We start from the raw sequence: 165,819 nt of genomic DNA on the forward strand, positions 1-165,819 counted from the left end.
GCCTTAGTGCTATTTGATTTGGATCACTTGTTTTAAATTTAAAATTGATTTTTAAAGGATTATCCTTTCCTAATTGATTTTGATTATTCTTCATACCTAATTTGGTTTGAAAAACTGTCAAGTTTTTTCAGGATAAGACAACCTAAAGGCTAGGCACTGCTGCTGGGTTTCACACTTCACCTTTATGAGTATCCAAGGTATTTCTCTTACGTTCACCATATTTAAACCTTCCAGCCTCCTACCTCCTCTAACTTACAAAACAAGTTAGATATGAGAAATTTTTTACTTTTACTATTACTAGCAGGAATATTCGCAGGATGCAATACCTATAAGCGAGCACAAAAAGAAATATACTCAGGAAACTTCGATGAAGCACTTGATGGCATGATTAAAAAATATGCTAACCGCAGTATCAAGGAAAAAGATATTCAGCGCTGGGCAGGGTTGTTTAACGAAGCCTATACTAAGGCAAATAATGAAAATATTGAACATATTCAGCGTAGTCAATTTCAAACAGAAAGTAGCGAGAAATATAGGACTATCTACAATAATTATGTCGCTTTGCAAGCCAGATATGATAAACTAAAGCCATACCTGCCTATAAAAGTAAATGAAGTCACCATTCCTATCCAACACGAAAATTTTTATACTCAGTTAGAGAGTTCACGCCATAGGCTAGCGGATGCCTTATATATAGAAGGTGATCTGCTACTCAAAAATGGCGATAAATTCGATGCTAGAAATGCCTTTGGGAAGTTTTCAGAAATAGCACAGCTCATACCACAATACCCGCAAATAAAAGAGCGAATAGATATGGCATACCAAAAAGGATTGACCCATATTCTCGTCACTGTAAATAATGATTCTCGCTCTATACTTCCTAGAAATCTGCATCAAGATTTGACTTATATGCAGATGGACAATAGTCAATTTTTCTGGCAAAAATTTCACAACCAACCTGGAAATTTTCCTCTAGATTATTTTGTAGAGTTAAATTTTAAAGACATATCGATCACTCCTGAACTAATTGATAGAAAAATGAGCATAGTAGAAAAAACATGGATAGATTCTAGTATTTATATGAGCGATGAACGTGGTAAACCTCTAAAAGACAGCTCTGGTCGTCAAATAAAACAATATGCTCATAAAAAAGCAAGCTGTAAGGTGTTTGAAATTTTTCAGAAAAAATCAGCCATAATACAGTCAGAGTTTATCATTCTAGATGCTCAGCAGCGATTGTTATCCCGCGTTTCTCCTATCAATAGTCGCTTCGATTTTGACAATGTTGCCTATAAAATAGAAGGCAATGAAATGGCTTTAGAAGATAAGTTTCTTCGCAAAATCAAACGCTCCCAGTTTTTACCTTTCCCCAATGATGAACAAATGGTATTCGACTGTGGACAAGATATTAAATACCAATTTAGCCAATTTCTAGCTTCTAATGCACAAAACAAGTAGAAAAAAACCTTATTATCAAACATTTAATTAGTTTTTAAGCTATTTTTTTTAACTTTGTCCTTCATTTTGTAATGAAATGAACGAAAGGTTAATTCAAATACTTACTTTAGTACTAGTCAGCTTTAGACTTCTCTCGCAAGAAGTGAACGAGGAAGGATTCCGAAAAACCTTTAAATCAGAGTTAAAAGTTGTAGAATCAAAACTAGCTAGAAAGCCACTTGACGTAAACTTAAACTATAAATACGGTTTGCTTTGCTATAAAGTATGCAAGTATAGAGAGGCTCAAAAAGCTCTATACAAGTGTATGAATGATTATAAAGACAATCCTTACTATTATTTAGATCTATACCATATAGAAGTCGCACTTAAAAATAAGGAAAAGGCTGACGAATTTTATTATAAGTATTTCGCCCTAAGTAAAAAACTCGGATTGGAGACCAATTATGTCATAGAACATCAAGAATTATCTAATAGCATAAGGCCAAGTCTCGTAGTAATGAATCAAACAAGTAAAGACTATTTCCCATATGTGTTAAATAACGGCAAAATAAAGTTTCTCACTCAAAGTAAATTTTCTTATTTAGAACCCACGAGTCCATTGCTAACAAGAAATTATCTAACGAATGAAGTGGTTTTCTCAGATTCCTCATTTAAAAATCAAAAATTATTGGAGCAGCCAAGTAAAACTAGTGATGGATTTTCTTTTCATGCTTTTTGCTTAAACAAAGCTCAGAATAAAATATATATGACAAGATATGATGGTGGTAATCGCAGAATGATAATATGTGTATCCGACAAAGTAGAACTGAGGTGGCAACCTTTTAGAACCTTATCTTATATTTCTAAAAATTCTAAGGCTAATTTTATGCATCCTATGCTCACAGAGGATGAAAATCAAATGATTTTCGCCAGTGATATGAAGGGAGGTAATGGAGGATACGATTTATGGATTGCAGACTTGTCAGAAAATGATGAATTATCTAAAGTAAGAAATTTAGGGAATAATGTGAATACCCTAGGTAACGAACTTTTTCCTACAAAATATGATGACAATTCATTTTTTTTCTCTTCAGATGGGCACCCCGGCTATGGCAGTCTAGATTTATATCGCTGTGATATCAGCAATCAAAAATTATCGAAGCCCATCAATTTAGGGGCTAGCTTTAATAGTGTCAGAGATGATTATGCCCTTTTCTATTCTAAAGATGGAAATACCGGATATTTTACTTCAAATCGAAGTGTAGGTAATGCGAATTTATTTATTGACAAAATATATAAAATAAAACTCAATGTCTTCGACTGTGAAATTTTAAATTTAGAAATTAGGAATCCATTTTCAACGAGTGGTTCTTTAGCCTATGAGAAAGTCAATATACCTACACCGACAGAAAATGGTATTAATACAACTTCAGAAACACAAAATCAAATCCTAGAACAACCAAAAAATAATCAAGATGCTGATTTAAATAGATCATTTAAAGAAGAAAATGCGAGTCCACCTGTAAATGCCAAATTTGAAACACCCAAAGAGAAAACCGATGAAACTTTAATATTGGGAAAGACTATAAAAGAGAATATTCAACAAAATGAAAATGATCATAACCCAGAAGATGTCCAGAAAATTATAGCTGCATCTGAAATTCTACTAGGGAATAAAAAGAAGGAAAATGTTCCAAAAGAAACAACCTCGACTAATGAAGCATTGGCACTTTATGAAACCAAAAATGATAAAATAGAAGAAAAATTTGTTGCCTATTCGGAAAATGAAAGTATTTCTAGTTTGAAAACTAATGCAATAGTTGAAAATAAATTTTGGACTGCCGCTAAACTTTGGTTTAAAGACTTCAATATACCCATTAGCTATAGTTATATCAGGGTCATCAATCCGAAAAATGAGGTAATATATAGTAATTATTCCAGCGAAAATGGTATGATTAGTGTAGAAGTTGTAGAATCAAATGAATATACTATTGAGATTCCGAGATTTAGAACTTTGTTGAAAGGAGTCGTATTTACAGAAGGTGATAATAATTTTTATTTTCCATATGAATCACCTGATAAAAAGACTTCTAATAACACGGTAGTACTTAGGAAAGGTAATGAATCCAAAAAAATTGCTAGCAATAATAGAAAGGATAAAAAACCTAACTTTAAGTACGGGAAGAAATCAATGAATCTAGGAATAGCTATTACAAAGAGTCTTCCTAAAAGTGATAAAGGGAATTCTCGACCATCGAAGCCAACCTCAAAACCTAGTCCAACAAAAAAGAAACCAGACGATAAGGGCACACCGCGAAATATGATAGAAAACTTTAACTAAGGATTTTTTCGAATACTAAAATCAGTAATTTAGTTAAGGTAAATACGGGTCATGTAAATTTTTCGCCGTATTGGCTTATGAGTTTCTGATTCTACCCAGTTGTTTGTAGTGAAATATGCCTTAGGTTGTAACCTATTAGGTATATTATTATACTGTAACAGATCTATAATTTTACTTTTTGATTGATTTGGGTTATTCTCTACTATCATGATTATTTTTTGACCTAGCACAGGGTCATCTTCACTAGCAATGATAAATTTAAAAGGTAGAAAAGAACTCCATTCATATTCTAAAACTTCTGGGTTGACCTTAACTCCTCCAGTATTAATAACGTTATCCGCCCTCCCTAAAAAAGTGAATGTACCATCCTGCTCTATGTTGACAACATCTTTCGATTCTATACCCTCTGGCAATATAAGATCATGCTGCAATTGGAGACATTGGTCACTATTTACAGAAAGCTTAAAACCTTTTAGCAAACGAAAACTTTTTTCTCTAGCACTAATATTCCTAATGGCAAAGTGGCTTAAAGTTTCGGTCATAGCAAAGCTCTCATAAAATTTTGTCTTTGTTTTAATTTTCGATATTGCATTCTCTAATTTTTTTGACACCCCACTTGCTCCTATTAGACATAATTTTACTTGACTAAAAAAATCTGGTTTAGTATTTAAAATAGCATGCAGGTGCAAAGGAGTCAAAGAAATAAAATCTATTTCGCCCTTATCACAAAAATTAAAAAAATCAAGAGATGGTTTGAACACCTTCACTTTAGCTTTAGCGATTAGAGCCCTTATCAGTAGCATTTTAGAACCGATATACTTAATATCGAGACAGTGTATAATAAATGTGTGGTGAGTGATATTGAAAAACTCATTTGAAAGTTTAGCGGATTCTAAAGCTCTATATTTACTAAAACTTATTGACTTTGGAGTGCCCGTAGATCCAGAAGTAATAGATACAAAGGTCTCCTCTTTCATAAAATGCTCAAGGAAATCTAATACGGAGAAGAGATAAGCTTCGTCTGAATATTCTTTCTTTAAGGTATCTAAATCTAATTTCTCAAAATCTAAATACACAATAAAAAAGTTTACAGCTTACTTAATACCATGCAATGCCTTGGTCGCCTCATAATTAAGGGCTGTTTTTTCCATACGCACCTTTACATTGGTGTCTATTTCAATGACCATTAAATTCTCTTCAGATTTAATATACTTACCATGAATACCAGAAGTAGTGATAATTTTCGAGCCATTAGCTAGACCATCAATAAATGCTGCCATTTCCTTTTCCCGCTTCTTCTGCTTCGGACCTACGATTACGAATTGAACGACTAAGAAAATACCCATCATGAGTAGTAGTAGTGGCATCATATCCATTCCACCTTGAGCTTGTAAATACATTTTATTTGATTTTAAATTGTTAGACTTTAGAATTTAGATTATTATTCATGACTTATTCTTAACGTGGCAAGACATTGACTTTGAAATATAAATCATGTACCTTTTGATTCGTATTACAATTTACTTTAATATTTTTCTGATAACTTCCTAACTTATCCTTACTATCAAATTTAGCTATTATCGAGTCTTTTTGTCCTGGACCAAGGGGATTGTGAGAATATTCTGCTATCGTGCAGCCACAGCTAGGACTTACATTGAATAGCATCAATGGCGCATTGCCCGTATTTTGATAATAATAGATTATGCTACATTCCTTCCCTTCTTTGACATTTCCGATATCTACCATGGTATCTTGAAAGTGTATAGTAGTCGCTTTGCTATAAAGAACAGTATCAACGCCTGAATTATTTCGCTGACCAAATCCAAACAAAGAACCAACGTCTCGTTTAACATTAGTACAAGAACTTATACAGGTAACAAATATAATAAATGAATATATTAAACTATACTTCACAAGGCAAAGCTAGTTATTTAGCCAAGTATTTCAATTGAAAAATACTTAAATTTCTATTTAAATCGGAAATTGAGTGTAGCCATAAACTGACTGATAGAATTATTCATCGTATAACCCATTTCATAATTTACGCGATTATCAGCATAATCATAGAATGGTCTATAGTCTTTAAAACTAGTATTCATATAGGCAAGATCCAAGGATACTTGCTTGCCGCGATATCCTAAACCAAAAGTATAAGTCATACTAGAAGCGTTGAAATCATTATAGGTAAAATCCTTACTATATGGAGTGGTGCGATAGTTGAGTCCTGCTCTAAAGCGTATACTTTCAAACACATATTCACCACCTATTTTGAATGCATGTGTATTGTTATTTTGTCGCCATAAGGCATCATTCAATTGATTGGTAAATTGAGGTTCATTATCTAAGTTTATCATTAAACTTTTCAAATTATTAAATTCATACTCTGCACCAATAAATCCTCTCTTTCCCAGCATATAACTTAGTCCACCCCCAAACTTAAATGGGGTTATATAATTAAACTCAAATTCGTCTGTCCGATTTGGACTGCTAGAGCCTCCAACAGCATTGGCATAATAAGCACGAGCTGTAATAGCGTATTCCTGCGTAAGCTGCGCAAATGTAGGAGTATGTATATAGGCTGAAGCTTTCAAGTTTTCTGTCAATTTCACTAAACCACCTAATTTCAAATTGACTCCTGCTCCTGAATACTTATCAATTTCTGAAATTTCAAAGCTGCCATATCTACCATAAAATGCATTCGGGCTAGAGCCAACAGGTCCACGATTAACCTCTTCGAAAATAAATTCAGTTTGATAATTAATAAAAGGAATACCAAGAGATACACCAATATAGTATTTATCTTTCAAGCTAGTAGACCAAGCAAACGACAGCTCTGTAATACCACCACTTGTTTTCATTTGACCAAACTGAGATACATTCACAGAATCTAATTTTAATGGATCTTCATAAAAATCATAAGGTGAGAAAGAGTAAATAGCCTCTGCATTTCGTGCTGCTAGAACTCTATTATACAGATTGGCAATTGAAGAATAGTTTCCTTCTGCTGGATAAGTACCAGGTGCAGGATAATCGGTGTTAAAATCTCTTCTATCATATTCTAGGTTTGTGGCTAAAAGAGCTAAATAACTAGAATAGGAATACAAACTATTGCGCCCCATACCGAAATTCACAGAGCGATTGAAATCAGCAGTTCGATTTATACCAATGGTCACATTAGATGTGCGCATAACAGCATTATCGCTTTTTCTATTAGCTATAACAATTCCCATGCTATTAATGGTAAATTTATATCTATTCTGATCAAAATTCGTCTCAAACTGCCCCCTGCCGTCGTTTGCAATATAGGTGCTACCGGTATGGTTCAGCGCAAAAGAAGGAGTGAGAGAAAGCTCTGTTCGTGAGAACATTCCCAATCCCGCTGGATTCGTACTTAAATTAGATAAATCTCCGCCTACACTACCCATGACTCCTCCAGTTCCTACAAATCTGGCAGTTCCTTGCAAAGTAGATTGACTAATATCAGTACCCACTCTCAAAACAGCTCCAGAAAACCTCTGGGCGTCTGCAGCGTGGAAGGTGACAAAAAATAGTATAGACATAGCTATTCTTCCTAACATGGTATTATGTTTTTTAAAATTTAAACTGAATGAAGATAAATTAAAATCTTGAAGCTCCACTCGATCTACCTCCTGATCTGCCTCCACCACCCGATGATCCTCCTCCACCCATAGAAGGTGAGTTGCCACCCATGCGAGTAGGTGCAGGGGTCATGGTTCCTTGACTAGGTGAGCTATTGCTAGGAGAACTTCTGTAAGTTGGGGTATTATTTCCGCTCCCTCCATTATTCCAACCTGAATTTCCTTGCGGTTGAGAAGGTCTATATGTCGTATTTCCATAGTCTCTATTTGGATCCATAACTCTTACCGCTCTTGAAACTCTTCTCTCAGGAGGGGTAACTGAATTTCTCTGACCCGTACCCCAATTATTGCCTCTTACATTCCAGCCCCAATTATTCCAGCCGCCTCCCCAATATGGGTCATTCCAGCCGCCGCCCCAGCTATTCCATCCGCACCATGGATTATTCCATGAGTTCCAGCCACCTCCCCAGTTATTCCAGCCCCAAGGGCTGTTCCAGGCATACCAGCTATTCCATGAATTCCAACCCCATGGGTTATTCCATGTATTCCATCCATTATTCCAGCCCCATGGACTGCCCCAAGCATTTCCTATCGTAATAGAAAAACCTGAATTCCAACCCCAATAAGGATTATAAAAATTAGCAAACTGAGGATAGGTGTACATATTCAAAAATGCAGAACTAGGCATGACATAATAAGGATCATACATTCTTCTTAGACTTCTTCGATATCTATAGTCAAAATCTGGATTGTAGCTATCATCTATTTTTTCATAGCTGCCATCTGTGCTTGTATTGGAATTTTGATTGCCATAAACAATTCGGGGTTTCACCGGTTCTGGAGTATTATAAATATCATCCTGAGCTGTCAAATTCACCCCAAAAAAAACTAACAAGAATAGATAATAATTACGTCTCATAACTTTATGTTTATTAATATAACAACTTTATGACGATAAAGTTACTGATAAGTTTAATTTTAACAACCAAAATAGTGTTATAAAATTTTAAGACAACCTAGGATTCCAACTAAGAAACCTTATTCTTATAGAAGAATGAGAAAAAAGCAAGCCCTAAGACAGTGATAAATCCATTGATAATCAATATAGTATTGCCAAACTGAAAAGGTCTCCCATTCAAGATTATAGGTGCTGCATCAATATAATAGGCGATTAGTGGTGCGGTAATGCAAATTAGAGGTACAAGTGCATCGTATAACTTTCTCTTGGTAACTAATCCGAAGATAAAGAGCCCCAGCAATGGTCCATAGGTATAATTAGCAATTTTCAAAACAATATCTATAACAGCAGAAGCATTTAATATCTTGATAATCAATATCGCCAGTAGAAGTAATAAGGCAAAACTAAGATGAATAAGGTTTCGCAATTTTGTATCAGGGTTTTTTTCTGCATCCTTTCCTAAAATATCGATATAGAAGGATGTCGTTAAGGTCGTCAATACACTATCGGCACTAGAGAATGTGGCAGCAGTCAAACCTACGATAAAGGAAATACTCGCAATGAAACCTAAGTGATTGAAGGCAAGAAAAGGAAAAACTTTATCAGAATCAATACTCCCGTCTGGCTTCATAGGCAGTTGAATACCCAAATTTTCAGCATAGGTATATAGTAATAAACCCAAGGATATAAAAAATAAATTGGTAAAAAGCATAACAATACTGAACCAAAATATATTCTTTTTAGATTCTCCCAAGGTTTTACATGTAAGATTTTTTTGCATCATGTTCTGATCTAATCCAGTCATACATGCCGCAATGAAAGCACCTCCTATGAATTGTTTCCAAAAATAATTTTTACTATTAATATCCCAGCAAAACAATTCACTATTCTTATTCTCTGCTATCAATTCTGGTAAATCAACCCATGAAATATTTAATTGAGTGACGATGACGTAAATAGATACAAGTACTCCGAAAATTAATAGACTAGACTGAAAAGCATCCGTCCAAACTAGAGTTTTAATACCACCTTTGGTAGTATATAACCAAATGAGAAAAATAATAAGTGATACAGATAATGCGAAGGGAACTCCCCATTGATCAAATATAAACAACTGAAGTACCGATGCCGCTAAAAACAGTCTGGCAGCAGAACCTAAGATACGAGATAACATGAAAAAAAACGAACCTGTATATTGTGCAAATCTTCCATAACGGTGTCTCAAATAACCATAAATGGATACTAAATTTAACTTGTAATAAAGTGGTAAAAGAATAGTAATAATAGCAAGGTACCCTACAAAATAACCTAAAACAATCTGAAAATAACCAAACTTTGTAAATATTACTGCCCCAGGCACCGATATAAAAGTAACTCCAGAGAGCGAATCACCTAACATGCCAAAGGCTACAACGTACCATTTTGAACCTTTATCGGCATTAAAATAGGAGCTTGACTTGATACGCCTCGTGGTCCAAAAAGAAATCGCCAAAAGCACCCCAAAGTAAATAAACACGCATATTAAGAGGGTGAATGGAGTCATATGAACTAATTAGAGAATTCCTGTTTAACATTGTTTCTAATTCATCAAGACAATGAAATAAAAACTAACCCGAAACATTTCTTATTCCGTTTTTTTCTTCCTAGTAGTTTTCGCTTTAGGCTTTGCCTCAGCCTTTTCTTCTAAAGTTTCAGAAATTTCTTCTTTTTGATCTATTGTAGAATTGTCATTACTAACAGCGTCATCGGAAGGTATAAGATTTTTAGAATCCAATAGACTAAACCACTTTACTATTTTTTGAATATCACTTGTGTATACTCTTGATTCATCATAGTTAGGAACCACAGCAGCAAAAAAACTCTTTAAAACCTCTCCATCTGCTTTCGAACTTGGTAACTCGAGTTTGGATTTCTGTTCTTGAATTTTTCGCATAACCTCTATCAACTCTATAGGTTCATCGGAGGTATAGATCGTAATATTATCGAGAGGGGTAAAGGTATGTGCCCGCGATGCAGCAAAGAAAATTTTATCATCCTGCAGGGACTTGATTATTAACCCATCTGCTCGATGCTTATGCATTTGATACAATCCAGGCAATTTAGAAACAGCTAATATCTCACTAAAACTCATTTTCTATTCTTGATTTTGTTTAAAAAAAAATACTAAGAGCAAATTTATAAGATTTTTTCAATACATTCATTATTACTATGTATTGTGCGGGAATAATTATACTATTTCTCAAGAATTCTTACATTATCTAAATAAGCTGTAGCATTAATACTTCCCTTAGGCATAGTCAGTATAAAAATAGGGGTATATAACCCTGATTTACCTATTCGATCAATTAAATAAGTATAATTGTAGTATACATGTACCCAGCTAGAATTCTTATTTAAATAACTCTCACCAAACATAACTTTTGGATTTCCATTAATATCCGTATATGCCAATGCAGGTGCCAATATACCTTCAGGCATATAATAGTCAAATTCTAAAAAAGTAGTCTTTTCAAAATTGAAAGGCAATTGTTTAAAATAATAAGCTGTAGCACTTGAATCTACAGAACTAAAGTCTGCTTTCATAAGCATACTACCATTTCCATTTCTAGATAGACTGCTCTTAGTTGAAGCAGAAAAATTTGTAGCGGATTCCATTTCTTCATTTGCCAGCATAGTGATACCAGTAGCATATTCAAAGTCAAATACAGTATCTAAGGTTTTCTCGCGAACCATATTTACATCTACTAGCTTGGTACTATAGAATGGATAAGCCAAGAATCGCGTAGAAAGATTGTTTATTTTAACAACTGGTGATACCACCATACGCTTAAGCCCGTCTTTTAGAATTGGCATTTTAAAAGGCATTTGCCATGTACCTCGAATATCATTTTCTATTGTTATATAAAGACCGTAAATCCCTGAATTCGCTATTCCTAGAGTGGTAGGTGCCACCCTTGCAGAGTCACATTTTAGATAAAAGGGAATTTCTGTTGCTGCCTTTCTACAACCCACAAACATTTGAGCTATGATTCCAAGTAACAAGAGTCTAAACCACATTGTCCTCAGCTTTTTCATTTTTATTAGCGTCCTGCGTATCAGAATTATCAGCAGGGGCTATTGGTTGTAATTCTTCATCTCCTTTATCCCACGGAGATTTGCCTAATAGAGCTTCTAAGTCGGTTTTTAAAAGAACTTCTCGCTCCAGAAGAAGGCTTGCGAGATTATCTAATTGTTCCCTTTTCTCTGTGAGCAATGCCAATGCACGCTGAAACTGTTCATCAGAAATTTTTCTTACTTCATCATCGATAAGTTTGGCCGTTTCGTCGGAATATGGTTTCTCGTATGAATTTTGAGCCATACGATAGAAGGATAAATTCCCAACCTTTTCACTCATACCATAGTGAACCACCATACCATAGGCCATTCTCGTCACACTATCCAAATCACCTAAAGCTCCTGTCGAAATTTTATTAAAAGCCAAATGCTCTGCAGCTCGTCCACCCATAGAGACACAGATTTGATCTAACAACTCTTCTTTGACTGTCAAATACTTCTCTTTTGGGAGATAAAGCGCATGTCCCAAAGATTCACTCCTGGGCACAATAGTGACCCTCACAAATGGATGAGCATACTCTAAATACCAGCTAGTCAATGCATGTCCAGCCTCATGATACGCGATTACCTTTTTCTCTTCAGGAGTGATTATCGTATTTTTCTTTTCGAGACCTGTTGTAACTCTATCGATAGCTTCTGAAATATCTTTCATATTCACCTCCGTCTTATCTTTCCGAGCTGCCACAAGCGCAGCTTCGTTACATACATTGGCTATGTCAGCTCCCACAAATCCAGGCGTTTGTTTGGCCAACTCATGAGCACTCACATCCTCGCCTTTCTTAATTTTAGCTAGATGTACATTAAATATCTGCTCTCTACCATTGAGATCAGGTCTATTGATATGAATCTGACGATCAAAACGTCCAGCACGTAATAAAGCATCATCCAAAACATCAGGTCTATTGGTAGCTGCTATGACAATGATTCCAGTATCACCACTAAATCCATCCATTTCTACGAGTAGTTGATTTAGTGTACTTTCACGCTCATCGTTTCCTCCTACCAGACCTTTACCTCTAGCACGACCTATAGCATCAATCTCATCTATAAATATAATACAAGGAGCTTTTTCTCTAGCTTGTTTAAATAAATCACGAACTCTCGATGCACCTACTCCTACAAACATTTCTACAAAATCTGAACCTGACAGGCTAAAAAATGGAACTTTAGCTTCTCCAGCCATAGCCTTGGCTAGGAGCGTTTTTCCTGTACCTGGAGGACCTATTAGTAGCGCACCTTTGGGTATTTTTCCACCTAGCGTTGTATACTTATCGGGATTTTTTAGAAAATCTACTATTTCCATGACTTCCTGTTTTTCCTCATCCAATCCTGCTACGGATGAAAAATTAATTTCACTTTCAGTATCCTTGTCGACCATGGTAGCTTTGGATTTTCCTATAGAAAATATTCCGCCGCCAGGAAAGCCACCGCCGCCACCCATGCGACGCATCATGAAATACCAAAATCCTATCAACAATAGTATAGGACCAAATATACTAAACATATTTGATAGCCAAGATCCTGTCTCGGTTAAAGGAATAAGTGTTACCTCTTCTACTTTATATTGCCTCCGCAATTCTTTTATATGCTGCTCCAACGATGTATGCGATGCAATATGCATAAAGAAAGAAGTGTTAGGCTTCTCTAGAATAGAATTTTTCTTTCTAAAAGTATCATACTTCGCTTTTTTATTGAAAGAATCTGTATATACATATACAATCGCCTTTCTGCCGTTAAAAGTTTTAATCTGTTCAATATCGCCCTCTATATACATTTTATCGAACTCCTTGCTGTAAATTTCACGACTTTCGGAATCAGAAAAAATACCTTGAAGAACCAATACTCCTGTCAGGGCAGCCATGACTATGTATATCCAAATATAGCTAGGTTTATTATCGGGATTTATTTTAGTTTGAGGTTTAGACTCTGAATTCTCCATTGATGATTTCTTATTTTCTTCCACTTTACTTTACTATGATTTTAAAATTACTTACTATTTATTTTTACCTCCAAAGGAATATATGAATCTGACCACAACTCTTCTAACTGATAAAATTCTCTCATTTCCCTATGAAATACATGTACTATCACATCAATATAATCAATTATAACCCAAAGAGCATTCCGCTCACCCTCAATATGATGAGGTTTGGTTTTTAACTTCTCTTGTACATCCTTTTCTACATTACCAGCAATAGCGTTTACCTGAGTAGTACTATCTCCATGGCATACAATCATATAATCTACAAAAGCATCTTCGTTGTCCCTCAAATCTATGCAAACAATGTCTTGGGCTTTTCTGTCTTCTAATGAAATTAGTATTTGATTTACTAGGGGATTATCAATTTTCTTTAAATTTACGGGCAAATCTCAATATTTAAATTAATACATTTATTTAGATACAAATTTATAGTAAAAATAGTTTCGCTTTGTCATCATTTCCCGAATTAACGTTTTTTGATTATCCATTGGTCTATTTTAATGAAATTGATTCTACTAGTGATTATTTGAAAGTGAATAAAATTAACCACCCCTTAATGGTAGTAGCTGACTATCAAACAAAAGGTAGAGGGCAATATGGTCGAGTATGGGATTCGGAATCAGGTAAAAATTTGACTTTTAGTTTTCAGTTTTTCCCTGAGAAATTGGAAATAGACCATGGCTTTAAGATTTCTCAAATGATAGCATTAGTGTTGGTAGAAGTCTTAAATGAGATTATTTTCCCAAATCGAGCCTATATTAAGTGGCCAAATGATATAATAATTAATGACAAGAAGGTAGCTGGAATACTGATAGAGACGACTATTGAAAAGGATAAAATAGAAAAGGTGATAGTGGGGATAGGAATAAATATTAATCAGAAAAAAAAATCGAAAGTACTACCATATGCCAATTCTTTGGCTAATTTATTTCCTGAAATTAATTGGGATAGAATTGATTTGCTGAATATGCTTATAAAAAGATTAGAGCTCAATATAAGAAAAAACTTTCAAGGTGATTTTCAATCTTCGTATAACCAACAACTCTATAAAATTTATGAGGTGATATCTATCCTATATAAAAACCAAGAGATACAAGTTGTAAATTTAGGTGCAGATCAACATGGGTTTTGGCTTTTAGACAATCAATCGGAAAAACAGAAAATTCAGATAAAGTCTAGTCAAGAGATAATATATCTTTATAAGTAGGTTAAAAGAAAATATATATTTTTACAAAAAAATTAGACATGGCATCAACCACAGAAGAGATAACAATAAAAGACTTAGGTAAAAAAGTTTTAAAGGTTTGTAGAAGAAAGAAAAAACTCTTTTTAAGCATTCTTATCGGTATTATGGTACTATCTGGAGTCTATTTTACCAAGGTAGTATTGAAGCCCAGTTATAAGTCAGAAGTGGTATTAAAGAGTCGATTTCTTCGAAAAGACGTTTTTGTAAGCATTTTGGATTATTATAATGCCTCTCTTAAAAATGACTATGAGAATATGAATGATAACTTAAAATCAAGTGTCATAAGTTTACAAATCGCTAAACTAGAAGCTAAAGAAATAAAAGCTGAAATAACTTCTCCCGACAAAGATGATAAAACTAAGTATTATAGGTTTACTATGATTCATTATCAAAAGCCCTCCGTGACAGCGGAAAATAATTTTAAGATAATTCTTGATGATATCAAACAAAAAGTAGCCGTAGACCAAGATGTAACTATTAGTAAAAAAAGAACTGAAGAAGCTATAGTAGAGCTAGACAGTCTTCTCAAAACTGCACTTCCTGCTGGAGATGCGTTTAAAGAAAAATTAAATTCTGGAAGCAGTATGTTGGTTCTAAGTGACCTGTATAGAAGTTTAAACGACCTTTTAACAAGAAAATCAGGACTCAAAACCGAATTGCAATATTATCAAACTGAAAACCTTATATATCAAGTCTCTCCTATTGTATTGACAAAAGTGATATCCTTCCCACTTATTATATTTGGTATTGGTTTTGCCATTTGGTTGTTAATATGTATATCCTGGGTAGGATTTGAGTTGGTGTTCGGGGATGATGATTAAGTTTGTCTACAAAAATTTTTATTTACTTCTTATTATTTATGGAGTTTTCACTCTTATTCCATTTCTTGGAGATGTGCATCTTTTTGATTGGGATGAAGCTAATTTCGCAGAGCTAGCTCGCGAAATGATTTTGACTAAAAATTATCTTCAGCCACAGATCAATTACCTACCATTCTATGAGAAGCCGCCTATATTCATATGGCTTCAAGTAATCAGTATGAAAATTTTTGGTATCAACGAGTTTGCTGCTCGTTTTCCAAATGCTTTGCTGGGCATATTGGTCATGGTGAGTCTATATTGGATTGGCAAGCGAGAGCATGACGAACGTTTTGGAAGAATATGGGTACTAACCTATATGGGGTCGTTCTTACCATTCATGTATTTCCGAACAGGACTCATTGATCCTTGGTTCAATTATTTTATGTTTCTCAGTTTATACTTTTATTATACTGCCGCGGGACTTAATTCGAATCAGATTTTAGGAAGCAAGATAAAAGACTTATTAGCAAGTGCTTTCTTTCTAGGATTAGCTGTTCAAACCAAGGGTCCCGCAGCATTTATTATCGTTTTCGGAACTATAGGGATATTATGGGCTTTCTCAAGATTCAAATCCTTACCTGGAATACTGAATGCCAGTGTATGGATATTATCAAGTCTATTTTTTAGCTGTCTATGGTTTCTATATGAAACTTATCATCATGGTACAAGCTATATGTATGAGTTCATTGTTTATCAAATACGTCTATTCACCACAGAGGATGCACTGCATGGAGGACCCATCTATTATCATATAATTGTTTTACTTTTGGGTTGTTTTCCTTCGAGTTTTGTCTTATTATTTACCAATGATTGGAAAGAAAAACTCAAGAATGACTGGTATAAAATCATGTGTATTTGTGGTATCTTAGTTTTAGTATTATTCTCGATAGTTCAGACTAAAATTATTCACTACAGCTCTATGGCTTATTTTCCGATAAGCTATATCGCTGCCCATACGTTGTATAATAATTCAATTAGAAATTTAAAACTGGCGGAGATTTTGATTAAAGTTTTTTCTCTAGTCGTTATTCTAGCTTTAATAGCGATGCCTATTATAGGTAATAATTTAACTTACATATTACCATATGTAGATGATATTCAAGCTAAGTTGCAGTTGGGTGCCGCTGTTAACTGGTGTTATTGGGAAGTTTGCTTTGGTATTTTTATCCTTATGGTCTTAGTTTTTGCCTTAAAAAAATCTAGAAATAAATTGTATCCATATTTTTTCTCCACGATTGCGATAGTATTAGTTTTACTAGTAGTTTTCGCACCTAAAATAGAATGCTATACACAAAGAATCTATATTGATTTTTGCAAATCTCTAAGAGGTCAAGATGTCAATATTAAGGCATTATACTTCAAGAGCTATGCCACCATGTTCTATTCAGGTCGCCAACCTTTTACCAACCATATTTCTAAAGATCATAATTGGATTCTAGAAGGACTGATAGATAAGGATGCTTATGTAATATATAAGACCAAAGATAGTATCCTATATAAATACCCAAAACCTGATGTAGAATTAATTCAAAGCAAATTAGGGTTTGATATTTGGCTAAGAAAGGCTAAATAATTTTGATAATAGTTTTAAATATCAAACTAAAATATTTTAATAAACTCGGAGAGTTAATAAATTCCATATTTAGCTCGATTTTTCTCGGCATTATTTCGTCAATATAATATTGTTCTGGATTCGCTTGTTTTTCTAACAACTCATTTTCGTTGGAATAAACAATAGAAGCCAAATCGGTCATGCCAGGTCTCATGGATAAGACTTTTCGCTGTTCAGAAGAATATAAATCTACATATTTTTTCACTTCAGGTCTTGGTCCTACAAGACTCATATCGCCAATAAAGACATTAAATAACTGCGGCAATTCGTCTAGTTTATATTTCCTTATAAATAATCCAACCTTGGTAATTCTATTGTCTGCCATACCTACTGTCAGTAATCCCTTTGTATCACTGCCTGTCCGCATACTTCGAAATTTAATGAGTGAAAATGGAATTGCACCTTTACCGATTCTCTCTTGAATATAAAATACCCCTCCTGGCGATTCCAGTAGAATTATTATTGAAACAATTAAAAATACAGGAAGCAAAAGTATAATACCTAGGGAAGACAATATGACATCGAAAATTCTAATCAACATATCACTTCATTATAACTATCGATAACAGCTTGAGTAACTTTATTTGTTTTATCCTTATCTAAACCATAGTATATAGGTAAGGAAATTTCATTTTCCCATAATGACTGAGATACCGGATAATCTTCCATTCTATACCCTCGATTCTTATAGGCAGACAATAATGGTAGAGGCTTATAATGAACATTGACACTCACATCTTTGTCAAATATTTTTTGAATGATAGCATTTCTCTGTTCAAGCGTTATATTTTTTATTCGCAATAAATAAAGATGGTAAGATGACTCTCTCTTTTCATCCTTTGACGTTGGGATTATAGCCCAGTCATATTTAGAAAATTCTTGGTCATACTGATTCACAATAGATTTTCGATATACTAATGTATCATCATTGTATCTAGAAAGTTCTACCAACCCAATACTAGCCAAAATATCTGTCATATTGCACTTATAGCCTGCGTCTATGACATCGTACTCCCAAGATCCTTTTTGTGTTTTTGCCAAAGCATCTTTATTCTGACCATGGAGAGAATAAGTGTTGAGCTCTGCGTAAAGCTCAGCATTATTATAAGGTAGTGGCATATTTATAGCTATACCACCTCCTTCGGCTGTAGTTAAATTCTTGACTGCATGAAAAGAAAACACCGTAAAGTCGCACTGATTACCAACCCGTTGACCTTTGTACATCGCTCCAAAAGAATGTGCTGCATCATTTAAGACTAATATTCTACCAAGTTTATTTTGCCTTTCTGTATTCGGAGTAAATAATTCCCTCTTTTCCTCTACTAAATTCATAATGGCAGAATAGTCTACCGGCAGTCCTGCAACGTCAACTGGAATTATAGCCTTTGTACGAGGTGTAATTGCTTCGCGCACTCTATCAATATTTATAGTAAAATCTTCATTCACATCTACTAGAACAGGCTTAGCACCACAGTGAACTACAATGTTAGCCGAGGCACAGTAAGTATATGCAGGCACGATGACCTCATCCCCTTCTTTAACTCCAAACCAATGTAACAACATTTCAGCTCCAGCAGTCCAGCTATTGACTGCCAATACTTTTTCCACATTGCAATATGTAGCCAACTGTCGTTCAAACTCTTTAGTACGAGGACCAGTCGTAATCCAGCCGCTTTTTAATGCTGCAACGACCTCATTAATAATTTTATCATCTATTCGTGGCGGAGAAAATGGAATCATATATTGCTAAGTATAATTTTTCTTATTAAATGTCTTTTCTATAATAATGAGAATCTGAGGTTTCTGCTTCTAAAATAAATCCATTATCAATATAAAACTTTATACCCTTCTCATTGTCATTTCGAACTGAAAGTCCATAGGAAAGGAAAGATTTTCTTCTTAAAAATTCTTCAAAAATTTGAAGCATTTTCTTTCCATATCCTTTCGAATGCATATTAGAATCTACCGCTATGGACATTAATCTAAACTTAGAAACAACTCTTCTCTCTTTTGGCATAAAAGATTTAATGATATCTGTTAACTTCTCTATTAAAAATTTCGGGTGGGTAAGTAGTAAAGTAATTATATACAATCTATTATTTCTTATGAACGATGAGACGCCTTTTGAAATCGACTCCCCTGCTACTATAAATCCAACAGATTTTCCCTCATCATTAAAAAATAAACTAAGGTCAGAAGAGAGAATCAGTTCCTTATAGTATTCCTTTAGCTTTGCTAAATTAAAAATTGAAGTAAAATGATCTTTTGAGTAGGCGGAATAATGTATTCTAGCTACCTCTTCTAGATAAAAGTCCGACAAGTCGCCTGAATTCAATTGTATGGCTTCCATAGATAACTAAGATTTTATTATTATTTATTTGAGTTACTTGACTCCATCCTTGCTTGTATCTCGCTCATATATTCTGCAGCAAGTTTATCATATTGTCTATGCTTATAAATCCATTCTCTACCCATTTTGCCAATATTTTCTCTTTCGGACTTTGGCATAAGAGCATATTTCAGTATGGCATTTTTAATATCCAAAGCCTGGTTTGAAGAAACAAAAATGCCACAGCCAGCTTCATTAATCATGGAAGGATAACCACTATATCGAGCGATTATAGGTTTAGCAGATAGCATATATTCGACTACCTTGTTCATAGATTGCCCATAGTCCCAGACCTTACTATCTTGAGTAGAAAGATATAATATGTCACAGTTAGCTAGAAAAAATTTTACCTCACTTTGAGTTATTCTTGGAAGGAAGGTCACATTATTACAGCCAGCAAGCTCCGCCTCAAATTTTGGTCTCAGGTCACCACTCCCAACAAACATGAAATGAATATCCTTATTCTCAGTATTCAGCATTTTTATGCACTCTACGTAGGATTCTAAGGCATTTGTGATACCCATACTTCCAGCGTAACCTACAATGATTTTCCCTACCGGAAAATGCTTTTTAAAACTATTGTCAGTCTGAGTGTCAGCGTCATAATTCCCTGGATAAAATCCAAATGGAGAACAAAATGTAGGTCTATCGTATCCTAAAATATTTCGGACATGTAGATCCAAACGAGGCATAGTGCCTACTACTAAATCAGCTACCTTATATCCAAATTTCTCTACAAATCCAATAAACAAAACTAAGGGATGATACCATTTAAATCCTGCTTCTTCTGTCATAGTTAATGGCCATATATCCCTAATTTCAAAAACTAAAAAGGATTGATACCTCCACTTTAGATAGTAACCATAGAAAATGGTAAAAATAGATATGGAAGATACTACAACTGCATCCGGTCTACCAAGATCTTTTTTAGGCATGAAAAAAAGTTTCCATTCAAAATCTAGCCAACTTAATATTCTTCCTGGAGAAGCCGTCTTTTTGTACTTCAAGGTTTTTATCCATACCACCTTGGTATCGTCTATTGTTACAGAATTATACCTGTTATCTGTATTTGGAAAGTTAGGAGCATAATGATTGGCATCAGAAGTAATGAGAACAGATGAATGCCCTAGCTTCGCAAACTCCTTAGTTAAATAAAAAAACCGAAGTCCTGTACCATATCCAGGTGGACTGGCATACTTTGATATCATCCAAATATTCATACTAACTTTCCTTATATAATTTAGGAATACTGTTTATCACTTTGATTACTTCATTAAAATTCATACCCAAGGTGTCGAGATACCAACGAATATTCTGATACCGAGGACGATTTTCATCTTCTACCAATTTGAGCGCTTCTTCGCGAGTCAATTGCCCTTCTCGAATTTGATTACTTCTAAAGGTATCATGCTCTGTAAACCCAGCTACAGTGTAGTAAATATAATTGTAAAATGCCGCCGTACCATCGCCTATTCTCCAGGTGGTATTAGTATCAATAGCCTTTTCCCAATTATAAGTAGCTAAAGTATCATCAACTATTTTTTCGTCCCAGCGCCAATAATCGAATATATGATAATAATCTTTTTTATCTGTAAAACTACGATAATATTCTCCAGAAAGGGTATCCCAGAGTGAGGAGTTAAAATATCCCAAGCTCTCTGTCATAGCCTTAAATCGAAGATAATGATATCTTAACTGTTTCATGACGCCATGACTATATACTTTCTCCTCCTCAAAATCAGGTTTTACACCTAAAAATCCAGCTTTAAAGTGTGTTACTTCCAAAGGATTCACTCCCCAAAGGTTTAAATTGACCCCTGTTTGTTTTTTTATCGTCTCTACATAACGGAAAAAGTGCTTATCCCCTGCAGTAAAAATGCTGACCATTCCCAGATGCGGAGACTTTAACCATGCCTTTAAATTCATTGCTATATTTCTTCTTTTCTGAGAAATATCTGCTGCTACGATAATATTCTCAACACCCAATTCTGCACACATGTGGCTGATATTTCTCCTTCCCAGGTCTGTCACCATACCCCAATCATAGGTATAGGTCACAGGATTCATATCCAATTCTTTCACTACCAAATGAAGTCCATAACAACTATCGCGTCCTCCTGAAAATGGAACTATACAATCAATTGCATTTTTCCTTCTGTAGGGTTCTACAAGTTTGAACAATTCTTCTTTTGGTTTTGGATTATTTCGAGGTTTGTAGTTATGACAGTAATTGCAAACACCTTTATCGTCAAATTTGATATAAGGCATAGTCTCTGTTAATATACATTTGGTACACCGCTTTATATTTACTTTAGGATAGACCAACAGTTTTTCTTCTGCTTGATTAAACTTGAACTCTGGAATCAAATTTTCTACTCTTGTATTATCATCTTTAACCACAAAAGGTTGATCTGATACCGGAATGTCTATAAGTACAGGATTATCTTTAATTTGTTTGACATCATTACAACCAATCTGATTGAGCGCATAAGATTCGGATGCAAAATAAATGTCCTCTCCAATTTTACCCAAATATAAGCTACCATTATTAGAAAAAAGCAGAACCTTACCGTGAGATGGTAAAACCAAAGCACAAGCCATAACGCCTTTGCAAATACTATTCAATTTTTCAGGAATGGTATCGATACTACCACCTTCCTTTAAATGTTCTAAGGCTATAGCCACTATAAGCTCAGAGTCGATGATTAAATTTCTTTCGGATTTAATTTTGGACCAGGCATCTTTTTCATTAATAATGATACCATTGTGAATAACACAAATATTTTCTCTGATTACGGGCTGATTATCTGCTAGTCCATTGGTTATTAGCCTACTATGACCAAGAGCTACTTGAGACTGATAGGGTTTGACCTTGCTTAGCAATTTCTCCACATTGTAATCTGCACGATCTATATGATAGACTCCTTCTTTGAGATAAATAAGACCACTCGAGTCCTGGCCTCGCTGCTCAGAGTGCTTTACAAGGCTATCAAAATTAGGCTTATGAATAGTTTGAACCGCTACCTGACCGAAAATTCCACACATATTACAACTTTTATTATTTAATAACTAAAGATTATGACAAATATAATTATTTAAAGGATATTAAGTTATCCACAATTTCCTTTGAGGCATTACCAGTGCCATATAAGTTCTTGGGGTACTCTGTAGTAAACTTTACATTTAAATATGAATTAACAATTCTTGATTTATCAGCACCTACAATAAAATTCACATTATTGTCAACCAATTCTATCCACTCCGTTTCATCTCTTAAGGTTAGACATAATTTAGAAAAGAAATAAGCCTCTTTTTGCAATCCACCACTATCGGTCAAAACCAAGCCACAATTCTTGGTTAGCCATACCATTTCCATATAGCCGACGGGTTCTATTACCCTAATATTTTCAGAAATTTTTATTTTTAACTTTTCAATAATGGACTTGGTTCGTGGATGAAGGGGAAGTACAATTGGTTTAGTTTGTGCTATTTCCTCTAATGCTTCCAAAATATTGGTCAATCGAGATACGTTGTCGGTATTTTCAGCTCTATGAATAGTACATAAAATGAAATGTTCTGGGATATCACGATTAGGCTTAGTTGCCTTTTGACTATAAAATAAGGCTCCATCGTACATGACGTCTCCAGTCATTATAATTTTACAATTAAAATTATCGAATCCTTCTCTCTTTAAATTGTTTACAGCATGCAATGTGGGACAGAATAAAATTGTACTCACTCTATCTGTCAGAATTCTATTTATTTCCTCAGGCATTGCCATATTAAAACTTCTCAATCCTGCCTCCACATGTGCTAGTTTTACATGTAGCTTAGCGGCAACTAGTGCGCCAGCCAAGGTAGAATTTGTGTCCCCATAGACCAATATCCAGTCTGGTTTTTCCTTCAATGCGACTTCCTCTATTTTTTCAATCATTTGTCCAGTCATTGCACCATGGGTCTTACCTCCTATACCCAGATTATAATTGGGTTTAGGGATATTCATCTCTTCAAAAAAGACGTCACTCATATTTGCATCGTAATGTTGACCTGTATGAACTATAATCTCTTTGATTTGAGGATATAATGCAATAGTTCTACTGACACTACCTGCCTTGATGAATTGTGGTCGAGCTCCTAAAATAGTTAATATCTTCATTCAATTACTAAGTCATTATAAAATTTAAATAATTTCTTCTCTTCACTGCCCCAATTGTACTTTTCAATAACAGCTCTTTTACCATTCTCTCCCATTTTTTCCGCCAATTCATCATTTGTTACTAGTGATTGAATAGCCTCTCCTATTTCAGCAGGATTTAAAGGATCTACGCAAATCCCACAATGATTTCCTTCTACTATAAGCTTCCATAATGGAAAATTAGAGGTAATAATTGGTATACCAGCACTCATATACTCAAACATTTTATTGGGTTGAGCATCTATATGGTTTGGAAGTGGAAGAAATGTGACCAAACCCACTTTTGAAATACTCATAATATCAGCAACCTCTCGTCGACTCAATTCCCCAAATTCCTTAACTTTTGTCCAACCAGGATGTTTCTTTACCTCTGTTTTTACAAGATCTTCACTAAATGAGCCTACCAGGTTTAAACTAACATCTTTCGTATGCTCCATAGCGGCGACTATTTCTTTTATACCTCGTATTTCAGTTATTCCTCCTACATAACATACTTCATTCTTCTTCGCGCTCCATTTACCTTCATTGGCCAATTCACCTAAAACGGGGAAATTATTAATATCAATGGTATTTGGGTTAATTTGAAGAAATTTTTCTCGTATAATAGGTGTGGCAGTGAGTACGCCATCTAATCTAGAGCAAATAAACCTCTCGTACAAACCAATCAGTAATGATATGACCTGTTTTGAAATAAAATTAAGATAAGGTTTACCCATAATTTGTTTGGGTAAATCTTCATGAGCGTCAAATACAACTTTTTTACCCATTTTTTTTAATCTAGAGCATACGGTCATCAATTCTGGGTCATGGAGTTGATAAATATCGGCATTAAGCTCCTTAGCTTTTTCAAACACACTATTGACCGTCTTGGTCATTCGGGCTATACGCCCAACCTGCTTAGGTCCAGCATCATATATCTTAACCCCATTTTTCTCTTCATCTCCCAATCCATCGGCAACTACTAGGGACACATCCCAGCCATGCCTAGCTAGAGAACAGCACATTTTTACAAAAATGCGTATATCATATCTATCGTGCGCTGAGGTAAGATGAACTATTTTCATTGGAGAGCTATTTCGCTAATAATTCTTTGATTTTTATTCGAGATGGATAATTTATCAAGACACCTTTCAAAGGGCCTTGATACACAAACATACTGCCGCAAGCTACGGCATCTATTTTTGTCTTTTCAAAGACTTCTGCTATATGTTGAAGATTGCCTCCTCCTCCTAGTCCTATAATAGGTATGGAAGTTTGAGCTTTAATCTCAGAGAGAAGTTCTAGGTCGAATCCGGCCATCATACCATCTCTATCTACAGAATTGATAACGAGCTCTCCAGCACCGTGCTCTTCCATTTTTTTTACAAAATCGATGACCCCAATCTTTGTATTCACCTTGCCATTATGAATATAAACTTTTTTAGACCCGAATAGTTCCTTTTTTACGTCTATAGTTACTATGACGCTAGAGCTTCCAAAGACATCTGCTGCATCTCTAATCAATTTGTGGTCTTTGGTAGCCGCAGAACTGATTGAAAACTTTTCTACGCCTAGAGAATTGATTCGTTTCATGTGCTCTACCGACTTGATACCTCCTCCGTAGGATAGTGGCATAAAACACTCACTGGCTATATCTTCTATCAAAGCGAAATTGGGTTCTTTATTGCCAGTCGAAGCATCAATATCCAGAAACATAAGTTCATCGACTTCTTTCTCGTTAAAAATTTTAATGGCATTGATAGGATCACCGATATAAGTGGGCTCTTTAAATTTAACTGTTTTATACAGACCTCCTTTGTGAAGCAATAAACAAGGTATTATTCTCTTTTGTAACATCTATAGCTCACTAAAATTTTTTAATAATTGCATACCAAATTTATGGCTTTTCTCTGGATGAAACTGAACTCCATATATATTTTCTCGGTGCACAGAGCAGGTAAAATCGCCTCCATAGTTGCAACTGGCTGCTATATCAGTTTGGTTTTTACATGATACATAATAGGAATGTACAAAATAAAATCGAGCCTCTTCATATAAGCCGTTAAAAAGCTTTTGATCTGATTTAGGCACGATTTCATTCCACCCCATATGCGGTATAGCGTATTGGCTAGTATCTAATTTAAATTTTAAAGTTTCGGCATCCACCCAGCCGAGACCTTTTTCTATACCCTCATCACTTCTAAGCGTCAATAATTGCATACCAAGACAAATACCAAGTATCGGTTTTTTATTCGCTAACACTTCATTTTCCAGAGTAGGAATGGCTCCAGATTGATTCAATCGAGTCATTCCATAATCAAAGGCTCCTACGCCTGGGAGAATATATTTTGATGCAGACTTTAACACCTCGGTATCGGCAGTAATGACAGATTCCACTCCAATCTTCTTAAACATATTGGATATAGACTTTACATTTCCTACTCCGTAATCGAGAATCGCAATCATGAAACTTTTCTTAAGAGTAATTAGAGATTTTTCTTCCTAAAAGATTAGAAACAAAATTCTGAACTTTTTTCACAAATTGATATTTGGACTCCATGTTAGCAAAGTCTTTATAGCTGTGTTTCGGCATATTTAATATGGCTTCAAACTCCTGATTCGAAATACCAAGTTTTTTAGCTACATATTCTTTGTCAAATTGCAATTCTTTCTCATCATAAAGAGGTTTTTCTAACTCAATTAGAGCGTATTCGCGTGTTATTTGACCCGTGACTATCATACTGGAAAGATGCGGTCGTCTTTTATCAAAACCATATTTCATTGGCAAATAATAATTTTGGAAAAACTTAGTGAATACAGATTCTCCGTGTTTCTTCGCATACTCCTTATATCCGATTCTTTCCTTCAATTCAATTAGCGCTTCTGATTTTATATATGACATAAAATTCAATGGTCGCAAGGTTTTCATCTTTTTAATAAATGGATAATAGAAATACAGACTCCAAAATCCAATTGTCTTGTATTTTTTCAATTTAAGTTTGCCAAACTTCTTATGTATAGCATGTAAATTATCTGCATCCATAGCACTCCAATGCCATGATTCTGGGAAAATACATTCTGTCGAAATATTACCCCCACTGATAACAGTATTTACATTAAATTTGGTAGCGAAATGATATAGTGAAGCAAAAAAAGCATGATCTTGAGGTACATCTTGATTGGATATACCTGATTTCATATATGCTAATTGTAAATCTCTCATCTCCTCCCAGTCTATCACAATTGTATGTAAGTGCCAGCCACAATAATTGATGATACTCTCAATATTTTGGACAGCTAACTCACTATTCCAGCCGCCATCAACATGCACAACTAAAGGGCGAATGCCTGCATCAAATAATTTTAGAGCTAAATAAGAACTATCTACGCCGCCACTCAAGCCTAAAATACAATCATAGTCCTTAGATTTATTTTCTTGTTTTAGGTTAGCATAAATAGCAGCTAACTTTTGTTCACCTTCGGCATTTGGGAACCAATTTTTAGATCTAACTTCTTTAAAATCAATACAATGATTGCAAATCCCTTCTGAGTTAAACTTTATCTCGGAATCTGTCGTATCCATTACACAATTTGTGCATATTTGATATTGTTTCTCGCTCATGTAGCTTTGATGTTTCTTGAGAATAGCTGATTGAATATTCGTATGCAAATGTAGGTAAAAATATATGGAAGAAACAAATACAGAGACATATTATCAAATTCTCCTTTTGGATACACAGAAAAGAAGAAAACTGAAAGGTTTACGTATATGAGTAGATACCACATATTATTATACTTTCTTAACAAATTGTAGGTAGATGCCATAATTATTCCGAATAAAAACATACCAATTACTATGCCCCAAATTCCAAAATTAGCATACATTTCACCATAACCAGTAGGGGGCAAAGCCCCGCCTTCTATATGTGGATACCAAACTTCTTTTATTATTTCTGAAGGCGGTAGTAGACCAGACTTAGAAAAAGGAATAAAATTAAAAATCCATTGGATTAATGATTTCCCATAGAGGAAACCCATTTCATTTTCCCAACTATCAATAATTTTCATCAAAATTGGAATATTGGGAATATTACCCTTTTCTATTAAAGACTGAGTAAATTCAGTATATTCAAATTTCTCAGTAACAAATCCTACAAAGTCTGTATTTGCCTGATTAATGAATACCACACTGCTATACATACGATAAAAATACATTAAAAAGGCAAAAGTTCCAAAGATTGTAAATGAAAACATAATTTTTCTTGTATACTTTTTATAAAAATCATATCTTAAAAAGTATTCCAAAGCTATAACTGAAATTAGAAAAAACAAAGTTTGTACAATTCTGCCGGTACTATATTTAATAGCAAATATGGCTAACAAATTAATCAGAAACAACCATCTAGAACTTTTTTGTTTTTTGTCTAAAAATTGCCATAAATAAATAGCTATATACCCCAGATTATAGAAAATAGTACTACCACCGCCTAATGTAAACTCATATTGTCTAATAGCAATATTCTGAAAATAAACAAAAATATTACCGCCAGCAAACTTCATTACAATGTATAAAAAATTTATATAGCAAAGAATAAGAAATGTATAAATGAGTAACTTATAAACTTTTTCCGATTCAATTTTCACATGAATATTGATATCAAATTTTTTTCTCACAATAAAATAGCCTACGAGAGTCATGCAATACCCAATGAGATAGTAATAAATACTTTTCGTAAATAAATCATCCAAATCGTTTGAGTATTGAGTGTCTGAGATATATTTACTTCTATAAAAACCTTCTAAATAATAGTAAATAAAACCTATGACCCCTAATATGTTATAAAAATTAAACAGTGTAAGTGGCTCAAAAAATACAAATCGATTTAGAAGTAAGAATGAACTAAAAATAAAAAATACAATTAGAGAAATTCCATAAACTTGCTCAAAATTGTCTGCAAAAAAATAACAGATGATAGGCAGAGATATAAATGTCGCTATAACGATAAAAAATTTCCGTAACCTCACTTTATTTAATTCAATATTTTATTTCTTAGTCCCAATCTTTTTCCAATATAGCTTCCCAATACTTATTCGTTTTAACCAAGCTCAGATCTTCTAAAATTTTAGATTGATTCTCAGCTAGATCATTTTCTGAAATATCTATCAACTCAGCAAAGCTGTAAATATCTATTTTATCAGTTTCATAGATTTTTATTCCAATGTTATTAAAATATACAAAAGGGGTAATAAAAGAATTTAAAAAAACTTTTTTCTTCATCGCTAGCATTAGATTAATAGTTCCTAAGCCTTGCTGTCTTTTGTGCCCAAAGATACAAATATTAGTCTTTGTAAGTAATTCTGCGTATGTCTCAAAACTCATATAATCCAATATGCAAACAGCCTTTGAGCCGAATAAATTTAAGGCATGATTTTTAACTTTTTCAACATAATCTTTTGTTCCACCATAAGATAGTATCAATAATAATCTTACATTTTCATCTTTGAATCGCTGGAGTTTATTTAGAATATCTATATGATTGTTTCTTTTATCTGCAGAGTTTCCAATAAGTATTGTTGTGTTTTGATTTTCAATTTGGTTATCATGCGCATAACTAATAATTTTTTCATCAATAGTCTTTGGATAACATGATTTAAAGTACTTTGCCTTAGAACCATAAATTTTTCTACATAAATAGTAATCTCCTTCAATGTAGCAGGAAATATATTTAACTCTTCGTATAAAGTAACTTCTCAAATACTCAATTAAATAATCCTTCAACCTAACTTTCTTTTCGTAATAGTCATACAAGTCTGCTCCCCAAATTACCCACATAAGTTTGTTATAAATAAATGGATAAAAAATGACCCAAAACAATACTACCAAAGGTATATTTAGCTGATGTAATACAATTTTATTAGCTTTATGTATCTCTTTAAACTTCTTGATTGAAAATTGAATTTCCTTATTATAATATTCTAGATTTGGGTAATCTGTTGTATAATTCTCATTGTAGTTTTTATTTTTATAAACGAAAAACTTATTTTGAGAAACATCAAAGTTCCTTTTAACGTAGTTGATATAATTATAGGAGTATATGTCACCTCCTGTTATAAAATGAATAATCACTATTTACTAATTGGTTTAGCCGGAATGCCATATGCCATAGTATTATCAGGAATATCCTTTGTTACCAAAGACCCTGCACCGATTGTTACATTAGCACCGATTTTAATTCCTGGCAATATAGTAGCATTCGTACCTATAAAAGTTTGCATACCAATGTGGCAGTTACCAGATATATTAACACCCGGACAGATTTCTACAAAATCTTCAATAATTGAATCGTGTCCTATAGTAGAATTAATATTAACCAAAACTCCTCTACCAATTTTTACATTCGATGTAATTATTACACCTTGCATTAAATTACAACCCTCCTTAATTTCAATTCCAAATTGGCCCAAATGTGACTTACTACTGATTGTAGAGACTAACTTACCACCAATTTCATCTATTATATCAGACAATTTTTTCCTACTTACTGGTGAACCAAGACCTAAGGTATATTCGTTAGAGATGTTTGAAAAATAATCTTTGAGTTCAACTTTTGAACGTAAGATTGGAAACTTATTGAACATATAGGAGTCAATATCTAGACTCACATCATCAAAAAAGACAACCTCTGCTTCTGTATGATCTTGGATATATGATTCCATGACTTCCTTTGCAAATCCTTTAGCTCCAGCAATTAGCATATATTAATTATTAATAGTATTTACAATTTTATTCAAGTCACTCTCTGACATACCAGCATATAGAGGGAGACATAAAATTTTTGAGGCTATATTTTCAGAAATTGGCATAATTTGTCCCTTTATATAAGGGATTGTGTTTAATGATGGGTAAAAGTAACGTCTAGGGTATATCGATTTTGTATTAAACCTTTCTTGTGCAGCCAGCATATCTGCCTCATCCTTAAACAGTATAGGATAATAGCTATAATTCCAATCGGTATGTTCCCTTATTTTCATTTTTACGAATCGTTCAGAATCGATATGAGCATTATAAAACTCCACTGCGAATTTTCTTGTCTCATATATCTCCTTCATATGGGGGAAAACAGCCAATCCCATTGCTGCTTGAAGTTCACTAATCTTACCATTGATACCTAAGCCATGAAAATTTAAAGGTCCATCATGTCCAAAATTGTGACTATAATATACTTTTTTTCTTAACTCAGGGTCTGGACAGAAAGCTGCTCCACCTTCTCCTGTATGAAAAATTTTAGTGGCATGAAAACTACATGTACTCACATCTCCGTATGAAAAAACACTCTTACCCTTATACTTAACACCGAAACAATGTGCAGCATCATAAATGACTTTCAGATTATGCTTCTCGGCTATCTTTTCTATATATTCTAAATCACATGGATTCCCAAAAACATGAGTCGCTAAAATACATGTTGTCTTAGGAGTAATAGCTGCCTCAATTTTTTCTGGATCAATAGTCCAAGTATCCTCCTCTATATCCACAAAAACTGGTGTGCAATTCTCCCATATTATGGAAGATGAGGTAGCTACATAGCTAAAAGGGGTAGTGATGACTTCTCCATTTTTCGCCAATAGTTTAAGTGCTATTTGAATAGGAATGGTTCCATTGTTCATAATAAGGATGTTATCCAGTCCTAGATGTTCCTTCAACTTTTCCTCCAATTCAAGAACCAACTCACCTCTATTTGTAAGCCATACATTGTCCCAAGCTCGTTTTAAAATATTTGAATAGGTATCTATTGATGGAAGAAATGTCTTCGTTACATTAATACGGATATCCTCAGTTTGCATATTAGTGATTGCCATAAATTAACTTTCTATTCCAATAAAAACCATAGACCAAAACAAATGTAGTAAAAATAACGTAGACTATTAGCACCTCATTTATATCAAAACCAAAGACTCCTGCAAAAAGAACAAAGGGCAAAAGCTTAACAATAGAATAAACTATTTCTAAAATTAAGGCTTGTCGCTGCTTTTCGAATAAAATTGGGATATTAGATATAGCTGATAACACAAAGTTAGCAATAATCCATGGAGTTAAAATTTGAATATACTTCCCAGAAACAGTCCAGTTTTCTCCGAAAAATAATGTAAAGAAAAATGGTGCTGTCAATAGAAAAGGAACCATAAGTATCGCTAGAATCATTAATTTCTTAGTCAAACTAGAAAATGCATGAATTCTTGCAGTTCTTTCTGTCATGCAGTCTTTTAATTCTTGACCAAATACATTATAGATAGAGCCAGATATTAGGCTCAAAGGCGCTTGAATATATTTGAACCCAAACATGTAAAGTCCTAAAGTAGTTTTATCAAAATAATATGGTATTAAAAGTATGGGAATACTTGTGGAAACTGTATTTAAAAGAGTATGAGGAAAAGAATATACGGCGAAATCTTTATATTCTTTCATTACTTTCTTAACATTATAAATAGAAAAGCCTATTATTATTTTTTTTACAAAATGATATTGCGAAATTGAAAAAAAAACAATACCTAATAAATATCCTCCACTAAAACCAATTATTAAATTAAAAGGTCGGAACAAGCTAAGACTGCCTAATACGTTGTAAATTGACTCGGAAGTAGATTTACTTATTCGAAGAAATGACATAGACTTGTAATGACTATATCTATTATAAAATCTATCGATTGATGTATACATAGCTACAGCAAACACTACTAAGGGCAACATGAAATATGGTAAAGTCAATAATCCCATATATATAAGTATTGCTATGCTAACAAAAAGCAAGAACGTAAAGGTTGTTGCAATTAGCAGTACAGTTTGCATAATATGTAGGGATTTTTCTTCTGTATCAGAAATTAATAGGGCAACTTCATACTTTAAGGTGCCGAACACTGCTAAAATTCCTGCAATCGTTATAAATAAACCATAAAATCCAAACTCCTCATTGGTATAGATTCTCGAAATGACAAAAGCTGCAGCAAAAGGAATAATCTGGGAAATAGTAGTTCCGGAAAAAAGAATTAAGAAGTTTTTATAAAAAGATGCTTTCATTCTTTTAATTTAATTACATTATTCCAAAAATACCCTAATCCCAAACAGAAAAGGTAGACCCCCCAAGCCCTGTTTAAAAAATCATCGAAAACACAATTGATTCCTACAAGTAAAATAAAACTCCAACCAAATATATTGCCTCTATATAATAGTAAAACACCAAGATAAATAAACATCAATAGAAGCAAGACCAACTGTATAGAACCTCCAGCAAGTAGACTGAACAAATATTGAGAATGAGGACTTTTGAAATATGTAGGAATATTGAAACTAAAAATATACATACTTGAATCCCTCTTTATTACACTATCCACTAAATTTTTTACGTTATTTGCTCCATAACCAAATATAGGTTTATGTTTGGCCTCATTGATCAGAATGGAATACAATTGTTTTCGTTTGGGATCCTTAACTACCTTCGATTCTATCTCCTGAACCATGTCCAACTTATCCTTCCTTAGATACTGCCCGCCCCATAACAGCATTATAAACAAAACAAAACCAGAAATATATCTGAATTTAGGAGTAATAACTCTAAAATAATTGTAGACTATCCAACATAATATTATTATAATCAAACAAGCTATATTAACCTTCGACTCCAAGAAATAGACCAAGTATGATAGAATTAATAATACTAACAAAAAAAAGACTCTTTCAATCAAACCTAAACTTCTTTTGAGAATTGAGAGTATAAATATTACATTCAATGTATACACTGCTGAAAGAAACGTATGGTGGGTGTTTAGTTCAATTTTAATCCCCTCACGATGAAATCCCCAATCTGCCAAACTGTTTAAGAATTCTGTAGAATTTTTAAATATATATTTCCAATCAGGAATAACTCCATAGTCTGTAAAATCTACATCGCTAATATAGTATTTATGGGACAAAGCAATGCCCTCTACCCAAAATTCATAAAGAAGATAAAACGAATACAAAGAACTTACTGTGTAAACAAGTGTGGTTAATTTATTCAATTCCTCATCTTTAGTCCAATTAAAGAAAAGTAAAATCAAAGGAAATAGAAGTAATAAAAATGTTGGCTGTATAAACTCCGTTGAGAAACTAAAACTAGATTTATAAAAATAGGTAGATAGAAAAAAAATATAGTAGGCAGATACAAAAAATAGTGTCACATAATTTCTTGATTCAAAGAAAATAGAACGTTTATTGAGAAAAAAATCTACTATACAAATTGATAGGAAAAAAGCAAATACTATACTCTGTAATGCATTAGGTAATGCAGGAAATGTAAATAACAAACAAAATGCGAGTTTTAGTAGTCTGCTGACTAAAATTTTACTCTGGTCTAATACCATGCACTATCTCAATTGCCTTCTTAGAAACGGAAACAGGGAAACCTCTTCCTGCCAATATTTCTCGATAACTATCTGTATGCAGTTCTGTAAACCCATCGGAAAATTCAATTTCTTCACCTTCCATGCTTAGAGTGCGATAGGTACGCTTGCCAGCTAATCTAACTTCTTCAGGTATTTGGTGATAATCAATGCTTAAAAACCAATTGATACGAGCTTTTTCTAAATGTAGAAAACCCGCTGCGGTATCATCATCGTGCCTATGTACCTTATTTTCTACTATATCCCCAAATATCCATGTGAGCATATCGAAGAAATGTACACCTATATTCGTTGCTATTCCGCCCGATTTATCAATATCACCTTTCCAACTATGGTGATACCATTTCCCTCTAGAGGTAATATATTTTAAATCAATGTCATAGACTTTTCCAGTAGGAGAGTTATCAATTCTCTCTTTCAATGCCTTGATATTGGGATGAAGTCTCAATTGCAATATCGTATAGGCATTTTTTCCAGTTTCCTTTTCAATATCTACAATAGCATCCACATTCCAAGGATTAAGAACCAATGGCTTTTCACAGATAACATCACAACCACTTTTTAATGCAAATCGAATGTGCGCATCATGAAGATAATTTGGGCTACATATACTGATAATGTCGATAGGATTGCCTTGTCTTCTCAATTTATCAATATGGCGATCAAAACGCTCAAACTCGGTAAAAAAATCAGCATCAGGGAAATGACTATCCATAATGCCCACACCATCATAGGGGTCGAAAGCACAAACCAAAGTATTACCAGTATCTTTAATAGCTTTCATATGCCTCGGGGCTATATAGCCCGCAGCGCCTATTAGTGCAAATCTCTTCATTAGTTCAACTATTTTAATTTTAAAATTTATAATCGAGCGTCATATTGACCATTTGGCAATATGCCTTTTATATCATACACGACTGAATTAGTCTTCCTAAAACCAGCAAGATCAATACCTGTAAACTCATTATGGGAAACGGCTAATAAAATGCCATCATACTGCTGCTTTGGTATTGTATTGGTTATAGCTAAATTATACTCATGTTTTACTTCCTCCACATTAGCCTGAGGATCGCAAACATCTACCGTAACTCCAAATGAAACCAAAGAATTGACTACACTTTCTACTTTTGTGTTTCGGACATCCGGACAGTTTTCTTTAAAAGTAAAACCGAGCACTAATACTCTGGACTTTTGAACTTCAATCCCTTTTTTAACCATCATCTTGACTAATTGGGAGGCTACGTGTTCACCCATAGAGTCATTCATTTTTCTACCCGCTAATATTATTTCTGGGAAATATCCATGAGCCTGAGCCTTTTGAGCGAGATAATATGGATCCACGCCTATACAATGTCCTCCTACAAGCCCTGGCTTAAATGGTAAAAAATTCCATTTTGTACCTGCCGCTTTAAGTACCTCATAGGTGTCAATGTTTAGGACATTGAAAATTTTTGAAAGTTCATTGACAAAAGCGATATTTATGTCTCTTTGTGAATTCTCAATGACTTTGGCTGCTTCAGCTACTTTGATACTAGATGCTAGATAAGTACCAGCGGTAATTACCGAACTATACAATTCATCTACAATTTTTGCCACGTCAGGTGTTGATCCCGAGGTAACTTTCAATATTTTTTCTACCGTATGTTCTTTATCTCCAGGATTTATGCGCTCTGGAGAATATCCTGCATAGAAATCTGAATTAAATTTTAGACCACTCACTTTTTCCAATACTGGGATACACTCCTCTTCTGTTACTCCAGGATATACCGTCGATTCATACACTACAATATCCCTTTTTTTGAGAACCTTCCCTACAGTTTCACTGGCTTTATACAAGGGTGTTAGGTCAGGATTATTATTTTTATCAACAGGAGTCGGCACTGTTACAATATAAATATTGCAGTCTGCAATTGAGTTTAGCTCATTAGTAATCAATAAGCCATTCTTATCTTTAGTGAAATCTGAAACTAGGACTGATTTTAAGAGCTCAGAGCTCACTTCGTGTGTGGAGTCATGTCCATTTTGAAGTTCATCGATACGAGAAACATTGATATCGAACCCTACTACTCTGTATTTCGTAGCAAATAATCTGGCTAAAGGCAATCCAACGTATCCTAGCCCAATAATTGCAATTTTATTCATATAACTATTTAGAATCGACAAAAATATGACTTTTTTATTTATTATGACTTAAAACCAAGATTAATTTATAGTGACAAACTAGTCTTTACGAGATTACAAAACATACCTATCAAGATGGCTAAGTATTTCTTAAAATGTAAGATTGTTGCCCTATTTCAGAAGAGATAAAAATTGTATAAAAAAATTGTTTTACATTTGGCGTTCAAATAAGCAGTTTGAGAAAATTATACTCCTTTCATTCTTCACGCTTTCTCATTTTAGGTTTTGAGACAGTCATTGTAATATGTTCTCTCATATTAGCATCTATCATATTCATAAATAAGCTTTTAAGTGTCAATCAAACTTATCTAATAGCGTTAGCAATAGCAACCCTAATTTATCTACTAGGATTCTTGTTATTTAAAACCCATATTACGGTGCTTCGATATACTGCATATCGAGATTTATTCAAAATATTTCTATCTATTACAATTTCAGCTTTTGTTCTGATCGCTTTAAGCAATCTTCTTAAATCATCTTACCCTTCTTATTTTCTGAGTAATTATATTCTCATTCTTAGTTATTTCCTAGGATTATTTACTATCACACTTTACAGATTAGTTATTAGATATATCATATCTATCAATGTGTTAAGTTCCGTTCAGTTACCCGAAAAAAGGGTAGCCATCATAGGTACAGATTATCAATCCATAATTACCAAGCATTATTTAGATTATGAACGTGCTCAGTTTAGATATAAAATTGTGGCCTATTTTTCAAAGGACAATAGTCTGATAAATAAAACAATTGAAGGTTCGCCAGTTTATCATATTCAGAGCCTAAACACTATGTTAGACATTATCAATATTGATAGTTTATTGGTAGTTGCTGAAAAAGGTTATGGTTCCTACTTACAAAGTGCCAAAGAAATTTGCGAAGCTAAAAATGTGAAACTTATCGAAAGCCAAAAACTAAAGAGTTGGCTAACCATAAATGAAAAATCACAAATTCAAAACAAGAAGATTCAAATCGAGGAACTTCTTCAAAGACCTCCTATAAAACTGGATATTCAAAAGATAAAATCTGAACTAGCTGATAAAATTGTGCTTGTCACAGGAGCAGCAGGATCTATAGGGTCTGAAATTTGCAGACAAATAATCCAATACCAGCCTAGTAGGCTAATTTTGCTTGACCAAGCCGAATCTCCACTTTTTGATATTGAAAATGAACTTCTGTCAAAATTTAAATATGTAACTTCTTATATAGCAGATATTTCAGACAATAATCGTATTGAAGAAATTTTTAAGATTCATCAAATTGATATTGTATTCCACGCAGCTGCATATAAGCATGTCCCCCTTATGGAATTGCACCCCTATGAAGCCATAAAAACCAATCTAATCGGCACTAAAACCATTATTGACCATGCGGTGAAATGCAATTGCAAAAAGTTTGTTTTCGTTTCTACTGACAAAGCTGTAAATCCAACAAATGTAATGGGCGCCACTAAAAGAGCGGCAGAACTATACGTACAATTAATTAATCAAAATCCAGATGTAGCCACCAGATTCATAACGACACGCTTTGGAAATGTGCTCGGCAGCAATGGCTCTGTAATACCTATTTTTAAAAATCAAATTGAATCTGGAGGACCAATAAAAGTAACCCATCCCGAAATAACTCGGTTTTTTATGACTATTCCGGAAGCTTGTCAGCTGGTCTTAGAGGCGGGCAGCTATGGTCTAGGAGGAGAAATTTTTCTTTTCGACATGGGGCAACCTGTGAAAATCATCGATTTAGCTAGAAAAATGATCCAATTATATGGATTAGAGGAGAATAAGGACATTAGTATAGAAATTAGCGGTCTCAGACCTGGAGAAAAATTGTACGAAGAATTACTGGCAGATAAGGAAAATACCTTGCCAACCCATCACCCTAAAATTATGATAGGTAAAAATGCTAATCATGATTTCAAAGACCTTGAAATTAAACTAAATAGTATTTTTAGATTATTTGAAGACAAAGAAGAGCCGAGAGAATTAGTAAAAGGCTTAAAAATTCTTATACCAGGGTATAAGAGTAATAATTCTGAATATTCTGAATTAGATACCCTATGAAACAAGAATTCAATATCAATTTAAGCAAGCTTTTATTTGACCTTATTGCTGTCAATATAGCTTTGGGTATTACAAACTTGATAATTTTCTATACGTTTTGGGTTGATGGTTGGTCCTATCCATCCTTGTTTATATTCATCAATTTATCTACTATAGTCTCATTTTACTTTACTAAGCAGAAACTATACAATCCTTCATTTAATCTTAAATCAATTTTAGGATTTAGTTTAAAATATTTATTAATAGCTTTTTTATTAGTTACTATTTATTGGCTTATTGTGCTAGATAGAAAGTATTATCTCGTTCATTTAGGTATATTTTATAGCTTAAGTTTTGTTTTAGTTCTATTGCTTCGTTTTGTTTGGATAAAAATTTTTAGAAATATTTTAAGAAGGATTTATTCGACTAAAAACGTTATGTTAGTTTCAAAAAATTATAAAGATATAGCACAATCAATCATTCACAATGATTGGTTAAAATATTCCTTAGAACATAGTGTGGGAGAACTGAATCCAAAAGATATTTCATTATATATGAAACAATACGACTTAGATATACTTATTATTGATCTCAAGGAAAACTTAAGCACAATTGAAGACTATAAACTAGCAGGGAAGAGTGAAAATTTGAAGTTGTTTTTTCTTAACCCTTTAAATCCCAAATTTTATCAACTTAAGAAAATTATAGGTAAATATAAATTATACCAATTATAAAATTTTTATAGTCAAAGTGAACTAGGTATAATGCCGACATACAAAGAAATCTTACAATTAAATTGGGGATATATGTTATGTATCGTCGGTACTATTTTACTGATTCAAAATACTGACTTACCACTCTTGGAAATGCCAAATTTTCCAATTCGGTTTTATGAATAAATTGCATTGGAAAACCCTGGTTCTTATTGACCTTCAATCTTCCTATCTTCATCATCACCCTCTGGTGGCTCAATATTTGTTTCTGCCAATCAGTCCATTCAACTTTTATAATGTCGATGTTCTTTTCTTTCCAAAATTTTTCATCAATTTCGGGTCCCTCTTGAACGATACCTTGATATAAACCTTTCCATATATCATTAGCTACACGCTTTTCGAGATAAATTTTCCCTCTATATTCTACAAATAAATTATAGAAATAGCGGTCTTTGAGTATGGGTCGAATCTTAGGAGGGGGTAGCTCCGATATTCGATTTTGAATGTTGGCTATACATTCAGTTGAAAAAACACAATTTTCACAGCTTGGATTTTGCGGTTTACAAATCTGTGAACCCATATCCATCATAGCTTGATTAAAAGAAGCTGACTTTCCTTTTATTAATAGTTGGTTAGCCAAAGATTGGAAATATTTCTTGTCAGTACTAGATTGAATAGTTTTTTTCAGACCAAAGAATCTGGATAGTATTCGATGTACATTTCCATCCAAAACCGCAATATTCTCGTCAAAGGCAAAACTCGCAATAGCTGCCGCAGTATATTCCCCTACGCCTTTCAATTTCAATAATTCTGAATAACTATTTGGAAATTTTCCTTTCAACACCTTTACAATATGATTTGCGGTGAAATGTAAATTTCGCGCTCGACTATAATAGCCCAATCCTTTCCAAACGGAAAACAATTCATCCTCTTCAGCATTCGCCAAGTGTGTTAGTGTAGGGAATTTTTTAATTAGGCGTTCATAATAGGGTAGACCTTGTTCCATTCTCGTCTGCTGCATGACCACCTCAAATATCCATATTTTATAAGGATATTTATCTATATTCCATGGCTTATCTCCCGAATTTTGACTATAAAATTCAAGCAGTTTTTTTTGAAACAATTTAATTTGATGTGATGATAGTTTCATGGATTATGACATCATCCTAATCAATTTTTGTTTTAGTGTAAATTTAATTGAAAATTTAAACCCATTCACTTTTCACAAATCTTAATGAAATAACATGCGGCAAGATTCATGATTACAGAAAAATCTATTTTGTCAAATAGAGTCCTATAATTGCTCCCATTTGAGCAAGCCAAAATCCAACCATCCATTTTATGATATCAATTTTATCATCTTTAGTTAAAAATACATCCTTTTTGGTATTGATTTTTTGCTCGGCTTTTAAATCTATAAATTCAATTATAGCCTTTGCTTCATTTTCACCTAATTTTGATTTAAAAATTTCATATACATTTAATTCTAATGCAGTCATAACCTCAATTTTATAACAAAACTACGAAAAAATAGCTAGTTAATTTAAAATTTTGCGACTATCGGTATTCTTCTTCCAAAACCAAAAGCTTTGGAACTTACACGTATGATAGGCGGTGTCTGGAAACGCTTAAATTCATTGCGATTGACCATAGCAAAAATGTGCTCTACCAATGTGCGCTCATACCCAGCAGCGATTACTTCCTCAAGTCCCATTTCCTTATTGATATAAAGATATAAAATAGCATCTAATATCTCATAAGGCGGCAAAGAGTCTTGATCTTTTTGTCCTGGTCGCAGCTCAGCACTGGGTGGTTTTGTTATAGTATGTTGGGGTATGATATCATGACCGCGTTCTTTCTTAGCTTTATGATTAATGTATTCACACATAGCATAAACTTCTGTCTTATATACATCGCCCAATACAGCTAGAGCTCCACACATGTCACCATAGAGTGTTCCATAACCTACAGCTACTTCTGATTTATTGGAGGTGTTGAGCAGCAAATATCCAAATTTATTGGATACTGCCATGAGCAGCATGCCGCGAATCCGGGCTTGAATGTTTTCTTCAGTGATATTCTCCTGTGTTCCTTCAAACATTGGTTGCAGAGAAGAAGTAATAGCAATGTAGTTATCCTCAATAGGAATAATATGATAAGGACTTTTTAAATTTTCGCATATCTGAAGGGCATCATCTACGGAATGCTGACTGGAATGTTGACTAGGCATGAGCACACTCAATACATTTTCTGGTCCTAAAGCCTCCGCAGCTAATGCTAAGGTCAATGCAGAATCTATACCGCCAGACAACCCAAGCACAGCCTTCTTCATTTTGAGTTTATGGAAATAATCTCGTATTCCTAAAATTAAAGCTTGATACTTTCGCTCTACCTTCTCCAATCTTGGCTGAGTTTGAATAATAGTATCCAATTGAGTCATATCTACAATACCATAATCTTCTTGGAAATATTTCAGCTCAAAAATGATATCTCCCCTTGCATTGCAGACCATAGAACCTCCGTCAAACACCAAATCTGTCTGTGCTCCCACTGAGCTTACGTATACCATAGGAGTATTATTGACGATACAATTTTCTCTAACCACCTTTTTGCGTTCCTCGCTATGGCTATAGGAAAATGGTGAAGCTGATAAATTTATAATGATATCTGGTCTTTGTTTAGCTAGCTCCTCTAGTGGTGTCTTATTATAAATAGGATTATCAGCATTAATATCCCAAATGTCTTCACATATGGTAACAGCCAATTTTTTTCCTTTAAACTCTATGCAGTTAAATACTTTATTGGGTTCAAAATATCGATATTCATCAAAAATATCATAGGTAGGCAGTAAAGTTTTATCTGTGATTCCTTTGATTTCACCGTGATAAATGAGAAAAGCAGAATTGAAATAGTCTTTGCCTTCTTTGACTGGATTTTTTCTCGGTGCCCCTACAAAAATTCCAATCTGATGGCTCATGGGAAAAAGTCTCTCAAAGCACTTCTCTAATTTGATATAATAATCCTCGAAATAAAAAAAGTCTGTAGGAGGATAACCCGTTAGACATAGTTCGGAAAAAACTATTAAATCGGCTTCATCAACTATAGCTCTTTGTATATCATGAATAATTTTATTCGTGTTATATTCAAAATCTCCGAGTATATAATTCTGCTGTGAGAGGGCTATTTTCATGTAATATCTTAACGTATAATCACCATTTTCCCCCATCCATCTTTAAAATATTGACCCAGATTCTTACTAGACTTATTAATGGATTTGAAATCATTTTCATCCATCATAGGGATATCCTCTCCGTTATTTTTCACAGTTACCTTATATAGATATACCCCATTGGCCAATAAATCGCCATATTGATCTTTGCCATCCCAGGCATATTGTGTTCGATTGACTCCTAATTTCAGTGGTCCTAAATCCTCTTTGAAAATTTCCTTGACCACTTGCCCACGAATACTAATTATTTGGATTTTTATAAAATCTGGAATCTTAGACCCTGTTAAGGTAAAAACAAATTGTGTGGATGTGGTAAAAGGATTAGGATAATTCATGAAATGAGATACCTGATTCTTGGTAATGACTTGGAATGAAATTTTATAATTAAAACTCCCATTGGGACTGCTACTATTGCCTGCTCTATCTCTATCTTTCACTATGAGCTGATAAGTGCCATCTACTAATGTAGGTTTATAATTAATCTCTGCTCTATTCATACTAGTGCTAGCTAAAGTATAACTGACGTCTGTTTGAGAAAAATGAATAGGTCTTTGGCTACCGTCAGGGTATCGCAAATAAAGATTTATCAATGAAGTATCATTTAATAATAAGTACTTGTTTTCATCCTTTAAAGATATTCTAATATTAGGAGAACTCGATACTAACTCATTATTAATAATATGAACACCATCGAAAGTCACATCGAGCAAGGGATTTTCTATATCTGATTTTACAAAAAAACTAGACTTGGTGAAATTATTTTGATCGTATTTTTCAATCTGATAATCAAAGTTGCTAGGATTTATCTCGTAGCTGACTAAGTTCAGACCTTCGAAATAATCATTCATTGACAAATTTCTTTCAATTAGTGAAAAAGTATTTCCAGCAATTGGTGCTGTTTTTCCAATGATTTGTTTGGATTGACTCCCTTGAGATATTGTTATCCTGTAACTTACAGAATCAAAGTTTTTAGAATTCAAAGTCTCAATTCCAAAGTTTAATTTCATAGTTTCGCCATTATCTATGGTATCCTTCATTTTTGGAATTAGATTCGCGGAATTATTCATCGCAATTTCACCAATATCTTCATAATAAATCCTCCAAAACTTTAATTGTGTAGGGGTTCTATTTATTTCATCCTTCGTGTTAAGTTTTAATTGAAGGTTTCTATAAGTATTCGAATTAATCCAATCAATATTGGTATCGAGCGTCAAGGAATTAAATGTCTTAAGTAATTCCCTTTGCTTATTTGCCCGAATACCGTAAAGCTCAATTGAATTGATATCTTGACTAGCCATCTCAGTAGGCTCAATTTTATAACTCAAGGTTTGCCATTTTCTGGCTGGTCCAGCACTTACTGATTCTTTGTACCCTTCTTTCCAACTTCCATTGATGAACATATCGCCTGTGGTAAAACCAGTATAATTGATGCCTAATTTTTGATATATGGGGAAACTAGGAGTATTTTTTCGATAGCCAAATATGAAGGGAGCAACCACTGTGCCATCAACTAATTGTTGCAAATTAGAAAACCCTGCGTTGAAAAAATAAGATTTCAAATCAGCACTCCACGCAGGATATACAGGACGTTTATTAGAATAGAAGATTAAATAATCGCCATCTGGCACTTGATTGATAAAGCTAAGCAATACAGTTGACCAAGGAGTATTAGGCATAGGGTGATTCGCAGGTGTTAAGCCTGTATCTTGAAAAACAAATCCCTCTCTAGGTAATCCTGGATATCCGAACTGTATGGAGCCATAGCTTCCCCAAATTCTGGAGCCATAGTTGGAGTCCATACTTTGTCTGGCTATTCCAGACTTGCCATCTATCCATATTACAAAAATTCCATTAGTCATTCGACCTGCTTCTCGCAAGACAGCCTGCCTTGCATTGTTTAAATACCATTCTGTATCATACACATTATTACTTCCATTAATTTTAAATGAAATGCTTTTGACATCATTGACAAATTGAAATCGACGTGTAGAATTAAGTATAATATTTTTATAGGTATTATCTAGATATTGATAATAGTGTGATTGATTCCAGCCCCCTAGAGGTTGATTTGGAATATACACAAAAGAAGAATTATTCCATCGATATCCTTGACCTGGCAATGAATCCTTACTTACTCTCCAATAATAGACCATTGAATCCTGAAACACCAAAGACGGTTGCCAAGAAATAATACTCTCATTAGTAGCATCCGATTTAAATGTCCTCAAAGATGTGCTATTAAAATCCTCACTTGTATCTATTTGGAAAACATAACTTCTTGTAGGTCTATTAATTAATGTAGACATGGCTATAAGCTTAGCCGTGTTGGTCGATACTATAGAGTATTCATAGGGAAATATTGGGATAATATCATCATTCTCAATTAATAAATTCCCTATGTTTTTAATTTCATTATTAGCCTCTGAAATTTCTGAATAGGTCTCATCAGCATCTATCTTTATATTAAATGAATTGATACCTAACCCGAAATTTTGATCTCTGATTGGGATACTTAATATAAAGGTATCCTTGAAAATAGGAGCTGAAACTATTTTCTCATATATAGCTGAATTTCCGTTATTAATTCGTTCTACTTTTACCTTTATATTGCCATTAATAGCCTTGCCCAAATTTTGAACAATAATTTTTATAGGAAAGGTGTCAATGGTTGTATTTAAATTATACGCAGGAAATATGACGGAACTTGCATCTATATAGTAGTCTGGTTTCGAATACTGTGTCATAGGTACCGAAGGATCACCATTGAGGTTAAACTCCATGAATGTAGTATTAAGATAATTTACATTACCACTAGACAATAGAGATGCACTCGCATTTTTAGCCACTTGTCCTATTGTCGAATTATAGCTATTCCTAGTTAATTGTTCATAAAAAGCATACCCGTATTGGTATAAGGCGGCATCTAATGCAGTATTGGTTGTAGCTATAAAGCCTATTGCGCCTTTATCCTTCAAATTAATAAAACTCTCAGAATACGATAAACCACCTCCATAGAAGAAGCCAGAATTACAACCGTTTGCCAAGAAAATTGGGTATTTGCCTTTATTAGTAAAGGTGGTAGGCTCTCCAATGCCCACATCAAATATCGTAGCGGAGGAGTGTCCAAAAAATGTAATAAGACCGACTCCATTATTTATTCTATTTGTTAAATCTACTGAGGTGACATCTTCTGAAATGTCTGGGCCATTTTTAAAAACTGAAAAAGCTTTTGATCCGTAAAGAGTGTCATTTGCTAAAGCTTCATAAGCTCTTAAATTAGCTCTGTAATCTGCTTGTTGTTCTGCTCCAGTTCCTCCACCTAAATGCACTACCCATTTCATGTATTCTTTCTTATTAGGGTTTTGGTCTAAATCAGAAGTTGCGTAATACTCCGCATTATACTCCTTGAGCTTATCCAAATAGTTTTTTACTGTTTGACCATTCGTAACAGCCAATCTACCAATGCCTAAGAATTGGATATCTGATCCATCCATAGTTCCATAATGATAATCTGACAGCGCATGACCGAAGGACGGTATGAAATTGTTATTATAATTTGCTCCTACAGAGCTAAACAAACTATTCGCTGCAAATCCTTTACCTACAAGCATTGCATGCTTGGGCTTTTCTCCACCCCATAATTGAGACCATTGAATAAATTTACGAATAGCTAAAGGGTGCTTTGGTTGACCATAACCAAAAAACTCTTGCAATTCGTCCGTGTAGGCGACCACTACTTGAAATGATCCACCTGCGACAGACTCCTTATACACTTTGTATTGCTGAATAATATCTGCTCCACTAGAGTCAAACTGCATAGCTCTATTTGCAATCAAAAGAAAATTTCCCCTCTGATTTAATAGATTAGAAAAATTATACTTGCTTATAGGTGGCAAAGTTAACAATGAAGCTTGATGAGCAATATGGAGTAAACTATTAGCACCTTGCATATTTGCTAGAAATCGATGCGAGGACGAGGCTTGATGAATCGCTCTCGTATTATTAATCAAATCATACAGCACTACTTCATTACTTGAATTATAATTTGAGATTTGAAAACGGACAGAACCAGAAGAAACAGGTAGTGAAAAACTAAATTGGTTCAATCCGCTAAAATTAAAATCTCTTGGATAAGTCAAGGAGGCAAAACCGAGACAATAACCATGATTGTTTGGTATAAGTGGAGTTATTGTCAAACTAGTCGAGTTCGATGTTATATTACTAGCTGCTACTTCCACATCAAAATTAACCAATGTACTTCCTGATGCATTTTGAGTTCCCACATTGATACCATTCATCTTAAATTCAAGATTATGGTTAGCTTCATTTCTAGCAAATAGTCTCGCCTTAAGCTTAGCGTTCAATCCAGCAGTGTTAATAAAACTAGGTGTTGTAAAATTTAAACTAGTATAAGCATTCGTTCCCCAGCCTTCACCAATGTCATATGAAGGTCTCACGGAATATTGAGTAGCCGAATAATACCATCTTCGACCATCGCTATAAGCCACTTTATATTGATTTAGAGCCAAACCAATACAATAATCAAGATAAGGGTTACTAATACTTGTCGTATCATTGGTTAACTGAATTATACGCAAATTAGACCCAGTTCTCAAAGTTAGGAAATAATAATTGGTATCTTTGAAAAGGCTGGCATAAGGATTTAAAACATGATTTGAATCAGCATACAATCTCTTATCTACATCTGCATCGAGTCTTTTGCCATAAAACTCAATAAAGTCTGCTGAATTAGGGGTACTAGTCCAAGAAAGATAAATAGGTACTTGTCTACCATTATTGTAAATGCAGATCTCACTAGCTGCAGCATTAGCTATTTCGGGACAATTTGTCTGAAGGAACGAATACGGAATTCTATAAATGCCCGTGACGGATAATGGAATTTTATAATGCGGTTTTGAAATATCAATCCACTCATGACCATAAGGTGCTTGACCATTTGTTATTAACCCTAAAATTGTACATATTAGAAGTAAAATTTTCTTCATAGGCCTAATCTAATTTTACTGGAACATTATCGGTATTGACCGGAGAGCTTGGATTAGATGGACTACTTTCTGGTGCAACATTTGGTCTGCTATATCTATCTTTTTTCTTGAATCTGTATGACAAGGAGAATACATGTGAGTACAGACCTATCCCTGCATTGGCTACATTGTTATAACTATAATCAATATCAAATTGATTGAGTCTAAAGCCTGCTCCAACAGAGGGAATAAAACTTAAATAATCTTCGCCGAGATCGTTCACTGCCTTCGTAAAATTATTCAATCCAAATCTTATAAAGGCAATGTTATATATTCCAAATTCCCCACCTAATGATACATCTGCGCTAACCGGACCTGGCAGAAGCACATTGCGCTTTTCTGTGAAAACTGTAATCTTAGCCATAGGAGAAAACTTTAATTGTTTACCATTACCAAATAAAAAATTATATTGACCACCAAAATGTATACTAGGCAAAGTTATCTCACTAGATGATGTTGGAATTTCATTACCTGTAGCAGCAAACACCTTTTTAGTAGAATCATCGAAAGAAAAATTCCAACTTGAAAAAGTAGTAGTAATATCCTGAAGAAAAACGCCAAAACTATACTTATCGGAAGTATATTGTGCTCCTGCATCTATCCCAAATCCCCAAGCGCCTGCAAAACTTCCATAATCGCGCTTTATAATTTTTACATTGCCTCCAAAACTCAATCCTTGAGTATCTCGTACTCTTTTACCAAAACTTAAAAAAAGCGCCATATCAGAAACGGAAAAAGAGCTTATTCTATCATAATTGATACTGCCGTCGGGGTTATACAATTGAATGGTATTGGGGATATTATCTATTCCGAAACGTATCAAACTAACTCCGATATTTTGCCGATACTTTAAAGGAAAAATCACGCCTGCATAATCAAAATTAGCAATACCAGCAAAATAGGAATTGTGCATAGCTGAAACTGCTACTCGATCGAACGCTCCGACTCCTGCTGGGTTATAAAAAACAGTAGCGGGGTCTGACTCTGAGCTTACCAGTGACCCACCTGTTCCCAGATACTTTCCTCCCACACCTATTTTCAAAAACTCATTAGAATATTTTCGAACAGCCTGACTGCTTAAATCCGAAAAACCAAAAATCAAGCACCAAATCAATAATAATCGCCTCACGCTATCTCTTTATGTTTAAGTATACTATCAAATACTTCATCAAAGTCAATCTCATTTTTCATCTTTCTTATGATCTCAGTAAACTTATCTACCATCAAATCATTGTATTCCCATTGGCTAATTTTCCCTGACACCATATGAAGCGATTTCACCAAATTACAATCAACTTTATAAAAATTTAAAAATCTTCTATTTAAAAATCTATTAAACGACTCCAAAAATACTTGAATATCGTTAATTTCTCCAATTATTTTGGTTAGGAACGAATTTAGGACACCAATATCAGCAACTTCTAAATGGTTATAAATTTCATAAACTATATTTGGGAAACGCTGAATAATTAAATGGTCCAAAATTAACTCGTATAATACATGTGATATCAAATACTTTCTTTTTAAATTAGATAAGCATGGATCCTTTTTCATTTCTTCCTCTATTCTCTGCATACCATGTTTAAAAAAGGTAGATTCGTGAAAGAATATATCATCACTATAATGAACTGTAATTCCTCTCCAAATTTCTTCCTCCTCTATAGAAAGTTTAGATACATCAAATCTTAAGAAAAATTTATTATGAAAATATGAAAAACGCGGAAATATATCCGGTAAAAGAACTCCTAAAGAAGAATACGCACTTTTATTTTCCAAAGAATAGAAGTGCGAGATATAATTCATCTTGTTTGAAACAGTTTTTTAATGTCTTATAACGAACATTTCGTCCAAAAATTGTCATCAGGACAAAGAGTGTGAAGATTAAAAGTATTATCTACAAGTTGAACTTCTTTTAGAAAATTTAGGGCTATTTCCAGTTTTGGGTAAGGAACATCCAATAAATAATTCCAATCCGTGTCTTGAATCCAGTTCTTCATATCTGACACTGAAAACTCAAAATAATTGGAAATATAATCGATAGAGTCTAGCGTATTTTGTTTGAATTTATAAGTGTAATCAGATACTAGTTTCAATAACTCAATCACTTTATCTTCATTTTCTCTTAATAAATCATCATGAACCACAATACTAAATGAAGCCCACGGAGTAGGAATTTCGTCAATTTTTCGCAATGTGCCACTATCTAAATAGGGCTTAGTCATAAAGCGCTCCCATAAAAAAAGCCTATTTGGATTATGATTAAACTCTTTGAGCGCACCAGAAAAATTTCCTACTTCTACAAAGTCTATATTTTTAGTTTCCCATCCTTGCCTTCGACATAATAAATATGCCATAAGATGTGATCCGCTGCCATATCTACTAATGCAGAAAACAGGGTTTACCGCATCTTCCAACTTAAAAATCGAAGAATTCTTGCCAGTATAAATACCCCAGTACAAAGGAGAATTGACATAGACTTGCACTATTTTCATCGGTGCTCCATCTGCTATAGCCTTAATTGCACCTTCGGTCAGTAGAATACCTATCTCGATTTGTTTTTCGCGTATTGCCTTGACTAGGTCACCTGTCCCACCTTTATAGTCTTTCCATATGAGTTCCATATTTTTAAGACTAAAAACTCCTTCGTCAATAGCCTTTCGTAAAGGAATATTAAAATGTTCAGGAACGCCACCAATATTGAAGTATGAGGTCATATATATCAGATCACAGCTTTCAGTTACAGTCACAGTATGACTATTTTACTGCGACTATAAACTGATTACTTTTTTAGTGACCCCGGAGGGATTCAAACCCCCAACCCTCAGAGCCGAAATCTGATGCGCTATTCAATTGCGCCACGGAGCCATTTTGCGAGTGCAAATATAATAAATATAAACCCGATTTATTCATTAGAATCTGACCCAATGAATAACGACGAGGAAAATGAATAATTATATCTTAAAGGGTATATTAATTGATAAAATTCGCATTTTTATACCATTTGTGGTATTAATTAATCAAAACATTGTATATTTGTACCATAAATGATATAAGTATGAAAGAAAATCTAACCAATTTAAGTTTACATATCAAACAAAAACGGAAACAAAACAAGCTAACTCAGCCAGAACTGGCTATGAAAGCTGGTGTAGGACTGCGGTTTGTTAGGGATCTGGAACAAGGCAAATTGTCCTTACGAATGGATAAAGTAAACGACGTACTCCGACTATTTGGCGAGGAATTAGGTCCAGTGCATATGAATAGAGAAAAATTATTAAATAAATAAATATGAATAGGAGTGGAAAAGTCTTATATAAAAATAAGTACTGTGGTATCATTTATGAAAATGAAGAGGGGTATTATTTTCAATATGATGAAGACTATTTAAAAGCTGAAAAATCAGAGCCAATTAGTATGACAATGCCACTGCAGGCTGAAACTTATGAAAGCAAAACGCTCTTTTCTTTCTTTGATGGTCTCATACCAGAAGGTTGGCTGCTCGATATAGTAGAAAAAAATTGGAAGATAAATTATAGAGATAGAATGGGTCTCCTGCTGACGTGCTGTCAAGATACCATAGGAGCTATAAGTGTAATCAAAAATGAAGAATTATAAGAAGAAATTTTTAGCAAGAAACCAAAACGCAGAGCGTGTAGAAGAGGCTGCTTTATTTTATGGGAGACGCTGTCTGCATTGCTATGAGCCATTGCATGAGCAAGATACCTACTTGCATCAAGCATGCAATAAACGCTTTTATGGACAGCTGCATACGCCACAATTAAAATATAAACTTTCAAATCTCCAAGACCTCGCGACACAAGTGATACAAAGTCAAATGGCAGTCACAGGCGTACAAGCGAAGGTATCGCTAAGTTTGCATCGAAAAGAAGATAAAAATTGGGTCAAAAAACTAACTATAGTAGGACTCTATGGCGACTACATATTAAAGCCACCTTCCGAGTTTTATAAGCAGCTCCCCGAGCTAGAGAGTGCGACTATGCATATGGCGAATGTATGCGGTATAGCCACAGTTCCGCATAGCCTTATCTATCTCGAGGATGGGACACTCTGCTATATAACTAAGCGTGTGGACAGAACACGTCAGGGTAAGCTGCATATGGAAGACATGTGCCAGCTCTGCGAACGCATGACCGAAGACAAATACAAGGGCAGTCATGAACAAGTCGCTAAGCTAATATTGAAATACTCCTCATCGCCACTTCTTGATGTCAGTAATTTTTATGAGCAAGTATTGTTTAGTTTCTTCACTGGAAATGCTGATATGCATTTGAAAAATTTTTCCCTCTTGGAAAAAGAAGGACAGGGTATGAGTCTCAGTCCAGCTTATGATTTAGTCCCAACTGCCCTAGTCAATCCCAAAGATCCTGAAGAGCTCGCCCTTACACTCAATGGCAAAAAGCGAAAATTGAACTACAATGACTTTCTCTCTGCCTTTGAGAATAGTGGACTTGGGAAAAAAGTTCTTGACAATACCCTCGAGTTATTTCAATACGCTCTACCTGAAATGAAAACCGTCATAGATAAAAGTTTTATGACTAGTGAACTGAAGTTAGAATACCAAAAAACTCTAAAGCATAGGTATAAGCAATTGGGGATAGGATAATATGTTTTTTTACTTTTAGTAATCACTAAAAACTTTTACTATAACTCAATTGTATATTTTGAGTCATGAATGGTTTGGTCAGATTTGAGAATAAGTCGGCGTTTAGCGTAAATCTATGAGTGACGTAGATATCTTTAATTAGTTTTAGCTTGGTGATAAACAAACCGTCAGCCACTGCATTATTCAAGAATCCTTGCTTATAATCACTCGATAGGGTCAAACGCCATTGAAAGTTTAGCCATTCCTTAATTTGTTTATCAAACCAAAGATTCAGTTCGACTCCTTCTTTACGGATGATTCCTTTCTTATATTGTCCACCAGCCAAGGTATCCGTAATATAAATGCCTTTGGAGCTAATCTCTGAATTAGTTACCCCATATAGCTCTGCAGAGAATGGCGATATAGAAATTCTAAAATCATCGTTTACATTATACTTAATCCCAGGAGCTAAATTAATGATAAAAGGGCTCAATGGAGAGCGAATACGACCTAGTCCTGTAATGTCAGCAAAATAATTACCATCAAAAGTATGAAATAGTGAAGTACTAAACTTTGTTATCAAATTAACATTCCACTTATTCTTTTCTGTAAAGCCTATAGACCAATCATGCAGCGTCATCAACTCATCTTGACCATTTTGAAAATGATTGGTATCTAACAGACCATCTTTCTGCACAGACCATACATAGTGCAGTTCATTAGATAGACTAATCTTTGAAGTTGGTTTATTGTATCTATGAGTAAAGTCTAAGCCAATATTAAATGCCAGTCCAGTTTTGTCTGGAGTACCTGCTGTATTATTCCATTCAAATATAGAACCTAACATTAACCCTAGGTTGGTATTAAACTGATGATATTTTTCCTTAGGTTTATCATTCATTGCAGTTTTGGTTGAGGTATCTGAAGGATAGATATTGGACGGTTCATAGCTATTTTTTGCGTGCAAACTATCTAGCGTTTGCTCTTTTAACACTATCTGATAATTTTTACCAAAACTATCCCTACAGAAAAGAGTTTTATGCTCACCTTTCATAACCATACTATCAATCTTATGAATCACGATTTGACTAGATAATTGAATGCTTGTAGCAAGGACCAAAAAAGTATATATTGTTTTTTTCATGAGTTTTATAAATTCTTAGTACATAATTAGCTTAATCATAGGAAGTGTTTCATCTCCATTGTTTGTGCAAGGGGATCCTAGACTCATAACACTAGCTATCATTGTCAGACTGCCGAATGAGCGAGGATAAGGAATTAGTGAACTACTTGGATGCTTGTAATGCAGAAAACTATGATGATAAGAAGGTGCAGGATTGGTCAAAGAAACAATAACAATATAGACATTCCCAGGAGTTAAAGTGACAGGAGTTGTCAGATTGTGCCATGCGAAATTTTGCATTACTTGACTTCCAGTATATACTAAAGTCATACCACCACTTGCGTTCACTTGTAGGATTTGAATCTTGTATGGATTATTAGTAGCGAAAGCACTATCATTTCCCTGAAATCCCACAGAACATAGTGTCTTGTTGGCTGTTACTGCAAAGTCGATTCTCTTTTCTACACATCCTGTGATGGACTCTATTTGATAGCCAAGCGAGCCTAGTCCGCTCCATATATTAGAAGTTTCATTGCTAGCATTATCCACGCATGGTGATGGCGGTAGAGAATTGGAGCAGGAAGTCAATACTAGCATATAACTTAATGCAAATACAACTGCCATGAGAAATAATTTGAATTTCAATTTGAACATAGAAAAAAATTAAATGGAAAAAAGCCTACTCGGTTATTTATACTCGTTTTTCGGCAGGGTCGAGCGAAGCAAATTACTTTAGAAGTGTTACATGACCGACATAATCATGCCTTCTTAAGCTAATTGACATGCGACCTTCTTTACCTTTGACTAATTTAAATTGTCCAGGTTTTATTACGATATTGCCATCTAAATTGCTAACTTTTAAGTCTGTTTTTAAAAGTTCACTTAACTTAGAATCTAACATAACGTTATGCGAAATTGTCAGTACATTTTTGTTCAACATTTTTGCAAATCGCTTGTGAAAATCTGCAGGAAGGGTCACTATAATGTCGCCATTTTCTGTTGCTTCAAAAATAAATAAATCCGAACGATTTATTCCTACTTCCATATACATTGTCTTGCACCAGTGCCAACCAGGATCGCAAATCATGGTTCCATCTGACTTATAATTTGGTGTTCCTTGCCCTGCCAAACCAAATCTCGGAGCTGCGAATACACTAACAATGGACACTGTTAGAAATACGATTAATGAATACAATTTTACTGTTTTTTTCATTTTAAATAATTTTTAGTTTAAAAAAGCCTACTCGATTATTTAAACTCGTTTTTCGGCGTGGTCGAGATTTACTTTAGATTTCTATTGTTTTGGCTTAATATCATGATTCATGTGTAATTCTTGCCTTCTAGGATTGCAATCTGGTGCTACCAAATTCCATTGCATTGTACCCCCACCTGGCTTATGTAGCATGGTACCATTGATATCTACAATTGATACATTGTAGGTAGCTCCTGTTGTAAGGTTCAAGCTTGGCGTATTATAGGTAGTACTAGCGATGGGGCCGAATTTTTGGTCATAACTGCCAAAATTTGTGACTCTAACCCATGCTCCAGTATTGCCAGTTGACTTAACCTCAACAAAGGTCGATGTCCCCAATCTCACATTACATCTAAATTTGATGGTTTCAACATTGAAGTTTTTGTTCAATGCAAATGAAAAAAGGAGAACTGAAGCTATTAATACTGTGATTGGCATGATAATTTTTTTCATAATTTGAAATTTAATATTTTGTAATTTTAAAATGTACCTACTCTGTTTATCTTGCTAAGAAACGATTTTCGGTTAACTCGATACACTTACTTTTACTTGGAGAGTTTTAAACCAGATTCATCATAGACTTCAAACTTAGGAACGCCAGCACCACTTGAATTTTTGGCAATTCCACTTACAGGATTATTAAACTTAACCCAAAAAAGGCCAGGTTGGCAATTATTTGAAAAACAATTTGGACTTGGTTCACTGGCTACAGACACTTTAAAACAATAAGTTTCTCCAACCTGAAACCATTTGCCCTGTAATGAAGGATTTGCCTCTGCTGCTACACAGTATGCATTTGACCCAAACTGGACATCACCAATTGCTTCATTACCAGTTTGAAATATATACCATTCCGTACATACATATTTTGGATTACTAGGAGGAATACCAGGAGCATTTACCTTAAAAACTTCGTAGGTAACTACAAATTTTTTTCCAGGACATAACTGCATAAGGTACTTGACATATGCTGAAAGTTTATTTTTAAACGCATTTGTGGGTTTAAACGTTAAGTAGTAAGGAGACAAAATGTTCCCTGGATTTTGTTCAGTCTTAAATAAATTTTGGTAGATATCATCCTTTATTATGGGAGGGCAACATGTGTTTGGATTTTGTGCTGAGGTGACTTGAATAAATAATACTGTTATTATAATTGCTAAATTTTTTTTCATTTCGTTAAAATTTAAAAGTTTAAAAATTTATTTTTTACCCCTATCTTATTTTACTTTTAAAAGATAGTGAATTTTGTTTTTTATCCTACTCTGCTCTCGTGTTTTCGGATACCGACGCTGGCTTTTTTAAAGTTTGTCAGGAACTTGTTTACATTATCACATGCTATCCGGATTTGCTTATGACTTTGTAATTATTTGTACTGCAAAACTATCTCATATTATTACCCTTGTAAATCCCTAGATATCTCTACCTAGATTTAGGGGTGAGCAAGTATTATACTCGTCAGATACCGATACACCATGAATTATATCTTGTATCAAAACGGCTGCACTGACTTCTGCGGTGAGCAATAAATCAGGTTGAAGCAAAATGTCATAGCCAGTTAACTTGGCAAGTTTTTCATAATTCTCATACCAGCAAAGAGGAAAAAGTCCTCGAGGATAATACAACTGGAGTGGACGACTATAGGGTTTTCCGCTCTTTTTTATCATGAGACCATAATTGTAACCTTGTCCACAACTTGAGTCTGAAAGTGGTTGCCATAAATTGTCCGTATAGCGCTGTGCTCTGCTTAATGCTAGGTGCAATATGTTCTCACTACTCTGATCGCGATATTGCTCCCAATAATTTGCAATTAGCCTCACAATGGACTCCGCTGCTAGTGGACAATCATACATTTTCATAAGATGTGAAATATCTAAAGCAGACTTAGGTATCATAGTTTCCATAATTTTATTATTATCTCTGACATCAGAATCAAAAGGGATAGTATAATGAGTCCGAAGCCTAAATATTTAATCCAAAGAATGGACTTTAAGTCATCCTTGTCATATATGGGTATCATATTGATTTGTTTTAATTGATTAATGATTTTTTTTATTAACTTGGTAAGAAAAACATAAGTATTTGAAAATTGTTGTTTGACTATATCAGTTTCAATCTTGTGCCAGAGTTTGTTAGTGCAATCTCAAATCGATCTATTTTTTTACTTTTCGTTTTAGAATTGAGTTGTTGAATTGTGATTTATTTTTTCATTTTATATAAATTTTAGGTGAATAATATGGGCAAGGCTTCGCCTATAGGTGACTTTGCACTCATTAAAAGCTTAACTAAAGTTAGATTAAATGCTTAGATAATTGCCGATGGGGGCGGCTAAGCTTTAATTACACTTAAGACGTCGAATAATATGATTTTTTCTCACTCCATTGAAAGCTGGAAGAACCTGAATTGCATTTTTAATATTCGACTCTTGATCTATTTTATTGTCCTGATTGATATCCTCGCTGCTATTCACTTCAATGGAATTGCCGGGCTCTGTATAATTAATTGAATTAGCCACTAAATAATTTAGTTTATATTTAATACTACCTAGTTGAGTACAATCATCTTCATAAGTATCTAAAAATTGATTGATAGCTGAGCCACTAGCCAATCCGCTATTGCCACTCAGTACATCGCTACTAGCCAATATAGGATTAAGGTTTAATGCCGCATCCATAGATACAATATCTATATCAACTTCGGCTATAATGGGTGTAGCGATAGAATTCGCAGGGCCTACGACCACATCTTTTACAAATTTATAATTCTGAAGAAGGATAGAATTAAGTGTATTAGACTGGAATAAAACCTTTTGACCACCTTGGTGATTAAAACTAACTTTGTATGACTTAGGCGCTACAGCTGGGGTATCCCATTTCACTAAATAGGTAGAGTCGTTCATTTTAATAACTTGGGTCTTGTAGCTCGTTTCAGAATTTGGAACCATTTTCCATACCCAGTAAAATATTCCTATAAGTATCAGCGCTATTAGGGCGAAAATTAACTTCTTGTTCATATAAATAATTTTTTAGATTTAAATAATTTTACTGCAAAGATGCAACTTGTGTTTATGTTATAAAATTACATTTTTCTATGATTAATATTTTATATTTGTTTAATTTGAAGTAGTTTAAAACATAATAAATAGATTTTCAGCAATTTGAATCATTACATTTTAAAAACATTCTATTGAAATTAGATAAAAAAATATACCATCTTGCCCGCCTTTTAATTGATATCAGGCCCAAAATATCAAAATACAACTGGACTTTATATGAGTTGGAGATTAGGGCTTTTATCTCTGAATTCATAGAAAACGCAGAGCAAGAGCCAATGGTATTATACGAGTCTATACATAAAAGAAAACCTTCTAAGGAATTCATAGATAAGGTAATTAAAGCAATAGAAGCAGAAGCTCTTTATAATAATATGGAAGAGGCTAAGAGAAATATGCTTTTAAGTATTTATCATTACAACCCCAATTCAAATAAAAATTACTTTTTAGAGCTCACTAAAAACGCGATTAATAATCCTGAAATTACCAACCCACTTCGCTATCAACTAGAGATATATCTATCTGAGATAAATGAGCAAGCCAGTTATCGAGCAGGTATTTCTCAGTTTTATGTGCCTAGTGCAGCCAATGTTCATGATTTTCTATATCGATGCCTCGAAGATATCTGCGCATCTCTGACCGTAGGACATATTAAAAATAAGGATGATAAAGAACAGATAGCTTATTTTGAAAAATTACTTGAGGTAATGCGAATTTTTCAAGTGGACGAACCAGAATTAAATTTGCTCAAGGAATTAGTTACTCTGAATATATATAAGCATAAAGATTCTTACATACAAGTTCTTAATTTATTAGAAAAAGTAGAACTAAAAATCTCAGCTTCTAGCCTAAGAAATTGCTTTCTTACCACTATCAATGTTCTCTATATTCAATATAACAGTTGGGGGCTTACACAGCACCATATCCTCCAACTCTTTCAATTGATGGTCACGAAGGTTCAATCCGAGTTTTACACCAATTTGAGTATACAAACCATAAAAAACCTGGCTACGTTATGCATTCGATATGACTCCAAAGAGTGGTTTGATGAAGTTTTCGCAGAGAATAAAATATCTCATTTAGGCAGTGAAATAGGCATGACGCTTCGATTATGTGATGCTAAATTCGCCTTTGCTGCAAAAGACTATCAAAGAGTATTAGATATTCTCATTACCTACAAAACTTTTGATGTTTTTCAAGATTTAGAGTTACGAAGATTACAAGTAATGAGCTTCTATGAAATGGGAGAAAGAGTTTTGGTAGACAATTATTTGAACGCTTTTAAAGTTTATATTCACAGAAATGAAACTATAAATCAAGTCTACAAGGAATCGAATAATAATTTTATGAGATTTCTCAATCGATTAAATAAAACTATAGATATTAAAAAGGCAGAAAGTATATTATTTGAAATCAATCAAACAGAGCGAATTGCTGAAAAGCAATGGATAACATCCAAAGCTAATGAATTACTGACGAAGCTTCGAGAAGAAAAATAACATTATAGGGTTACCTTATATAAGTCACCTACTATCTCCCTCGGCACGAACTTACTCACATCGCCCTTGCCTAGTATGATTTCACGAACAATGGTAGATGAAATTGAAGAGTACTCAGGAGGAGAAAGCATGAGGATAGTTTCAATACCTGATTCCATACTATGATTGAGATGAGCTATTGTCTTTTCATATTCAAAATCGGAAGCGGATCGTATACCTCGCAATAAATACTCTGCGCCTATTTCCTTGCAATAATTAATCGTGAGTCCATTATAGTGTGACACCTCCACAGTAGGACAATCCTTAAACACTTTCTGTATCCAATCCTTACGCAGGTCGAGAGTAAAGAGATATTTCTTTTGAGTATTGACCCCGATAGCTACTATGATTTTATCGAAAAGCGGAATACTTCGCTTGACAATATCCACATGACCTATTGTGATAGGATCAAAAGACCCCGGGAAGACGGCTATTTTCAAATTCGCTATTGTTAAATTAAACTATTCACCATGAGCCTTTTTGCGGGCTTCTTCTAACTCGGTATGAAATACCACATCCCAGAACATATTGCTCACTCCAAATCCTGCATCTGGATGGACATAGTGATGAGCCATATGATGTTTTTTTAGCTTCTCAAAATATGGATTATTCCACTTAGCATGATGCAAGGCATAATGCATCATATCATATACAAGATAACCAACCACCATGCCCGCAAAGGCTGCAAATGTGGCACCGCCGCCGCCAAAGGCGAAGTGGAAAAAAAGATAAAAAGGAATTGCCAATATTATGGACATGATTGGAGGCATCACTAATCGCTTGGAATCATTTGGATAATCGTGATGAACGCCGTGCATAAGAAAACTAATTCGTTTCCCAAAGTCACTCGTAGGGTGATAGTGAAATATAAATCTATGTACGAAATACTCTGATAAGGTCCAGATAAAAAGACCTATTAAAAATAAAACTGGAACTTTTATAAACCCAAACTGATAGACGAAAATAGCCTGATACAAACAATAGAGAACGACAGGCACCCAAACAATAAGCGGAGTTACCCAATGTATTCTCGACATCCAATCTAAAATAGGATTGTCAAACATCCGAATAGTTTCATCTTTTAGAGAAACGAAATTTTTCTGCTGGCTCATTATACAAGTTTTTAATAGTGCAAATTTATCAACTTTGACTTAAAAAAGAGGTTAGGAATTGATAAAAATGATAACTAACTCACAAAGAACAAAGCTAGAAACTCCTAGCATCCAATTCTTTAAGATCCTGTTTCCAAATTTTATACTTTATATCGATATTTTTGGGGGCATATATCACTATAGGCATTAAACTGACATACTTTACAGTCTCAGTCTTACCAGAAGCCACATTCATCACTTTTTTCGCATTCGTCTCACAACCCATTTTCGTCGATATTATCTGAGAATTCGTGTTAAAAATATAGTAAGGGTAGCCGTATCCCTCGAGGTTTTTCATTTCAAAATCACCCAAGAGATAATGTTTATTGCAATAATCCACCTCTGAACTCAAAACCGCATAAAACTCGACTTTTAATATTTTTTCATTGGGCATAGATTCCAATAAAATAGCATGCTTGACCATATTAGGCATATTGGGGTAAATCGTCAAATCATGCATGGGAGTGTTGCTGACAAAAGTTCCCAATTCTGCTGCTGCAGGTTCTACTTTCGTTAACTCACTTTTAATATCCGCCTTCCCTCTGTCCTGGCACCAAAGGGTTGAGCAAAGAAAGAATGTTAGAATGGTGGCTGTAATTTTATTTGTCATTTTAATGGATTTATAAATTTATAAACTAGCAGTCCGCCCTCCATCTACCGGAATATTAATTCCTGTAATATAGGATGCCTCGTCTGATGCCAAAAAAGCTACTGCTGCCGCTACCTCTGCGGGTTTTGCGAATCGCTTCATGGGTATTTCGTTGATCATTTCCTCTTCTACGGTAGTTTTGGACAAATTCATTTTGTTAGACTTATTTTCAATGATAGCGTTTAATCTATCTGTGGCTGTCGCTCCAGGCAGCACATTATTAACTGTAATTCCAAACTGAGCCAATTCGTTGGCCATAGTTTTAGACCAATTCGCCACGGCTGCTCGTATGGTATTGGACACCCCGAGATTAGGTAAGGGTTGCTTCACAGAAGTCGATATGATATTGATGATTCTACCAAATTTTGAGTCTATCATCCCTTGTTTAAGAATTGATACGAGTGTATGATTAACTAATACATGCTGACGAAATGCTGCTTCAAACTCTTCTATCTTTGCACTTGACACAGGACCAGCTGCAGGACCACCAGAGTTATTGACTAAAATGAGATATGGCTTTCCTATTTCAATTGCTTTGGCAGCAACTTTGGCTTCCAATCCTTTCAAATCATTTCCGTCTGCTGCTATATAATGATGGACTTGTCCGTTAGGAGTTGGCAACTTAGCTAAAGCATCCGTTAAATCGCTCTCATTTCTAGCTAGAAGAGTTATGGTATATCCCATTTCTGCCAGCTTTAAAGCACTAGCAAAACCTATTCCTTTGCTACCACCGCATACTAATGCTGATTTGTTCACTATTGTTTTTATTTTAATCTCAAATGTACGTCAAAATTTTTATTTATAAAGAAATCTCAAACTATATTAAATTTGTAAGTTAAGAAAGTTTCATAGAAAAAGTAAGTAAGCCTTATGCCAGAAAATTTAAGTTATCTTCTAGGAAGAAAAGGATTGAATAAGAATCTTTTTGAAGAATTAGGTATAGCCGCACAGGAAACAGGCACACCCGATATCGAAAAAATGGAGGAACTGCGTAAAGAGTTTCTGGTAGGGAAATCTACAGTTTACGGAACTACTTCATTTTATGATTTTCTGAGACCTGAGAATAAAGGCAAAAAAGTTTATGTCTGTAATGGAAGTGCTTGTCTTACTGCTCGTACTCAAGATAAATTAAAAGACAAAATTCTAAAAGAATTTACTGCCGAAGAGGTAGGTGAAATGTGCTGCCTCGGTCGGTGTCATGAAAACAGCGCTTTTCATATCGATGGTCAAAACTATTCAGGCAAGGATGTGGAACGATTATCCGATATTAAAAAGACTAAATCCTCCTCGACCGAAAAATATGCTGTAGCCCATATTGGCACACCTATTCTCACAGAAAAAATCCAAGACCTCAATCAGTTTTATAGCCTTCTCAAAACTTCACTTTCTAAATCTCCCGATGAGCTTTTAAATGAAATCAAAGCTTCGGGGATAAGAGGTAGAGGTGGTGCTGGATTTGCCATGGCATTTAAACTAGAGTCATGCAAAAACACCCAATCCGACGATAAATTTGTGGTATGTAATGCCGATGAAGGCGACCCAGGTGCTTATTCGGATAGATATTTACTCGAAGAGCAACCGCATAAATTACTCTTAGGTATGATTCTAACAGGATATGTCATAGGAGCCAATTGGGGTGTGGTCTATATACGAGGAGAATATCCAGAGTCCGTCGATAAAATCAATGATAGTATCGCTTTTTTGCGAGAAAATAGTTTAATAGGCAATAATATATTTGGATCTAGTTTTAGTTTTGACTTCAAGGTGATAAAAGCCATGGGGGCGTATATCTGCGGTGAAGAGACGGCTTTACTATCTTCTATTGAAGGTCAGCGACCAGAAGTTCGTGTGCGTCCTCCCTACCCTACGCAGGTCGGTTTATTCAATAAACCTACTGTTGTCAATAATGTAGAGACGCTCGCCAATATTCCATATATTTTAGAAAAAGGTGGAGCCCATTATGCTTCCATAGGTACAGCTAAATCTACTGGAACGAAATTAGTGTCCCTCGATAGCCATTTTAACAAACCGGGCATGTATGAAGTAGATATGGGTGTATCTCTATCTAGGGTTATCGACGAACTTGGCGGTGGATTTCACAATAAGGTAAAAGCTTTGCATATTGGAGGGCCATTAGGAGGCTTGGTTCCTACAAGCAAAATTAAGGAATTGACCGTAGATTATGAGTCTTTTTCTCAGCATGGATTTTTATTAGGTCATGCTTCTGTGGTGTCTATTCCAGAAGATTTTCCTTTAGTGAAATATATTGAACATCTTTTCCAATTTACGGCGCATGAAAGCTGTGGCAAGTGCTTTCCTTGTCGACTTGGTTCTACCAGAGGATATGAACTATTCAAAAAAGCACAAAACGAAGATTATAAAATAGACCGTACTCTGTTAAACGATTTATTAAATACCATGGAAAAAGGCTCATTATGTGCCTTGGGTGGCGGCTTACCTTTACCAATCAAAAATGCCTTGATGTATTTCGAAGAGGAGTTAAAAGATTATTTAAAATAAAATATCGAATATGCACACCATTTACCACTTAGAATCCGCGCTAGAAGTAAATTCTGATATTCTTGATGCGATAAAAGCCGCTTATAAAAATAAGCCGATAACTATAACTATTGAAGAGGATACGAATCCATATGAGCTGACAGATGAGATGATGTTAATTCTAGATCAACGGTTAGAAGAAGATGAGTCAACTTATATAACTGCCGCAGAATCCTTAAAACAATTAGAAAAGAAAAATGAACTATAAAATCAAGGTGTCTCCTAGAGCTCAAAAAGAGATTGAAGACACGTATGATTACTATTCAAATTACAGCAAAGATGTGCCAACAAAATTTTTAACTACAATTCGTTCGGCCTACGAAATTTTACAAAAATCTCCTTATTTAAAAACTCATTATAAAAATATTCGAAGTCTGAAACTAAACAAATTTCCGCATTCATTATACTTTACAATAAATGAAGAAAAACATATTATCAATATTTTAGCTTGTTTTCATAATAAAAGGAACCCTAAAAATAGACCACAACTTATCTAGTTAGACATAATTTATTTACCTATGACAAAAATCGCATTTATCAACGACCGAGCTTTTGAATACCAAGAGGGCGATACTATTTTGCAATTTATCAAGCGGTATTTTGAAAGCAATTATGTGCCTACCCTTTGCGATGCACCCAACCTTAAGCCTTTTGGCTCGTGCAGAGTGTGCAGTGTAGAGGTAGCGCTTCAGAAAAATGGCGGTAGAAAAACACAAGCTTCCTGTCATACTCCCGTGATGGAAAACTCCTATATCTATACCCATAGTGAGGCTATTCTGACACTGAGAAAAAATATAATAGAGCTGGTTTTGACTGATCATCCATTGGACTGCCTCACCTGTGAAGTCAATAATAATTGTGAGCTGCAAGATGTAGCTGCTCAGGTAGGTGTGCGCAAGGTTCGTTATCCAGAGGGAAAGAATCATTTAGATAGAGAAAAAGACTTAAGTCATCCTTATATGACCTCTGATTTCTCCAAATGTATCAACTGCTATCGCTGCGTGCGAGCCTGCGAAGAAGTACAGGGCGAACTGGTGCTATCTATGGCTGGACGTGGCTTTGATAGTCATATTATCAAAAGCTTTGAGACGAGTTTTATGGAATCAGATTGTGTGAGTTGTGGTGCTTGTGCTCAGGCCTGCCCTACATCCGCCATTTCGGACGTTTTTGAATCTAAATCGATTGTAGGAACAGAAAAAACAAGAACGATATGCACCTACTGTGGAGTCGGTTGCAATTTAGAAGTATCGACCCTCAATGGCGAAGTCAAATCCATACGAGCACCTTATGATGCCGAAGTCAATGCAGGGCATACTTGTCTCAAAGGTCGCTATGCATTTTCATTTTACAAACATCCCGATAGAATACGAACACCTCTCATTCGTAAAAATGGCGAGTTGGTTCCTGCCACATGGGACGAGGCTTATGACTTCATAGCAGATAAACTAACTTCGATAAAAAATGAATACGGACCCGATGCCATAGCTGGTATATCCTCCGCAAGATGCACGAATGAAGAAAATTATTTGATGCAGAAATTTATCCGTGCTGTCATAGGCACGAATAATATCGACTGCTGTGCTCGAGTTTGTCACTCGCCTACGGCTCTAGGAATGCAGCGAGCCTTTGGTACTGGAGCAGCTACTAATTCTATAGAAGATTTGAAGCATACCAATTGCATTATGATCATCGGCGCGAATCCTACAGATGGACACCCTGTCACGGGGGCTAAGCTCAAGCAATTTGCGATGAAGAGTAAAACTACAATAGTCATAGACCCTCGTGAAACCGAAATAGCAAAATATGCTACCTATCATCTGCAATTGCAACCCGGTACGAATGTAGCCTTATTGAATATGATGCTCTACTACATTATTTTCGAAGGACTGGAAGCTAAGGATTTTATAACTCAGCGCACCGAAGGTTACGAAGAATTCAAAGAGCAAATCTTAGCTCTAAATATCGACGAAATGGAAAGAGTAACAGGTGTCGATAGAGAGCTCGTTCGCAAGGCAGCTATAGCCTATGCCACCGCAGGCAATGCCATGTCTTTTCATGGACTAGGAGTTACTGAGCATTCACAAGGTAGCTATACCGTCATGCTCATTTCAGACTTGGCTATGATTACAGGCAATATAGGTCGCAAAGGAGTAGGTGTCAATCCACTTCGGGGTCAAAATAATGTGCAAGGCGCAGCTGATATGGGTTGTCAACCGCATCAAGGCGCAGGTTATCTCAGTTCCTACGACCCAGAAATCAATAAACACTACGAGCAATTTTATAAAACGAAAATTCCACTCGGTAAAGGTTTGAAAATTCCTGAAATGTTTGAAGCCTCTATTCATGGCAAGCTAAAGGCTTTGTGGCTCATGGGAGAGGACGTGGTGCAAACCGACCCCAATACCAATAAAGTAATTGCAGCGATGCAAGGATTAGATTTACTGGTCGTCCAAGAAATATTTATGACTGAAACAGCAAAGTATGCCACAGTGATTCTTCCAGCCTCTTCTTTCCTAGAAAAAAGCGGAACATTCACCAATGGTGAACGCCGTATTCAGCGTGTACAGAGGGTCGTAGAGCCCCTCGAAGGCACTAAACCCGATGGTCAAATCATCGTGGACATTATGAATAAAATGGGCTTCCCACAGGCAGACTATGATGCAGCGGATGTGCTAGAAGAGGTGTCTCAAATTGTTCCTTTCTTTGCAGGTGTGAAATGGGACGAACTAGGAAACAATGGCAAACAATGGCCTGTAGCTCCTGATGGTACAGATGCTAAGATTATCCATATTGATCAATTTTCACGTGGTTTGGGTAAGTTTCACTACTTTGACTGGGAGGAAAGCAATGAACTCAAAAAGTACAAAAAAGAATATCCCTATATCGTCACCACCAATCGTGAGCTCGAGCATTATAACTGTGGTACCATGACACGCCGCACTGGCAATGCACAAATTCTTACGGAAGATGTCATTATGATTCATCCTGAAGATGCCGCCAAACACTTTATCCAAGAAGGCGATATGGTCTGCGTAGAGTCTCCACGAGGCAAGGTAGATATTAAGGCTCGCATTACGGAAGAAGTGAAACAGGGCGTATTGAGTACCACCTTCCATTTCCCAGATGTTATGCTCAATATCATCACCAGTGACGAGCATGATACGGAAGCTATGTGCCCAGAATATAAAGTGGTAGCTGTGAATATCAGAAAGAGTAAAGGGAAGAAGTTGGTGACTAGCTAGTTCAGTGGACAGTGGTCGGTAGTCAGTTAGCTAGAGGCTAGACACAGAGATACACTGAGAAGACACAGAGAAGCACGGAGTAGAGACTCTATGAACCTCCTAATGCTCTGTGCAACTCTGTGAAACAACCAGCAGCTAGCGACTAGAAACTAAGATATACAGAGTATCATGAAGGTTCATCTCTGCGTCCTTTGCGTCTTTGCAGTAAAATATATAAGTAATCAATGGACATTGGTCAGTAGATAGTTAGTTAGAGGCTAGACACAGAGTTACACGTAGAAGACACGGAGAAGCACGGAGAAAAACTTTTTAAAGGGCTAGTGTTGTTTTTTAGTAAAGTTACAAAATAAGCAAACCCAGCAGTCGCGCCAAGCCTTTAGGTGCAGAGGTGGTCGTTTTAGCTATCAAGGCTAAAGCTTTGAGAAAACGACTTAAAAGTTTAGGTAAAGTCGCCAAAGTTTATGGATACTATGTATAAAGCTTTAGACAAATTCGTTAAAATTTTAAGCATCATGGATAAAATTTTAACGGACTTAGCTAAACGAACCACCTCGGAGGGTAAAACTTAGGGTTTTAAGCAATTCATGAATAATTAACATATTTATGGGAATATCTTTTATCTTTGTTTGAAACAAAAATTTAGAAAAATGGGGCTCAACTATGCTAATTTATTGCGTGATATTACCCAAAATAGGGTGGATATACGAAGAAAGTTGCGGATGTTATATAGTTGTGTGAAATTTTAAAAAACGTATATAAATCGATAAAATGGATTATACTCAGAAATTAAGAATTAAAACAGCAATGGTTATTTATGAGCTTGAATTATCATTAGGAAATTATGTGATTGACAATGAGGTCTTACATAATATCCCAGCTTCAAGTTTGGATTCCATTGTTGAACGGGAGGCTTCAAAGGGAAGAGACATAAACAAAAACAACTTGAATTTAATAGTTGAGGCAAGTTATCTTGATGAAATATTCAATTTTGCAATAAGCATCACGGAAAATACAAGTTTGCACACGCAAATGATTGAATTAAAACAACTCTGCTCAATTCTTGGAATATTTAATATCAGAAACGCGGTTAGTCATCCCAATCGTGCATTCCCTGATTGTTATTGGTTTAGAGTTGCAACAATAGCCAGCGACCCACTAATTGAGAGATTGAATTTAACTTCAGTTAGAAACGCATTAAATTCTGCAATTGAAGAAAATTTAAATACTCCACCAGATGAATGGTTGTTTAATGTGAATTGGGCAATTCCAAATACTTTGCCCATGGCTTTTGATCATGAAATAACAGGATTACTTGGAAGGGATAAAGAATTTAAGGATCTAGAATCAGTTTTATCTAAAAACAGGAGTAATCTGGTAGCTATTGTAGCACCAGGTGGGATTGGAAAAACCGCTCTTGTACTTCAATATTTGAAAGACTTATCTTTAAATCCTCTGTGGTCTGCAAAATTAAGTGCAATAATATTTTGTACTTTAAAGAACGAAAAACTCACTGCAAATGGAATTGAGACGATAGACGCTATTAGTGGTATAGAACAAATTAAAGATTCAATTTTTGAAGACCTCAAGAAAATTTACTCCAATAAATTTCAGTTTAGCTCATTTGATGAGGCCTTAACTGATTTAGAAAACGAAAATATTTTGATTTGTATTGACAATCTAGAAACATTATTAGTTGATTCTCAAAAAGAGTTTATAGAATTTAATCAATTATTGCCTTTAAAGTGGAAATTACTCGTGACAAGCAGAATCTCAATAGATTCTGCTACTACAGTCCCTTTAGAACCTTTAGTAAAGAGACACGCAGTAAACTTGGCAAGAAACTATTTTAGAAAAAGAGGTGTACTTGATTTTAAACAAGATGAACTGGAAAAAATTGCTGATGCAGCGAATAACAACCCTTTAGCAATTAGACTTACTATTGATTTGTATTTAAATGGTGGAGACATTAAATCTTCCATATCTAAATCCCAAAAGGACATCGCTTCATTTTCCTACAAAAATCTTATAGAGTCACTAAAGAACAATTCTATTTCATTGCTAGAAGCAATTTATGCAATTGGACAACCTACACGACTTGATTTAATTGATTTCATCGAAATGGACAGAGATGACCTTATAGAATCATTAAATGAGCTTGCCAAAACAAGCTTAATAATAAGAAGCACAGATGAATACGGTAATGATGTTTACAAATTAAGTGATTCAATTCGTGATTTGCTATTAACGAATCCAAAAAATATTGAGATAAGAAATAGTATTACAGAAGGTCTCAAAAAGCGAAAATCCAAAATACTTGAACAATCTGCACGAATCAAGCAATTAGGGCTTACCGAACTTGATGAAGAATTTATACCTGAAGATATTGACCAAAGCTTGTATGTTCTTATATCTGATTTGAACAAAACACTTGGAAAAAACAACAAGTATGATATTCAGGATGTGATTTCCATAAAAGACAGATTTTTAGAGGTAATTAAATATAAAACTAAGGACAGTTTACTACTATACAATTATTCTCGAATATTTAAAGCACTTAGGGATTTCGCTAACGAATTAACTTACTTGAAAAAAGCCGAAGAAACAGATCGTCAATCACCGAAGGTTAAATTGGCAATTGCCCTATGCTATTTTTATAATAGCGATTATGAGGAAGCAAAAGAGTACTTCGAAACGTTAATAAATACTGGGGCAAATATTCCAACAAATACAAATAAAAAGTTTAGTTTTTCTGTTACAAAACTATACCATTTATGCCTTTTATATTTAGGTGAGTACGACACAATAATTGAATCCTCAAAGAATTGGAAAGAATTAGATTATTGGTCAGGACTTGTTGGCGTTTATAGAGCAACTGCGTTAAAACGAAAAATTGAGTTCAAATTTTCATCTATAACTTCCAATGAAGTCATAATTGCTGAAATATTCGATATTTTCAATTTTGTATTGACCGCGGAAAACTACTTTGATGCTGCATGTGTTGAAGCAAACAAAATAATCAAGGATTTAATTTTTATCATAAATCCTAATTATGAATACTCCCAAGAAATAATTCATAAATATTTAGATTTTGTTGCTGTACACTTCTTCAATATTATTTCAAAATTAAGAAGCGAGAATCTTACAAGCGCGGAAAATCAAGATTTCATTTCTAATCTTTATGATTTCAATATTGATAATAACCCTCTTCATAAGGTAAAATGGTATAAGAAAACTTCCGAGTTTGATTCAAGATATGATATCGAACATCTGGAAGAGTTAAAGCAGGAAGGCTATGAGATTGTTAAGGTCTATCATATACCTGAGGATAAAGGTTATGGAATGTCAAGTTTTATGTTTGCAAAGAATGACGCAGGTCAACAATTTTATTTATCTGTGAATTACTTTGATCAGGGTTGGAATAGATGGGGATATATAAAAGAGGGAGATTGCTTAGCTATAAAATTCACGAGATCTTCAATAATAAATAAACCACATCCAGCAATTGAGATAATCGAAATTGATAAGTTTTGATAAAAAAACTTCACACAACAGCCGTTTGCCGCAATGGGGGCTGACGTGGTTAAATCAAGTGCAGTGCTCCTATCAGCATTTGTGCTTGGTTGACAGTGAAGTGCTCCGAAATCCCCCACTGCGGCAAGCGGCAAAACGATATGCGTCATTTTAGAGAAACAGCCCCATAGTGCGGAGATGTCCCATGAATGACTGGCGCAGAGTTGAGCGTAGCGGTCTTTGTGCCTCCATCTAATGAGGTAAAATTAGGTAAGCACAGACACCACTACGTTAATGTCTGAGCTAAAGGGCAGTAAAAGGCAAGTTCTTCAATTCGAAATTTTGTCCATTTTTATAAGCATATCACATTTTTAGGTAGATAGTAGTGCTATACAACTAAGTGATATTGCTATACATTTGCTCAAACATAGAGCGATGTTTTCAAACTTATTACATAATAAAAATAAGCCGCAAGGCCTTGAAGGACATGAGTTAGATACTGATTTGACCAAGAAGATGTATACCACTTATGTACCTCAAGATGTCCTCGAAAATGAGATTTATAATCATGCTAAAACCTATGTGGAAATTCCGCATGATGCTGATTTAAATTTTGCACAAAAATTCATTGAGAAAGATGGGAAGTTTATTTACTGTACAACTCAAAAAGAATTAGGAGATAAGCTAGTGCAATTCTTCAAATTAAACGATCTCAAAACTGTTTTTTTATGGGAGGAATCCATTATTCCTATCATTAAGGATAATGATTTTACTAATGAAATTAGAATAGAACGAGTCATTGACAACTCCAATATTGCAATTAGTTATTGCGAAAGTTTAGTTTCTGAAGAGGGGAATATTATTCTCAATACGAATCAGAATAGGTTTAGACCCTTAGATAATTTTCCCCAGTATCACATAATCCTAGCCTCAAAATCTCAGGTTAAATTAAATATAGAACATGCTGTTTCCGATTATATGCTGAAATATCACGATGTATTTCCATTTCTACTAGACATATCTCCCGAAGAGAAGAGCACTCGCTTCGCTATGAATAAGCCAATTTTAAACTCGAGAGGAACAAAAAAAGTTTTCGTGTTTTATTGCGAGGAATGTTGTTTTGAATAAAATCAATCACACTCATATTGTGAAAAAACATCTTTTCCTATCCGATTTTCATTTAGGAGTCCCTGATGCAAAGTCAAGTTTAGAAAGGGAAAAGAGAATCTGTGAACTACTTATAGAAAAAAAAGATGAAGTAAGCGATATTTACTTTGTAGGCGATGTATTTGATTTTTGGTTTGAATATAATCATGCCGTTCCTAAAGGTCATTATAGATTTTTGGGGACTCTGGCTCTATTAGCAGATGCAGGCATTCAACTTCATTTCTTCAAAGGAAATCATGATATGTGGATGAGTGATTTATTTATTAATGAGTTTAATGCTAAAATATACCATGAGCCTATTGAGATAGTATTGGACGGTAAAAACATATTGATAGGTCATGGGGACGGATTAGGACCGGGAGATCACAAGTTTAAATTTTTAAAACGTTTTTTCGCATCTTCTATCTGCCAGTTTCTTTTTAGATGGATACACCCAGATATCGGAATAAGGTTAGCCAATTACTTTTCTTTTAAAAGTCGCTACGGTCAGCCACATACGCCTGAACGATACCTAGGTAATAATAAGGAATGGTTATACATCTACTGTGAAAAAAAATTAATGGAAAAGCCGATAGACTATTTCATATTCGGACATAGACACTTGCCTATTTATACTAAAGTGGCGAATACGGCGTCTATTTACATTAACTTAGGTGATTGGCTCGACTACAATACCATTGCTATCTTCGATGGAAAAGAAGTATCTTTGTATCAGCATGAAAGTGGCAAAAACAACTTTGATTTTGACCCTAATTCTTCTCTCTAAGGAGAATAGCGCACAGTCATTTCTTGACACACTAAACTACTCTATTGATTCCAATCTGAAGTATATCAAAGTAGATAAACTAAACAATATCTGGTATATTTATGAAAATAAAATAATAAGGACTAGCTCTGAGCAGGCCTACAATGACACATTAGACAATTTAAATATACAGCAGCTATCCCTGGACCTCAGTACACCTTTAAAAAACTTATTTTATTTTCGAAATAAAAATAGTGTTGAAATAAAAAATAGTCGCTGGGGGTTAATTTCTAGTTTTAAATTAGATGCTTTGCAGATTTTTGAACCTAGTTTAGTAAACTTTACATCGGATAAAATGGTATTGATACTGGATGTAAGAGAAAATATGCTCTATAAACTAAATGAAAATGGAGTAAAAGTAAATCAAAAAACCAATCCATTTAGAATCTATAACAAGTATTATTTCCCTAAAGAAATGATTCCATATAAAAACTATTGCATAGCCTTAGACACGACATATGGTATTTTTCTAATTGATGATTATGGAAATTTAAGTCAAACAAAAAAAATAGAATATTGTCAAAATTTGTTTGAGCATAAAGGAAAGATATATCTTAGCCAAGGCAATATTTTGCTGCAAATTCAAACTACAGCAAAAGGTATACTTGATTTCTCCATAGTGAAAAAAGCCATATTTCCAAGTGCAATTCGTTCACTACAAACTTTAAACGAAAATGCGCTCATTCTTTTTGAGAATAAGCGCATCTATGAGCTGAAAAATTTTGAATCTTTATTTAAGTAAATTCGCTAAAGTAGCATCGAGTTGTTCATGACTCAGACTGTTAGCTATAACCTTACCGCTAGGGTCTACCAAGAAATTAGCCGGAATAGACTCGATTCCATACTTGACTGCCCAATGAGAATCCCATCCACCTAGGTCTGAGATATGATAAGGCCAAATCAAACCATCCTTGGCAATTGCACCTTGCCATTTATCAGCCTTGTGATCTAATGAAATTGACAATACTTCAAATCCCTTGGATTGATATTTATTATACAAAGCGACTAATCCAGGATTAAACTGACGACAAGGTGGACACCAAGAAGCCCAGAACTCTACTAAAACATACTTTGCTTGTATATTCGAAAATTTTACACTATCGCCATTAGGTCCTATACCTTCAATTTCTACAAATCGGGGCTTTGCTTCAATTGACTCAGGCGGGGCAGAACTTCCACCCTGCTCGACTGCTATGTTCTCTTTTTTCGATAAGGTACAGGATGTAAAAAACCATATACCAATTACTAGACATAGCTTATTCATCGGTACCGTCTGTTGTTTTCTTAGCAGTTCGTTTCGTCGTTTTCTTTGTTTTTTTCACCTCTGGTTCTGCAGAGGCTTCAGCTACCTTTTTTACTTTTACAGTTTTAACCTTAGCTACTTTAGCCGTTTTCTTTGCACTTCTTTGCTTTCTCTTCTTACCGAAAGAACCATTAGCTATTTTACCTCTCTTTGATTTAATATCGCCTTTTCCCATTGTAAAATTATTGTTTTAAATTTAAAAAATCTGTATTCGACAAATATAGTTGAAAAAAATTATTTTATAAAATCAATGATTCATTGTTGTTAATACAAAAAAAAAAACTCCGCATGAATTATGCGGAGTATAAGTAAACAAGTAAGATATTATGAATAAATTACTTTACTTTTGCTTTTGAAGCAGCAGCAGAAAGATCTGCACCAGCTTTGAATTTAGCTACAGTTTTTGCAGCTATTTTGATTTCTTTGCCAGTTTGAGGATTTCTTCCTGTTCTAGCACTTCTTTTAGATACAGAGAAAGTACCAAACCCAACTAAAGTAACTTTGTTACCTTTTTGAAGAGTAGACTTTACTGCATTCATGAAAGAATTCAATGCATCACCAGCTGCAGCTTTAGTTATACCTGCATCACCAGCAATTTTGTCGATTAAATCTCCTTTGTTCATCTTTTAAGATTTTAAGTTGTTAATAATTAATTACGAGAGCAAATTTATAGCAAATCGCCTGTTTACAATACTTCTCAAGGATTTTCAATTAAAATTATTGTGGAAAAGCCTTGATTCTATGGTCGCGAAGTCACTTAATCAACTATTTTTCTGCATTTTACATAAATTTCAATCCAAGCTAAAATGTGGATTATTATTTCAATTGAATCGTCTACAAAGCCTATAAAAACTGAATTCACAAAAAAATAATAGGAAAAAGACCCAATTTTCAATAAATTTGTAGTTATAAATTAAGAGTTTAATCCATAATAGTAAACGGTGAAATACATTTTTTTAATTATTATTCTACTTTGCATTCAGACTTCATGTAAGAAAGCGTCCACTTACTCTACTGTTTGTAATGATGAAGCAAGAAAAAAAACCAGCGGAGTTTCGGGTAGAGAGGTCGGAGCTACCAAGGTAAAGCGTAACTCATACAGAACTACCACCAGAAGACCACACAGACTTGGCTTACTCAGACGCTAATCTTCCTTATTTAATTCAATTATGATAGAGAGTACTATACTTTTACAAGATATAGATCCATTGGTATTATATGGAGTCAATAACAATAAACTTGATTTGCTAAAAAAAGCCTTTCCACTGCTGAAAATGGTTTTCAGAGGGGATAAAATTAAGGTAACAGGTAAAGAAGAAGAAATTGCGCAGTTCGAATTGAAAATGCGAGTAATTGTTGAGCATATAAAACAATATCAAGATATCACTTTAAAGGATATTGAGAGAATTACTCTTAGTGAGACTCCAGATACCGCATATCTAGCCAAACCCACTGGGGATGTTATCGTTTATGGAAACAACGGTCATGTGGTGCGCGCTCGCACCCCCAATCAAAAGGTGATGGTAGAGCAGAACCTAAAAAACGATATCCTATTCGCCATAGGACCAGCCGGTACAGGAAAAACTTATACCGCAGTTGCCTTGGCAGTCAAGGCTTGGAAAGAAAAACAAGTAAAGAGAATTATCCTCACTAGACCTGCCGTAGAAGCTGGAGAAAACTTAGGATTTCTGCCAGGTGATTTACGAGAAAAGGTGGATCCATATTTACGCCCGCTCTACGATGCACTCGAAGATATGATTCCATTTGATAAACTGACTCAGCTCAAAGAGACTCGTATTATTGAGGTCGCGCCTCTTGCCTTTATGCGCGGTCGAACGCTAGATAATGCTTTTATCATATTGGATGAAGCACAGAACGCTACTTCTATGCAGTTGAAAATGTTTCTGACACGCATAGGTCCTAACGCTAAATGCATAGTCACCGGTGATATCACACAAATAGATTTACCCAAAACTCAGCAGAGCGGCTTGCCGTTTACCTTGAGAATTTTAGATGGAATAGAAGGAATAGGTATCGTACGACTAACCAATGCAGATGTTATACGACACAGATTGGTAGCTAAAATAATTAGCGCCTTTGAAAATAATGCCGAAAGCCATGATAAAAACTCAAGGTAATACACAATACTACCGTGGCAAGGTAAGGGATGTTTACTCCCATGATGAATATATTTTTATTGTGGTGTCAGATAGAATATCTGCATTTGATGTAGTTCTACCTGAACCCATACCATACAAGGGTGCTGTGCTGAATGGCATATCCACATATTTTTTAAATAACACCAAAGACATAGTCCCTAATTGGCTTATCGATACACCTAATAGTCATGTGGCTTATGGACATCTAGCACCGACTATACCTATAGAAATTGTAGTGCGAGGCTATATAGCTGGCAGCATGTGGCGTGCCTATGAAGCAGGTGAACGAAATTTTTGTGGTATTCAATTACCCGATGGATTAAAAAATAATCAAAAGCTTGATTCACCTATCATCACTCCTACGACCAAAGCGGCAGCTGGTCACGATGAAAACACTTCTGAAGATGAAATACTCAAACAGGGAATTGTATCTAAGGAAGAATGGGAATTGATCAAAAAATATGCATTCGATTTATTTGAATTTGGCACCCGATATGCTGCTTCAAAAAATCTTATTTTGGTCGATACTAAATTTGAATTTGGGAAAAAGAAAAATGGAGAGATTATCTTAATTGATGAAATCTTGACACCCGATAGTTCGCGTTATTTTATAGCGGATACGTATCATGAAAAATTTGAAAAAGGTGAAAATCCAGGTCAATTGTCCAAAGAGTTTGTACGACAATGGCTCATTGAAAATAACTTCATGGGACGCCAAGGCGACCAAATCCCAGTCATGCACAAAGAGTGGATAAGCGAGATTAGTGATAAATATATTGCGCTCTACAATAAACTAATTGAGCCTCCATTTGTCAAAGAATCTAAAGAATTTAATCTCCATAAAATTCAATTAGCATATGACAATTTCTACCAAAAATATTATTCGTAGTATTTCGATACTACTTATAATTCTCTGTCAGCATAAGCTCACCGCTCAGGATAAAGATAAATTCAATATTGGCCTTATTGGGTTTTATAATCTGGAAAATCTTTATGATACCATAGATCAAGATATGGTACAAGATGAAGAATTTACTCCTGAAGGCACCAGACGATATACAGGCGAAGTCTATAAAGATAAGCTAACCAAGCTCGACCAAGTTTTATCTGAAATGGGAACAGACCATAGCCCAGATGGAATAGCAGTATTGGGTGTGGCGGAGATAGAAAATAGAAGTGTTTTGCGCGATTTATGTTTGCAAAATGGCATTAAAAATCGAAACTATAAAATAGTACACTACGACTCGAAAGATGCACGTGGTGTGGATGTAGGTCTTCTCTATAATCCTAAATATTTCAAAGTGATGAAATCAGATAAAATCTATGTCGATATGGAAGACCTCGGAGAAGGCAAGACTAGAGATATATTATGGGTACAGGGTTTATTTATGGGAGAGGAAACTCATATCATGGTCGCACACTGGCCCAGCCGCCGAGGTGGAGAAGAAGTGTCTATGCCTAAGCGCTGCCGAGCAGCAGAATTTATGCGAGCAAAAACCGATAGCATTCTTCTGCAAAGTCCTAATGTCAATATTATAGTGATGGGTGACTTGAATGATGATCCAACCAGTCCTAGCGTAGTCAAATGCCTCAAATCTTCTGGTAAAAAAGAAGAGGCCAAAGATGGCATATTTTTTAATCCATTTTATGATTATTTCAAAAAGGGTATAGGAACTCTAGCCTATGCTGATGCTTGGAATTTGTTTGATCAAATCTTAGTCTCCCCTGCTGCACTGCAAGCTGATAATCCCCTAATCTATGGTGGTGGATTTATTTTTAGTCGCAGCTATATGCTACAGATGGACGGTCAATACAAAGGCTATCCTTTTCGAACCTATAATGGCGATATTTACCAAGGTGGTTATTCGGATCATTTTCCGACGTATTTAGTATTTAGGAAAAAGGTGAAATAGCTGATATGACAATATGCAGATGAGACGATGAGATGATGAAGAAGAGATTCTATGGTCTGAAGATAAAATAATTTAAAAACTAATAAATTTAATTTTTATGTCATTAATTTGATTTTGTTCCTATAGGAGAATTTTTTGTTAATTTAATTTTACTCAATAAACATATTTAAATGAAAGAAAATGAAATTGTAAAACTTAGTTTTAACTTTGCTCTTGAAACTATTTCTTATTGTGAAATTTTGGAAGAAAATAGAAAATATGTAATAGCTAGGCAGCTTCTTAGATCTGGAACATCAATAGGAGCAAATGTCAGAGAAGCACAAAATTGTGAAAGTCGAGCAGATTTTATACATAAGCTAAAAATTGCTGCCAAAGAAGCTGAAGAAACCGACTATTGGATTAGTTTGTGTAAATATTCAGCTAGCTATCCCAATGTAGCATTGTTAGAAACTCAAATTACAAGCATTTTAAAGCTATTAAATAAAATTATATCAACCTTGAAGAAGAGGGAGAAATCTTAAATTGAAAGTCTAATTCGTCATCGACATATTTTTAAATCCCTCATTAGTAAAATTTTCATATCATCATATCAGCTCATCATCACATAAAAAATGGAAATTAACATCATCGTCGCCTACTCCTCCAATCTCGCTATAGGCAAGGATAACAACCTTCTCTGGCATTTAGCAGATGACATGGCATTTTTCAAAAACCAAACGAACGGTAAAACTGTTGTAATGGGTAAGAATACCTATTTATCACTGCCTAAAAAATTTCGACCATTACCGAATAGAAAAAATGTTGTTATTAGTCGTCAAGAGCCTATTGAGGAGCATGAAAATTTAATTTGGTATAAATCACTAGAAGAAGCGATCTATGCTCTAAAGAAAACTGAAGATGAAATTTATATCATAGGTGGAGGAAGTATCTATGAGCAAGCCTTACCACTGGCCAATGCCGTATATGCCACGGAGGTTAAGGTCGATATCAATGGTGACACCTATTTCCCTCAACTCAACTATGAAGAATGGACACGAGAAGTTCTGCATAGCTTTTCAAAAAATGAGAAGAATGAGTATGATTTTGAGGTGGTACGTTATCATAGAAATTAAAATGTAACCTTTTACCTACTAAATCAACTAATAATCAAATTAAAAAAAATGAACAATATTCAAGACCACGAAATAGATTACAAAATAGTAGGCTCAGAGCTACAATATGTAGAGGTGGAGCTAGACCCTAATGAAGTCGTCATAGCCGAAGCTGGCTCATTTATGTATATGCGTGAAGGTATAGAGATGCAGACCATTTTTGGAGATGGTTCTCGACAGGCTCAGAATACAGGCGTATTAGGCAATCTACTCAATGCAGGCAAGCGACTGCTTACAGGCGAAAGCCTTTTTATGACAGCATATACCAATGTCAGCAACAAGAAATCACAGGTAGCTTTTGCTTCACCATACCCAGGAAAGATAATTCCCCTTGATTTGTATAAATTGGGAGGTAAAATTATCTGCCAAAAAGATGCTTTTCTCTGCGCTGCTAAAGGAGTAGAGGTTGGAATCGAATTTCAACAAAAACTAGGCACAGGTCTATTCGGAGGAGAAGGATTTATCATGCAGAAACTTATAGGCGATGGTATGGCATTTATGCATGCTGGAGGTCATGTAGAAGAGTTTCAACTACAACCCGGACAGGTGCTGAAGGTAGATACCGGTTGTATCGTAGGCTTTACCCACGGGATAAACTATGATATTCAGCGTATCAAAGGCATTCGCAATATGGTTTTTGGTGGTGAGGGTATATTTTATGCCGTATTGAGTGGTACTGGAACCGTCTGGTTACAAACTTTACCGATATCAAGACTCGCTTCCCGTATTTTCTCTTATGCACCACAGCAAGGCGGTTCTAAAGAAGAAGGCAGCATACTTGGTGGGTTAGGGCAACTCATAGGTGGCGACAGATAGGTAAAATATTATCTATTGGATTGATTATTAAGCAATTTTCAAATTCTTAATAAATCTTATAATAACGAGTTTCGAATTAGACTTAAGTTTTATTAGCTAATTTTGTAGCCTTATGTCAAAAAAGGCTTGGTTAATCATTATAGTAGCAGCGCTAGGATATTTCGTAGATATCTATGATTTGATATTATTTGGTATTATAAAAAAGGAAAGCTTATTCGCTCTTGGATATGATGAGGTTACCTATAAGCCTTATGAGATTTCTCTTTTTAATTTTCAAATGGGAGGAATGGTTATCGGAGGGATCATTTGGGGCATATTAGGCGATAAACGAGGACGAGTTATGGTGCTTTTCGGTTCTATTCTCATGTATTCTATAGCCAATATTCTCAATGCTTTCGTTACGGATATTAATACATACAAGGTTTTAAGGCTACTAGCAGGAATAGGATTAGCTGGTGAACTCGGCGCGGGAGTCACTATGGTTTCTGAAACGATAGAAAAAGGCAAACGAGGGCTTGGCACCATGCTCATAGTTACTTTTGGAGCCCTAGGAGGTGTTTTTGCTACCATGGTCGGCAATACGGGTGGTTTTGTCAATAATATTTTCCATACCTCCCTTCAAAATTGGCAAATAGCCTACATAATAGGCGGAGTCATGGGATTAGGACTTCTAGTTTTGAGAACAAGTAATCTTGAAAGTTCGATGTTTGAAAAAATAAAAGAAGAAAAGTCTGTATCTAAAGGAAATTTTTGGTTGATTCTTTCTACTACAAAGTTGCGAAACCTATATATAAGTTGTATTGCGATTGGTATTCCTATTTGGTTTATCGTCGGTGTTCTGATTCAATTGGGAGATAGATTTGCCTTAAAAAATAGCGGCATACAAATCGAAGTACCAATTTGTATCATGTGGACCTATATTGGTCTTTCTAGCGGTGATATTGTAAGTGGTATATTGAGTCAATTATTGAAAAACAGGAAAACTGTTATTTATATTTATCTAAGCTTCGCTTTTTTTGCCAGTTGTGTCTTTATGTTCACCACGGATCAAAAGCCAAGTTTTTATTACACTATGTCGTATATTCTTGGTTTTAGCACTGGGTATTGGGCATTATTCGTTATCAATAGCGCAGAGCAATTTGGCACCAACTTACGTGCTACTACAAGCTCTACCGTTCCTAATTTTGTGCGAGGTACTGTCGTTCCTATCACCCTAATTTTCGGTCATTTTACGGCTCAGCCAGAAGCCAAAATGATTCAAATTGCTTTCTTCCTTTGTTTTATTTGCTTCCTTTTGGCGGTATTTGGCACCTCTATGATAGAGGATGGATTTGATAAGGAATTGGATTTTATACATTGATTGGTAGGAAAGCGCCTAGAGGCGCGTTCAGCACGAACACGCTTCGAAGCGTGTTCCTACAAAATTATACTGTAACATTTCCACTAAATTTCCAACTAACTACTAAAAACTAGGATTTGACCTCCAAGGAAAAGGATTTTATAGACGCCATAGAACCTCATAAAGGCATAATATACAAGGTATCTAAAGTTTACTGCGATGATATCAATGACCAAGAAGATTTGCGTCAAGAGATTTTGTATCAACTTTGGAGTTCGATTGATTCTTTTCGAAATCAAAGCCAGTTATCTACTTGGATATATCGTGTAGCCTTGAATACGGCTATTTTATTTTTTAAAAAGGGAAAAAAGGAGACGGAGAAAGTTATAGAATACAACCAATGGCAGGAAAAATATATCGATGAGGCAGACGAAACGGAAGATAAATTGAAGCTGCTCTATCAGTCATTTCAATATTTGGACAGAATAGAAAAAGCTATCATCTATATGTACCTCGAAGATAAATCACATAATGAAATAGCAGAAACACTAGGGATATCCGCAGTCAATGCTCGAGTAAAACTACATAGAACTAAAGAAAAAATTAAGTCAATCATATTAAAAAATAAACAACATGGAGCTAGATGATATCAAAGTTTTTTGGAAGCAAGAGTCGGCAGAAAATGAAAAATTTAAAGAAGACTTTCTTGAAAAAATGAAAACGTCCAATCCATTATCCAAGTTGAGGACTATGATGAAATGGGAGTTTATCGCTACGTGGATATTTATACTGTCCCTTATCGCAATACCAATATTAAGTCCAATAAAAAATAAATTGATACATATATTCATATACCTAGCACTAAACTTAACGGTAATGACGACGATATTTTATCATGTTTTGTTTTATAAAATTTATAGAGGTGGTATGAAGCAAGCAACGAATTCGTTCATGCACTTAGTTGAGTTTATAGCTGAGTATAGAGTCGCTTTAAACTTATATCGCTGTTATAATTATACACTCGTTGTGTTTCTAGTTCCAGCGGTTTTACTCTATAGATTTAAATTTAATTTTGACTATATCGAAACTATAACTACTCCCTTGCTCTGGTTAATAATTTTTTTTACTTCCATAGCCATTATTCTAGTCGTTATTTTCTGTGAAATATGGATAAAATACTTCTATGGTAAATATCTCAAGGAGCTAGAGTATATCAAATCACAATTCTACTCATAGTCAACTAAGTGAATTCATCGCTCCTAGTTCATGGGAACTTAGTATTTTTACCCAAAAAAAAATAGCTTATGAGTTATTGGAAGATTTTGGGATTCTTATTGTTGATTCCTTTGAGCTACGTTATAGGTTGCATTGTATATGCTAAGTTGACCTATTACGACCCACCTTTAGTGGAGGTATTATACGCTAATGATGCAGCACCTCAATTAGAACAAGATTCATTCTCAGCTCTGATATGGAATATCGGCTATGCAGGTCTTGGTGCGGAATCAGACTTTTTCTATGATGGAGGTAAAATGATGAATCCAGATGAGAAAGTAGTCAATAATTATTTCGATGGAATAGTCAATAATTTGGGAGATACCACGATAGATTTTGTCATGCTACAAGAAGTAGATTCGCACTCCAAGCGCAGTTATTATCTAGACCAAGTTTCCTTTCTAAAAGCCCAGACACACCAGTCAAATCCTTTTGCCCACTTCGCATTTAACTATAAAGTAAATTATATTCCTCAGCCATGGACCGAGCCTATGGGGAAAGTCAATAGTGGACTATTATCTTTGTCAAAATTTGAACCATACAAAGTAGAACGCCATCAATTACCCGGTCATTTTGGTTTTCCAAAGCAGCTGTTTTTTCTTAGAAGATGCTTGCTCATTCAGTATTTTAATTTAGTAAACGGAAAGGATTTGGTCGTCATCAATGTGCACAATAGCGCCTATGATGACTCTGGAAAATTGAAAAAAGAGGAGATGAAATATTTAAAAGGTTTGTTAGACGCTGAGGATGCCAAAGGAAACTATATTATCTGCGGAGGTGACTGGAATCAATGCCCACCAGATTTTAAGTATAATACGTTGGCTGCGGGCAAGGAAGGAGACTATTTTCAAACCAATGTAGCGCCTCTGACAAATGGTGGTCAATGGATCTATGATAGCATGACTGCAACCAACAGAAAAAATGACAAGCCATATCACCCTGAGAAGACCTTTGTAACTGTCATTGACTTTTTCTGGATATCAAAGAATATAGAATCAAACTTCTGCAAAGGTCTAGACCTAGGATTTAAATATTCAGATCATCAACCTGTGAAAATTAATTTTAAATTGAAATAATTTTGTTAAAAAGTCAAAAGGAAATCTAGTTTTTTCTTTGTGCCTTCGTGGCATAAAACAACCCTATACAAATGACCACTACATCACGAACAGAAATAAGCCAATTGGGCGAATTTGGATTGATACAACACCTTTCCAAAGGGAATAAAACCACGAAGGACACCATTAAATCTATTGGGGATGACTGTGCCGTAATTCAAAATAATGGATTAAAAACCCTCATAACCACAGATTTTTTGGTAGAAGACATTCACTTCGATATGAGCTATACTCCACTAAAACATCTTGGGTATAAAGCAGTCGTAGTTAACGTCTCAGATATCTATGCTATGAATGGAAAACCTAAGCATATCACTGTGAGTATTGCAGTTTCGAACCGCTATTCGGTAGAGGCTCTAGAAGAGCTTTATGCAGGAATTTACCTCGCTTGCGATCATTATGGGATAGATGTGATAGGTGGAGATACTACTAGCTCATTGAAAGGTCTTGTGATATCTATCACGGCAATAGGCGAAGCAGAAGAAAGTAAAATCGTCTATCGAAATGGAGCAAAAGTCGGTGACCTCATCTGCGTTACAGGTAATCTAGGGGCGGCTTATCTAGGCTTGCAAATATTGATGCGAGAAAAACAAGTCTATCTCGAAGACCCCAATATGAAACCAGAGATTAATGAATCCAACTCGTATTTAATTCAGCGAATACTCAAGCCCGAAGCTAAGAAAAAAGTCATAGAATTTCTCAATGCAGAAAATATACTTCCTCATTCAATGATAGATATTAGCGACGGTCTAAGCAGTGAATTGATGCATATTTGCAGTCAATCTAAGGTGGGATGTATCATAGAAGAAAAATCTATTCCTATAGATCAAACCGCCTATGAACAGGCTATGCAGTTCAATATGGACCCTACCTTGTGCGCTCTCAGTGGAGGTGAAGATTATGAATTATTATTTACAATTGACCCTAAAGACAGAGATGTTATTGAAAAAAATGAAGGCATTTCTATCATAGGTGAGATCACGGATACTAGTCAAGGCATGAAACTTCAAACCCGTGGAGGAAGCCTTTATGACTTGAAAGCACAGGGTTGGGTGAGTTTTTAAATGTCTAAAACCATTTATTTATTACATTTGTTACACTTAAAAGTCTAAAAAAAGTCAATACATATGTGGTTTATGAAAGCAAATTTAATTTTAACATTATTATTTTTAGCTTTAAGCTTCAATTCTATATCTCAAAATAGTGACTCAGCAGAATCAAGATACAGCCTAGGTTTGAAGACTGGATTACAAAGAACAACTTATAAGTTCACCGCAGATACTTCTCTAAATCCAATGGAATCTAGCAGTCAAATATTTGGAATAGAATACCAGCGATTATTAGGCAAAAGTTCTGCATTAGTAATTGAATTCAATTATGCTTCGGTTGAAATGATTGATCCCAAAAATCCAAGAGATATAACCTATTCTTATTCTCAATTTGATTTGCCAGTCACTTTAAGACTAAGATCTCAAGGTAATTTGAAGTTGATTGGTGATTTAGGTATAGGTTTGTGTTTACTGAATAGAAATGGAATAGGTTATAATTTGAACATTGCAAAATATATTAGTGATGCTAAAATTACATATCATATAGGTGCTGGGTTTGAATCCAATTTAACAAAAATGGCTGCTATTTCAATAATTGGTAGATACCAAAATATTGGTAGTAAAGTCGATATTAACAATTTTAATGCGCAACTTGGATTGAAGTTGTATATGCCTTCATATAATAATAAGTAAAATGAAATTTAAATCAATAGCAATTGCTATCTTTTTGGTAGCGCAATTATCCGCTCAAGAACCCACGTGCTATCACTACGACCAAGGGACTACACGTGAGAAAAATATTAAGCCCTATGACCTTGTCTTAGAGGTTCGATTAAAAGAAAAAGAGGGAAAGGTAGAGGGAAAAGCGAATTATAAGTTTGTCTATTTGCGAAAAGAAATCGATAGTTTTTTCTTTGATGCCATCAAATTTAGCGTCAATAGCATTACCATCAATAATGAAAAAGTCCAATTCAGAGCTGATAGTGCAGGAATAACCGTTTTTCTTCCTAAAAATAGACCTGACACCAATTCAATGGTTATTGATTATTACTGCCATCCGCTTCGCGGCATTTATTTTCTGAACTGGAATAATCCCAATACCAAAGCTTATCGGCAGATATGGACTCAAGGGCAGGGTATAGACAATCGACATTGGATTCCTGGTTTTGACGATGTAGCCAACCTTCTTCGCATGACCACCAAAGTCACCTTCAATGATCAATATCCTGTAGTATCTAATGGCAATTTAATATCTACTACACAGAATTCTGATAAAACAAAAACTTGGACCTACAAGCTAGATCACCCACATGCGCTCTATCTCACCATGATAGCAGCCGGAGACTATAAATTTAAAAATCAAAAATCAAAAGGTGGCATTACCCTAGAACAATATTATTATCACGATAAGCCAGAATATTTCGAGCCCACCTATCAGCACAGTGAAGTGATGATGGACTGGTTTGAAGATGAAATCAAAGTGCGCTATCCATGGGGAAAGATTTATAGAAATGTGCCTACGCAAGATTTTCTCTATGGTGCTATGGAAAATACCTCATCGACTATATTTGCAGATTATATGCACCAAGACTGGCGTGGGCAGCAGGAGCGAGGATATTTGGCAGTTAATGCGCACGAACTAGCACATCAGTGGTTTGGTGATCTTATCACAGAACGAAGCACTCCGCATCATTGGTTACACGAAAGTTATGCCACCCATTACTCTAAAAAATTCCTTCATTTCCTCAAGGGAGAAGATATGTTTGACTGGATTCGAAAAGGAGAATTAGAAGCTTCTTTCGGAGCGGGAAGGTCTAATTCACTGCCTGTAGCTCATACCGCTTCGGGTTCATCGAGACATTATCCTAAGGGCAGTTTTGTGCTCGATATGCTCCGCAATGAATTAGGGAATGAGAATTATAGAAAATCCATTGCACTTTATTTAAATAGATTTTATCATCAGAACGTAGAGACGAATGACTTAGTAGCTTCTATATATGAAGCTACAGGACGCAATGTCAAATGGTTTTTTGATCAGTGGATTCATAGAGGCGGCGAGCCTGTTATTTCCTTTAAATATACGGTGAATGGTAAAGAATTAATCGCAACCACCCAGCAAATTCATTTAACAGATGCCACGGTGAGCCATTTCAGACTTCCTATGACTGTTTCCATTTATTATAAAAATGGTACGATTCAATATGCTAAAACGACTTTGAAAAATAACATGGATACTTTCAAAATTCCACTAGAGCAAAATGCGGCAGTGACAATGGTTTTATTAGATGAGAATATGGAATTTCTGAGAAAAGTTAGTTATGATTATGATGACAATAGCTTGAAAAAAATCGCACTAGAAAGCACTAAGACCTTTGGTAGATTGGAGGCAATAGAAAAATTGCGCACTGCCGAATGGAAAGATAAGAGCAAAACCTATGTTGATGTTTACCACAAAGAAAAATCGAGTTTAATAAAAAATGAAATCTTAGATCAAACAGCGAAAAGTAGTGGAGATGAAAGTGCAAATGACCTACTGACGCATGGACTCACAGATCCGCATGTGCAGGTAAGAAGAACCGCTATTCGCTCTGTAAATTATAAAGATGAGTTGATTAAAAATTTATTGATCGATAGACTGAATGACTCCTCTTATGTCAATATAGAAATAGCTGTTCAGAAATTGATAGAACTCTATCCAGCAGAGAAATTAACTTGGTTAAAGAAAATAGAAGGTCAATCAGGAATCATGAACAATCTCACTTATCTTTACCATTCTACCATAGTAGCAGACAGTACACTTAAGACTCTGCACCCTGCCTCTATCGAGAAACTCAAATTCCTAGCCTCTGAGAGTAACGAATTTCGCTCGCGAGTGCCTGCCATTACTTTCCTTATGGAAAAGGAAATTATGGATATTAGTATAGCCAAATCTATGATACAAGGTGCATTTTATTTTCACCCTGGCATCAAAGGAAATAGTATAGAATTCTTGAAAAAAATCAAGGAAAAGCAACCGCAAATATTTGAAGAGGCAATTCAAGATTATCCGTTCGCCGAGCCAAATTATACGCTTACAAAACTTCAAGGCTTCCTAGGTGAAAAATAAATAAGATTACTATCCATGATACCTCAGCTGGCTCCCTTTAATTTTCATACAACCATTCAGCTTCGTTGGAAAGACATTGATCAGTTTGGGCATGTCAATAATGCAGTGTATCTCACCTATTTTGAGACGGCTCGATACTACTATTGTCGCGATGTGAATCAGTGGGATTGGGCTATAGACCAATTCATAATAGCCAATGTCAAAGTAGATTATCTACGACCCCTTTTCTATCCAGGTGATATTAAAGTTTATCTTCGAACCACCAATGTAGGAGAAAAAAGTTTTGAGTTCCATTATGCCATCACCTTTGAGCGCAATGGTATTGAAAAATTGGCGGCTACAGGTCAGACCACACAAGTATTTTACGATTTGAAAAATCAGAGGACCATTCCCATACCTGAGCGCATCGTTCAACAATGGGAAGCATTCGAGAAGAAAGATTATTTTGCTTGTAAAAAATAATTAGTTTTTTTGTAAATTTGCAGTAACTTGAAGAATATGAGTACGGTCAATGAACTTACTAAATTAAATGATGTTCAGCTTATGCTATTAAAGATGTTTAATAGACCGCTAAGGGAACAGCATATTATTGATATTCGAAAGTTACTTTTAGATTACTATGATAAAATGATTTTAGAAGAGGTAGATAGGGTAATTATAGAAAAAGGAATTACAGATAAAGATTACGAAGAATTCCTGGAAAAAACATGAAAGTATTCGTAGATACTAATTGTTTATTAGAATCAATCAATAGAAAACGACCAGCCTATAACTTATATTTAGTTTTTCAAGAGTTAAAATTTGATTGGGTTATCAGTAATGAAATTTATCTTAAAAATAAGGAAGTACTGACCGAATTTTATAGTGAAGATACTGCCGAATATGTTCTAAGTCGACTTTTAAATTCAACTAATATCGTTTTTCAAGAACCCTATTTTAAATGGGATCTTATTCAAATTGATGCTAGTGACAATAAATTCGTTGATTTGGCAATTTCTAGTGGCGCAGACTATTTAGTAACCAATGATAAGCATTTTCAAGTTTTAAAAGAAATAGAATTTCCTCGAGTGAATGTAATACCTCTTAGTGAATTTCTAACCATAATTAATAATGACTAAACTCCTAAGAATTGATGCGCAAAAACCTGACGAACGCGGACTGAAGCAAGTAATCGATGTTCTCGAAAAAGATGGTGTCATCATCTATCCCACAGATAGTGTATATACATTAGGGGCAAGTATTCACAGTGAAAAAGCCTTTAAGCGGATCTGTCAGCTCAAGGGCGTCAAAGAAGACAAAGCACAGTTTTCTATCGTTTGCTCTGACTATAGCCATTTGAGTGAATTTGCCAAGCAAGTTTCCAACGCAGAGTTTCGCATACTCAAGCAGTACTTGCCTGGTCCGTTTACGTTTATCCTCGAGGCGAATAAAGAAGCAAGTAAAATATTCAAGCATAATAAAAAAACCATTGGCTTTCGTATTCCGGACTATCCATTGGTGATCAAAATGATTAAACAGCTGGATCAACCCTTATTTTCTGCTAGTATTCAAATAGAACATGACAGTCCTTATGCAACTACTGCGGAAGAAATATTCGATTTCTATGATGGCAAAGTAGATTTAATCATAGACGGCGGAATCTGCGGCGAACAACCTACGACTATTGTAGATTTGACACAATCTCCTTACGAAATCAAAAGAGAAGGTGCTGGGGAGTTTTTGGATTGATGTGATGATGAGAAGATGTGATGATGATTCAATTTGAAAATGAATTAATTTGAAAATGATTTTGAGTCCTTTGCGAAAACCTTTGCTAGCTTTGTGTTGAAAATATTGGAGTCTTTGTGGCAAATTAAATGAAACTAAAACAATCCTTTCCTTTCTATCTCAAACTTGCTAGTTATTTCTATCCCGTAACAATAGAAAAAAGCCATGAGCCATATTACTTAGAATTGATTTTATCCAAAAACAAACTTATTTTGGATTCTACCCATGCCAATCAATCCAATGAAGGACTTAAACAAGCCTTTCATCAGGCTTTTCATCACCTAGGGGTGTATGAAAAAAAATATGAAAACACCTTAGTCCTCGGTTTTGGATTGGGGAGCGTGGTCGAACTCCTCCAAGCGAAAAAATGCCTAGGGAAAGTAACAGCTTACGAAAATAATGCACAAATACTTCATTGGCTCGATCAATACTATGATTTAGGCGATATTCAATTTGTCTCAGATTCAGCGGAGAATCTAAAAGATCTCGATTCCAATTACGACCTTATCGTAGTGGATTTATTTATCGATAACCAATGTCCTGAATTTTTAAACAACCTAGCCTACTGGATGCAACTCAAAACCCGCCTCTCCCCTTCGGGTATACTGATTTGGAATACCCTTATCCCCACCCAACCGAAAGTAAACTTCAATATGGAAGATATTTTTAAGAAAAATGTAGAGGTAGAGGGGGTGAATCGAATGTGGGTAAGCATTGTCTAAATATTTTTTTTATAAACTCCACAAGCATTTAATTATATTTGAATCGAACAATAAAACCATAAGTTCATGTTAAAGTTTGCATTAATCTCTTTATTCACATTAATCTCAACCTATCTATTTTGTATAGAAGTACCTGGCTATTATATTACTTTGGAAAATGACACTATTCAAACTACTTTTCGTGTACCTGATAAACTAGAAAGAGGCCAATATGCTATTGGAGGGGGATATCTCAAAATTCAGAAAGAGATAATATCTGTACAAGATGGTATAGAAAAAAAATTGACTCCGAAAGAAATCAAAGAATTTAGTTTTAATTTGGATGGCATTGAAATTAGGATGTTAGTTAAGCATAGTATGGATTATAACCTTGGTGATATTTTTAAAAGAGTCATATTTGAGGGTCAGCATGTAATGGTAGTTGGTGAATATTTAAGGTTTAGAGGAAGTCTCAATGGAGGAGGCAACGTAACTGGAGTAAAATATTGGGTTACTATCAAACATAGTGATAACACGAGTACGTCTGATTCTGAATCTGCGGAGTCTAATTGGGGTAAAAAAGCTCTAGCAGATATATTCAAAGAGTGCCCTAAGGTAGTAGGTAAAATTCAAGCTAAAATATTAAAAAGAGACGATATAGGCATGATAGCTGAAGAGTATGAAGAATGTCTAAAATCAGCCTCTCAAACTAACAAATCCACTGAAAATACAGATAAAACAGAATAGCTGAATTTAGCGCGGTTTTGGTTATCTAATTATGTTAATCCTACTTTACCTTGAGGAAATCCTTTTCTGGAATACCCTTATCTCCACTATACCGAAAGCCAATTTTAATATGGATGATACTTTTGATAAAAATGTAGAGGTAGAAGGAGTGAATAGGATGTGGGTACATGTAATTTAATTGTTCATTCCTCATCATTTATTTCTAATCCATAATCTGCAATTTGCAATCATTAAGGCTGTTTTAAACATTACAAACTAACGCCTTCATATATCATTGATTTTCTATTTATTATAGTGCATTATAATACCTTAAATGTGCAAAAAATTGCAAAACTATTATTTAGACTTAGCTTATTTTTGCATTCGTCAACGTTAGCGAAGAACATATCTATTTTTCATTTTTAAAAGCCATGAATATATGGAAAAGAAAAAATATGTTCGCAAATCTAAATCGCTTTCTTCCAAAAAAAATAAAAATTTAGTTACTGAAAAGCCAGATGACTGCTCTCAAACTAGAAATTGTAGATGCACTATCTGTATTGTTTCGAAAAAACTTAGATCCATAGAATTGCGCACGATAAAATCAAATAGCTTTAATCATTTTGAGGCATTAAATACTGAACTTGATAGAGAATACAAAATTAAAATATGTAAGGAGTCTTATCCATATTTTCAAGATTTGGTCAGCTTAATTAAATTAATAATCTTAATAGTTGCATTTAAAACTCCAATAGTTCTATTATATATGCTAGCCAATTTTAAAAAAATATTTAAGGCAATATCACTTCCCTTCTTAAATAATTAATGATCAAATATGATTATATAAAAAGAATCTGTTTTCAATTTAGGAAATGTATTAAAAAAAATATATGTTAACTAATTGACTAACATATGATTAAAAAATAATTAAAATATGAGTAATTTACTTGAAAAATGGAACAGTGAATTAATATCGAAAACTTCATTTTTGAGTATTTATCCGAAAACTAGATATGATAGAAACCAAATTTCTTTTGTTTATGAAACTTTGAAAAAACATTTTGGTCTCGATTATTTTGATATGCAAAATGAACGTGAAAAAAAAGCTAAGAATGACTCTTGGTTATATTATTTATTAGCCAATTTCGAAATTTCTGGAACTATTTTTGCTCTAATTGAAATTGCACACATCTTAGAGAATAAATCTCTATTTAGTAATGGGATGTCTAAAAAGTTAAAGAGCCTGCATAATGACTCAAGACAGCTAGGAGATATTTTGTTTGAATTATATGTAGCTAACATATTAGATTATAATGGAATTTCTTTAAAGAAAAATCCCAAAGATAAATCCAAACCGTTAGACGCAGTCTTTACAATTAATGACATTGAATTTTTAGGCGAATGTAGAAAACTACACAGTAAAAATTTTAACGAATTAAAAGTTTTGTCAACTTTAATTCAAGAGACCATTCCCAATAATTTAAAAAAAAATTCAACAAACATAAATCTTGTTGGGATATTGATAATTGATAAGGTAAACGAAAACTACTTCGATACAATTAATGAAATTGACATTACACTTAATGAAATTATACTAAACATTAATACTTCTAAATCTATTTATTTGCCAATAGAATATAAAAAGGACTCCGTACAGATTTTAATTGCAAATTCTTCAAGTTTAGGCAATGATTTTTTTAACTCATTTGATGGTAAGCAATATTTGAAGTTTCAAACTATTAATGGTGAAATTCAGATGCATTTATCAATAAATTTTACAAAGGCTATTATGAATGCAAAATTGCTTAAGTCCTTAGATTACAAAAATTTACAACATATAAATTCAGAATATGAAAATAAAATTTTCTTCATTGACAATGAAATCAATACCAATATACAGCTTCCACTTTTTCCTCTTGAATCTTTTTTTGATGAAAGAATTGTCATAGATTATATTAAGGAAAACTTTCCTAAAAACTATATTTTTTGTTTTATACTTAGAAATTATTCCGGAGATTTTCCTGTAATTAAAATTAAGGCACTTGGTAATAATATTTCTCCATACATAAAAACTACCCTAGAAACTTTAAAAACCAATTTTGCTTATCGTAGCTAATGCTTATTTTTAGTTTTTATCCCTTCCTAAAAACAATACCCCTTCCCTTCTAGCACCTTATCGGCTATGCGTCGGCGGGCGGCTATGGTGTTGTATGGTTCGTATTTAGTGAATCGCTTAAGACCCATCATCATCATGCGCGCCATATCGCCTTCGGCGTGGGAAGCTATCGCATTTTTGCCGTAGATATTGATTTTATCGACCATATCGTTGATGAGGACTTTGGTCGCATCGATTTGAAGAGCACAGGCTTCTTCTCCTCTGACAGACATCAATTTAGCTGTGCGTAAGAGTGCACTCTCGGCCACGAATACTTCAATCAGCATATCGGCGAGATACATCATGATTTCTTGTTCTTTCTGTATCTTCTCACCATACTTCTGTCCGGCACTTCCGGCTATCATCAGAATGGCTTTTTTGGCTTGTTTGATCGCATTAAATTCTTTGGACAAAGTGGTTTCTTCTTCTGCCTCAAAACTCGGTATCGACATCAATTCTTGCTGTATTGCCATGGCAGGTGCCATGACATTGATTTTGCCTCTTACGGCTCGTTTGATAATCGTTCCCACGGTGAGGAGTCGATTGATTTCATTCGTTCCCTCGAAGATACGATTGATACGGCTATCTCGGTAGGCACGGCTCACAATGGTCTCCTCACTGAATCCCATACCGCCAAAGATTTGCACCGCTTCATCGCAGACAAAATCGCCCGTCTCGCTGCCGTAGACTTTCAATATAGCTGCCTCGATACTATATTCATCGGCTGCTTCTATCTTTGCCTGTGCCAGATCCATGCCCGTTTCGATCAGTTGATTGGTTTTTTCGGTGACAAGTCCGGTCGTTCTGTATGAAGCAGATTCTAAACCATAAGTGCGAATCGCCATTTCTGCTAATTTGTGCTTAATAGCACCAAATTTAGCTATCGGCAAACCAAACTGTGTTCTTTCCAGCGCATAGGTCGAAGCCGACACAATACCCTGCTTACAACCACCTATAGCCAAAAGCCCTAGCTTGATTCTACCTATGTTCAATACATTGAAGGCAATTTTATGTCCATGTCCAATTTCACCTAGCACATTCTCTACCGGTATGCGTACATTTTCAAAATAAACTTGACGAGTCGATGAACCATTGATACCCATTTTATGTTCTTCTGCACCTAAGCTCAAACCAGCAACTCCCTTGGGAATAATAAATCCTGTAAAACCCTTTTTGTTTTCGAGTCGAGCATCTTCTTGTACTTGTGCAAATACGGTAAATACATCCGCAAAACCTGCATTTGTAATCCATATTTTCTGACCATTGATAATCCACTCCTTGCCATCTTCGCTCAATTCAGCTTTTGACTTAGCACCCAAGGCATCACTTCCTGAGCCTGGCTCTGTCAAGCAATATGAAGCTTTGGCTTGTCCGCTCACAAGTTTGGGTAACCATTCTTTCTTTTGTGCCTCTGTACCATAATAATAAATTGGCAATGTACCAATACCCATATGTGCTGTAATAGCTACATTGAAGGATTGTGCTCGACCAAAGCCTTCTGATACCATACAGTCTGTGCTAAAGTCAGCCCCCATGCCACCATACTCTTCTGGAATACCCATACCGAGCAAGCCCAGTTCTCCCGCTTCTTCTAGCAGAGTAACCACTTTGTCGAATTCCTTATGCTCAATAGCGTCGAAATTTGGTGCGATACGCTTGTCGATAAATTCGTTGGCGGCATCGATAAATGCCTGCTGCTCCTCAGTTCTATCTTCGAGGATAAATACATCTTGGGGGTCTGTTTCTTTCACGAGAAATTCTCCGCCTTTGAGTATTGTTTTTTTGGTTTCGATGGTGTCCATATTGATTGCGTTTATTTCGTTAATAATTAATTGTATAAATTCTTGATAATCCTTACCTCAATACCTAGTTCAAAAACTCATAAATTCCTGCGATTCCTTGTCCTCCTCCGATACATGCCGTGACCATTCCGTATTTGTTTTTTCTTCGTCGCATTTCATTGATCAATTGAACGGTCAGTTTCGTACCGGTGCATCCCAGTGGATGCCCTAGTGCTAATGCACCCCCATTCACATTGATGATTTCAGGATTCAAATCTGAAAGCCCTTTCATTACACCCAGTGATTGCGCAGCAAAGGCTTCATTCAATTCAATTAGGTCGATATCCGATAATTTTAACCCTGCCAACTGCAATGCTTTCGGTATAGCTGCCACTGGACCTATTCCCATGATACGTGGATCGACTCCTACAGTGGTAGCGGTTACCAATCTTGCTATAGGTTTTAAATTCAATTCCTTGACCATTCGCTCGCTCATGACTAATACGAAAGCTGCACCATCGCTCGTCTGCGAAGAATTACCTGCTGTCACTTGTCCACCCATTTTAAATACAGGCTTCAACTTAGCCAAAGCTTCTACCGTGGTATCTCCACGAGGACCTTCATCGGTATCTACTATGAATTTTTTGCTTTGTTTTTTTCCATCTTTATAGAATACTTCTTCTACTTCTATCGGTACGATTTCGTCCTTAAATTTTCCTTCTTGAATCGCTTGGATTGCTTTCTGGTGAGACTGATAGGCAAAGGCATCGCTATCTTCTCGCGATATACCATACTTCTCTGCAACCTCTTCAGCTGTCAACCCCATGCCGATATAATAATCAGGATGCGAAATGGCAATGTCATAGTTTGGAGCTATTTTATAACCTGTCGTAGGAACTAAGCTCATGGACTCTGCACCTCCAGCGAGGATACAATCCGCCATACCCGCTTTGATTTTAGCACTAGCCATGGCTATTGTTTCTACTCCTGAACCGCAATAGCGATTGACCGTAACTCCTCCGACAGATTCAGGGAGATTGGACCGCAGCGAAATCCAGCGTGCCATTTGCAATCCTTGTTCCGCTTCCGGTACGGCATTGCCTACTATAAGATCATCTATTCGATTAGGATCCAATTGTGGCATTTGCGCCAAGATATGATTAATGACATTCGCTGCCAAATCTACGGGGGTAGTAAATCGAAACCCACCTCTTTTGGCCTTTGCTACAGCGGTTCTATAACCTGATACGATATATGATTCCATTTCTGTCAATTTTGAATTATGAATTTTAAATTTTGAATATTTATTCTTTGCTTGTATTAAAAATTAAGAATTAAACATTCAACATTAATTACGTAATGGTTTTCCTGATGTCAATATACTCTGCATTCTTTCCAAGGTTTTTTTCTCACCACAGAGGGATAAAAATGCTTCTCTTTCCAAATCCAAAAGATATTGTTCACTCACTCGTGTTGGCTCGGATAAATCTCCACCGCACAATACATAGGCTAGTTTTTTAGAAATGAGTGCATCGTGTTCGCTGGCATATCTTCCTACTTGAAATGAGGCTATACCCGCATAGAGAGCTGCCAATCCTGTTCGTCCCAAGACCAAAATATCTTCTCGCATCATGGGTTTTGTATAGCCCGCGTCATATAGCTCCAAGGCTTTTTCTTTCGCAGCAGCTATGGCTCTATCCGGATTGATGACGACAAAGTCTTTCCTCGCATCAAAGATTCCTATATCAAATGCTTCATAGGCTGAGGTAGCTGTTTTGGCGGTAGCTATTGCGGTGAAGCGCTCACTTAATTTTGGAATCCAAGTGTCTTCAGCACCAAAACTATCCGACAATCTTAATGCAAATTCTTTCGTACCACCTCCACCCGGGATGACGCCAACGCCTACTTCGACTAGACCAATATAGGTCTCTGCCGCTGCGGCACAGGCATCGGTATGCATAGACATTTCACAACCACCACCGAGTGTCAAGCCATGTGGTGCAGCGACCACAGGGATAGAACTATAGCGCAGACGCATAACGGTATTCTGAAAATAACGAATGGCAAAATTTAACTCATCCCACTCTTGCTCTACAGCCTGCATCAATACCATTGCTAGATTAGCTCCTGCGGAGAAATTAGGGGCATTATTTCCCAATACTACTCCTTTCCATCCCTGAGTCTCGGCGATATCAATAGCTTTATTAATTCCTTCTAAAACCTCTCCACCTATCGTATTCATCTTGGTCTGAAACTCTACACACATTACTCCATCACCTATATCATGCACGGTGCATCCTGTATTTTTAAAAATAGGAGTTTGACCTCGCTTATGATCTAAGATTATGAAACTTTCTCGACCTGGAACTATTTGATAAGACTTATTAGCTATGTCATAATAATACTGTACACCATTTTCTATTTTATAAAATGAGGTATGACCATTTGCTACCATTTCTTCTACCCACGAGGCAGGTTGATGACCCATTTCTTTCATCAGTGCCAACACACTTTCCATACCCAATATATCCCAATGCTCGAAAGGTCCGATATCCCATCCGAAGCCTGTCTTCATGGCATCGTCTATTCGATAGAGTTCATCTGAAATCTCCGGAATCCGATGCGATACATATTCAAAGATAGCATAGTTCAGTTTATTGAGAAATTCAGCAGCTTTATCTTTTCCTTTGGCGAGTATTTTCAATCGAGCACGCAAGGAGTCTACTAATTTGGCTTCGCCTACTGAAGCAAATTTAGTCTTCTCACTTGCTTTATATTCCAAAGTATTGAGGTCTAACTCTAAAATGACTTTCTTGCCATCAATTGTTGTCTTCTTATAAAAACCTTGTCCTGTCTTATCTCCTAGCCATTTGTTTTCTTCCATTTTTAGCACATAGTTGGGCACTTGGAAGGTGTCTCTGGCTGAATCATTGGGACAATATTCATAAACACCTTTTGCTACTTTGATAAGTGTATCCAGACCTACTACATCTGCGGTTCTAAATGTTGCAGACTTAGGTTTTCCTATTAATGGACCTGTCAGAGAGTCTATTTCTGATACGGAAAGCCCCATTTCTTGTTGCAATTTGAAAATTGCCGCCATAGAAAATACTCCGACTCTATTCGCTATAAATGCTGGCGTATCTTTACACAGAACAGGAGTTTTACCTAAAAATTTATCCGCATAATATTCAAAAAATTGAATAACTTCTTTGTCTGTATGTGCGGATGGAATGATTTCAAATAATCTTAGATATCGAGGTGGATTGAAAAAATGTGTTCCACAAAAATATTTTTTAAAGTCATCGCTGCGACCTTGAATCAGCATATTGATAGGAATACCCGAAGTATTTGATGTAATAAGGGTTCCTAACTTTCTATGTTGCTCTACTTTTTCAAATAATTGTTGTTTGATATCCAACCGCTCTACTACAGCTTCTATGACCCAATCGCAATCTTTAATTTCGGCGAGGTTGTCTTCAAAATTTCCAGTTTTAATTCTCGAAGCAAATGAAAATTTATAAATAGGAGATGGATTAGATTTCAAAGCTGCTTGAAGTGCTCCATTTACCAGAGCATTGCGCTTGGCAGGATTTTTTTTATCTTCTTCTTTCAAGTCAGCTGGAACTATATCCAGCAATAATACTTGCAGACCTACATTTGCAAAATGACAGGCTATTCTTGAGCCCATAACACCTGAACCTAATACAGCAACTTTTTTAATCGAACGAGACATACCGTTTTTAGTTTATAGTTATTAGTTTATTTAGTTGATAATTTTTATTGTGTTTAGTCGCAGTAGTCAGTTAAAAGTGATTTTTTTCAAATTATCTCATCATCACATTATTAAATTATCACATGGACTCATAACCCAAGATAACACATAAAACTATCATTTTCAAATTATCTCATCAACATCGTCTTCCAATTTCTCCTGCGCCAACGCTTGTATTTTGTTTAATGCGGACACGAGTACATTCATTTCTTCATTGGTGAGGGCATCATTGACTCGTTGCTGAAAATCTAAGACATGTTTTTTAGAGAGGTCACGCATTTTCAAACCTTTTTCTGTGAGCTTAATTATCACACTACGTCTATCTTTTTTACTGCCCTCTCTTCTAATTAGTCCTTCATTTTCTAGTTTTATTAAGGTTCGTGAAAGACTCGTCGGCTCTATACCCATCTTTGGACCTAAACTCATACTGAGCGAGCCTTCTTTAGGATCAATAGATAACAGTGTAAACGCGGTAACCATCGTGGCATCAAAGTTTGACGCTTGTTCGTTGTACATCTTGGCTACTGCATTCCATGTAGTACGTAAAAGATAGTCAATAGTTACCTTATTATTCATTAATACAAAGATAAGACAATTTTCTTATGCATGCATATATTATGCATACATTATTTATTAAATATTGTTAAATCGCGGGTTATTAAGGCTTATACGCCTAGCACGCTTTCTAAATAGGCGATATCTTCCATACTATTTGCAGGGAAATTGGAGAAGCGAAGTTGGGTTTCTTTATAAGGACTATATCCCGAACTTGGCTTAATATAATGACGCTCTAAATGCTGTAACACCTGGGACTTTTTCTTTATGAATTCTGTTACTATAACAGTATCAGAGCCAAATTTATCTGAATTGATAAGTTTAAGATATTGATTGTTAGTAAAAATCTTATGCAATCTCTCCTTTTTATTCATCAACTCTAAGACGAGTTGTTCTCTTCCAATTTTATTCAAAGACTCCGCCACTTTGGATATCAAGTAAACTCCTAAAATATTCGGCGTAGAAGGTGTTTGAAAATTCTCATAATTAGTCAAATAGTCAGCCAAGGTATTATGAGCTCCTTTACCTAAATTTAATTTTCGTTCGGCTAGCTGCTTCGCTAGGTATTTATTAATAATAAATATGCCTAAACCCGCAGGTAAACCAAAAGCTTTTTGACTAGAGAAAAAACAAATATCTACCAATGAAAAGTCAAGCTGTACCAATGGTGCAGAGCTTACGGTATCCACAGCTAGTATCATATTAGGATAACGTATCTTTACTTGATGAATAAATTCTTCGGACGTCTTGATGCCTGTGCTCGTCTCATTGTGGGTCATACAGATTAATTCTGTCTCTGCAGATATAATTGGAAGCGATGAAAATCCTTCTCCGAAGGGAACTTCCACCTTATAAGCATGGATACCTAAGCGCAAAGCATAATCAAAGAACTTCTTAGAGAAGGAGCCATTGACAAAATGGAAACTAGAATTTTGAACACAATTTTGTAGTATTCGTTCCATGATTTCAGAACCCGAACTAGCTATGAAAATGGCATGAGTTGATGGAATATTCATCAAATGACGAAGTTCATGGTCTAAATTCTTATAGATATTCTGAAAATCGGAACTTCTATGATAGATAGAGCCTAGTCCTAAATCAAAAAAATCTTGAGTCCATTGACCTACACTAGGATAAATAGCTGCTGGACCGACCGTGAAATATCGTGTATTAGGTTTCATGATGTCTTTGAATAAAATCTACTACTTCATTGAAATTTTTACATTCGGCATCTGCTTGTTTTACTACGTTTTCTCTATAAATTGTTTCCGTAAAAGCTAGAAAATAATTGGCAGCACCTTCTAATTTTACTTCCAAATCTGTATAGCCATCACCAACAATATAAACAGGTTTTTCAAGATTTAGGCTTTTAATTACTCTCGGCTTTCCTAGAGTCTGAGACACAAGTATTTTCTCATCGAACCCTGCAATTTCTTCTCCATAATATACAAAACGATTCGCTATAATGTTCTCTTTTGCAAAGCCGATGTATTCACATATAGGAGCAACATACTCTATGAATCCACCAGACAAGACATACATATTCTGCCGTGAGGTCTTAAGATGGTCTTTTATCGCTTCAATACTAGGTGAAATAAGCGAAAATAGCTGTTCGATAAGTAAAGCGATATCTTTCTTTTGGGCATGAAGAATAGCCAAACGTGACTGCAACGAAGCCTGCATAGTGATATGACCCATCATTCCTTTATTAGTTATACTCCGAATTTTGACGATTCTACTAGGATCCTCTCCACAACAAATTTCTGCTAAAATGTCTAAACCTTCGGCTCGAATCAAAGTACTATCAAAATCAAAAATTAAATTCACCTTTCAAAGATAAGCATAAAAAAAAGACTGCTATCAAAGCAGTCTTTAAAAATGTTGACCCATAAGGATTCGAACCTTAACAGACAGAACCAAAATCTGTAGTGCTACCGTTACACCATGGGTCACTATAAAAATGGAGTGCAAATATATATAAAATGCATCAAGCCATAAAAAAAAAATGCACCGCCAAAGCAGTGCATTTGAATAATTAAAGATAAATTTTAATACTCCCAAAAATCACTCTCCTTATCTCTGATTTCATTGTGAATTCTATCCGATTCGTACAATAAATCTAGATTCGTGGCATAGGCATCTATTCTTCTATCAAAAACATTGGATTCCTTCATAATGTAGCTATTGAAGTATCTCATTTCGAAAATATCCTCCCAACTTGTGGTATTGGCATCATTTTTAATGTTATATACTTGATTGGTCGCAAGAATTTTCCTGACATCTGGATAATAAACCCAATACATAGGAATATCACCTACATAATCTCCATTTTCATTATATTTTTCACGCATGAAACTCATTCCTAATATTCTAACTAACATGGTAGAAGTCTCAATATCAAATAGCCAATCTTCTTTAATTCTAAGCTTCTTAACAGTTTCTGGATTAAAGGTATTAGCTGTTACTACTCTTTCCTCTACACCTGTTTCAAAATTAATCCTTGAAACCGTATCAACTGAAGCACCTATTTGAGCAACATCTTGCACATTCATAGGCTCCTTAAATACTTCGCCAGCATCTGAGGCTGCATATACTTCAATTTCGCCTTTTTTAGCTGCTTCATGTATGATATTTACCAGACCCATTTTAGGATGAGCGAATGGCAGGTTTAACTTTTCTTGGAAATCTAAAACCCTCCAAACTCTCTTTTTCCATTTAATATCAGCTTCTCTTAAATGGTCATAGGCAATTATTTCACGTTCTTTTAAGGTAACCTTTTCATAGGCCCCATCAAGCTTTTCTTCCAACTCATCGAGTGGAGCAGTCTCTGCTCCTCCTTCGGTCTGTGCATAAGACAAACTTAAAAACAATGAGAAACATACAAACAATAACTTTTTCATATTTATAAGAGTTTAATTGTTAACGATTACATTCTAATTTGAACAGACAAACCAGTAATCTTTCTCTGCGATCCATCTGGTCCTGTTACTTTTACATTTTCTATTAAAAACACATCATTAGGTTTACAAGCATTTACAGCACTTGTCCAATCTTGACTAAATCTATCTCCTTGGCACTTTCCTTCCCTAAGATCACCATTTTTTGGCACATAGGTGAAATCAAAACTATTTACTGTAAATTTCGCATCAAAATCAAAATTTTCAAGTATAGCCTTTACACCTTGTTGAACTTGTAATGTACCTTTAGGTATTTTTCCACCCTTTATTGTTCCCCCTATGGTTGTTACAGGGTCAGGAACTCTTTTAACTCTAAATTTAAATGGTGTATTTTGTTTACCATCCGAAACAGTAATAGTAGATTCTCCAACTGTAGTGGCTCTCACGATATACTTACCAGGAGCAGACCTTGTGAGCGTAACGCCCCCACCACTAGCAGCTAATTTGGTTTTCTCATCACCTGTTCCTGAAGAAACTGTAATCGGATTGTCAAGACCTATATAGAATACATTCATTTTATCCAGCATTAGCGCTGCACCAGAAGGCTGGCCTACAGTATATGTAATTGTCTTATTTACACTTTTCTTCTCACCCTGAGGTGTTGTAAAGCTGATGTTTACGGGAACATTATATGTGTTTGAACCTCCAGCTGTCATCTTTTTAATCGCAACACCTTCCGTATTAAGAGGTATAGTAGCTCCACCTATTGTAATAGTAGGCTTTAATTTATCATTAAATGCCCCTACCCCAGCGGTAATCTCTATCTCTTCCCCAGGCATACAATAAGTTGTATTTGCTGATGCTACAGCTGCAAATTGATCATATTCGACAACAACTTTACCAAGCTGATTTGCGCAATAATTTGAAATTTCTCCCTCTGTATTCTTTATATCATTTTGTAACTTTGTCAGAATAGTGATCGCAGCTATTGCAGGTGTCTGATAGAAATTGCTCTTTGTCCAACCCTTAAAATTTTGCTCATATTTCTGTCCATATTTATCTCTTTCAGGGATAAATAAGTTTACAGGTAAATTTTTCTCAATAGCAGATATTTCATTCATTACCCTATCTTTCACATTTGCATCGACATTGGCCGTCCTAAGTATAGCAATAACTTCTTTTTTATAACTTTCCATTTTATCATACAATTCCTTACCTCTCTTTTCTCCACCTGTTTGCGGTTCGATAAACAAACCTGTAGCTACATCTTGATCTCCTTCTTTAAATTGTTCCTCTCCATCAACAATTTTTTTATCTGCAGCTTTTTTTAAATCTTCTTTTAACCCTTCGATATAACTATATAAATTATCGGATTTAGTTTTAATCTGATCTGCTATAGGTTTCCAAATCGCTGCTTTCGCCGCTTGATTATTATCCTTCATTGCAGCATCAAGAATTGCGTAAGTTTCTTTATTTTTACCATTAAGAACTTCAATAGACTTACCTAGACTCCTATTTACAGTTTTAAAAGCATTTAAAATTTCTGCCGACACATTCATCGCCAAAAGAGCAGTCAATACAAGATACATCATGTTGATCATCTTCTGACGTGGTGATAGCTTACCTCCTGCCATTTCTTATTATTTTTCTTTTTACCTAGTTAATAAATATTATTTCAAAAAATTATCCCACTGAATAAATTTATGCTGTACGCATAGCTGTAAGCATTCCGCCATATATGTTATTCAATGAACTTAGGCTTTTAGAAAGGGCATTCATATTGTCTTTTAGATTCAAGGCATCATTCTTTGTAGATTCTAAACTCTCCATAGCCTCTGAAAGGTTACCTACAAATCTATTTAGATTTCTAATATGATTATTTGCATCCTGCAATTCTATCTGATATATAGAATTTAGCTGGGTTAAATTTTTGGTAACTAGTTGAATTTGTTCTTGATATTCTTGTGTACCTGCAGTAGAAATAGCTAAACTTTTAGCATTTTCCGCACTTTTCTCAAAGACTGTCTGCAGAGAAGCTAGAGAAGAAGAAGCATTACGAGCCGCTTCACTATAGCCTTCTGTTGCGTTGGCTACATCTGCTACGCTATTCATAGAACTGATATTATTACTCAATTTTTCTAAATTTTCTCCCAATCTAGATAGCATATCATTATCAAAGTTCCCTTTAGATAAAGCATTATCTAAAGCCATTAGTGACCCTCCAGCAGAGGCACCACCACCATAGGCACCACCACCTTCTCCATAGCCACCCTCGCCTTTAAAAACTTCAATAGAATTCTCATCCATAAGATGAGGATATACTCTTTCCCACTGATAGTCTTCAAAGGTAGGCTCAAAAGCGGAGATTAAAAATATAAGTACCTCTGTACCCATTCCTGCAATAAGCATTTCATTAGCACCAGGCCAGTGCATGATTTTAAACAAGGCACCTAAAATCACAATAGCAGCACCAATTCCATAAGCCATTGCTATAATTTTCTTAAATCCGCCAACTTTTTTTGCCATTTTACTTTATTATTTAATTTATTAGTTTATTTATAATTAGTTATTATTAATATTATTTCAACATTGATGTAATACATCTAAATCCTACATATGACTTTGCAGAGTCAGCATATTCATATATTCTTGTACCATTTTGAATAAAGAAAGCGACGTCCTTCCAAGAACCACCTCTTATCACTTTTCGCTTCATACTCTCATTATCTAATTTAGTATGGTCATACTTGATATCAGGATTATGATCATGCACAAAAGAATAGGTATTCTCATAGTATGCAGATATTGTCCATTCTGAAACATTTCCGGCCATATTATAGAGTCCATAATCATTTGGGAAATAAGAATCAACTCTAACCGTTTTAAAGCCTCCATCCTCTTGATAATTGCCACGTGTAGGTTTAAAGTTTGCTAATAAGCAACCTTTATGATTTCTAGTATACGGTCCACCCCATGGGTAAGGAGTATTTTTCTTACCACCTCTGGCGGCATACTCCCATTCGAACTCAGTTGGTAATCTAAATACTTCTACCTCTGGTCTACCTCTTGAAACTCTATACTGATTCCACATATGCGTTCTCCAATAGCTAAACGCATTAGCCTGATCCCAAGTAACTCCAACTAAAGGATAATTATCAAAAGCTGGATGTGAATAATAGTTCCTAGTGAATGGTTCGTTGTAAGAGTATGTAAAATCTCTTGTCCATACAAGAGTATCCGGATATACAGCAATCGACTTTTGCTTTACATGTTGTCTTCTATCCTTATTTCTACTATTCTTTGAACCAGCAGCAGATTTATATGATAAATAATCATACTTGTATACTAGCTTTGATATATCGTATTCTTTTTTACCATTTATCCACTGATCCTGCGGAAGTAACATTGCACTCAATTGATTATTTACTTCAGGATCTTTATAGTTTATCTTCTTTTTCCAATCAATAGGTGGATTTCCAGCAGTGACTTCTTCAGCATTGTTGTTCTGAACAAACATCTGAAGAATGGTTCTAGCAGTTGAATCGATAACATATTGCACAAACTGACGATATTCATTATTGGTGATTTCAGTTTCGTCCATATAAAAACCTCCAATAGTGACTTGACGAGGACGAGCAGTGAGTTCAAAAGTGACATCTTGGTCGCTCGATCCCAATACTAATGTGCCAGTAGGTACTGTAGTCATACCATACGGTATTTCGGTACGCCAACTCGGTCTGTGCATAACACCTGTCAGCTGCCCATTAGAACTGCCTCCTCCGCAGGATACAAATAAACTGCCGAAACTAATTGCGCATAACGCAAGCTTTAAAAAACTTAATCTTTTCATTTAGATTTGATTTTCTTTAAAATTTATAAGTCTGCGGTTTCCACAAACTTTTGTTCATAACGCAAATATAAGGATTTTTATTTTAATTTTTTTTCAATATTTTGCAATAAATTCATTATTTAATGATTATCAACATCTTAAAAGCTATCTTGATAAACTCGGATTGTCTTTAAATAATTGCTCAATAGCCATTACCATTGATTTTATTTCTCCTTGTGGTGCTTTAACTAAAACTTTATAACCCCTTTTTTCTAACTCTTTCTGAGTAGCATCTCCGAAAGCTCCAATAATAGTTTTTCCTTTTTTAAAATCTGGGAAGAGGGTGAAAAAAGCCTTTACTCCTTCAATATTAAAGAAAGCTACCAAATCATAATCAAAGTTGCGTTTTTTGACTTCAAGATTTGGTACCATTTTATACATAACTGCTTCTGTAAAATCAAATTTATTATTCTTTAAAAATAAAGATAACTGACCAACTCCGATAGAAGAACAAGGCATTATTAATTTTTCGGAAGTTTTATGTTTTAAAAGGATATTTTGAAAGTCAACTAGTGTTCCATTTGCATAGACAACTTTTCGCTTTCTATATTGAATATATTTTTGAAGATAAAAAGCAATTTGTTCTGAAGAACAAAAATACTTTGCCTCTTGCGGCATTTTATGTCTTATCTCGTCACATAATTTAAAAAAATAGTCAATGGCATTTTTACTATTAAAAATTACAGATGTATAATCAGGAATATTTATCTTGAATTTTCGAAACTCTCTTAATGTTATACTTTCAACGTTTAAGAAAGGAATGAAGTCGACTTTAAAATTATGCTTTTTACTAACTTCATGGTAAGGAGATCTCTCTCCTTGAGGTTCTTGTTGGGATACAAGAATACGTTTTATGCTCTTTGGCATTTTCGATTCCGGAGTAGCATCTTCTAATACAACTTTATTAGAAGATGCTACTTTAGAATCTTCTTTTACTTGCTTACTTTTTTTTTAGGAGCTGCTTTTTTTGCTGCTGCTTTTTTAGGAGCTGCTGCTTTTTTTGCAACTGTCTTTTTTGCTGCTGCTTTTTTAGGAGCTGCTACTTTTTTTGCAACTGTCTTTTTTGCTGCTGCTTTTTTAGGAGCTGCTGCTTTTTTTGCAACTGTCTTTTTAGCTACTGCTTTTTTAGGAGCTGCTGCTTTTTTTGCAACTGTCTTTTTAGCTACTGCTTTTTTAGGAGCTGCTGCTTTTTTTGCAACTGTCTTTTTTGCTGCTGCTTTTTTAGGAGCTGCTTTTTTTACTGTTGCTTTTGCTGTTGTTTTTTTAACTGTTTTAGCCATTGTTAATTTTTTTAAAGTTAAAAATAAATCAAACTATAAAAGTTTTAAATACTTTAGAAGCAAAAGTATTGGAATAATTTCAACTATATAAAAATAAATCGCTCCTTTAAAAACATTGCGTGTTAATAAGTGGAGGTTTAAACTGAAAATTTTAAAATAAATAAATAAATAAAGTAAAATAAAAATCGCTAGAATGCTTATCAGTATAGAATTTGAAACATGTGGGTTCATTAATGATGCGATAAAAATAAGTGGTAAACTTATGAACACAAAAATATACATAAAATCAAAAATTATATAACGCACTTCAGAAATTTTATTCATAAAATTAAAAACATAGGATATAAAATGAAACAAAACATACTTATACAATAGTAAAATTATACAAGAAAATAGAATTTTGAAATACGAAAAATTGGAATAACTATTGACTGAATTTTTTACGATTAATTGAAAAAGGAAAAAACTAAATAATAGAATAAATGTAGAAAATAAAAGTAAGTTTTTAAAAAAACTACTGGGATATGCTTCGCGATACTTTAAAGAAAAAAAACTCGATAAAAGCTCTCTATAACTAATTCCTGCTAGGTATCGAATCATTGAAAAAAAGAAAAGTGCAATGAGTAAATAAAAAAAAGAAAAATTATATATTGGAGTACCTCGACTCTGGATTATTTGAACACTTCTATTACAAACTACATCTTGGTCATGAAATGTTAAATTATATAAGACCCGACTTGAATCTACCACTACCCTTTTTCCTTCTAGATTATTATACTTATAAATCCTTTGAAGCAATACATCTTGGATCGCAAATAGATTATCTGTATTGTGTATAAGTAAAAATAGTATGAGAAGTCTAGAAAACACTTGCATAACTTAAATGTACCTTCATGCTTCCTAATGAAAACTTTGATTCCCCCAAATATCCTGTTCCAATATTAATTCGGAAAATGTTATCAGATGCCTTAAATGATAATCCTACACCTAGACCTATAGGTGAAACTACTTCATTATTTAAACGATTTTTCAAGGTAGCCACGTCGACAAAAATATTAGAATAAAAATATTCTGAAAGATAATATTGTAGTTCATTGCTAAAACTAACATACCATGGAACGATAAAACTATTATCATCGAATCCGCGCGGCAATTTGTTTCCACCAATATAGTGCATTTCACCAGTGCTAATAGTTTCAGATAACCAAAATTTAGAATCAAGTCTAGTCTTTAGCACAAAATCTCCACCTATTGATGTATACTTATTTAAATCAACCATAAGAGAGAATGTAAGTTGAGAAAGAGGAATTCCTTGATACAGCTTTGCTAGAGATTCACCATTAGTATTTCTCAACTCCCCTATTTTAGAGTTTATAAAAGTTGATTTATTTCCTGCCATAAAACTAGTTTCGAGAGACCACCCTTTTCTTGTAAATAATGGTCTATTGAGCTTATATAAACTATAGCCTAGTCCTATTTCACTTGTACTAAAATCTAAATGAGCGGGTAATTTTCCATTCAATACCTCATTTTGGCTAAACCCAGTTATTGTACTAATATTCCTTCTAAAATAAAAAGTAACCATCTGATTTGATTGTATATGGTAGTTTAGGCCTAATTGGTACTGAACACGAAGAAAGGATGTATCGAATTTTTCAATATTAAAAAGACCTCCAACTCCTAATTTCGTATTTAATACAAAGGGAACATTAATTTTAGAATATAGAAACTGGCTATTATCTAGGTTCTTCTGCCAGTTCAATTGAAATGCTATTCCTCTTTTAAACAGGTTTACAAATGATAGTTTGACATCACCTGTAAATTCAACTTGTTCTGTGTTATAAGCATTAGATAGTATTCCTAAGATGGCGTTGACCTGATTCAGTTTTCTCTCTTGTAGGTATAAATTTAAAATAGCAGTAGAATCTAGAATAGTAAAATCAGGATTTTTTTCTAACTCCAAAAAATCGAAATACCGTAATTGATTAACAACTGCTTTCCAATCAAAACTATTTCGATCTTTAAAATACCGGTTGATATAATTCTGGACAAATTGTATATTGAAGGAGTTTGAACTTCGATGAATTCGAACCGAATCAATAGCGTACTTTTTGTTTAAATTAAAATCATAACTTATTATTACCTTTCTATTTAAAATTTTAATAGTGTCAAACTTATAGCTTGCTCTTAAATATCCTTTTTGGATTTGAGCATTTAACAGATAATCTAGCTTATACTGAAGCGACACAAAAGAATGCCCCTTGATTTTGTGCCATTCAACCTGGGTTCCTTCGATGGCTATTTCCAAAATGAGACTGTCAAACTGACGATTGGGAACTAATTTCCAATTTGATAGGCTATCATTTTGCTTATCTATTGAATCTAAAGAAGCAAATAAATATCCTTTGCGAATCAAATTTTTTCTTTGATTTATCAGTTTTTCATCGAGAGTACCTTTAAATTCAATCGTTGTCAATGTATCTAATGCCTGAATCCCTTGACCATATGCTATATTACAAACATAGAGCGCTGTTAGACCTACAATAACCAGAATCTTCATATTAAAAGAACAAATTGTCAGCTATAAACCTCAATTATTTTCTTTTGGTAATTACCTTATATAACTTAGTTTAAACCAAAATATTTCCTAAGGAGCCATTCTGCAGACAATGCTAATAATATAAATATTAACAGAAACAACATATCATTGGCTTTTAATTGCTTTGTTTCCTTTACGAGTTTCACTTTGCTATTCGCCGCCTCTTCTATACTATTCATAATATTCATTCTATTCTTCCACAAATAAAATTCTCCCCCGGTTTTCATGGTTAAAGCATACATATCTTCATAATTGGAGGCAGTATAAGCATCTTCTAAATCATTCTTCATGATTGAAAAACTCCCCTCATGTTTCGACAACTTTCCGCCGATAACTGCTAAAATTTCATACATGTATCGCCCAGCTTTCAGATCCTTTGGGCTGAGTGAATATGAATTTGCACTCGGAAGCATTTCATACGATTTTTTTCCTAGGTCACCTCCGGTAATAATGCACTGCACCTTTTCTGCTTTACTAGGCTGATAAAGCTCGTTATAAGTATTCGCATTAATAGAAAAGTTATCTCCTTCCACCAAATTTTCATTTGACAAATTTACTGTCAATTGTTTTTTGTCTTTCTTAATGGCTAGATAATTCACTATCTTATCGATGAGGTCTTGAGTTTCTCCAAAATTCTTTTTAGTTTGATAATTACTAACTCTCCATTTCCAAATATTCTCTGCTGCGATTAGACCTACTTGAATATTATCTTGATAAGAAAATGATATTAAAGGTTGATCAGAATCGACTCTACCTAATTTAGATAAAAGCATATGACTAGCATTCGCTTTAGATTCTATAGTCAATAAATAATTAGATAGAGGGGGATAAGTTTGAAAATCTCCACTAAAGGCTTCATTTAAATAGAATTTAGAAAAGCTTAAATTTGGTCGATTGCCATAATCCTGCAAAACATTTCCCATGACATTTACTTTATAGCATTCCTGAAGCTGATTATATGCTGAAAAATCACTCTTTGTCCCTAAAACAAACAAAACCGACTTTCCTGCAGCCTTAGCTTTTTCAAATAGTAATCTTCCATTGTTAAATTGATTTGGCAATTGATAAAGTACAATTAAATCAGCTTTATCTGAGAAGGAAAGATTTGTTTCCGAAATGTTCAAATTCACTTTAAAGCTTTTATTAGCAGCTAACCAAGATTTCAAAGCAGATAAATCTGGATGCGGGAAACTAGCTAATACGTCTATTTGTTTAGTACCATCTATCACATCTATTGAAAATTCTCGACTATTGTTCGCTAGGTTTTTCTCCTTTAAATTTGAAACAATTGAAACTCTATAATTGTGTTTTCCTTTGCTGAATCCAGATAATTTAAATTGGATACTTTGACTGAAATTATTCTTCGTATTACTGACTACGGTTTGGTTTATAAGTCTATACCCAGTTGATGTCAATTCTTCAAGTATAATTTTTGCTTTAGTAGAAGAGGTTAAATAGGCAGAAACTGCTATGTTTAAGGGATTGATTTCATCTTGCAGCATGAGATTATTATACTCTATACTCTCAATTTTATAATCGCTAACTCTTGCGGTATCTCCTACTAATACAACATCGATAGGAATCATACCTAAATTAGTCACAAATGCTGGATTATTACCTTCATTATAATTACCATCAGTTATTAATATAATTCTATTGAGATTAGCGTCTAGGTTTGAAGATATCGTTTCATTCAATGCAGAATATATATTGGTGCGATTACCAGATAAATCAAGAGAATCAATTGACGCCAATTTCTTATCAAAAATTCGAACTTCTATGTCGTAATCTCCTTTATTGAGAAGTTCTCGAATACCTTTTACTTCCTTAATATAATCAGGACCAGCATTCCTAATAGAGCGCGAATTGTCGAATAGTAAAACAATTTTTGGTTTTATAGTCTTAGACTTGGTACATTTTAAAATAGGAGATAATAATAGAACTAACAAGGTGAATAGAGATAAAAAACGAAGACCTCCTATTATGTATCTTAACCAAGTATTATTTAATGGTAGTTTTCTTATAAAATAAAAACTAGCGAAAATTGCGAAAAGCGCAAATAAAAAGAACAAAAAATAATTTTCAATCTGTATCACAAAAACCTATATCCTACAAATGTACATATATTTTCTCTACGTCAATTCAGAAACAAACAATGTCTGTTTGAACTATTTCAATACATCAATTAAAAAAAAGCCGTTTTATACCGAAGTGAAAAACAATATAGTCCCATATTCGTTTCTCTCGATTGTTCTATTTGTTCAAATTTTCGGTATTTACTTCCACACGTGCGGAATAAGATTTATATCTATTGGCATTAGATATAAATCACGTTGGTATTAAATGAAATCGAAGGCGCTTTTATAAAAAGTGAAGTTTAAAAGATAAAAAAAAAGCCGCTCAAGAAGAGCGGCTTTAATTATTTCAGTTAAAATATGATATTATTCAAAAGTGTAGATTTGAACATCTGCTCTATTGTCTTGACCACTATTGTATTTAGGTCGAGAATCGCCATAAGAAGTTACTTTAGCAGAGCTAACATTAACACCTTTCATTCTTAACAATTGAGCCACTTTTTGAGCTCTTTGTAGAGCACATGACTTAGATCCACCTTTAGAAGTGTTACCTCCTATTTCTACAGTATAGTTAGGGTTAGACTTAAGCATAGTAGCTATTTGCTGCAATGTTTCTACCTGACCTGGAGATAATGTATTACATCCTGTAAAGAATATTTCATAATTACCTACAACGTTCTTAGTTTTACCAGTTTTTGTATTATTAGTAGTCGCTGTGGTATTATTGTTAGTAGTAGTTTCTGTTGGAACAACTGGATCTACTTTTGCTACCTCAGGACATCCATTATTTGAAGCAGGTCCAGCTTCAAATGGACACTTATCTCTTGAATCTCCAATTCCATCATTATCAGAATCTGGACAACCAAACATTTCAGGCTTACCAGGTACATAAGGACACTCATCTGTAAGATCAGGAATACCATCACCATCAGAATCAACTACCTTAGGAGCATCTGTTGAAGCTTTAGGAGCTACTGGTGCAGAACCAGCACAACTACCAAGAGCATAAACACCTCTAATAGCAGCTTGATTATAAGAGTAGCTATTGTCTAGCTTCCAATTTCTTCCTCCCTCTACCTGAACAGAGAATCTGTCAGAAGTTCTGAAGTTAAATCCAAGACCAGAAGCTATATGAAAATTCACATCATCAGTACCATAAGTTTTTTGATCAGCATTTGCAGCTGTAGGAGCAGCATTCCAGTTTCCAATAGAAGTTATGTAATTAACACCAGGACCTGCGTATACATAAGGAGCAAATATTGCATTTTCCTTTAACCAGCTACCGTTAGCAAATTTGAATACCGGCTGTAAGTTGAAGTCAATCATTTGAGCATTGCCATATGATGTACCACCTGTAGTACCTCTCCAGTTATCACCATCATGAGGCTGACTAGCACCTCTTTGGATTGGGTAAAATACATTACCAAAACCTAAACCAGCTCTTACATCGAAGAATCTAGAAACATACTTTGTTAAATTGATTCCAAGAGAAGTAGTATAATCTTCTAAAATAAAGTTCTGAGCTCTTTGAACAGCCTCAAAGCTATTGAAATTAGCACCAACGCCAATTTTCCAGCTATGATTGTTGCACCAGTTAGCATTAATAGCCGATTCTTCCTGACTAGCAGCACCAGCAGCAGGAGCAGCAGCAGCACCACCACCGAAGTTATAACCGATTCTTACCGCAGAGCTACCATAGCTATATGCCTCACCAAGGGCAACTTTATAACCATACTCAGCAGCAGCGTTCCATTTTTCACTCAAATTAAAACCAAAACCTAAACCAACAGGTATATAAGGATTGATTTGATCAGATCCTGCACCACCAATATTAGAACCATTTTGAGTTCCTATCTTGTTGATAGAGTTTATACCCACACCTGAAAACAAATAAGGCTGGATAAAAGAATTTTCCTTTAAGATATATCCATTTGCTAGTTTATATACTAAGTTTAAACCACCATCAAAGAAAGATGAATTTTCATATCTCATTTGACCTTTTTGAGCAGTATTAAAATTAGTAGGAACTGTTTGGTTTGTATTTGTTATTAATCCATTTGTTGTAACTACTGGATAGAAAGCCTCACCAAACATTACATTCAATCTACCATCGAATGATTTTCCTAGGTATCTTTGAATGTTAAGGTTAGCGTTTCCTCTCCACTTGTCTACCATCAAAAATTGCTTGTTGATAGGGTTTACGAAATCTGTGAAACCAATACCGGCCCCAATGTTCCAACGATTGCTCGCTGTCTGCGCTATAGCTGCGACAGAAGCTGCAGTTAATGTTAGAAGTAAAAATGCTTTTTTCATACTGAAATATTTAATTTAAAATTTTTTCTTTTTCAATTTTCGCTGCAAAGATAGACTTATTTTATAAAAATGATTTTTTTTTTACACTCTAAAAGCCTAGTCAGTAAACCTTTTCGCATCTCTTTTTGTTTTTTTAACAAAACTTTTACGCAACTCTTCTGTTAAATCTACGTCTTTTTGATTTGCAAGACACAGTATTACCCAAAGGATATCTGCGAGTTCCTCGCCAAAATCTAAAATTTCATTCTCTTTCTTTTTTTGCATGCCCTCTGTTCTAGAAACTACTCGTGCTAGCTCACCAACCTCCTCCATCAAAATAGTAGTATTGGTCAAAATATCAAAATACCCACCACCATAATTAATAATCCATTCATTGACTTGTTTTTGTGCCTCAGTTATAGTCATTTCATTTATGATTTAAAAGGTGATCGGGGTGTCCACTTATCGGGAATCATTCTACCGAGAAAGATAGGAGTAAAGAGATTAAGAAAAAGGTGATTAATTCTTAGTGAACTTAATGTAGAGTAGGGCTCTGCTCCTAGAGTACTCTTTAACTCTTGAGCAGTACGACCAAAGCATACTTTGTTCAGATTACTTTGAAAGGCTTGCTGAATCATTAGTATCAAAATAAAATTATATGTTTTATATGTTTGATTATAAAAGTAGTCTAGTCCGGCATAGTGAACTTCAATTATTGTATCCAACTGAAAATATGTGACAAACCCTACTAATTTATTGTTCATTAATATGCCTTTCATCTTAAACCGATTCACATTTTTAAGAAATTCATAAAAATAGTCGACTGAAATAGTAGTCAGTTTAAATTTCGAGTTATTTAAAACACTTAGGAATAATGATTCTATTTGAGTTCTATATTGAGAAAAATTGTTCTTATCAATTTCTATTACGCTTGTTTCCTTATTCGATTCTATTACTTTGCGGACTCTTAATCGGTATTTTGAATGCATTTTGTTGAGGTAGTCGTCAAATGAATTCATTCCTGCAAGACTAAGCTCCATTCGGTCTTCCACATGAAAAGTGTGAAATTTTTTAGGACAAAATAAGGCGGTAGAAATTGATTTGATATTTTCGGAAATCATAGTACCTAATGGCTTTCTTTCTAAAGAAATTTTTACCTCCTCGATAGTATCCAATACCAAACTTTCAGCGTTTGAGGTATATTTACTATCAATCAAAACTCCATTCTCACAAGTAAAAATGACATTTCCTAATACCAATAAGTCTGTACGAACCTTAGCCAATGTATTTTCATATAGATTCTTGAATATAGAATTTGATGTTGGCAAATAATTGCGCAATGCCTCCCCGCTAAATGGAATAATTTGAAAATAAAACAAACCAACGAATTCGTTGTTATCGTCATAAACTAATACATACCGATAATTGATTTGCTGACATGCGAGCTCCAATGTTTTTAAATAATGATAGGAAAGAAAAAACCGCTTAGAAACCATGCTATCCCAATTAGCTTCGCCTACTTCTTCAATAGTTTTGTAAACTCTATAAATCATAAAATCCCATTAAATACAAAATATGTCTGGATTTAGTTCTATCTTCCATTGAGTATATTCCTGCTATTTGCAAGATTTATCAGAGCACTTGGACAATCTTCTACCCAATTTCCTACGACTAGACAGTCTGCACCAGAAGTCCATATCTCCTCTGCCTGTTTAATATTGCGCACTCCGCCTCCTGCGAATAAATAAGTGTCCAACAAGAGGTTTCTAGTTTGTTTTACGTATTCAGAATTTATAACATATTTAGATCCGCTGCCAGCCTCAAGATACAGACATATAGGATTAAGAATTTTCAAACCTAGAAGATATGACTTTAGAACGGTCTCATTGTCAATGATGGAAATTTTGTTCTCCAAAGCCTTTTCAACCGCAGTTTCTCCTGAACTACCTATAATAAGATAAGGCGTATAATAAGTAGATAGATTTAGCTCATCTATGATTTTAGCTGCTTTAAAAAGAGGTGAAAAAATATAGTTTGCATCACTACTTTGCACTACAGATAGTGCTAGCAGAGCATCATATTTTGGGTGAATTTGATCAACCGTTCCTGGGAATCCTACTAAGGGAATAGTTAGATTTGCTTTTAGCTTATCAACCATACTATCCAACAAATGATAATCAAAAGGCTGACTACCACCTAATAAAATTAAATCTGGATTGGCTTCTCTTATAATTTCCAGCCAAGAATCATCAATGACAGTTTTATCAGGATCTAGAAGCAAAGCTAAAGCTTTTGACCCTTTCAACTTGTCAATACTAAACATAAAGAAATCTAGGAATCTTAATTTTTATTAGACTGCATTTCATTCAATGGCAGTCGTCGTGCGGTCATATAACGCTTACTAAAATACTCGCTCTTATCGAGTTCTTCAATATGCACACCTTTTGATGAAGAAGAATGCATCATTTTAACAGCTTCATTAGTTACCTCTACAACTATGCCTATGTGACCAATAACGCCATTATTCATATTTCTGCCTGAAAAAAATATAAGATCACCTTTTTGAAGCTCACTTCTACTTACATATGAGCCTACATGGGCCATTTCCCTAGAAGTCCTTGGCAATCTAATTCCAAACCAATCGAATATATGACGAATAAATCCACTGCAATCAAAACCATTTTCAGTAGTACCACCCCATCTATAAGGGATACCTAGAAATGTTTTACCAACAGATATTACGTTATCTACAGTATTCGAATAAAAATCAGATGCCATAGCAGTGAATGAGCTCGATTTTGAAGTTTCTTTCTTTGGCTCTTCTTTCTTTGCAAAATACTTAGAAAATGTTGTAATCAGAGAATTGTCACAATCTTTATCAACTTGTTCATTAGGATTATAATAAAGACTAGACTGTGAATATAAGGACACAGAAAGGAAAGTAATTAAACCTAAGACAAGTGTTTTAGTCATATTTTGTTATTTTTGTGGGGTTTAAAAAAATAAAAATATCAAAACGAGCGCCAAAAATATAGATAAAAAACTCAAGCAGTCTATTTTTTTTCAAAATGTATATGAAATAGTAGCTAAAATACCGCATGGTATGGTCACTTCTTATGGAAGTATAGCCAATGCACTAGGCGCCACAAATAGCTCTAGACTAGTAGGTTATGCCATGAATGAAAGCCATAAGTCTCACCCCAATTTGCCTGCTCATAGAGTGGTTAATAGAAACGGGATTTTGACAGGAAAACACCATTTTGGATCAGAAACTAGGATGCAAGAGCTTTTAGAATCAGAAGGAATTCAAATCATAAATAATGCCATCCAAGATTTTAAGTCTAAATTTTGGGATCCTAATATAGAATTGATATAAAGCAAATAGAAATTTATCTTGCTCCAAATAATATTGCTCTATTTTCGTTTCCTATACATTTAATAAAAAGTCAATGCAAGCTACCCATCTAAAACCACTACACGACTATCAGTTGATCGATTTATTTCGAATCTGGAATCAATATAAGAAACAAATCCTCTATTTTACCATTCTGTGCGCTATAATATCGATTACTGCATCTTATTTATTGCCAGAGTATTTTAAATCTAGAACCATTTTATATCCTATCAGCATGACTATGGCAGATAGAAATATTATATTTGGTCAGCAACAAGGTCAAGCAGAGTTTTCCTATTTTGGAAATAAATATGATGCCAGTAGAATATTACAAGTAGCTAATTCTTCTGAAGTAATAGACTACATCATCAATAAATATGATTTAAAAACACACTATAACTATTCTAAAGATGAGAAATATCTCTATACAAAAGTCAAGGAAGACTTTCTTGATAATTACCATGCCTTGAAAAATGACAAAGATGCTATAGAAATAACCCTTATAGATACAGATAAAGAAAAGTGCGCCGAAATGGTCAATGATATTGCTCTTAAAATAGATGAAATAGCTACAAAGCCAGTAACAGAAGGCAAGGCGAAAATTATAAAAATGCTAGAATCAGAATTAAAAAATAAAAACACAGAACTAACCTCAGTCACTGACCCTGTTAATAAAGAAAACTTGAAATCTGAAATCAAACAATTAAGTGAAGCTTTGACACAATATAAAGTTTCGAATAATGACAAGTTTTCTTCAATTACAATATTGGAAAAAGCTGCCCCTGCAGAAAAAAAATCTAAACCAATTCGCTGGCTCATAGTTATTTTATCTGTCGTTGGTGGATTCTTTTTCTCTCTGCTAAGCGCTGTAGTCGTGAGTCAGATTACTTATATTCGAAAATCATTATAAGCTTTGGATAGACTAATTCATAGTCTCAAAACCATACCTGAAAAGACTATTTTAAATAGTCTGTTTGTTTTATTTACTTTTTTCTTAATCTCCTCAATTCGTTTAGAAAAATATTGGTTAATTGCTTTGCCATTTTTTATAGGGTTTCTAGTCATCCTCCTTTATCATTTTCGATTATTATATTGGGTTCTATTATTTAGTATAGCATGTTCGATTACCTTAGATTTCAATAAAAAGTTGTCAACTGACTTCCCTACAGAGTTCATTAGTATCGGTCTCACAGCTATATTCTGGATTATGTGGATTGTGTATAGACCTCAGTACTTAAGTTACCTATGGAATCATAAAATTTTCTGGGGAATAATAGCTACGTGGGTATGGTCCATAATAGCCACACTCCAGGCAGTTCAAGTTCTTATATCGATTAAATTCGTATTGGCCAAAGTCTGGTATATCACCTCATTTTTCATATTTACGTATTATATGATTCGATCCAAAGAAGATATTAAAAAAATCTTTTGGGTTGTTTATACGCCAGTTTTGATTACATCACTATATAGTTTTGCTCGCACGGTTTTGGGAGGTTTTAGTTTTGAATTTACAAACCAATATTCTCTCCCTTTTTATGATAACCATGTCATTTATGCAACAACCATGACCCTAATGCTTCCTATGGTCTATGCCGCAAGAAATTGGTATAAAAAGGGATCCCTCATTCGGATTTTATTAACTAGCTCCATACCCTTCCTAATCATTGCGATATACTTTTCCTATACTCGCGCCTGTTATCTGGCACTAATAGGAGGCTTAGCATTTGTTTTACTTTTGAAAATACGAAAATTAGTGATGGGATATATTATGGCTGTTCTATTAGTAGCGAGCGTTTTGTTTGTGTTTTCATATGATTATCTTTATTTGAGATTAGCTCCAGACTATAATACTACGGTAATGCACGATGAGTTTAAGGATCATTTGGTCTCTACATTTTACGGGAAAGATGCTTCGAGTATGGAGCGTCTCAATATGTGGATTAGTGTCTTTCGCATGTATCAAAAAAGGCCTATAGCAGGGTACGGACCCAATAATTTCCCTAGCACTTATAAACCCTATTCGGTCATGTATTTTAAAACGTGGGTGAGTGATAATGTCCTCAACCTCTCGTGTCATAATTATTTTTGGCTATTATTAGCCGAACAAGGGCTTGTGGGACTTAGCTTATTTTTACTATTCATTGGTTTTGTTTTATATCTCATACAGAAAGTCTATCATCAAACCGAATGCCAATTTAGAAGACAGCTTATAGCATCCATAGCAGCTGTTATGGGAATCTTTCTCATTATTCTTTTCTTTAATGATTTGATAGAAACAAACAAGAACGGTTCCCTTTACTTTATTTTTCTAGCGCTATTAGTCAAACTACAACAGTTTAGTGAAGAAAATGTCACCTAGCTCTCCTATTTTTTTTGAGTCTATTCTATTTTATAAAGGACTGTTCCCATTTCTCAATCTCCACCTAAAGCGGATAGAAGACCTTGCGAGCAATTATCGCTCTGAGTTTCGAATGAGTCTAGGAGAATTTGAAAGCCTGCTGAGAGCAAGCTTACATGAAGGATCTGAACAAAAACTTAGACTAAAACTAAATATTGATGGATCTAGGCTAAGGATAAGTTGTATAGAATCGGAAATAATATTCAACCACTCTTTTAATCAATATCCACCTATTAAATTGTCGATTTATCCTCATTACTTGAAACCGCTTGAAAAACAGTCTGCTTGGAAATATGAAAATCCAAAGATTTACAAAGACTCTATAGCGCACGCCTTTGAAAATAATGCCTCCCAGTCCATTTTAATAAATGAACATGGAGAAATAGTAGAGACCTCACTATCCAACTTTTTCTATATCATAGATGAAAAGATATATACGCCTCCACTACAATCCGGTGCAGTGAACGGGGTGTTTCGTCGTTATCTGATGTCAAAGGTAGACATACAGGAGAGATGTTTACATCTAAATGAATTAGAATTGATAAATGAGTGCTTCGTAACAAGTGCAGTGCGTGGAATTGTCGGTGTATATCAAATTGATACGAATGACTTTCTCACATGCCAAATAGACCGTTTAAAAAAGGACTTGGCTATAGAGACTACTATAATACATAGATTATCAGATAGATAGTATCTCAAGACAATTGCTCTGGCTTTATCATTCATATATAATTTTTTTCTCATATATTTGCGCTCCTGTAAAATTTCACTATAAGGATAAATTAATTAAACTAAAGTACTGATGCTCTGCATCATAAATTAAAAAAACAGATATGAAAGTTATTTCGACCATCCAAAAGCGTGCTTATATTATTTTTGGAATCATTGCCTTCTGTATTATTGCGTTTCTATATCAGGATATTAGTCCAGGGGTAAACAGCATAGCAGCAGGGAACAACTATATAGGCAAGGTCAATGGTGAAACCTTGTCCTATGATGATTACAAAAAAGAATATGACAAAAAAGAGGCAGAATTAAAGCTTCAAAAAAATGGGCAAAGCCTCACAGAAGATGAAGCTACGCAATTGAGAGATCAAATTTTCTCCAATTTCATTAAAAAGAATACCATTACCGAAATGCTTTCTAAACTTGGTCTCGTTATTTCAGAAAAAGAAATTTTAGAAATTACAAGAGGTCAGAATATAGACCCAGCTTTTCAGCAAATACCTGCTTTTAAAAATCAAATGGGACAATTCGATCCGATGTTGTTTGAAAATTTCCTCAAAACTATTAAGCAAGATGAACCTGGTACACCTGCTGGTACAAGAGAAAAACAATGGAATGCATTCGCTGAAGAGGTAATGGAAAACAGAAAGGTCAATAAGTTTAATCAGATTATTCAAAATGCGCTATATGTTCCGAAATGGCAAAGCGATTATGACATTAAACTATTTGGTACAAGCCGAGACATTAAATATGTAGCTGTTCCTTATACTTCAGTAGATGTAGATAAGATAAAGGTTGAGCATAACGAATTGGAAGATTATTTCGAAAAAAATAAATATAAATTCACTGCATTAACGCCAACCGTAAAAGTGGCATTAGCCTCATTTGAACTAAAGCCTTCTTCATTTGACTCCACAGAGATTTTCAATAAATTCAATGCCAGAATCGAAGAGATGAGAACAGCTACAAACGATACTGCATTTTTCAGAGCTTATGGCGATAATGGAGGATATAACCCTATGATGTACACGGCAGAGCAGATCGGCGATCATCCGAAAATTTCAGAAATGTTTTCCGCAGCTCCTAGATCCATTATCGGACCTTATATAGATAAAAATGATGTGAAGGCATTTCGCATTCTTGCAAAGAAAAATATTGCAGACTCTGTCTTAGTAAAAGCTATAACGATTTCATTCCAAGACGTTAAAACACAAGAAGCTCAGATGCAACGATACAAACTAATAGATAGCATCTTCAAAATGGTGGATACTCTCAATATGGATTTTGATCAAGTTGCTGCTAAATATTCAGCAGATAGAGGTCAAGGTGCTCCTATATGGTTAGCAAGAGCTGATAAAAGTATCACAGAACCAGAGGTATTCTGGCATGGAGCTACTACTAAGCATTTTAGAATGGCTTTCCAAAGAGAAGGAGCTATCAAAATAGTAAAGGTATTGAATTTTCCTGCTAAGATTCCAGCAGTGCAGTTAGGGGAAATATCAATGCCATATGTGCCTTCTAATGAGACACAGCAAGCTACGCTAAGCAAAGCTATGCAATTTATTCAGAAGTGTAAAAATGCTACACAAATGGAAAAGGCTTCAAAAACTAATCCAGATGTAAAGTTCAAAGCAACGTATGTCAATAAAGAGACAAAATCACTTGAAGGAATTGAAGGTAATGTAAAAGAAATAGTGCGATGGGCATTTAATGGTGAAAGCGGAGACGTATCTAGTATGATGCAAGTTGGAAACCATTATGTTTATTGTGGGCATTTAGGATCTAGATCTAGAGATGATATTCAAATGGAGGATATCATTGAAGATATTACTCCAATAGTAAAAAATGAGAAGGCTTTTAAAATGATCGCAGAGAAAATGAATGGAAAGTCTTTAGAGGAAATTGCCGCTAAAAATAAAGTGAAAGTTGATACTTCTATGAATTTCTCCTATGGAAAATCTACTTTAGGAAATGTACCAGAGCCTTCCGTTGTAACGGTAGCATCTGGACTCAATCTCAATCAAATTTCTAAACCTATCAAAGGTACTGGTGCGGTATATAGAATTATGAATACCAAAATCAATCCATCTAATATGGGTCCTGCCGAAGAATTACAAACAAAAACACAATTAGGACAAGGATTTAAAGAGGTGCGTGGATTATTCGAAGCCATATTAGGAAGATATAAATTAGACGATAATAGAATTAATATATTCTAATAGATATTCTATAATATTTCAAAAAAAAGACCACTGTATTCAGTGGTCTTTTTTTTGAAATATAAGATTGGAAACATATTTGCAATTTTTAAATGAATAATTATTGAGTGTAACTATCTTTGTGCTAAATATTTGCACATGAAATGTTATCTAATTTTACATATTCTACTTCTTCAAATTGCAGTATGTGCTCAATCAAATTCAGAATCGAAAGTCCTTGATAGAATTCCTACATCGACTTCTAAGACTGAAAACCAAACAGTAATAAAAGATATCAGCACACCCCCTATTGTACCAGCCTCTGTGGAAGGGCCGAAAGACCCTTTGAAACTAGTTACCGAAGTGATATCGACACCAGTTAGTATCGAGTCCAGTAGTAATCAAGAGCAAACGATTCAAAAAGAGAAGCCACTTACAGAAGAAATTATAGTAGAAAAACCAAATGGTAGTATCAACTGGTCTCAACAATACATAGAAGCCAGAGGTCAAACGGCAATCGATTATGAAAAGTTTAAGAATAAGGCACAAGCAAAACTCATGGCAACGCGCGGAGCTATGGTTGTGGCTCAAAGAAATCTTCTAGAAATAGTCAAAGGTGTAGAAATAGTAGGTGAAACTAAGGTAGAAGACATGATTACCACTTATGATTATATCTACACCAGAGTAGAAGGTAAAATAAAAGGTGCCAAACAAGTAGGAATAGCAATAGAAAAAGATGGTATAATAGAAGTGACCGTAAGAATGCCTCTCTATAGCAAGAATGGTATAGCCAGTATTTTCGGCGATAAAGAAATAGCACAGGCACAATTAAAAAATGGTTATACAACAAACTTAATGCCTCAAAATTCAGGTTCTGACATCTTATTAGACCCTAATAAGCCGTTGGTTTTTAATCTTAATGGCAAAATGATAGATTTATCCTTATTTCCAGTCATTGTAGACGATAATGGAAATGTGCAATTTGATTTCTCTAAACTAATCAATACCAAAACGGGGGAATTTCCAAAGTATCTGCAATTGGGTAAAGAAATCATGAAAGATCTGGGATATGAACAAGGCGTTAATGTCATTGATATTATTCAATCGGGCAAAGGCGAGTTTAAACTACCAAATAAAAAAGTTGGCGGTAAGTTTTGGCAGACTCTTGGCAATATAGCAAAGACGACAGGCAAAATATTATTTAATTTACCATTTAAATAAATCCTTGTGCGATATTTTATCATTTTCATTATACTATTTTCTTCTCCACTACTTTCTCAGTCAATAGAGACAGAGGCAAAAGGAATAGGTCTGACAAAAACAAAAGCTCTTCAAGATGCACTTCGAAATGCAGTATCCCAAGCAGCTGGAGTAGAAATCTTATCCGAAACAAAGGTTGAAAATTACCTTATTGTATCTGATGCTATCTCCTCTAATACAAAAGGTTATATACAAACTTATGAAATTCTCAAGGAGACTCCATTTCCCGATAGATATGAAGTGACTGTAAAAGCTAAGGTAACTACTGAAAGTATAAAGGCCGACTTTCAATTACTAGCTAGACAAATAGGCGGTTTGCGGTTTCTAGTATTATCTGACCCGAAAGTATCGAACCCAGCCGATATAGAACTTCTAGAAATAGCCGTTAATAAATTAAATGAGAGACTGGCTTCAAAAGGTTGCCGATACATCGAAAGGGATCGATTTAATAGCTTAAAAAAGGAAGCTATTGCACTCATGGAATCTACAAGTTCTGAAAAATTTAATTATGCTCAGCAGCTCGGTTTCATGGCGGATGCTCAGTTCATACTAACCATAGGAGATATAAAAAAAAGTAGTCAACCAGGGGCTTTTGATATATCTAAAGGTGACAAATACTCATTCAATGTTAAAGTAATGGATAATTGTACAGGTGAGGGACTAGGCACGCTCACATTTACAAATCCACTAGCTTCTAAATCTCCTAGTGACGCTATTGACAAAGCCATTCAAGCTCAATTTGAATCTTTGTTTAGCACAATAACTTCCTATATTGGTAGTTGGTTAAATAATGGAACACCATTTGAGTTGAGATTTTATCAAACAGGAACATATAGAGATTTTAGAGACTTACGCAATAAACTGAAGGCAGACCCCAGCTTTGGCGGTGAAATGGAAATTACAAGCGTTTTAAACTATACGAAGTTAAACTGTACTTTCAAAAAAAGAGCAGATGACCTAGCTGATAAGCTATTAGATATAGCAGATGAAATACCTAGCTTCAAAGAACAGAGACTGGATGTAAAGTATATTTTCGGAAGACAAATATCGCTAGCTCCTCAGAAATATGTTATTCCTTCATTCCCTGCTAAAACTATTGATTCTACACAAAATTCTATTCCTAGATAATTCTTATATTTTAAAATATTCAATCAAAAACAAATTATATGAAATTTTTAGTCTCAACCTTATTTTTCTTTGGTACATATTCTGCACTCATAGCTCAAAAAGCTGGCTTAACATTTTTCTCACAAGAAGGAGAATTATTCTATGTCATTCTCGATGGCATTAGACAAAATAATGCAGCAGCTGCCAATGTGAAAGTAACTGACCTTGATAGACCAAACTATAGAGTCAAAATAGTTTTTGATAACGCTGAGCTTAAGGATATTAATAAGAACTTATTCGTACAGGATATGGATGGGAAATATTTTCATACCGTATACATGATTTATAAAAATAAAAAAGGAGAAATGGATTTAAAGATGAGTAGTTATAACGAGGCGAAAGATGTAGCTCCTACAGCCAGAGAAAGTGTGGTAAAATATCACGACAAAGAAATGCCTATAGAAACAAAGACAAATACTGGTACTACCAGCGAAAATGTCAATTTAAATATGTCTGGCACTAATGTCAATGTGAAGCAATCGGACGAATCTGTTAGTATCAAAATGGACTTAGGAGGATTGAAAGATATGATGAATATGGAGACTGGTGGGCAAGCCAATACAGAAACGACGACTACGACTGTAACCACTACTACTACAACTAGAAGTACCAATACGAACACCAAACCAAAAATAGACAACCCTTATGAACAGCCAGCAACATCAGCTCCTGCACCAAAAGGCTGTATATTGCCTATGAGTTCATCAGATTTTGAAAAAGGTCTAGCCTCTGTAAAAAAACAATCATTTGCGGAATCTCAAATGAAAACAGCTAAACAAATGACCAAGGTTAATTGTTTATCCGTAAAACAAATACGTGCTATAATGGACATATTTAGCTTTGAAGATAACAAACTGGAATATGCGAAATTTGCCTATGAATTTTGCACTGATAAGAAAAACTATTTCCAGCTAACAGAAGCATTTAGCTTTTCGTCTTCTGCTGATAGCCTCAATGAGTTTCTAGATAGTCAGCATTAGATAGATTCTTATACCGCTCAATCAATCATTCTGAACTTCCACTAGTCTTTTCTTTGCTCTTAATGCAGGGAAAATAGAAGCCGAAGCTGAAACAAGGAATAGTATAATCAAGATAAAAATGACGTCCAACCAATAGATGGTCACTGGATAAGCTTGCACCACAAAAGTACCTGAGCCTGGTAGATTAATAATACCGAAATAATCCTGTATAGCACAAATCGTTAAGCCAATACACAGCCCGATAAAACCGCCAAGCATACCCTGCATAATACCATAAATCATATACAACTTGAATATCTGATTTGCTTTCAAACCTAAGTAATGTAACATTTTTATATCTTCTTCTTTTTCTATGATATGCATAGTAAGCGATCCAATAAAATTGAAGGATAAGATGACGAGAATAAAAACTAATATAAAAAAGGTAATCAATTTTTCGATTTGCGATATGCGATAAAAGGTTTCATTGAGTTCCAATTTTGTCTTTACCTTATAGTTATCTCCCATGATAGCAGCTACCTCTCTTTGAGTTGATTTAGTTTTGGCCTCTTTTAATTTCAGTTCGAGCGACGTGACTTCATGTTCATCTGCAGATTTTAAATAATGCATAAAGGAAAGAGGGACCAATACATATTTATCATCATATTCCTGATATACACTATATACTCCACCCGGAGTCACAAATGAACGTTCGAAATTATCTATCATGGTAGCGCCACCTACCTCCACTTTTGGACTATAAACTTCTATTTGTTCAAATTGATTATTGAGATTAATATTGAGCTTTTGAGCAAGACCCATTCCTAATAAGGCAAAACTATATTCTGCATTTTCCAGTAGAGTATCACCTGCTACCATATAATCCTTGACCTCATTGGTTTGAAAAAAATTTGCATCTACACCCTTCATAGTAGCTAATGCATCTTTCTTCATATACTTTAAGTAAACCTTGTCCTCATATACTTTAGAAATAGCAGCAATGTTTTGAAGACGTTCTAATTTTGCTATCAATTCATCTGATACCGAAAAATCTTTGTTTTTTTTCGACGTAATCGTAAGATCTGGTTGAAAGCTCTCTTGTAAACTTGTCGATAAATTTTCAAAACCATTAAAGGTAGAAAGAATAATAATCAATGCTCCTGAGCCACATGCCATGGCAAACATAGTCATAAGACTCAATACATTAATAGCTTGTTTTTTGTTTTTGAAAAACAAGTACCGCGTTGCTATGTACAATAGAATTCTCAAAGCCGACTTTTTATCCTTGCTTCTTTTCCAAATATTGGTTGTAAAACTTATCCCAAAACAAAACTATAGCCATTTCTATAATTAAAAACAAGATGGCTAATATGACCCATAGTTTCCAAAGATTAACACCTGTGAATGCTTTCAAGCTATTCAAATAACTAGCACCTCCACTATCTACGATCACATTCTTATAACCTAATGCAGCCTGGATATCATCTGCGAATAAAAACTCCATACTACTCTCTGCTCTCCTATGATTGAGTGCTAATTGATATATTTTTTTACCTTCTGAATTTTCTAAACTATAAAAACCGCTTTCTGTAATGGATTCGTGTAACTGACATTGAAGAGTATTCCCAAATTTTCGTTGTGGAGGTATCATACTCAGGTTTTTTCCAGTTATTTTAAAAACCTTATCTTCAGATTTGGATTCCAAAGGTATTGTTATGCTATTATCCGAGCCTATAAAATAGGAATTTAATTGATAACTGCTCGAGGCTGCTCCCAGCTTATACATCAGCGGAGCAAAAACCGAACTAAATACAAAATTGGACTTCGAAGATGAGATATTAGCTGTGAACAAATAGATATTACCTTCTCCTAAACGACTATACTTAATTAAAAAAGGTACACCATTGTCAAAGGAAATCAAAACTTCCTTAGCGCGCTGTGAGAAACCAGATAGATTATAGAATGAAGAAAAACTAGGCAAATCACTTAACTGATCTACTTGGGTAAAAATATTTTGCAGTGCAGGGTCTAGCAGATTAAACTGCTTTATACGGACAGCTTGCTCACTTAAGTCTCCAATAGCAGGTAGTCCGATTTCATTCATGATACTACTATAAGCAGAGCTATTCATAGTTTGAGGCAGAAAAATAACTACTTGCTTATTCGTTTGAAGCCACTCTTTTATTTTATCCCCATTGGCTAATGGGCTCAATTGATTAAGGATAATTAAGTTCGTATTGAATACTTCATCAGAAGGTACATCCATGTTGTTAAAACTATGTACATCAAAATTGTCATCTGCTTTGAGTGCATTTGTAATATATCGCTGATCTGTGCTACCACCTATGAGTGTAATAAAGGGCTTAGGAGAGAGGTAGAATGTAAAAAAATAATCATTGTCGAATGAAATCGATGGATCCGAGATACTGAGTTTTAAAAATTGCCAATCACGAGCTACCAATTTTATAATGAGCGTATCCGTAATCGCATTTTGATTTCCCCAGAGAACTTCATTTCTCGCTTTCACAGCGTCATTGATTGTGAGCGTTACGAGGGATTTATCAGTACCATCATCCGCAGACTTTCTTATGCGGTAGACGATTTTGATATCTTCATTAGCCTTGAGCACACTTGATTGGATATATGCTGTATCCAGATATATATTCTTCTTTTCATTATGCACAATAGGAATGCAGGTTAGGGGATATTCTGTGATTTGATTGAGTTTTTGAAATTGATTATTCTGGAAATCGCTCAACCAGTAAAAAGCTTTACGATCTGAACTATTAGAACTTGTAGTTAGGATTTGCTTCTCCCATATTTCATTCGCTGTTTTTCTACTCGAACTAATATCAATATTTCGAATAGTCTCCCTAGCCTCCGTGTAGTCAAGGAGCTGTAATTGATTACCAGAAAAATCATTGGTAATAATTTGATACAATCCTTGATTTTCGGTCGATTTAACTATATCCAGTGCCTTCTGCTTAGCATCATCTATAGCCTTGAGCTGTCCTGCCGGAGACTCCATACTATAGGAATTGTCAATATAAATACTCACAATCGGTTGTCCACTGCCCTTCCCTGTCTTTTGGGTATTAAATAATGGCTGTACAAAAGCAAGTATAATGAACAGCATAGCCAAAAGACGGGATGCCAGTAGCAGTAGTCTTTTGAGCTTGGATGTTTTTTGGGTTTCGCTGATGATCGTTTTGAGCAGACTGATATTGGAGAAATACTCTTTTTTATATTTTCTCAAATTGAATAAATGGACTATTATAGGTATAGCCAATGCAATGAGAGCCCATAAAAATGAAGGATTAACCAAGGTTAGTTTTAAGTTTTGAGTTGAAAGTTTTTAGTTATGATTAAATACTCAGCTCCAAAAATTTAAATAACTACACAGAAGTAGGAGGACCGCCACCCTGGAAGGTATTGGGGTATACTGGTGGGGTATCACTATCCTTTATTCTGCCGAAACTATCTTCATAGCGTTTCACATTATCCTGCAAAGCACGTAAAAAACGCTTCGCATTTTCGGGAGCCATGATGACACGCGAGCGCACAAAGGCCTTGGGCGTATTCGGGGTGAGTTGTATAAAGTCGGTGACAAACTCGGTAGGAGAATGGGAGATAATGGCCAAATTGGAGTATACTCCATATGCCATATCCTGGGATATATCTATTTCTATTTGCTGCTGATTGGGATCATCCATGGTAAAATATTTCTTCAATAATAATTAAATTCTGCTTAATACTTCGGCTTTTTTCGCTTCGTATTCTTCACGCGAGATCAATTGATTTTCAAATAAGGTTTTTAATTTCTGCAAAGCAGAAGTGATATCATCTTCTTTCTTTTCTTCTACCACAGGTGCTACGGGCTCTATCATAGGCTCAGATATAGGGGCTGGCGGTACAACTGGTTCTGGTGTGGTGGACATAGGATTAGCATTCACTTGAATACTGCCCGAAGCAGCTCGCTTTTCTTCCAGCTCCATCTGACGTCGTATCTCTCTCTGCGTCTCTTCTTGTTCCTGTGCTAGGGCATAGAGTCTTCGTGCTTGTGCTTTTGGGAGATAATCGAGACTATCACTACCTTTGATCGTATTGATAGAAAAAATTGCGCCGAGAAGTTCTTCCTTGAGCTTACAGTCGATGACATCTTTCCATACATAATCCGAGAAGTCCATGGAAAACCCAAGATTTTTCGGTCGACAGAAGATGATACGCTTATTGGTCAGGGCTACACAGTCCGGTGAAATATTGACCGCAGGCTTTTTCTGTACGGCGATATACTCCAGAGTCTCGCCACTCATAATAATACCACGGAGCTTCTCCGTCACCTTCTCCACCGCTGCGGGGTCCTGTTCTTCGTTTAGAAACTTCTTGAAATTGTCTAGCATTTTGATAACTCTTTAGTAGCACAAAGGTAAGGGAAAATCGCTTTTTGACTGCTCGAAAGTCAAGATAATCACTTAGAATATACAAAACTAGATTGCGTTTTTACAAGTCAGGTGGGAACACCTGACGAGGCGCGAAAATACGACACCTTTTGGCGACAGTCATTCAAGAGATTTGTAGTCAAATAATTAACAAAGTCTTAATAACTTCCACCGGAATTTTGAATAAAATTTTGGTAAATTGCGACCGAAATGAGTGTAAAATATTCTACCATAAAAACAAAGTTAAAAATCGAACCTATTAAGTCGATTAATGACAATCTAGCCCATTTAACACACTATTTTCAAAACCACCATAACGGAGTTTCGAAACACTTTAAACCAACAGCCACAAGCTATCTGATAGATTTACACAAAGAGTTATCAATAGTTACAGAACCCGATTTTCAATACTATCTTCCCATAAAATGGGATATCCCATTTCCCCCAACTTTAAATCCAACATTCAAGTTTATAGATTTATTTGCAGGAATCGGTGGCATTAGATTGGCGTATCAAAACCTTGGCGGAAATTGTGTTTTCACAAGCGAATGGGATAAATTCTCTAAACAAACTTATGAAACAAATTTTGGCGAAGTTCCATTTGGGGATATAACTAAAATTCACGAAAAGAACATTCCTGACCACGATATTTTACTTGCGGGGTTTCCTTGTCAACCTTTTTCCATTGCTGGAGTATCAAAGAAAAAAGCCCTAGGCAAAGCCCACGGCTTTTTAGATGAAACTCAAGGAACTTTATTTTTTGATGTAGCAAGAATTATTAAACATAAAAAGCCAAAGGCTTTTATGCTTGAAAATGTAAAAAATCTTGTCTCACACGACAAAGGAAAAACATTCAAAATTATTTTAGAAACACTCAAAGAACTTAATTATAACATTCATTTTCAAGTATTGGATGGCAAATATTTTGTCCCACAACATAGAGAAAGAATAATTATTGTAGGATTCAGAAATGAAATTTTCAAGAAGAAAGAAAAATTTGAATTTCCAAAACTTAAAGACTCAAATTTTGCGATTAAAGACATTTTAGAAAATAGAATTGATCCAAAGTATACATTGTCAGACCATTTATGGAATTATTTGCAAGAGTATGCAAAAAAGCATAAGGAAAAAGGAAATGGGTTTGGTTATGGGCTAACTAATTTAGATGGTATCTCAAGAACAATGAGTGCAAGATATTATAAGGATGGAGCCGAAATCTTAATACCACAAAAAGGCAAAAATCCAAGAAGACTTACACCAAGAGAATGTGCAAGATTGCAGGGATTCCCTGATAGTTTTCAAATATCTGTATCAGACAACCAAGCATATAAACAATTTGGAAATTCAGTTGTAGTGCCTTTAATACAAGCAGTAGGTAAGAATTTAGTAAAGGAATTAATGAGATTAAATGAATCTAAATAGTCTCAAAAATCTATTCTCTGACAATGGTTGTAATAAAATCTATGTCAAAAACTTATCCCCAAACGATAATTCTAAAAATCAGGTCTATTTTGGTGGAAGTTTCGAGATTTTAAATATTCTACCTATTACAGAAATTATCACAGAAGAAGCTGGAGATTGGGAGAAAGAAAGATTCAAAGCAAAAATTAATTTTTCTTGGTTTTCTGATGATGGGAATATTTTTCCAGCACCAAATTCACAACTCATTTTATACCCAAAGTATCCTGAAGTGAGATTTTCAGGTTTTTTATCCAAGTGTGAAAATCCACCTTCAGAGCTTATGACACAAAGACTAGCTGATAGGCTATTGTTCATTAGCGTTACGGAATCTGGAAAGGTTTTAGGATATGTTTCTGACCCTAATTCTGAAGTTTCAGTTGAATACACTAAACTTGAAAGCTTAAATTCACACGGAGTTTTCAAAGTAATAGAACTGCCTGAAATTGAAAACAATCGTCAAAAACTCATACAAGAGCTATTAAGAATTCACAGAAAGGGCTGGATTGAATCAAAGAGCTTGACTAAAGAAGGACTAGTTCCCTGTATTAGTTCACAATGCGGTGGATACTCATTAGAGGCAGAATTAGGAATCATTCGTAACGGCATTTCAGAACCTGATTATTTAGGCTGGGAGGTTAAACAATTTGGTGTAAACAAATTCGAAAATATTAATTCAAAAGCTATTACATTATTTACTCCTGAACCAACAGATGGTTTTTATAAAAAAGAAGGGATAGAATCATTCTTAAGAACATACGGATATAACGATAAAAAAGGACGTGAGGATAGAATTAACTTTGGAGGCATACATAAAGTTGGAATAAGACACAAGACAACAACCCTAGAATTACAATTAATAGGTTTTGATAACGAAACCAATAGAATTAGAAACTCAAATGGTCGAATTGCATTGGTCGATGATTCTGGAGTTGAAACGGCTTCTTGGAGTTTTTCTTCTTTGCTGTTGCATTGGAATAAAAAACACAATCAAGCTTGCTATGTGCCTTCAATGTCTATAAAAAAGCCCCAATTACAATATAAGTATGGCAATAATATTCTATTAGGAACTGGGACAGATTTTCAGCTTTTTCTAAATCAGATATCAATCGGTAATATTTATTACGACCCCGCAATCAAAATGGAGAATGCTTCAACAAAACCAAAAATAAAACCCAGAAGTCAGTTTAGGATGAAGTCTCAGCATTTAGCAAACTTATATAAACAAAACGAAATAATAGATACTACTAATCAATAGGGTGTCTTATTTCTGTCTGTTTGGCATGATGTGAATTGCAGTTATATTTTGAGAGTTAGTGTTTTTAAGTTATCTTGTCTTTATGAAAAACGAAGTCCTTTTAAATCCTAAACTGCGCCAAGCCGACGATCGTTGTAATTTAGCTTTCTGAGAAAATGAAGACATTCTTTATAACAATAATACTTTATGTCATTGCATTTATTCTATCAATAAATAATGGGTGGTTAAGTCCGAGAATGATTATTATAATTCTTTCATTGTCTATTGTAACAACACTATTTTGTTCCTTTATTTACGAAGGAAATTATAAATCAAGAATTACTAAATCAGTAAAATTTTGCTTTCCAACAATACCAGCGCTATATATTATTGGATATTTAGGCGAAAACATTAGAACATATTTTTTATGAAGAATAAGTATATTAAAATTATTTCAATTCTTTTATCAATTCCATTTTTTATTCTTTCCTTTATTTTAGGCATTGCAAGTAATAATGAATCTTATCACCTTTTAGATCCGCATATAGATACTGAATTTGCCAAAGACTATACTCCAATAAAGTTTGACTTGATAAAAATAGGTATGTCAAAAACAGAAGTAGAAAATATAATTGGACAACCAAATTCTATATATTTCGAACCCACTATATCCGCAACAAAAACATTTGAATACACCCAGGATGGAAAATTAAATAAGAATGCTGAACAAAAACAAGCAAAAGGTGGTGATTATGCATGGTATAGATCAACACTTGAATATAACAGAGAAAATAAAGTGTCTAAAATTGATAAAGGTTGGAGCTACGATTAACCAGCCAGCTTATAACTAAAAGTCAGCTAAAAGATCGGGTGGCAACTTTTATATAATTTGTAAGATGTTAGAGGACAAAACCAGTCTAGCTAAACCGACACAAAGAATTACAACAATATCCTCAGCACTAATTTATAAGCATTGTCATAGTCCTTATAGGTAGATTTCAAAACGCCTTCTAGTTTTTTAAGATCAGTTTTCTCGCCTTTTTTAGGCTGGGGGATGCTGGTTAGCGGATTGGTTTCATGCGATACTACTGAAGTAGCGAGCCAGGTGGTTTCAAACATAGGTATGACCATACCTAGTATGGTACCTGGAAGTCCTGTGACGGATTCTGGGCCTATAGGTGCATAGAGCTGTTCGGTAAAATAAGCTACAATAATGACACTATCACGAAATTTAGCCATAGCCTTTCTACATGGATAGCCTGCTATAGTGCGAACCTCATCATGCATGTGCCATTGAAGTTTTGGAATAGAATCTAGAACGAGAAAAGTCTTTTCACTCACTTCTTTTTGACTTATTTGATTACCGCCAGCGATATCTATAAACGTTTGGCTATAGGATACATGTCCCCATACCCAGTTAGATTCTTCGGTGATATCTTTTTCTACGCGCTCATAGCTGGAAAACTGAGAATTAGTTTTTAAGGTAAAATTATCTTTCCAGAATTTCCCCTCTTTATCATCACTGCGCCACCATTTCGAAAGCTTGGCCATATTGATTTTTTTCTCATAGGTTACGGTATAGTTTTTGATAAACTGAGCTTGAATGCGCGTACCCAATACGAGGCAGACCAAGATGGTCAAAGATTTAAAAATCTGATTCATTACTTCCTTGTTTTCGTTTGTTTTTAAATTTATAGACCATAGTCAACATAAAATAGCGAGTGAGTGCTTGATTGATGGTTTCACTTCGCGTATTCTGATACAGACTTCTCCATATAGACCGATTTTGACCCAAAATATCATAGGCAGAAAATCGAAGTGTGAGCGCATTTTCCTTTAAGAAACTCTTTTCTAGACTTCCGTTTAGCAATATATAAGTCTGATTATCGGCAAAAGCCGCATTGCTCGGCAATATTTGATATTCAAATTCACCAATTAACTTAAACTGAAGAGGCAGTGTCAATTCTTGTTTGGTTGATATCTGATAGGTGAAGTTGTTTGTATTCTGAAAATTGGGATTATCTGAGCGCGCCTGATTCCAATCAAGGTTAAGAGTTAAGCTAGATTGTAACAAACTGTCAATACTTTTACTCATTTCTAGATAAAATCCAGAGTTGATATTATTGGTGCGTATCAATCTAGAATTAAAATAGTTACTTCTATTATTGAAACTCATCCAGAAACCAGGATCTATTTGCATTTTCAGCGGTTTAAAAAAGAATCCATACCATATACTTAAGTTTGCGGTATTATTTCCATTCACATGCGTAAAGAAATTCTGCACAGCTCCATTTTCTGAAATAATAGTTGAGTCTACGATGTCATTGACAATATGTTTAAAGCTCACATTTGCCCAAAGATTAGTTTGCGATACCGGATACCAGAAATTATTCCTCAAACTAAAGGAATAATTCTCCGTAGGAGATAAGTTAGGGTTTCCTGTGGTGATATACTGTGGATTGGAATTATCCGTAAATGGTTGTAATTGATTAATACGCGGGGCTACGACTCCTTTTCTAAAGTTTAAGGTCAAGGAGCTATTTCGTTTATACTTCCATGAAATATTAGCTGTAGGGAGTATGTAGTTAAAGTTTCTTGCTAAATTAACTTCTCCAGAATCTAGGTGTTCTTGAGTCATCGAAACCTGATGCAATTTAGCTCCAACAAACCAATCAACTTTTTTGCTCTTGTAGTTCAATTTTAGCTGCTCACTCCACGCATTGACATTGTAGTAATAATTGTTGCTTAAAGAAAGTATAGGCTGTGAATACTCATTGGTTAGCATATTTTTATTAAACGTATTGAAGAAAGAGGTATTTCTACCTAAGACATAGTTTAATCCAAATTCTGCATAAAATCCTTTAATAAATAAAGGTTCTATATAACTAGCCGAAAGCTTGAGATTATTATTTTTATTGAATAATTGCGTATTCTGATCTTGACTCTGTGCAATAGAATCTCCATTTGACTTGTAAAGCCAGCCATTCATAATACTCTTTCTATCTCCACTTGTTTCTCTAGTTGAATAATCAATTTGTAAGCCTAACAGTCTACCTTTTTTTGTAAATTTTCTCTCATACTCTGCATTGATTTCATAGGATTCCGTTCTATTATTAAAAGGATTACGACGCAGAGATTTATTGACTAATACGGAATCGTAAAATATGGTATTATCCGTTTGATTGAAGCCATCGTATTGCGACACATTGGCTGTAAAGCCTATATGTATTTTCTGCAAGGAATCTATGGTCTTGTCAATAGATATTAACCCCGAGTTCTTAATATTCTTTGCATTGATGTAATTTTTATTTTCTACATCTTGGGTAGCTTCATTGAAAAATGTCGTACTATTATTCAATTGATCGCCATCAAAACTGCTCTGATTATGATTAAATCTCGCCTTCAAAACACCGCTTCCATCACTAAATTTTTGATTCAAATTTCCCCCTGTTTTTATGTTTTGAGGAATTACTTGCAAGGTATTTCCTGTACCTCCATCTCCTCCTTTGTCTATCCAGGCATCTAGGTCCTCGTCATAGACCCAGCTTTGATTATCTATACCCATATCGCGCATATCTTGCCAATTCATGCGCGCACGCATATTATCTGCGCTAAAAAATCCTGCGAGTTTCGTATTCTCTCGAAATACATTGGCCATGGCTGTACTATTATATCTATTCGTATTACTATAGCCCTGTTCGAGTTTCCCGAAATATCCTTTCTTGGCATCGTCTTTCAATTTCAGATTGATGACCTTCATCTTTTCATCATCTGAACCAGTAGCATCTGATTTGCGTGTAGCGACATCAATGACTTCTACCTTATCTATCATACTAGCTTCAATATTTTTCGTAGCTACAGAGGCATCTTCACCGAAAAAATCATCCCCATCAACTAAGACGCGTTCTACTTTTTTTCCCTGCGCTTTTATAGTACCATCTTTGGAAACCTGAATTCCAGGAAGTCGCTTGAGGAGGTCTTCCGTGCTGGAACCAGCTGGGAGCTTAAAGCTATCTGCTACGTAAGTCACCGTATCCCCATTCATAGTTATAGCTTTATTGGCAGTGACTATAACCGTTTGCAACACTTTACTTAGAGGAATTAAGGCAGCAGTATCTCTATACCGAGCCAATTTGTTATAGACAATTTCTGTACTATAGTCTACATATTTTTTATGAAAGATTCTGACTACGAGTGTATCCTTCATAGTATCAGCTTCAATTTTCAATTCACCCAAGCCATTACTTCGTGCATAGCCTATCATTTTGCGATTAGATTTTTTAATAAGTATGCAGGTAGCCCCTTGAATAGGTTTACTCGTAAGATTATCGTATACGTATGTTTGATAGGTATATTGACCTTGAATTTTGCCCCCTATGAATAGCAGCAATGCTAATAATGTTAATTTCGTTTTAGACATTTCATTTAAAATAATACCAGTTTCTTATTTTGAAAAACATAACGTAAAAATTTAAAACTTATTTTTAAAGCTTATTTCATGATGTGTTTTCTACAGCGAAGGTAAAGCTAAAAACTGAATTTCAATGACAGAATAATGTCAAATTCTGCCAATTTATATTAAATAGTGTTGTGGGATTAGCGATAAGTGCTTATTAGTAAGATGAAAGTAAAATGAGAAATACGTTTAAAATCGAGATTTTCAAAATTTATCAGGACATTATCATATCTTCAAATCTCCACATCATCATATCTTCATTTCACACTTGCTCCATTAGGCACATCCCCTATCGGAGATACAAATGCTAAGCCAGCGCCATTATCCGCAAAGAGTATCATACCTTTACTTTCTATACCTTTTATTTTTCTCGGAGCTAGATTAGCAAGAACTTGTACGCGTTTATTCACGACATCCTCCACCTGAAATACATGTGCTATTCCTGAAACAATCGTTCTTACTTCATGTCCCATATCCACAGAAAGTTTCATCAATTTATCGGTACCCTCTACTCTCTCTGCGGTGAGAATAGTACCAATTATTATCTCCATTTTGGAGAAATCATCAAAGCTTATAAGATTCTCCTTTTTCTCTTCCTTTACCTCTTCTTGCACGATATCTTTGTGTGTTTTTTGATATAAATAATCTATTTGTTTTTGTATCACATCATCTTCCATTTTAGAAAACAAATGAAATGACTCTTTTACTTCATGTCCTGATGGCACTAAATCTTTTTCACCAATTCTATCCCAGCATAGGTCTCCACTCATATTGAGTTTATTCCATAACACCTTAGCGGTATTAGGCAAGAAAGGCTCAATTAAAATGGCAAAATTAGCTATGATTTGAAAACAATCGTATAATACTATTCCCGCATCTTTTGGATCGGTTTTTACCACCTTCCATGGTTCTTTTTCTGTCAAAATTTTATTGCCATGACGCGCCAACGACACTGCCTCAGCCAAGGCTTCTCGAAAAGAGTATGACTCTATAGCTGCAGCTACCTTTTCTTTCCTTTCTTTTATAATTTCTTTGAGCTCTGAACATTCGGAAGCTTGAGGCACTTTGCCCTCATAAAATTTATGTGTGAGAACAAAGATACGATTGACCAAATTACCGACAATAGCTACCAGTTCTGAATTAACCTTTAACTGAAAATCTTTCCATGAAAAATCTGCATCTTTATTCTCTGGTAGGTTTGAGATTAGTGCATAGCGGAGTTCATCAATTTTATCTGGAAAGGCTTCTAAATATTCATACATCTCCAGACTCCATCGTCTGCTTGTACTCATTTTTTGCCCTTCTAGGTTTAGAAACTCATTGGCTGGCACATCTTCTGGCAAAATATAGTCTCCCGATGCTTTTAGCATTATAGGAAAAATAATACAATGAAATACAATATTATCTTTACCTACAAAATGAACCAATTTGGTATCTTCATTTTTCCAATAAGGCTCCCAGGCTTTGTTATTATCCATGGCCCATTGTTTGGTAGCTGAGATATAACCTATAGGGGCATCAAACCAAACATATAATATTTTACCTTCCGCATTCTCAATAGGAACTGGTACTCCCCAGTCACCATCTCGGGTCATAGAACGTGCCTGCAATCCAGCATCTATCCAGCTTTTTGCTTGTCCATAGGTATTCGGTTTCCACCTACCTTTTTTGCCCTCTACCAACCATTCTTTAAGCCAAGGTTCATAATCACCCAATTTGAAATACCAATTTTTAGTTTCTTTCAATATAGGCTTGTTGCCAGTAACTACCGAAATAGGATTTACTAAATCGATAGGATCTAAAGATTTGCCGCAACTTTCGCACTGATCGCCGAATGCTTTATCGCTAGAACAGTTAGGGCAGGTGCCTTGAATATATCTATCTGCCAGAAAGTTTTTGGTTTCTTCATCATAATATTGCTCGGAAACACGCTCTTCAAAGAGTCCTTTTTTATAAAAATCTAGAAAAAATTCTTGGGCAGTTTCGAAATGCAATTTCTCTGTTGTTCTATGGTAAATATCAAATGATATACCTAATTTATCGAAACATTTTTGAGATAAGGCATGATATTTATCTACCAAATCTCTTGGACTTACCTTTTCCTTTAAAGCCTGCATAGTAATAGCAGTGCCCAGCTCATCACTCCCACAGATAAATACAACATCTCTTTTCTGTAATCTAAGATAGCGAACATAAATATCAGCAGGCAAATAGGCTCCGGCAAGGTGACCGATATGCTTTGGTCCATTGACATAGGGCAAAGCTGCCGTGACAGTATATCTTTTTATTTCTTTCATTATTTGACAAAAATAGAATATATAAAAAAAATAGCTCCGAACAATTCGGAGCTATTTAATATTCGTATTAAACGTAATTAATTACTTCTTACCAGCTTTCAAACCAGGGTGTGGAGAAGGAGGGTTACTAGCACCTGTTTCACCTTCTTGAGCGTTTCTAAACATAACAGCTCTGTCAGCATCTTGATCACCTGTACCTTCTAGATTATATCTCACAATAAATCTATCTCTTGATACACCGAATCGCTCCTCTAGATAACCAGCTACTTCCATAGCTCTATTATAAGATAACTGCTCGTTATACTTACCATTCTTATTATTTCTGTCATTGATACCATTGACGACTAATTTCATATCTGGGCATTTCTGCATTCTTTCTCCAATTGATTGAAGCGCTACTGCACTATTCGAATTTAGACCGTATCTATCTTTTTCAAATGTAATAGAAGGTAATGTAACCTCAGCACAATCACCTGCAGGCTTAACCGCTGGCTTTACTGGCTGAACAGCTTTTTTCTCTAGTTCTGCACAACAAGCCGGAGGTGGCACCTTAGCTACACCTTGATTATCTACTGGATAACCAGCTGGTGAGAATGGCTCTTTATCATCACAATCTACTAAACCATCTTTATCACTATCTAGCATGACTCCTTTGGTATCTACAGGACAACCTTCTCTAGAAGCCGGCTCTTGATCTAAAATGTTAGGAACTCCATCACCATCATCATCAGCAAATGCAGCATTGATTTCTTTTCTAGGATTCATCTCTGCTAACTTTTTCTGAAGTTCTTCGTTTGGATTTCTCCAATACAATGGAGCCTGAGTTCCTTTTCCTAAGTTATAGTTTACCTTTAAGGTTGTCTGATGAACCATATCGTTCATTTGACTGTAAGATGGTTGACTAAAACTCTGTGTATTATTAAAATTAGCAAAACGCTCTCCATCTAAATAGTCATCAAATACGTAGAATACTCTATGCTCCAAAGAAGCACTAAATCTATTAGTAATTTTTCTATTAATACTGCCTCCAAATGCTGCTGCTGGAACAATTACATAACCCCCTATGGTAGCTTTTCCACCATTATTGGCGGCTGAAGACTCATATACACCATCGAACAGGTTATCGTATTGCTCTCCTACTCTATTTTTAGCTCTTTGATCGCTGTTATTTGCGTTAGCGTTTGGATTATTAGGATCAAATGTTGGCAAATTGGAATTGTAAATATTCAACAATGCATTGCTAGCATTTCGATTAAAATCTATTCTCGTTCTATATAAAAATATAGCAGGTCCTGCAAAAAGATCAACTGTCCATTTTGGATTCATTTTTTTCATTCCTCCATTTCCTACAGTGAGAACCTGATCCCAAGATAAGGAATGAGAATACATCCTAGAGGAAACAAACCACATATTATCATTTGGATTGTTAGTCCACCCGTTAGCCACAGCTGTGTAATGTGGTCTAAAATCAGCCATAGTAGCTGTACCATAATTATACTGCCATCTCCAAGAAAAACTGTTTGATAACGCCTTTCTTGCATGGATACCAAAGGTAGAATTGTTGAAATCTAACTTAACTCTTGAGCTTACATCACCCCAAACGTAATTCAAACCACCAGAAATTCCTATTTCCCAAGGATTTGCGTTAGAATTATTCGAAGAAATTTTCTTCTTTGGAGCTGGAGCCGGAGCTGCCTCTACAGGTGCTGTAGTTTCTGTTTTTTTCTCTTGTGCGCTTAATGAAAAGCCTACGAAAACAAGAACTAAAAGCAATACATTTTTATTCATATAAATATAGATTTTTTACGACGAGCACAAAGTTATAGTTTTTTTAAAAATAGCAGGTTTTTTTTTACATTTCTTTGATTTTACCCTGATTTATCAGTTTTTCAAGGGTAGAATTATAGTCTAAATATGACTTTGATGCTATTTTCTGGGGATTTCTATACAATATACCCATAGCTACGGGCATATCTGAAAATTTTCCATGACCAAGTTGGGTGAGCATTTGAGCTTTTGACAGTGAGGATTCGTCGTGAATCCAAATTTTAGAAGCATCCATGCTATCAACTCTCACTTTTTTAAGTTCAAAATCTTCATAAATAATAGTCCATTCATTGCTTTCTCCAAATAGAATAGGCTGTCCATGTTCTAATCGAATGATTTTTTCTGCTTGATTTCTTTTATCGATAATGGGATCAAAGACGCCATCGTTAAAAATAGGGCAATTTTGCAAAATCTCAACTAACGAGGAGCCCCGATGTTCCTGAGCTTCTACCATATACTTTTGAATATATGTGGCATCGCGATCAAAGGTTCTGCAAACAAAACCAGAGCCAACCGTCAAAGCAAGATGTAAGGCATTGATCGAATTTTCTTCATTCCCTGTAGGCGATGATTTTGAAAACTGACCTAGCTCCGAAGTGGGGGAGTATTGTCCTTTTGTCAAACCATAGATATGATTATTAAAGAGTAAAACACTTAGATTAATATCCCTCCTAAAGAGATGTAAAAAATGATTCCCGCCTATTGATAAACCATCTCCATCTCCTGTAATAACCCACACATTCATTTCTGGCTTAGATAGCTTAATGCCAGTAGCTATAGGCAAAGCACGACCATGAATGGTGTGGAATCCGTATGTATTCATATAGTAAGGTAATCTGGATGCACACCCAATACCTGATACCACGACGGTTTTCTCTGGCTTAATTCCAGACTTGGCTAATGCTGACTGAAAATGTTTAAGTATAGCATGATCACCGCATCCTGGGCACCACTTTACTTCATTTTGATTGCTAAAATCACGTGCAGTACTAAACGACATTCCAATTTGTCTTAGTTTTATCTAAATAGAATGAAGTTTTAGCCTTTGGGCAATTACAACCTTTTTTGAATATACTACAACCTGCCATAGCAGTTAATGCAAGTATTAAAATGCCAAGAATAATCTGTTTTTTAATCATATAACTTATAAATCATCTTTTGAACGAGGTCTTAATGCAGACTTCCACACAAAATTAATTAAAAACCGATTAGACTCCGTGATTTCTTTTACAGGAAAAAACACCGCCTTTGGATTCTCATAAAAAATGACCTCCTTAGGTTTACTGGTATCATAAATCATTTTCAAACTATAACTCTCGCTGCTATTTAACCCTAGATAGCCCTTACCTTCTTCCTTACCATAATAAATAGATTTTGTATTGCCAAAAGCATAGAGATAATCTAACTTACCATCTTTAAAGAAAAAATGACTTGTATCGCTACTTACCTGATTAAAATGTCCTTTAGCCTCTTCTTGTTGAGCCATGAATGAATTACCAAATACGTTGATTCGCTTAGGCTTTTTATTCTTTAAATATATGTATAGGTGAAGTCCCGATAACTGGCTCTCTTCCTGCCAAATAAATGCGCTATCTCTTAGATAGATAGTAGAATCTACTGTTTTGTATATCATAGTATCGCCTATAGCTTGAAAATCTGCGTTATATAATCTTACATTCTTGAGAGCTTTCATAATTTTCTCTTCTTTATTGATAGACTGATTAATGAGAATATCGCCACGAATAAAGGTAGGCTTGTTGTCAGTGGATTCTAAAATCAAGACGGGTCGGTTATAAGCTATGATATCTTTATTATCGTTATACATATAAGCAGAGTCTCCAAATAGGTGGGTCTTAGCAGCTGTATCATGGTATTCAAAGGTTTTATAGATATAGCTTTTCCCTTGATTTTTATCATAAAAAATGGAATCTGTCAATAACCAACTTGGGGGATTGTATATATAGGTACCTCTCCCGAAACTAGATTGATCTTTCTCTTCATCGTGCCAGCCAGAGTTGCACCATATATATCCGCTATCATTATCTATTTTGGTACTCGTTTTAAAAATACTTCGTTTGAGCTTAGTATTATACATGAGTGAATCGGACTCAAGCCTATATTTTGGATGATTGACTCGCACATTTTGTCTAAATAGTGCTAGATTTTCTCTAGTATAAAATGTTCCAGTCTGAGATGTTATTTCTGATTCTTCATTAATCATTTTTCCTCCAGTCAGATATTGTCCTACGTCATTATTTAAATCATAGGTGATATCCTCTGCATAGAGTTTTGCCTTTTTCTCTACTAGAATAACATTGCCACGAAGAATAGCAACTTTTTGAAGACTAAGATAATTTAACTTGTCCCCATAAGCATTGGCACCGTTTTTTTTTCGTATATGCACGTGCCCGAAAGCATCTATGTTATTGTTGGTATAAACTACCGCCGAGTCACAATCTATATAATTTAACTTATGGCGCAATTTAACATTACCTACAAGTATTCTTATACTTTCTCCGTTCACGGTCTCCATGATACCCTGATCAGTGGGGGGAAGAATCTCCACCTCATACTTTTCCTGAGAAAAAAGTTGATAAGAAAAACTAAGTAAAAAGCAAACTGCTAAGCTACTAAGACGTTTAGCCTCCATATGACTTACTTCTTACCGCCAAATATAGAAAAGCCCACATAGCGCTTGGGATTAGATTTGAAGTCTATGAGTAGCTCATTTGCATTGTTAACCGTTGTGTTGAGATTATTATATAGCACTGGGTCTTTCATCAGTTTGCCTAAGCTGCCTTGTCCCTGATTCAACTCAGTTAGTAAGGTATTCAATTCATTAACTGATTTACTTAAATTTTGCATCATACCTGCAATATCAGCTTGATTGGCCTTACCTGAGATATCTCGAATATTGCTAATAGTAGTATTGATATCATCTTGTTTTTTAGCTAAATTGAGAGAGATACGCTCAAAATTAGCCATCGTTTGATGAATAGGCTTTTGATTGCTTTCTATTAGCTTGTTCATGTTAGCTATGGTAGCATTGAGGGTAACCAAAGTGCTATTTATATGGTTTACGGTGAGATACAAATTGTCATTTTGTCTTCTATCAAACAAGGTATTAATATTGCCCAATAACGAATCGGCCGATTTAGCCATAGGTCCTACTGATTTCAGAATACCATTCTCTGGTACTCCTTCTAGTGCTTCCATCTCTTTCAAAACCGTCGAAGAATTTCCTAAATGAAGGATCAATCCCATATTGCCCATAATACTGGTGCTGGTAATTTGTATTTTCGAATCCTTTGGTATCTTTAAACTCCTGTCTGCTGTGAAAACAACTCGTACTTCACTAGGCTTGGCTAAATCTACAAATTCGATTTGATCAACCATTCCCACAACTACCCCACTTAGGTATACTCTATCAGATTTTTTCACCTTATCTACATTGTCAAAAATGGCTACATATTTGAGATCGCCACTATGCAGCAATGTCCCCTTCATAAAAAGATAAGCTACGACAAATAATACTATTGATAGTATGGCAAGTAATGCTACTTTAATATCCTTATCTAAAGCCACGGCGTTTTAAATTAACTTGAAGCAAATTATACTTTCTGGTATAATAATATGGGTGCAAAACTAATACTAAATGTTTTTTACAACTGAAATAAACAATGTTAAAGTCCTAAGAAACTAAAAAATACTACTCGATACCGAATGGTACGTTCACGCGATAGTCTATATCATACTTAGGGTCTCTGCCGCTAGGTGACAATAATTTAAACTCAACACGTCTATTTTTCGCTCTTCCAGCTGGGTCATCCTCACCAGATGGTGTAGTATTGGGTGCAATTGGCACTAACTCACTATATCCTCTCATAATGATGCGCTCAGGTTCCAATCCCTTTTCTAAAAGATACTCTGCTGCAGCCTTGCATCTGCGTTCAGATAAGGCCTGATTATATACCTCTGTGCCTCTCGCATCTGTATGTCCATCAATTTTTAAGAAAACATTGGGGAAGATTTTCATTAAAGAATATACACTATCTAAAATGGAGAAATACTCTGGCCTTACCACTGATTTATCAAATGCGTAATATACATTCTCTACCACATATCTCTTTTTCTCGATTGGATCTAAATAGAATGTCTTATAAATGGTATCATTTTTGAATAATACCTTTGGAGTAGAGAAGGAATCTATACCTGGATAGTATCCTTCCTTCATACCGTTTATTCTATAGGTTTGACCTGCGTTTAATTTGACCATAAAATGGCTATCTTTTTCGGTAATAGTTCTTATGACCAGTTTGCCGTCCTTATCTATCATCAATGCATCTACGCCATTTAGTGGTTTTTTAGTTTCTATATCAGCCGAAGAAACATATATTCCTTTTACCCAGATATTGTATTCTGCTTTTTTTATGCTCCAGATATCGTCACAGCAAGTATAACCTCTAGGAGATTTCGAACCATTTCTATTAGATACGAAATAACCTTCATCATTGTCATCTAATTTTAGATATAAATCATCCACAGATGAATTAATTGGAAATTTTAAATTGATTACCTTATCCCATTTTCCAACTGTACCTGATACCTTGAAGATATCATGTCCACCAACACTTGGATATCCATTAGAAGAAAAATACAAGGTTTTATCTTTTTTATGATAATAAGGAGTAACCTCATCACCAAAGGTGTTTACTTGTGTTAAATTAACCGGATCGGAAAATCTTCCTGAACCTCCTTTGCTACCTTTCGATGAAGGTTTAGGTTTCTCCTCAGTTTTTGGAGCTGTACCATCATTAATCTTCGATGCCCATATATCCAGTCCACCTTTCCCGTTTGGTCTATCACTCACAAAAAGTAGATACTTTGTACCTGAGCCATCGTCATAAACTGCTGGCTGAGTGTTAGTCGTTCCTTTTTCATTTAACTTGGTCAATTCAGTAGGAACCCAAGCCCCATCTTTCTTCTCTGCCATCCACAATTTACATTTCATATTGAGTTTTCTGTCCTCCATACATTGGGTATAGTAGATAATTTTACCTGATTCATCTATAAATCCATTACCAATATGTACTTCAGGTTTATTGATTTCCTGAGGTAACAATTCTGGTCTAGCAAAAATATTTTTCTCTTTATCAAATTTCGTAAAAACGATTTTTGAGGTATAATCTTTTCCTTCATACTTTAGTCTAGTTACGTTCAAAGCTGTATCAGAAATCAAAGATGAGTAGATCAAATTGTCATTTTTTAATGGCTGAGGTGCATATTCTTGTAGGTAGCCATTTATTTGTTTCACATTGTCAACTGTGATTTTCGGATCCTTGAGATTTCTTGTCTCGATAGCCAATTCAGCACCTTTAATCTCATTTTCTACAATATTCATAGATAAAGTAGCCTTCTTATTTGCTCGCACATAATTTAACTCATCTAAGGCATCCTTGTACTTCATGTTTGCTTTCAAACAGAGAGCCAATCGAATATCTGCGTCTTTGTCATATTTTTTATCTAGATCTAATAATTTTCTGGTGTACTCTTCCGCTGCTACATAATCTCTTAATTTAAAATTAAGTTCAGATAGTTTTTGCAGAACGCACTTATTTGTAGGCTTCTTAGCATGAGCCATTTTGTAATATTCAACTGCATTTACATAGCTTCCCTCATTTTCCAACATGGTGGCATATCTTAGCATTTTACCATAAGACAAATTTTTATACTTAACCAAATCTTGATTCAATTGATTTGATTTTGTCTTATCGGGATTCTTAGCTGAAGGACTCGTCCTATTTTGCGTCGATGCTGTAAATACAATGTTGAATAGAGCTATAAATAAGACTATTCTTCGGATAAAGTGCATAATTCTAATATAGTTTATATATAGGTTTAATATCTAGGGTTTAGAATAAAGTCATCCTCCAATAAAGGTGGAGCAACTTTTGGTTTGCCTGTAAATATAATACTTATTTCTAAACTGTTAGCAATTCCATCTAAATACTTGGAATTTCCCCCCTTAGAAATCGAAACATGCGCATCATAAGACATCTGCACCTGTAGCTTATTCATCTTCATACCGATAGTAGGTATTACAGATTCTAAATTCCCATCATTTGTTCTAAGCCATAAACCTAATATCAAACTGTTGCCATAAGTTCCACCTTTGAGAATCTTATATGAGAAATTACTTCCCATGACAAAATTGGTAGAGACGGCTTGAAAAGAACCATAAAAACCTGGTAAGAGCTTCATACGCTCCGTCATATCAAAATCAAGAAGGGCATAAGCCTTATAGGAACGTGGAACATTCACGCCTTGAATCCCAGTTCGTGTAAATCTTTGGGGTGCTTCCAATAAATTATTCGCGACTAAACCCAAGTTAGCTGTTAAGAAGTATAAATCCCATTTAAAATTAGCGCCGAAATTGCAATCCATGTATGAACGACTAGACTCTAAAAACTGGATGCCACTTCCCCATCTAGGATCAAATGGATCAAGCTGGGTCGTGTTATAGAGACCTTGTGCCCCAAAACTGAGCGTATTGTCACCCATGATGAATGAATATGATAAAGCAAGATTTGCTTGTATAGTTGAAAATATTCCTCCACCAGCTACATCCTGTAAAACATATACTCCAACCCCGAATCGTTTCTTAAAAAGCGATAAATCTACACCGCCTGATCTTGTCTCATACAAAAACTTGCCATCTGCTCCTGCAATACCTGACCATTGATTTCTTGCGTGCGCATTTAACCTAAACAAATCCTCTCCAATTTGACCAGTTAACGCTGGATTCAAAAACATAGGAGCATTATAGAATTGACTATAATGTAAATTATTTTGGGAATGAAGCACTGATGCACTCCATCCCCAAATAATAATTAGACTCCAATAAAACTTACTCTTCATCACCTGACCAGTGTCACTACTATTTTATCGTATTTTGTTTGTTTATCCTTTCTTGCTTCATGCAAATCATAGGAGATAAAGGCGACATAAACACCCACTGGTTGATACTGACCATTGAATTTTCCATCCCATGGAGATTTCGGATCATCATGCAGCAATTGTCCATATCGATTATAAATTTTTAATTCTTTAAATTCTACGACTCCTTGAACTCGCGGGTAAAAATAATCATTTATTCCATCTCCATCGGGAGTAAATATATTGACCGTATCCATTTGATTCTTTAATGTCTTGAACCTCACAACTTCATTCTCAATACATGGTTCTTTTGGAGGCATATAATTTGTATCGGTTACCGTCATTACCAAAATGTATTCTATATCACCTGTATCTCTAGCTATAGCTATCGGATTGAGACTGTCATTTTTATTATATCTCATCTTATTAATAGTATCCGAGCTCGGAATCCATTTGTATTGAATGCTAGTAGCGTTGATAGCCAAGTGCTCACCGAAAATTTTATTTTCCTGACCTATATGTATAACCTCTTTTTCTGGTCTGGCGCGAACTTGACCACACTTAGAATCTATAAAAATAGAACCTGTATCTTTACAGCCATTGGCCTTTATTGCCTCTACGACATATACTCCAGATACGTTAGGCTTGGTATAAATTACTTGACTTCGCTCTCCCGTACTCCATATATAGCCTCGATAATTTTTTCCTTCAGGATTTGCGTCTAAGGTAATAACCTCATCACAACATACTGCTTGATTTTTACCTAAAAGAATTCTTCCTGCTGTATCATTTACTACTAAGGCAGTAGCCTCTTTCTTACAACCATTGATTTCACGCACAACTCTATATAAACCAGGTGTATATACATTGAGAGAAGTAAGCTTACGACCATCAGGATACCACGTATAGGTAGCTTTTGAATCGAATGGTATAGGTTGCAGGGTAATCATCTGATTATTGCTCATACATATCGTGTCATCTACTAGTTTAAAGTCGGGGTTATCTATGACAGACACAGTAGCACTATCTTTCATGAACATAAGGCAACCATATTGATCTCGAGGATTAACCAAGTAGTAAATACCAGCTTGATTCACCTTAATGTATGGATTAGTAGATCCTGTATTCCAGATTGGATTAGCTACATCATCGCTCTGAGTATACATAATCAGTGCCGAATCACCTTCACATATAGTAGCTAATTTATTAACCAAGGTAACAGTATCTTTTTTGCGTAGGATTATCAATTTATCTAAAGAAGTGTTTGTGCATGCTCCAGAATCCACTATCATACTATATGCTCCAGGTGTAGCCACCTTTATGCTATATCCCGTATCTATAATCTGACCTCCAAATCGCCATCTCGGTTTTTTATACCCTACATTATTAGGAATAGATAACAATACAGAATCACCAGGACAAATGAGAGCTGCAGCACCGAGGTCTGGCATAGTCTTCAACATTTGAATATCTACCCAAATACTATCCGTATTATAGCAGTTTGGATTATTGGCGCTTCGCACGGTTAGATAGTGATAGCCCGGATTAGGTGGGGTAATAATTTGAATAGGGCTAGTATAATCTGCCTTCACTTTTCCAAATTGGGTGGTATCCCATTCATAGGTGTAAAGATTTTGATTCATACCCACTACACCACCAGATACAGTGATAGACTGACCCTGACATGCTACAGCCACAGGAGGATCAAAACTGACATAAGGTCTATCCACATTAGAAGTCATGGTATCTCGCACTCGACATACAACCTTGTTCTGACCATAAGTTGTATCTACATAATCCAATATAGTATAATACTTATTTGAGAATCTATTATATATCGTAGGGTTGGTTACCTGAGTATTACTGATAAATTCCTTAGGTGCCCAGAGGATTTCTCGCGGAATAGGAGGTGGTGTTCTCGTAGGCTTACACATAGTAAATTCTACATTTGGACGAATCAAATCCAGTGTGCCCGTTAAATAATTACAACCAAACTGCTCAGGTGCTGTACCAAAGGTTCTTGCTGACTGGTGTAAGCATCTTCTCTTTGTCTGAGTCGTGGATCGCACCCGCTCTGATCTATAATCATAGCCATTAAAATTATCAAAACAAATATCTATAATGATACCCGACTTACCGTCCCATGCATAAGGCTTTTGCAGAGCAAAACGATTCCAACCAAATACAGTTGTCAATTCATCTTTGTAGTATACTTCTTCAAAGGTGGCTAAAGATTCGAAATTAGCGTTGACAAAAGAATCCTGTGTATTCGGAATACACTTCATGCGAATAGCAAAATTTAGTAACCTATTCGTATTAACGAATGCCTCAATAATTTCGAAGGCAATTTCTCGAATATAGCCAGGTCTCATGTTCGGATTATTGCGCAACTCAGCAAATGGATATAAAATCTGAATACGCTTATCGGTAACTAATTGTCCTATGCCTGTTCCAGCACCACCAAATGGTGACTGCAGAACAGTACCAATAGTAGATGTGGCATTTCCCAATCTAGGAGAAAATATGGAATCTCTCGCTCGGCAAGAATCCTGTATTTTATTTCCAGGCAGGCCGCCTGTTTCGCTATTATTGCCACACTCTGCACCGCTACGTATAGGACCACAATTCAGCACTAGAGGTATAGGCTGAATAGGACGACGATCTGTATTGATATGAACAGTATCTCCAGGACACTTGCCCACCAATTTCGGAGTAACAGTAACTTTATAGTTCGTATCAATATGAGCATACACTGTGGTTGAATCCTTACACTTATCATTCGTCATGCGAATGGTATATGTCAGCGGAACCTGAGTTACTATTTTAGGTTCTTCTTCTGTATTTCCTGGTCCACCCGTCTTTGAAATTAATGTTGCAGGATTTTGATTCCAGTTGAGGGATATGTTTTCTAACAGTTCAGAATAGAAGAACCTTATGTTATGCCTTGAATTAGATGTAACGGTAGGAGCTGCTTCAAAGGTACCTTGACTATTCCCATATTTACCAATTATGGACACGTAATTTGTCAAGTTATCTAAGAAAGCTGGTGAAGTAGCCGTATTACTATTACATGGCTTATTACAAGTAGTCCATACCTCAAAATAAAGATTGGAAGAACCATCCCATACAAAATCAGCTATGTCAAAGGTATTCCAGCCCACTGACAGCAGTCGACTAGATGTTGTAAACATTTTCCGCATACTTAAGGTGTCTTCAAACACACCATTCTGTAAGTCAAATCGATCCGTACACTTCATCCATATCTCTATATTATTGTAAATGTTGGGGTCATTGATACCATCTATATTGAAGGCTATTTCTTTCACGATACCTGGTTTCATACCCTTGTCACAAAGCTCTGAACCTTTATAGAGAAGAGCTGTGCGCCCTCTATCTATAGCTGCGGTAGCTGTAAATATTTTAGGAGTAGGATTTGTATTGGACTGTGTACCAGGGTAATCAAAATTCTTGCTAGTACCTGGTTTTTCCTTTGAGAAATCAACCCTAGGGCTACATATTGAAGTAGTGAGCAACACTTTAGAAACATTGATCGTATCACCAGGACATACATATTGTCTATCAGTAACGAATAGACCTCGAGGCTTAATACCTGTCATAGGGACTTCTACACTCGCAGGATAAATGCAAGTATCCTGAGAAATAACATAACATATGTAGGTATTATCTTTTTTCTGTAACTTGATGTCTGCGGTATTAGATAGAAAACTCGGAGTAAGATCATACTCTGCATCTAGGGACTGCCAATCAAATAAACTCGTAAGCATAGCACTGCTTGACAACCCCGTCACTTCCAGTTTTCCCTTGGTCCCAAAACAACTATCCGCTATATTTAACGTCAAAGACGGACTGATAGGTGGCTTACTAATTAAATAAAGGGTATCTTTATTATTACAATATTGATTGGATATCATTTCAATAACATAATTCGATGTAGGATCACTAGGCAGTGGTCCCCAGCTCGCATCAGGAGTATAGGTATCTTCAGGAGTACCAGTAGCAGCATTTCCTTTGTATAGGTACCAATTCACCACTACATTAGTCTCTAAATTCACTGCGTTGACTACTAGAGGGAGTGGCGAACCACAATGATAGGCTCTATCTGAACTTTGATTTAATGAAAATACAGGTTTAGCTGTCTTTGGCTGAAAATTAAGATATGACCAGTCTATACGATTTTTCTTATTCACTCTCACTCTATATACTACGGATCTACTGAGGATATAACCATTTACACAGTCCCTAATTTGAAATATGATAGGATAAGTACCCGCAGGGGTATTGGCTGGTATATTCCAGTTAAAGGTACCTACAGCAGTGTCGAATGTTGGGAAGCCATTGTTTTTATATGCAGAACTGATAAATGCGCCAGTCGAAAGCATTGTCGGATGCAACTCTCCAGTGATAACCAAAGCAGCGTTGTTCAGATCAGAAACTGAAAAAGCTCTTACAGCAAATCGCATGTTCAGTCCAGAGCAAGTTTCGATAAGATTCGGCTGACCAGGTACTACCGCACAGTTTAAAAAATTATGGGCTGAGTTCGGAATAAAATAAGATGCCTCCGTAATGGAATTATTCGCATCGCACTCTTCATCTGCTATCACAGTTATGGTGAAATCTCGGTAAACTTTACCTACAAAAGCTCCTGCTTTATCCCTTTCCGTGATTTTGACGGCAGCTTTATATCGCCCAACGCCTGTTTTGGGAGCTCCCGGTGGATTCATGGTAATATCTATGACGCCCGTATTCTGATTCAAGTCGTAGGTAGATGCAGAGCCTAAAGGATTATTCTCATTATAAACGCCAGTCCAAGTAATGTATGAAATCGTCCTATCTGGCTGACCACAAACAGGATCTCCGAAACAAGCTGCCTTCATTGGTGTAGATTTCTCAAATGTCATTTCGTGATCATCATCATCATAATACCCTAGATCAAATAGCCGCTGCCTACCTTCGCAGATAAAAATGAATGGAGTACCTGCCGAATTTGGCGTTGTATTGGCACAATACTTCGGACATGGATTTGGAGAACAACCTTGAAAAACACCACATGGAATGGCATTGCTATATTCTGCTTCGATATAGAAATACGATTCGGTAGGATCATTGCCGAATGCCATGGTATTGAGGGCAGAAATCCGCACTGAAAATGGGCTGGGTGGCATCATACCTCTTGCGGCAGGTACCATGTATCCAGCCACCCCAGGTTGCTGGATTTGTTCTAGGGCACACCGCTGCGAATTAGGCCCACCATATTTCTGAGTATACCAATCCAACCTATATTCTCCTGGTTTTGGAGTTCCAGGGGCAATACTTGGAATAATTCCCGATGAACTGCTATACAGCATACCGATGACCCAATCATCTGTATTGACTGGCAAGACTACAGTGTCCGTAAAAGTCTCTGTGCGATATCCAATCCGAGCAGAATTTGCACTCTCGCATTTTGTATTAAAATTATTATAAGGGCAGATAGGAGTCGCATACCTATCCGACAAATCTTCTCTAAACCAACAGGCAAATTTTAAGTATTCACATTTTGATTTACTATACAGCATACCGATCATGGTATCCGAAATATTCGGAAAGGTATAAGCTGCCCCTGGAGATGCTTCGCAGTCACGATAAAAAATGAGCCTTATCTCTACAGTATCTCGGGTACTAGGATCCAATTTAGGAGCCACATTGAGCGGACGTACTTTTAACTCAGCTCCAGCCATAAATGGTCTAGTACTACGAGATCCTGGAGGAGCACCACCCCACATGGCATAGGCGTCTGTAATTGCAAATAGTCCAGTTAATAGAACTAAAATTTTAAAATTGAGTTTTTTCATAGGTTAAAGTTTTTAAGGTTAACGGGATGCGTTTTAGTGTTGCGAGAAGGGCTCGCTAGTTTTAGTATAGAATTTTGTTGCAATTTCATAAAATTACATGACATTATTGACGTGTAAAGATACAAAGATTATAGTATCTCTTAAAAAAAATTAAACCCTAAGTTTGAAAAATTTGTTAATTCATTTATAATGTTTGTATTACAAACGTTGATTGGTATCAAAAACAAAGATTTTTCAGCGAAATTATGCACTTTAAAACTCTATGTCCGATGATTTCTTGACTCACTTTTGAGCCAAAGAAGTTTCATGAAAAAAAATTAAAAAAACAACACAACATAGATGCCATTCTCAATTATCATTTTTTTAAAGTTTAAAACTTAAAACATTATCTAATACCGTAAGCGTATTAGTAATAGTCCAATGTCGCATGGCTCATTGCACTAAACAAATACAGCTACGGCATTTACCATAGCAAGGTTTTAAAATGGGTTGGACCATTTAAAAACCGCTATTGGTATAAGTTTAACAATACTTATTCACGGGAATGGATAGAAAATAAAAAAATTAATTTACATTTGCCTATCAATAAAACACAATCCTCTAAAATATCCTTATGAAGTTTGAACAACGCCATATTGGCATTTCCTCAACAGAGCACGATGCTCTTCTCAAAGAAATAAAAGTACAAAGCCTCGACCAGCTCATATCGGAAACGGTACCTTCAAAATTAATTAATCGCAATGGTCTTCAAGTGGGCGAACCTATGTCAGAACAAGAATATCTTCTCCACATCAAGGAATTAGGTAAGAAAAATAAACCATTCAAATCGTATATCGGAATGGGGTATTATGATACCATCACCCCTTCTGTCATACTGAGAAATATTTTTGAAAATCCAGGATGGTACACGCAATACACGCCTTATCAGGCAGAAATTTCACAGGGCAGGTTAGAATCTCTTCTTAATTATCAGACCATGATTAGTGATTTGACTGGTATGCCTATAGCGAATGCTTCTTTGCTCGATGAATCTACCGCAGCAGCAGAAGCCATGTATATGTTTTATAATGCTAAGAATAAATCTGAGGTTATAGCCAATAAGTTCTTAGTGGATAATTCAGTGTTTCCTCAAACCAAGGCTGTGCTAAAAACGAAGGCAGAGCATTTGGGAATAGAAATCATAGAACAATGCGTATATCAAACAGAGTTTGATGCTTCCTATTTTGGGGTTTTGATTCAGAACCCAGCTATGGATGGCTTTATAGAGGATTTCTCGAAGAAAATAGCTGCACTCAAGTCTCAAGGAATCTATACAGCCATGATTTGCGATATCATGTCTCTCGTTTTGGTCAAATCTCCTGGCGAAATGGGGGCAGACTGCGCCGTAGGAAGCTCACAGCGATTTGGAGTACCTATAGGATATGGTGGCCCTTACGCTGCCTTTTTCGCTACTACTGATGAGTTTAAGCGAAATATTCCAGGTAGAATTATAGGGGTGTCTAAGGATAGAAGAGGAAAAAATGCACTGCGTATGGCATTGCAAACTCGAGAGCAGCATATTCGTAGAGAAAAAGCAACATCTAATATTTGTACTGCCCAAGCCTTGTTGGCTAATATGGCAGCTATGTATGCCGTCTATCACGGTCCTGAAAATCTTAAAGCAATTGCATCTGATATTCATTCGAAAGCTGTTTGGATAAAAAATGCCATAACAGAAATGGGAATTGATACTTCTCATTTGGGACAGTTCTTTGATACCATACGTTTTGATATCTCCGATACACAAAAACTAAAATCAATAGCCGAAGCGAACGAGATAAACTTTTTCTACAGCAACAACACGATAGGAATCACTATCAATGAAAATACGAGCAAAGCAGACTGTGAAAAAATTATCGAAGTTTTCAGTACATTTACTGGCAAGAAATCAACCGCTAAATTTCAATTAGCCTCTATATCGAAAGAATACTTGCGTTCGAGTAAAATATTGACCCATCCTATATTTAATAGTCATCATACAGAGACGAAAATGATGCGATATATCAAGAGTTTGGAAGATAAAGATTTGTCACTGACTAAATCGATGATACCGCTCGGTAGCTGCACCATGAAGTTGAATGCTGCGACAGAACTCATGCCATTGAGTTGGGAATATTTTAGCTCAATTCATCCATTTGCTCCGCTTGAACAAGCGGCTGGATATATCGAAATGCTAACTACATTAGAAAAAGATTTAGCGCACATCACAGGATTTGCTGCTACTTCACTACAACCAAACTCTGGTGCCCAAGGTGAATATGCTGGACTTATGGTCATAAGAGAATATCAAAAATCCATAGGACAAGGGCACCGAAATATATGCATTATTCCTAGTTCGGCTCATGGCACTAACCCAGCTAGTGCGGTTTTAGCAGGTTTAGAAGTCGTTGTCTCCCCTGCTGATGAAAATGGAAATATAAATTTAGATGATCTTCGAGCGAAGGCTGCACAATACAAAGATAGCTTGTGTGCACTTATGGTTACCTATCCTTCTACACATGGCATATTTGAAGATAGTATCATGGAAGTTTGTAAAATAATTCATGAACACGGAGGTCAAGTGTATATGGACGGAGCAAATATGAATGCGCAAGTAGGCATTACCAGTCCTGGGTTTATCGGTGCAGATGTTTGTCATTTGAATCTTCATAAGACTTTTGCTATCCCACATGGTGGAGGAGGTCCAGGCGTAGGTCCTATTTGTGTAGCTAGTCATTTGGCTCCATTTCTACCTACACATCCGCTAGTCAAAACAGGTGGCGAAAAAGCCACTCAGACTATATCAGCAGCACCTTATGGCTCCGCTAGTATTTGTTTGATTTCCTATGCATACATCAAAATGCTAGGCTCTGAAGGGTTAAGACAAGCAACGGAATACGCAATACTCAATGCGAATTATATCAAAACCAAGCTAGAAAAGCACTATCAAATACTCTACACAGGTGAGAATGGAAGAGTAGCGCATGAGCTCATAGTTGATTTCAGACCATTCAAACACACGTTAGGCGTAGAAGTAGAAGATGTAGCTAAGCGATTGATGGACTATGGCATTCATGCGCCTACCGTTTCCTTCCCTGTTGCTGGAACGCTTATGATAGAGCCTACAGAAAGTGAAGATAAAAAAGAATTAGATAGATTGATAGATGCCTTGATAGCTATTAGAGGTGAAATAGCAGAAATAGAGAAAGGAACCTATCCAAAAGATAACAATCCGCTCAAAAATGCTCCCCATACGGCTGAAGAAGCACTTTGTGGAGAGTGGACCTTCCCGTATAGCCGCGAACTCGCATTGTATCCAGTAGAAAGTTCTAAGAACGGAAAATTCTGGGTCAGCGTGAGCCGAGTGGACAACAGCTATGGCGATAGGAATCTAGTGTGTAGTTGTTTGCCAATTGAGAATTATATATAATTTATTAGATAGCTGAGTAAAATTTTAATACCATGCCTAAAATAAGCAAAAAAGGTGAATTGATGCCACCGAGCCCGATTAGAAAGCTCGTTCCTTATGCAACTGAAGCAAAAAAAAGAGGCACAAAAGTCATTCACCTCAATATAGGCCAGCCAGATATTGAGACACCGCAAGTAGTTCGTGATGCTATCAAAAATTTTGATTATAAAGTATTGTCGTATCTGAATAGCGAGGGTAGTGAGAAGTACCGTGTAAAACTAGTAGATTACTATAAGTCGGTAGGTGCAGACATTACTGCCTCTGAAATTATAGAAACGACAGGCGGCAGTGAAGCTTTACTTTTTGGCTTTATGGCTACGATGGATCCCGATGATGAAATCATCATACCTGAACCGTTTTATGCTAATTATAACGGATTCGCCACCGCAGGAAATATTAAGGTTGTTCCCATAACATCCTCCATTGAAACTGGTTTCGCTCTACCTAGTATTGACGAGTTTGAAAAGAAGATAACCACTAAAACCAAAGCTATACTTATCTGTAATCCCAATAATCCAACAGGTTATTTATATTCTAATGAAGAATTGGAACAGTTAAAGGATATCGTATTGAAGCATGATTTGTTTTTATTTGCGGATGAGGTATATAGAGAATTTGTATATGATGGCAAAGTACATACTTCTATTTTATCTATGCCAGAGCTGGCACAGAATGCTATAGTAGTAGATAGTATATCCAAGCGTTATTCTGCCTGTGGAGCTAGATTGGGGGCATTGATTACAAAAAATAAAGATGTACTAGCGACAGTTCTAAAATTTGCGCAAGCTAGATTGAGTAGCCCTACCTACAGCGAAGTAGCAGCAGAAGCAGCCTTAGATACCCCCTCTTCCTATTTTGAAGGAGTGAATAAAGAATATATCGCTAGAAGAAATTTACTAGTAGAATTACTCAATAAAATAGAAGGCGTCAAATGCCCTATGCCAGGTGGGGCTTTCTATGCTATGGCTCAATTACCGGTAAAAGATACCGACCATTTCTGTCAATGGATGTTGGAAAAATTTTCGCACAATGGTTCTACTGTGATGATGGCGCCAGCTGCTGGATTTTACGCCACGAAGGAACTAGGGAAGTCGGAAGTCAGAATCGCCTATGTATTAGAATTGAGTGAAATCAAAGAAGCCGTCGAGTGCTTAGAGAAAGGATTGGAAGAGTATAGGAAATTGATGTGATAATACGATAATTTGAAAATGAAACAATTTGAAAATTTTGAAAAATCAAAATGTGAAGATGGTATAAAAAACTCCTTTATATATAGAGGCAACAAATATCCCATGCAGGAATCACATACTATAATTATTGATTAAATCCTAATGAAAAGAGCATTGTTTGTATTGATTATTTGTTTATTCAATTTGTCATTTTATGCTCAATGTGCTATGTGCAAAGCTGGTGCTGAGCAATCTTTAGAAAGAGGTTCTACGGCTGTGAATTGGATAAATTATGCCATAATATTTCTAATGAGTGTCCCGATGGTATTGCTTTTCAGCCTTTATATGTTATATAAATATAATAGTAAGAAAAATAAAGAAAAGCTATAGCTAAAAGCGACCTTAAAATGAAAAGCCCTCTTTTGGAGGGCCTTTTGTACACCGTAGGGGAATCGAACCCCTGTTGCAAGAATGAAAATCTTGAGTCCTAACCCCTAGACGAACGGTGCTTCTGCAAAATTGCGAGTGCAAAGATAATATTTAATTTTTTATATGCAAGACTTTATTCTTGGATTTTTTTCCAAAGTATCATCGCTATTAATAGATAAAGAATATTGGGTAACCAAGCTGCCGTCATTACTCCCAAACTGGCTTTGAGAGCGAAGGAGTCTGAAAATTTGGCGATGATTTCATAAACAGAACCTAATGCTAATCCAAGCATCAAATGCATGCCTATACCTCCTCGAACCTTCTTAGAAGCAAGAATGACCCCAACTACAGTCAATAAAATAATCCCAAAACATTTTGATGTGCGCTTATGGTACTCTATCTCATACAGCTTTGCATCCGAACCTTGCTGCTTTAGCTGATTTATAAGCTGTTTTAACTCGTTTCGATTCAATTCTTGAATATGAGTCCAACGCTTGATAAGCAATGATGGATCCAAATTAATCGGGTATTTTTTTGAATCTAGAATGTCAATTTTTTCCTTGCCATTCGGAAATGTTCTTATAAAAAGCTTTTCAAACGTCCAAATTTTGCTTAAAGTGTCATAAACAGCCTTATCAGCCATTACTTTTTCTAATAATTGACTATTTACAATTTTTTCTAAAGTAACATTATACGCAGTTTTAGCCAGATTATCATAAACCCTTAAGTAGAAAAAGGTAGAATCATTTAACCGTTTATGAATATGTGCCTCTGAAGACTGTGATTGATAAGCGATATACTTGTTTTCAAAAGCTAATCTTTTTACATCGGAATATGGTATAATATAGTTAATTGCAAACCAAAAGAAAATAGCTAAAATTGTACTTGTTAAAATATATGGATACAATAGTCTAGTAAAACTCATACCACTGTTAAACATAGCTATGATCTCAGACCTACTAGACAATCGTGATGTAAAATAAATTACAGTAATAAAAACAAAGTATGGTCCCAATAAGCCAATTAAGTACGGGATAAAATAGATATAATATCCCATAAATACTTGATGGAATGTAAGGTCATATTGAACGAATTTATTCATTTTCTCCCCTAAATCTATAGTCATAGCGACAGATACAATGAGCAAGAGTGCGAAAATAAATCCTCCAAAAAATTGTTTTATTATATATCGATCAACAGTTTTAATCATGGCTTATAGATAGCTACAAATGTACATAATAATTTCCTTTTGTTTGACTGTCTCACAAAAATTTATGGTGTCTTACGATAAATATTGATGATATGGATATAGAATTTATAAAATATTAAAAGGATATGTATATTTGTGAAAATATCAAAGCGATGCAAATTCATTCGATCGATGCAGGATTGTTTAAGCTAGATGGCGGTGCCATGTTTGGCGTAGTGCCAAAGACCATGTGGTCTAAACTCAATCCACCTGACAATAATAATCTTTGCACCTGGGCTATGCGCTGCTTGCTCATAGAACGTGATAATAAATTAATACTGATAGATACTGGTATGGGTACTAAGCAAGATGATAAATTTCGCTCGCATTTCCATCCGCATGGTGATGGAGATTTGGTAAAATCAATTCAAAGCAAAGGATATGCTATTGAGGATATTACCGACGTTGTTTTGACTCATTTACATTTCGATCATTGTGGTGGTGCAATTTATCGCGATGGCGACAAATTGCTTCCGCAGTTTAGAAACGCGCGCTATTGGAGTCATGAAACTCATTGGGACTGGGCTTTGACTCCTAATGATAGAGAGAAAGCTTCGTTTTTAAAAGAAAATATCTTACCGATTCAAGAACATGGGCAATTATCTTTCTTAGAGGCTGATAGTTTCAGTCATTGGGGCATTCAGTTCGATTTTGTCTATGGTCATACGGAAGCTATGACGATTCCTTATATTGATTATAATGGCAAGACGATCGTATTCGCAGCGGACCTCATGCCATCATCCTACCATATTCCTATGCCTTATGTTATGGCTTATGATATACGACCATTAGATACCCTGAATGAACGAGAAAAACTTTATCAAAATGTACTTGAAAAAAATGCATTCATTTTCTTTGAACATGATCCAGAAAACGAATTAGGAAGTTTGAAAAAAAATGAACACGGTCGAATTGTACTAGACCAGTTAATCAAAATTTCTGATTTATAATTTATATATATGAAGTCTCTCCATGAATGGCTGGCAGAATACGGCGAAAGCCACCAAAATAGAACGAACATTATTATACATAAGCTTTGTGTTCCGCTTATCTTTATCAGCATATATTTTATGCTATTTGCTATTCCTTTTCCTCTAGCTAAATCTATGTACTTAAATTGGGCAAATGTGGTTTATGTACTGGCTCTTGTTTTTTATTTTAAATTGAATATGAAAGTGGGAATTGGTTTTTTAATCTTCGGTTTTTGTCTAGCTTTTTTTGCATTTTTAGCTTGGCTAATGTGGTTCTATACTTCTTCCCCAGCCATGTTCCGTTATTCCTTCATCATATTTGTCTTGGCATGGATAGGGCAATTTATCGGACATAAAATCGAAGGTAAAAAACCATCTTTTTTGAAAGATTTACAGTTTCTATTGATAGGACCGATATGGGTAGTGTATCCGAAGCGTTAGGCAAACAAGTATTTACTTATTTATGTAGGATTTTTCAAACTAGCAATATCCATTGCCACCACTTTTCTATCCTCTTCGTTTTGTATCTGTGAAAGTGAATTTTGAAGCAGTTGAAAATATTTTTGAAAGTTTTCTTGATCTTTCATTTTCATATAGACCCTTGCCAGACATTCGTAGCCATAGCTCAAGTCAAAGTCCTTTAGGTTATGCTCCGTGGTCAATTCGTAGCAAAGTTTTGCATGGAACAATGCTTCCTCCAAATGGTTGAAATGAACATAAACACGGCTGCATATCCACTCGCCTCGTTGGAAATTGATAGGCTGTCCACATTGGTACCAATGCCAGGTAGAAGTATGCGCTAGACGGATAGCTTCTAACTCTTCTTCTTTGGAAGGTTTTTCCTTATCCAATATTTTCCAGATAGCATTGAAATTCTGGATAGCTAGATTCTTGTGTTCTTCGATTTTTATCATTTCGACAACTTTTAAAAATTAAAGGCTGCGATAGCTAAATTCATATGGTCTTTATGCCACTGAATGCTTGAAACATCTTCTTTTTTTATCCACTTTATTTCGGAAGTTTCGCTAGACTCTTGAAAGTTTCCATCGATAATTTCGCCACAATATAAAATATGATAAGAAGTCACATATTCTTCTGAAGATTTAGGTAGGCGACAAAATACATCCACAACCTTTAATACATTTACTCGAAGATTTAATTCTTCCAAAATTTCTCTTTGAATGCAATCTATAGCTGTTTCACCAATTTCTGCCCACCCACCAGGCAATTCCCAAAGCCCATCGTCTTTTCTTTTCGCAATTAAAATATTGTCTTCCTCCATAATAGCTATATTCACACCTACTTTAGGAGTAATAAAATCTATTTTTTTAAATTGATTAGAAGCGTGCTTTTCAATATCTCCTACTTGAGTATAGGCTAATTCTACAAGGTCAAGAACTTTCTGATAACGGTCTTTATCATAGGAGTTTTTGGTATAAAACAATCCATTTCTACTTATAGCAGAAAGATTTTCTAAAAATGCTAGGAAATCATTTGATTTCAACGTACTTACTTATAAAGCCATTTTTTCCTGAATCGAATTCAGGTGAATATTTTTATACCCTTCTATGATGCCAAAATCTAAACCATCGATGACAACATTTTTACCCTTGACTTCCCCTAATTTAGAACAAGTCAAATTCATAGTGCTACAGAATTTTTCTAGCTCGGATGCCTTACTCGCCTCTATAGAGACGATAGCCCTGCCTTGTGCTTCACCGAATAAGAATGCATCTTTTCGAATGCTAGTATCAGTCGCTATTTCAAACCCCAGGTCAGAAACATAAGCTGATTCAAGAAGTGAAGTCACTAAGCCGCCATCTGCGACATCATGACAGGAAGCTAAAAGACCTTTACGAATCAATTGATAAATAGTTTTTTGCAATAATTTTTCTTCTTCCATGTTGAAATATGGTGCAGGACTTTCTTTGACACCGATGACATTAGCTAAATATTCGCTACCAGCCAAATCATTTTGAGATTTTCCGAGTAAATAAATGATATGTCCTTCTTTGCTAAATCCAAGACCTGTTTTGAGAATCAAATCCTCCATTCGACCTACCATACCTATCGTAGGTGTTGGGAATACGGGACCTTTTTCATTTTGATTATAAAAACTGACATTCCCACCAGTTACGGGAGTGTTATGTGCACGACAGGCTTCACCCATCCCTTTGATAGCTTCTACAAACTGCCAGTAAACTTCTGGCTTTTGAGGATTTCCAAAGTTTAAACAATTGGTAATAGCTAATGGCTCACCTCCACTACAAACTATGTTTCTGGCAGCTTCCGACACTGCTATCATGGCACCCTGAAATGGATCATTATGGACATAGCGCGCATTGCAATCTACGGTAGATACGATAGCTTTATTGGTGCCTACGATTCGAGTAACTGCTGCATCTGATGGCGCATTGGTATTCGTATTATTCACACCTACCATACTATCATATTGGTTGTAAACCCAGCGCTTCGATGCAATATTTGGTTGTGCAGTTAACTCTTTTAATGCCTTGATATAATCCTTAGGCTCTTCTATTTTGGCTAAATCAAATTTTTTATATTCTGAGAAATATGCTGGTTCTGAGTATGGTCTATCATTTTGTGGTGCACCACCTCCCAGCACTAATTCAAATGCGGGAATCTGCGCCACCAATTCATTATTCATATAATAATTGAGAATTCCGTCTCCTGTCACCTCTCCTATTTGCACACAATTTAAATCCCACTTTTCAAATATATCCAAAGCTGCTTGCTCCTTTCCTTTTTCCAAAACCACAAGCATTCGCTCTTGACTTTCGGAAAGCAAAATTTCAAAAGGCTGCATATTTTTTTGTCTAGTGGGTACTTTATCGAGCCAGATATTCATTCCTACCTCACCTTTAGCACTCATTTCAGAGGTAGAACAGGTAATTCCGGCAGCTCCCATATCTTGCATTCCCACTATGGCTCCTGTCTTAGCTAGTTCTAAACTAGCCTCCAGAAGTAATTTCTCCTGAAACGGATCCCCTACCTGCACTGCTGGCAAATCTGCTGCACTGTCTTCGGATATATCTTTCGAAGCAAATGAAGCACCACCTATACCGTCTTTTCCCGTATCTGATCCTACTATGAACACAGGATTTCCAACACCCTTGGCAGTAGCAGAGATGATATGATTGACGTCGATAATACCTACTGACATTGCATTTACTAGTGGATTACCTTCGTATGCCGAGTCAAAAAAGGTCTCTCCTGCAACTGTAGGCACACCGAAACAATTTCCATAATCTCCAATTCCCTTCACTACACCTGAAAGTAGCCACTTCGTTTTAGAATCATTCAAGTCTCCAAATCGCAAAGAGTTCAGAGCTGCTACAGGTCTTGCGCCCATAGTAAATATATCCCTGTGAATGCCGCCTACACCAGTAGCTGCTCCTTGATAGGGTTCTATCGCCGAAGGGTGATTGTGACTCTCTATTTTAAACACACAGCCTATACCTCCTCCAATATCTACTACGCCTGCATTTTCTTCTCCAGCCTTTACTAGCATATTTTCGCCTTCACGTGGCAGTGTTTTTAGCCATTTGATAGAATTCTTATAACTACAATGCTCACTCCACATCACAGAAAAGATGCAGAGTTCAGTAAAATTAGGTTCTCTACCTAGTTTTTCAGCAATTGAATGAATTTCTTCTATCGTCAATCCAAGTTTGGTTCCTGAGTCAATGGTTTCGGGGGCTAATGACATGATTTAGTGATAAATTGAAAGTATAAAGTTGAAAGTATAATTTAATTCAATTTGCCTTGAATAAAAATATTCTATTTAAAGGGCAAAGTTAAAAAGAAAAAGGCAAGTTATTGACGGAACATTTGCCCAAAGGTATATGTGTAGTGGAAAACTTTTTGTCAATCGATTAAGGTTTCATAGCGCATGGTTCAAACCATACGCTATGAAAAATATGGCTATAATTATACTAATTAATAAAACTACAGTTTACTGAGCCATCATTTTAGCCTGTCTGCTAATAGTCTCCGTCTGGAAGTCAAGATAGTAAGTACCCTTAGCTAGCTGAAGCTGATTCATGTCTATCAAATTCTCGCCTGGTAATAATCTATGTCTCTGATGGAAAACTTCTCTACCTGATAAATCATAAATATACATATTAACTTCTTCGGACTTATCACTTGTGTATTGAATAGTTATCTTATC

Annotated in this window: 145 protein-coding genes and 3 tRNA genes; 57 read left to right on the forward strand and 91 right to left on the reverse strand. The window is 35.1% G+C overall.

Annotated elements, in window-relative coordinates; translation table 11 throughout:
* The first annotated feature begins 270 nt into the window (after positions 1-270).
* Both JNL75_11435 and JNL75_11440 read left to right on the forward strand, forming a co-directional pair.
* Positions 271-1,458, forward strand: a complete 1,188-nt coding sequence (locus JNL75_11435; protein ID MBL7790431.1) for a hypothetical protein — start codon at positions 271-273, stop codon at positions 1,456-1,458.
* Positions 1,459-1,534: 76 nt separating this feature from the next.
* Entirely contained in the window at positions 1,535-3,778 is a 2,244-nt protein-coding gene (locus JNL75_11440) for a PD40 domain-containing protein (GenBank protein ID MBL7790432.1), read from the forward strand.
* Positions 3,779-3,807: 29 nt separating this feature from the next.
* Here JNL75_11440 and JNL75_11445 read toward each other — a convergent pair whose 3' ends face one another.
* The 10 genes from JNL75_11445 to rsfS all read right to left on the reverse strand — a co-directional run bounded on the left by JNL75_11445 (position 3,808) and on the right by rsfS (position 13,816).
* Positions 3,808-4,854, reverse strand: coding sequence for an AMP-binding protein (locus tag JNL75_11445; protein MBL7790433.1), 1,047 nt, complete (start codon positions 4,852-4,854; stop codon positions 3,808-3,810).
* Between the two features lie 18 nt (positions 4,855-4,872).
* Positions 4,873-5,178, reverse strand: coding sequence for a preprotein translocase subunit YajC (yajC, locus tag JNL75_11450; GenBank protein MBL7790434.1), 306 nt, complete (start codon positions 5,176-5,178; stop codon positions 4,873-4,875).
* A 58-nt stretch (positions 5,179-5,236) separates the two neighbouring features.
* Positions 5,237-5,692 carry a DUF1573 domain-containing protein gene (locus tag JNL75_11455; protein MBL7790435.1) on the reverse strand — a complete coding sequence of 152 codons (456 nt, stop codon included), beginning with the start codon at positions 5,690-5,692 and terminating at the stop codon, positions 5,237-5,239.
* 53 nt (positions 5,693-5,745) lie between these two features.
* A complete protein-coding gene (locus JNL75_11460) occupies positions 5,746-7,485 on the reverse strand; it encodes a hypothetical protein (protein MBL7790436.1) in 1,740 nt (579 codons plus the stop codon).
* A complete protein-coding gene (locus JNL75_11465) occupies positions 7,397-8,296 on the reverse strand; it encodes a hypothetical protein (GenBank protein ID MBL7790437.1) in 900 nt (299 codons plus the stop codon). The genes JNL75_11460 and JNL75_11465 overlap by 89 nt, the downstream gene beginning before the upstream one ends.
* Positions 8,297-8,405: 109 nt before the next feature.
* Positions 8,406-9,878 carry a sodium:solute symporter gene (locus JNL75_11470; protein MBL7790438.1) on the reverse strand — a complete coding sequence of 491 codons (1,473 nt, stop codon included), beginning with the start codon at positions 9,876-9,878 and terminating at the stop codon, positions 8,406-8,408.
* A gap of 81 nt (positions 9,879-9,959) precedes the next feature.
* Positions 9,960-10,466 (reverse strand): DUF5606 domain-containing protein, encoded by a 507-nt coding sequence (locus JNL75_11475; GenBank protein MBL7790439.1) that lies wholly within the window; start codon positions 10,464-10,466, stop codon positions 9,960-9,962.
* 101 nt (positions 10,467-10,567) lie between these two features.
* Positions 10,568-11,410 (reverse strand): hypothetical protein, encoded by an 843-nt coding sequence (locus JNL75_11480; protein MBL7790440.1) that lies wholly within the window; start codon positions 11,408-11,410, stop codon positions 10,568-10,570.
* Positions 11,382-13,388 carry an ATP-dependent zinc metalloprotease FtsH gene (gene ftsH, locus JNL75_11485; GenBank protein ID MBL7790441.1) on the reverse strand — a complete coding sequence of 669 codons (2,007 nt, stop codon included), beginning with the start codon at positions 13,386-13,388 and terminating at the stop codon, positions 11,382-11,384. The genes JNL75_11480 and ftsH overlap by 29 nt, the downstream gene beginning before the upstream one ends.
* 47 nt (positions 13,389-13,435) lie before the next feature.
* Positions 13,436-13,816, reverse strand: coding sequence for a ribosome silencing factor (gene rsfS, locus JNL75_11490; protein ID MBL7790442.1), 381 nt, complete (start codon positions 13,814-13,816; stop codon positions 13,436-13,438).
* Positions 13,817-13,878: 62 nt separating this feature from the next.
* On the opposite strand from rsfS, the gene JNL75_11495 reads away from it, so the two are divergent.
* The 3 genes from JNL75_11495 to JNL75_11505 are packed head-to-tail and all read left to right on the forward strand — an operon-like array spanning position 13,879 to position 17,109.
* Positions 13,879-14,637, forward strand: a complete 759-nt coding sequence (locus JNL75_11495; protein ID MBL7790443.1) for a biotin--[acetyl-CoA-carboxylase] ligase — start codon at positions 13,879-13,881, stop codon at positions 14,635-14,637.
* A 38-nt stretch (positions 14,638-14,675) separates the two neighbouring features.
* Positions 14,676-15,497, forward strand: coding sequence for a hypothetical protein (locus JNL75_11500; GenBank protein MBL7790444.1), 822 nt, complete (start codon positions 14,676-14,678; stop codon positions 15,495-15,497).
* Positions 15,490-17,109: a glycosyltransferase family 39 protein gene (locus JNL75_11505; GenBank protein ID MBL7790445.1), complete on the forward strand. Its 1,620-nt coding sequence runs from the start codon at positions 15,490-15,492 to the stop codon at positions 17,107-17,109. The genes JNL75_11500 and JNL75_11505 overlap by 8 nt, the downstream gene beginning before the upstream one ends.
* Here the strand turns inward: JNL75_11505 and JNL75_11510 are convergent.
* The 18 genes from JNL75_11510 to JNL75_11595 all read right to left on the reverse strand — a co-directional run bounded on the left by JNL75_11510 (position 17,102) and on the right by JNL75_11595 (position 36,290).
* A complete protein-coding gene (locus JNL75_11510; GenBank protein ID MBL7790446.1) occupies positions 17,102-17,689 on the reverse strand; it encodes a sugar transferase in 588 nt (195 codons plus the stop codon). The genes JNL75_11505 and JNL75_11510 overlap by 8 nt on opposite strands.
* Positions 17,683-18,888, reverse strand: a complete 1,206-nt coding sequence (locus JNL75_11515; protein ID MBL7790447.1) for a DegT/DnrJ/EryC1/StrS family aminotransferase — start codon at positions 18,886-18,888, stop codon at positions 17,683-17,685. The genes JNL75_11510 and JNL75_11515 overlap by 7 nt, the downstream gene beginning before the upstream one ends.
* Positions 18,889-18,913: 25 nt before the next feature.
* Positions 18,914-19,498 (reverse strand): GNAT family N-acetyltransferase, encoded by a 585-nt coding sequence (locus tag JNL75_11520; GenBank protein ID MBL7790448.1) that lies wholly within the window; start codon positions 19,496-19,498, stop codon positions 18,914-18,916.
* A 20-nt stretch (positions 19,499-19,518) separates the two neighbouring features.
* Positions 19,519-20,757 (reverse strand): glycosyltransferase family 4 protein, encoded by a 1,239-nt coding sequence (locus tag JNL75_11525; protein MBL7790449.1) that lies wholly within the window; start codon positions 20,755-20,757, stop codon positions 19,519-19,521.
* Position 20,758: 1 nt separating this feature from the next.
* Positions 20,759-22,582 (reverse strand): hypothetical protein, encoded by a 1,824-nt coding sequence (locus JNL75_11530; GenBank protein MBL7790450.1) that lies wholly within the window; start codon positions 22,580-22,582, stop codon positions 20,759-20,761.
* 46 nt (positions 22,583-22,628) lie between these two features.
* A complete protein-coding gene (wecB, locus tag JNL75_11535) occupies positions 22,629-23,693 on the reverse strand; it encodes a UDP-N-acetylglucosamine 2-epimerase (non-hydrolyzing) (protein MBL7790451.1) in 1,065 nt (354 codons plus the stop codon).
* Positions 23,690-24,796 carry a glycosyltransferase family 4 protein gene (locus JNL75_11540; GenBank protein MBL7790452.1) on the reverse strand — a complete coding sequence of 369 codons (1,107 nt, stop codon included), beginning with the start codon at positions 24,794-24,796 and terminating at the stop codon, positions 23,690-23,692. Before JNL75_11540 ends, wecB begins: the two co-directional genes overlap by 4 nt.
* Positions 24,797-24,803: 7 nt before the next feature.
* Positions 24,804-25,568, reverse strand: a complete 765-nt coding sequence (gene hisF / locus JNL75_11545) for an imidazole glycerol phosphate synthase subunit HisF (protein ID MBL7790453.1) — start codon at positions 25,566-25,568, stop codon at positions 24,804-24,806.
* Positions 25,569-26,177 carry an imidazole glycerol phosphate synthase subunit HisH gene (hisH, locus tag JNL75_11550; protein MBL7790454.1) on the reverse strand — a complete coding sequence of 203 codons (609 nt, stop codon included), beginning with the start codon at positions 26,175-26,177 and terminating at the stop codon, positions 25,569-25,571.
* 10 nt (positions 26,178-26,187) lie between these two features.
* Positions 26,188-27,333 carry an N-acetyl sugar amidotransferase gene (locus tag JNL75_11555; GenBank protein ID MBL7790455.1) on the reverse strand — a complete coding sequence of 382 codons (1,146 nt, stop codon included), beginning with the start codon at positions 27,331-27,333 and terminating at the stop codon, positions 26,188-26,190.
* Positions 27,330-28,409, reverse strand: coding sequence for an oligosaccharide repeat unit polymerase (locus JNL75_11560; protein MBL7790456.1), 1,080 nt, complete (start codon positions 28,407-28,409; stop codon positions 27,330-27,332). Before JNL75_11560 ends, JNL75_11555 begins: the two co-directional genes overlap by 4 nt.
* Before the next feature lie 352 nt (positions 28,410-28,761).
* Complete coding sequence (locus tag JNL75_11565) at positions 28,762-29,838, reverse strand: TDP-N-acetylfucosamine:lipid II N-acetylfucosaminyltransferase (GenBank protein MBL7790457.1); 1,077 nt, start codon at positions 29,836-29,838, stop codon at positions 28,762-28,764.
* Positions 29,838-30,467 (reverse strand): acetyltransferase, encoded by a 630-nt coding sequence (locus tag JNL75_11570; protein ID MBL7790458.1) that lies wholly within the window; start codon positions 30,465-30,467, stop codon positions 29,838-29,840. The genes JNL75_11565 and JNL75_11570 overlap by 1 nt, the downstream gene beginning before the upstream one ends.
* Before the next feature lie 3 nt (positions 30,468-30,470).
* A complete protein-coding gene (locus tag JNL75_11575; protein MBL7790459.1) occupies positions 30,471-31,556 on the reverse strand; it encodes a DegT/DnrJ/EryC1/StrS family aminotransferase in 1,086 nt (361 codons plus the stop codon).
* A 1-nt stretch (position 31,557) separates the two neighbouring features.
* Positions 31,558-32,787, reverse strand: a complete 1,230-nt coding sequence (locus tag JNL75_11580; GenBank protein MBL7790460.1) for an oligosaccharide flippase family protein — start codon at positions 32,785-32,787, stop codon at positions 31,558-31,560.
* Positions 32,784-34,052, reverse strand: coding sequence for an O-antigen ligase family protein (locus JNL75_11585; protein ID MBL7790461.1), 1,269 nt, complete (start codon positions 34,050-34,052; stop codon positions 32,784-32,786). The genes JNL75_11580 and JNL75_11585 overlap by 4 nt, the downstream gene beginning before the upstream one ends.
* Positions 34,053-34,089: 37 nt before the next feature.
* A complete protein-coding gene (locus tag JNL75_11590; protein MBL7790462.1) occupies positions 34,090-34,983 on the reverse strand; it encodes a Gfo/Idh/MocA family oxidoreductase in 894 nt (297 codons plus the stop codon).
* Between the two features lie 26 nt (positions 34,984-35,009).
* Positions 35,010-36,290: a nucleotide sugar dehydrogenase gene (locus tag JNL75_11595; GenBank protein ID MBL7790463.1), complete on the reverse strand. Its 1,281-nt coding sequence runs from the start codon at positions 36,288-36,290 to the stop codon at positions 35,010-35,012.
* A 215-nt stretch (positions 36,291-36,505) separates the two neighbouring features.
* Here JNL75_11595 and JNL75_11600 point away from each other — a divergent pair, with 215 nt between their 5' ends.
* Together JNL75_11600 and JNL75_11605 are read left to right on the forward strand one after the other, a co-directional pair.
* Complete coding sequence (locus JNL75_11600) at positions 36,506-38,386, forward strand: polysaccharide biosynthesis protein (GenBank protein ID MBL7790464.1); 1,881 nt, start codon at positions 36,506-36,508, stop codon at positions 38,384-38,386.
* The gene (locus JNL75_11605; protein MBL7790465.1) at positions 38,383-39,099 is read left to right on the forward strand and encodes a hypothetical protein; all 717 of its coding nucleotides are present in this window, start codon (positions 38,383-38,385) and stop codon (positions 39,097-39,099) included. Before JNL75_11600 ends, JNL75_11605 begins: the two co-directional genes overlap by 4 nt.
* A gap of 91 nt (positions 39,100-39,190) precedes the next feature.
* On the opposite strand, the gene JNL75_11610 is transcribed toward JNL75_11605, so the two are convergent.
* The 8 genes from JNL75_11610 to JNL75_11645 all read right to left on the reverse strand — a co-directional run bounded on the left by JNL75_11610 (position 39,191) and on the right by JNL75_11645 (position 50,217).
* On the reverse strand, positions 39,191-40,228 hold the full coding sequence (locus JNL75_11610; protein ID MBL7790466.1) for an A/G-specific adenine glycosylase: 1,038 nt from the start codon (positions 40,226-40,228) through the stop codon (positions 39,191-39,193).
* A 124-nt stretch (positions 40,229-40,352) separates the two neighbouring features.
* Positions 40,353-40,577, reverse strand: a complete 225-nt coding sequence (locus tag JNL75_11615; GenBank protein ID MBL7790467.1) for a hypothetical protein — start codon at positions 40,575-40,577, stop codon at positions 40,353-40,355.
* Between the two features lie 44 nt (positions 40,578-40,621).
* Positions 40,622-42,268 carry an NAD+ synthase gene (locus JNL75_11620; protein ID MBL7790468.1) on the reverse strand — a complete coding sequence of 549 codons (1,647 nt, stop codon included), beginning with the start codon at positions 42,266-42,268 and terminating at the stop codon, positions 40,622-40,624.
* An 8-nt stretch (positions 42,269-42,276) separates the two neighbouring features.
* Positions 42,277-47,313, reverse strand: coding sequence for a hypothetical protein (locus JNL75_11625; GenBank protein MBL7790469.1), 5,037 nt, complete (start codon positions 47,311-47,313; stop codon positions 42,277-42,279).
* 4 nt (positions 47,314-47,317) lie between these two features.
* On the reverse strand, positions 47,318-48,481 hold the full coding sequence (locus JNL75_11630) for a PorV/PorQ family protein (GenBank protein MBL7790470.1): 1,164 nt from the start codon (positions 48,479-48,481) through the stop codon (positions 47,318-47,320).
* The gene (locus JNL75_11635) at positions 48,478-49,128 is read right to left on the reverse strand and encodes a hypothetical protein (GenBank protein MBL7790471.1); all 651 of its coding nucleotides are present in this window, start codon (positions 49,126-49,128) and stop codon (positions 48,478-48,480) included. The genes JNL75_11630 and JNL75_11635 overlap by 4 nt, the downstream gene beginning before the upstream one ends.
* 53 nt (positions 49,129-49,181) lie before the next feature.
* The gene (locus tag JNL75_11640) at positions 49,182-50,099 is read right to left on the reverse strand and encodes a hypothetical protein (GenBank protein ID MBL7790472.1); all 918 of its coding nucleotides are present in this window, start codon (positions 50,097-50,099) and stop codon (positions 49,182-49,184) included.
* Between the two features lie 44 nt (positions 50,100-50,143).
* Positions 50,144-50,217, reverse strand: a tRNA-Arg gene (locus tag JNL75_11645).
* Positions 50,218-50,377: 160 nt separating this feature from the next.
* Here JNL75_11645 and JNL75_11650 point away from each other — a divergent pair.
* From JNL75_11650 to JNL75_11660, 3 genes are read left to right on the forward strand one after another with little or no spacing between them, the layout of a single operon-like run.
* Positions 50,378-50,638, forward strand: a complete 261-nt coding sequence (locus JNL75_11650) for a helix-turn-helix transcriptional regulator (protein MBL7790473.1) — start codon at positions 50,378-50,380, stop codon at positions 50,636-50,638.
* Between the two features lie 2 nt (positions 50,639-50,640).
* Complete coding sequence (locus JNL75_11655; GenBank protein ID MBL7790474.1) at positions 50,641-50,967, forward strand: HipA N-terminal domain-containing protein; 327 nt, start codon at positions 50,641-50,643, stop codon at positions 50,965-50,967.
* On the forward strand, positions 50,954-51,976 hold the full coding sequence (locus JNL75_11660; GenBank protein ID MBL7790475.1) for a HipA domain-containing protein: 1,023 nt from the start codon (positions 50,954-50,956) through the stop codon (positions 51,974-51,976). The genes JNL75_11655 and JNL75_11660 overlap by 14 nt, the downstream gene beginning before the upstream one ends.
* 25 nt (positions 51,977-52,001) lie before the next feature.
* Here JNL75_11660 and JNL75_11665 read toward each other — a convergent pair whose 3' ends face one another.
* The 7 genes from JNL75_11665 to JNL75_11695 all read right to left on the reverse strand — a co-directional run bounded on the left by JNL75_11665 (position 52,002) and on the right by JNL75_11695 (position 57,340).
* The gene (locus JNL75_11665) at positions 52,002-53,099 is read right to left on the reverse strand and encodes a hypothetical protein (protein MBL7790476.1); all 1,098 of its coding nucleotides are present in this window, start codon (positions 53,097-53,099) and stop codon (positions 52,002-52,004) included.
* Positions 53,100-53,114: 15 nt separating this feature from the next.
* A complete protein-coding gene (locus tag JNL75_11670; protein MBL7790477.1) occupies positions 53,115-53,702 on the reverse strand; it encodes a hypothetical protein in 588 nt (195 codons plus the stop codon).
* A gap of 103 nt (positions 53,703-53,805) precedes the next feature.
* Positions 53,806-54,291, reverse strand: a complete 486-nt coding sequence (locus tag JNL75_11675) for a hypothetical protein (GenBank protein ID MBL7790478.1) — start codon at positions 54,289-54,291, stop codon at positions 53,806-53,808.
* Between the two features lie 81 nt (positions 54,292-54,372).
* Complete coding sequence (locus JNL75_11680; GenBank protein ID MBL7790479.1) at positions 54,373-54,783, reverse strand: hypothetical protein; 411 nt, start codon at positions 54,781-54,783, stop codon at positions 54,373-54,375.
* Between the two features lie 92 nt (positions 54,784-54,875).
* Positions 54,876-55,502 carry a hypothetical protein gene (locus JNL75_11685; GenBank protein ID MBL7790480.1) on the reverse strand — a complete coding sequence of 209 codons (627 nt, stop codon included), beginning with the start codon at positions 55,500-55,502 and terminating at the stop codon, positions 54,876-54,878.
* A gap of 237 nt (positions 55,503-55,739) precedes the next feature.
* The gene (locus JNL75_11690) at positions 55,740-56,222 is read right to left on the reverse strand and encodes a hypothetical protein (GenBank protein MBL7790481.1); all 483 of its coding nucleotides are present in this window, start codon (positions 56,220-56,222) and stop codon (positions 55,740-55,742) included.
* Positions 56,223-56,662: 440 nt separating this feature from the next.
* Positions 56,663-57,340, reverse strand: coding sequence for a hypothetical protein (locus JNL75_11695; GenBank protein ID MBL7790482.1), 678 nt, complete (start codon positions 57,338-57,340; stop codon positions 56,663-56,665).
* A gap of 173 nt (positions 57,341-57,513) precedes the next feature.
* On the opposite strand from JNL75_11695, the gene JNL75_11700 reads away from it, so the two are divergent.
* Positions 57,514-58,878, forward strand: coding sequence for a hypothetical protein (locus tag JNL75_11700; GenBank protein ID MBL7790483.1), 1,365 nt, complete (start codon positions 57,514-57,516; stop codon positions 58,876-58,878).
* A gap of 2 nt (positions 58,879-58,880) precedes the next feature.
* Here JNL75_11700 and coaD read toward each other — a convergent pair whose 3' ends face one another.
* The 4 genes from coaD to JNL75_11720 all read right to left on the reverse strand — a co-directional run bounded on the left by coaD (position 58,881) and on the right by JNL75_11720 (position 61,485).
* Complete coding sequence (gene coaD, locus JNL75_11705) at positions 58,881-59,357, reverse strand: pantetheine-phosphate adenylyltransferase (GenBank protein ID MBL7790484.1); 477 nt, start codon at positions 59,355-59,357, stop codon at positions 58,881-58,883.
* A 21-nt stretch (positions 59,358-59,378) separates the two neighbouring features.
* Complete coding sequence (locus tag JNL75_11710; protein MBL7790485.1) at positions 59,379-60,029, reverse strand: sterol desaturase family protein; 651 nt, start codon at positions 60,027-60,029, stop codon at positions 59,379-59,381.
* A gap of 94 nt (positions 60,030-60,123) precedes the next feature.
* Positions 60,124-60,678: a hypothetical protein gene (locus JNL75_11715; GenBank protein ID MBL7790486.1), complete on the reverse strand. Its 555-nt coding sequence runs from the start codon at positions 60,676-60,678 to the stop codon at positions 60,124-60,126.
* Positions 60,679-60,696: 18 nt separating this feature from the next.
* Positions 60,697-61,485: an SDR family oxidoreductase gene (locus tag JNL75_11720; protein ID MBL7790487.1), complete on the reverse strand. Its 789-nt coding sequence runs from the start codon at positions 61,483-61,485 to the stop codon at positions 60,697-60,699.
* A gap of 102 nt (positions 61,486-61,587) precedes the next feature.
* Here JNL75_11720 and JNL75_11725 point away from each other — a divergent pair, with 102 nt between their 5' ends.
* The 8 genes from JNL75_11725 to JNL75_11760 all read left to right on the forward strand — a co-directional run bounded on the left by JNL75_11725 (position 61,588) and on the right by JNL75_11760 (position 72,742).
* Positions 61,588-63,237: an NAD(P)H-dependent oxidoreductase subunit E gene (locus tag JNL75_11725; GenBank protein MBL7790488.1), complete on the forward strand. Its 1,650-nt coding sequence runs from the start codon at positions 61,588-61,590 to the stop codon at positions 63,235-63,237.
* A 10-nt stretch (positions 63,238-63,247) separates the two neighbouring features.
* Positions 63,248-63,484 (forward strand): hypothetical protein, encoded by a 237-nt coding sequence (locus tag JNL75_11730; protein ID MBL7790489.1) that lies wholly within the window; start codon positions 63,248-63,250, stop codon positions 63,482-63,484.
* Positions 63,474-63,773, forward strand: a complete 300-nt coding sequence (locus JNL75_11735; GenBank protein ID MBL7790490.1) for a type II toxin-antitoxin system RelE/ParE family toxin — start codon at positions 63,474-63,476, stop codon at positions 63,771-63,773. Before JNL75_11730 ends, JNL75_11735 begins: the two co-directional genes overlap by 11 nt.
* Before the next feature lie 21 nt (positions 63,774-63,794).
* Positions 63,795-66,518, forward strand: a complete 2,724-nt coding sequence (gene fdhF / locus JNL75_11740) for a formate dehydrogenase subunit alpha (protein ID MBL7790491.1) — start codon at positions 63,795-63,797, stop codon at positions 66,516-66,518.
* Between the two features lie 768 nt (positions 66,519-67,286).
* Positions 67,287-70,049 (forward strand): ATP-binding protein, encoded by a 2,763-nt coding sequence (locus tag JNL75_11745; GenBank protein MBL7790492.1) that lies wholly within the window; start codon positions 67,287-67,289, stop codon positions 70,047-70,049.
* A gap of 414 nt (positions 70,050-70,463) precedes the next feature.
* Positions 70,464-71,156, forward strand: a complete 693-nt coding sequence (locus JNL75_11750) for a hypothetical protein (protein MBL7790493.1) — start codon at positions 70,464-70,466, stop codon at positions 71,154-71,156.
* A complete protein-coding gene (locus JNL75_11755) occupies positions 71,149-71,961 on the forward strand; it encodes a UDP-2,3-diacylglucosamine diphosphatase (protein MBL7790494.1) in 813 nt (270 codons plus the stop codon). The genes JNL75_11750 and JNL75_11755 overlap by 8 nt, the downstream gene beginning before the upstream one ends.
* Positions 71,885-72,742, forward strand: coding sequence for a hypothetical protein (locus JNL75_11760; protein ID MBL7790495.1), 858 nt, complete (start codon positions 71,885-71,887; stop codon positions 72,740-72,742). The genes JNL75_11755 and JNL75_11760 overlap by 77 nt, the downstream gene beginning before the upstream one ends.
* Here JNL75_11760 and JNL75_11765 read toward each other — a convergent pair.
* The 3 genes from JNL75_11765 to JNL75_11775 form a co-directional block, all read right to left on the reverse strand.
* Positions 72,731-73,264, reverse strand: a complete 534-nt coding sequence (locus JNL75_11765; protein MBL7790496.1) for a TlpA family protein disulfide reductase — start codon at positions 73,262-73,264, stop codon at positions 72,731-72,733. The two genes, JNL75_11760 and JNL75_11765, sit on opposite strands and share 12 nt — an antisense overlap.
* On the reverse strand, positions 73,257-73,478 hold the full coding sequence (locus JNL75_11770; GenBank protein MBL7790497.1) for a 30S ribosomal protein THX: 222 nt from the start codon (positions 73,476-73,478) through the stop codon (positions 73,257-73,259). The genes JNL75_11765 and JNL75_11770 overlap by 8 nt, the downstream gene beginning before the upstream one ends.
* A gap of 160 nt (positions 73,479-73,638) precedes the next feature.
* Positions 73,639-73,926 carry an HU family DNA-binding protein gene (locus JNL75_11775; protein MBL7790498.1) on the reverse strand — a complete coding sequence of 96 codons (288 nt, stop codon included), beginning with the start codon at positions 73,924-73,926 and terminating at the stop codon, positions 73,639-73,641.
* A 318-nt stretch (positions 73,927-74,244) separates the two neighbouring features.
* On the opposite strand from JNL75_11775, the gene JNL75_11780 reads away from it, so the two are divergent.
* From JNL75_11780 to JNL75_11890, 23 genes are all read left to right on the forward strand, one after another.
* Complete coding sequence (locus tag JNL75_11780) at positions 74,245-74,451, forward strand: hypothetical protein (protein ID MBL7790499.1); 207 nt, start codon at positions 74,245-74,247, stop codon at positions 74,449-74,451.
* A 21-nt stretch (positions 74,452-74,472) separates the two neighbouring features.
* Positions 74,473-75,441 carry a PhoH family protein gene (locus JNL75_11785; GenBank protein ID MBL7790500.1) on the forward strand — a complete coding sequence of 323 codons (969 nt, stop codon included), beginning with the start codon at positions 74,473-74,475 and terminating at the stop codon, positions 75,439-75,441.
* Positions 75,422-76,351 (forward strand): phosphoribosylaminoimidazolesuccinocarboxamide synthase, encoded by a 930-nt coding sequence (locus JNL75_11790; protein ID MBL7790501.1) that lies wholly within the window; start codon positions 75,422-75,424, stop codon positions 76,349-76,351. Before JNL75_11785 ends, JNL75_11790 begins: the two co-directional genes overlap by 20 nt.
* Positions 76,320-77,375 (forward strand): endonuclease/exonuclease/phosphatase family protein, encoded by a 1,056-nt coding sequence (locus JNL75_11795; protein ID MBL7790502.1) that lies wholly within the window; start codon positions 76,320-76,322, stop codon positions 77,373-77,375. Before JNL75_11790 ends, JNL75_11795 begins: the two co-directional genes overlap by 32 nt.
* Positions 77,376-77,545: 170 nt before the next feature.
* The gene (locus tag JNL75_11800) at positions 77,546-77,896 is read left to right on the forward strand and encodes a four helix bundle protein (GenBank protein MBL7790503.1); all 351 of its coding nucleotides are present in this window, start codon (positions 77,546-77,548) and stop codon (positions 77,894-77,896) included.
* 90 nt (positions 77,897-77,986) lie between these two features.
* On the forward strand, positions 77,987-78,487 hold the full coding sequence (locus JNL75_11805; protein MBL7790504.1) for a dihydrofolate reductase: 501 nt from the start codon (positions 77,987-77,989) through the stop codon (positions 78,485-78,487).
* A 48-nt stretch (positions 78,488-78,535) separates the two neighbouring features.
* Positions 78,536-79,342 carry a TIGR00266 family protein gene (locus JNL75_11810; protein ID MBL7790505.1) on the forward strand — a complete coding sequence of 269 codons (807 nt, stop codon included), beginning with the start codon at positions 78,536-78,538 and terminating at the stop codon, positions 79,340-79,342.
* 112 nt (positions 79,343-79,454) lie between these two features.
* The gene (locus tag JNL75_11815) at positions 79,455-80,702 is read left to right on the forward strand and encodes an MFS transporter (GenBank protein MBL7790506.1); all 1,248 of its coding nucleotides are present in this window, start codon (positions 79,455-79,457) and stop codon (positions 80,700-80,702) included.
* Positions 80,703-80,818: 116 nt separating this feature from the next.
* Positions 80,819-81,328, forward strand: a complete 510-nt coding sequence (locus JNL75_11820; GenBank protein MBL7790507.1) for an RNA polymerase sigma factor — start codon at positions 80,819-80,821, stop codon at positions 81,326-81,328.
* The gene (locus JNL75_11825; protein ID MBL7790508.1) at positions 81,315-81,917 is read left to right on the forward strand and encodes a hypothetical protein; all 603 of its coding nucleotides are present in this window, start codon (positions 81,315-81,317) and stop codon (positions 81,915-81,917) included. The genes JNL75_11820 and JNL75_11825 overlap by 14 nt, the downstream gene beginning before the upstream one ends.
* Before the next feature lie 68 nt (positions 81,918-81,985).
* Positions 81,986-83,032: a hypothetical protein gene (locus tag JNL75_11830; protein MBL7790509.1), complete on the forward strand. Its 1,047-nt coding sequence runs from the start codon at positions 81,986-81,988 to the stop codon at positions 83,030-83,032.
* A gap of 71 nt (positions 83,033-83,103) precedes the next feature.
* On the forward strand, positions 83,104-84,135 hold the full coding sequence (gene thiL, locus JNL75_11835; protein MBL7790510.1) for a thiamine-phosphate kinase: 1,032 nt from the start codon (positions 83,104-83,106) through the stop codon (positions 84,133-84,135).
* A 72-nt stretch (positions 84,136-84,207) separates the two neighbouring features.
* Positions 84,208-84,813, forward strand: coding sequence for an outer membrane beta-barrel protein (locus JNL75_11840; GenBank protein ID MBL7790511.1), 606 nt, complete (start codon positions 84,208-84,210; stop codon positions 84,811-84,813).
* A 1-nt stretch (position 84,814) separates the two neighbouring features.
* Positions 84,815-87,226: a M1 family metallopeptidase gene (locus JNL75_11845; protein MBL7790512.1), complete on the forward strand. Its 2,412-nt coding sequence runs from the start codon at positions 84,815-84,817 to the stop codon at positions 87,224-87,226.
* A 15-nt stretch (positions 87,227-87,241) separates the two neighbouring features.
* The gene (locus tag JNL75_11850) at positions 87,242-87,688 is read left to right on the forward strand and encodes an acyl-CoA thioesterase (protein MBL7790513.1); all 447 of its coding nucleotides are present in this window, start codon (positions 87,242-87,244) and stop codon (positions 87,686-87,688) included.
* Positions 87,689-87,724: 36 nt separating this feature from the next.
* Complete coding sequence (locus JNL75_11855) at positions 87,725-87,937, forward strand: hypothetical protein (GenBank protein ID MBL7790514.1); 213 nt, start codon at positions 87,725-87,727, stop codon at positions 87,935-87,937.
* Positions 87,934-88,344, forward strand: coding sequence for a putative toxin-antitoxin system toxin component, PIN family (locus JNL75_11860; protein ID MBL7790515.1), 411 nt, complete (start codon positions 87,934-87,936; stop codon positions 88,342-88,344). Before JNL75_11855 ends, JNL75_11860 begins: the two co-directional genes overlap by 4 nt.
* Positions 88,337-88,954 carry a threonylcarbamoyl-AMP synthase gene (locus JNL75_11865; GenBank protein ID MBL7790516.1) on the forward strand — a complete coding sequence of 206 codons (618 nt, stop codon included), beginning with the start codon at positions 88,337-88,339 and terminating at the stop codon, positions 88,952-88,954. Before JNL75_11860 ends, JNL75_11865 begins: the two co-directional genes overlap by 8 nt.
* A 128-nt stretch (positions 88,955-89,082) precedes the next feature.
* Entirely contained in the window at positions 89,083-89,715 is a 633-nt protein-coding gene (locus JNL75_11870) for a hypothetical protein (GenBank protein MBL7790517.1), read from the forward strand.
* A 66-nt stretch (positions 89,716-89,781) separates the two neighbouring features.
* A complete protein-coding gene (locus tag JNL75_11875) occupies positions 89,782-90,441 on the forward strand; it encodes a hypothetical protein (protein ID MBL7790518.1) in 660 nt (219 codons plus the stop codon).
* A 31-nt stretch (positions 90,442-90,472) separates the two neighbouring features.
* Complete coding sequence (locus tag JNL75_11880; GenBank protein MBL7790519.1) at positions 90,473-90,619, forward strand: hypothetical protein; 147 nt, start codon at positions 90,473-90,475, stop codon at positions 90,617-90,619.
* A 240-nt stretch (positions 90,620-90,859) separates the two neighbouring features.
* Positions 90,860-91,246: a hypothetical protein gene (locus tag JNL75_11885; protein ID MBL7790520.1), complete on the forward strand. Its 387-nt coding sequence runs from the start codon at positions 90,860-90,862 to the stop codon at positions 91,244-91,246.
* 108 nt (positions 91,247-91,354) lie between these two features.
* Positions 91,355-92,536 carry a hypothetical protein gene (locus JNL75_11890; protein ID MBL7790521.1) on the forward strand — a complete coding sequence of 394 codons (1,182 nt, stop codon included), beginning with the start codon at positions 91,355-91,357 and terminating at the stop codon, positions 92,534-92,536.
* A gap of 26 nt (positions 92,537-92,562) precedes the next feature.
* On the opposite strand, the gene JNL75_11895 is transcribed toward JNL75_11890, so the two are convergent.
* The 21 genes from JNL75_11895 to JNL75_11995 all read right to left on the reverse strand — a co-directional run bounded on the left by JNL75_11895 (position 92,563) and on the right by JNL75_11995 (position 116,691).
* Positions 92,563-94,377: an acyl-CoA dehydrogenase family protein gene (locus JNL75_11895; GenBank protein ID MBL7790522.1), complete on the reverse strand. Its 1,815-nt coding sequence runs from the start codon at positions 94,375-94,377 to the stop codon at positions 92,563-92,565.
* Between the two features lie 64 nt (positions 94,378-94,441).
* The gene (locus tag JNL75_11900) at positions 94,442-95,620 is read right to left on the reverse strand and encodes a thiolase family protein (GenBank protein MBL7790523.1); all 1,179 of its coding nucleotides are present in this window, start codon (positions 95,618-95,620) and stop codon (positions 94,442-94,444) included.
* Between the two features lie 84 nt (positions 95,621-95,704).
* Positions 95,705-98,092: an enoyl-CoA hydratase/isomerase family protein gene (locus tag JNL75_11905; GenBank protein ID MBL7790524.1), complete on the reverse strand. Its 2,388-nt coding sequence runs from the start codon at positions 98,090-98,092 to the stop codon at positions 95,705-95,707.
* Between the two features lie 162 nt (positions 98,093-98,254).
* Complete coding sequence (locus tag JNL75_11910) at positions 98,255-98,611, reverse strand: winged helix DNA-binding protein (protein ID MBL7790525.1); 357 nt, start codon at positions 98,609-98,611, stop codon at positions 98,255-98,257.
* A gap of 185 nt (positions 98,612-98,796) precedes the next feature.
* Positions 98,797-99,867 carry an aminotransferase class V-fold PLP-dependent enzyme gene (locus tag JNL75_11915; GenBank protein ID MBL7790526.1) on the reverse strand — a complete coding sequence of 357 codons (1,071 nt, stop codon included), beginning with the start codon at positions 99,865-99,867 and terminating at the stop codon, positions 98,797-98,799.
* Positions 99,857-100,513 (reverse strand): HAD-IB family phosphatase, encoded by a 657-nt coding sequence (locus tag JNL75_11920; GenBank protein MBL7790527.1) that lies wholly within the window; start codon positions 100,511-100,513, stop codon positions 99,857-99,859. Before JNL75_11920 ends, JNL75_11915 begins: the two co-directional genes overlap by 11 nt.
* Before the next feature lie 54 nt (positions 100,514-100,567).
* A tRNA-Gln gene (locus tag JNL75_11925) sits at positions 100,568-100,638 on the reverse strand.
* A gap of 96 nt (positions 100,639-100,734) precedes the next feature.
* Positions 100,735-101,586 (reverse strand): gliding motility protein GldN, encoded by an 852-nt coding sequence (gene gldN, locus JNL75_11930; protein ID MBL7790528.1) that lies wholly within the window; start codon positions 101,584-101,586, stop codon positions 100,735-100,737.
* Between the two features lie 26 nt (positions 101,587-101,612).
* A complete protein-coding gene (gene gldM, locus JNL75_11935) occupies positions 101,613-103,217 on the reverse strand; it encodes a gliding motility protein GldM (protein MBL7790529.1) in 1,605 nt (534 codons plus the stop codon).
* A 67-nt stretch (positions 103,218-103,284) separates the two neighbouring features.
* Positions 103,285-104,109: a gliding motility protein GldL gene (gene gldL / locus JNL75_11940; protein MBL7790530.1), complete on the reverse strand. Its 825-nt coding sequence runs from the start codon at positions 104,107-104,109 to the stop codon at positions 103,285-103,287.
* 52 nt (positions 104,110-104,161) lie between these two features.
* Positions 104,162-105,433, reverse strand: coding sequence for an SUMF1/EgtB/PvdO family nonheme iron enzyme (locus JNL75_11945; GenBank protein ID MBL7790531.1), 1,272 nt, complete (start codon positions 105,431-105,433; stop codon positions 104,162-104,164).
* 144 nt (positions 105,434-105,577) lie between these two features.
* A complete protein-coding gene (locus tag JNL75_11950) occupies positions 105,578-106,339 on the reverse strand; it encodes a uroporphyrinogen-III synthase (GenBank protein ID MBL7790532.1) in 762 nt (253 codons plus the stop codon).
* Between the two features lie 65 nt (positions 106,340-106,404).
* A complete protein-coding gene (locus JNL75_11955) occupies positions 106,405-106,752 on the reverse strand; it encodes a hypothetical protein (protein MBL7790533.1) in 348 nt (115 codons plus the stop codon).
* Positions 106,753-106,785: 33 nt separating this feature from the next.
* Entirely contained in the window at positions 106,786-107,622 is an 837-nt protein-coding gene (locus JNL75_11960; protein ID MBL7790534.1) for a DUF4271 domain-containing protein, read from the reverse strand.
* Positions 107,612-109,312, reverse strand: a complete 1,701-nt coding sequence (locus JNL75_11965; GenBank protein ID MBL7790535.1) for a hypothetical protein — start codon at positions 109,310-109,312, stop codon at positions 107,612-107,614. The genes JNL75_11960 and JNL75_11965 overlap by 11 nt, the downstream gene beginning before the upstream one ends.
* Positions 109,313-109,377: 65 nt before the next feature.
* Positions 109,378-111,423, reverse strand: coding sequence for a VWA domain-containing protein (locus JNL75_11970; GenBank protein MBL7790536.1), 2,046 nt, complete (start codon positions 111,421-111,423; stop codon positions 109,378-109,380).
* Between the two features lie 369 nt (positions 111,424-111,792).
* Positions 111,793-113,739 carry an outer membrane beta-barrel protein gene (locus JNL75_11975; GenBank protein ID MBL7790537.1) on the reverse strand — a complete coding sequence of 649 codons (1,947 nt, stop codon included), beginning with the start codon at positions 113,737-113,739 and terminating at the stop codon, positions 111,793-111,795.
* 96 nt (positions 113,740-113,835) lie between these two features.
* Positions 113,836-114,144 (reverse strand): nucleotide pyrophosphohydrolase, encoded by a 309-nt coding sequence (locus JNL75_11980; protein ID MBL7790538.1) that lies wholly within the window; start codon positions 114,142-114,144, stop codon positions 113,836-113,838.
* Between the two features lie 5 nt (positions 114,145-114,149).
* The gene (locus tag JNL75_11985) at positions 114,150-115,271 is read right to left on the reverse strand and encodes a hypothetical protein (GenBank protein ID MBL7790539.1); all 1,122 of its coding nucleotides are present in this window, start codon (positions 115,269-115,271) and stop codon (positions 114,150-114,152) included.
* A 38-nt stretch (positions 115,272-115,309) separates the two neighbouring features.
* A complete protein-coding gene (locus tag JNL75_11990) occupies positions 115,310-116,041 on the reverse strand; it encodes a geranylgeranylglyceryl phosphate synthase family protein (protein MBL7790540.1) in 732 nt (243 codons plus the stop codon).
* A 17-nt stretch (positions 116,042-116,058) separates the two neighbouring features.
* Positions 116,059-116,691 carry a C40 family peptidase gene (locus JNL75_11995; protein ID MBL7790541.1) on the reverse strand — a complete coding sequence of 211 codons (633 nt, stop codon included), beginning with the start codon at positions 116,689-116,691 and terminating at the stop codon, positions 116,059-116,061.
* Between the two features lie 130 nt (positions 116,692-116,821).
* On the opposite strand from JNL75_11995, the gene JNL75_12000 reads away from it, so the two are divergent.
* The 8 genes from JNL75_12000 to JNL75_12035 all read left to right on the forward strand — a co-directional run bounded on the left by JNL75_12000 (position 116,822) and on the right by JNL75_12035 (position 125,841).
* On the forward strand, positions 116,822-117,094 hold the full coding sequence (locus tag JNL75_12000; protein MBL7790542.1) for an MGMT family protein: 273 nt from the start codon (positions 116,822-116,824) through the stop codon (positions 117,092-117,094).
* Positions 117,095-117,167: 73 nt separating this feature from the next.
* Entirely contained in the window at positions 117,168-118,022 is an 855-nt protein-coding gene (locus tag JNL75_12005; GenBank protein ID MBL7790543.1) for a hypothetical protein, read from the forward strand.
* Positions 118,023-118,025: 3 nt separating this feature from the next.
* Positions 118,026-119,471 carry an O-antigen ligase family protein gene (locus tag JNL75_12010; GenBank protein ID MBL7790544.1) on the forward strand — a complete coding sequence of 482 codons (1,446 nt, stop codon included), beginning with the start codon at positions 118,026-118,028 and terminating at the stop codon, positions 119,469-119,471.
* Positions 119,452-120,201 (forward strand): aminotransferase class IV, encoded by a 750-nt coding sequence (locus tag JNL75_12015; protein MBL7790545.1) that lies wholly within the window; start codon positions 119,452-119,454, stop codon positions 120,199-120,201. Before JNL75_12010 ends, JNL75_12015 begins: the two co-directional genes overlap by 20 nt.
* Before the next feature lie 142 nt (positions 120,202-120,343).
* A complete protein-coding gene (locus JNL75_12020) occupies positions 120,344-122,455 on the forward strand; it encodes a SurA N-terminal domain-containing protein (GenBank protein MBL7790546.1) in 2,112 nt (703 codons plus the stop codon).
* Between the two features lie 138 nt (positions 122,456-122,593).
* The gene (locus JNL75_12025; GenBank protein ID MBL7790547.1) at positions 122,594-123,655 is read left to right on the forward strand and encodes a hypothetical protein; all 1,062 of its coding nucleotides are present in this window, start codon (positions 122,594-122,596) and stop codon (positions 123,653-123,655) included.
* Between the two features lie 6 nt (positions 123,656-123,661).
* Positions 123,662-124,822: a hypothetical protein gene (locus JNL75_12030; protein MBL7790548.1), complete on the forward strand. Its 1,161-nt coding sequence runs from the start codon at positions 123,662-123,664 to the stop codon at positions 124,820-124,822.
* 38 nt (positions 124,823-124,860) lie between these two features.
* Positions 124,861-125,841, forward strand: coding sequence for a DUF4476 domain-containing protein (locus JNL75_12035; GenBank protein MBL7790549.1), 981 nt, complete (start codon positions 124,861-124,863; stop codon positions 125,839-125,841).
* A gap of 21 nt (positions 125,842-125,862) precedes the next feature.
* On the opposite strand, the gene JNL75_12040 is transcribed toward JNL75_12035, so the two are convergent.
* The 4 genes from JNL75_12040 to JNL75_12055 all read right to left on the reverse strand — a co-directional run bounded on the left by JNL75_12040 (position 125,863) and on the right by JNL75_12055 (position 130,220).
* Positions 125,863-127,089 carry an ABC transporter permease gene (locus tag JNL75_12040; protein MBL7790550.1) on the reverse strand — a complete coding sequence of 409 codons (1,227 nt, stop codon included), beginning with the start codon at positions 127,087-127,089 and terminating at the stop codon, positions 125,863-125,865.
* Positions 127,090-127,099: 10 nt separating this feature from the next.
* Positions 127,100-129,145, reverse strand: coding sequence for a BatA domain-containing protein (locus JNL75_12045; protein MBL7790551.1), 2,046 nt, complete (start codon positions 129,143-129,145; stop codon positions 127,100-127,102).
* A gap of 70 nt (positions 129,146-129,215) precedes the next feature.
* Positions 129,216-129,533: a DUF3467 domain-containing protein gene (locus tag JNL75_12050; protein MBL7790552.1), complete on the reverse strand. Its 318-nt coding sequence runs from the start codon at positions 129,531-129,533 to the stop codon at positions 129,216-129,218.
* Between the two features lie 24 nt (positions 129,534-129,557).
* Positions 129,558-130,220 carry a PH domain-containing protein gene (locus JNL75_12055; protein MBL7790553.1) on the reverse strand — a complete coding sequence of 221 codons (663 nt, stop codon included), beginning with the start codon at positions 130,218-130,220 and terminating at the stop codon, positions 129,558-129,560.
* Positions 130,221-130,469: 249 nt separating this feature from the next.
* On the opposite strand from JNL75_12055, the gene dcm reads away from it, so the two are divergent.
* The 3 genes from dcm (at position 130,470) to JNL75_12070 (ending at position 133,786) form a co-directional block, all read left to right on the forward strand.
* Positions 130,470-131,681, forward strand: coding sequence for a DNA (cytosine-5-)-methyltransferase (gene dcm / locus JNL75_12060; GenBank protein MBL7790554.1), 1,212 nt, complete (start codon positions 130,470-130,472; stop codon positions 131,679-131,681).
* Entirely contained in the window at positions 131,668-132,975 is a 1,308-nt protein-coding gene (locus JNL75_12065) for a hypothetical protein (protein MBL7790555.1), read from the forward strand. Before dcm ends, JNL75_12065 begins: the two co-directional genes overlap by 14 nt.
* A 406-nt stretch (positions 132,976-133,381) precedes the next feature.
* Positions 133,382-133,786: a hypothetical protein gene (locus JNL75_12070; GenBank protein MBL7790556.1), complete on the forward strand. Its 405-nt coding sequence runs from the start codon at positions 133,382-133,384 to the stop codon at positions 133,784-133,786.
* 107 nt (positions 133,787-133,893) lie between these two features.
* On the opposite strand, the gene JNL75_12075 is transcribed toward JNL75_12070, so the two are convergent.
* The 10 genes from JNL75_12075 to JNL75_12120 form a co-directional block, all read right to left on the reverse strand.
* The gene (locus tag JNL75_12075; GenBank protein MBL7790557.1) at positions 133,894-134,616 is read right to left on the reverse strand and encodes a GLPGLI family protein; all 723 of its coding nucleotides are present in this window, start codon (positions 134,614-134,616) and stop codon (positions 133,894-133,896) included.
* Positions 134,600-137,374, reverse strand: a complete 2,775-nt coding sequence (locus JNL75_12080) for an outer membrane beta-barrel protein (GenBank protein ID MBL7790558.1) — start codon at positions 137,372-137,374, stop codon at positions 134,600-134,602. The genes JNL75_12075 and JNL75_12080 overlap by 17 nt, the downstream gene beginning before the upstream one ends.
* Positions 137,375-137,667: 293 nt before the next feature.
* A complete protein-coding gene (metG, locus tag JNL75_12085; protein MBL7790559.1) occupies positions 137,668-139,710 on the reverse strand; it encodes a methionine--tRNA ligase in 2,043 nt (680 codons plus the stop codon).
* A gap of 78 nt (positions 139,711-139,788) precedes the next feature.
* Positions 139,789-141,495, reverse strand: coding sequence for an OmpA family protein (locus JNL75_12090; protein MBL7790560.1), 1,707 nt, complete (start codon positions 141,493-141,495; stop codon positions 139,789-139,791).
* Between the two features lie 64 nt (positions 141,496-141,559).
* Positions 141,560-142,534: a 2-oxoacid:ferredoxin oxidoreductase subunit beta gene (locus JNL75_12095; GenBank protein MBL7790561.1), complete on the reverse strand. Its 975-nt coding sequence runs from the start codon at positions 142,532-142,534 to the stop codon at positions 141,560-141,562.
* A gap of 144 nt (positions 142,535-142,678) precedes the next feature.
* Positions 142,679-144,184 (reverse strand): hypothetical protein, encoded by a 1,506-nt coding sequence (locus tag JNL75_12100; protein MBL7790562.1) that lies wholly within the window; start codon positions 144,182-144,184, stop codon positions 142,679-142,681.
* Between the two features lie 5 nt (positions 144,185-144,189).
* Positions 144,190-145,119, reverse strand: a complete 930-nt coding sequence (locus JNL75_12105) for an MCE family protein (GenBank protein ID MBL7790563.1) — start codon at positions 145,117-145,119, stop codon at positions 144,190-144,192.
* 124 nt (positions 145,120-145,243) lie between these two features.
* On the reverse strand, positions 145,244-147,406 hold the full coding sequence (locus JNL75_12110) for an OmpA family protein (protein MBL7790564.1): 2,163 nt from the start codon (positions 147,404-147,406) through the stop codon (positions 145,244-145,246).
* Between the two features lie 26 nt (positions 147,407-147,432).
* Positions 147,433-148,452 (reverse strand): PorP/SprF family type IX secretion system membrane protein, encoded by a 1,020-nt coding sequence (locus JNL75_12115; GenBank protein ID MBL7790565.1) that lies wholly within the window; start codon positions 148,450-148,452, stop codon positions 147,433-147,435.
* Positions 148,452-154,322, reverse strand: a complete 5,871-nt coding sequence (locus JNL75_12120; protein MBL7790566.1) for a gliding motility-associated C-terminal domain-containing protein — start codon at positions 154,320-154,322, stop codon at positions 148,452-148,454. Before JNL75_12120 ends, JNL75_12115 begins: the two co-directional genes overlap by 1 nt.
* Before the next feature lie 613 nt (positions 154,323-154,935).
* On the opposite strand from JNL75_12120, the gene gcvP reads away from it, so the two are divergent.
* On the forward strand, positions 154,936-157,770 hold the full coding sequence (gene gcvP / locus JNL75_12125; protein ID MBL7790567.1) for an aminomethyl-transferring glycine dehydrogenase: 2,835 nt from the start codon (positions 154,936-154,938) through the stop codon (positions 157,768-157,770).
* 32 nt (positions 157,771-157,802) lie between these two features.
* A complete protein-coding gene (locus tag JNL75_12130) occupies positions 157,803-158,999 on the forward strand; it encodes a pyridoxal phosphate-dependent aminotransferase (GenBank protein MBL7790568.1) in 1,197 nt (398 codons plus the stop codon).
* A gap of 416 nt (positions 159,000-159,415) precedes the next feature.
* On the opposite strand, the gene JNL75_12135 is transcribed toward JNL75_12130, so the two are convergent.
* Both JNL75_12135 and JNL75_12140 read right to left on the reverse strand, forming a co-directional pair.
* Positions 159,416-159,487: transfer RNA gene (locus JNL75_12135), tRNA-Glu, on the reverse strand.
* 53 nt (positions 159,488-159,540) lie between these two features.
* Positions 159,541-160,617 (reverse strand): LptF/LptG family permease, encoded by a 1,077-nt coding sequence (locus JNL75_12140; protein ID MBL7790569.1) that lies wholly within the window; start codon positions 160,615-160,617, stop codon positions 159,541-159,543.
* A 152-nt stretch (positions 160,618-160,769) separates the two neighbouring features.
* On the opposite strand from JNL75_12140, the gene JNL75_12145 reads away from it, so the two are divergent.
* A complete protein-coding gene (locus JNL75_12145; protein MBL7790570.1) occupies positions 160,770-161,606 on the forward strand; it encodes an MBL fold metallo-hydrolase in 837 nt (278 codons plus the stop codon).
* 9 nt (positions 161,607-161,615) lie between these two features.
* Positions 161,616-162,068, forward strand: coding sequence for a DUF962 domain-containing protein (locus tag JNL75_12150; GenBank protein ID MBL7790571.1), 453 nt, complete (start codon positions 161,616-161,618; stop codon positions 162,066-162,068).
* A gap of 20 nt (positions 162,069-162,088) precedes the next feature.
* Here JNL75_12150 and JNL75_12155 read toward each other — a convergent pair whose 3' ends face one another.
* The 4 genes from JNL75_12155 to JNL75_12170 form a co-directional block, all read right to left on the reverse strand.
* Positions 162,089-162,541 (reverse strand): hypothetical protein, encoded by a 453-nt coding sequence (locus tag JNL75_12155; GenBank protein ID MBL7790572.1) that lies wholly within the window; start codon positions 162,539-162,541, stop codon positions 162,089-162,091.
* A gap of 11 nt (positions 162,542-162,552) precedes the next feature.
* Positions 162,553-163,131, reverse strand: coding sequence for an NUDIX hydrolase N-terminal domain-containing protein (locus JNL75_12160; protein MBL7790573.1), 579 nt, complete (start codon positions 163,129-163,131; stop codon positions 162,553-162,555).
* Positions 163,132-163,140: 9 nt separating this feature from the next.
* Positions 163,141-165,357: a phosphoribosylformylglycinamidine synthase subunit PurL gene (gene purL / locus JNL75_12165; GenBank protein MBL7790574.1), complete on the reverse strand. Its 2,217-nt coding sequence runs from the start codon at positions 165,355-165,357 to the stop codon at positions 163,141-163,143.
* 246 nt (positions 165,358-165,603) lie between these two features.
* Positions 165,604-165,819, reverse strand: a 216-nt coding sequence (locus JNL75_12170) for a T9SS type A sorting domain-containing protein (protein ID MBL7790575.1), incomplete at its 5' end; no start/stop codon positions are given.

Source organism: Chitinophagales bacterium (genome assembly GCA_016787225.1).
In the GTDB taxonomy this organism is placed as follows: Bacteria; Bacteroidota; Bacteroidia; order Chitinophagales; family JADJOU01; genus CHPMRC01.

Bases quoted from the DNA above. Each gene is read 5' to 3' on its own strand.
- JNL75_12115 (MBL7790565.1), bottom strand. From the start codon at position 148,452: ATGAAGAGTAAGTTTTATTGGAGTCTAATTATTATTTGGGGATGGAGT.
- JNL75_11480 (MBL7790440.1), bottom strand. From the start codon at position 11,410: ATGAAAAAGCTGAGGACAATGTGGTTTAGACTCTTGTTACTTGGAATC.
- JNL75_11625 (MBL7790469.1), bottom strand. From the start codon at position 47,313: ATGAAGAAAATTTTACTTCTAATATGTACAATTTTAGGGTTAATAACA.
- JNL75_12080 (MBL7790558.1), bottom strand. From the start codon at position 137,374: ATGTCTAAAACGAAATTAACATTATTAGCATTGCTGCTATTCATAGGG.
- JNL75_11810 (MBL7790505.1), top strand. From the start codon at position 78,536: ATGAACAATATTCAAGACCACGAAATAGATTACAAAATAGTAGGCTCA.
- JNL75_11540 (MBL7790452.1), bottom strand. From the start codon at position 24,796: ATGAAAATAGTTCATCTTACCTCAGCGCACGATAGATATGATATACGC.
- JNL75_11680 (MBL7790479.1), bottom strand. From the start codon at position 54,783: ATGAAAAAAATTATCATGCCAATCACAGTATTAATAGCTTCAGTTCTC.
- JNL75_11605 (MBL7790465.1), top strand. From the start codon at position 38,383: ATGAAACAAGAATTCAATATCAATTTAAGCAAGCTTTTATTTGACCTT.
- JNL75_12050 (MBL7790552.1), bottom strand. From the start codon at position 129,533: ATGGATGATCCCAATCAGCAGCAAATAGAAATAGATATATCCCAGGAT.
- JNL75_11690 (MBL7790481.1), bottom strand. From the start codon at position 56,222: ATGATACCTAAGTCTGCTTTAGATATTTCACATCTTATGAAAATGTAT.
- JNL75_11685 (MBL7790480.1), bottom strand. From the start codon at position 55,502: ATGAAAAAAAATTTAGCAATTATAATAACAGTATTATTTATTCAAGTC.
- JNL75_11795 (MBL7790502.1), top strand. From the start codon at position 76,320: ATGACAATTTCTACCAAAAATATTATTCGTAGTATTTCGATACTACTT.
- JNL75_12100 (MBL7790562.1), bottom strand. From the start codon at position 144,184: ATGGAGGCTAAACGTCTTAGTAGCTTAGCAGTTTGCTTTTTACTTAGT.
- JNL75_12110 (MBL7790564.1), bottom strand. From the start codon at position 147,406: ATGCACTTTATCCGAAGAATAGTCTTATTTATAGCTCTATTCAACATT.
- JNL75_11845 (MBL7790512.1), top strand. From the start codon at position 84,815: ATGAAATTTAAATCAATAGCAATTGCTATCTTTTTGGTAGCGCAATTA.
- JNL75_11530 (MBL7790450.1), bottom strand. From the start codon at position 22,582: ATGTGTGGAATTTTCGGTCAGGTAGCGGTTCAAACTATTCATAAGCCT.
- JNL75_11715 (MBL7790486.1), bottom strand. From the start codon at position 60,678: ATGACAAATAAAATTACAGCCACCATTCTAACATTCTTTCTTTGCTCA.
- hisF (MBL7790453.1), bottom strand. From the start codon at position 25,568: ATGTTACAAAAGAGAATAATACCTTGTTTATTGCTTCACAAAGGAGGT.
- JNL75_11775 (MBL7790498.1), bottom strand. From the start codon at position 73,926: ATGAACAAAGGAGATTTAATCGACAAAATTGCTGGTGATGCAGGTATA.
- yajC (MBL7790434.1), bottom strand. From the start codon at position 5,178: ATGTATTTACAAGCTCAAGGTGGAATGGATATGATGCCACTACTACTA.
- JNL75_11750 (MBL7790493.1), top strand. From the start codon at position 70,464: ATGTTTTCAAACTTATTACATAATAAAAATAAGCCGCAAGGCCTTGAA.
- JNL75_11765 (MBL7790496.1), bottom strand. From the start codon at position 73,264: ATGAATAAGCTATGTCTAGTAATTGGTATATGGTTTTTTACATCCTGT.
- JNL75_11915 (MBL7790526.1), bottom strand. From the start codon at position 99,867: ATGAAACCTAATACACGATATTTCACGGTCGGTCCAGCAGCTATTTAT.
- JNL75_11575 (MBL7790459.1), bottom strand. From the start codon at position 31,556: ATGCAAACTGAGGATATCCGTATTAATGTAACGAAGACATTTCTTCCA.
- JNL75_12145 (MBL7790570.1), top strand. From the start codon at position 160,770: ATGCAAATTCATTCGATCGATGCAGGATTGTTTAAGCTAGATGGCGGT.
- gldN (MBL7790528.1), bottom strand. From the start codon at position 101,586: ATGAAAAAGTTATTGTTTGTATGTTTCTCATTGTTTTTAAGTTTGTCT.
- JNL75_12005 (MBL7790543.1), top strand. From the start codon at position 117,168: ATGCAAGCTACCCATCTAAAACCACTACACGACTATCAGTTGATCGAT.
- JNL75_11865 (MBL7790516.1), top strand. From the start codon at position 88,337: ATGACTAAACTCCTAAGAATTGATGCGCAAAAACCTGACGAACGCGGA.
- JNL75_12095 (MBL7790561.1), bottom strand. From the start codon at position 142,534: ATGTCGTTTAGTACTGCACGTGATTTTAGCAATCAAAATGAAGTAAAG.
- JNL75_12140 (MBL7790569.1), bottom strand. From the start codon at position 160,617: ATGATTAAAACTGTTGATCGATATATAATAAAACAATTTTTTGGAGGA.
- JNL75_11850 (MBL7790513.1), top strand. From the start codon at position 87,242: ATGATACCTCAGCTGGCTCCCTTTAATTTTCATACAACCATTCAGCTT.
- JNL75_11950 (MBL7790532.1), bottom strand. From the start codon at position 106,339: ATGCCAAAGAGCATAAAACGTATTCTTGTATCCCAACAAGAACCTCAA.
- JNL75_11725 (MBL7790488.1), top strand. From the start codon at position 61,588: ATGCCAGAAAATTTAAGTTATCTTCTAGGAAGAAAAGGATTGAATAAG.
- JNL75_11465 (MBL7790437.1), bottom strand. From the start codon at position 8,296: ATGAGACGTAATTATTATCTATTCTTGTTAGTTTTTTTTGGGGTGAAT.
- JNL75_12155 (MBL7790572.1), bottom strand. From the start codon at position 162,541: ATGATAAAAATCGAAGAACACAAGAATCTAGCTATCCAGAATTTCAAT.
- JNL75_11890 (MBL7790521.1), top strand. From the start codon at position 91,355: ATGAGTAATTTACTTGAAAAATGGAACAGTGAATTAATATCGAAAACT.
- JNL75_11620 (MBL7790468.1), bottom strand. From the start codon at position 42,268: ATGAAAATAGCCCTCTCACAGCAGAATTATATACTCGGAGATTTTGAA.
- dcm (MBL7790554.1), top strand. From the start codon at position 130,470: ATGAGTGTAAAATATTCTACCATAAAAACAAAGTTAAAAATCGAACCT.
- JNL75_11670 (MBL7790477.1), bottom strand. From the start codon at position 53,702: ATGGCAGTTGTATTTGCATTAAGTTATATGCTAGTATTGACTTCCTGC.
- gcvP (MBL7790567.1), top strand. From the start codon at position 154,936: ATGAAGTTTGAACAACGCCATATTGGCATTTCCTCAACAGAGCACGAT.
- JNL75_12035 (MBL7790549.1), top strand. From the start codon at position 124,861: ATGAAATTTTTAGTCTCAACCTTATTTTTCTTTGGTACATATTCTGCA.
- JNL75_12065 (MBL7790555.1), top strand. From the start codon at position 131,668: ATGAATCTAAATAGTCTCAAAAATCTATTCTCTGACAATGGTTGTAAT.
- JNL75_11615 (MBL7790467.1), bottom strand. From the start codon at position 40,577: ATGACTGCATTAGAATTAAATGTATATGAAATTTTTAAATCAAAATTA.
- JNL75_11515 (MBL7790447.1), bottom strand. From the start codon at position 18,888: ATGATTCCATTTTCTCCGCCACGAATAGATGATAAAATTATTAATGAG.
- JNL75_11840 (MBL7790511.1), top strand. From the start codon at position 84,208: ATGAAAGCAAATTTAATTTTAACATTATTATTTTTAGCTTTAAGCTTC.
- JNL75_11875 (MBL7790518.1), top strand. From the start codon at position 89,782: ATGTTAAAGTTTGCATTAATCTCTTTATTCACATTAATCTCAACCTAT.
- hisH (MBL7790454.1), bottom strand. From the start codon at position 26,177: ATGATTGCGATTCTCGATTACGGAGTAGGAAATGTAAAGTCTATATCC.
- JNL75_11945 (MBL7790531.1), bottom strand. From the start codon at position 105,433: ATGAAAAGATTAAGTTTTTTAAAGCTTGCGTTATGCGCAATTAGTTTC.
- JNL75_12150 (MBL7790571.1), top strand. From the start codon at position 161,616: ATGAAGTCTCTCCATGAATGGCTGGCAGAATACGGCGAAAGCCACCAA.
- JNL75_11900 (MBL7790523.1), bottom strand. From the start codon at position 95,620: ATGGAATCATATATCGTATCAGGTTATAGAACCGCTGTAGCAAAGGCC.
- JNL75_11785 (MBL7790500.1), top strand. From the start codon at position 74,473: ATGATAGAGAGTACTATACTTTTACAAGATATAGATCCATTGGTATTA.
- JNL75_11475 (MBL7790439.1), bottom strand. From the start codon at position 10,466: ATGAGTTTTAGTGAGATATTAGCTGTTTCTAAATTGCCTGGATTGTAT.
- JNL75_11760 (MBL7790495.1), top strand. From the start codon at position 71,885: ATGGAAAAGAAGTATCTTTGTATCAGCATGAAAGTGGCAAAAACAACT.
- JNL75_11570 (MBL7790458.1), bottom strand. From the start codon at position 30,467: ATGCTAATTGCTGGAGCTAAAGGATTTGCAAAGGAAGTCATGGAATCA.
- JNL75_12025 (MBL7790547.1), top strand. From the start codon at position 122,594: ATGAAATGTTATCTAATTTTACATATTCTACTTCTTCAAATTGCAGTA.
- JNL75_11855 (MBL7790514.1), top strand. From the start codon at position 87,725: ATGAGTACGGTCAATGAACTTACTAAATTAAATGATGTTCAGCTTATG.
- JNL75_11830 (MBL7790509.1), top strand. From the start codon at position 81,986: ATGAGTTATTGGAAGATTTTGGGATTCTTATTGTTGATTCCTTTGAGC.
- JNL75_11815 (MBL7790506.1), top strand. From the start codon at position 79,455: ATGTCAAAAAAGGCTTGGTTAATCATTATAGTAGCAGCGCTAGGATAT.
- gldM (MBL7790529.1), bottom strand. From the start codon at position 103,217: ATGGCAGGAGGTAAGCTATCACCACGTCAGAAGATGATCAACATGATG.
- purL (MBL7790574.1), bottom strand. From the start codon at position 165,357: ATGTCATTAGCCCCCGAAACCATTGACTCAGGAACCAAACTTGGATTG.
- JNL75_11975 (MBL7790537.1), bottom strand. From the start codon at position 113,739: ATGAAAAAAGCATTTTTACTTCTAACATTAACTGCAGCTTCTGTCGCA.
- JNL75_11895 (MBL7790522.1), bottom strand. From the start codon at position 94,377: ATGGACACCATCGAAACCAAAAAAACAATACTCAAAGGCGGAGAATTT.
- JNL75_11730 (MBL7790489.1), top strand. From the start codon at position 63,248: ATGCACACCATTTACCACTTAGAATCCGCGCTAGAAGTAAATTCTGAT.
- JNL75_11800 (MBL7790503.1), top strand. From the start codon at position 77,546: ATGAAAGAAAATGAAATTGTAAAACTTAGTTTTAACTTTGCTCTTGAA.
- JNL75_11880 (MBL7790519.1), top strand. From the start codon at position 90,473: ATGTTAATCCTACTTTACCTTGAGGAAATCCTTTTCTGGAATACCCTT.
- thiL (MBL7790510.1), top strand. From the start codon at position 83,104: ATGACCACTACATCACGAACAGAAATAAGCCAATTGGGCGAATTTGGA.
- JNL75_11675 (MBL7790478.1), bottom strand. From the start codon at position 54,291: ATGAAAAAAACAGTAAAATTGTATTCATTAATCGTATTTCTAACAGTG.
- JNL75_11885 (MBL7790520.1), top strand. From the start codon at position 90,860: ATGGAAAAGAAAAAATATGTTCGCAAATCTAAATCGCTTTCTTCCAAA.
- JNL75_11710 (MBL7790485.1), bottom strand. From the start codon at position 60,029: ATGAGCCAGCAGAAAAATTTCGTTTCTCTAAAAGATGAAACTATTCGG.
- JNL75_11990 (MBL7790540.1), bottom strand. From the start codon at position 116,041: ATGTTTAGTATTGACAAGTTGAAAGGGTCAAAAGCTTTAGCTTTGCTT.
- JNL75_11555 (MBL7790455.1), bottom strand. From the start codon at position 27,333: ATGAGCGAGAAACAATATCAAATATGCACAAATTGTGTAATGGATACG.
- JNL75_12130 (MBL7790568.1), top strand. From the start codon at position 157,803: ATGCCTAAAATAAGCAAAAAAGGTGAATTGATGCCACCGAGCCCGATT.
- JNL75_11500 (MBL7790444.1), top strand. From the start codon at position 14,676: ATGGCATCAACCACAGAAGAGATAACAATAAAAGACTTAGGTAAAAAA.
- JNL75_11905 (MBL7790524.1), bottom strand. From the start codon at position 98,092: ATGTCTCGTTCGATTAAAAAAGTTGCTGTATTAGGTTCAGGTGTTATG.
- JNL75_11580 (MBL7790460.1), bottom strand. From the start codon at position 32,787: ATGAAAGCATCTTTTTATAAAAACTTCTTAATTCTTTTTTCCGGAACT.
- JNL75_12090 (MBL7790560.1), bottom strand. From the start codon at position 141,495: ATGAATAAAAATGTATTGCTTTTAGTTCTTGTTTTCGTAGGCTTTTCA.
- JNL75_11440 (MBL7790432.1), top strand. From the start codon at position 1,535: ATGAACGAAAGGTTAATTCAAATACTTACTTTAGTACTAGTCAGCTTT.
- JNL75_11770 (MBL7790497.1), bottom strand. From the start codon at position 73,478: ATGGGAAAAGGCGATATTAAATCAAAGAGAGGTAAAATAGCTAATGGT.
- fdhF (MBL7790491.1), top strand. From the start codon at position 63,795: ATGACAAAAATCGCATTTATCAACGACCGAGCTTTTGAATACCAAGAG.
- JNL75_12000 (MBL7790542.1), top strand. From the start codon at position 116,822: ATGGTCACTTCTTATGGAAGTATAGCCAATGCACTAGGCGCCACAAAT.
- JNL75_11435 (MBL7790431.1), top strand. From the start codon at position 271: ATGAGAAATTTTTTACTTTTACTATTACTAGCAGGAATATTCGCAGGA.
- JNL75_11470 (MBL7790438.1), bottom strand. From the start codon at position 9,878: ATGACTCCATTCACCCTCTTAATATGCGTGTTTATTTACTTTGGGGTG.
- JNL75_11745 (MBL7790492.1), top strand. From the start codon at position 67,287: ATGGATTATACTCAGAAATTAAGAATTAAAACAGCAATGGTTATTTAT.
- JNL75_11655 (MBL7790474.1), top strand. From the start codon at position 50,641: ATGAATAGGAGTGGAAAAGTCTTATATAAAAATAAGTACTGTGGTATC.
- JNL75_11520 (MBL7790448.1), bottom strand. From the start codon at position 19,498: ATGGAAGCCATACAATTGAATTCAGGCGACTTGTCGGACTTTTATCTA.
- JNL75_11525 (MBL7790449.1), bottom strand. From the start codon at position 20,757: ATGAATATTTGGATGATATCAAAGTATGCCAGTCCACCTGGATATGGT.
- JNL75_12120 (MBL7790566.1), bottom strand. From the start codon at position 154,322: ATGAAAAAACTCAATTTTAAAATTTTAGTTCTATTAACTGGACTATTT.
- gldL (MBL7790530.1), bottom strand. From the start codon at position 104,109: ATGGCAAAAAAAGTTGGCGGATTTAAGAAAATTATAGCAATGGCTTAT.
- JNL75_11560 (MBL7790456.1), bottom strand. From the start codon at position 28,409: ATGACTCTCGTAGGCTATTTTATTGTGAGAAAAAAATTTGATATCAAT.
- JNL75_11510 (MBL7790446.1), bottom strand. From the start codon at position 17,689: ATGTTGATTAGAATTTTCGATGTCATATTGTCTTCCCTAGGTATTATA.
- JNL75_11590 (MBL7790462.1), bottom strand. From the start codon at position 34,983: ATGAAGAGATTTGCACTAATAGGCGCTGCGGGCTATATAGCCCCGAGG.
- JNL75_11955 (MBL7790533.1), bottom strand. From the start codon at position 106,752: ATGGCTAAAACAGTTAAAAAAACAACAGCAAAAGCAACAGTAAAAAAA.
- JNL75_11805 (MBL7790504.1), top strand. From the start codon at position 77,987: ATGGAAATTAACATCATCGTCGCCTACTCCTCCAATCTCGCTATAGGC.
- JNL75_12020 (MBL7790546.1), top strand. From the start codon at position 120,344: ATGAAAGTTATTTCGACCATCCAAAAGCGTGCTTATATTATTTTTGGA.
- JNL75_11735 (MBL7790490.1), top strand. From the start codon at position 63,474: ATGAACTATAAAATCAAGGTGTCTCCTAGAGCTCAAAAAGAGATTGAA.
- JNL75_11595 (MBL7790463.1), bottom strand. From the start codon at position 36,290: ATGAATAAAATTGCAATTATTGGGCTAGGATACGTTGGATTGCCTTTA.
- JNL75_11860 (MBL7790515.1), top strand. From the start codon at position 87,934: ATGAAAGTATTCGTAGATACTAATTGTTTATTAGAATCAATCAATAGA.
- JNL75_11610 (MBL7790466.1), bottom strand. From the start codon at position 40,228: ATGAAACTATCATCACATCAAATTAAATTGTTTCAAAAAAAACTGCTT.
- JNL75_11660 (MBL7790475.1), top strand. From the start codon at position 50,954: ATGAAGAATTATAAGAAGAAATTTTTAGCAAGAAACCAAAACGCAGAG.
- JNL75_11910 (MBL7790525.1), bottom strand. From the start codon at position 98,611: ATGGTTACCGCGTTTACACTGTTATCTATTGATCCTAAAGAAGGCTCG.
- JNL75_11665 (MBL7790476.1), bottom strand. From the start codon at position 53,099: ATGAAAAAAACAATATATACTTTTTTGGTCCTTGCTACAAGCATTCAA.
- JNL75_11995 (MBL7790541.1), bottom strand. From the start codon at position 116,691: ATGACTAAAACACTTGTCTTAGGTTTAATTACTTTCCTTTCTGTGTCC.
- JNL75_11965 (MBL7790535.1), bottom strand. From the start codon at position 109,312: ATGAAGATTCTGGTTATTGTAGGTCTAACAGCGCTCTATGTTTGTAAT.
- JNL75_11870 (MBL7790517.1), top strand. From the start codon at position 89,083: ATGAAACTAAAACAATCCTTTCCTTTCTATCTCAAACTTGCTAGTTAT.
- JNL75_11695 (MBL7790482.1), bottom strand. From the start codon at position 57,340: ATGAACAAGAAGTTAATTTTCGCCCTAATAGCGCTGATACTTATAGGA.
- JNL75_11985 (MBL7790539.1), bottom strand. From the start codon at position 115,271: ATGATTTATAGAGTTTACAAAACTATTGAAGAAGTAGGCGAAGCTAAT.
- ftsH (MBL7790441.1), bottom strand. From the start codon at position 13,388: ATGGAGAATTCAGAGTCTAAACCTCAAACTAAAATAAATCCCGATAAT.
- JNL75_11505 (MBL7790445.1), top strand. From the start codon at position 15,490: ATGATTAAGTTTGTCTACAAAAATTTTTATTTACTTCTTATTATTTAT.
- JNL75_11825 (MBL7790508.1), top strand. From the start codon at position 81,315: ATGGAGCTAGATGATATCAAAGTTTTTTGGAAGCAAGAGTCGGCAGAA.
- wecB (MBL7790451.1), bottom strand. From the start codon at position 23,693: ATGAAGATATTAACTATTTTAGGAGCTCGACCACAATTCATCAAGGCA.
- JNL75_12075 (MBL7790557.1), bottom strand. From the start codon at position 134,616: ATGAATCAGATTTTTAAATCTTTGACCATCTTGGTCTGCCTCGTATTG.
- JNL75_11980 (MBL7790538.1), bottom strand. From the start codon at position 114,144: ATGACTATAACTGAGGCACAAAAACAAGTCAATGAATGGATTATTAAT.
- JNL75_11790 (MBL7790501.1), top strand. From the start codon at position 75,422: ATGATAAAAACTCAAGGTAATACACAATACTACCGTGGCAAGGTAAGG.
- JNL75_12070 (MBL7790556.1), top strand. From the start codon at position 133,382: ATGAAGAATAAGTATATTAAAATTATTTCAATTCTTTTATCAATTCCA.
- JNL75_12055 (MBL7790553.1), bottom strand. From the start codon at position 130,220: ATGCTAGACAATTTCAAGAAGTTTCTAAACGAAGAACAGGACCCCGCA.